This is a genomic window from Pseudoalteromonas sp. J2K-J979, from assembly GCF_058169715.2.
The window spans coordinates 1-230,686 of sequence record NZ_CM200282.1; the positions used below are offsets into that span (position 1 = coordinate 1).

Genomic DNA, 230,686 nt, shown 5'->3' on the forward strand with positions numbered 1-230,686 from the left:
TTCTCTTTTACTACATTAAGATCAGATCTTTACCTAGGTAAGATCTGATCTCTACTAACGGATTGTGCTGTTATACACAGCCGTACTGGTAAATGTATGAATACAGATAGATTAGATCATAATAATACTAACTAAAACAGCCTAAATGAATAAAAAGGAGTCGAAAACGAGCTCGTAATGACATTTATGGTGTAAAAACAAGCTTTCACTTAGTATAAAGTTGATCTAAAAACATCTCCTTAGTTAAATACTGATCTCAACATCCATGCAAATGCTGGACACATGTTTATCTTAGTAAAAGAATGATCTCGGATCTTTTTTAACTTCAGATCACTTTCTTACTAACTTTAATAATTAACTTTTTGACGAGAATGTGTTGTTATAACTCGTCATAAAAAACTATACGGAAAAAACAATGTCGAGCAAGGTTAAGATTTCAGTTGAGAATCTTCCAGATACGCTAAGAGGGCAAATTCATGGTGTCGAAAGTGCCAATGATAATGAAAGCCTCGCGCTATTTACTGATAATAAAGATGTCAGAGTTCCAATTGAAAATTCTAGCCATGCATTACGAGCTTACTCGAATACGTTTAATCATTATGATTTATGGGGGCGGTTTGTTCGCTCTGGTCATAAAAAATTACCTGTAGAAGAAGCGCCAAAAAGAACCATTGTTACTCGAAGGATTTCAGAGAAAATCGATGGTATTCAGTATGATGGTGAAATAAAAATTACACCCGCAGTTGTAAGTTCTCGTGAAGATGGAGAAGAACGTGAGTTTTTAGTTTGGCCATCTGATCGTGAAGAAAAAGTCGAAAGAGCATTAATCCGTTTGGCATCAAAAGGTAAAATTGTCAAAATCAATTTTAAATCAGGTATTCAATACGCTGTTGTATTTTCGATGAATGAGTTAGCACAAGAATTAAAAGGTGTTGGTCAGTCAATGCCATTTCCTCAAATCAAAGAATCACTTGAAGCATTACAGGGATCAAAGTTATCTTTTAAATATTCGGCGACAGATACACAAAATACCAATGTCGATGACTCTTTTTATGAGTCCAATATGAACTTTTTATCTTCATTACATTTTAGTGGAAAAAAAGGGCAGGGTGGTAATGTAAAATGTGTTGCCTGCTTAAATGCATTTGTACATAACATGATCGATAATTTAGATTATAAAGGTTATTACTTTAATCGTGCGCAAGAATTAAAACGCGGTTTATCACGCTGGATGATGCTTCGACTTTATCATTTATGGCGCTATGCAGCACCTGGGAAAACACATCATTTTCGTTTACTTTCTATAATGGAAAAATACGGTTCTATTTATGCTAATGATGAAATTACCGAAAATAAATTAAAAGCACTGCGTAGAGATATGACCACCACAATGAAAGATTTGATAAATAAAGGTGTTATATCTGATTATACGATTGTTAATGTTAAAGATGATAAGACAGGCACTATCGTGGATTACACTTATGAAATGCATCCATCAGATCAATTCTGCGAAGAAATACTGACTTTAAATAAACAAAACAAGCGTTTAGAAATCCAAAGTGGGAAGCGTATTGTTGAGGAAGCGCTAACTATTGATGGCGATCAGTTAGACGAAATCGTCTCTAAGTAAATAACTTACCTGAATAGAAATAAAAAAGGAGTAATTTAACATAATTACTCCTTTTTTATTTAGTAACGTTGTAAAAACAAACGTTCTACTAAGCTCTCTCTATTTATTTTTCTTGGATCACTATCGCTTTTAAGATAATTATCAAGAACACCTAATTTAACATCTTTGCTAGGATTAATTAAAATAAATGGTAGCGCTGCACTGACATGATAACGATTCTTGGCATCAAACCTTACATTAACTTGTGGACTAACGGGTGTTGGCCTGCGAATTCTAAGTTTTTCTTTATCCGACAATGATGACACACGAAGTATTTCTTGGTTTACAAGTGAACGCCAAGCTTCAGCATTAATTTTATTAGTTACACCATAATTCTCGGAATTTTTTAAAAGCAAAATTGCTTCTTCTTTGGTAAAGGTCTTTACAGAATGTTTATGCATCCAGGTGAAGCGAACAGAATAGGGTGACTGATACTCAAAATGAATTTGACGATAAATGGCCAAAGTTAATACGTGAGGAATTGCGTTATGAACTGCTTCAAACCTTAAGTCGTTATTACTAATTTCTAAAATCGTTTTTTTAAACTGTAATTTAGCACGGTTAATTTGATTGATGCGTTCAATAACTTTCATAGGCTGTGGAGTATCGATAACAACGATACCAGGAAAACGATTCAACACTCGGCCACTATGATCTTGATCTCTATATACATTGACTAAAGATTGGCAACACTTTTCAAAAGCGACATCTCCAAAAAAAGGAGTCACAGTTATTTCATTACGAATTAGCTGCTCGTCTTTGGCGAGTACAGTTGGAATATGAAAAAAACTACAATATGATTTTTCTATAGATTTCAATTCGTCGATAAATTCATTTTTCATCAACATGATACTATCAAACTGACTGCGGATATTAAATTTAGAGCCCATAAAGAACACATCATACTATAAGTGATTTTTGTAAGACTACACCAAAGCTTTTTGTTTGTTAACTTTTTTATCGTATTTACTCAGTTTTCAGGTTATTTATTTTAATGGTGAAAGTATGATGTGTTCTCCGTGTTTGTATTATTAGAACCATATTTTGATACAATAAAATAAATCATCTTCAAGGTATAAGACATTGCATAAAAAGATTCTTTTCTTACTTACAGCATCGTTCTGTTGCGTTATGTACTTAGGCATCTTCCATGGGGGATTTCATATCCAATCGATTCCATTAATCAATATTAGTGATTTAGAAAAAACGATAGTTTTACAGCTCAGATTACCAAAAGTCGTTACAGCTATTTTAGTGGGCATATCACTTAGCTTAGCAGGGCATTTATATCAATTGTTACTAGGAAATCCTCTGGCGGAGCCTAGCCTTTTAGGCGTGAGTGGATTATGTTCTCTTTTTATAATACTCGGTGCTACGATTTTTTATTCATATAATCTAAAGTATGATGTGTTCTTTATGATGTCTTTTGCATGTCTAGGTGCCATTGTTGCGCTATCTTTAGTCTTCAAATTAGCGAAAAAACTGGGGAATTACTCAAGTACTTCATTAATATTAAGCGGTATCTGTATTACAACAATCACGTCGGCGATCATCAGCTGGTTAATTTATTACTCTAATAATGATCAGCTTAGACAATTCAGTATGTGGATGCTTGGCAGTTTCGAACACGTAACTTACCCAATGCTGTTAGTGGTCGGTTCCATGGTTTTATTGATTGTAACTTATGTGTTTATAAAGAGAGATAAACTCGATTTGGTATATTTAGGGGACAAAAATGCGCAATTGTATGGATTAAATACAGCCAAATTTAGACGAAATAATTTAATCTTAGCAAGTGTTTTGACCGCTTGTGCAGTCACTCTAGGTGGCATGATAACATTTATCGGTTTGTTAGTGCCCCATGCGACACGCCTGCTGTTTGGCCATAGCAATAAATTGATCATCCCCGTCCTCATTATTAATGGTGCAATGATCATGGTCATTATTGAATGGTTTTCTCGTACTTTGACAGTTTACCAATTACCCCTTTCACTTATCACCACCTGTATAGGTGGCCCGATATTTCTAATCATTTTGTTTTCGAGTTTCAAAAATAGAGTCCAGTATGCTTGAGATAAAGGATTTAAAGTACACGGTAAACAACGAGTTTAAAATCGAAATAAAGGCACTAAATCTGGTTAAGGAATTTTATCATTTATTAGGTCCTAATGGGGCAGGCAAAACGACTCTTCTAGATATCATTTCGGGATTAACACCGTTAACAAAAGGAATGGTCTCGATAAATGATGAAGCCGTGACCCCATTTAATATAAACAAAATTTGCCAATTAAGACGGTATTTAACACAACAGCAGAGTATTCATTTTTCCTTAACGGTGAAAGAGATGCTTAGCATCGCGCATCAAAATATCGATTATGCCAACTCGACTAACCATGACGTAATTACAGGGTTAGATCTCGTTAATTTAATGGCCAAAAAAATTTGTAATTTATCAGGGGGTGAGCAGCAAAGGGCGCACCTCGCTCGTGTACTTTTAAACATCAACCCAGAAGAACCACAGATACTTTTATTTGATGAGCCTTATACAGGATTAGACGTAAAACATAAATATTGGTTAAATCAATATTTAAAACAACAAGCTAACTTTCATTGCATCATAATATGTCACCATGAATTAAACTTGGCTTTAAATTGCAACCAAAGTGCAATAATAATGAATAACGGCGCTATAGATACTATAGTTCCTGATGCCTCTACGATAAAAAAAGAAACTTTAATGCGGGTATTTTCGCTTCCTGAACAATCCTTTAATGAAAGAAACAAAGCGAAGGTACAAATAATTGGTGTTTAGCTACTTTTATCCCTTGAATTTTACAACCAGACCTGTAAATTCAAGGTTGAGGTAATCGGAATGAGGAAATTAACGTGGAACCTTGGAACCCGAATAGTTGGAGACAAAAACCAATTGTTCAGCAGCCAGAATACCCTGACGCTGCTCAGTTAACAGAAGTTGAAAAACAACTTAATAGTGCCCCACCTCTAGTCTTTGCGGAAGAAACGCGAAGCCTATACAAAGAGCTCGCTGCCGTTTGTGAAGGCAAAGCCTTTTTATTGCAAGGTGGAGATTGCGCAGAATCATTTTCAGATTTTAACGCTGCTAATATTCGCGATACATTTAAAACAATAATGCAAATGGCCGTTGTTTTAACATATGGAGGTAAATGCCCAGTTGTTAAAATTGCACGTATGGCAGGCCAATACGCTAAGCCACGTTCAACAGATTATGAAACCATTGATGGCGTTAGTTTGCCTTCATATCGTGGCGACATAATAAATAATTTTGAGTTTACTCCTGAAGCGCGGATCCCAGATCCACAACGCTTGATGACTGCTTATCACCACAGTGCTGCGACTCTAAACTTGTTACGTGCATTCGCTCAAGGTGGTTTAGCTGACTTACATCAAGTGAATCGATGGAACATGAGCTTTGTTGCAGCTAACCCTCTAAAAGACAAATATCAGCGCCTTGCTGATCGCATCCAAGATTCATTAGAGTTTATGGAAGTGTGTGGAATAAACTCAACCAATGCACCGTCTTTGCGAGAGACCGATCTATATACGTCACACGAAGCACTCTTACTGGGTTATGAAGAAGCATTAACGCGACGAGATCATTTATCTGGTGATTGGTATGATTGTTCAGCCCATTTTGTCTGGATTGGAGAACGAACACGTCAACTAGATCATGCTCATATCGAATTTTTCCGTGGCATTAAAAACCCTATCGGAGTAAAGGTTGGTCCAGGCATGGATCCAGATGAGCTTATTCGTTTAATTGATGCTGTAAATCCAGATAACATTCCAGGAAGGCTCACACTGATCACCCGGATGGGTGCAGATATACTGCCTGAAAAACTACCTGCTTTAGTTAGAAGAGTTCAAGAAGAAGGAAGAAAAGTAGTCTGGAGCTCTGATCCAATGCACGGCAATACAGAAAAAGCAAACACGGGATACAAAACTCGTAGCTTTAACAATATATTACGTGAAATTAGTCAGTTCTTCGCTGTACATAAATCAGAAGGTTCATATCCAGGTGGAATTCACTTAGAAATGACCGGTCAACATGTCACTGAGTGTACAGGTGGCGCTTATGGCTTATCGGAACATGATTTAGCTCAACGCTATCGTACGCAATGTGATCCCCGTCTAAATGCGGACCAAGTTTTAGAGTTAGGTTTTCTGGTTGCTGATTTACTCAAAGATGCACGGAAAAAAGTCTAAAATATAAAAGCACCGAAAGGTGCTTTTTAATACTTACGTCTTTCTAAGCCCGTTTCAGCCAATATTTTTGCTGATATTTCTTCAACAGAATGATGCGTCGAGCTTAAATACGGGATTTTATTATTCTTATAAAGCATTTCAACTTCACGTATTTCAAGCCGGCATTGTCGCAGCGAAGCGTAACGCGAATTGGCCATACGTTCATTTCGAATTGCAGCCAAACGCTCAGGTTCAATAGTTAAACCAAATAATTTTTTACGATATGGTACCAAAGCTCGAGGTAACCTCAACTCATCCATATCATCTTCAGTAAAAGGATAATTTGCTGCTTTTATTCCATATTGAAGGGCTAAATAAAGGCTAGTCGGGGTTTTACCACAACGACTTACACCGACTAAAATAATGTCTGCTTCGTCATAATCTTTTAAATTTGAGCCATCATCATTAGCTAATGCATAATTTACGGCATCAATTCTAAAATCATAGTTTTTTTCATGGATACTATGAGTCCGGTGCGTCCGAGGTACAGGAGCGACTTTAAGCTCACTTTGTACTTTATCACTAATCGTTGTTAAGAAATCATAAGTAATAGCATCAGCTTCATTAAGAATGTCGCTCAATTCATGGTTAACAAACGTATAAAACACTAACGGTCGTTCGCCTGAAATTTTTGCACAAGCATTGATCTGTGCTTTAATTTCTAACGCTTTTTCGACGGTTTCAACAAAAGGGATGGTGATATGTTTAAACTCAACAGGGAATAAGGATAATGTGGCATGACCGAAAACCTCTGCTGTGATCGCGGTTCCGTCTGAGATATAAAATGCAGATCGCATTTTGGCTCCTAAAAATTCAACAAATATGCATGTTTATTGTTGCTCAACAACATTAAGCAACATCGTGTGTTTACGTCAGTATGTCGCACAGTGTAGAATTAACGTGGCATTTACGAAAGTCATTTTTAAAACTGTGTCACTCAACAGTAATAAAGTGGTAAGTGCCGGTTCATGACTTATAATTTCTGTATTAACCCCGTTCAAAAACAAGGGCATGTTTAAAATGGTTACACAAGCACGTAAATTATTTTGAGCCCCCTAACTATATAGTGAAATATATTAAATGATTTCAAATAGTAACAAACTCTCACAAGAATATATCCTCTGGTATCAAGACCTAGGCATGCACGATGTCCCTCGTGTAGGCGGAAAAAATGCATCGCTAGGTGAAATGATTTCTAACTTAGCCAATGCGGGTGTCCAAGTACCAGGTGGCTTTGCAACCACTTCTGATGCATTTAACGACTTCCTTGAGCAATCAGGCTTAAATGCAAAAATCTATGCCGTTCTTGATCATCTTGATGTCGATGATGTAAATAAACTGGCGAAAGTGGGTGCAGATATCCGTCAATGGATTATTGATACACCATTTCAAGCAGAGCTAGATAGCGCCATCAAACAGGCTTATAGTACGTTGCATGGAGATGACAATGCAGATGTTTCATTTGCAGTGCGATCTTCCGCTACAGCCGAGGACATGCCTGACGCATCATTTGCAGGTCAACAAGAAACATTTTTAAATGTACGCGGTATCGAGTCAGTAATGACAGCAATAAAGCATGTATTTGCATCATTATTTAACGATCGCGCAATTTCATATCGTGTACACCAAGGTTATGATCATCGTGGCGTTGCGCTATCAGCCGGTATTCAACGTATGGTACGATCAGACAAAGCGTCTTCGGGTGTAATGTTTAGTATTGATACTGAATCCGGATTTGAAGATGTCGTTTTTGTTACTTCAAGCTATGGCCTGGGTGAAATGGTCGTTCAAGGCGCAGTTAACCCAGATGAGTTTTATGTTCATAAACCAACACTTGCTAAAAATTGCCCCTCTGTAGTACGACGTAACCTTGGTTCTAAAGCAATTGAAATGGTGTACTCATCAGATTTAAGCCATGGCAAACAAGTTGAGATCATCGATATAGAACCCGCTCGTTCTAATCAATTCTCAATTACTGACGATGAAGTCATGGAGTTAGCAAAACAAGCCGTGATTATTGAAAAGCATTATGGTCGCCCCATGGATATTGAATGGGCAAAAGACGGTAATGATGGCAAGTTATACATAGTTCAAGCTCGGCCGGAAACCGTACGTTCAAACGAAGATGCGAATGTTATGGAGCGTTATCAGTTAAATGAAACCTCAACGGTGATTGCCGAAGGACGTGCAATCGGCCATAAAATTGGCTCAGGAATTGTTCGTGTCTTAAATGATATTTCAGAAATGGATCAGGTACAAGTAGGTGATGTTCTTGTTACTGATATGACTGATCCTGATTGGGAACCTATCATGAAACGCGCAGCAGCAATCGTAACAAATCGTGGTGGCCGTACGTGTCATGCAGCGATTATTGCGCGTGAGTTAGGTATTCCTGCAGTGGTCGGTTGTGGTAACGCAACAGATTTAATCAAAGCCAATCAAAATGTAACCGTATCTTGTGCCGAAGGTGATACCGGTTACATCTATGAAGGCGAGCTAAAGCATGAAGTAATCACCTCGCGTGTTGATGAAATGCCTTCGCTTCCGATGAAAATCATGATGAATGTCGGCAACCCTGATCGTGCCTTTGATTTTGCACGCTTGCCTCATGCAGGTGTGGGTCTTGCTCGCCTAGAGTTTATTATCAATCGAATGATTGGTGTTCACCCAAAAGCATTAATCAATTACGACACCCAGTCAGATACAATCAAGTCTGAAATCAATGACATGATTGCGGGCTATGAATCACCAGTCGAATTTTACATTGCCAAACTGGTCGAAGGAATAGCTACTTTAGGTTGTGCTTTTGCACCAGAGCGTGTCATCGTTCGTATGTCTGATTTTAAATCAAATGAATACGCAAACTTAGTCGGCGGTCGTCAGTACGAGCCAGAAGAAGAAAATCCAATGATCGGTTTTCGAGGCGCTGCTCGATATATTTCTGAAGATTTCCGTGATTGTTTTGCGCTCGAGTGTGAAGCCATTAAACGCGTTAGAAATCAAATGGATTTGACTAATGTTGAAATAATGATCCCATTTGTTCGTACGCTCGAAGAGGGCAAACGTGTCATTGAATTACTTGAAGAGCATGGCTTAAAACGTGGTGAAAACGGTCTTAAAGTTATCATGATGTGTGAGTTGCCTTCAAATGCGCTACTGGCGGATGAGTTTTTAGAATATTTTGACGGTTTTTCAATTGGCTCAAATGATTTAACCCAATTAACGCTGGGTCTAGATCGTGATTCAGGATTAATCGCGCATTTATTTGACGAACGAAATCCAGCCATTAAAAAGTTGTTATCGATGGCTATTCAAAGTGCGAAAGCAAAAGGCAAGTATGTGGGGATTTGTGGTCAAGGCCCTTCGGATCACGAAGATTTTGCTGCTTGGCTTGTAGAGCAGGGTATTGATTCTGTTTCGTTAAATCCAGATACAGTTTTAGAAACTTGGCTTTATTTAGCAAAACAATTGGCTAAATAAAGCAATCAATAAAAAGGAGCTTCGGCTCCTTTTTTAACGCTTAATCAATTTATCTAATTGCTGGCAAGATACTTTGAGCAATCGTTGGCAATGACTTAAATACCTTCGCGCTTTTGGGTAATAAAAAGAAAGCAAGAATAATCCTGCAATAAAGAAAATCAAAGATGGACCCGGTACAATAATAAACATCAGACCAAAGACAAAACACAATAAGGCCACACCAATAAAAAAGTATTTTTTCATAATTATTCACTCCTTGTATAGAGTATAACCAATTAGTCATGTCTGTTTGTTAAATGTTGTTACAAAACATCAACAGCTCAATTTTCATTAAATATGAACGTGATATAATAAAAAAAAATCTCAGCAACTAAACCGTCATGATTGCAAAAATAAGCCAACAGCACATTTTACCTCCGCTAATTTATGAGTTCATTACTCAACTTAGTCACTCACAATTTTCTGGTGAAATTGATCATAGTTATGCGACGCGTATCGTCAATGCAACGGATAACAGTATTTACCAACAATTACCCCAAGCTGTATTATTTCCAAAATCATCGACAGACATCAATACAATACTCGCTCTTGCAAATGAAAAAGACTTTGAATCCATAAAGTTTGGCCCGCGAGGCGGGGGAACGGGCACGAATGGCCAATCTTTGACTCCTGGGATCGTGATAGATTTATCACGTCATATGCGTGAGATTTTAGAAATTAATGTAGAAGAAAAGTGGGTCCGAGTACAAACAGGCGTAATAAAAGATCAGCTTAATGATTTTCTTAAGCCCTACGGTTTCTTTTTCTCTCCAGACTTATCTACCAGTAATCGAGCCACAATTGGTGGCATGATCAATACAGATGCATCGGGTCAAGGCTCGTTAGTGTATGGTAAAACCAGTGATCATGTTATTGCGTTGAAAACGTCATTAATGAATGGAAGTGAAATAGATACTTTTGCAATGACGACACAGCAAGCACATGCAATAGCTGACAAAAATGATCTTGAAGGTGAAATTTACCGTACGGTACTAAATATCGGCCTAACAAAGCGAAATGATATTTTATCAAAATTCCCAAGATTGAATCGCTTTTTAACAGGTTATGATCTTGAGCATATTTTAAGCGATGATTTAGAAACATTCGATTTATCACGTATTATCACTGGCTCAGAAGGGTCGTTAGGCATTGTTACCGAAGCAAAGTTAAATTTAACACCTATCGCACCATTTAAAACACTCATCAATATAAAATACGATAGTTTTGACTCTGCATTACGTAATTCTCCATTTTTAGTCTCCGCAAATGCAACCTCAGTAGAAACTGTTGATAGTAAAGTTCTTAATTTAGCAAAAGAAGATCTCATATGGCACTCAGTATCGGACTTAATAACTGATGTCCCAAATAAAGAGATGCTCGGTTTAAACATGGTTGAGTTTAACGCCGAAGAACAAATCGAAATTGATGAAAAAGTCGGGCACTTATGCCAAAAACTCGATGAGTTGATGCAAAATAGAGAAGCTGGAATTATTGGTTACCAAGTATTAACTAACAAAGCTGATATATTAAAAATTTATGCTATGCGCAAAAAATCAGTTGGCTTACTCGGTAATACAAAAGGTAAACAAAAGCCTCTCGCATTTGCTGAAGATACTGCAGTACCGCCAGAAAACCTTGCTGATTTTATTGTTGAATTTCGCGCATTGCTCGATAGTTACCAATTAAGTTATGGAATGTTTGGCCATGTTGATGCTGGGGTATTGCATGTTCGTCCAGCATTAGATATGTGCGACCCAATACAAGAAAAATTGCTTCGTAATCTATCTGATGAAGTCGTAAAATTAACGGCAAAATATGGCGGTTTGATGTGGGGCGAACATGGAAAAGGTTATAGAAGTGAATACGGCCCAGAATTTTTTGGAGAAGATCTCTTTCTTCAACTAAGAAAAATAAAAACAGCCTTTGATCCTCTTAACCGCTTAAACCCAGGAAAAATCTGTACGCCACTGTCATCAAATGATCAATTAGTCAGTGTCGACGATCAAAAACGGGCCTGGCTTGATAAACAAATTCCAACCACTGTTAAAGCAAACTTTGAAAATGCAATGAACTGTAATGGTAATGGATTATGTTTTAATTATGATGAAAACTCACCAATGTGTCCTTCATATAAAGTTACCGGGGATAGGCGCTACTCCCCTAAAGGACGGGCAAGTTTAATGCGTGAATGGTTACGATTACAAAGTGATCAAGGCATCAATTTACTGGACCATGAGCATGAGTTGTTAGCGGGGCGCTCTTTAACATGGTTTAAAAAATTCCAAAACACCTTAGATAAGCGCTCTAAAGTCTATGACTTTAATCACGAAGTAAAAAAATCTATGGATGAATGTTTAGCATGTAAAGCATGTACAACTGCTTGTCCCATAAAAGTGGATGTGCCAACATTTCGTTCGCGATTTTTAAATTTCTATCATGGCACGTACAACAGACCACTTAAAGATTATGTTGTAGCAAACATTGAAAAAACAGCTCCATTAATGTCACAGCTAAACTGGCTGATTAATCCTTTTCTGAAAAATACTCTTATTCAAAGCGCAATTAAGAAGACAATAGGGTATGTAGATACCCCGATTTTAAGTCAGCCAAACTTAAAAAGTCGAATGGATAAAAAACATATTTTTGATATTGATTATTTAGCAAATCAAAGTCACGAAGAAAAATCAAAAACCGTTTTGATTGTCCAAGATCCTTTTACCAGTTTTTATGAAGCTGAGTTAGTAACAGCTTTTATTACTCTACTTGAAAAGTTAGGAAAAAATGTATTCGTTTTACCATTCAAACCAAATGGTAAGGCACAACATGTAAAAGGATTTTTGAAAGAATTTAGCAGTACAGCCTCGACATCAGCTGATTTTTTAAATCAAGTCAGTCAGTTAAATATTCCGCTAGTTGGACTCGATGCCTCATTAGTCATGTGTTATAGAGATGAGTACGTAAGTATTTTAAAACAACAACGAGGTGAGTTTAAGGTATTACTTGCGCATGAATATTTATCTAGTTGCCAATTTCCAAAAATTAAAAGGGCAACACATGATCAAATTACGTTATTGAGTCATTGTACTGAAACAACCGCGCTGCCAGGTGCAGCAACCGTTTGGAAAAATATTTTTTCCGATGTTGGTATTCACTTAGTCACGCCAGCAATTGGCTGTTGTGGTATGGCCGGGACTTATGGCCATGAAAAACAAAATCAAATAAATTCAAAGTCACTATATGATATGAGTTGGAAGCAACACATTGAAAATAATCCTATTGAAAACATTGTCGCTACAGGTTTTTCATGTCGAAGCCAAGTGAAACGGTTCGAAAAGAAAAAGCCTAAACACCCGATAGAATTTTTAGCTAATTGTTTCTAACTATTTAAGCTGAGTGTTACTCAGCTTTTTTCCTTCTAATTTCAATGGCTGGCCTAGTTGATAAGCCATAGTTAACAATACTTACTAAGATTAGTAAAAAGCACATAGCCACGAGAAATTCGATCAGGGCAGTGAAGAAAATAAAATTCAAATTAATGCCCGATGAATTAATGTCAGCTGTAATGAAAGCCCGTAAAAATAATAATTAAAGAGAATTCTTTCTGGGTCGGATGCATTACACAGCTTCTGGTGCAGCTACAAAAAGAACAAGTACCAAAATTAACTTTATAAATAATTGCAGGAAACACTATGTAAATCAAAGCACATGTAAAATGAAAATACTCGATTAAATTTTTCTCTTAATTCCTGATTTAGCACGCTCTTTTACATTAGTTTGTATATATATCTGGTCAGTCGTCGCCAACTTTGCATGACCTAAATCTTCAGATAAGTGTTTTAATGGACGTGATTGTGCATCGTGAGTTGCGCCAGTATGACGCAGCCAATGCGCAGTTGCTGAACGGAGTTGATCTGCATCATCAATAAACCCATCTTTTCTTAAAGATTTTTCAGCTAAATCAAAGCTTTGTTGAACTAATCGTCTTATTTGTCTAACTTCCATACCGCCTTGGCCCCTTAATTTATGTATTATGGCGAAGGGTTCATCCACTGTCGGTAAACTTGGTAACCCGCGGTACAGTCGGTACCTTTTCAAGTACAATAAAAAATCTGCAGATAAAGTTACATCTCTAAGCTTATTACCTTTGCCCATAACTCGTAAAAACCAAAAGCCATCATGATCTTGCCAAAAATGTGACATAACAGGCGACCATTGTGGCCGTTCTGATAATTCCGAAATCCGCAGATATAATCCTTTTAAACAAGCAAGTGTAAATAAGTTACGTTCAAGATTTGGTTCTTCAATCGCTAAATCTTTTGTTACACCAAATACATACTCCCACTGAATATCACTGAGTGTATCTGGTTGATTTATTTGAGATTGCGTAATCAAATAAGGACAATTTTTTTTAACAACAGGTACAAAATTTGTGAACGTTTTTTCCTCAAGAATAGCGAATTTATAAAATACATTTAACGCAGTAAACAACGAGGAGATAGTTTGTTGGCTGATTCGGTTTTCTTTATGCAGAAAAGGCCGCCACTTATCATTAGCCAAGCGTTGGCCATTCATATCTTTATATCGCCATTGCACAGAATCGCTGATCCAATTAGTTTGCGGCTCAAGTACAAACTCAACATATGCTTCAATATCTTCACGTTTTAAATCAAAGACTGATTTTTTTGCTAGCAGCCAGGACCAAAGATGCAACCTTTCAATTTCATTTCTAAATCGATTAAAAGTGGATTCAGACTTTCTTCCATAAACATATAAAAACAAATATAAAAACTTTAGTTCATGGCTAACACTAGGAATTGAAACGTTTAATGATGAAACAAATTGATGAAGTTGTGGATATTCGGACTGTAAAGTCCCATCTTCTAAATGTGCAATTTGATATCTAAGCTGCTTAAGAGTATCGACTAACGAAATTAACATGAAATTATTCTGTTTTTTTATTATTATGCTCTTTAAGTCCGATACTGTCTAGTATTGGACATTGAATTATAAAATATAATGCTAAAACCTGAATGTATTAAAGAAATTTATGAGCCTCAGATTTAAATAAATAAGGTCTGATATCTAATTAGTGACAAAACAAAATAATTTAACATAATCTTAATTATGGGATATTGCTTGTCATTTGAATTGACCGACAAGCTCGCCTTTTAGTGTCCCATTTGACTGATATGATTTGAGTGTTAATTCAAAGAGAGAATCTTGCCAAATTACTTCATCCGAAAAGTGCCAAACCCGTTTATCTGATAGAACTATTTGCTTGTTAAATCTTTCGATATTGCCTGATTTATCGGTTTGAATTGAGAAATTTATTGATGAATTAACCTTTTCAATGTTTAAAGATAAATTGAAATCAGTTAACTTAACTTCACCATTCACCCAGTATATAACAACAAATTCATCACTATACTGACTCATACCTTCAGTACTTTTATTAAATTTTATACGAGGTAACGACCAGGATTTATAATCATTATTGAGCTTGTTAATCCCATAGTTTATTTCTGCTACCTGATACTGTCTCTCAAACTTGGATATTGGAAAATAAAAAAGATAAACACCTCTATCTAACTTTTTGTTTAAATTAGATTTTTCTATATCAAGGTCGGCAATAGTATCATTCATCTCATCATCTATAACTCTAAGTTGTTGGGACGGCTGATAAGTAAAGGAAATTTTTGGTACTACATACTCATTATATAAGCTATGAGTAAATAAAGAACAAATCAATATAATAAAAATTAGTATATAAGAATAACTAACCTTATAAACAGCCCCATTTTTAGGCTTTAAAGGTGAACTCCTGCTGGGTAAATACACTTCAAAGATATTAACTTTTTCTTGGATTCCTTTTAATTTATAAAAGCCATGGTCTTGCCAAGCAATATTTGGTTGTGACTTTAACCACCCGCAAGCACTATCAAAAACTGAATGACTCATCAAAATTTGTCCACCGACTGCAAGGTGCTCAATTCGTGAGGCACGATTTACATGGCGACCAAAGATATCTATTTGCATATCGTTTTCGACTGACACCTGACCAATATGCAGGCCAATTCGAATGCTCAATTGGTCTTCATCAACTTTAATTTTCTTGATATTTGTTTGAATGGTGAGGGCCGTTTCAACAGCGACAGAAGGTTCAGAAAATATTGCCATTACAGAATCACCAATATATTTAATCACTAAACCGCTATGTTGATTTTCTATAATGTCACAGAGCATTTGATCATGCTCGAGGTGCAACTTACTGGCTAAAAGATCTCCTTTCCTTTCGGTGAGCTCTGTAAACCCGACAATATCGGTAAACATAATTGTTAACACAGCAGCGTTATGACTTTTTATATAATCTAATATATGGTCATTTTCCTGCGATGATATGGGGACGAGTTCGCTAGGAATGGCTTTCATATACACTCAAAAACTAAATTAAGATACTTCTGAGTTTAGGAGATATTTCTAGCCAAACAATGAAGAATCCAATAAACCAGTAAATGAACTTAATTAACCTTGCTTATCTAAGGTCAAAAACCTATGATCGCGTCGTATTTTATTTTAGGTTTTGAACATGTCAAAGTTTGTGCTATCACCCCGCGTTTGTCACACAGCCATCACTATTTTAGAAGATGTCGCAGTAAATCACCTTCCTTTAGATAAAGCGTATTCACAACATTTTCAAAAACTAGACCTAAACAGTCAAGAACACGCAGATATCACCCAAGTAGTGGGTGGAATTATTCGTAAGTTAAATTTATATTTGGCAATTCTAAATATCCCTGTCGATGATTTGCCTGACAATCAAGCCGCACTATTTGTCATTTGGTCATTATTGAATAATTTGCCCATTCCTGCACATATTCAACATACGGCCCCACAAGTTTGTGAGTTTAAGACACGAATAGATGAGCTAAAAAACCAACACGCCTTACTCGACGGCTGCCCTGCATGGTTAGAAACACTTGGCCATAGCCAATTAGCTGAACAGTGGCCTATTGAGCGAGCCGCGTTATCCGCTGCACCTCGTCGTTTTATACGCGTTAATACCCTCAAAATCGATCAATCAAATTTAAAAACGCAATTGGAAAATGAAGGTATCAGCGTAATAGATGTACCAAACTTCAATAATGTTTTAGAAGTCACGTCTAATTCGAGCCTGTTTAAAAGTAACGCATTTCAAAAAGGCCTCTTTGAACAACAAGACCCAGGTTCTGTATTAATTTTCAATGCACTTAATGTATCTTCTGGACAAAAAGTGATTGATGCATGTGCCGGCGCGGGTGGTAAATCATTAGGACTTGCAGCTCATATGAACCGCAAAGGCCGTCTACTGGCTATGGATATTGAGCAACATAAACTTGACACACTCAAAGTACGTGCCAAAAGAGCTGGCGCAGATAATATAGAGACGCGCTTAATTACTTCAAGTAAAACAATCAAGCGCTTAAAGCTTAGTGCTGACAAATTATTATTAGACGTCCCCTGCACAGGCTTAGGTGTATTAAAAAGAAACCCAGACGCTAAGTGGCACCGAGATATGTCGGTCACCCTACCTGATTTACTTGCATTACAGGCAGACATTCTCAGCAGGTATACAAAAATGTTGAAAGTAGGTGGTGAAGTTGTTTATGCCACTTGCTCAATTTTGCCCTGTGAAAATCAAAAGCAAATCAAAACATTTTTGGCTAGAAATGCCAATTTTGAATTGCTTGATCAAGCAACTATTTCACCAGCAGAAACTGGTTTTGATGGGTTTTATTGGGCCAAATTAAGACGTATTTCTGAATAAATACGCATAAAAAAACCGACAGTTATGTCGGTTTTTTTATTTGAGACTAACTTAAATCGCCACTTTGTCAGCGTAGCGCTTTACAAATTGAGTGAGTGCTTCGCCATTACATTTGATTTGTTTGGCGTCTGTTTTAGATTTTACAACTTCCAACCCTTTTTCTGCTGCTGCAACACAAATATTTGATTCATGTTTTTCATCCGCGGCAAATAAACTAACCTGCTTGACTGGCGATTTACTCTGTTCAACTTCGTTGTTATAGTTGGCGGCAAAGACATTAATACGCTCTGCATTACAATAAAAATTTGGATTGTAACGGCTTATGTATTGACCATTTTTACCTGCGAACTCACGTGCAGCATTGAAGCCCTGTTTGGCAGCAACAATACAAATTTGTGTATCGATAGATTCATTCACAGCAATAAAATCATGCTGGCTAGAGGCAACAACTTGAGATGATAGTACAACGGCTGACAACGCAATTATAGACTTTAACATTTAGAACCCTTTGAACAGATGAACAATTTTCGACCGCATTATAGAGGCTAAATATTGACCGTCAATTAGATTATTTATTTAATCCATTAAAAAATATAACATTAAATAATCAATAACATCTAAACTACACTATTAACATTGTTAAAACACCATTCCCGATTTTATAACCTCAATTTTACTCAGCATTAATGAGTGTGATTTACTAAATTCAGATATTATTCTTTTCCGCAAAGAAAACACACAACGTAAACGAAACAAGCTTGCTTTTATAAATTAACCCTGTATAGTGCGCACCTACTCCGACAGGTGCTTGTTTATTTTTTAAGCAGTTATTTAAGCCAAGGTCGGTATCATTTAGATAAATGATAAAATAGCCGAGGTTTAAAGAGCCTGATGCACACATTAATTTTTAATGTGTTGCCATATCAAGACTGAGATTACGCATTTATAGAATGAGCGATTCGCTTTATTCATGGTGAGAAGTGCGACTGTTGATAGGTCAAGGGGATGTCTTTTAAGGGCTTTTGCCTCGTTCAATAATGAGAACGCATTGTTCTCAATACTATAAGAGACATACATGACAGATACGACACAAGTTCGCTTCGACCAACTAAACCTTCTTTCTCCAGTTTTACAAGCTATTACAGACATGGGCTACACAAGTCCAACGCCAATTCAAGCAAAAGCAATTCCATCTTTATTAGCTGGAAAAGACGTATTGGGTGAAGCACAGACAGGTACTGGTAAAACAGCGGCTTTTGGTCTGCCTTTATTATCACGTTTAGATGCTGATTTAAAACAACCACAAATGTTGGTAGTTTGCCCTACACGTGAACTTGCAATCCAAGTAGCTGAAGCATTAACTGATTTTTCAAAGCATATTCGTGGCTTATTTGTAGCGACTGTTTATGGTGGTCAATCGTATACCCCTCAACTTCGTGATTTAGCGCGTGGCCCACAAATTGTTGTTGGTACACCAGGGCGTATGATGGATCACATTAAAAAAGGGCGTTTAAAATTAGATAACCTTAAAGCATGTGTTCTTGATGAAGCTGATGAAATGCTAAACATGGGCTTCCTTGAAGATATCGAGTGGATCCTAAAGCAAATCCCAGAGCAAACTCAAATGGCATTTTTCTCTGCAACTATGCCTGCGCCAATTAAAAAAATCACAAACCAATTTTTAACGGATCCTGTGCACGTTAAAATTGAAGTTGTAAAATCAGATAAACCTAAGATTACTCAAAAATCTTGGTTAGTTAGCCGCATTGGTAAAACTGCTGGTTTAGAGCGAATTGCTGAAGTTGTTGATTATGACGCGATGATTGTCTTTGTTCGTACACGTAATGATACATTGGTTTTAGCCGAGCACTTAGTTAGCAAAGGTTTTAAAGCATCAGCTCTTAATGGCGATATGCAGCAACAAGATCGTGAGCGCATTGTTGACCAATTAAAAACTGGACGGATCAACATCCTAATTGCGACTGATGTTGTTGCCCGTGGTCTTGATGTTCCGCGTATCACACATGTAATCAATTACGATTTACCGCATGACTCAGAGTCTTATGTACACCGAATTGGCCGTACCGGCCGTGCAGGTCGTGAAGGTGAAGCTATTTTATTTGCCTCACATCGCGAAGTACGTAGTTTACACCGCCTAGAGCGCATCACTGATGGTAAGATTGAAACATTCAACATGCCAACAGCAGAAGAATTAGGTCAATCACGTATTGAACGCACACAAGTAGCATTGACAAAATCTGTTGCTGAAAACGATTTGGAAAACTTCCAAGCTATCGTGAGCAAAATGGCTGAAGAAACAAGTCTTACACCACTTGAATTAGCCAGCGCTTTATTGTTCGAAAGCCAAATTGCGTTACCGTTCCACCCTAAAGCTGACCCAGTTGAGCGTGAATTTAACCGCAATGACCGTTCGCGTGACCGTAATGAGCGCGGAGATCGTCGTGAGCGTGCACCACGTCCACGTCGTGATAACGCAGATTTTGACACTTACCGTTTTGACGTTGGTCGTACACATGGTGTGCGTCCAGGTGATATCGTAGGCGCTGTTGCAAACGAGATAAAAATTGATTCCAACGATATTGGTCAAATCCGTTTATTCGATGGTCATACACACGTTGATTTACCAAAGAATATGCCAAAACCAGCCTTTGATAAATTACAACAAGTGTTGATACGCAAGCGTAAAATATCACCGAGCTTAGTAACGGCCGAACAAGCTGCAGCAGCTGACGCAGAATTTCGTCAACGCGCTCCACGCCAAGACCGGTCAGACCGTCCTCGTCGCGAATTTCAACCTCGTCGTAGAAATGACCGCGGTGATAAAAAACCAGTTCGCAGCTTCAAAGCAGGTGGCGAAAACAGAAGCCGCCCAAGCTTCGAATCTTAATTTAAAAACAAAAAAGCAGCCTTAGGCTGCTTTTTTAATATCCTTAAAACAATACATTACTCGCTCTGCTTTAATTTTTTCTTATTTGACAACGAAATTTTATTCGGATTAAGTGAGATAATTTGGGTTTTACTAATTCGATGACGATAGATTTCTCTTAAATAATGAATCGCATTTTTAACACAATCCACAGATAAACGAATATCATTAATTGATGTAAACTGATTAGGTTGATTGATTAATTCTCTGTATTTTTTCTCATACATAGGTTTTATTGCAAACCAGTTCGTATCAAGGATTTTAGCTGGGTTTTCGAAGTCTTCTAACATAGCTTCGAGCTTTGACACATCAAATTCAGGATCTTGTATAAAATCAATAATCGCATTATCGAGGGTATCGTCAAAACGGTAATCATTTTTTGCAAAACACCGCTTAATATAAGAAACAATTAACGTTAAAAAATCATCACTTAAACAGGGACTTTTTGCGATTAATGTGGTCATCGATAAATTAGCTGAAGCACCAATGACTAATGCATAGCGCTTAAGTGTTGTATTAGGAAATAAATTATTTAAATGCATTTTGAGTTTATTTAGATCAAGGTAAGACAACTTATAGTCTTTAGGTAACGAAACGATTGAGACTACTGAAGAGCAATTTTTGAAAAAATGGAGCTCTTTAAGGTTTTCAGCCTTGTATCCAGATTCTAGATACTGCTTTAACTCCTCTTTATAATTTTCTGCTTCGACAGGAAGTAAACTAATACCTTCAATGGCCTGAGTTTGCTTATTAAAATGAGGCAAATCTATCGAACGGAAAAACAAATCATCAATATCTAAAGTACCTTTGCCACCTTCAGCTTTATTTTTACTTTCATCATGAACATTATCTTCGACGACCGATTCACCGTAAGCAATAGCAACAGGCCCAGCTAAGCTCATAAATAAATCATTGGCATCAAGACGAATGGTCTCACCAATATCAATCCCCGCACGTCTGAAATAATCTTGATCATAATCAGTTGTGACAGATTGCGCGGTTAAAATATTAAATATCTGCTGACTTATATATTGATTGGCATGTTTTTCCATCGAGTTTACATCAATGTATTGCATTTCACTTGTTGCATCACTTTGTTCTGCATAGCGCATGATATCGTTTGAAATTAACATCATCGCATTCCAAGGGCGCAAACGATTCTTTACTGCCGCTTGGCTATCATCTGCATTCATATCGTATGAAAAACACCACTCTTCTGCTAAATATTTACACAATAAACGTCCAGCATTTATATGAAGTGCTTCTGACATTTCTTTATGATCAGAAATATTCGGTAAAATACAAATTCCACTTGTAAAAATAGGTTCAAATACAAAAGCCTGACTTTGAGAGATCGTTTCTTTATATATTTTAGTATCAAAGGTTTTATTGATATAAGAGTACTGCTGCGCCAAACCAAATTCAGACGCCATACCCGAGCCTGTTCCCCCACCCGCGCTAAAGATATAAAAATAAAGTCGAGATTGATTTGCTTTGATCCCACATGAATCAATTAAATAAGAATGAATTGATTTCCACTCTGCATTATTGAAATCTTCAGTTTGTTTGTTAAGAATTATTTTCGCTAAGTACTGACCAAGGATCGGCGCATTACCCGCTCCACCAGCATGCACTTCAGACAAGTCCATAATCCGTAGCTTGTTATAGCTATTCAAAAAGCCATTTTGACTTCCTTTAGAAGAAAACCTGATCCGCCCTTCTATATCTTTATCTAAGTCACCAAGCATTACTAATGGCTCAATTAAAAAAACCGGTCTGAAAACTTTTGCAGCTTGTAATCGGATACTGCGTTGAATCCATTTAAGTGGTTTATTTTCGGCTTCTTTAAGTTTGGATAGGTCATCATGATATTGATCTAAATAATAATCTCGTGCATCGTGAACCAAAGAGGCAACATCTAATGCGATATTTGAGCCACAACGACCAAGGCCAATCAAACAAACAGACGGAAAATTAGGCGGGAGCTGTGTGCTGTCTTCTGATACCTGATGATCTGGGTAGATAGCATTACGAAGTTGATCAAGATTTCGCAGGATTTTATTAATGTCTTTTTCAGTAAAATACCGTTGGACCTCATCTTCCGAATTGCCTGTTTTTGCTGGCTCTTTGACAATAATATCAAAATCATCACTCGCGGTAGATTGAGATGGAGAACTGATAGGCTTTGCTGTACGTGAGGATTTGTTTAACAGAGGATTAATCGGTTTATTCGTTGCCATAAAGTGCCGCCTATTTGATTCAATTCCGTATAAGAGTATTGAATATAGTTCACTTTAAGCAATTTTGAGAATGTGGCCAATTAATTGAGAAAAATACAATTATACCAAGTTGCTAAGGAAAGCTATTAGCTTTCCTTAGCCAGGCTATTACTGTTTAGGACGGTATTTTAAGCATAAGCCGGTTAAAAAGTTACGCATAAATTGGTCTCCACACGGTTTAAAGTTGCGGCTGCCGCGCTTGCGAAATAACCCACCTAACTCAGCTTTAGTAACTCTAAAGTCTGCTAATTCCATCACTTCAAGCATGTCTTCTTCACGTAACTCAAGGGCTACACGAATTTTCTTCAGAATGATATTGTTATTAAGGCGTACACGTTCAGTGCTAGGTACGCTTGTAGTCTCTGGTTGATCTTCTCTCACACCGCGTTTGTCGATAATCAAACCATCTAAAAACTTTTCTAATACAACATCAGTACATTCAATATAACCTTCCTCATCTTCTTTTTTCAGTAAGCAGCTAATAGAAAATGGCTTAATTTTATGGCCAGCAAGTAAAAATAAGGCTTGCATGCTGTCTTCACGAAGGTTTAAAGCGTAACGTAAACGACGCAGTACTAAATTATTGATCATATAAAGCTCCAGATTTAAGGGCGCTAACTTTAGCATAAAATAATCAATATTACTTAACACTAAACCGATCTATCATAATTTATATCTGAACCGAGAAAGCTCTAAATTGACTACTCTTTTTTACAAATTACCTACATTTATAAACCTACTATTCAGGTTTATCAGTTAGAATTAATCAATCACTAATAGCACTTGAGTTGTATGCCTGTTTTAAAACTACTTCACATTGGATGCCTGACACTTTGTTTAGCCCTAAGTGGTTGCACATCGATGCAGTTTGGTGACTTTTTCACAACTTATAGCCAACAATTAACCACGCCTCGGCAGCTTATCAATGCCAATCAGCCTCAACAAGCATTGGCTTCATTAAAGGTTCACAATAAAGGTGCAAATAATTATTTGGTCTCGTTGCTCGAGCAAGCTAAAACAGCCCATTTTTCACGTGATTACTTAACCAGTTCGATGCTTTTTTCTAAGGTTATTGAAGCGCTTAAAGAAGAAGATTTAAAAGCTTCAATTCAAATAAGCAACACATCACAGCATTTAGGGGCGTTAGTGAGTAACGATACTGCACTCGCTTATTCAATTCCGTTTTATGAGCAAGTCATGGTGCATCATTATCAGGCTCTAAATTACCTTTACCTGAAAAAAATAGAGTCTGCCGTTATTGAAATTAGAAAAGCCTACCAAGTTCAGCAACGGGCACTAAAACAACACAATCTTGATTTAGTTGACCAACAAATGGCGCAACACATTGCCTGGGATGCGCTTTCAAGTACCTACTCACAATTAGAGCATGTAATTGGTGATAAGCTCAAAGGAATCGAGAACCCTTATACGGCAGTACTGTCTGCCGTATTACTCGAAAGCAGTGATGAAGTGAATAATGCGTTTATTTCTTATAAATCAGCACTCGCTCTTAACCCTGCTAATAGCTACCTCCAACAACAAGTGACTCGGTTAGGGGTTGAGTTAGGCATGCACGATTTTCGCGATAAAACAGTCAATAAACAATCCAACAAGCAGTTAATTGTGCTGATTGAACAATCATTAATTGAAAAAAAGACAGAACAAATAATCAATTTACCCGTTTATACAAGTCAGGGTGATTTGCGCTTTTACAGTGTTGCAATTCCAACATATTCAAACTCTAACGCCAGTATTCCATTAAGTATTTCAATTAACGGCCAACAATTAAGTAGTCAACCTTTGTTGGATTTCCAAGCCTTGGCTGCGGCCAATTTAAAAGAAACAATGCCAACGTTAATTGTCAGGCAAACAGCGCGATTAATAGCAAAAGAGCAAGTCAGGAAAAAACTAGCAAAAGAAGGCGGTGATGTTGGCAATGTACTCGCAACTCTCTATAACATCGCATCAGAGCGGGCCGATACACGCAGCTGGTTAACTTTGCCCGCTAATGCACAATTGATAACTAGCCCACTCGATGAAACGACCACTCAATTTATGGTTCATTATCGAGGTAACAGCCATCCAGTTGTGTTAAACCCAAATCATTCAGGGATTACCTTAGTGACGATTTCCACTGCTGAGCAATTATTTAATATTGAAACTAATTATTTATAAGGATTTAAAATGAAAATTTACCAATACTTGTTTATCGCTTCTTTTTGTTCGTTAAGTTTAGGCTGCATCCATAACCCAATCACCACAGGAATTAGCACTACGATCATACCTGCATCTCAACAATCATTAGATCAGACACAACTTGAGAAATATCTATCAATCGATAATGCGTCATTAGCCAAACGGTTACATCTTACTCAGGCCTTGGCACGCTATAACCGCGACTATCTGCAAGTCAGTGTCTCTATAAAAAGCGATTACCATAAATCTCAAAAGCTGCAATATCAATTTACATGGTTTGATAAACAAGGCTTTGAACTCGATGCAGGCGAACAAAACTGGCAAGCCCTTGACCTCCACGGTGGTCAGCAGAGCCAATTAACCGGACTCGCTAAGAATTCGCAAGCGTCACATTATAAACTTTACATCCGTGAAGTGGCGACGCAACTTCAACGTTTTTAGAAAGGAAAATTCAATGAAAAAAACATACCTAATCAGTACTATTGCACTGAGCTTACTGACACTCTCAGGTTGTGCAAACCGCGCAGTCGTGAGTTATGGCGATGCTAATGCGGTTGAAACTACAGACATCAGCTTTGGGTCAACGGATCTGCAAAAAATGGCCAATGAAATGACTGATTCAATGCTACTCTCACCGGTTGTCGGCACCTTAACGCAAAATAATCGCCCCGTCGTCTTTGTAGAGCGCATCAAAAATAAAACTAGCGAACACATTGATACCGAATCCGTGACCGATTCTATCTCCACAAAATTACTCCGTTCAGGAAAGTTTCGTTTTGTCGATATGACACGAGTTGAGGCTGTGCGAAAACAACTCGATTTTCAAAATGACTCTGGAATGGTTGATCCAAGTAAAGCGGCTTCATTTGGTAAACAAACCGGCGCGCAATATATGCTTTATGGCAACCTTTCGAGCATAGTGAAAACCAACAAAGATGTGGCTGATGTGTACTACAAGTTCACCTTGCGCTTACTCGATTTAGAAAGCGGACTGATAGAATGGGCTGATGAAACAGAAATCAGAAAAACACGTCAAAAAGCGAAAATTGGCTGGTAAAAAGAGGTGCGTATGTCCCACTCAATGAACAAACTAGCCTGTTTACTCTTACTATTATTGTCAACTCTGGTTATTGCACACCCTTATGAGCGTAATAAAGCAGTCCCCGTTGATAAAGTTCTATTTGGGTCTATTAATAGTGTCAGAAATATTACAGAAAAAGACATTCGGTACGATCATGCTAACGGCTGGCATCGCTTTGGCGGCGCATTAATAGGCGGGGCCATTGGTAACCAATTTGGGGATGGCAGTGGACAGGTCGCGGCAACAATACTGGGTGCCATGATTGGTAGCAACGTCACACGACCACAATCACGCGCGCAAAAAATTGTTTATGAGCAATTGGTCGAATTGCTGATCACCACAGAGCAAGAAGGTCAATTTATGGTAATTCAAGATTATGATAAACAGATGATCTTTAAAGCCGGTGATACCGTTCGATTAGTTTATTTGGCAACTGGACACGTTAGAGTTGATATTGCTTACTAAAACATGAAAACAATTAGGGGCTACGTCGCAGAGCTGTTATTCTAGCCAGCTGTGCGAAAGCGCCCCTTTTTACTTTATAAAGTTAATGACATGAAAATTTTAGTTCGAAACCTTGCAAAAACAGTCACCGAAGCCGAGTTAACCGCACTTTTTAGCCAGTATGGGGCTGTTCAGTCATGTTCAATCGTACTGGATGCACAAACTGGTCAGTCAAAAGGTTTTGGATTTGTTACCTTACCGAAAGTGGGTGATGCGAAAGTTGCCATAAAATCACTCAATGGTATTAATTTATCAGGCGCGACAATAAGGGTAAAAAAAGCAGAAGAGAAACCAGCTGAATAACTTAAGTTTTGCGTAATTTTTTAGCTAAATCCTGTGTGATCATGGCCTCTACCGCATTTTTCATTGCAGGATTACGCTTTAAAAGATCTTGTAACACATCTTGTGGCCAATACAAAATCCGTGTGGGCACCGCTACCACAACATCGGCATTAGCGGCTTGATCGAGCGTGAAGCTCATTTCACCAACAAAATAACCATCTCTCAATTGCACAATAGTTTTACCATCAACGACCACATTTACTTCACCATTATAAATAAAGTATAAAGCAGGAACCTTTTTACCTTGTTTGGTCAAAACATCGTTCGGTTCAAACGTTTGCCACTTCCCGGCAGTAATTAGCTTGTAAAATTCAAATGGGCTAAACCGAGAAAAAATTGATGCATACAGCTCTTTTTCTTCTTCTGTAAACCGAATCGACTTTTCTCGATACCAAAGCAATGCAATCATCGCTGCATTGATAATGACTAATGCCCCTTCAGAAAAAATATCAAGCCAGAGCGGATCAGCCGGAATAATATAGTAATAAACAACAAAACAGGCCGAAGAAAAAATAGTTAAAACCCGTAACCAAAAAATTGAACTACAGCCAAATGCACCTAACGCTGAAATGTAAGCAACAAAATAGATAGTGTAACCAAACCAATCTTGTAAAAATGCATCAAATGACATTATGAATCCGTTTTGCAGTGATAAATGAAAATATACGCAAGCAAAGTTTGGTACTCAAACGCAACTAAATCCAATTTTAAATAATAAAATCAGCAATAGATACTCGAATAAATATTGTTATGATCATCTTTATAGACAAAAACACTCACAAAAGGCATGGTGGGATCTTGACACTTTCAGGATGCTAGACATGACTCCATCAGAGAAAAATTTTGCGTCGTTTTATCAGTTTTATTTATCTCAACACCAAAATCGAACCTGCCGTTGGTTACACTTTGTTGGGACGCTGACCCTCATATTAGTAACGATAGTTAGCCTAGTCAGTCACACCTACTCGCTTTTATGGCTTTTGCCAATGATAGGATATGGCTTTGCTTGGGTTGGACATTTCGTGTTCGAGAAAAATAAACCGGCGACATTCAACGAGCCGGTCAAAAGTTTATTAGCCGATTTCAGGCTGTTTTTTGATATGTTGCGGGGTAAATATCACTAAAATTAAGTTTGTTTTATAACAATGCCTGCGTGCTGCTCAATTGTATATTGCAAATTTTTAAAGCAACCTAAAAGAAACAACATTTCGACGACGACAAATAATGGTCCGATCACAAGCCCCATTAAGTCATCGACAAAAGCGGGCTTTTTGCCTTCAAAGTAATGTCCTACAAACTGGAACAACCAGCCAATTACAAACATTATTACTCCAACAGCAAATGGTTGATCACTCAGTTGCACCCAATTGGCCACAAAACACAATACCGCCATAAAAAACGACATAACCATACCCAGCTTAATATCGAGTTTTAAGTAATACACGCACAAAACTAACGCGACCAGCGAGCCTAAATTGACACTAAAAGAAGGTAAGTTAATCGTGAGTATGCTCAATAACAGTATCAGACTCAAAACAATAAGCGGGATCCCGATAAAATGAGTGATAATATTGCGTGGATCACGGTGATAACGTGCATAATTAATCAAGTGTTGTTGTAGTGGTTTCATCTGCGAAGCCCTAAATAAACAATAAGTTTACTTTAGCATGCTCAAGATCAAGACTCTGTCACTTATCTGACAATCGTGTTGGTCACCTTTTTTAATTACAACTCATCGATGAGGCGCAATAGCGCAGCACAATCATGAACCTCAATATGCTGATAATGGAGACTAATCAAATTTAAACTGGCTAACTTATTCAGGCTTTGATTACAGGTTTGTCGTGATGTTGCAGCCAATTGAGATAATACTTGCTGATTGATGGGTAAGCGAATACTCGTGACTTTTTGATCAGAGTAATTTTGCGCTAATAGTACTAATTGGCGAAGTACTCGTTCATGGGCCGGCAAAGTTTGCAACACCTCGTAGGCCGAAAAAACCCGTCTAAGTTTATTGCTAACCAATTGCGCGAGATATTGCCAATCTGAGGGACAAGAGACTAAGTGTGTCAATATTAGCTCAGCGGGAACATGCAATAATTGACTGTCAATCATACAACGAGCATCATGGGTGCGCGGTGAACCATCAATTAATGAAATCTCCCCAAACCAAATTCCGGCATTTAGTACAGCTAAAATGGCCTCATCACCCTGATCATTGATGTTAGATATACTGATTAAGCCATCAACAACGACAAATAAGCCATTGTCTTGCTCATTTTTACGAAAAATATAATGATCTGCACGATAATTTAGCACTTTGGCTGAATTCACTAAAAAAAGTGAGAATTCATCAGACAAACAAGCAAACCAGGGATCCATTTTTAAGAAAGAAACTATGTTTTCGTTGTTCAACATTTCCACCTACCTCATACAAAAGATGGCCGTAGCTTAAAGTGTAAATTAAATCAGTAACATAACCAACTTAGAAGTTTACCTGTTTTAATTTGTTCCTTTTTCAAGATAATTCACATTGTTTGCACTTTTGGGACGTAGAGTTTTTTGTGGTAACTAAAAACAGGCGAACAATTGCCCGTTAATTACCGAATAACTTAACTTACAAGCAAAGGAATATTCAAATGAATACACTTCATAGAATCGCTAAAATATCTCATCTAGTCGTTTCTGGAATATTAGCGCTCAGTGTGTCTTGCTCTATTAATGCTGCAATTGATACCAATGATGAAAAAGTAAAACGATTAGACTTACAAGGGCAAATAGATAACTTTGCACCTTTTTCTAAAACGCTCTGGGCTGGTGCGCATAACGCTTATGCTTCCCATTCTTGGAACAAAGGCACCTATACTGACGTCAATCAGTATTATTCACCAAAAGGCTTATTACAACGCGGGATCCGCGTAATGGAATTTGATATTTACCCCGAAGGGACGTTCGACTCGACCCCTATGCTTTGCCATAATTCACTTGACAAAAAAGCCCTTTGCTCAAGTTTTCATGCAAAACTTTCTGAAGGTTTAGATGACATTAAAGATTTTTTAAGAGATAACCCCGACGAAGTTATTTTGCTCAAAATCGAAGCTTACAAACATAATGATCACAATAATTGGCATAACAAAATAGGTGAACGGTTACAAAAAGACATCAGTGATTATTTGCTATTGCCTTCTGATTGGGGTTACAAAGATAAAAGCTGTGCTTCTTTGCCTGTATCTCATCTATCCAAACAAGATATTTTAGCAGCTGGAAAACAGCTAGTCGCAGTGGTCCAAACTCCGCGAGACAGCAGCGATTTATGCAATCATCACGATGCAGGTAATTACTCTAAGTTTTGGAACACAGTGTTTATTGGCGTTGATTCTTTCGATAAATCAGGCAATTTGAATAGTAATCAACCATTTTGCCAAAACGGTAACGATAAATGTGTCAATAAAGACCAAACGGACCATTATCTTGCAGGGAATATGACGGTCGTCATTGACGATGCGACCCAGCTCAATACTGATGGTCCTAATTCAAAAAAAACCGGCGAAAATGTAATTAAAAAGTGGGCTAACAAAGGGGCACAAATTTTAGAGCTAGCCTTAGTTGAAACCAATAATACCAGTGCCGCCAGTGGTTATGGTGCCAATGAAGTACAGATAGAAGATTTTATTTGGTCATGGAAATCCAATCGTCCTAATGGATCTGGCGAATGTGCAAGCTTAAGTTCAGATCAAAGTATCATCGATGAAGCCTGCTCAACCTACCAATACCATGCGTGTGTTGATGCCAATAGAAGTTGGGTATTATCTGCCACAAAAGGAGATTGGCAATCAGGCTTTGAAGCTTGTACAAGCTTGAGCGGTTCATACACATTCGGCATGCCTTATAATGCTTACGAACATACCCAACTTATCGCGGCTATTAATATGAGAAACGAGGATGTCTGGGTCAACTATTACAAAGCATTCGATGATTTCTGGCTTGCTAATACAAGCGAATATAAAGATTGGAAATTTGTAGAAAAGCAACAAATTGGTTCAACCAATAAAGGCAATGCATTTAACGATATTGCATTGTTAAAACGTAAAGCCCTCCTTGGTGGTGGGTTCAATCTTAGCTACGTGAAGATCCGCTCTGGTAACCGTATCAATGCCATCAAGGCGTGTTATGAAACAAAACAATCTATCAGTCATGCGAGTGTTGGCACGAAAGAGCTGTGTGTCAGTTATGGTGGTAGCAGTGGCAATTGGGGCAATGCCTTGACATTCGATGCCAGTCAAGGCGAGTACTTGGATGACATTAAAATTTGTAAAGATGATCATAAATATGGTTATGATACGGTTTATTACCTAGAGCTAACATCCAATACAGGTAAGAAAATTTCCGGTGGTTCAAATAGCGGTAGTTGTACCACCTATTCTTCAACGTCAGAGCAGCAAATATTTGCTTTTCATGGTCAAGAAGGAAAAGAAATCAATTCATTAGGCGTCTATAAAATTGCTAATACCTTAATTGATCAAGGTGTATATGCAACCGATTGGCTTAATATAGATGGACCCAATAACGGTGATAACGAACTATTTAATGCCCATAAGAATGCGGGAAACATTTCATCTAGTTGTGACGCTGCTGACATTGCAGGCATCGTCGCGAGGGTAGCAGACACCAAACTCGATTCGTTGTTAACCAAACAAAACCTAGTCAACAACCAAACAGGTTTTGCCTGTTGGAATTCAAGCAACGGTGGCAGCAGTAGTAATACAACTTGTAAAGATTACGAAGTAAGATACTTCTTTACTAACGCAAGCTGCTTACCTTAGCACATAGCTAACTGCGCCAATGAACCCATTTCGTTGGCGCAGTGTTTATGATGCCTCTTCCGGTAAAGCAGGAAACACTTAATTAATCGGCGTAAAAGACCACTCTAAAATGGGCGACGGAAAAACGAAGGCCTGCACATACAGTAACTCTGTAAATTAACTCGTTGTTAATTATCGTTCGACTCTTTAATTGGTTTTGCTAAACCAAAGAAACCGTTCACTTCGGTTAACTTTGCTTCTTTATCTGCTTTACCAAAATCAGTGCCCGCTATTAAAGTTGTACCATTGCTGCTAATGCGCCAATTAAAGCGAAAAACAGAGCCCCATTCAGATGTGCGACTATCAATCTCACTGATTAACTGAGCTGAAATAGGCCAGATATTTTCAGATTTCATCTGTGCATGAAAATCGTCAATCCATTTATTGAGCCGCTTGGCAGAATTAATTGTCACTTGTTGAGTGGTGGGATCATCGTAGTAAAACGGTTCAGCGACAAGTGATTCAAGTATAGTTAAGCGCTGCGCACTATCGATCATTTGCCACGTTTCAACATAACGTTTTAGGTTGTCATTCAACTCTTGAGCCGTAACAGGCGAAGAAACACACATTAAATAAAATACAGACAGAATCCGATACATAATCATCCTAAAAAAGCCATTAATCAGTGCGATTAAACCAGTCCGAATGCAGCTTACTGTCTGTTTCGAACTAAAATGACAATAAAAAACCCAGCTAAACTGGGCTTATTCAAAACACAAAGTCGATTAATGACTTTCTATAATTCGCAGCATCCGACGAAGCGGCTCTGCAGCGCCCCATAAAAGTTGGTCGCCTACCGTAAAGGCACTGATGTATTCTGGCCCCATGGCGAGTTTTCGGATCCTTCCTACCGGAATTGATAACGTGCCCGTTACTTTGACCGGTGATAACTCTTGTGCGCTTAGCTCACGATCATTAGGGATCACTTTGACCCAGTCATTATGCTCGGCAAGAATTTGTTCGATTTTCTCAACTGAGATATCTTTACGTAACTTGATGGTCATTGCTTGAGAGTGACAACGCATCGCACCAATGCGCACACATAAGCCATCGACAGGAATTGGCTGTTTTGAAGTTCCTAAAATCTTGTTCGCTTCAACTTGCGCTTTCCATTCTTCTTTTGATTGACCCGACGGCATCGGCACATCAATCCAAGGGATCAGACTGCCAGCTAATGGCGCTCCGAATTGAGATGTCGGTAACTCATCACCGGCGATGGTTTCACTGACAATTTTATCAATTTCTAAAATTGCTGAATTCGGATCGTCCACCAGCTCAGCAACGGATTGATGAATCGCGCCCATTTGAGCAATTAACTCTTTCATGTTTCGAGCACCCGCACCAGAGGCTGCTTGATAGGTCATCGGGCTGACCCACTCAATCAAATCTTGCTCGAACAAACCACCTAGCGCTAATAACATCAACGATACTGTGCAGTTGCCACCTACAAAGGTTTTCACCCCTTGCGCTAGCCCTTGCGTGATCACATCTTGATTAACAGGATCTAATACAATGATGCTGTCATCGTTCATTCGTAGCGCTGATGCCGCGTCAATCCAGTAACCATTCCAACCGCTGCCGCGTAAGTCTGGATACACACTTTTGGTGTAATCACCACCTTGGCAGGTGATAATAATATCCATCTGAGCCAAAGACGCAAGGTCAGTAGCACTGAGTAAAGGTTTAGCATCACCCGCTATGTCTGGGCCAAGTTGGCCTGCTTGTGATGTGGTAAAAAATGTCACGTCGAATTGTGCAAAATCATTTTCTTGTTGCATGCGCTCCATTAATACCGAACCGACCATGCCGCGCCAACCGACTAATCCTAATTTTTTCATAATATGTCATACCCTAAAAACAAAATAATAAAACCAATTCCCGAATTGCGTGAGTTTTTAGGTAAATTGGTAAAACCAAGCTTAAGAATCTAGCATTGCAAACACCATAAAACTAGGGCTTTTAAGTTAACTTTAAATTATTTCATAGAGGTTTTATGTATAACTGGCCGTTATCAGCCAAATAGCCGCATAAAAAAGCCCTACCGATTGGCAGGGCTATATTGTTCCTGATGTTTTTATCACTTCTTTGTCAGGACTCGTTAGAATTCATAGCTATAACTTAAACTGAACTCTGTCCCTTCTTCTTGTTGCCAAAGCACTAAGCCTTCTTGTTCGATCTCTTTATCTTGACCTAAGATATTTTTAATCTTGAATTTAACGGCGGAGTTAAAGTCAGGAAAATACGAATAGACTAAATCAAGAGAATGAAATGGTTTTTCTTCAGCATCTTCATTCCCACGTGTACCAGGCACGATAATTCGCGGTCCAGAGACGTTGTACACGAGCGAAGTTGAGTGTAAACCATTCGCCGAGTCATAACCCATTTGTAAGTTTGCTACCCATTCTGAGTGACCGACTAAACGGCGCTCGTTGTTGGTAACAATATTTGACACTGTATCCGCTTCAAGGGCGGCTTTTAATTGCTGCTCGAAAAGTGAATCTTGGCCATCAGTATCATCAATTCCTAAATTTACTGACGAATCAGACAAGGTTAAGTTACCCGATAAAAAGACCGCGGCGAGTTCATCATTGATAAAACTAAAATCGGTTAGGAAATCAAACTCAATCCCTGCGAGTTCACCAGATTCTGCATTAGCAGTTAATAACTGCGGCGCTGCTCCACCGACACCCGCCAGTTCGACCATTTCAATTGGGTTCGTGATGTCTTTATAAAATAACGCAACAGACACGTTATTTCCGGTTGGCATATACCATTCAAACCTAAAATCGACATTCTTTAGTTTCGAGCTTTCAAGCGTCGGCGAACCACGCACTAAAAACTCTGTTAATGGATCGATAAAAAAGGTTGAGCTGACATCACGCATATCTGGACGTATCGTCGTTTCGCTGAGATTTAAACGAAACTGCATTTCTTCATCCATGATGTAGGTAACCGCTAAAGACGGATAAAAGTCATCTTCTTTAATCGCGACTTCTTGGATTTCTTCGCTTGTAGCATCAAACAGGTTACTGTGTGCTTTGAAAGGCACTGACACTTGAGCAAAGTCTTCATAGCGCACACCACCGGTCAAGCGCCATGTATTATCTAAGAAGTAGTCAGCCATCAGGTAATAAGCATTAAGCTTATGAGCTGCTGAGTACTTATCACCATCAGTTGTACGGTCATCAAAGATGCCAGCACCTGTGGCACTCGTATAAAAAGCAGCATTACTGAGGTTTTCATTGGCAAAGATGCTATCTATACGTGAACCATAGCTAAACTCATCACTGATCGCACGATGCGCAATACCAAACTTAGTGTTACTTGCATCCCGTGTTTTCTCAGAAAAGTCACCGCCGACTTTTAGTTCAAGTTCATAACCTTCGCCGTAAATCGGTAGGCCGGCATTCCAGCCCCAGGTATCTACATCATCATGAAGTTCTTGATATTCACGGGTGACATTGGTTGCTGAGACATCTTGTAACTGTTCTGAGACAAATACACCGTCTTCATAGTTACGCTGGAAGATCACATCTAAAGCGCCAGGTGCATTACGGTTTGCACGGCTCGTACCTGCATACCAATCAACAAACAAACTGTTGATGTCAACAAAGTTATGTGTGCCTTTAATTTGGCTAGAGAACATTTCACGTTCTTCATATGACACATCAACACGGCGTAAATCACGTACACCTTCTTCTGTTTCATTGGCATCATAAAAGTCACGGTTACGAACGCGGTCGCGCATATCATGCAAGGCAATGTTTTTTAATTCAATTTTATGGTTTGAATTAAATTCATAACCTAAATTGAGTGACCCACTCCAACGAACATTTTGTTCCGTTGATACACCGTCGTAGTATTGAGCAAAGCATTTCTCTTCGCACCCTAAACTACCGAGGTTAGTGCCGCTTTTTTCTTTGTTCACTTCCCATTCGTTTTCATAAGATACGGCAGCTAAGACACCAAATGTACCAATCTCGCTGTCGAATCGATCACCTAATGACACTGCAAAATCAAAGCCTGGATCGACCTCTTTTTCATCTGGGCCAACTTGCCAATCTAATGCGTTCATTAACGTTTGACGCTCTAAAAGTGTCGTAGTGCTATCACCTTCAATACCGCCGTTTGCAAAAGCTGTGACAAATGCTTGCGGCAATGCGCGGGTGCCATCATCACGACCCATCCAATCATCATCACCACCTTGGTAAAAATACCCGGTCGTTGAGTTATTGGTGTTGTATTTCGCGCCAACCGATACTTTAAACAATGAATCACTCGGGATTGATTTAGTGCGAATATTAACATTACCGCCACCAAAATGAGCAGGCATGTCTGGCGAAAACGACTTTTGTACACTTAAACTTTCGATAATATCTGATGGAAATAAATCCAAAGGCACCACTGAGCGAGTAGGATCCGGACTGGGTACATACATACCATTTAGCTGGGTACTTGAATACCGCTCACCTAAACCACGCACATAAATAAACTTACCGTCGACCAACGTTAAGCCAGTGATACGACGAAGCGCGGAGGCCGCATCACCATCACCCGTTCGGGAGATTTGGTCTGCACCCATAATATCGGCAACAAAGGCTTGGTTTTGACGCTCTTGAAGAACCGCCCCAGCACTGCCTTTTAAACGTTGACCGACTGCAACAACTTCTTCAATTTCTTGTTCTGTTGCTTCCTCAGCAATAACAGCACTTGTTGACAAACCCAGCAAAGCATAAGCGATAGCATGGTTTAATTTTGTGCGTGCTAGGCGAGGGGTTTTATAAGAATTCATTAATTTACTCCGAAACATGAACTGAGAATAAAAGCCAAGGTTTGACCTTGGCCTCATCTAAAGCGGGGTTACTTAAGACCTACTTTCACCCAACCTGCAGTCCAATCTGTGCGTGAGTCCATCGCACCGATGTAATCGACTTTATCAAAGAAGCTACCCAATGTAGACGCATCATAACCTGCGCCTAATAGCACTGAATCAGAGCTTGGCATATACCCATTTGATGATAAGCCAAGTTCAGATGCCATTTTCACACTGTTACCTTGCTGACCTTCGAACCAAGACTGTACATTACCCGCACCAATTGCTTGGCTACCGAAGTTGTTTGCTGTTTCACAGGCAACCACTGAGTGACTGATTGTTAAGCTGCCATCTTCTGCGCGAGGTGCAGAGTCAGAACCAACTCGTAAACAGTTTTTATAACCCTCACCACCTGTAACCAGTACATTCTTAAGCATACCGGCTGTACCTGCACGTAAACGGATCCCGTTAGTACCGGCTGCGCCTAAGATAGTGACATTGGCAATCGTTGGCGTTGTAAGTGGCGATGCATTTGAATCAAACTCAGAATTATCCGCTTCGATACCATTATCACCCTCCGATGAATCTTGTTTAATCAAAACGTACTGTGCATTACCCGTCCAGCCAAATGACCAATCAAGAGAATCATCGCCTATGCTGGTTAGCACTAAGTGGCTGATGCTTGCTGTACCACCAAAGAACTCCACACCGTCATCTAGGTTTTCGTGAACATGAATGTAATCAAGCTCTGTTTGACTACCAACACCCGCGAGTGAAATACCATTTAGCTCATCACCATTACCCAGTGCTTTACCCGCTTGTTTAACCACAACATATTTAAGCGTACCTGAGTTATCATCTGGTTGATTGCCACCAAATTGACCGGCGTCACCTTCTGCAGACACACCACAGTTTGCAAGTTCATCTGCAGTTGCTTCGCCTGTTTGGTCACCACATGAGTTTGCTGGTGCATTGCCTAGAATAACCACACCACCCCATTGACCAATTGTTGTTTCGCCACCCATCACATCTTGAATAGAGGTCATCACGATAGGTTGCGTTGCAGTACCCACGGCTTCGATTTTTGAACCGCGACGAACCACTAAGAAGTCATCACCGTTTTCACCAATTAACGTCGTACCAAATTGGACATGTAATGTTGCACTATCTGTACGGTCACCACCCACTGCAGTGCGGCCTTTTAAAATCCAATGTGCATCATTTGTCAGAGTCACATCTTGTTTAAATACCGTATCTGCTGCTAACTGGTACACAGGCTTATCAGTAATCATTGGGAAACTTGCGGACACATCAGATGCTAAACCTTGCTCTTTTGCATTAGTGATGTCTGTTGGGAAACTCGGTTTAATCGCGACCGTCCAACCTTGCATCCAGTTATTATCACCGTCAAATGCACCTACATAGTTAGTTTTAGCAAAGAACGGGTCTAGAGCTGATGCATCCATACCGTTACCGAGTAATGGAGAGCTTGATTTTGGTGTATAACCATCTGTTGCTAAGTTAAGTGCTGATGCCGTAAGTGTATGGTTACCCGCTTGGCCTTCAAACCAAGATTGAACATCACCGCCAGCAATGGCTTCTGAACCAAAGTTATTATCTGCGTTACAGGCAACCACTGAGTGTTCGATAGATAATTCACCCGACTCTGCATTAGCAACTGAATCAGAGCCTACGCGTAAACAGTTTTTGTAACTATCAGGACCTGTTACAACAACATTACGAAGCACGCCTGCAGTGCCTGCACGTAAACGAATCCCGTTAGCACCATCAGCGCCAACAATCGTAACGTTTGAGATAAGCGGCTTGGTAAGTGGCGTAGCATTTGAGTCAAATTCAGAGTTATCTGCTTCAATACCGTTATCGCCTTCTACTGAGCTTTGTTGGATATAGACATTTTGTGCACGGCCAGTCCAACCAAATGACCAATCAAGCGAATCATCACCAATGTCTGTTAAGACGATATTACGGATATTGACTGTACCACCGAAAAACTCAACACCGTCGTCTAAATTTTGGTGAACTTGAATGTATTCAACTTTCGTTTTCGAACCAACACCTGCAAATGAAATACCGTTCAACTCATCGCCATTACCGAGTGCTTTACCCGCATGTTTAACAAGCACATAACGAAGTACGCCTGAGTTATCTTCTGGCTGATCACCACCAAATTGACCCGCATCCCCTTCTGCAGCGACACCACAATTTGCTAATTCTTCGCCTGTTGCTTCACCAGTTTGGTCACCACATGAGTTAGCCGGAGCATTACCCAGTAAGACCACACCACCCCATTGGCCGATTGTTGTTTCAGAACCTAACACATCTTGAATCGATGTCATTGTAATTGGCGCATTCGCATTACCATTGGCAATAATTTGCGAACCGCGACGTACGACTAAGAAGTCATCGCCAGTTTCACCAATCAGAGTTGTGCCAGCTTGTACATATAGCTTGGTATTGTTTTGACGGTCACCACCAACAGCAGTACGGCCATTTAAAATCCAGTGTGCATCGTTTGTTAATGTCACATCAGTAATGAATGTCGTATTTTCAGTTAAGCGATAAACTGGTTTATCTGTAATGGTTGGAAATTCATTTGAAACATCAACTGCAAACCCTTGCGCTGCCGCGTTATCAATATCAGTTGGGAAACCACCATTGATGGCCACTGTCCAACCTTCCATCCAGTTATTCGTTGCACTGAATGCACCAATTTGTTTGCCATCAGCCACAAGCGGCGAGCCTGAAAGTGGTAAATAACCGTTATCATCAAGCATTAAATCGCCTGGAAGTAATGTTTGGTTACCTGCTTGGCCTTCAAACCAAGTTTGAACGTTGCCACCATTAATCGCTTCTGAACCAAAGTTATTACTCGGTGTTTCACAAGCAACAACTGAATTAGTAATGCTTAACAAGCCAGATTCAGCGTTTGCAACAGAATCAGAACCAACACGTAAACAATTTTTGTAAGTAGCAGGGCCAGTTACAAGTACGTTTTTAAGCATGCCAGCCGTGCCCGCACGAAGACGGATACCATTGGTGCCATTTGCGCCCACAATGGTGACATTTTCAATCGTTGGGTTAGTCAGTGGTGTAGCATTTGAATCAAATTCAGAATTGTCTGCTTCAATTGCGTTATCGCCTTCACCTTCAGCTTGTTGGATATAAACGTTTTTTGCAGTTCCTGTCCAACCGAAAGACCAGTCTAGAGAGTCATCACCAATGCTAGTTAACACTAAGTTTGAGATGCTTGCAGTGCCGCCAAAAAACTCGACACCATCATCAAGGTTTTCATGGATTTGAATGTAATCTAAAGTCGTGTTAGAACCAACACCTGCAAACGAAATACCATTTAGCTCATCGCCATTTCCGAGTGCTTTTCCTGCATGTTTTACTACTAAGTACTTCAACGTACCTGAGTTATCTTCTGGTTGATCGCCACCAAACTGGCCTGCATCACCTTCAGCAGCCACACCACAATTAGCAAGTTCATCAGCTGTTGCTTCACCTGTTTGGTCGCCACAAGAGTTAGCTGGTGCATTACCAAGCAGCACTACACCGCCCCATTGACCGACACTAGTTTCTTGAGCAGTAACATCTTGAATAGAAGTCATTGTAATTGGTTGAGAAACAGTACCGACTGACTCAACACGTGAACCACGGCGCACAACTAAGAAGTCATCACCCGTTTCGCCGATGATTGTTGTACCTTGTTGGATATAAAGCACAGCGTTGTCTGCACGGTCGTTACCTACCGCAGTGCGGCCATTTAAAATCCAGTGTGCATCATTGGTTAACGATGCATTAGCAGTAAACGTTGTATTTTCTTTTAAGCGATAAACAGGTTTATCTGTAATTGAAGGAAATTCGCTCGATACATCATCTGCTAACTCTTGAACCAATGCGTTATCAACATTTACAGGAAAGCCTGTCGTTGAATTTTGAGAATCATCACGATTTGAAGTTTCACCTGTGCCTGTACCAGGGTTGGTAATGATATTGGTGATGTTATCGCCTTCGTTAATGGTTGTTTCACCTTCTTTAACGACTAAATCACCACCACAACCTGCTAAAGAAACGGCTGTAGCAACAAGGCTTACTCTGAATAAGTCAGATAATCTCATTTTTAACTCCATAATATAATTTTAATTTGTAGCGCAATTTAACTGGGATACAAGGTAAGGGTTTAATGTGACGTTTGGGTTACATTTAATTAAAACTAAGATGACAATTTCAAGGCTAAACTGTGACGGGAAAACAATAAAAAACCACCCGAAGGTGGTTTTTGGTTACGATTGTTGTTAGAACTTTTATAATGCTGTTAATTTAATTATATAACGACTAAATGACAGATTTAATACAAGACTATAAATAAGCAGTCTTAAGTAGTTCAGCATTGGTTTTTTCACGCTTAACGTACTTAATCCATTGCTTGGCTAAATTTTCTGCCTTTTTATATTTTTCTGCCCGCTCAAACGCTAAAATCGAGGCATCAAAGTTTGTCAGATTATATTGCGCCATGCCTAGGGCAATATAGGCGTTCGACTCAAGATCCAAGCCGCCTTTTTCTAATGCAGCACGCGCCGCATCGGCTGCTTCATCAAATAACTCAAGGTTAAGGTAAACTTCAGCTAAGCGTTGTTCAAATTTACCATGACGCTCTGTTTCAGCGGCCGCTATAAAATGGGGGATAGCTTGGCGTTCTTCTTTTGCTTGCACTAACGCCTCTGCAATAAATGCATTGTTTTTACTATCGTTTTCAATTTTACCTTCTGAGATACCTTGCTTCATTAGACTCGCAGCTTTAAAGGCCAATCCATTTAACAGGTACACCTGAGATAAGCTACGAATATCACTTTTTGAAGTGATAAAACCACGTTGGTACGCCGTTTCAAGTGTCGATAATTGCTTTTTATCTTCTCCAACTTCACCGTACATACCGCCTAGCTGTACCCAGTAAGCAGGTTTATCATATAAGGCAATCATCTTTTCAAGCACAGTAACTACTTGCTTAGGTTGATTCATCGAGTAATATAATGCACGTTGTAAAACGAGCCAATTTTCTTTTGGAACTAAACCATCATTTTCAGCTAGGTTTATGGCCAAGTTTATATTTTCTAAAGCTTGTTTATACTCTTTAGATTGATATAACGCCTGCGATTTTAAAACATAGTAACTATCTTTTTTGGGTTGAGTATTCACACCATCCCACCGATTCAAATAATCAACAACTTTAGTATATTGACCGTTTGCTAATGCAAGTTGCGCCAAGCTGAACAAAGTGTTTAACTTTAATGACTCGGGAATGGCATTTTGATTAACCACAGCTTCAAATGAAGCTATTGCTTTATCTAAATCATTTTGGTTGTAATAAATAAACCCATAAAAGTTGTGCATCATTGCCACTTCATACTCATTCATGCTGCTAGCACGTTCTTTAATTGAATCTAAGGCGGCTAAGCCAGCTGGCACGTCGCCATCATCCGCTAATTTTTGCGCGCGGGCTAATTGACTATAAACTTTCTCTCGTAGTGCAGGGACACGTACTGTTTTTTGTTGCTCTGCAGCGTGTACACTACCCAAAGTAATACCAGGTAAGACAGAAGTCAGGCTCGGCAACACCACACTAGTAAGCATGACTGAACAATACAGTGCACTTAATTTGAATGTTTTCATCATTTTTCCTCTAACAATCGTATTTATAAATGATATTGTGTAAAAATAATCAGTGGTTAAGATTAACCACTGATTTCAAACGTAATTCGATTTTGAACACCAGCCACTTCGACTGCCTCTCCATTGACGACCCGTGGTTTGTACTTAAATTTCATCACTGCATCTTTTGCAGCTTGGTTAAAAATACTTTCTGGCTCAGCTTTCACTACTTGCGGCTCACGGACGGTGCCACTTTTCGTTACCACAAACTCAACGATTACATAGCCTTCGATGCCACGAGACAAGGCACGTCGCGGGTAAACAGGTTGTACTTTTACAATGGGTAAATATTCACCGTCACCGGAATCCAGGGCCAAACCACTGCCTAAGTTCACATCCGCATCGACGTTTGCAGAAAAGTCGACCCCAGCTGAATCACTTGCCGTTTGGCTATTATCCATTTGTGGTGACTCCATCGGTGGCGGTGGCTCTTTAGGTGCCGGTGGCTTTTGTGGTTTACGTTCTTTCTTCTGTACGGTTTCTTCTTTTTTCAGCCGAACAAAATCCAGTACATTGCCTTTGGCGGGCTCAGTCATGGCCCCTTCGCCAGTTTGGATCAACGCTTGCATCCCAAAAAACAGGGCAAAAGTAATTGCAGCGGCTATAACTAACGCAAGTAAATAACGCATCGGATCCTCCAATCTCTATTAACTAAGCTTCTTGCGCTGCAATGGACACATCAAAAACACCCGCTGCACGAGAGGCATCCATGACTTTAATTAACGTGTCTGTTGTGGCTTTTTTATCAGCTTGTATCACTACACTGCCCTGCGGATTCTCAGCTTTTAAACGTTCGATATTGGCTTGTACAGCACGGATATCAATTTGGCGTTTGTTAATCCAAATTTCACCTTTATCTGAGATTGCCACTAGTATGTTGGCGCGCTCTTTTTTAACCGCTGTGGCCGCTTCTGGACGATTGACATCAATACCGGCTTCTTTGACAAACGAAGCGGTTACGATGAAGAAAATGAGCATAATGAAGACGACGTCCAACATCGGTGTCATATTGATTTCTTCTGCTTCTTCTTCTTGAAATATTTGTGCAAGGGGTGCTCTCATTATCTTTTCCTTTAATGACCAGTGCTATCACTGACCACTCAATATATTGTTTATCAGTTAGCTTAGTGATCTAAGATCATGGTATCTTCGAGTAATTCTGCTTCACGTTTTGTCTTACGCTGTAAGTAAGTCGATGCAAACACGCCAGATAAAGCCCCAACCATCCCAGCCATCGTCGGAATGGTTGCCTTACTGACACCAGAAGCCATCGATCGTGCACTGCCTGTTCCAGTAATAGCCATCACATCAAACACTTCTATCATGCCTGTCACTGTGCCGAGTAATCCAAGTAACGGACAAACAGCAACCATGACATTAATAAAGGCTAAATTTTGATTGAGCTTTTGCTTGGTACGCGAGATCAACGCTTGGCGAATTTGCTCTGCATTCCAGCTATTCCGTTCAGTACGATTAAACCAAGTTGCTTTGATGTGTTTTTTGTATTGACGATAACCGCCAAACACAAACAACAACCGCTCTAAAATCAATAACCACATCGCGAAGATTAAGACACCGATGACCAGTAACACTTGGCCACCTGTGTCGAGGAACTCACGGATCGCATTGATTGCATCAATCAATATGACCATGATTACGCTCCTTTTTCGCTGCGCTCAGCAATGATCCCTGCACTTTGCTCTTGCAAAATTAGCAGTAAGTTTTTCGAACGAGTATTCAATATGGTGTATAAGAAAACAGTTGGAATAGCGACAACTAGGCCAAGTACTGTTGTGACTAATGCTTGTGAGATACCACCCGCCATTAGTTTTGGATCGCCAGTACCAAACAAGGTGATTGCTTGGAAGGTATTGATCATCCCCGTCACGGTTCCTAACAAACCTAACAAAGGTGCAACCACAGAAATAATCTTGATAAACGTTAAATTACGGGTAATTTTTGGCATTTCACGTAAAATCGCTTCAGACAGTTTCAGCTCCAACGTGTCATAAGCAACATGCGGGAATTGATCTTTGACTTTCATCACCCGACCAAGCGGATTGTCATCGCGAACCACGTCAGATTTAAGCTGACGACGCATTTTGCCACCAATAATAAATAAGGCGATAAAACGCTCGATTGAGATTAATAAACCAATTAAACCCACAGCTAAAATCACGTAGCCGACAGTGCCACCTTGATGAACTTGCTCACTGGTATCGGGCGCTTGAACCAATAAACCTAAAATAGAACCGCCAGTTGGGTCTAATGCGAAATCGACAAAACCTGAGTTGGCATTTTGCAGTTCGGCTGCACTGGCTAAATAACGCGCGACAGGTTGGCGAGATAACTCAGATAACGTATCTGTATAGGCATTGTACTCGAGGTATTTACCATTTGAGATTAAGTTAAAGGCACCAACACGTACCACTTCTTGCTGGACTTTATCGCCACCGCTGACGATGACATCGGTAGTAAAGTGCTTAACTTTACCTTGCTCGGTCATTTCTCTTTGTAGCTCATACCAGACAATTTCAATATCTTCAATAGAAGCTAGTTTTGAGCTCGAGCCCATTTTTTGCGCTAACTGATCCATAAACTCACCGCGCCCAGGTAATTCAGCAGAAACAACTGAGGTTGCGAATTTATTTTTTGTATCTCCCGACACTTGCTGCAATACGCCAAAGAGTTCTTTTAGTGATCCCATTCGTTTTGACAGCAACTCAGTGGCATTGGCCAGTTCAATTTCGTTTTGCTCAAACTGACCTTCTAATTGTTGCGAGTTTTTAATCATCTCATCGCGACGGTTACGAGTTTGACTCAATAACGCTGCTTGCTCTGATTGGCGGGCAATAAAATCTGCTTCGCGCTGTGTATTATGTGCCGTTTGTTGGCTCTGACCAGCTTGCAAAGTTTTTAATAACGAATCTAAATCAAGTGCATCGTCAGCCATAACAAGCGATGAAGCACCAAGCGTGACCGTGGCAATAGCAGTGGTGAGTATTTTTTTAATAAACATGATGGATTTCCTTACTCTGCAGCTTGTACTGGCAGGGTTAACATATCTGGGGCAAGTTGTTTGCGGGCAATGCGCAGTGCTTTATTGATTTGGCTAATGTTTGAATCAGGTAAGCTTTGGAATTGCTTGGTTTCTTTATTCCAGATACCCGCTTGTTTGCCGTCACGCGTTAAGTAAATTAAATCCAAGCGACCAACGCGTAAAAAATCCACCTCACGCTCTTTACCTTCAACGTTTAATAAACTCGTGTAAGCTTCGATAGTGCGTCCATAATCGACTTCAACTTGATAAGCCTCGAGAACACGACGAAACTTTTCACTCGATGCGATATCCGCCCGATCCATCATAGTTTTTAAGGTTGCGACGCGTTGTGTGCGTTCATTTGCTAAAAACGGCACATCGAGTTGCACAAACTGCTCTAAACCTGCAATCATTCGCAGCATAAGTGGGGTTATTTGTCGTTCAATTACAGCCACTTCGTCCATTGATTGAGCCAGTGTTTGCAGTTCGGTTAATTGATTGTTTACTTGCTTTGACAGCTGATTATTATAAATAGCTAAACCATCAATTTCTTTATTCAGGGTTTTGTATTGTTGTAAACGGGTTTGCATTGTATCGGCAATACCATCAATTTTTTGCTGTGAGGCACTGGCCGATTGATTGATTTTGTCGCTTGATTGCAACACTTTATCTAGTTCATTGGCCTGCGCCAACAAACTCGATGCGATGACGCTGGCTAAAAAGAGTGGCTTAACGCACTTCATAATATCTACCCTATAAATTGCAAAATGGTTTGCGAATGTAATTTCTGAAGCGGATATTAAAGGTGTTTAATTACACTGATGTTGCGCAAAGACTACAATTTAATTACAACTGTCATGTTTTAGACACAAGGACGACGCCTTAACGGTCGAAATTCTGTTATATCTAACGTAAATCCTCACCTTAAACATTGATAAACCAGTACTTTTATCAACTGCACGTGTTTCATTTTTTTTCTATAAAATCGTCACTTATTAGACTTATTTTTGCCACTTCTATCTATTTATAACTGTTTATCTTATTCATGAAATGCGGATTGAGAAATCACTAATTAATATTTTAGGAACAAATACAGATTGTTAAATATTGACTACACTAGTAGGCATCAAACATAGAAAGGGACAACCCAATGAAATTTAAAATGTTATCACTCGTTGTTATGCTAACCTCACTCGCTGCGTGTTCTAAAGCACCGCCAGTGCCCAGCAGTGAATGCGATAAAGTCGTTGCCCACGCTAAAAAAGTACTCGGTGCACAAGCTCCGAGTAACAGCGAAATGAGCAAACAATGCAAAGCCGCAACAGATGAAGCCCGCGGCTGTGTGATGGAGGCAGACAAACCCATGAAAATACTAAAATGTGATCTGTAGTTTCTCTTGAGTCACACATTAAAAAGCCCGTGCTTCAGCAATGAAGCACGGGCTTTTTAATGAAAATCCCCACGCTAAACTTTAAATTTAAGCACCATGTCTTCGAGCAGATCAAATTGCTGTTTCAACTGCGTACATTCAGCTAAAGTCTGATTAAGGTTACTTTGCCCCTGCGCATTTAAATCACTGATGTGATGAATGTCGGTATCTAACGATTGAATCGTTTTGTTTTGCTCAATTGTTGCATTAGCAACAATATGATTTGCTTGGTCTATTTTCTTGATTGACAGCCCGACAGCCTCCACTTGAACACCCGCTTGTTGCGCCGAAATAACACTTGTTTGTGAATCTTTTTGGCTCTCAGTCATGATGGCCACGACTTGTTGCGAGCCTTGCTGCAGCTGGACAATGGTATTTTCAATTTCTTGTGCAGACTGCTGAGTACGTTGTGCTAATTGGCGTACTTCGTCAGCAACCACGGCAAAGCCTCGTCCAGCATCACCAGCTCGCGCCGCTTCGATTGCGGCATTGAGTGCAAGCAGATTCGTTTGCTCACTTACCCCTTTGATCACTTCTAAAATTTGTCCAATATTTACCGTGTGTTTATTTAACGCATCAATTGACTGCTGGGCATGTTGCATTTTGCTCGAAAGGTGCTCAATAGCCGAAATATTGTCGCCCAATGTATCGTGGCTTTCAATTGCTTGTTGATTCGCATCAGAGGCCAGTTTTGAGGCATTTTCTGCGCTGCCAGCTATTTCAATTGCGCTAGAAGATAACTCTTCAATCGCAGTGGCTACATTGTCGGTCGATTTTGTTTGCTCGCTATACATATTTAAGGTGGACTGAGTGGTCTTGATCAGCGTTTCAACCGAATGCTCTAACGAAATGGTGGTATCACGCACTTGCGTTATCGATGAGTGAATTTTTTCGATGAACCCATTAAAATAGCGCGACAGCTCACCAAACTCATCATTGTTTTCAACGGTGATCCGCTGGGTTAAATCCCCCTCGCCTTGCGCGATATCTTTAATTGCCGCGGTCACATTGACCATCGGCCGCATTAAATAACGCAGCACAAATTGCATCATTAAAACAATCGCGACAATTCCCAGCAACATATACAAGCTCGCCATCAAGCGAAATGAGTCAACAGACGAATAAGCAATGTCTTTGTCGATGACCACCCCTAAATACCAATCAACGTTATTGATCCCGTTTATTTTGACAAACGAAAGTAACTTATCGTCACCTTGAACCTGATACTCTACAAATTTAGTTTTCAGTTCTAATGGTTTGCCAACTAAATCACTGAGTGATTTATCGTTATATTTTGTTTGAGGATGAATGAGTATTTTGTTCTCATCATTGACTAAAAATGCATAGCCATAGCCTAAAAAATCGACGCTATTGACAATTTCGGTTATTTTATCAAGCTGAATATCTCCCCCTGCGACCCCAGCAAAGCGATTTGATTTATACACAGGCACCACAGCTGAAATAATGAGTGCATGAGTTGTTGCATCAACATAAGGCGCAGTAAACGCCGTATTTGTTTGATTGGCAACCAGTTGGTACCAAGGCCGTTGCCTTGCATCAAAGTCAGCAGGTAACTTTAAAGTCGGATCATCGAGTATAAATTGCCCCTCGCTGGTCCCCACGTAACTATTTTTAAATCCACCGGCGCGATTAGCCTGCACTAATTGATTAATCGTTTGTTCTGTTTGCGAGCCTGGCTGATAAGCAAGTGCAATTGATTCGACAATTTCTAACTTTGAATTGAGCCAATTAGCAATGTTATTAGATACTGATTGAGAGATTTGTTGCAAAACTTTCTCGAGTTGCTGCTCTGTTTGATTACGCATCGACACAAAGTTGTTGATGGTAAATAACCCTAAAACCAACACCAGTACCAGTGATGCAGCCAGAGTTACCTTTGTGGTAAATTTTAATTGTTGAAACATACGCACCCTGAATAGACTCATTATTATTTGAATTTTACAAGTTTAATCCTACCTCACTCTTGATTTAATTCAATCAAAGTAATAAAGATGGAATTTGTAATGAATTTATGTCGGTAGCTGCACCAAAATCTTTAATATTTTAATCAGTTAGCTTCTAATAAAAGCTTCAGTATTTTAGCCTAGTTACAAATCACTTTATTTATCTTTACGATAAAAATTCCTTGTTGGACTCATCTGTGCTATTTAATTCTAATGCGCAAAAACACACAGCTAAAATAGCTCTAAATAACGCGTTTTACGCCGATAGAATTAAGGATTGAAATGAATAAAACCACTGCGATTGAACAAGTTCGCGCAAGCTACAATGTCCGTCATTGGAGTCAAGGTTATTATGGTATTAATGATCAAGGTGAAGTGTATGTGGCACCTAATGCTGAACAGCCAGATCAAACAGTATCGTTAGCCTCTATTGCTGAACAAATTCAACAGCAAGGGTTATCACTGCCTGCGTTGGTAAGATTTCCACAAATACTCCATAACCGCGTACACAACTTGTGTGCCGCATTCAACGAAGCGATAGCTGCGTATAATTACCCAGAAAAATACTTATTGGTTTATCCAATCAAAGTAAATCAACAGCGTGAAGTGGTTGAAGAAATTTTAGCCAGCCAAGCTAACAATGAAGTTAAACAGTTAGGCTTAGAAGCTGGCAGTAAAGGTGAATTATTAGCAGTACTCGCAATGGCTCAAAAAGCCAGCTCGGTCATTGTTTGTAACGGTTACAAAGACAGTGAATACATTCGTTTAGCATTAATCGGCGAAAAACTAGGTCACAAAGTCAACATTGTTTTAGAAAAGCTATCTGAGCTAGACATGGTGTTAGCTGAAGCAAAGAAACTCAATGTTTCTCCACGTCTTGGTTTACGCGTGCGTTTAGCATCGCAAGGTAAAGGTAAGTGGCAGGCCAGTGGTGGTGAAAAATCTAAATTTGGTTTATCTGCATCTCAAGTATTAAGTGTGTTAAATAAGCTTAAAGCATTAAACATGACGGATACCTTGCAACTGGTTCATTTTCACTTAGGCTCACAAATGGCCAACATTCGTGATGTCCGTACCGGCGTGAGTGAAGCGGCACGCTTTTACTGTGAATTACGTCGTTTAGGCGCGCAACTTGTGTGTATGGATGTGGGTGGTGGTTTAGCAATCGACTATGACGGAACGCGCAGCCAGTCAAGTAATTCAATGAATTATTCATTAGCTGAATACGCTAATAATATTGTTTACACCATTGGTGACATTTGTAAGCAATACGACCAACCGATGCCGATGATTATTTCTGAATCAGGTCGTGCCTTAACGGCTCACCATGCAGTGCTGATCTCAAACGTTATTGGTACTGAGTCTTATAAAGCAGAAGACATCACTGAGCCTGGTGCAAATGCCCCGATTTTACTTAAAAATATGTGGCATTCATGGGTTCAACTTAACAATCGCGTTGATGATCGTGCCTTAATCGAGATTTTCCATGACTGTTTAAGTGATCTTGCTGAAGTCCATAGCCAATTCGGTATGGGTGTGCTGGGTCTTGAGCAACGTGCTTGGGCTGAACAAGTGAGCCTACGTGTCAGCTATGAGTTAAGCCAATTAATGGACAGTAAAAACCGTTTTCACCGTCCGATCATTGATGAATTAAATGAAAAATTAGCCGATAAATTCTTTGTCAATTTCTCATTATTTCAATCGTTACCCGATGCGTGGGGTATCGATCAGGTTTTCCCTGTTTTACCTTTATCAGGTTTAACTGAGGTACCTAAACGTCGTGCGGTGTTATTGGACATCACGTGCGACTCTGATGGTACAGTTGATCAATACGTTGATGGACAAGGCATCGAAACAACCTTGCCTGTGCCTGAATGGAATGCAGAATCACCGTATTTACTTGGCTTTTTCTTAGTCGGTGCGTACCAAGAAATTTTAGGCGACATGCACAACCTATTTGGCGATACCCATAGTACGGTTATCAACATGGATGATCAGGGAAATGCACATATTAGCGAAATCAATGAAGGTGACACAGTTGAAGATATGCTGCGTTATGTTCACCTTGACCCTGATTCATTCCGTGCAGCGTATGCTGAATTGGCACAAAGCAAGCTACCTGAAGACGAGCGTGAGTCAATCTTAGCTGAATTAGATTTAGGCCTAAAAGGCTACACTTACTTAGAAGATATTTAACGCTTAGGAGCGTACGATTAAATGAGCCAACTGTTTCAACGTGAAGAAACGTCGTTATTCAGTAACCCAATGACTTTTTTACGTCAGCCGCTAGTGCAAAATCCACTAAGCACTGATGCAGACATTGTGGTGTTGGGATTACCGTTTGATATGGCCACATCGGGTCGTTCTGGAGCCCGTATGGGCCCAGATGCAATCCGCCGTGCTTCAGTGAATCTTGCTTGGGAAGGCAAACGCTTCCCGTGGCAGTTTTCACTGACTGAGCATTGTAAAATCATCGATGCGGGTGATTTAGTGTATGCCCCTGGTGACTGTGAAGGCTTTACAGATTTAGTCGAGCAAGCGGCGACCGCTTTACTTGACCAAGGAAAAACCCTGTTAAGCTTAGGCGGCGATCATTTTGTGACTTTGCCATTGTTACGAGCCCATGCGAAGAAATTTGGTAAAATGGCGCTGATCCATTTCGATGCCCACACCGATACTTACAGCAATGGCAGCCGCTACGATCACGGTACTATGTTTTATCATGCCCCTAACGAAGGCATAATTGATAAACATCAGTCAGTGCAAATAGGCATTCGCACCGATTATACGCAGCAAGAACATGGTTTTAATGTCATCAATGCAATGCAAGCGAATGATTTAACACCTGAGCAAATAGTTTCTCAAATCAAGCAAACCATCGGTGACTTACCTGTGTATTTAACCTTTGATATTGATTGTTTAGATCCGGCATTTGCGCCTGGTACTGGCACCCCAGTTTGCGGTGGGTTAACCACTGATAAAGTTTTAAAGGTTTTACGTTTATTAACTGAGGTGAATATTGTTGGTATGGACGTAGTCGAAGTTGCACCAGCGTATGATCATGCAGAGCTAACAGCCTTGGCGGGTGCATCTATCGCGTTAGAGCTAATGCATTTATGGGCATTGCAACATAAAGATATTAAGTAACTAATAGCCAGTTTAGTGTGCCTAAAAAAACCGCCTTTCGGCGGTTTTTTATTTTAAGCTCAATTGATATTGTTGCCAACTTTCATTGAGATTAAGCTGGTTGATCTCTGCAAAGGTTTGCCACGACCATTTAATGGTATCATTCGGATCCAATTGCTGATTAATGACAGACAGTGAAATCTCATCATGGTGTTTGATTAACCAGTCTAAATAAAACGCCGTTTTTTTATAGCCAGAATCATAGTTCCCACCGACTTTTCGATGGCTAAGCTCAACATAGCCTGCTTGAATTCTAACTACATCTGCAATGCCTTCGATCACTGGGCCTATTTCTGCGTAATTATGATCATCGAGTTGATAAGCATGGGCAATTTCATGATATAAAATACCAATCAGTTCCTCTGTCAGCACGTCTGGATCATGGCTTAGTGAAAATTTTTCTAAATAGTCTCGACTGACCTTAATTATTGCGCCATTAAAATCGCCATTTTTATACGCCACCCCATCGAAACTGCTTAGAACAATTTTGAGGCTAGGAAGCTTTGGCGCCAAATGCGCTTCATCATAGAGTAATCGGGCAACATTGAAACTAATCTGTTTGATTAATGGCACCGTTAATAACGGCCAAACCGGATGACTTGCCTGAGCTTCTGTTTTAATTTGCACATCCGGTAATTGATAATCTAACCAAGCAATATCTGAATTAAAAGACAGTGTATTCAATGTCAAAGCTTCGCCCTGACTGGTGAATGACAGGCTAAGAGCCGCAACAACTAAAGCCACTTTTAAACAAGGTAAGGAAGTTCTATTCACTCTCATAAACCAGTACTCATTGAAGGTGGACGATGATTCTGCGCTTTACCCCAATTTTTATTCGGTTGGTCACTCATCACAACAACGAGTGTGCCACCTGCCATTATCTGTTGATGCGTAATAAAACTTCGAGACAGCGGCTTATCATTGAGCGTCACGCTCTTAATATATTGATGAGTCTCGCTAAAATTTTTTGCAACAACAGTGAAAATCTGATTATTCGGTAGTGTTAACGAAATACGGGGCAATTGAGGTGCACCAATGGCATAGCTTAAATCACCCGGTGCAACAGGATAAAAACCCATAGCCGAGAAGATATACCAAGCAGACATTTGGCCTACATCATCGTTTCCCGCTAAACCATCGGGTTTATCCGACGATAACGTATCCATAATTTGACGAATGCGCGCTTGAGTACGCCAAGGTTTACCTGCATAGTTATACAGATACGCAATATGGTGACTTGGTTCATTTCCATGGGCATAGTTACCAATTAAACCCGCTATATCTTCATGCTCTTTGATCATTTCATCAGATAAATGAGTGTCAAATAGAGCATCAAGGCGCTGTTCAAACTGATCGTCCCCCCCCATTAAATTAATTAAACCTTGAACATCGTGAGGAACATAAAAGGTATATTGATTGGCATTACCTTCTGTAAATGGCCCCATGTACTTGGCTTCTTCAGGATTAAATTCAGGATCCCACTGCCCTTTGCTATCACGTCCACGCATATACCCCGTTTGTTTATCAAATACGTTTTTATACGACAGCGCTCGTTGATAATATGCCTTGGCGTCAGTCGGTTTACCCATCGCTTCGAGTAGTCGCGCAATTGTGAAATCATCATAAGCATATTCAAGAGTAATCGAAACAGACTCAGGCAACACATCCATTGGGACATAACCAAATTGTTTATATTCAGACGTTGCATCATAAATTGGACTATTCGCTGTTGCTAACACAGCCTCTAATGCCAATTTCGTATCAAAGTTTCGGATCCCTTTTAAATACGCATCCGCAATCACAGAGACAGCATGATAACCAATCATCGTCCAAGTCTCATGGCCATGGAACGACCAAATCGGCAGCATATCGTCATAACTCTGTTGGTAATGATCGAGCATTGATTGCACCATTTCACCCACACGTTCTGGATCAATATAAGTTAACAATGGGTGAAGGGCACGATAGGTATCCCAAAGAGAGAACAAGGTATAATGTGTGTGATCTTTGCCTTGATGGATCTCTCCATCGACACCTCGATATTCCCCATTGACATCCTGATAAATCGAAGGAGCTTGCAGTGCATGATAAAGCGATGTGTAAAACTGGCGTTTTTGCGCCTCGCTGCCCTGTGCTTCAAATTTGCTTAAGTAGTGATGCCATTTTTTGGCTGCGCTAGCCCGTAAGGCTGTAAAATCCCAATCTGGAATTTCTGTATTTAAGTTTTCTAGTGCATTTGATTTACTGACCGCAGATAAGCCAACTTTGATTTTAATAGGTTGCTTGGTAGGGTTATTAAAACTGGCGACAAACTTTATCGCTTTACCCGCAGCTTCCTTTACTTGTTTGTTTTCGATTGTTGAGTGTTTTTCTTTTCCAAGACAGTCCATACAACGGTAGCGGTTATCATCAAGGTTGATAAACTGATAACTATCTATAGGTTGTGAAAACTCGATTGCAAAATACATTTGACGATTATTCGCCCAGCCATTCGTTGCCCGATAAGCCACTAGCGTGTGATCGTTTATTTTTCTAATATCACTCCAAATCACTTTATGCTTAAAATTGTAAATGGCTGTAGTTAAATCCAGCATAATATGTGCTTGCTGGCCTTTTCTGAATGTATATTGGTGCATCCCCGCTCGCTCTGTCGTTGTCAGCTCAGCCTTTATTTCGCTGTCGAGTAATTCAACAGCATAATAACCTGGGCTGGCCCATTCTTGATCATGAGAAAATCGTGAGCGGTAACCCGAATCAGGATCGGTCGACTTACCTGGGTTTAGTTGTACAGTATCTATCATTGGCATAATTAATAAGTCACCCAAATCAGCGTGCCCAGTGCCGCTAAAATGCGTATGTGAAAAGCCGACAATGGTAGCGTCATCATAATGATAACCCGCACAGCGTTTATAGATTTCAGGCTGTGGGTCTACCCCTCGCATCACGGTATCGGTGTCTGGGCTCAATTGCATCATGCCAAATGGCACGACAGCACCAGGAAAGGTGTGTCCATCCCCTCCTGTCCCAATAAAAGGATCAACCCATTTATTATTTGATTGCCCATAAACCGAAGTTGTAAATACGATTGCACTACAAACGACGGGCATTAAAACTTGTATTATTTTCATTATAAGCCCAATTAGACCGTTCCAATAAATTTAATAGTACCGTGATTATGAATACGTATTCAATACATAGATTTAAAAAAGATGAAATTATTGAGAAGCAATCGATTTAATTGATATTTATTACAGATACTTAAATAAAAAAAGAGCGCGAAATCGCACTCTTTTTAAACATAGTGGATACTATTTCTCTGGCAGCCAAGTGTGTTGTAATTTTGTCACATTGAATGCGAACCATAGAATAAACACATAACACACAGCAGGGATCAAAAAGCTAATCTGAATATCTGCGATATCAGCGATAAACCCTTGAACCAGTGGGATAATGGCACCACCAACAATGGCTAAACACAACCAACCTGATCCCTTGCTTGTCTGTGAGCCAAGCCCTTCAATGGACAAAGTAAAAATAGTTGGAAACATGATTGAATTGAATAAACCGATGGCAAGGACCGAGTACATTGCAATATGACCGCTGGTATTAACCGTAACAAGCAATAGCGTAATCACCATCGCACTGTTAAATAACAAGACTTTCCAAGGTTTCACTGTTTGCATTAAGTAGGCACCAATAAAACGCCCGACCATCGCCCCACCCCAATAATAACTAATCAGTTTAGCGGCAGCGTGTTCTTCCAACCCAGCAATGTGAGGATCAGCAAAATAATTGACTAAGAAACTGCCAATAGATACTTCAGCCCCTACGTAACAAAATATTGCTATCACGCCCATTAATAAGTGTTTCGCTTCAAGCAAAGACCGCTCTGGCTCATGGCTGCTGTTATCTGAATGATGTTCATGTAATTCAGGTAATTTTAAAAATGCAAACACGATTGCAATACTGAGTAGCGCACCTGCAATCATTAAATAAGGTAATTTAACCGAATCTGCTTGAGCAGCTTCATTAATCAACGCACCTGTGCCACCAAAAAATAACGCGGCACCAACTATCGGTCCTATCGTTGTTCCGAGTGAATTCAAAGCTTGAGCTAAATTTAAGCGACTAGAAGCGGTTTCAACTGGGCCAAGCGCAGCTACATAAGGGTTAGCAGATACTTGTAAAATAGTGATACCACCAGCCAAGATAAATAAGGCCGCTAAAAATAGGCTATATTCATGCACAGCTGCAGCCGGATAAAACAAACAGCAACCTAAGGCTGCGACTGTCAAACCAATAATCACCCCTTTTCGATAGCCTACTTTACGTACCAACATACCCGCAGGTAACGACACAATAAAATAAGCTCCAAAAAAGCAAAATTGAATTAGCATCGCTTCGGTATAACTTAAATCGAAGACCGCTTTTAAACGGGGAATTAACACATCATTTAAGACGGTAATAAATCCCCATAAAAAAAACAAAGTCGTCATTGCTGTTAGCGGTAACAGGTAATTTTTATTATCTTGAGCCTCACCAGTTGAGAAAGACTGGTTTAAATTCACTTCACTCACATTTAACTCTCCATTAACGTTGTGCTTCGATTGTACACAGCAAGGATATAAAATCACAATTAATTTAATGGATCGTTCCAAAAGAAAATTAAAACAGGTATAGTTTATTTAATCAGATATAAATTGAGCCAATCATGCCAGACTTTAAATCCATTGAATTTTTGCGCCAACATATACAATCCATTATGGCGTTTTACGATCCACGTAGCCTTGATCAACAAGGTGGTTTTTATCATTTTTTTAAAGATGATGGCACTGTTTACAATTCAAGTACCAGGCACTTGGTATCCAGTACACGGTTTGTGTTTAATAACGCCATGGCCTATTGCGAGTTTAATATTCATGATTATCAATTGCGAGCCGAGCACGGCCTGAAATATCTTAACCAACAGCATCGTCAAGAAAATGGCGGTTTTGCTTGGTTGCTTGAGAATAACCAGGTAGCTGATGGCACAAATCACTGCTATGGCTTGGCGTTTGTTTTACTTGCTAATGCTGTAGCGATTAAAGCTGGCGTTTTAGCTGCAAGCGACGCACTCGTGACGACGTGGCAGTTTTTAGAAAAGCACTACTGGCAACCCAATCATGGTTTATATTTAGATGAAATCAGTGATGATTTTTACCAGACAAGTCCATATCGTGGTCAAAATGCCAATATGCATTTATGTGAAGCACTGATCACTTGTTATGAGGCCACAGATAACACTCTGTATCTTGATCGTGCTTTACTCATCGCTCACAACATAACAGTTCGTCAAGCAGACTTGGCCAATGGATTAGTGTGGGAACATTACGATCAACATTGGCAAGTAGATTGGATTTACAACATCGATAATCCGAAACATTTATTTCGTCCTTGGGGTTTTCAGCCCGGACATTTAACGGAATGGGCGAAACTGTTGATCATGCTAAATCGACATCGTCCGAACGTTTGGCTTGTTGAACGTGCTGAAGCCTTATTTTTGACCGCACTTGATACAGCTTGGGATCAAGAGCATGGCGGCATCTATTATGGTTTTGCCCCCGATAAAACAATTTGTGATGATGATAAGTATTTTTGGGTGCAAGCTGAGTCAATCGCGGCAGCAGCACTATTGGCAATAGAAACAGGTAAAGCAGTGTATTGGCAATGGTATGATAAAATTTGGCAATATGCGTGGCAACATATGATTGACCATAAGCATGGTGGTTGGTACCGCATTTTAACGCGTGATAATCGGCCCTATAGTGACGAAAAAAGTCCCGCAGGAAAAACAGATTATCATACAATGGGCGCCTGTTATGAAGTGATCCGAGCACTAAGATTAAAGGAGAAATGTTAATGAGTGTAATTTGTTTTGGTGAAGTACTCATTGATTTTTTGTCAAATGGCCAAAGCCCAGAGTCATTTACTAAATTTGCGGGTGGTGCACCAGCGAATGTCGCCGTTGGGATAAGTAAACTAGGGGGCAAAAGTTCGTTTTGTGGCATGTTAGGTGATGACATGTTTGGCCAGTTTTTACATCAAGAGCTTACTCATTTTGGCGTCAACGTTGAGTATTGTGTCGCGACTTCAGCGGCCAAAACTGCACTGGCTTTTGTCTCACTCAATGAACAGGGCGAGCGCTCGTTTAGTTTTTACCGACCACCTGCCGCTGATTTATTATTTAAAACAGAACATTTTGACCAACAAATGTTTGCTTCTCATGGTTACTTCCATTTTTGTAGTAATAGCCTGACAGAAAAAAGTATTCATCAAACCACCATAGCAGGAATTGAATTAGCCAAGCGCCATGGTTTATTAATTAGTTTTGATATGAATTTAAGGCTTAATTTATGGCCTCACCAGCGATATACCGCAGAGCGGATCTGGCAATGTATATCTCATTCTCATATCCTTAAGTTGGCCAAAGAAGAATTAACTTTTTTGTCGAATAACAGCCATAAACCCAGTACCGATGAACACACCATTGCACGCTGTTTAGGCCTTGGCGTTAAACAAATCATCATCACTAATGGGGCTGATCCAATCACCATTTATAGCCAGCAACACACTCGCCAAATTAATGTCTCTGCTATCGAAGCCTGCGATACGACCGCTGCAGGTGATTCGTTTATGGCGGGGGTATTATTTTATCTTGATAAACGCGCTGTTTCTGTTTCAGATCTGACAGACGATCACCTAACTCGCGCAGCTGAGTTTGCTGCAACATGTGCTGCTGTGACCGTCAGTCGATATGGTTCGTTTGTTGCGCTTCCAACACACAATGATCTTTAAATTATGGGCAGTAAAATCAAACTTAATGATTGATTTTTTTAAACCACAGGCTGGTGTTTGGCACCAGTTTGAGGTCTACTAGTCTTGTATTGGTTTAAATGGATTTAAATTAGCCAATCGCTAAGTCTTCAAGGAACCAAGTCCGCGTTAAAAGCCGCGCTTTGCTGCTGACCACTTATAGTTTAGTAGGTAACCCATGGAACAATATGAACATGCCAAACAGGCATTGCAACTCATCGATCTCACTAGTTTAAATGATACAGATACCGACCAGAGCATTATTCAACTGTGCCAACAAGCCAAAGTTGGCCCGTTTAACGTGGCGGCATTATGTGTTTACCCTCAGTTTATAACATTAGTAAAAACCACCCTCGAACAGCTTGCACTTTCATCGGTGTTGGTTGCTACAGTAGTGAATTTTCCTGAAGGTAATGATCCTCTTGAGTCTGTACTTAAACAAACACAGCAAGCACTTGACAACGGCGCTGATGAAATTGATTGTGTGATCCCCTATCAATCGCTTTTACAGGGAGATGAACAAGCTGTGACAACCCTAGTCAAAGCCGTTAAAAAAGTATGTGGCCAGCACACTCTCAAAATCATTATTGAATCTGGCGCCTTGCAAAACGAAATAATGATAAAACGAGCCAGTGAATTGGCTATCTTTGCTGGTGCAGATTTCATTAAAACCAGTACAGGAAAAGTACCAATAAATGCGACTCTACCTGCCGCATCGATTATGCTCAATGTGATTAAGACAAGTCAGAAACCAGTTGGTTTTAAAGCGGCGGGTGGCGTTAAAACTCTCACACAAGCAAAAGAATATTTGCATATAGCGGCTCAAATAATGGGGGAACAGTGGATTAATTGCCAACATTTTAGATTTGGTGCTTCGGGCTTGCTACATAACTTACAAGCCGTATTATCAAATCGAGTCGCTACACAGCAAGAGCAAGTTAAATCTGATTATTAATCGCAGCCAGAGAGAGAAAAACCACCATTTGGTGGTCTTTTTCTATCTGTTTAACTTTTTAATGTCGCTCAGCACTATTTTATTATTCGCATCGCGACTTTGCCTTATCAACTCATCACCATCAACGATGTGCTCGGATTTAGCCAGTCGATCGTACAAAAGTACATTCACGGTGGCCGCTAAATTCATACAGCCAATGGTGGGAATATATACGACCTCGTCACACCAAGCTAACACGTCTTTACTGACTGAGCCGTCTTCAGGGCCGAAAACATAAAAAGCATCATGGGGATGGGTAAATTTTGGTAAGGAGGTCGCCCCTTCAATTAATTCAACTGCCACGACTTTACAGGTTGATGAGCGTACCTGTTGTAAATCTTCAACACCGACTAATGGTATTTTATCCGTAATATTTTTAGTATCAGTGTGAAATTTTCTGGCTTTATCAAAACGTGTGCCTGTGTAATAGACATTATTGACACCGTAACAGCCTGCGGCACGCATGACAGCCCCAACATTGGTTGGACTTTTTGGGTTAATCAGCCCTATTGCCACTTTTTTACATTGATCCATATCGATTAATCCATATCAAAGGTAGGCCAAGTAGCAATGTAATCTTGGAAGTTATCTAAATTGACTTCGTTGTCTTTTACAACTTTATCTTTCACACTGATCCCAGCGTCATGCATCACTGTTTTGTCGCCACCATGATGAAGTGGATGCCAACTAGCCAAACCTCGGCCTTCGTGCAGACGTCGGTAGCTGCAACTTTGCGGCATAAAGAAAATATCTTTTAAGTTTTCTTTCGTGAGTTTGACGCAGCTGGGCACGAGGCGTTGTCGATTTATATAATCAGTACACGTACAGGCTGATGCATCTAAGTATTGACAAGCAATGTTTGTAAAGATGACTTCTTCACCATCGCGTAAAGTATCTGTCGGCGTAAATTCATCCTCATCTTCATCACTGTCGATAAATGAATTCAAACAACACTTGCCACAACCATCACAAATGGCTTCCCATTCTTGTTGTGTCATTTCTGACAAACTTTTCTGTTGCCAGAAACTCTCTTGTAACATACTACTTCAACCTAATCGCCCCGATAAGGCGGGCATTTTAGCCCAAAGCCTTAAGCGGCGCAAAAATGATTGAATGAATAGAGACTAAATCTTCGGATAACCAATTTGATCTGATAAGAAACCGACTGACGTGGCAAAATAGTAAGAACGATTCCAATGCATTAACGCTTTATAATTGTCATACGCTAAATACATACGTCCATTGATATCATCAGGCATCACCAGCGCAGCTGTTAGCGTCACATCTGGTAAATTAGTCCCATCTGCACGTCTTACACCTAAAGCCTGCCATTTGCTTAAGTCACGTTCAGATACTTTCCATTCGTTGAGCCACTCTTTGCGAGAGCGTGTACCACGCTTAAGTACATACTGCGCATCAAATGATTCAGGAAGTTGCACTTGTCTTCCCCAAGTTAACGAGTCATTCCAACCGGCTTGTTTCAAATAATTAGCAATTGAAGCAAAGGCATCGAGTTGGTTTTGCCAAATATCTTTTTTTCCGTCTTTATCATAATCAACTGCATACGCCATAAAGGAAGTGGGCATAAACTGAGTTTGACCCATCGCCCCCGCCCATGAGCCTTTGAAATTATCAATATCAATATGTCCTTGCTTTAAAATATCTAACGCAGCCCACAATTGATTTTTATACATGGTTTCACGTCGCCCATCGAAGGCCAAGGTCACTAACGAGGAAATGACTGGGAACGAACCTTGAATTTTACCAAAATTACTTTCCAACCCCCACAACGCAACAATAAACCGTGCTTGAACACCAAATTCCTCGGCAATTTTTTCAAGTTCTACTTTATTTTCTGCATACAGTTTGCGAGCCCGGTCGACTTTCCATTTTGGTACCCGTTTTGGCAGGTAGGTTTCGAGTGTCTCTTTCACTTCGGGTTGATTTTTATCCGCTTTAAGCACTTTCTTTTTAAATGTGACTGTCGCGAATGCTTGTTCAATTAATGCCGATTCATACCCTTTTTCTAAAGCTTCAGACTTTAATTTGACGACATATTGATTAAATTTTTCTTGTTGTTCATCTGCGTTAACTGCACTTGTCAAACATAAACCTGCAGCACTAAAGACTAAAAACGCAATTTTTTTTATCACAGCTGATTTGCTCCATTTTCTTTTCTGAGTTGGTCTAGCAGATTGTCAGTTGGTGGTGGGATTTGCAAGTAAAAACCTTTATCGGATAGTTGTTCACGCACTTTATCAACGTCAGCAACGCCGAGGGCTTTTCTATCACGAATATTGATTACCATCACGAGTATTGGTTTACCAAAAGTCGACATTAACGCTTCTGGCACCTTGGAAAAATCATCTTTTCGTTCTACATAAAGATAAGTATCAATTTTTTTACTACTTTTATAGACAGCGGTTAACATTCTATGCCTTTTACGTCTTGCTTATAGATGGTCGACACTATAACATGGAAGAATTAAAAAGTGAGAGAATTTGCGGCCGGCGCTAGCGTTAAACAACGATTAAATAATAAAGGTACGCGGATCATTAGAGCCCCTATGTCAGAACAAATATTCGAATTAAAAGGCAATTTATTTACCCTATCGGTTTTACATTTGTATCAAAGCGATAGTGCCCTTCTTGCCAAACAATTAGACGAAAAAATAGCACAAGCCCCTAAATTTTTTTATGGCGCCCCCATCGTTATAAACCTGCAATCAGTACAAGAACAAGCACTCGATTTTACAGCACTCAAACAAATATTATTAGATTTAAAGCTTAACCCTGTTGGTATATGCAATGGCAGTGAGGGACAAAATGCTCAGGCAAAAGAGGCCATGTTATCCGTGCTCAATTATGCACAAGATAATAAACCAGCTGCACCTGTCTCTTCTAGCAACTCAATAGTTGAAAAAGAAGTGTATTTACCCCCTCAAGTCATCCAAGGTACGGTGCGCTCTGGCCAACAAGTTTATGCCAAAAACCGCGATTTAATCGTTCAAGGCTCCGTGAGTCACGGAGCAGAAGTCATTGCTGATGGCAATGTTCATATTTACGGTACGCTAAGAGGGCGTGCTATAGCTGGCGCACAAGGATACAGTGACGCACAAATATTCTGTCAGAAATTAGAGGCAGAGCTTGTTTCAGTCAATGGAAATTACTGGTTAAGTGAATCACTCCAAGGTGCTCACTGGGGTTTACCAGCCTGTGTGCAATTAAAACAAGAAACTTTAGAAATTACCGCATTGGTTAAAGGATAACACTCATGGCAAAAGTTATTGTCGTTACTTCAGGTAAAGGTGGTGTAGGCAAAACTACATCAAGTGCAGCAATCGGCACTGGCCTAGCTTTAAAAGGGTACAAAACCGTTATAATTGATTTCGATATTGGTTTGAGAAATCTAGACTTAATAATGGGCTGTGAGCGTCGAGTAGTCTATGACTTCGTCAATGTTATTAACGGTGAAGCAAACCTTAACCAAGCTTTGATTAAAGATAAACGAGTCGAAAAACTATTTTTACTGCCAGCTTCACAAACTCGAGATAAAGATGCGCTCACCAAAGATGGCGTTGAAAAAGTACTGAATGAATTAAAAGAAACGTTCGATTTTATCGTGTGTGACTCACCAGCAGGTATCGAAGCAGGTGCGATGATGGCACTGTATTTTGCTGATGAAGCCATTGTGACCACGAACCCTGAAGTGTCTTCTGTGCGTGACTCAGATCGCATATTGGGCATTTTACAAAGCAAATCAAAACGTGCCGAAGAAGGCCGAGATCCAATCAAAGAGCATTTATTGTTAACCCGCTATAACCCTGAGCGTGTTGAGCGTGGTGAAATGCTCTCAGTCGAAGATGTTCAAGATATTCTTGCTATCGATTTGTTAGGTGTTATTCCTGAATCTCAAGCAGTACTTAATGCATCTAACTCTGGTCAACCTGTGATCTTAGATGGTCAATCAGACGCTGGCCAAGCATATCAAGATGCCATAGAGCGTCTGCTTGGAGAAGTGATAGATTTTCGCTTTTTAAGCGTCGAGAAAAAAGGTATTTTCAAACGGATATTTGGAGGATAGTGTGTCATTATTAGATTATTTTCGCTCACCCAAGAAAGCAACGGCATCCGTTGCAAAAGAGCGCTTACAAATCATCGTAGCGCATGAACGTTCGCAGCGAGGCACACCTGATTATTTGCCGCAACTAAAACAAGATATTCTTGATGTGATCCGCAAATATGTCGCCATTAGTTCAGATCAGGTTCAAGTCCAATTTGAACAAAATGAAGACGATTTATCCGTGCTAGAGCTTAATGTGACTCTACCTGACGAACGTAAATAACATCCAATAACAAAGGGTTGCTTTCGCAACCCTTTGTTATTTATCCCAATCATCTAAGCTGTTACCAATTATTTTTTTTCGCCAACCCGTCATTAGATCTGGTACTAAAGACGCTTGTTTATCAGCTGCTGATAATTTCCAATGCCAAGATAAAAATTGATTAATTTGTTTTTTACTCGCGATTACATCCAGCGGGATCCCTGTTGCATCTGCAACTTTTGCCAGCCGCTGCTTAATGATTTTAGCAAAACGTTTGTATTGTGGAAAATCTATCAGTCTTTTGACTTTTTCAGGTAAGAGTTCTGGTGAACCATTTTGGCCTTTGCTGACACAGGCTAAGATTTCCTTCCCTGATTTATTTACTTCCATCACTTCAACGCCAGGCACATTGCGTAACTGAGTTAAAGATTGAGGTTTCCGTCTCGCTATTTCGAACATGTTATGTTCTTTCAAAATAAAGCCAAGTGCCAAATTCTTATTGCGCGCTTTGTCACGGCGCCAGACCGCTAACTCTCTTAAAATTGCCAATTCAGATGGTGCCAATTGCCACGCATTTTTAATCTCGAGGTACAAGGTTTCGTTGGGCGTCTGGTACGCACGTTTACAAACAAGTAATTCGCTTTCCCCTAATACAACCTCGAGCAAATCACGTTCAGCTATTTGTTGATAAATAATCTCAAAACAAGGCATTAAATGAAGCACATCACCTGCTGCATATTCAAGTTGCTTGGTGGTAAGAGGACGTTGCAACCAATTAGTGCGCGATTCACTCTTATCTATTTCTAAGTGGAGGAGTTTTTCAACCATTGAAGCAAAACCGACACAATTTGGCTCTCCCAATAATGACAGAGCAAATTGTGTATCAAACATCGGGCTAGGCACACATTGGCCATGTTTGATACATACTTCAACATCTTCAGAGGGTGAATGAAACACTTTTAAAATCGACTGTTCAGTCATCAACTGCCAAAAAGCCGTTAAATCTAAATCACTACACGGATCTATCAATGCTAAATGTTCGCCATCATATACTTGAATAAGCGCGATTTCAGGATACAGAGTACGACGACGCATAAATTCGGTATCGATGGCAAGAATGGTTTTTTTTGCAATACGTTCGAGGTACTGATTGAGTTCTGACTGGTCTGTTATGGTTTGATAATTCAAATCTTCGCCCTTTTATTAGAAAAGCCGGCATTAGCCGGCTTTTCTTAACTTGCTTCTTTTAAGGCACGCCTTAAAATTTTCCCAACATTCGTTTTAGGGAGCTCTTCCCTAAACTCAACAAATTTAGGGACTTTGTAGTTAGTTAGATTTTTTCGACAATGGTCTATTATATCTTTTTCTGTTAAAGATTGGTCTTTTTTAACAACAAAAATCTTCACTTGTTCGCCACTAATTTCATGGGGCACACCCACTGCAGCAACTTCAAGGATCCCCTGATTCATCATGCAGACTTCTTCGATTTCATTTGGAAACACGTTAAAGCCAGAGACGATGATCATGTCTTTTTTACGATCAACAATAAAGAAAAATCCTTCATCATCATATGTCGCAATGTCACCAGTCGCAAACCACCCATCTTTCATGCATTCAGCTGTTGCTTCTGGTCGTTTATAGTAGCCTTGCATAACTTGTGGGCCTTTCACCCACAATTCGCCAGCTTCACCTTTAGCAACCTCTTGGCCATCTTCGCCCATGATTTTTATATCGGTGCTCGGAGCTGGTAAACCGATTGAACCGTTGTAACCATCTAAGTCATAAGGGCTTATCGTTACCAAAGGTGCACATTCAGTTAAACCATAGCCTTCAACGAGTCGACTTTTAGTCACTTGTTGCCAGCGCTCAGCAACCGGCCTTTGCACTGCCATTCCACCGCCTAATGAGAGTTTTAGATTTGAAAAATCTAATTCATCAAACCCTGGCGTATTCAATAAACCATTAAATAACGTGTTCACACCGGTAATTGCAGTGAATTTATTATTTTTTAGCTCTTTAACAAAACCTGGCATATCACGAGGGTTTGTGATCAGGAGATTTAAGCCTCCGTATTTCATGAAAGTGAGGCAGTTCGCTGTCAAAGCAAAAATATGATATAGTGGAAGTGCCGTGACCACGACTTCTTTTCCACGATCAAGTACTTTATCTAAGCAACCAGATACTTGCTCGAGGTTTGCAACCATGTTGCCATGGCTTAACATTGCCCCTTTCGAAACGCCAGTTGTTCCACCTGTATATTGCAAGAAAGCAAGATCTTCATGATGAAGTTCAGGACGTTGATATTTTCCTTCATCTGCATCAGACATTAATTGGTTGAACGCAATCGGGTTTGGTAATTTAAAGGCTGGCACCATTTTTTTAATGTGCTTAACCACAAAATTAACCAAATGTTTTTTTAGCCCACCACACATGTCGCCAATTTCACTCAGGACAATATGTTTAACTTGTGTCTCTTGTAACACCTCTTCAAGAGTATGAGCAAAGTTTGCCAAAATGATGATAGCTTGGCTGTCCGAGTCATTAAGCTGGTGCGCTAATTCTCGCGCTGTGTAAAGTGGATTAACATTCACCACAGTACAACCAGCTCTTAAGGTACCAAGAATCGCGATAGGGGTTTGCAATAAATTGGGCATCATAACTGCCACTTTATCGCCTTTTTTTAGCCCTAAATCATTTTGTAAATAGGAAGCAAATTTCTTTGTCGCCAGATCTAATTCTTGGTAAGACAGAGTTTTGCCCATATTGGCAAATGCAGGTAACTGCGCATAGTCTGCGAAACTTATTTCAAATAGGTCTAGCAGGGAGTTGTAGTGTCTTGGATCTATTTGTTCAGGCATGCCCTCGGGATACCTTTTAAGCCAGATTTTATCCACCGTTAGCCCCTCTTATTTTTATTCATTATAGTAACCTTAAATCAACTAAGGCGATTAAACAATTGAGTATTTACTCTAAATGGTCGCACATCATCACACATTTGCTTAAAAGTTACAATTAGCTCACGATAAAGGCGTGATGATTCCTTGTAAGACTTGCGCTACAGCTATGGGATTATCCATATGACAGTGGTGACCACCTTCAACATTAAATACTGTTATTTTTTTATATTCAGGTCCAAACAGCTCATAGGCTGATTTCATTTGCTCCAAGCCAGAAGCCGCAAGAATTAAATTCACTGGTATGCGGATCTCTTGACAAACTGCTTTAGCCTGAGCTAAGTCAAACCTAAAACCTGAATGATGTTTTAATTTTGGGTCAATGGTGAGTTTTACGCCAGTCCCATCAACAATTGTATTTCGTTCCATTAATAATCGACATGATTCTAATGAAAGATCGCTAACTTTCAATCGTTTATCAATCAACTCATCAATATTTTTGTAGCCACTACGTTGAGTTTTTTTTAGTCTTGTTCGTTCCCTCATTATAATTGCTTGTCGCAGTTGTGTTACTGTGTCTTTTTCGGATGTCGTAACAAACCCAGCGCCGTCAATCAAGGTTAACGATTTAACCATCGACGCAAAGCAAGCAGCAAAAAGACTGACCACCATCGCGCCCATCGAGTGCCCGACTAAATGAATGGGACCTTCATAATTTTGTGATATGACTTGATATAAATCATCGACATAATCGATGAAATAATAATGCGCCTGCGAGTGTCGCCAATCAGATAACCCATGTCCAGGTAAATCCAGTGCGACAGCATTAATTTCTTTAAGTTCAGAGAATAACGGTAAAAAACTCGCGCTATTATCTTGCCAACCATGCACTGCGAGTAGAGTATCAGCGGTTTTATCACCACATTGCTGAGCGCTGATCTTTAAGTCTGGGGTATTAAAGGTTAGTTGATTTATTCTCATGTTACTTTCCTTAACTTTTCGGCAGGTATTTTGAGTGTTTTACCGATTTTTAGTTTTTATTCTCGAGTTTTCACCCTAAAATGGCCTGTCGTTAATAAAAAGAACATACTATGAAATACATGATTTCCCTAGGCGCAATTAGTTTATTTTCAAGCGCACTTTACGCAAACTCTCCAAAAAACATCATCTATATGATTGGTGATGGTATGGGCCCTGCTTATACTACTGCCTACCGTTATTATTCTGATAATCCGGCAACTAAAGATGTCGAAACAACGATATTTGACCAGCTTTTAACCGGTATGGCGCGCACTTTCCCCGATGATCATACTTATGTTACCGACAGCGCGGCCGGCGCTACTGCACTCAGTACCGGACAAAAAACGTATAATGGTGCTATTGCTGTTGATACGCATAAAAAGCCGTTATTAACAATGCTTGAAATTGCCAAACAAAAAAATATGACAACGGCTTTGGTTGCAACATCACAGATAAATCATGCCACACCAGCCAGTTTTGCGGCTCATAATATTCATCGTAAAAATTATAACGAGATTGCTGATGACTATATCGATAATAAAATAAACGGCCAGTACCCTGTTGACCTTTTACTCGGAGGCGGAACTAAGTATTTCATTCGAGAAGATCGTAACCTAATCGCCGAATTCAAAAAAGCAGGCTATTTATACACAGATAAACTGTCTGATCTTCAAAACATTGGTCAACTACCTGCTATCGGCTTATTTGCCGATATTGCCATGAGTTACGCAGCTGATTCAGGTGAAAACCACCTGTCATTAATGACCAAGAAAACTCTGGATTTGCTTACTAATCAAAACGAAAAAGGTTTTTTTGCCATGATTGAAGGCAGTCAAATCGATTGGTGTGGACATGCAAACGATATTCGGTGCGCAATGGCTGAAATGCACGATTTCGCTCAAGCCGTTACATTAGCAAAAGAGTTTGTAGATCAACATCCAGATACTTTGCTTGTCATCACAGCGGATCATTCAACAGGAGGATTAACTCTGGGTGCGCATGGCGAATACAAGTGGGATACATCCGTAATTAAAGAAGTCAGTGTCAGCGCGAGTAAATTAGCGTCAGAAATAACACAAACGTCAGATGTTAAACAAACATGGGACCACTATGTAAAATGGCCGTTAACCACTGACCAAGTTGACATAATACGTAACGCTAAAAAGATTGATAATGAATCTATCTTTAATGCAGTGCGAACAATTATAAATGAAAAGAGTTATACCGGTTGGACGACGGGCGGTCATACAGCAATTGATGTGCCTGTTTTTGCCTACGGCGCTGGCAGTGAGCAATTAAGAGGCCACCTAAACAATACTGATATCGCCAATACGCTCATCGACTTTATCAAGCTATAAAAATCAGGAGGCAATGTCTCCTGATAATTTATGCATAAATATCGACACCAACAAGTTGCTGAATTTCTTCCCTTCTATCTAAGTTTGCTAGCGTTTTATAAACTTGGATAGCTGCACTCATCTTCTGTGTAGGTTGATCATAAATGGTTGAGTGCGATTCATTAAAGGGATTTTGCTTGGTTAAGTTTAGTAGCGTGTTTGCGTCAGCTCTAATGTATGGCTGATGCTGAGATTCTGAGGAAGCTGTTGATTGCAGATCAGCCTGCACCTTTTTTGCGGCAGGCCGATATAATCGAACTGAATCAATGTTTGAATTTACAATCAAACTCACAACGTTTCCCTATAAGTTGCAGACGCTAGTAAGTATAAATGACAATTTAAAATTTTACATAGGTTATAAAACAATCATTCTCGACCCGGTAATTTCTTCCATGTTACGGTATCGCGTACATAAACAGGCTGAGCCTCTTCAGCCGATGTAGCCAAGCCCTGTTCAAACTGTGTTTGGGCTATAACCAGCATATATTCACTGTTTGGCAATAAAATCTGTCCATCAATACGAATCATCTCACTCAAAATAATTTCTGGATAGGCCTGCCACCCTGTTCCCACTGCAACTCCTTTAACATCATCTAACACCAATTCACCCGGCTTCAGAACTGCTTCATCACCAACCAGCTTTGCCATGCCATTCTTGTCACGCTGGTAATGAGCGAAATAAACCTCGGACATACGCGCATCAATCGCAACAAAAATATTATCCACCGCATGTTTTTCTAACGCTTCTTGAGCCATCACTTGCATAGTTGAAATACCAACAACCGGTATGTTAGCTGCGTAAGCGAGCCCTTGTGCGATAGAAACACCAATACGTACGCCAGTAAAACTTCCGGGTCCACGACCAAATGCAATAACATCGATATCGTTTAAATTAACAGCGGCTTGAGACAACATAGCTTTGATTGTCGGTAAAATTTTTTGACTATGCTGCTGCGGGCACTCTTCAAAATGACAACTAGTACGCTGCGCTTGAACAGCTACAGATAATGCTTCAGTGGATGCGTCAAACGCTAAAATATTTTGGCTCATATTACTCTATTAATGTTAAAAATTCGGCGGCTTTATCTAAATCTCGGGTCCGGCTCATTGGTGGTAAGCTCGCTAAAAATAAACCACCATATTGTTTTGTGACCAAACGGTTATCACAAATCACCAACACCCCCTTGTCCTGTTGATCACGAATTAAGCGACCGACCCCTTGTTTGAGCGTAATAACCGCTTGTGGGAGTTGAATTTGTGAAAATGGTTCTCCCCCTTGTGCTTTACAATCACGCATTCTAGCTTGTAACAAAGGATCATCTGGCGCAACAAAAGGAAGTTTATCAATAATAACACAACTTAGGCTACTTCCACGCACATCAACCCCTTCCCAAAACGAAGCTGTGCCGAGTAACACTGCATTACCATGACGTTGATATTTTTCTAACAAGATCCGCTTTGATGTTTGACCTTGGACGAAAATAGGGTAGTCGACCAACGAGCTCAGCCCTTGGGCAACCAGATTCATAACCCGATAACTTGTAAATAATACAAAACAGCGTCCTTTTGCCGCATTGATCATTGCCAAAGAAACCTTTACCAGAGCATGAGCCATTTCAGGAGAGTTGGCTTCGGGTAAATATCTTGGTAAACACAATAGTGCTTGATTGGGGTAATCAAAGGGGCTATCAACAATGATACTTTGTTTCGGAGTTAAACCAAGAGCTTGATTAAAATGCTTTAATTCACCGTTTACTGAGAGCGTAGCAGACGTGAAGATCCATCCAGCTTGAGATTGCTCGATTAATTGGGCAAATTTTTCTGATATATTGAGCGGCGTTACATGAAAACTGACATTACGTCGAGTTGTTTCATACCAATAACTAAAGCCGACTTCTTTAGTGTCGAACATCGTTTCTAGCAGTTTACGTAAACTGACACAGCGATCGAATAAATGAGTAATAGAGTCCGTGCGTTCCAACGCTAATTTGGTCACTTGATATAAAAAAGTGATGTCATTGACGATTCGTTCGACTGCTCGTGTAATGCTCGGATTTTTGAGCGCTTCACGCCAATCTGCACGAATACTATCAATCGGAAATTGCAGACGAAAGTCCGCGACACTGGACTCGAGTTTATCGAGTGCTTTACCGAGTTGGATCATGTCGAACAGCTCAGTTCGATACACTAACCTTAGATCTTTAATCAGATCAAACAAGGATTTTGTGCTGACCGTCTGACCAAAATACTGACTCGCAATTTCTGATAACTGATGTGCTTCATCAAAAATATACGCATCTGCAGTTGGAATAAGCTCACCGAAACCGCCCTCTTTTACTGCCATATCAGCAAAAAATAAATGGTGATTAACGACAACTAATTCGGCTTCAATCGCATTCAAACGAGCATTTTTTATATAACACTGATCGAACTCTGGGCATTCTTTCCCTAAACAATTTTCGGCGGTCGAAGTGACATAGGGTAACACTTTGGCATCTTCTTCAATACCGATACAATCAGCCATATCACCTGACTGAGTTTCGGTAGCAAACTTAGCAACCATAGCAAGTTCATGCATGATGTCATTGTCATCAGTCGGCACATGACTAACATGCTGGTTTAATCGATGTGGGCAAAGATAATTAGCGCGGCCTTTTAGTAACGCCGTTTTCTTACCTTTGGTAAGCACTTTTAATAATTTGGGTAAATCTCGATGATAAAGTTGTTCTTGTAAAGCTTTAGAGCCCGTAGAAATGATGACTTTTTTGTCACTGAGTAACGCAGGAGCAAGATACGCAAACGTTTTACCTGTACCAGTGCCCGCCTCAACAACTAATTGCTGCTGATGTTTGATCGCGTGCTCAACAGCCAGTGCCATATCAATTTGCGCTTGGCGAGGTTGGTACCCTTTAATCTGCAGTGCCATCGGACCCGAAGCACTAAATACATCTGCTAAATTCGCCATTAAAAAGCTAAGTAAGGACCTAAGAAAACAGGATAGTACGTGACTCTCACTAAGATAACCAGCTCAAATTCCTTTACGCCCACGTATCTAAGTGACTCCCTTTTTCGTCTTCTTGTTCATCAGGCTCACTTTTATCATCTGAGAGCATTCTTTTTTTTAAATCTAACTGCTTTAAATCTTTTGTTAATTTCTTAATTTTCGCATCTTGCACACCCGCAACAATAATTGAACGCCTTTCAAGTGGTGTTACATAAGCAATTCGAGGCAAGAAAGGCAAAATCGCATCCATTAACAACTCCTTAAATTATACCGTGTACCTAATCTATATTATCGACAGTTATACCATATTCTTTAAATGACGAAATTTTTTATTGCACCCGTAGCCAAAGCATGATTATCTATATAGCAAGTAAACAATACTTAAACATTTATTAACAAGAGTACATACAATGACGTTTAACCTGAACACTATTCATCATCACCATCATTCATCGGAATAGCCTTTCAGGTCTTTCGCTGAGGGGTTATTCCTAAAAAGGAACCTCCAGCGTCTTGTTAAACCAAATCATTTCGCCCCGAGGTTCCCCTCGGGGTTTTTAGTTTTACTAATTAGGAAATGATAAAATGACAGATTCAACTCGCTTACGCATCGCAATTCAAAAATCAGGCCGTCTATCGAAAGACTGCCAAGATCTCCTCAAACAGTTAGGTGTCAAACTCGAATTACGCGAGCAACGCCTAATCGCACACGCAACCAACATGCCGATTGATGTTCTCCGTGTTCGCGATGACGATATTCCAGGCTTAGTCATGGATGGTGTCTGCGATTTAGGCATCGTCGGTGAAAATGTGTTAGTCGAAGCTCAGGCTGAGCGAGCTCGTCAAACTTTGCCAAGTGAAGTAAACAAACTTGCTAAGTTAGATTTTGGTTATTGTCGCTTAGCTTTAGCCTGGCCACAAGAGCTGGGCGCGCAGTCAAAACAGTGGTTTGAAGGCAAGCGAATTGCGACCACATACCCTGAAATTCTCTCGCAATATTTAATCCGTGAGAACATTAAAGCCAGCGTGGTCATGCTGACCGGCTCAGTTGAAGTTGCCCCTAGAGCAGGGTTGGCTGATGCAATTTGTGATCTTGTCTCTACTGGCGCTACGCTTGAAGCCAATGGCTTAATGCAAGGTGAAACAATCTTAGAATCAAATGCATGTCTAATTCAAAACCCAGCTTTACAAGACGACGCAAAATTATCACTAATCAACAAACTTTTGCCGCGCTTACGCGGTGTAAAGCAAGCTAAAGAAAGCAAATACATTATGTTGCACGCACCTAAAGCGCGTTTAGATGAAATCTGCGCATTATTACCGGGTACTGGTCAACCCACGGTTTTAGCGCTTGCTGGTTCAGAAGAGCTGGTTGCGTTGCACATGGTTAGTTCCGAAACGCTCTTTTGGGAAACTATGGAGTCACTCAAAGCCTTAGGCGCAAGCTCAATTTTAGTTATGCCTATTGAAAAAATGATGGAGTAAGACCCATGATACTGTGGAATGAGGTGTCTTTAACTGAGCAAACTGCCGCGCTAACCCGCCCAGCAGTAAGTCAAAATGATGTCATTTTAGAGGCAACACAACAGATTATTGCACGTGTTAAAGCAGAAGGTGATCAGGCATTAATCGAGCTTGCTGCACAATTTGATCAACGTGATAGTGCTCGTTTACGGGTGCCATTTGATGAAATCGCCCAGTCAGGCGCATTATTAGCACCTGAACTAAAGTTAGCGATTGAGCAAGCTTATACCAACATTTTAAAGTTCCACACCGCACAGCAACCGAGTGATATTAGACTAGAGACAACCCCAGGTGTCGTGTGTGAATTAAAATATCAAGCCATTGAAGCGGTCGGTATTTATGTTCCGGGAGGAAGCGCACCGCTCCCCTCCTCTGTGTTAATGCAAGGTGTCCTTGCACAATTAAGTGGCGCAAAAACGGTTGTTTTAGCTACGCCTGTCAAAGGCAATTCCCCCATTAACCCAGCTATTTTATACGCTGCGTATTTATGTGGTATTAAGACAATAATAGAAGCTGGGGGCGCAGGAGCAATTGCGGCTCTAGCCTATGGTACCGAATCAGTCCCTAAAGTCTTTAAAATTTTTGGCCCGGGAAACAGCTTTGTAACCATGGCCAAGCAATTAGTCTCACAACAAGTGCCGGGGCTCGCAATTGATATGCCTGCAGGCCCATCTGAAGTATTAGTGATTGCGGATGAACGTGCAGATCCGAAGTTTATTGCTGCCGATTTGTTATCACAAGCGGAGCACGGAGCTGACTCGCAAGTCATCTTATTATGTAATTGCCCGCTTATCATTGAGCAAACTCAGTGTGCAATAGACGATCAGCTCAAAAGCCTATCCCGCGCCGATATCGCTCGAGCAGCATTGGCAAATTCAGCGTTTATTTTGATTGATTCAATTGAGCAAGCATTTGATGTTTCAGCGCAATATGGGCCTGAGCACTTGATCTTACAACTCGAGGATGCGCCACGCTATGTGCCGTTGGTCAAGAACGCGGGTTCTGTTTTTGTCGGGGACTATACCCCTGAATCAGCAGGTGATTATGCGTCCGGTACCAACCATGTTTTACCCACTTATGGCTATAGCCAAGTGTATTCAAGTCTCAATTTATTAGACTTTTATCGTACTTACACCGTACAAACAATTAGTCAAACTGGTCTCAAAGCGTTATCAAGCGCTATCTTACCTCTGGCCAATGCCGAGGGATTAGATGCACATGCTCGAGCAGTGAGTATTCGGTTGGAGAAATAAAGAATGAACAATATGATTGAACAACTACTACCCGATAATATTGCAAATTTAAAGGCCTATAGCTCTGCAAAAAGTGAGAAATTAACCGGCAACACTTGGCTCAACGCCAATGAAAGTCCTTTTGTAAAAACGATAAACCTCACCCTCGAGTCGCTTAATCGCTACCCTGAACCTCAGCCTGAAAGTGTGATTAAAGCGTATGCAGATTATGCACAAGTCGACTGTAACAATGTCTTAATGACGCGTGGAGCGGATGAAGGCATCGAGTTATTAATTCGCACCTTCTGTCAGCCAAAAAAAGACAGTATTGCGATATTTTTACCCACCTACGGGATGTATAAAGTCACTGCGGATAGCCATGATGTCGCAATCAATGCTTTGACTCAATTAGAACTTCAGACAGGCTCCGTGGCCGCGCTCGTCAAAGAAATAGGATCAAGTAAGTTAGTCTTTATTTGTAACCCTAACAACCCAACAGGTGAAATGATCTCTGTTGAGCGCATAAAAGAAATCAGCGCGCAATTGAGTTCAAAAACCTTATTAGTCGTTGATGAAGCCTATATTGAATTTTGCCATGAGCAAAGTGCAGTCTGCCTTATAAATGAACTGTCGAATGTCATTGTATTAAGAACCCTGTCTAAAGCATTTGCATTAGCAGGACTTCGTTGTGGTTTTACTCTCAGCCGTCCAGAAATACTTGCTCCGATTCGTAAAGTAATTGCACCTTACCCAGTATCAACCGTGGTCGCTGCCATTGCAGAGCAAGCCTTAGACAAAGAATCAATTAACACGATGCGGACCCAAGTAGAAGAGCTTAATCAGTTAAAGCAAACACTCATCGCACAGTGCAAAAAGTCAACCGCCATTGAACGAGTGTTGTCGGGCGAAGGAAACTTTGTCACAGTCAAATTAGTTAAAAGCAGTGTCATGTCGGTCGCTCAAGAAATGGGGTTGATCATGCGCCCCTTTACATTATTTGGTCAAGAAAATTGGTTACGGATCAGTATTGGGAATCAAACCGAGTTAGACCAAGTTACTATTTGGCTCGATGCCATCAATCAACAATAAGAGATAGTCGTAATGCGTTTTCCATATTTATTTATTGACCGTGATGGCACACTAATTTTTGAGCCAATCGAAGATAAACAGGTCGATAGTGTCGCCAAAGTTAAATTAGAGCCAGGGGTGATCCCTGCTCTGTTGCAATTACAATCTGCCGGATACCGATTGGTGATCGTGTCAAATCAAGATGGATTAGGGACCGACTCTTTTCCACAGGCTGATTATCAAGTGGCGCACGAGCACATGATGGATATTTTTAGTAGCCAAGGGATCAAATTTGAAGAGGTGTTAATTTGCCCGCACTTTACCGAAGATGAGTGCCAATGTCGTAAACCCAAAACCGGGCTTATGACAGGCTACCTGCGCTCAGGTAAAGTTGACTTAGCACGTTCCTTTGTCATTGGTGATCGCCAAACAGACATTGGCCTTGCACAAAATATCGGCTGTGAAGGCATACTTTATCAAGGTGATTGGCAGGCGATTACCACCCGCTTACTCACCCCAAATCGGTGTGCATCAATTTCAAGAAATACCAAAGAAACCCAAATATCGCTGCAACTCAACTTAGATAGCCCAGCGAAAGGGACAATCGAAACAGGCCTTGGCTTTTTTGATCACATGCTCGACCAAATTCGCACCCATGCCAATATTGAGCTTGACATCAAAGCCGCTGGTGATCTGTATATTGATGAACATCACTTGGTTGAAGATATCGGTATTGCACTCGGCCAAGCAATAAAAACAGCGCTGGGGACCAAATCACAAATTGCGCGTTATGGTTTTGCCCTGCCCATGGATGAATGCAAAGCTGAAGCTCAAATTGATTTATCCGGCCGAGCTTCTTTTGTTCTCAATGCTGAATTTACTCGAGAAAAAGTCGGCGATATGGATGTGCAAATGGTCGAACACTTTTTCAAAAGTTTAACCGACAACGCCGCACTGAGTTTAATTTTGTCAATCAGCGATGGAAATTGCCATCACCAAGTAGAAGGGTTATTTAAAGCGTTTTCTCGGGCATTAAGAATGGCGATTGCCAAAGATGAAAGCCAAGTGCTAGCGAGTTCAAAGGGAATGTTATGATAGCTATTATTAATACCGGTTGCGCTAATATTAACTCTGTGCGCTTTGCGTTTGAACGACTTAACTGTCCTACTGAAGTAATCAATCGACCTGAACAACTCGCCCAATATGATCGCGTTATTTTGCCTGGAGTCGGTCACGCCAGCGTGGCGATGAAACGTCTGATTGACGGTGGCTGGCAAGCAGCAATTTCAGAGTATGAAAAGCCATTAATGGGAATATGCCTTGGTATGCAGCTTTTATGTGACTCGACTGAAGAAGGACATATCGCTACCTTAGGCTTGATCCCTGGCCAAGTACAATTGCTCAATACTGGCGATTTAACATCACCACACATGGGTTGGAATACCCTGAATGTCGAGCGCCCCCATGCACTCACAGAAGGATTAACCAATCAAGATCAAGTGTACTTCGTTCACAGCTTCGCTCATCGGTGTAATGAGGCCACTTTAGTCAGTGGAGAGTACGGCAATCGTTTTTCAGCCATCGTGGCCAAAGATAATTATGCCGGTATGCAATTTCACCCTGAACGTTCTGCGAAAGTGGGCGCGAAATTATTAACCAATTTTATTGAATGGCGCATTTAAGCAGCCGCAACCAAAAGAGATGTAAACTGTGATCATTCCAGCACTAGATGTTTTACAAAACCGAATTGTTCGTCTATATCAAGGCAAGTACGATACTGCGCAATTTTATCCATTTGAATTAAGTGCTCGTTTAGCCGAGTACGCAGGAAGCGGCGCGTCTAAATTACATTTAGTAGACTTAGAGGGCGCTCGTGATCCGAGCAAAAAACAATGGCAACACATTCAAAAAGCATTAGAAGGGCTCAAAGTTCCCTTTCAAATCGGCGGCGGCATTCGAAGCGAATCAGACATCAGCATTTGGCTAGCAGCCGGCGCGAAGCAAGTAGTGATTGGCTCAATGGCGATAGAGAAACGCGAAATAGTCCAAAGTTGGATCAGCCAATTTGGCCCAGAAAAATTTGTAATCGCGCTCGATGTGAACAAGACGAGTAAAGGTTGGCTTCCAGCTACACATGGCTGGATTAATGATGCCGAATATGGATTATTTGAACTGGTTACTTTTTACAAAGATCTCGGCCTAAATGAGTTTTTATGTACGGACATAAGTAAAGACGGCACAATGTCTGGTCCTTCGTTTCCTTTGTATCAAGATTTACTCACTGAATTTCCAGATATTAAAGTTCAAGCTTCCGGTGGTGTCAGTTCATTAGACGATATTTCCAAGTTAACTGCACTGGGTGTCAGCGGTATCATTTTAGGCAAATCGCTATTAGATAACGCATTTAGTGTTGAGGAGGCAATTACATGCTCTCAAAACGCATAATTCCATGCTTAGATGTGAAAAATGGCCAAGTCGTCAAAGGCGTTAAGTTTAAAGAACATGAAATTATTGGCGATATTCTCCCTTTAGCACAAGCATACAGTGATGCTGGTGCAGATGAACTGGTGTTTTATGAGATCAGTGCGAGTGTCGAAAAGCGCTTATTAGATTTAACGTGGGTTGAAACCATCGCTCGGCACATCGATATTCCATTTTGTGTTGCTGGCGGAATTAAATCAGTCAAAGATGCAGGGCGAGTGTTAGAACAAGGCGCCGATAAAGTGAGTATTAACAGCCCAGCGATTGCAAATCCAAATTTAATCAAGGAGTTACATGATGAATTTGGTAAGCAATGCGTTGTAGTGGGAATTGATAGCTTTTACGATAAAGACACTAATCAATATTTGGTCTACCAATTAACCGGTGATCCGAATGCATCTTCTCGCACCCGCTACACCACCCATGATTGGGTCAAGCGAGTGCAAGATTTAGGTGCCGGTGAAATCGTACTAAATTGTATGAACCAAGACGGTGTGCGAAATGGTTATGATCTCGAACAATTAGCTAGCATTCGTGACCTGTGTCATGTGCCTCTCATTGCATCAGGCGGTGCTGGCACCATGCAAGATTTTGTCGACGTGTTTCAACAAGCCAATGTCGATGGTGCACTGGCCGCCAGTGTTTTCCATAAAAAGATTATCGACATTCCCGAATTAAAGCAGTATTTAGCGAATAATCAGGTAGCAACAAGACTATGAAAATCGACATAAGTAATTATCAATCTCTCGACTTTAAAAAAACTGAGCTTATTCCTGCGATTGTGCAAGACTCTGCGACGGGTGTTATTTTAATGCAGGGCTTTATGGATCAAGCTGCCGTAGAAAAAACCTTAAATGACGACAAAGTCACCTTTTACAGTCGCTCGAAACAGCGCCTTTGGACTAAAGGCGAAAGCTCACAAAACTATCTGCACGTGAATGAGGTGCACACAGACTGTGATCGCGATTCGTTATTAGTTTTGGCCACTCCTGATGGGCCAACTTGCCACTTAGGCACGCAAAGTTGCTTTGCAGACGCCGCCCCTGACTTTGCATTTTTAGGTCAACTCGACCGAGTCATCGCCTCTCGTAAAACAGCCTCGGCGGAAACAAGTTATACAGCATCACTCTTTGCTAAAGATATCAGCCGTAGTGCACAAAAAGTCGGAGAAGAAGGGGTAGAAGTGGCGCTCGCGGCCGTTAAGCAAGATAGAGAAGAGTTAATAAATGAATCGGCTGATTTACTTTTTCACCTCTTTGTTCTATTACAAAAGGCAGATGTTCCTGTCACACACGTGATCGATAACCTGCAGCGACGTCATAAATAGGACTAAACAAAAAAGAACGAACGAGTTCAGATAACACGATGACAATTCGTTCTTTTTTTATCAGAGAATAGCTTTTCTGGAATGAGTTCGATATCCTTTATAAAATTCCTATGGATGGTTGATCTATGACACGTTTTATCCCATTGATGAGTTCATTTTTAATATTAAGCGCCTGTAGCGCGACTTTAACGCCCGATCAACAAGCGCAAGTCGATAATCTTTCAGCCTGTGAAAAGTTAAACGCGTTAGTTAAGGGCTATGAAAATCAGTTTACTGGTTTAAAAGCACAAAAAGTAACAAATAAATATGCTGATATCTGGCATGCCAAGTACCAGCTCGTTGGTGACCAATGTCAAATTTCGCAATTTTCTACTAACCAACTCAGCTACCAATGTCAAAAAGGTTTTAACAGCCAAATAGAGGCATTAGAAAGCTACAAAAAAGCTGTCGAATTCACACAATCATGCTTAAGTGAAGATAATTGGGAAATAGAACAACTGGCGACTACCCAATCAGTAAGAACTAATTTTAGGCGAGAAAATTCGCCTGTCGTCTCTATCCATTCGGGTAAAACCTTAGCGAAAATAAACAATACTTGGTCTACGAGTTTCCAAGTTGGGCAACAACCAATAACGGCACATTAAGTCTTCACTTACTAATAAAAAAGGGCGAAGTGCCCTTTTTTATTGTTCCATTACATAGTCGGGTTTTTTTCCTTCAATCCAATAAGTAAATAACTTATCAAATGTACTATTACGTTGCTTCATCAAAATCCAATTTCGCATAAACAACTCGAAGTTCGGATCATGACTAGCTATCGGAAACGCTATTGATACCGGCGGTAAAACGGGTTTGGGAGTGATAACCGTATATTCAGGATATAGCAATGTCCAAGCTGAAGCACTGGCTGCACCAAAGATCATCGCATCGATATGTTGGTAATCTTCTCTAAAAAAGAGTCGAGGGCTGCTTATTTCCCATACTTTTCCCGCTTTAAAGTTCTTCCTGATGATGCTTTGATAAAAGAAAGATTCAGGCACACCGATTATAAAATCTTTTCGCTCTCGGACACTTCGCCAATCGATAAAATCCCCACGACGCATATCTCGAGTTAAAATCGCCAAAGATTGTTCTGTATAAGGGGCTGTTAACGTGTACTTTTGCATGTTGTCGGGAATGAGCGGGATCCCAGTAACAATGTCGAGGTAACCTTGCTCAAGCAGAGCCACGGTTTCTTTGCGATAAATCTTCACAAATTCAGCTTTCACACCTAAATCCGCAGCTAATATCGACAAAATTTCGATATCAAAGCCAACTAGCTTACCTTGCTTATTATGAAATGCATAAGGTAAGTCATCACGATAATAGCCAACCCGAAGAATGCCTCTGTCTTGGATCCGTTTTAAGGTCTCTGTTTGTTTTATAATTGGAATAGTTTTCGGTGGCGATTTCACTTCTAAATGGGCTGCTTGGCTGTATAAAAAATCACGATCAATAAACGCATCATAGCCTTCATAACGATGTGATAAAGCATCAAGTACGAAACTTAGTGCATACAAAAACAAACTGGTAATGATAGGAATAATCACCATCGCTTTAAAAAATGCGCGCCATTTAAACGTGATCTTTTTCACTAAAGTCGCTGTAATTAACAACGTCATAGAAACCGTGAACATCACCGATAACAAGGCTGCTAATCGTCCGACGATTAAATTGTCACTAATAATAAATAATTCGAACATACTGCTCGAAATATTAAATAGTTCAAGTAAATGAGGCATCGCCAAGGTTGTCGAACCAAACAGCTGAACCAAACCTGAAATTATCAGATTGTTATAATCAGTAACTAAGATCTGCTCACCTGAAAACCACGCTGCAAACAGTATAAATACAATCGTCAGTAATTTCCCTCCCGTGGGTAAACTGAAGCTCATCGGTACAATTATTTCAGGGATCAGTGCGATATTTGGCTGAGTTTTTGAGTAATCTTCGATGTACTCTTTGATTTGTGTCGTGATCACTGGCAATACAGCAAAAAAGCTACCCGTAGCAAATGCTGTTATCATCGCTTCTTGCGATATTCTTAATACATCCTTATATCTAGCCGGTGTGAGCGTAGCAACCGCAGCGGGTAACACCACAAAGGTTGTAATAAATACAACCACACATACTACTGAGATATACACAACTAAGCCTGAGATTGCCTCTGCATCGAGGGTTGCCGCGGCTTTTTGGGCGATACAAAAGACCCCTATCGGCGCGGTTTTCATCACTAAAGAACTAATCTTGCCGACAGCCGATTGGAGATCATTGAGCACATCTATAGTTCTCGATTTATTGGGAAGACTTATTAACCCTATTCCCATAAAAACACTGAACAACACAACACTAGGAATAACCGTATTAGCAAAGGCAGCAAAAGGGTTGCTGGGGATAAACAATTTTACATAGTCTACCGTTTCAGAGGTTTTGATAATGCTCGCGCTATAAAAAGAGGAGTTAATCCAATCAGGAAACGCCAACGGCGCCAATAACACAAAGCTCAAGGTTAGCAGTAACAAACCAACGAGGATCCAGCTGCCGTGCTTTAAAATAGCAAGCCCTTGTTCTTTCGATAACGAGCCAACACCACTGATCAAAGATAAAGCAACAAAAGGCAATGCAGTCATTTGTAATAATAAAACAAATGCATTAGATAAAGTATCGGTAGCCGGTAAGGGGGAATCAGTGAATACCCCAATCAACAAACCAAGCCCCATACAGATTAGAATTCGATTGGCTAATGTTAACGAACTTATCCAAGTGAACTTTTCAAAAAAATGACTTACGTTTAAAAACATTGATTAAATTAGCTTAATTCGTTTATTGGGTTTCTCTGCTGACATTTCTATCACAGCACCTTTACGGAGTAACTTAAACGGGATCCGCTCCCCGCCTTTCACTGAGTTTAAATATTGGACTATTCGTTCGTAATTTGACTCTTCACCTGTAATCGTAATTGGGCCAATCGCTAGAATCACGTCTCCACCAATCACAATTGTTTGATTTTGGATTGTCGCTTCAACGACACCAGCTTTAATACCGACTTGATCTGCAAAGCTTTGTTTCGCAACTTTTTCCACCAGCAATCCCGATGATTGTGGCACATTAAATGCCGCAGCCATGCCCGGAGATAACACAGAAAACTCCATCCCAAACCAAATTAATGGCTGGTCGATTAAAATTCGTTTTACCATATTACTACTTGCTGCAAAGCCCAGCCCTTCGTTGCCTCCTGATTTCGTTTCGATATAACTCACGACACCAATTAGTTCGCCTTGGGCATTAAACAGAGGTCCGCCCGAATTACCTTGATTAATCGCTGCATCGGTTTGCAAAAATTCCATTTCTCGATTTCCAAGGCCTGTGTGTGTGCGCTTACCACTGAGGTGACCAACTGTTAGTGTGTGACCCAGCCCATACGGTGTGCCAATCACAAACACTTCTTCACCGATGTCTGTCCGATCTGAGTCCGCCACTTTTACAGCTTTAAAATCATTTTCTTGGGTTAATAGCTTAATTAAAGCAATATCGGCACTTTGGTAAGTCGATAATACTTTTGCTTTAAATTTTCCTTTATTTTTCACATCAACCGTCAGTTCATCAGCACTATTGACAACATGCGCAGCGGTCAGTATCAATCCTTCATTATTAATGATCGTACCTGTACCTAAACTACTCGACGTCATAGTGACTAAATCTGTTCGACCAGGTGTGGCCCGCATTGCTTCAGAATCTGAATAAATAATAACCACTGAGGGGTCAAGTTGTTTATATAGACCGCTAAAATCTTTCGCTATTACGGCTGAGCTCATCATTGAGATAAATAAAATTAAAAAACGCATGCTCTTTCCTTTTTTAAACGAGACGAAAATGGTATCAGTTAGCTTTTGCTTTTAATAGTCAGTTCTTTAGTATGTAAAGTATTACGCACGATTAAGAATCAAAATGAGTAAAAATAAACCAGTTCCACTAAAAACAGCGTGTATTGGCCAGTGTCATCGACTCAAAGGTTATTGTACGGGCTGTGGACGAACAGAAGATGAGATTTATGATTGGATCTTATTGACACAAAAGCAACGTGATGAAATTTTGAAAATGCCTCGCGCAGATTCAGATTACGAAGATAACACTGGGCGATAAGTCTCCAGTGTTATCTTAATTTTCCAAATTAGAGAATCAACGAATGACCTATCCAAGCCTGATAAAGTGCTTTTTGTTGTTCAGTAGGGTTTGCAACAACCTGAATAATCTTTTCTTTGTCTGACTTTCCAGCAAAAGTTAACGTCGTCGTCATCAAGGTATCTCGCCTAAAGAAATCGACTTTAACTGTTTCACCGGGTCGATATTGAGTGAAATAGCCTTTTAAATCTGCAGGTGCTTTTTTTCCATTAATTGCGACGATGATATCTTCAGTCGTTAAGCCTGCTTGCCAAGCGACACCATTTCGTTGTACACCTGTTAGCGTACTTAGTTCACGACCTGAGTGAAAACTCATTTGTGGATCGGCAATCATTTTGTATCCGTTAGGGTACACTAATTCTAAGCCAATCTCATTTAGTAAGGCTTCAAAATCAATTTGAGCGGGTTCAGTGATGTGACTTTGCCACCAGTTGGCGTAATCAACATTTGTTAACGAGTTTAAAATGCCAATCACATCTTGCTCATTGAACCCTTTAGGCAAAGCAAAGTTTTTATAAAGTAGTTGATGTACATCACGATAACTTTTTTCGCCATTTGTGCGTTTTAAAATATCAATATCAAGAGCAAACGAAACCAATGCACCTTCCGAATAAATATTGGTACTGTAGTTACGGCCATGGTCGCCGCCTTGATTAATCCATTTATCAAAACTAGTTTCAGAGGCTGATTGAATAAATCGCCCAGGTGTTGCTAAATGACGATTAATTGATTTGGCCATTTGTTTAAACATTTCTTTTTGCGTCATAATGCCAGCGCGCAACAACACATGCTCTTCTAAATAACTGGTGGATCCTTCTGCTAACCAAAGAAGTTTGGAATAATTTGGATTGATGTAATCATACGGCACCATCCCTTCGGGTCGATATGCTTTAACGTTCCAGGTATGGATAAACTCATGAGCCGCAGTTGAGATAAACCCTAAATAATCATCTCGTTTTTGAAAGCTCTCTCTATGGCGTTGTATAATAGTCGAGTTTAAATGCTCAGTCGCGCCTCGTGCTCCAGAGGTTGCATGAACCATAAATACATAACGTTGATATGGATAATCATGCCAAATTTCAGACCCTGTTTTAACCAATTTTTTAAGATCTGCCAGCATTAATTGCACATCATAATTACCATGCCCCCAAATCACTAACTCATATTGGCGGCTATCGACCGAAAATTCATGCCATTGGTTGATACCTGTTTCGATCGGTGAATCAACTAATACGTCATAATTATCAGCTACAAATTGATGGGCTGTTTGACCCGAGTTCATTCCCGACACACTGCGCCACGTATTAGGCACATTAAGTTTGACTGTTACTGGCTCTTGACGAAAACTCTCGCTATACATAAAAAATCCTGAAGCATCAATAAACGCATGGCTGTCATCGATATGCCTAGAACGAGAGCCTAGCTCATTGGCATACACTTGATAATCCAACGAGACTTCTGTTGGCCGGGTTAAATGAATTCGCCACGTGCTCTTTTCAATTTTTTCCCACTTTAATGGCTGCCCATCTTTATCCGTCGCACTAAATAAACGCACACCATTTGCCATATTAAGGATTTCATACCTGCCTGTGCGCCAAGCCGGTAATTTTACATCTAAAAAAGATTGCGCCGTAGCAGGAAAATTAACGCGGATATCAGATAAATGATGCTCTGGCTGAGTAATTGTCATTTGATAATTAACATCGGCCAGCAGATAAGACGAAAAAACTAACAAGGACACATTGAAAATTGAATGTAATTTAGCCACTTTAGATTCCTATATTCTTAGTATTAAACTAGGGTAACAACTCCATTTTTAATTTGCTAGCTCGATAAAAGCATAGTCAGCGAAACATCCGAGTAAATAGCAGCTATTTATTGACCCAAGGCATGGAGTTCTATCTCTTTTGGCATATAATGTATTAGTATAGAATTATCAGCTGTAATAAAGGATTAATTGGATCAGTGGCAAATCAAACCGAATTAGAGTCTCTACAAAAAAAATTACGATCTGCCGTTAAAAATCGTGATGTCGTCGAACAAGCTCGTCAAAGTCAAGTGAGTTCTCTGGTTCAATTTGTCGCAAAATTATCGCTGACATGTAAAGGATTAGATCTCGAACTCGACAACCGCCTCGCTAAATTTAGGGCAGCCATAAATAAAGGCGTTGATTTTGAGATTTTAAAACCACTTTTAGATGAGATTACCTTACTACTTGCACAACAAGAATTACGCCAATCGGCCAATATTAGAGAATTACATCAAACCGTTAATGATGCAGGTAAGCGGCTGCAACAATCTAAAGGAGTCCCGGATGCATTAAGACGTAGCCTGCGAAATCTACTCACCACTGAATTAGATGACATCAAAGCTACTCAAGATTTTGTTCCTGTACTGTCGCGTTTAGTTGATATTTATCACCAAGTTTTGAATAACAAACATGGTGATATTCAGGCTGAGCCTCAGAGTTTAGCACCTGAATTAGCACAAGAATTACTCAACCTAACCAGCCAACTCGCTTTTGAAGGCAACAATGCCAAAGAAATTGATCGGATTAAGCACCAGATTGCGAGTAATAACCAACTCTCTGTCTTACTCGAATGCTGCATGAATATTATCAGGCTCATCGTTGCAACCATCTCACAAGAAAGACAGTCTGCTCAAACGTTTCTCTTAGCGATCAACGAAACATTGGCGCTACTGCATCAGTCTCTCTTAGATTCGGTAAATCGTTCTCGAGATGTCGGGCATCGAATGGCTGAATTGAACCAACAGATTGATGATAAAATCACGCAACTGAATAATGAAACACAAACGGCAAATTCAGTGACAGAACTAAAGAAGTTAGTCGGTCAAAAACTCGAAGCGCTCACACTTGATATTAAACTCAAAGAAGAGCTCGAAATTCAAGAAAGAGAATCTATCAGTCAATCTCTCAATGTGATGCAAAAGCGCATTGACATCCTCGAAAAAGAAACAAAAACATACCGAGACAGACTCGCCGAACAAAAGTTTAAAAGTCTCCAAGATTCTTTAACTAAATTGCCAAATCGAGCTGCATTTGATGAGCGCTTAGAATTTGAATACCAAAGCTTTAAACGAACTAAAAAAAATCTCTGTTTAGTGGTCATTGATGTAGACCATTTTAAAAGCATTAATGATAACTATGGTCACAGCGCAGGAGATAAAACTTTGCAAGTAATCGCCAGCGCGTTGAAAAAAACAATTAGAACAACGGATTTTATTGCCCGTTTCGGGGGCGAAGAATTTACCTTAATCATGCCGGACTCTGATCTTAATCAAATAATTCAACCACTTGAAAAAATTAGAAAAGGCATTAAGTCAATTCCGTTTCGTTTTAAAGATAAAAGTGTTCAAATAACCATTTCTATTGGTGCTACGCAATTCTTATCAACAGATAGCCCGCAAGAAGTGTTTGACCGCGCAGATGAAGCGCTCTACTCAGCTAAAAATTCGGGTCGAGACCGGTTAGTCATCAAAAAATAAACTTTACCTTCTATTGTATAAAAACTATAGTTAAATTAATTAGTTATTAAGTGATAGAAGGAAATATCCATGTTAGTACAGCTTAATCCCATTGGTAGTTTAGATTTACTTTCTCAAGTCGAAGTTGACTCGTTAACTCGCTCTTCAACATCAGAGTTATATCGATTATTCCGAAATTGTTCGTTAGCCGTACTTAATGTTGGTAGCCACACCGACTCAAGCGAAGAAATTTATAATAAGTTCCATGATTTTGATATCAACTTACTAAGCCGCGAGCGGGGCATCAAAATAGAGCTGATCAATCCACCGAAATCAGCTTTTGTAGATGGGCAAATTATTCGAGGTATCCATGAGCACTTATTTTCTGTGATCCGCGATATATTATTCATTAATAGTAAGTATGATTCTCCAAAAGCACATATCAAAGATTCCGCACATACCACTCATATCGTGTTTGATATGTTGCGTAATGCCAATGCGCTACCTGTTAATACCGATCCAAACATGATTGTTTGTTGGGGCGGTCACTCTATTAATGAAATTGAATACCGCTACACCAAAGAAGTTGGCTATCAATTAGGCTTAAGAGGCTTAAATATTTGTACTGGTTGCGGACCGGGCGCGATGAAAGGGCCAATGAAAGGAGCCACGATCGGTCATGCTAAACAGCGGATCACCGATAACCGTTATTTAGGCTTAACAGAGCCAAGTATCATTGCTGCAGAGCCACCTAACCCAATCGTGAATGAACTGGTTATTTTTCCGGACATTGAAAAGCGCCTTGAAGCTTTTATCCGTGTTGCTCATGGTATTATCATCTTTCCTGGCGGAGCTGGGACAGCTGAAGAATTGTTATATTTATTAGGAATACTGTTACACCCAGATAACGACAAACAGCATTTACCCGTTATTTTAACTGGGCCAAAAGAAAGCCGAGCTTATTTTGATGAAATATGCCGCTTCGTTGAAAAGATTTTAGGAAAAGTCGCGTTAGAAAAATTTGAAGTCATTGTCGGTGATCCTGAAGCTGTCGCGAGATCCCTCAAACAAGGGATGCAAAAAGTCCGAGATTACCGCAAAGAGCAAGGCGATGCCTATCATTTTAATTGGACGCTTAAAATTGAAAATGATTTTCAACAGCCATTTGCGCCAACACACGCTAATATGGCCTCGCTTGATCTTCACCTAGGACAAGCCCCTCAAGCACTCGCTGCAAATCTTCGGCGCGCATTTTCTGGCATTGTCGCTGGAAATGTAAAAGATGAAGGTATCAGAGAAATTAAACAACATGGTCCATTTTTACTATCGGGTGATCAAAGCCTAATGAAAGACATGGATCTGCTACTGCAAGCATTCGTTGAACAAGGTAGAATGAAGTTACCAGGTAGCAAATACATTCCTTGTTATAAAATTAAAACATAATGCCACAAAAATTATTGATAATTGATGCGTTGAATTTGATTCGGCGCATTTTTGCAGTTGATAGCTCGCAGAATCCTGATCCTAATCAAGCAATAAAAAATGCCTGCCGCCGTGTCGAACGTGCCAGTGATAAACTGGTCAAGCTCACGGCTGCCACTCATGCGATTGCCGTATTTGACGGAGAAACAAGCTGGCGACATCATTACTACCCACAATATAAGTCGTCTCGTAATCCTATGCCGACAGAATTAAAGTCGTCACTCGCCCTTTTTCGTCAAAGCTTTAATGATGCAGGCATTCTTAGTTTCACACCCGATAATGATGAAGCTGATGATGTCATTGCCACTTTAGCTAATAAAGCCGCCCAACAACAGATTGACAGCATAATTGTATCAACCGATAAAGGGTTTATTCCTCATTTAGCCACCCACATTCATATTTATGATTATTTTGCGGGGCATTATCTGGATAAAAACATCAGTCACTCAAAATTTGGTGTTCAACAACAGCAGCTGACAGAACTGTGGGGACTTGCGGGCGATAAGACAAATGATATTCCTGGCGTAAAAGGGATCGGGAAGAAAACAGCCCAACAGATAATTAATCAATTTGGAGGCGTGGCGCAAACATTAAAAGACAAAACACTCGACAATCGATATCTTTCTAAACTCGAAAAAAACTTAGAAGACTTTGTGATATCCAAACAATTAGCCACGCTTCGATGTGATATCCATCTTGGCTTCAACCTTAAGTCTATTCGTATTCAAAGGCACTAAACTTAACGGTTGATTTAATATATCATAGTTACATTATTTAAATGTTTGAGATAATCAAGCCATTTATTACAGGTTTTTTGAATGACGAAAAAAATCATTCGTTATATTTTATTAGGCATTGGTCTTTACATTATTTTAGCCACTTTAGTCATCGTGTTTTATCAGGATGATCCTGCTTCTATGAATTGGCGAGACAGAGAATCTTTTAATAATAGATTTATCAGTAAGTTAAATTTAAAAACGCCCACAACTATCGATAATGTTTTTGACCATTTAGGTTCACCCGATCTGACATTTGCTAAAAATGGACACACTGATACCTACCAAATTGTTTTTTATCGTACTCAACATGTAAAATCTGATGGGATTACGACCCAAGACGAATGCACAGGTATTTTATTTAAAAACGGAATGCTTATTGCTTGGGGCCTAGGAGCCTTAGCAACCTATCAGAATGGAGCCATATGACCTCTTTTAATGCGACTGAATTACAACAACTCGTCAATTCAACGCATAATGTGTTACGTTTGTATTATCAAAAAGATAAATGGCCAAAATTGTTCCCATTACTTAGTAAGCTAGCAGAACAATATGATCAAGCTTATCAAGAAAATCCCAGGGCAATGCAAGCTCAGCTCTTGTTTTATATTGCCAAACAAGGTTACACAACCAACCTAATTATTAATCAAACGATAATATGTACTGCCTTAGTCAATGCTCTAGAATTTCATCCAGAAACGAGATATAGCTTAATTGGATGTAATTTAGTTCAGCTAATTTGTGCTCAAAAAGAATCAAACTTATTAGCAAATCAAGAACCTTTATCGTTGCAGAGCCAAAAACTCTGGCTTCAGCGTTATAATTTAGCGAGTAAATTGCTACAAGCCGGGCAAGTCAAAGATCCTATTATTTATGAAGTATTGGATACTTTGAAACAAAGCCAAGAGCGTCTTGCACGAAATCAACTATCTCATCTCGATAATCAATATACGAAAATCATCGCGTTGTGTAATTTTATAGCTAAGAAAGTTACACCTTCAAAATCGTTTCGAGGCCTGCCTTTACATCGTGTTTTGCAATACGGCTACCTCAACTTTCAATGTCACTATCTTCGCTCATTACTTTTAGAGTTAAACGCACATTTACCAGAAATGCTGCCAGGCACTTGCTTTAAAGTCCAAACTGAACGTTTCATGTATGTGTGCCAGCTGCCAAAAGCTCGACACCTCACCTTTAAATTTAATAAGAATGTAGTGAGTGCCGATGGAAAATGGCACCCACTTTCATCAATTCCTGATCAATGCTTATCTCAACAGAGTTGTTATGATCCCAGATTGCTATTTTCTTTGTGGTTTAAACCGCTAGCTCAAGTTGTCGAGCGTTTCATAGAACCGACAGCTATTGGCCTATTGGACTCCAACCAACCGATTAATATAATCGAGCAATTAAATGCTCGGCAACACTGGCAGATTGAACCTCTATTATCCGTATTAGGGAGTGATCCAGACGTTTCGCGAATTTTATGTGACTTTGCAACGCAACAAACCACGCAAACAATCAGCGAATTAAAGCATGCAGTGTTACTACTTGGCCCAACTCGTGTCCCATTAATTGTCCATAAACTAACCCTGCTTAAACAAATTAGTGATTTTAGATCCCCTAACAATAAAAACTTACATGCTAAAATCAACTGTACCGTGTCTTTGATTGAGGCCTTTGCACGACAAGGTTATGATGACTTCGTAGAATACGCGAGCATCTGTTTTCTCGAGGCCGTATTAGCACTGCTAAATAAACATAATGGAAGAATTAGGCATGTCAGTCAGGTTGCTCCATGCAGAGGGCTACAGAGGCTTGAAATCAGCACATTATTAATGCTTGCCCCCCATTCTTCGCTGCCTGATACTATTAAGCTATCTCCTCGTATCCCTCGCAGCTGGCATCAGGCTTTGGCTCGTTTAGCTGATATTAAGACCGTTAAACCTGCAACCGTTTCGCAGGAACTTGCTTGCTTAATCCTTACTATCTCACAGATTAATCAATTATTTAGCGCACAGATAGAACCATGTGCATTGAGTAATGCATTAATTGAACGCTCGAATGCATTACTCAAAACTCAACTTACCCCCAAACAATTGTTATCAGAGCAAGAAAATGATTATGTCCTAGGCATCTCTGCTTGTTGTGCTTTTTAAACTGCTTTATTTCTAGGCAATTAGTGCTATTTATGACGTTAAATCTGGAAAGTTAGCGCCAAAATTGCTATAAAGTGCGATTGAATAGTAATTCGATCAGGATGTATATCAATTCTGATTGTCCCTTATTTCTAAAGGAAATTTAAATGGCTAAGCAAACTATTACCGTTATTAAAGGTGACGGCATCGGCCCAAGTATTATTGATTCTGCAATTGAAATTTTAACTGCAGCTGGCTGTGATTTTGACTACGAATTTGTTGATGCTGGTCTCGCCGCATTAGAAAAAACTGGCGAATTATTGCCTAAAGACACTTTAGACATTATCGAAAAAAATAAAATCACACTCAAAGGCCCACTTACTACACCTGTCGGTGAAGGCTTTACCTCTATCAACGTAACGCTAAGAAAGCAGTTTGGTTTATATGCAAACGTGCGCCCTGTGAAGTCATTTGAAGGCACAAAAGCACGTTATGATAATATTGATATCATCACAGTGCGTGAAAACACACAAGGAATGTATTCTGGTTTAGGTCAAGTAGTCTCTGAAGATGGCAATGAAGCTGAAGCGATGAGTAAAATCACACGTGAAGGCGCTGAAAAAATTGTGAAGTTTGCATACGAATTAGCACGTCGTGAAGGCCGTAAAAAAGTAACCGCAGTCCATAAAGCAAATATATTAAAGTCAACTTCGGGCTTATTCTTAAAAGTTGCACGTGAAATAGCTGAGCAATACCCTGATATTGAATCAGCAGAAATGATTGTTGATGCAACGTGTATGAAATTAGTTATGACCCCAGAAGAATTCGATGTCATTGTAACAACAAACTTATTCGGTGATATCTTATCTGATTTATGTGCTGGGCTTGTAGGTGGTTTAGGTATGGCACCAGGCGCTAATATTGGTGAAAATGCTGCAATTTTCGAAGCTGTACACGGTAGTGCTCCTGATATTGCAGGTAAGAATTTAGCAAACCCTACTTCGGTTATTTTAGCGTCAATTCAAATGTTAGAATACCTAGATATGGGTGATACAGCCGAGCGAATTCGCTCAGCGGTGGCTGATGTAATCAAATCTGGTGACAGAACAACTCGTGATTTAGGTGGCAGCCATGGCACCACTGACTTCACTCAAGCTGTTATTGACCGCTTATAATCAGCTAGCGTGTTAAAAACCCACTTCATGTGGGTTTTTTTATACCTTAAATTCGGCTAAGTTAATTAGGTATATACTCCAACAAATACCAATGATTTAATTAATAAAACCCATAAAAACAAATATTGAGAATAAAAAATGCTTAAAACAAGTAAAAATAAAATTTCTTGGAATAATTATTCGAAAACCAAATGCATTCCCCCCCTTGACATTGAGCCTGAAAATCAATAAAACTACATGTGTTAATAATTAATTAAAAAATAATTACATGAATTTAAATATTGTTGTTCTAGTTGTACTCGTGGTACTGGTCACTGTGGTGATGCCAGCGGGTTAACTTGAGCAGTCAATTATATCTCAAAAAACCCCGCTCAATCAGACGGGGTTTTTTTTTGCATTAACTGAGGAATGAGGATGGAAGAAAATAGCATGTCAGGAGCCGCACTTGTTGTGCGATCCTTAAAAGAACTTGATGTTAAGTATGTGTTTGGCTATCCAGGCGGATCGGTACTTGATATCTATGATGCACTCTTTGTGCAAGACGATGTACAACATATCTTAGTTCGTCATGAACAAGCTGCAACCCACATGGCTGATGGTTATTCTCGAGCAACTGGCGAGGTAGGTGTGGTTCTGGCTACATCTGGACCCGGCGCGACAAACTGTGTTACCGGTATTGCAACAGCTTATATGGATTCAATTCCTATGGTCGTATTGGCAGGCCAAGTTCCGAGTAATTTAATTGGTGATGACGCATTTCAAGAAACAGATATTGTCGGGTGCTCACGCCCTATCGTTAAGCATAGTTTTAACTGCCGCAATGCAGAAGAGATCCCGGCGGTACTAGCAAAAGCGTTTTATATTGCTAAAACAGGTCGCCCTGGCCCTGTCGTTGTTGAGTTACCTAAAGATATTCTCAACCCAGCCTTAAAATTTGACTTTATCATGCCTGATGATATTGCAATACGCTCATATAACCCCAGTAAAAAAGGCCACTCTAAACAAATAAAAAAAGCGGTTGAAGCAATTTTATCAGCTAAAAAGTTAGTTGTTTATTCAGGTGGCGGAATCATTTTATCAGATACGTCTGCGCAACTAACCCAATTGGTCGAATCATTAAATGCCCCAATTACCAATACATTAATGGGGCTTGGTGGGATCTCTGGAATACACCCAAACTTTATTGGCATGCTCGGCATGCACGGCAATCTTGAAGCCAATAAAGCAATGGCAAATGCTGATGTTATTTTGGCATTGGGCGCACGTTTTGACGACCGTGTTACAAATAATGTGAAGAAATTTTGCCCAAGCGCAACCATTGTACATGTTGATGTCGATCCAACATCAATCTCTAAGACAATACCTGCACAGATTCCTGTTGTTGGGGATTTAAAAACTGTTTTATCACAATTACAGCAGGCTCTCGATAACAGTGCCCTCTCTATCGATCGAGCTGCGCAAGAAGATTGGTGGCGAACCATTAATAACTGGCGTGAACAAAAATGCCTCAATTACACTCAAGTTGATGGAAAAATTAAGCCACAAACAGTGATAGAAACGCTGTATAAAGTCACCAATGGTGAAGCTTATATTAGCTCAGATGTTGGGCAGCATCAGATGTTTGCAGCGCAGTATTATCCCTTTGATAAACCAAGGCAATGGATCAATAGTGGCGGCCTAGGAACAATGGGTTTTGGCTTACCTGCCGCTATGGGAGTCAAATTAGCCTTTCCTGATAAAGAATCCATTTGTGTTACAGGTGATGGTTCTATTCAAATGAATATCCAAGAATTATCGACCTGTATGCAATATGGGTTAGCCGTTAAAGTTATTTCTCTCAATAATCGGTCTTTAGGTATGGTCAGACAATGGCAAGACATGATTTATTCTGGCCGTCATTCATCATCTTATATGGAGTCCTTACCAGATTTTGTTAAGTTAGCCGAAAGCTATGGTCATGTTGGGATCCGCGTTGATCATCCTGACCAGCTCGAGGATGCGCTTGCTACTGCAATGGCAATAACTGACCGGTTAGTTTTTGTTGATATCTGTGTCGATGAAACAGAGCACGTCTATCCAATGCAGATCCGTCTAGGCGCCATTGATGACATGTGGTTGAAAAAAGGAGTAAAAGCATAATGAGACGTGTGTTATCGATTTTATTAGAAAATGAACCTGGAGCATTGTCTCGAATTGTCGGGCTATTTTCACAACGCGCTTACAACATTGATAGTTTAACAGTAGGGACGACAGATGATAACTCATTGTCTCGTATCACAATCACAACGGTTGGGGATGATCGTATAATCGAACAAATCACTAAACAGGTGAATAAATTAGTCGATGTATTAAAAATCATAGATCTCACTCAAAGTAATCATATCGAAAAAGAACTATTGCTTATTAAAGTCCGAGCCGCAGATGAAATGAGCCGCGCAGGTGTGACTCGGATCGTCGATATTTTTGGTGGTGCTATATTGGATATGGGTAAAACCTGTTATTCATTACAATTAGTAGGAAGTTCAGAAAAACTAGCCTCATTTATTGACACGCTTCGAAATGAAACAGAAATCGTCGAAGTCGTTCGATCAGGCGCCGTCGGAATTATGCGAGGTGATAAGGCCTTAAGGGCTTAAGGGCTTAAGGGCTTAATTAAAATAAAAAAGGGACTTTCGAGTCCCTTTTTTATTTAACTGCAAAACGTAGATTATACGTTAACGCTGTCTTTTAAGCCTTTACCAGCTTTAAAAGAAGGAATATTTGCAGCAGAAATTTGAATTTCAGCGCCAGTTTGTGGGTTACGGCCAGTACGTGCTGCACGGGCTTTCACTGAAAAAGTACCAAAACCAACTAAAGCAACAGAGTTGCCTTCTTTTAGAGAGTTTGAAACAGCACCTGTAAATGCATCAAGCGCACGGCTAGCAGCGGCTTTTGAGATCTCAGCATCTGTGGCGATTTTTTCAACTAATTGAGCTTTGTTCATTTCTTGATTCCTATTCTTTATTATTGTGCCTTCGCAGCCCTTATAGTTATGCATTTTTTTTGGCTTGGCAACCGCTATTTTCAATTTTTTAGTTTTTTGCGTATCTTTTTTTTACAAAAATGTAAAAAATAGCCTTTATGTCATCTACTGTTACTGTAAAAGGTGCAAACTGTATGCAAACAAGCTGAAATCATTGCAATATTAATGTATTCTTAATTTTTTCTTTGCGTGGCCTAATTGCTTTTTCAGGTTCATTTTTTATTAACACAATTAAAAATTTTACAATTATGTAACATACCCAAATACTGAACACAGGTGAAACAAGCATAAAAAATATAACAATATCTGAAGTCATTATTCTGAATTTCTGAATCGGTTTTGTTATTAGTCGTCAGAAATAATCAAAAGGTTGTAATAATTAAACCTTCCATTGAAATAGTTTTAAGTTTACTCGTCCATTTATCACTTTGACTCCCTCATGCAACAAAAATTGCTGTTGCTTGAAATATTGTTCACTTCCTTTCACAAAGCTGATTTTACCTTGACTGTTAATTACTCTATGCCACGGGAGTATTGAGTCATTCGGAAGTTCTTTTAAGCATCGCCCGACATAACGAGCATACCCTGGTAAGCCAGCTAAACGCGCAACCTGACCATAACTCGCGACATTCCCTCGTGGAATCGCGCCGACAATAGTCCAAATTTGTGCCTGTTTTAACTCAATTGGGTCAAGTTCTTCTTTTTGTCGAGCCATAATAATAGTTTTGATTATCGTATTTTATCCGGTTTAGAATAACACCCGAAACTGTCGTATCAGATTGAGTCAACAGTTCAATATCATGATTAAATTTCGCTAACGATGTTTTTTGCACATCAACAACCAAAGTTAACCCACCAACATGTTTGCTGACCATTAATGCGTCACTGACAGAGAGTATAGGTGGACATTCGAGTATGATACGATCATATTTTTTTTGGAGTGCGACTAATAAGTTTTCAAACCGTTGCATTGATAAGAATAATAGCGGGTTCATTGGCCTCAGTCCCGATGGTAAAACATCCGCATTAATTTGTTCATCGTGAAAAGTGCATTGTTCAAAATTATGGGTTTTAGCTAATAAATTAGTCAATCCAGGACGATGGCGGGATTCACCTAGCGCTACCGCAATAGAGGGATCCCGTAAATCAGCATCAATAATAATTACTTTTTCTAATTCAGAAAATGATTTTGCTAATTGTAAACATGTCGATGACTTGCCTTCATTCGGCGTCAAAGAAGTCACAGCAATAATTTTTTGCTCACCCAGCTCTTTATCCAATGAAATTTTGGTTCTAATTGAACGAATAGATTCTTGGTAAATTTCAAACTGCTTCCCTGCCCCCATTAAAATAGGCTGAGTTTTATCTTTATTTTTATTCCGGATTTTTGGCAGCTCTCCTAACACTTTATATCCATAATGGTGTGCGATTTGTCGATAACGACGTTGGGCATCGGCAAAAAAATGAATCACAATCACGAGTATAATGGCTAATACCATCCCCATCACCAGTGAAATAGCAGCAATTAAAGCTTTTTTGGGTTTGATTGGTGATGCAGGTACGCTCGCGGGATCAATAACTATGATATCGGTTGTATCATTAATATCTTTTAATAGCTCTGTTTCTTTTTGTTTTGAACTCAGTGACTCTAACATTTTTAAGTTTGCATCAACTGAGCGTTGTAATTTTTTAAACTCCTGTTCTTGAACAATCGCTGCTTCTAGTTGAGTGTTAGCTTCGTCTTGCTTGCTGGCTAATTTTGCTAGCTGTTGTTCAATATCAAGTTTATTTTTTAACATTGTTTCAATAAAAGCGTGAACTTCAATCGCTAACTGTTTGTGTGTTTCACTAATTTTAAGTGCCATTGATTTATAGACGGGATGCTTTTCTAAGTAACGTAACTTGATCTGTGATAGCTGAGCACGCTGTAAAGCTTGCTGCTGAATCAGTTCTTTGATCAGCGGGTAACTGGCCACTTCATTGATAAGTACCAATTGCTCTATGTCACCCTCCAGAGCATCCACTTTTTTTTCAAATCGAGTCAATACATCCAACTGAGTGTTAAACTCGCGATTTTCACGATAGAGCAATCCGATTTCTTGTTTTGCTAAAGCGACGCTACTAGTAATATCGATTACATTATGAGTTTGCCTAAATTGATTGAGTTTTGTTTCTTCAGCTAATAATGCATCTTTTACATCTTGAATTTTACTATTGATCCAATCATCATTTTTAGCCGTGTGGGGCTGCATTAATTGAGTCTGATACTGCATAAAAGTCTGCGCAACTTGATTGGCCACCCTCGCTGTGAACTCGGCATCTTGACTTTCAAAACTGATCTCTAGCAAGTTTGTTTTTGATACAACCTGAATAGATAAATGGTTTAGCAAATCGTCACTATCCCACTGTAGAAAAGAAGCAAAAGCATGCAGATGCACAGGTATTTTAAGAGATTCAACAATAGAATCTGCAAATTGTGACGATTTAAGTAACTTGATGGTGGTATCGAGATCCTCATTATTTGTCGACATGCCAGGAACCAGTGACTGTAAAGGGTTGCTCCCCTTTGTGCCTTTAACCATCACGGTTGTGGTCGCTTTATATATATTGGGCATCCGATCGACAACACTGAGCCCGATGGCAAACACCATCGAAGTAACAAGCAGAATGAACCATTTTTTTATCCAAAACAAAGAAATAAGATCGGCAAAATCAATCTCGTCCTCACTGGATTTAAAACTGCCCGTAACCTGACTCATCGATTAAAAAAAGCTCTTTTCTATTTTAATTACATCACCTGGCAAAATTATCGTATCTGCCTGTGCAACAAACGTTGCTTTTTGCTGCCCGCGCTGGATCTGCCATTGAGTCCGTGAAGCTCGATCTTTAAGGCCCCCAGATAACGCAATGACTTGCTCTAAAGTGATATCAGGTTGATATGTGTAACTCCCTGGATTGCGGACTTCACCATAAATAAAAAATGGTCGATAACTTGATACCCTAATAGATACACTCGGTGACACCAAGTAACCATCTTTTAAAAGTTGCTCGAGGTGTGCTTTAGCTTGTTGCTGGGTAAAGCCAGACAGTTGAATACTACCAAGTAATGGAAAATCGACCTTACCTTGTTGGCTTATCTGACCAGAAAAGTTCAAATCTGCTTCTTGGTAAACCGATATATTAACCGAATCACCAGCGCCAAGTTGATACGCTTGATTAAACTGTGATGCGTTGACTTGAGTAAAGTGCAGCACACACAATACTAGGATAACATTTATGTATCTCACCATACATACTCCAAATTGAGATCCCATCTATTTTGTACTTTGTCGGCAATCAATTGATTATCTTTAGTTTTTAGTTGATTAAAAGATAAATTAGCTGAAATATCTTGAAGAATATTCCACTGCCAACGTAGGCTCCATCGCCAAGATTTATTGGTTCTTGCTGAGTTATCTAACTCGATAGTCTTAAAATTGACGGTTGCATGAAGCCTGTGTTGTTGACTCAACTCCAACTGATAATATATTTCTGCCAGTGTTCGCAGCTGTGTCAAGGCGGTCACATTCGTGGCCACCTCAGAACGCTGCGACGTTATCAATCGTATTTGGTGAAACTCATTGATCAGCCAATTATCTTCTATTTTCCAATAAAAACCTCGATTCTGTGAATCCCCTCGTCGCTCGAACCAACCTGAAATCAGTTTCAATTGATGGTGGCTGCCTAAATCCGTTTGAAAGCCCCCGCCAATCTCATACAAAATGCTCTCCAATGCTGATCGTTCTTCTCGTTGATAACTGGCGTCAATTAACCAATCTGTGTCTTCCGTTAAACGGTGTCCATAAAGTGCATTGATATAATCGGTTCGAATATCCGTGTATTGGCCGCTCGATTGAGTTTGCTGGCGGTACACATGACCGAGATCAAAGTTTAAGAACTGATCATGTTGGGCACGTCCCAGCATGAGTGATAGCTCTGCACTGCTCAATGTTTCATCGAGATATCGACTTGTTAAGAATTCTGCTTGAGTATCGCCATTAATTTTCAGTACATCAAAGTAACGAATTTGAACGTCAACTTCAGTATTGTCACTTAAAAAGACATGAAGTTGTGGCTCTATTATAAAATCATGATTGTTTAAATCGCTATCGTAACTAACATGCCGACTTGAAATTGTCGCAGGAAGATACACCCCATAGCCATCAAATAATCTTAGGGTATTTAAATTCGCTTGCACACTTGAAACTGATGATTTGCGAGCCAGCAATGATGTGTTGTACAAATTATCGTTGAGCTCTACTGCTACAGATGTCCTAAACTGATTGATTTCCTTATCCCAAACCACATTGGCTTGACAAAAATGTGTAGACATTAAAAACAAACAACCCAGAGCAAATAAAAACTTCAAAAAAATACTCGCAAATGCTTAGTTGATTAGGTTCAATTACTTGTAATAAAAATGTAATATAACTGACCGATTAATTGGCGCCATTATGCGACTAAATAGTCCAATAAAACAAGCCATCAATACTTTTTTATTCAATAAATTAAGGTGTTGATAATATACAATCGCCTAGTTAGACAATCGTTCCAATATATTAATCTAATAAACAGTAAGTTAACAAGTTGTCGAGAACTTTAGCCCCTGAACATGGTCAATTGACTATTACACATGAGCTTTTTGTAGTTTTTGTAAGTTTTGCCATAGTGATGTCGCAACAGTGCCATGTTCTCTGTGTTTGTTTCTAAAAACACGGATCTCGACGCAGATCGATTCCAAATAATCATCTAGTTTGATTTCAATTAACGCACCAGAATCAAGTAATGGTTGGCATACATTACGTGTCAGCATTGCCCAACCAGCACCAGCAACCACTAAGCGTTTTAGCATCGCTAAATCATCTGTTTTTATCACTTGCGCACCCTGGACGATATTAAGGTGCTCACTATCAAACTCAAAATTGCTCTCTTTTAAACTAATGCAGCTAAATGGCTCTAAATCTCGTGAATGTGTGACAGTTGTTGACTGAAACAAATGAGGAGCTGCAACGACGATAAGCTCTAATTGCCCAATAGGAAAACTTTCATATTGGCCAGTAGACAAAAAGAGATGGAACCAAGGGCCAATTCCCAGCTCAACAGATTGCTCTTTAACCTGATTAATTGCATTAAAACGACTGCCAGAGTTAATCAGAAATTCAGTTGCAGGATATTGATTAAATAACTGGGTCAAACAGAGGTCTATATTGGCGTCAACACACCCTTCATCATAACAAATGCGGTATTTCGCCTCATAGCCGATAGCTAAACGTTTACCTAGAATACGTAATTGATTTGCATCATGGAGTAATGCTCGAGCCTGACGAAAAAACAACGCCCCATGCTCTGTTAAACACAGCCGATATTGAGCGCGATCTAGCAGTAAAAAGCCCAATTCATTTTCGAGCTTTTGAATCGACATACTAAGTGCCGGTTGGGTTTTGTGTAACACTTCAGCCGCTTTTTTTACACTGCCTTGTTCAACAACCGCCGCTAATATTTTAATTTGCTCTAACGTCATAAATTTTATTTATAGAGAAGATAACTTTATATAAATTTAATTTTAACCTTTTTCACTCTACTATGCTGCAAAATTAACTATAAGTTAAATAAAAACCTATAGTTGTGATTACATTATCCGACTTGTTCGTTCTAAGGCCGAAAATGCTTACTAAAAAACTGTTATCCATTCCGCTAATGCTCTGTTTTCTCAGTGCTTGTCAAGATGAACCTGTAACGTCACCTGCGCCTTTAATCCGCCCAGTTAAATTATTTGAAGTAAAAAATCAAAATCATGAGACTATGCGAAGTTTCCCTGCAGAAGTCGAAGCCAATCAAGGCTCCTATTTAGCATTTAGAGTTAATGGAGAGCTTACCACTTTGCCAATTCGCGCAGGTGAAGAAGTCGAAAAGGGCCAATTGCTTGCAAAATTAGAACCTACGGATTTTTTATTACAAGTCGATGATAGACAGGCTCGATATGAATTAGCAGTATCACAATTAGACCGCACTTCTTCATTATTGGCCAAAGGAATTGCGAGTCAATCCGAATACGATCAAGCAAAAGCAAATAAGCAAGTTGCTGAGTCAGCTTTGCGCAAGGCACAAACAGATTATGAATACTCACAATTAAAAGCCCCTTTTACTGGCACAATAGCCAAAGTATTTGTCAAAAATTTTGAAAACATCCAAGCCAAGCAAAATATCTTACGCTTAGAAACACGTGATTTAATGGATGTCACGATACAAGTTCCAGAAAAAGTAGTGGCACGTGTCGATAAAACACAAGATTATCAACCAAAAGTAATTTTTGATGGCTTTCCTAATCAAGCTTATGACTTAACGATTAAAGAATGGGATACGCAAGCCGATCCTAATACGTTAACCTATCGAGTTGTATTTTCATTGCCTGTTCCTGAAGATTTTAATTTACTGGCCGGTATGACAGGAAATGTCTTTATCGATTTAGCGAAGATCACCAAAGGTCAACAAGCATATTTTTTAGTTCCTGTTGAAGCTGTTTTTTCAGAGATTAATCCGCAAACTAAAAAAGTAGAAAATGCGATTTGGCGCTACAACTCTGACACCAACACAGTCCATAAAGTCATCGTTCAAACGGCTGAGCTTCATCGTAATGGCATTGAAGTGACAGGCGGGTTAAATCTGGGTGATTTTGTTGTCAGTGCAGGCGTTCATTCTCTTAGCGATAATCAGGTCGTTCGTCCTTGGCAACGTGAAAAAGGCCTTTGATCATGAGCATTGCAAAATTCTCTATCGAAAAAACCGTCATTTCATGGATGCTTACCTTATTATTAGTGATTGGCGGCATTTTTTCATATTTAGGGTTGGGTCAACTCGAAGACCCTGAGTTTACTTTAAAAAAAGCCATGGTTATTACGGCCTACCCTGGTGCATCACCTCAACAAGTTGAAGAAGAAGTCACCTACCCGATCGAAAATGTCATTCAGCAGCTTCCTTATGTTGACTACGTCACCTCAATCTCATCTCCTGGCATGTCACAAATTTCTGTAGAAATGAAAAGCACCTACAGAAAAGAGCAACTCAGACAAATTTGGGATGAGCTTAGAAGAAAGATCAATGATTTAGCGCCGTCTTTACCCCAAGGAGTGATGCCTTCTAACATTATGGATGACTTTGGCGATGTCTATGGTGTGATGTTTGCAATAACTGGGGACGGCTACTCGTACGATGAATTGCGTGATTATGTTGATTATTTACGCCGAGAGCTAGTGCTAGTCGATGGGGTAGGTAAAGTTGTCATGGCCGGTGAACAGCAACCACAAGTCCTTGTTGAAATCTCCACTCATAAGCTGGCGAACCTCGGTATTTCTGCAAGTCAAATATTTAGTTTACTTCAAAGCCAGAACACCGTGTCTAATGCGGGTAAAATAAAAGTCAGCAGCGAGTCAATTAGGCTTCACCCGACCGGTGAGTTCAAAGATGTAAAAGAATTAGAAAACTTGCTGATTTCAAGCCCCGGCGCATCGGAACTTATTTATTTAGGTGATGTAGCGACCGTCAGTAGAGGCTATGCTGAAGTGCCAACGAATGTCATGCATTATGGTGGACAACAATCTCTGATATTAGGTGTATCATTTAGCAGTGGCGTGAATGTTGTAGAAGTTGGACAACGATTAGCTTTGCACTTAGAAGAGTTAGAATATCAACGTCCTCATGGTATCGAAGTACATACAATCTATAATCAACCAGTTGAGGTTGAAAAATCAGTCAATGACTTTATTGTTTCTTTGCTCGAAGCCGTCGCAATTGTCATCATTGTATTACTGATTTTTATGGGATTGAAAAGTGGTCTATTAATCGGCTTAATATTACTGATAACCGTGTTGGGCACTTTTATTTTTATGAAGCTGTTTGCGATTGATTTACAACGGATCTCTCTGGGTGCTTTAATCATTGCCCTCGGTATGTTGGTCGATAACGCCATTGTCATCACTGAAGGCATATTGATTGGGTTGCAAAAAGGGCGGACAAGACTTCAAGCTGCTGTCGATATTGTTGAGCAAACAAAATGGCCCCTGCTGGGTGCGACGGTAATTGCTATCACTGCCTTTGCGCCCATTGGCTTAAGTGCCGATGCGACCGGTGAGTTTGCTGGCAGCTTATTTAGCGTGTTACTTATTTCGTTATTACTCAGCTGGTTTACGGCCATCACCTTAACTCCTTTTTTCGCCCATTTATTATTTAGCGATAAAGCCGACACACAGCACACATCTGATCCCTATCAAGGGCTTATTTATACACTTTATAAACAGCTTTTGACCGCCAGCCTAACCTATCGCAAAACAACAATGTTGGTCATGTTGTCTGCACTCATTATTTCTGTTATTGGCTTTGGTCAAATAAAGCAGTCATTTTTCCCTGCATCCAACACTCCGATGTTTTATTTAGACTATTGGCGCTTTCAAGGTTCAGATATTAGACAAACTGAGCAAGATATCACCCAGATTGAACATTATTTACTTGAAAAGCCTGACGTTGTCGATGTGACCAGTACCATCGGCCAAGGCGCCCCGCGCTTTATGCTCACCTATTCTCCAGAAAAATCCTATCCCGCCTATGCACAATTAATTATTCGGGTTAAAAATGCAGACTCTCTTGAGCCGCTGATTGCAGACTTAAGAGCATACAGCGAAGCAAATTTACTCGATGCCCACGTTAAGTTAAAGCGAATGGAAATCGGACCTTCAACAGATGCTAAAATAGAAGCGCGTTTTTCTGGCCCCGATCCTGTTGTCCTTCGAGAGCTTGCTGCGCAAGCTAAAGCCATCATGGCCAATGACGCAGGAGCATTTAACATCAAAGATGATTGGCGGGCACGCACCAAAGTGATCCGACCACAATTTAATGAACAAAAAGCCCGCCGATTGGGGATCAGTAAATCTGATTTAGACCAATTATTACTAACCAGCTTATCGGGAAAACAAGTGGGCATTTATCGCGAAGGCACGCAAACCCTTCCCATTATTGCTCGCTCGCCTGCAAATGAGCGCTTACATGTAGATAGTTTAAATGACTTACAAATATATAGTCCTGCTCTGCGAGTATATATACCGATTAGCCAAATTGTTGATGGATTTGAGACTCACTCTGAAGACAGCTTAATAATGCGCCGTGACCGTAAGCGAACCATCACTGTTATGGCTGATCATGATATTTTAGGTAACGAAACAGCGGCGAAGTTATTTGCTCGAATCAAGCAACCTATCGAAGCTATCAAGTTACCACATGGATATCAACTGGAATGGGGCGGCGAATATGAGTCTTCATCGCAAGCTAAAACAGCTATTTTTGGTTCATTGCCTCTTGGGTATATCGCAATGTTTGCCATTACGGTGTTACTCTTTAATAGCATTAAAAAACCGTTAGTCATTTGGGCCACGGTTCCACTTGCAATGATTGGTGTCAGTGCTGGGCTATTTGTCACTTCAAGCCCATTCAGCTTTATGGCTTTATTAGGTTTATTGAGTTTATCTGGCATGTTAATTAAAAATGGGATTGTCTTAGTGGATCAAATAAATTTAGAACTCAGCCAAGGTAAGGAGTCTTACAATGCCATATTTGACTCCGCAGTATCTCGAGTTAGACCTGTCGCCATGGCAGCAATCACCACAATTTTAGGTATGATCCCTTTGTTATTTGATGTATTTTTCAAATCTATGGCGGTGACGATCATGTTTGGCTTAGGCTTTGCCACCATTCTAACTTTAATTGTTGTCCCTGTGTTGTATGCCATGTTTTTTAATATCTCAACGAGTGCAAAAACTAACGAGGCGCATTAAGTACAGCTCCTTTTCCTATCGTCCAAGAAAAATGAACCGTTTTGGTTCATTTTTTTTAAGTATTTTATCTCTCGTATTTAAAAATTTATTCGCATTGTTAAAACAGTATAAAGACCTCTAAAAGATTAAACACATCTGAAATTTATATAACCTGATTAATTTATACATCTAAATACCCAGAAATAGATATTTTCATTTATTAATAGCCAGATTATTTTTATTGATGCATTAAAAAATCAACCATAAATCCCAAAAAATAGTTGCATTTAACGTTTGAGTAACATAGCATTCTCAACTTGAAATATATTGTATACAATATATTTCATAAACTCTGGGAATAAGGACTCATTATGACAACCAACAATAAAAACAATTTTAGATTAAAAGCAACGGCTGCTGCCATCGCCTGTATGCTAGGTACAATTACACTACCCGCTATCGCTAACGATTCATTCAATGGTGAAGTAAAAGGAACAATTAGTACCACAAATAACATCAATGCTGCTGGTGCCACCATCACGCTCAAACACAAAGAAAAAGGCATTACGCGTACCGTAACAGCTGATGAGAGTGGCAATTACACCCTAAGAAAACTCCCTATCGGCTTGTATTCAATGACGATTTCAAAACCAGGCTTTGAAACTGTTGAAGAATTAGACTTAGAGGTAAGACTTGGTTCAGCCATTGTTTATAATGGCGTGTTAATCAATGAAGGCAGTGATATTGAACGTATTTCTGTTAATGCTAACGCGATTGCACGTATAGATACCGCCTCATCGACCGCCGGTGTCGTGATCACAGATTCAGAACTCGCTCTTTTGCCTGTAGAGTCTGGTTTTAATAGTGCCGTGTTACTCGCTCCTGGGACTAACGCAACTAATGGTGGTAACTTTAATGGTTCGCCATCAATTGGTGGAAGCTCTTCTGCTGAAAATGGTTATTACCTCAATGGTTTAAATGTAACAACTCTGAAAACAGGTTTAGGCTCAATCTCATTACCTTGGGAAGCCATTTCTCAAACAGAAGTTCAAACAGGTGGTGTCTCGGCGCAATTTGGCAGTGCTATTGGTGGTATTGTCAATGCCGTATCTAAGTCTGGTTCTAATGAGTTCAACTTTGGGGTCGAAGCCCGTATTGATCCAGAATCATTAAGCAGCCATCATGATGATTTATTTTATCGAAATGGTGACATTTATTCGAACACCTCAGATGACGAAGCGACGTTCAAGCGTTTATCTGTTTGGGCTAGCGGCGCGTTAGTTGAAGATAAATTATTCGTTTACGCCCTTTTTGCACCGCAACGTAATGATTATATTGCTGCTGGAAGTAACTCGCTTTCTGATGGTCGCTCAGAATCTGATCGTTGGTTTGCTAAATTAGACTGGTTTATTAATGACAACCACTCTATCGAATTTACTAGCATCAATTTCGAAAATAAAAATACTTACAAAACGTACGATTACGACTGGGAAACAAACGAACGTGATGGCGAAGGTACGTTAGGGACAACTAAAACCGGCGGAGATGTTTTAGGTCTAAAATACAGCGGGTTGCTCAGCGACGATGTATCGTTAGAAGTCATTGCAGGTCGTGTAACTGACCAAACATTTAATACCGCTGCCGATGCCCTACCTTGGGTTGGCTCATATCTATATGATGGTTACCGTCAGTTATCAAACCATACTTCATCTAGAATCACTGAAAGTGAGTTCACTCGCGACCAATTCCGAGCGGATTTAATGTGGAGTTTAGATGATCATTCATTTAAATTTGGTGTCGATTATTACGATACACATGTTGATCATCAATCAACACAAAACGGTGAAGGGAGCGCGCAAGGCTGGTGGTACGTAGAAACCGCTACAGGCTCTGATAAATCAGGTTTACCAGCCGGAACCCCTTATATCGACCAACGTATTCGTCGAGATTTCTCTGACTCACATGTTAAATCCTTATCATTTTATGCTCAGGATTCTTGGCAGGCGACCGATCAGTTAGTGTTAAACCTAGGGGTGCGTTATAGCCAGTTTACCAATGAAATGTCTGACGGCCAAAGCTATGTAGATGTTGATAATCAAATCGCGCCTCGTTTACAAGCAATTTATGATTTAAATGGCGATGGCGAAAGCAAAGTATTTGCAACATTCGGTCGTTATTTTCAACCTGTTTCAGCCAATATGAACATCGTTCAAGGGGGCTCTCGTCGTGATGAACATTGGTACTACAATGTTGATGAACTAGACATTGATGGCCACCCAGTAATCAATGCCGATGGCTCACCGAGTCGTGGCGATCAAGTTAATTACTTCCTAGCACAATCAGGTGAAGGTGCGCCGGGTTCAAAAGCCTCGGCAAACTTAAAGTCAATGTTCTCAGATGAGTTTACCGCTGGCTATCAGACTGAAGTGTTCGAAGGAGATATGACGTTTGGTGTACGTGGTATTTATCGCGAACTAAAACGCTCTATTGAAGATGCTGATTTACAAACTGTGTTACAAAATTGGTACAAAAAGCAAGGCATTGAATCGAATGGTTGGATTGATGGTTGGATTTTATTTAATCCAGGCAGTGGGTTGGATGTGAATTATGATTTCAACGGTGATGGCAATGTTGATCACATTGTTTTATCAGCCGACGAAGTTGCTCAACCTCAGTCAGAGCGTAAATATGCCGCACTTGAGTTCACGCTTGATGGCGCAGTGAATGACCAAATTAATATTAATGCTTCGTATACTTGGTCTCACCTGTGGGGTAATACCGCTGGTTTAGTGAACGATGATGATGATCAGGCCGATCCAGGTTGGACTGTCTCGTACGACTATGCGGGTTTACAAGATCACGCATCGGGTAATCTACCCAGCGATCGCCGTCATGCATTCAAGTTATTTGGTAGCTACCAAGTAACCGATGATTTAGTGATTGGCTTAAACAGTACTTTGATTGATGGTAAACCCATTAACAAAATGGGGATCCACCCATTTGGTGTAGATTCGTGTGCTGAAGGTATGCCTTGGGAATCATGTCCAAGTAATACAGAACGTGGTCACGGTGCTTCATTCTATGATGAAAATGGCAATCCTTCACCTCGTGGTACTGCAGGCAAGACAGATTGGGTTGCTCAGTTTGATTTATCAGCAAGCTACACACTTGATTTGTTTGAAAACAACCTAGTGTTAAAGGGCACTGTATATAACTTATTCAATACAGACACACAAACAACTGTGTACCAAAACGGGACCACTACGAATGAAAGTGGTGATGTAGTCGCGAATCCTAATTGGGGCATGACTACAGGGCGCCAAGCTGCGCGCTATGTTTCATTAACCGCTCGTTATGAGTTCTAAGGAATAATTAACTAAACTTGCTGCCTTATTTTGTCTAGTATCGTTATGAACCATAAGCACGTTAAAACGATAAAAATTAGGCAGTAAGTTTGTTTTTAGAGTGTTAGTAGTAAAGAAGGGATACAGGATGTAATGTGTTTATTTCGTGTCAAGACACACCCCTTCTTTACCGCTTTCATTTGAAAGTTCCCTGAATATTCCAAAGCCACTTAATTCTGAGTGGCTTTTTTAATACCCCAATATCGTGAAATTCCAATAGTGATAGGCACAAAAAAACGCAGTCACTGACTGCGTTTATAATCTAATAAACAAACATTTATTGGCTAATTGTTGCCCATAAATCGTATTCATCAGAATGTTCAATCACGCCTTTGACGACATCACCCGGCTTCAACGCTGTTTCTCCGTTGAGATATACCACGCCATCGATTTCAGGTGCATCAGCAAATGTGCGCCCTATCGCCCCTTCAGCATCCACTTCATCAATTAAAATTTCCATCGTCTGACCGATGCGTTGAGCTAAGCGATTCTTACTAATTTCTTGTTGTTTAATCATGAAGCGTTCAAACCGATCTTGCATCACTTCTTCAGGAACAGGCTCGGCTAATTCATTCGCTTTGGCCCCTTCAATCGGTGAGTATTTGAAGCAGCCAACACGGTCTAACTGTGCTTCTTCAAGCCAATCAAGCAAAATTTGAAAGTCTTCTTCTGTTTCACCAGGGAAACCGACGATAAATGTTGAACGGATAACCAATTCTGGGCACAGCTCACGCCACTTTTTAATCCGATCCAGTGTACGCTCAGCTTGACCTGGGCGCTTCATCATTTTCAGAACTCGTGGGCTGGCATGCTGGAAAGGAATATCTAAATAAGGCAAAAGTTTCCCTTCTGCCATCAGTGGAATAATGTTATCGACATGCGGATACGGGTAGACATAATGCAAACGCACCCAAATACCCAGTTTATTCAGCGCTTGGCATAAGTTGAGCATGTCAGTTTTAACGGGCATCCCATTCCAAAAACCGGTTTTGCCTTTAACATCGACGCCATAGGCACTGGTATCTTGGCTAATCACTAACAGCTCTTTTACACCCGCTTGCTTTAAACGCTCGGCTTCTTGCAAAACATCACCAATGGGTCGAGAGACCAAGTCACCGCGCATCGACGGGATAATACAAAAAGTACAGCGGTGGTTACAGCCTTCCGATATTTTTAAATAAGCATAATGTTTGGGCGTGAGCTTGACGCCTTGATCGGGGACCAAACTCATAAATGGATTCATCGGTGGCTTAGGTGCAAATTCATGCACATGCTCCATCACATTTTCGTATGCGTGAGGACCGGTAATACCGAGTACATTCGGATGAACTTCGCGTATTTCATCTTCCCGCGCACCAAGGCAACCGGTAACAATCACTTTGCCATTTTCTTTGAGCGCTTCACCGATGGTATCGAGTGACTCTTGCACCGCGCTATCGATAAAACCACAAGTATTAACAATGACAACATCCGAATCATGGTAACTACTGACCACTTCATACCCTTCGGTTCTTAATTGTGTGAGGATCCGCTCCGAATCAACCAAATTTTTAGGGCAACCTAAACTCACAAAACCCACTTTAGAGCCTGCTTTTGTGTTTTGAGTCGAGGTTGACGCATCCTGAGCTGCAAGTGTTTTAGCGGGTGTTTCTAGGGTCGTGGTTTGTTTTGGATTAAAGGTTTCTACTGTCATGGTTTACCTGTTAAGTGTGACGCGCAAATGCTGGAGGCGGATTATAGCCTAAACATTTGGATCAAGTAAGCTACACCCAATAAATTGTCGATAAGACCCTTGACGATTTATCCATGCTGATAGACTGAACTATTTTAATCATTGCCGCGTATTTGCTTATATGTTTTCACTATGTTGAACTTGACTATGCAATTGGGTGTTTTTCCTTTACCTATTTTTTTACTTCCTGGTGGCATCACCCGCCTTCGAATTTTTGAACCGCGATACATACGTTTGGTAAAAGAAGCACTTACCGAACAAGGCTTTGCTTTATCGACTTACAACAAAGACCAGCCTTACAACAGCTCTACTCATGCGGCCTGGGTAGACATTATTGACTTCTCAACGTTGGAAGATGGCTTGTTATCTATTGATGTTAGAGCAAAGAACCTCGTTACCTTAAGTGACTTTACAATCGAGAAAGATCAACTTAAAAAAGCAACCGCTGTGCAAATAGAGCACTGGCCCGAAAAAGAGCTCTGTGAAAAATCAAAAGCGTTAGCACAAGAGCTTAAATCTATTTTTAGTGCTAACCCAGAATTTTCAGCGCTTTATAAGCAGTTTGAATATGCCAATCCGAATTGGGTGTGCGCCAGATTCATCGAAGTATTACCCTTATCAATACAAAAAAAATACGAATTTATTCAACCAAATAGCTATGAACTCTGCCTAAACTTCTTGCATACTTTAATTATCGGTGAAAATAGGTGATCTGATCGAAAAGTTTCACCGTATAGGTAATTATCTCAACTAAAATGTGATTATTATGCAACAGTCTGTCGCAAACGAGGGTCAAACAACCACTCGTAAAAAAAGAAATCAAACTATGAGCCCTGAAGAATCACAGCAACTTAAAGATTGGCTGAGTGATATCGCTGTAAATAGAGATAAAGCGGCATTCGCGCATATTTTTAAGTGGTTTGCACCTAAAATAATTCGCTTTGGCATCAAACAACTCAATACAGAAGCTGCAGCCAATGAGTTATTGCAAGATACCATGAGCAATGTTTGGCGTAAGTCCCACTTATTTGACTCTGACAAGGGCGCGGCCACAACCTGGGTTTACACCATAATGCGAAATGTTTCGTTTGATATGCTTCGCAAAATCCGCTCGCAGCGAGAAGACTTCTTAAGTGACGATATCTGGCCCATTGTCGAAGCCGAAAATGTCGAAGAAACAGTGTTCAGTGACCACTTAATGGAAAGTCAAATAGCGCAATATCTTGAATTATTACCTGATGCGCAAAAGCAGGTCATTCAAGGTGTCTATTTTCAAGAGCTATCTCAAGAGCAGCTTGCCGAGCAATTAAATATTCCCCTAGGCACAGTTAAATCACGATTACGTCTGGCGTTAAACAAACTTAAACAACAATTAGGAGACATTCAATGATTACGTTTCATCCCGAGCATGACCTCCTTTGTCAGTTTGTAAACGGTGAATTGCCGGCTTCGCTGAGCGCGGCGATTTCTATGCATGCCCAGCTTTGCCCAAAATGTGCGACAGAGATTGAAAAACTCACTCAGCTTGCTTCAGAGCAGTTTACTCAATCAAGTACTTGTTCGTCTGAATTTGATGTTTCAACGCTTGATTTAGACCAGATGATAAGTGCTATTTGCAATGATGCAACCATTGAGACCCCAATGATGGTTGAGCCTCCTCAGATTGAAATCAAGGGGCAGGTTTACTCCTTACCAAGAGCGCTTAGTTCTATGTCGATGTCTGGTTGGTACAAAATGGGTAAATTAAGTCGCGCAAGAATAGACCTGAACGAAGGCGCGCTTCATGCAAGTTTACTTCACATTGATAAATCAGGCTCAGTGCCACAGCACACCCACAAAGGCTTTGAGTTAACTCTGCTCTTAGAGGGAAGTTTTCGCGATGAAATGGGCACATACGTAAAAGGAGATTTTATTCTGCTAAATGGTGAACATACCCATAACCCGATAACTGACGAAGGCTGTTTGTGTTTTACTGTCGCAGACGATGCCCTACACTTTACACAAGGGTTTTCTAAACTCCTTAACCCCCTTGGTAGCTTTATTTATTAGGATTAGCCATGAAAGAACTGCAATCAGAAATAACGCTTGGGATCAGTGCCTGTGTCGAAGGTCAGCAGGTTCGATTTGATAGAGGGCATAAAAAATCAGACTTCTGCGTCGAAGAGCTAGGTAAACACGTAAAATATCGTGCTTTTTGTCCTGAAGTAGCAATTGGCTTGCCTATTCCGCGCCCGACAATCAGACAAATTAAGAAAGGTGACGTCATTGCGGTGAGTCGCCCTGATGGGTCAGGTGATGTTTCCGATGCGTTAACACACTACGGCCAAACCACAGCTCAGAACATCAATGACTTGAGTGGCTTTATATTTTGTCAAAAAAGTCCCAGTTGCGGTATGGAGCGAGTTAAGGTTTATTATGAGCATGGTAAAAGCTCCGAGTCGACAGGAGTTGGGCTTTTCGCACAAGAGATTATGGCTGCGAACCCTTTATTACCTTGTGAAGAAAATGGTCGCCTCAATGACTTAGGTTTGCGTGAAAACTTTGTCATGCGTGTTTTCACCTATAGGCACTGGCAAGATTTAGTAGCTTCAGGGTTAACTAAACATAAAATGATGGCGTTCCACAGTGAACATAAGTATCTGCTTATGAGTCACCATTTACCCACTTACAAATCACTTGGACAGCTACTCGCTCGTGCTGATTTACCCGTTGAAGACATGGCGGATGCCTATATTCATGGTTTGATGGCGGGCTTAAAACACATTGCAACCCGTAAAACTCACAGTAATACGTTGCAACACCTACAAGGGTACTTTAAAAAACAGCTAGATAAAATGCAAAAACAAGAGCTTGTGCAGCAAATTGATGACTACAGAGCGGGTCTTGTGCCATTACTGGTGCCTCTGACACTGATTAATCATTATCTGAAGCAATACCCAAAACAATATTTAGCTGCCCAAGTATATTTATCACCTTATCCGCAGGATTTAAAACTAAGGTATGGTTATTGATGAATTTAATTTGGTTTCGTCGTGATTTACGCATTGATGATAATCCGGCATTAGCAGCAGCAATCCAATCAGGGCCAACTCGGGCCCTTTTTATCGCCACTCCCGAGCAATGGGCGCTTCACAATGTAGCGCCAATTCAAATCGATTTTATCGAGCGTCACCTTAATTTACTCTGTAAACAACTTAGCGAATACAATATTTGCTTAGATGTATTCGTTTCAACGGATTTCAATCAACAAGTCGAAGTATTGAACCAGTATTGCACCGCGCAGAAAATTCAACAGGTCTTTGCCAATGCTGAGCTCGAACACAATGAACAGCTACGCGACTCAGCCGTCGTTGAGTCAGGGATCTCATTGCACTTGTTTGAAGCAGATGTAATCGTGCCAAAAGGACTCGTCGTCAATGGCAAAAACGAAATGTACAAAGTGTTCACCCCTTTTAGAAATGCGTGGTTGAGTAAACTAAGAGACAGTGGGATCGGGCTGGCGCCACACCCAGCTGAGTTGGCCACAAACACTGAGGCCCCGACTAATGTTTCTCAGATTGAGATACCGACAGCAAAAAAATGCTCAGCCAAGTGGCCATTAGCAGACAAAGTCTTAGCCCAGGTTCTGCCTGAGTTTATTGACGCAAAACATGCTGATTATAAACTTTACAGAGACTTTCCGGCCCAAAAAGGCACCTCAGGTTTATCGCCTTATCTCGCTATCGGGGCTATCAGTCCCAAACGGTTAGTTTTTGAAGTTTCGCAGCACATCCCGCACCTGCTAGAAGACCCAAAAGCTGAAAAGTTTTGTTGGCTTAACGAGCTTGCTTGGCGGGATTTTTATAAACATTTATTGTTTCATCACCCAAATTTAATTAAACACACGAATTTTCAATACAAATATGATGCTTTAAATTGGCCAAATAACCCCGATTATTTTGCAGCTTGGTGCCAAGGTAGAACAGGCTACCCCCTTGTTGATGCCGCAATGCGACAACTCACTAAAACAGGATGGATGCACAATCGGTTACGTATGGTCGTGGCCAGTTTTTTAACTAAACATTTGTTAGTTGATTGGCGTTTGGGTGAACAGTTTTTTATGCAACATCTGATTGATGGTGATTTTTCAGCCAATAATGGGGGGTGGCAATGGGCTGCTGGCACGGGTTGCGATGCACAACCTTACTTTCGGATTTTTAATCCCATTACACAAAGTGAAAAGTTTGATCCTGATGGCTCTTTCATCCGTAAATATTTACCAGAACTCAAAGATGTACCAGTAAAACACATTCATCTCCCACAAGCGTACTTGACCGCGACGGGTCAATTAGAATGCTACTGGGACACCATTGTTGAGCACAAACAAGCAAGAGCAATAGCACTTGATTTTTATAAGCATCAACTGGGAAATACTTAATGGTCAATACAGCAACAAATACAATCGATACCGTGGAACACGCTCGCTGGTTAGATAATTTTGTCGATGTTTACCAACGCTTGAATAAACATAATCTCTCACTTCTGGCGAGCATTTACCATTTTAATGTCGTGTTTGAAGATCCTTTGCATCGGGTTGATGGACGAAGTGCATTAACTGATTATTTCGAGCACATGTACGCCAATGTAACGAGTATCAATTTCGAAATAACCGACCGTTTTATATCGGGTAATAAAGCCGCTTTGTACTGGACCATGACATACCAGCATCCGCGACTAAACGCAGGACGACCGATCCGTGTAGTCGGTCATTCCCGGCTCGAAACTGCTGATGATAAGGTTATTGCTCACCGTGATTTTTTTGATTTAGGTCAGCTTCTCTATGAGCATATACCTGTGTTTGGCGCATCTGTTCGTTGGTTAAAAAATAAGGCTTCACAATGAAAAGCGTCCTAATCACCGGGGCATCTTCAGGGATTGGACGAGCCCTGTGTATCGAATATGCCAACCTTGGCTACCAAGTGATTGCAGGTGGCAGAAATCAAGCCCGACTTGACGCTTTAGCCGAAGATCATAAAAACGTCATCCCATTAATCTGTGATTTAACAGACCTAGACAGACTGAAAATTGTTTCTCGAAACTTACCCGATCTTGACCTGCTAATTTTAAATGCTGGTAACTGTGAATATATCGACGATCCACTTCATTTCGATGCTGCGTTATTCAATCGGGTTATTCAAGCGAATCTCATCTCGGTAGCTAATAGCCTAAGTGCTTGGTTAAAATTACTTAAACCGGCCGGTACAGTTGCATTTAATAGTTCGAGTGCCGCCTTCTTACCCCTGCCTCGCGCAGAGGCCTATGGCGCCTCAAAAGCTGCTGTTAGCTATTTGGCAAACACATTACGTATCGACTTAAAAAACAGAGGCATCAATGTTTCACTTATCCACCCGGGATTTGTTGATACGCCTCTGACAGAAAAAAACACCTTCCCCATGCCGAGCATTGTTACGGCCGAGCAAGCTGCAAAGATAATTCGTAAAGGGTTGGATAAAAACAAAAACGAAATTAATTTTCCACGCGCATTTATTTTTGCCATGAAGTTGATGGCATTATTACCTAATGCATGGTGGCAAAAAATCGCATTAAGGATGAGTTAATAATGAAAAAAATCGCCATTATTGGTAGTGGAATATCAGGTTTAACAAGTGCTTACTTGCTCAGCCGTGAACATAACGTCACCTTATTTGAAAAAAATGATTACATTGGTGGCCATACTGCCACAAAAGACATTGAACTAGACGGAAAAAACTATGCGATAGATACCGGGTTTATCGTTTGCAACGACCGAACTTACCCGTATTTTTTAAAGCTTTTAAGTCAGCTAGATGTACCATTGCAGCCAACTGAAATGAGCTTCAGCGTAATGAACTCGGTCAACGGCCTTGAGTACAATGGAAATAACCTCAATAGTTTGTTCGCACAACGTCGAAATCTATTTCGACCTAAGTTTTGGTCATTGATCAATGAAATTCTTCGCTTTAACAAACAATGTAAATCTTTATACGCGAGTAATGACATTGCACCTCAGCTCACACTGGGTGACTTTCTAACGCAACATCAATTTAGTGACTATTTTTGCCAAAATTATATCTTGCCTATGGGTGCGGCTATTTGGTCAACCAGCTTAGTGGAAATGAAAGCATTTCAACTACGGTTTTTTGTACAGTTCTTTTATAACCACGGCTTATTGAACGTTAATGATCGCCCACAATGGTATGTTATTCCAGGCGGTTCGCGCGAGTATATTGCGCCTTTAATCGCGCGTTTTAAAGATAACATCGAATTAAAGAGCCAAATCTGCTCCGTGACCCGCCAGTCAAACACGGTGACCGTTCACTTTGCTGACGGTTCGCAGCGCTTATTTGATGAAATCGTGTTTGCTTGTCATTCTGACGAAGCTCTGGCGCTCCTTGGTGATCCGACAGATGCAGAAAATAGCATCTTGGGTGATATACCTTACAGTAAAAATACCGTGACGCTTCACACGGATACACGTTTATTACCTGTTCGAAAACTCGCGTGGGCAAGCTGGAATTATCAAATTAATGAACACCTTAACCGCCCTGCTTGCGTGACCTATAACATGAATATTCTCCAAGGTATCCATGGCGAGCATACATTTTGTGTCACCCTCAACCAATCAGAGGAAATCGACTCAAACAAGATTTTAGGTGAATTTCTATATCATCACCCTGTATTTAACCATCAAAGCCTTAACGCTCAACAACGCCGCCCTGAAATATGCGGCATAAATAACACCCATTTTACTGGTGCATATTGGCATAACGGTTTTCATGAAGATGGCGTTCGTAGCGCAGTCGAGATGGCTGAACGATTTGGGATCACGCTATGACAATCCAAAGTGGTGTTTACAAAGGGAAAATCCGTCACAGACGCTTTAGTCCCACATCACACCAGTTTAGTTATCAACTCTCGATGTTCAGCCTAGACCTCGATGAATTATCAGTGTTAAGCAACACCTACTCGCTATTTGGCACCCGTTGGTACCACCCTATTCGTTTTCGAGAAAAAGACTATCTAAAAAGTGAACCGGGTGAATTAAAGCAACGTATTGCAAATAAAGTGTCTTCTTTAGGTGGGCAATGGGATGGCCACAAGGTTGTGATGGTTGCCCAATGCCGCAGTTTAGGACTTTATTTTAGCCCGATTAATTTGTTTTATTGCTACAACGTTGATGGAACATGCACTTGGATGTTAGCTGAAGTAAGTAATACACCTTGGAATCAACGTCATTATTATTTGGTTAATATTAATAGTGACGACTTGACCGAAAAGACATTCCATGTATCACCATTTATGGCGATGCAAATGAAATATAAGTGGGTGGTCAGTTTACCAACGCAAAAGTTAAACGTTCACATTGAAAACCACCCTAACGACGAAACACACGTAAAAGTCTTCGACGCAACGATGGCTTTAACTAAGCAGCCATTCGATAGTCTTGCGTCTTTGCGGACATGGCTAAGCTTACCTTTTATGACACTCAAGGTCGTTGGTGGCATTTATTGGCAAGCACTCAAGTTATTTTTAAAACGTGTGCCTTTTGTCCCTTATCAACATCGTTGAGGTAATAATGGAACAAACACAACAACTTGCACTTAACAGCAACATCAGTTGGTTTAATAACAAATGCCGTAAGATTGTATTTGAACTGCTCAACCAACTAGAAAATGCGGCCATCGAAATCCATGAAGGGGCTAGCTGTCACGTGTTTGGCAATACTAATGCCAATCTTAAAGCGCAAATGCACATACACGATGTCACATGTTATATCGACTTCATCAAAGGCGGCAGTATAGCCGCTTCGGAGGGATATTTAGCTCAAAAATGGACTACGCCCGACCTCACTTGTTTGGTTCGCGTATTTGCCCGCAGTCAGAAACAGCTTGATGAACTTGAGCAAAAATCAGGCGTAGTCGCCAAGATAAAAAATGCCTTATTAAATTTCAAAAATGCCAATACCCAAAGCGGTTCGAAAAAGAACATTCTGGCTCACTACGATCTTGGTAATGATTTGTACACGCGTTTCCTTGATAGCTCTATGATGTATTCGTGTGCGTTTTATACCACCCCGAGTGACTCATTAGCCCAAGCGCAAAGAAATAAGCTTGCTACAATCTGTGACAAGTTAGATCTGCAACCAAATGATCATTTAATTGAAATAGGTACTGGTTGGGGTGGCTTGGCTATTTATGCTGCCACGCATTATGGCTGCAAAGTGACGACGACAACTATTTCAGACGCCCAATATGAGTTTGCACAACAAAAAGTGAACGATCTTGGTTTAAACAACAAAATCACGTTGCTCAAGCAAGATTACCGTCTACTAGAAGGGCAATATGATAAATTAGTCTCAATTGAAATGATTGAAGCCGTGGGTCATGCTTTTTTGCCTAGTTTTTTTAGTAAGTGTAATAGCCTGCTTAAAGAGAACGGGAAAATGCTTATCCAAGCCATCACGATCGCAGATCAACGTTACGATCAATACCGGAAAAGCGTCGACTTTATTCAAAAGTATATTTTTCCAGGCGGATGCTTACCTTCAATCGCGGTGATGGGTAACCACATTGCGAACCAAACCAATATGATGGTTGATCATATTGAAGATATTGGTCTTCATTATGCGCGAACCCTATTCGATTGGCGCCAACAGTTCAATAAAAACTGGGAGGAAATTCAATCATTTGGTTATGACGAGCAGTTTAAACGTTTGTGGCATTATTACCTTTGTTATTGTGAAGGTGCATTTATCGAGCGAGTCATCAGTACACATCACATTGTTGCACGTAAGCCAAGTTATAAAGACGCACACGATGAAACCGTTCTTAGTTATTAACTTCATTTTTTTTCAGGTTAGTTGGTTGCTCAGCGCCAACTTCACTGATGAAGCCACTGCATTTTTGCTGTTGCTTCTTTTATCTCATTTTGCGATTAGTCCAAGTAAAGTTGCTGATTTAAAAGTGTTAGCAGTTGCTGTTATTGGTTGCCTTGCCGATCAGGGATTAATATCCATTCAGGTTATAAACGTTGACAGCACATTCATGCCATTTTGGCTTATTTTATTATGGTGCTGCTTTGCGGTTTCTCTTAATCACTCCTTTTCATGGATGAAAAAGCTGCAGATACCTCATCTAGTTTGTATTGGCGCGATAAGTGGCCCTGCAAGTTATTATGCGGCGCTATCTCTTAGTGCATTCGGTACTTCAGTGTCTACAACCTACTTTTTAATTTCATTTGCCATCGTATGGGCTGTACTTCTGCCATTGGCCGTCAGTGTTAGTCGTGTAAGCACCGTGGAAGTGATTAAAGAAAATAAGGAAGCATCATGCGTGTAATTTTCTGCTTGGTCGCTATTTTACTCACCCATCCTGTCTCTGCTTCTCCCACTGACTCATTGGTTAAAATTGGAGAAGGAGAAATGTCGGTGTTGTTCTGGTCTTTATATAAAGCTCAGTTGTATGGAGCATCTTCTTCTTTTAACAAAGAGCAACGTCCCATAGCACTTAAGATTACATATTTAAGAGACATCAAAAGAGATGATCTAATAGAAGCAACTGAGCAGCAATGGAAAAAAATTGATCTCAGTCATTCAAATATCGAAATATGGTTGAAACAACTCAAAACCATTTGGCCGGATATTAAAAAAAATGACGTGCTCACGATTAGAGTAGAAGATAACTTAAGCCACTTTTATCAACAAGATAAGTTAATTGGTACCGTCAATGATGCTGATTTTGGACCCGCATTTTTAGCAATTTGGCTCTCAGATAAAACAACACGACCCGATTTGCGTAAACAACTACTTGGAATATCAATATGACTCGCTTAATTAGCTTTTTAGTTTTCCTTTTTATTATTAACGGATGCAGCAGTCAAAACCTCACAGATTACCGTACAACGACTCCTAACTTACGTTTAGAAACATTTTTCGAGGGTGATTTAATTGCATATGGTATTGTGTTAGATCGTAGCGGCACCCTGACACGTCGATTCGAAGTCGACCTAAAAGCAAGTTGGGACGGCAATAAAGGCGAAATAAAAGAATGGTTTACCTTTGATGATGGGGAAAAAAACACCCGAATTTGGCAGCTCGAAGCGCTGGGTAACGGCCAATACAAAGGGACTGCAAACGATGTTGTTGGCACAGCCTCAGGTCAAACCTCAGGCTCAGCTTTATATTGGCGATATGATTTGTTGATTCCTGTTGATGGCACTGAGTATCAAATCACGCTCGATGATTGGATGTATCTAATTGATGAAAATCGTTTATTTAACAGAACTGAACTCACTAAACTTGGCTTCAAGGTCGGTGAGGTCATTTTGTACATCGAAAAGAAATAACCTCACTTATAGGAATTGAGCAAAAAATATTAGCCTTCTACCTGCTCAATCTCATAAATTGACTCACCAATTAGTTCAATCTTTTGTTCTATGATGTTGCGAGCATCATGCAGGCCTTGGTTGTAGTAAACAGCACCAAACTCCTTACTAATGAAGTCGAGTAAAAAATCTGCATCAAATTGACCTAAATCATAGTCAAGCTCTAGTTCAAAATAGCGCTGCAACTTATCAATTAACTGCACTTTTTTTTCGTCACTGAATGATATGGTTGCCATGTAAAATCCTTTTGATTGATAAATAAATTGTGATTAATTGTTCAGACCAATCATCATTTTCGCTTTAAAGATAACGTGCCTTTTTTCGGCTCTCTTATCACTTGTTGTTTGTCGAGTCTCATAGCACGTTTTTTAGGCTCTGATGCTTGTTCTTGCACTGGTTTAGTCGTTTTTTTGAAATCTGTTCGTTTGTTTGGATCCACTGAGAGCTCTTCGGTTTTGCCTGAACCTGCTATTGCACGATTAATCAGGGCCATTTCTTTTTCGGTTAAATCTCGCCATTGTCCTGGTCTGAGCCCTTTTAAGGTAATATTCATGATACGAGTACGTTGTAACGTGACCACTTCATATCCTAAAAACTCGCACATCCGTCTTATTTGACGATTTAAGCCTTGTGTTAATGTTATTGTAAATTGACGGTCACCCGTTTGTTTTACCTTACAACGCTTGGTCACAGTGCCTAAGATTGGAATTCCACCGGCCATTTTTTTTATAAATTGGCTATTAATCGATTTATCGACTTGAACAACGTATTCTTTTTCGTGGTTATTGCCCGCTCGTAAAATTTTATTCACCATATCGCCTTCATTGGTTAAAAAAATCAACCCCTCTGATGGGCGATCTAAGCGGCCGATTGGAAAGATACGTTCTGGGTGGTTAATCGCGCGAACAATATTACTTTGAATTTTTTTCTCTGTTGTGCATGTAATACCAACTGGTTTGTTGTATGCGATAAAGACAAACTTAGGTTTATTTTTTAACGGCCGTCCATCAATCATCACTGAATCATTATCGGTGACTTTTGCCCCCATCTCCGGCTTTTCACCATTCACAGTCACTCGCCCTTCTTCAATATATTTATCTGCTTCACGGCGAGAACAAAAACCAGTATCACTGATAAATTTATTTAGGCGGGTAGTTTGGCTCATGCAGGACTCTCAATACTAGAATAAAAAACCCCGCTATTGTAAACGAGCCTAACTGAAAAGGCTTTAGCTTAAGCCAATTAATTACGATAAATCGATGTCCGACTGACTTAACTTAGATCAAATGAATTGACCTATTTTTGTGCTAAAAAGTAAATTAATCACTAAACTATGGCATAGCTCATATTTACACACAGCAAATCGACAAGGGAAACTATGTTTGATATTGATGACAATGTACTGTCGGATCTCAGTAAAGGGTTTAACCTACCACCTAAGCCGGAATTATTAACGCGACTACAACAAGCTATTTCACAACCAGAACCAGAACTTAATGACATTGCAGATATAGTCAATGAAGATGTCGCGATTGCAGCAGCGGTTATTAAAGTGATCAATTCTCCCTATTATGGGTTGGCAAGAACTGTTACTGACATTAAACAAGCTGTCATGTTCTTAGGGTTAGACAGCATTAACCATTTAGTGACAGGGTTTTTAATTAAACAGGCGTTCAACCAACAACAATGTTGTATCTCGTTAGAGCGCTTTTGGGATAGTGCAAGTGAAATTGCAAATATCGCGACTGTCATCGGTAAAAAAATAAAATCACGGGTCCCAATTGAAAACTTACATCTCGTAGGGTTATTTCATGATGCTGGAATTCCTGCTATGGCCTTAAAATATCCAGACTATGTTCATGTTTTAGCAGCTGCAAATCGAGACTATCACACCTCTTTGATTGAAAGGGAGGAACTGGCTTACCAAACCAATCATGCCGTCATTGGCTATTATTTAGCAACCTCTTGGCATTTACCTAAAGACATTTGCCAGATCATATTGCGTCATCATGACCATTCATTCTTGACGGGAAATTGGAATAATATTGATGAACTGACGTTTGCTACATTAAAAATGGCTGAAAATTTAGTCCATGTACAAAAACGTTTTGTTGCTTCGCCTGATTGGCCATTTGTGAAAGAAGCCGTTCTAAAGACACTTGAACTGGACGAAAGTGATTATCTTGATATAAAAGAAGATACAGAAGAAATTTTGGGCTAACAGTTACGAACTGACAATAGTCATTATACCAGATTGATATCCTGGCATCTCGCATAGGATATCAATACGTTCAGACTCAGGTTTTGCGTATAAAATTTCGAGTTTCGCAAACGTCTTTGGTACGAAGCTCACGCATTTTAAACGTAAATTCTTCCGCGTTTTGCGATCCAAAAACGCAAAAGCACTGCTTTGCATCACTTGCTCACACCCATCTAAAATATGCTTACTGATCATTTTATTGGTTAAATAGCGGTCTACTTTTTGAGCGGTTAATTCATTTTTTAACCCGCCGAATAAGCAAGTAGCTCGTATATCTAACATGGCAACAGCCCGGACTTTTTGCGTTTCGAGATCTTCAAATAACGCTAATAAAGCAGGTATTTTTTCACCGCTAAACGCTTGTACTGGCAGCTCTGATAAACTGATGTCTTGGTGTAAAAAGCGATGTAACACTTTTTCTAATTGTGACAGTTTCGGCAAAACTAATGCGCTACTTGTACTGGTTTGGGTATTGAGTATTTCTTCAGTTTCAAACGCACCTTGCATTAATGGCAGCAACGCTTTGTGTAATGCGTCATCTTCAAAAGGTTTGCTTAAAACAAAACTCGCCCCTTGTTCTAATGCCAAATCAATTCGTTCTTCATCACACACAGTTGTCACAATGCCAATTTTAATGGGTAATTCGCGCTTTTTAACTTCGATTAATAATTCTAAACCCGACATATTTGGCATGTGCCAATCACTTAACACAATATCAGGCTGCCATTGACCGATTTTTTCAAGTGCTTCAATCCCGTCATTTGCTTGTTTTATTTTTAGTTGTTTGTAACCAAACTGCTCAAGTCCTCGGCGAACGATTGCTTGCATGGCAACACTGTCATCAACGATCAGAATTTTCACTTAACACCAACTCCTAACAGGATCAGCCATAAATTGTACTGAATATTGATTATAGGCACTATTTTGTAATCAAGCTAAACTAAAGTTCAGTACAAACAGTTAATTATGGCTGTTTCATAACGACACCGCGGAGAGCCTATGCTGCCAGACAAAGTACTCGAGATTTTAGCATTCGATTTAGGCCTGCTTATAATCAGTGGTTGGTTTTTGATCTTGTTATTTATGTTCAGAGAGTTCCGTATAGTCAGCAGCGCTGTGAATCGCTTAACCGGTCAGCTGCCAGAAAATAACCAACAGATAGCCCTCTGCCAACAATCAGTGAATGAAGCACTTGAATCGGTTAACAGCCATACGGAAACCCTCAATCAATTAACCAATGTCCACGAAATTCTTGAAGCTCAATTGCGAGACTTACACCAAAGCCAATCAGCGAATAACAATAAAGAAGATGAAGAAAAAATAATTAAACTCGAAAAAGAGCTCGATCGTTCCAATGCACTGATCAAAAAACTCAAAGGAGAGTTGATCAGCAGTAAAAAACGTTTAGAGCATACAAAAACAAAACTTTATCAACAGTATGATGCTGTGGAGTCCTTACAAAGAGAAAATAAACAATTTATCAGTGAAAACGACCAACTTGTTGCACAAATGGAAAATGATGAAGAAAAAATGCAGCTCGAAAAACAAATCAATCGGTATTCAGCTCAACAAACTCAATTGGTCGAGCTTGCCAGTGACTATAAAGCCAAACTTGCCAAACAAGGCAAAGAACTCAATTACTTACGTCAAAAAAATCAAGAGTTATCTAACATCAATAATGTCGAAAGTAACGCTAAACTTGATGAAAAAATTAATCAATTAGAGCAACAAGTTAAAGCAGCCCAAGATAAAGCGACGCAAATTGAAACCGAAAAACAGTTTCTAGAAAGTAAGTTTATTGAAGCCGTGACCGAACTTGATAAATTAAAAAATTAGCAGCGTGATAGCCTGAGGTGAAATGTAGTAGCTCATATCTGATCTGACAGTATACGCAACTAGGTTTAGACTTTATCTGACAGGCAGCGAGGAGCGAAAAGCAGTTAGTGATTAATCACAATGTATGAAGTCAAGATTTGATCCCATTGGTTTTGCCATTGGTTCAACTTAAAATAATGGTCGAATTGGGAATAGAAACCGCCGTTTGGCTCGAAGCTGTGCAAAATTAAGGCGGCAATACAGCAACTACGCAGACCAACCCAGTGCCCTTAGTCAATGTGCCCATCAACATCAACAAAATTGGTATCGCGGGTTCGGTTAACTCGCACCTTTTAACCATCATTAAAGCAAGCTAGGCATGCGCCTAGTTTTGTGATGCCTGAAAAGCTTAAGCCAATTTATACGCATCATCAGTTTTGATAGTGAAAAGTCCGTACATCAATTGTTTTAACGCTGAATCCATAGCATACATCATTCCCTTTTATATCGAATTTTGTCTTGCTTTTGAATACAAACTATTTAAAATCAATTAGATATTTATTGCTGTCATGTATTTTATATTTGTATGTCTGATCCTATTTTAAAAAGTGCCACGTTCGATCTTAAAGTAAAACAATATTGGTTAACGTTTGGCATAGTGGTATGTGTGGTGAGCATGGTTGGCATACCGTTCATGCCAGTGGTTGGTCTCGTTATTTGGTTACTAGCAGGGCGAATTTTAGCTGCAATGTCAGCAGACTTACTTGAGCGTAAGTTAGTCGTAAAACGCGGTATTTTGTTTAAAGAAGAAAAATCCATACCGCTTGAAAAAATCACTGATGTCGGCTTAAGCCAAGGCCCGCTGATGCGGTTATTTGGCCTGTACCGGTTAAGCTTTGAAACCGCAGGGCAATCAGGCCAAGGCGCATTAGTGTCATTGCTGGGCGTGATAGATGCCAGTGAATTTCGTGAAGCGATTTTAACCCAAAAAGATAATTTAACCGCGAATGCACCAGCAAAATCAACAAATGAAGAAAGCCCGCAAAGCCAAGTAGAGCTGATACGCGCACTCACCTACAGTGTAAAAAATATTGAGCAACTGTTAGTTACACTGCTCGATGAAAAAAATAGAAATACATGACATATATGGACACGACCCGCTTTGCAAGCACGATTGGTTTTTATCTTGTAAAAAATGCAAAATAAATCGTTTATTCTTTTTGGTCGTTAACATTTGCTCATGTGGTTTTCTAATTAATAGATATTAAAAAATATCAGCACTGACATATATACAGGCTCTGCTCTTCCTCAGATTATCAAGAAAAGAGTGGCGGGAGTTGACCCCCGCCGGCCTCTGATGAACTCCGTACTTGAAACACTTAAACACCCACAGAAACCGCAAGAAAACCCATCTAAAACCCCGATTTAAAATCTCACCTCAAAATAGCCTAAATGATTGAATCAAAATAGGAACTCAGTTATGGTTTGCTGATTAATAAAAACAAATTTAAAACGAGTAAATCTACAGGCTCGTTATGTATTTTTCAGGTTTTGGAGTTTAGGTTATGGGTAACAGAATAGATAAAGAACTGATTGACCCAATAATAGAGCCATCATCAGAGAAATCTCATAGAATAGTTAGAGCAACCTTATCAATGGTGCCTTTAATAGGAGGTGCTTCAGTTGAAGCATTTAATGCCATAATTGAACCTCCAATGCTAAAGAGAAAAACAGCTTGGATGGTACAAGTCACTGAAGTTATAAATAAATTGTTAGATGACGGAGTGATAACAGAAAACACTCTTCAAAATAATGAACGGTTTATGACTACGCTAATAAATGCTAGTGCTATAGCAATAAAAAATCATGATCAAGAAAAGCTAAAAGCTTTAAAAAATGTCATTTGTAGCTCTGCTATGGGTGAATCACCAGATGATGTTGTGCAAAATGTTTATCTACAAGCTATTGATTCCTTTTCATCTTGGCATATCAAAATTTTACATTTAATTGATAATCCAATGAAATGGGCAGAACATAATAAGCATGAATTCCCGAAATGGAATGCAGGTTTAAATACTGGTGCTATCAGAGATTTATTAGAAAATGCTATTCCTGAAATGGTTGGTAATTACGAAATTTATAATACTGTATGGAAAGAACTATTTGCTAAGGGCTTTATTACTCAAGAAGATTACGGCGTTGACAGAAGTAAGCCTGTTCTTGAAAGTAGAACTACTAAGCTGGGATCAAATTTTATCAAGTTTATAGGCGAACCAAATACATAACAAACAGTTTAAAACCGGACAAAATTCACTGATATTTTTTATTGGAAACTTAAAGTTTTAGAAGTGAACGGTAGAAGTGAACGGGGTCAAATCTTGACTTCAAGAAGTGAACGGGGTCAAATCTTGACTTCATACATTAAAAAATCTTCAATGTCTGCTTATGGCTGTGACTGTCAGATTTGGTTGAGTTTTATTATTCGCATCTGACAGATCATGTTAAGGCTTATTCAGGAAATGCGGGCAACGATGCATCTATGCCCGCTATTTAATTTAATGACTAAACCAATGTGCTCAACATGTCTTCACTGTATGGCGTTAAAGCTTGCTGATGCTTTACACGTTCAACATAATCTGGATTTGCAATCAATGGTCGGCCTATTGCGATTAAATCAAATTCATTATTTTCAATTGCGGTGGCTGCTGATTCGGGTGAATATCCTCCCACCCCCACTAACGTGCCGCGGTAGTGCTCGCGCAAATAACGGGAGATTCGCCCACCGAGATAATCAAACTCCATCGCATCGTCAAAAATGCCGCCATGTAAATACGCCAAGTTTCTTGTTGATAGCTGGGTTAACAAATAATCGAAGACTTCGCGATCTTTTGGATCTGGTTGCATATTAAAATAGGCACCCGGTGACACTCTTAATGCTGTACGCTCACAGCCTATGGCCGCAATAACAGCATCAACAACTTCGAGGGCAAAGCGCGACATATTACTTGGCGTTTGGCCATAATCATCATTTCGTTGGTTGCTCGCATAATGCAAAAATTGGTCAATCAAATAGCCATTTGCACCATGTATTTCAACACCATCAAAGCCAGCTTCTAACGCATTTTCTGCTGCTTTAGCATAATCTTTAATTAACTGCTCAATATCACTCAAGCTTGCTGCTTTCGGAGTTTGATATGTCAGTTCTCTCATTCGGGGAACCGAACCTTCAATCCCAATTGCCGAAGGAGCGAGCACCTCGCCTTCACCAAAAAAGTATGGGTGGGCAACTCGCCCTACATGCCATAACTGTGCAAATATTTTCCCACCTTGACTGTGAACCGCATCAGTTACTTTTCGCCAACCTTGTATTTGTTCGCTGGTATAGAGACCAGGAGTGTTCGGGTAACCCTGTCCATCAGGGCGGATAATGGTTGCTTCTGAAATAATCAATCCTGTCCCTGCTCGCTTTTGATAATAATCAGCCATTGCTTGGGTAGGGACTAAATTTTCATCAGCCATACACCGTGTTAACGGCGCCATAAGGATGCGGTTTTTTAGCGTGACCACTGAGTTAAGTGAGTATTGAGTAAATAATTTATCAGACATGGGAACAACTCTTTATTGAATGTTCATTCAAGATACTTGTAATTGAATAAACGTTCAAGTACTTTTTTGAACGTTTATTCAATATGAGGTATAGTCTCACTGCTAACATAAGAGACTCACCAATGCGAAATGCCGAATTTGATAAACAAACTGTATTAAGACATGCCATGAAAACTTTCATGGAATTTGGTTATGCTAAAACTAGCATGCAGAAACTGACCCTCGCAACGGGTTTGCATCCCGGTTCAATTTATTGTGCATTTGGAAATAAACAAGGGTTGCTCTTGCAAGCGATTGCTCAGTACCAGCAAGATAAAAATGATGAGTTCCTCAGTTTTTTTACTGACAATACCCAGGTAATAGGTAATCTCACCACTTACTTAAATCACATTGTTGATCAATGCACTCGCTGTGATAGTTCCAAAGTGTGTTTATTAACCAAGACACTGAGCGAAGTATCTGGGCATGATCCCAAAATAATGTCTGTTCTCACTGATAATTTAGACAGCTACCAACAAGCGCTCACTGCGCAGTTTTCTCTTGCGATAGAAAATAAAGAAATCACTTCTGATAAATCGGCTAGTGAATTAGCACAATTTTTTGCCATGGGAATTTATGGGTTACGGACTTACTCACAAAGCCATCCTGATCCAGATGTGCTCAAAGCACTCGCTCAACATTTATTATCCTGTGTCTGTATGAGTCAACGATAGCAGAAAATTAACATAGAGAGACAGCCTAGCTTAGTCTATGCTTTACGGTGATAAAAATAAGGTAATAACCCAATGGCATCAAACGCTTTCAATGAATCAACGTATATTAAGACTCTCAAACAGATTTTAACATCTATTCACAATACCAGTTCGCTCGAAGACTCAATCTATCACCATGCCATTGCTTATTTCAGCGCTCAGGAGCACACTGCAGAGCAACTCCACCAGCGCCAGCAAGTATTGAATGAAGCACTCAGTAAAAAAGAACAAGCCGCAAAGCCTGTTGCAAGCATCGAAGCCAAGGTTAAACAAGCTAAGCATGCTCTCAAAACACAACAAAAAGAACTGAATGAGCAACGATTGCAACGCCTATCCCAAATCAAAGAAGTGGCACTGAATATTATCGATTTATGTTATGGAGATTCATTGACTGACACTAATACGCGCTTTGCCAAATGCTTAGGCGCACAATTGCTTTTGGTCCCAACCTTACCCAAACAAGCGGTCAGATATAACCATCTCAGTAAACACCTCTATCGCGCAGTCTTAAGCTTAAAATTGTTTGATCAATTACTTGCTGAGGGCTTTATTAAAAATAAGTTTGTCCTTGAGTGTCACAATCATTCGCTGAATCATGGCAGTGATCAATTTAAACAATGCATTCAAGTCCCTCTTGTGATGGTCTCTATATTACTTGATGTTGGGAATTTTCATCCTGAGTCTTTGGCCATTTTAAAAGGGCCTGAAGGCAAACTAGATGAATTACGCGCACTGAATAATGACGACAGAATTGCGTTACTAAAAATAAATTATCAACAAACAATTAATTTTTTAATTGAGGGTCTCGGTGCCGATCAGTACATAGGTAATTCAAAAGCAGAAAAAGCAGAGTTCGATGAATTAGAGCAACAAAAAATTATTTTTATTAAAGATTTACTACTCAAAGCTGTAAATCCGCAGCAAGGCATTGGAAATGTGATTAAAATTCCACAGGTTTACACCTCAATTGTGATGTCGAGTAAACTCAATTTCGCCTACACCACAGTACCCAAAGCCTTTTTGATTCTCGACAAAGGTGTCGAGCACGGCAGTCACAGTCAAATTGCTGTCAATACCCTGCTAAAAATCACAGGTATTTATCCGCAAGGGTTTGGAGTGACTTATATCCCCAAGGATGACACCGGCTATGACTTACCTCGCTACGAGTATGCGATAGTCAATCGTTTATTTCCCGAAGATCCACACGTGCCAATTTGCCGAATTGTGACCCGTAACCTGACCTTTATTTCGTCTGGGGATGATGCAACGGTCCCTGCCAGCCAGAATCTATATTATCCCGCCAATAGAAAAAAGCTTGAAAAAGTATCACCTGAGCGACTAAAAGAAATTTTAAGTCAGCTCTGGTCTAATTTTGAACAGCGTCAGGACGAAATGGAACTTGTCCCGCAGTGCTGGCAACCTCACGAGTATTTCAGCTATGCAAAACACCAAAACTTATGGAACAAAACCGTATTGTAAAACCAGCATACTGCCAAATATTGAGCGCCAAGAACTATCATTGACTCGCTCTTTGATTTTACTTACGCGAGAGGATTAGTCGAATGTACAATTTTCCCTTGCTGGCACCATACTTTTGCCACCGGCGAACAGCTCAGTCGCAATAATGCTTCGATAAGATACCGATCCAAGCATGACTTGATTTAACCAAGAGTGGTAATGCGCGATACGGGTAAATTCGGGATCTTGCTCCGTTGCAAAGCGTGAATTTGTTAAACCCAGAAGTCGCGCTCCTTTAGGATCATCTGTAAATAACAAGCGCAATGCTTGTGAGTCGGCTAAAGCTTTGGCTGACGCTGATTGATCGTTGTTCACTTTCAATAAACCGCCATCAATGAGTAAAGGCTGGTTAACTTGATAATAACGATTTTGAACGGATGAGCCCATTTGTTTTTCACCGGTATAGAGATAAGCAACCAGAGATTGTTCTTTTTTACGTTGCTGTAGAACAATCGGCGTATGTTGATTATTTTTCTCAGATAATTCAATTAGCGCAATATCATGACCGCGTTTATGTTGAAAGTCGGGCTCTAAATATATTTGTTTAATTGCCATCGTCTGCTGTTCAAGCGCTAAAGTTGATTGAGGTGTGAAGCACTGCGCCATACTCGCCGTTGTTACGACCCACAGTTCATTTACTAACACCCCAACAACAGCCTCCTGTTGATAGCGAACCAAAGCTTGTTCAATATAATTGCGACTAAACTGTTCATTTGAAGCCACTAATGCCGATGTTGCGTTCGATGCATGTCCAATGAAGAATAATAAAAGAAGACCTAATTTTTTCATAACAAACCAAAATTTGTGACTCATGACTACAGAGCATAACAAGGAAAACACGATATAAAAGAGATATACGATGAAAAGAGGGCTCAAAGTTACGTTTGAGCCCATAGTTTAGCAGTAAAGACGGTTTATATATCCCTTAACACTGTCAAACCAACTAAACCGCGTTGCTTTTGCTTGTTCAACTAATTTTTTCCAATCCTCAGGCTGTTCAACAAACATCGTTAAAGCATCACTAAAAACAGTCTTGAGTTGCTTTGTTTGTGTATCCAGTGAGTCGCCGTGAAATACAAAGCCGTTTTGTAAGTGCCTGATGGTATCTTTAAGGCCGCCAACACAATTGACTAAACAAGGTTGACCCGCGCGAAGCGCGAGCATTTGACTGATCCCACAGGGTTCAAATGAGCTAGGCATTAAGAATAAATCACCAATAGGGTATAAGCTATCACTTAAAGATTGCCCATAACCATTGAGAAATACAATATTTTCATGCCGGCCCATCAGCTTCATGAACTCTTGCTCAATTTGTGTGTCACCACTGCCTAAAATGATCATTCTTCCATTGACCAGCGCTAACGCATTTAGCATGTCATCCAGCACAGATTGACCATGATAGCTTTGGCGTAATAGCAGGACCTTTTGATCAGTTAAACGCCCAATAGATGTAATTAAAGGGCCTGTCTGACTCCCCAAATCGCGCCACTGGTTGATCCGCTCGTTAGCAAGATAATGGACTGTTTTTAAATGAATATCATTACTGAGCCAACGTAAAGCATGCCGTTGTGCATCTGACAAAAACGTCTCAAAGTCTGAAGCGTCTTGAACAGGCTGCTCATAGTCACACCCGTTGATGATGCCAATTAAACGCCCTTGCTGGGCAGCGTGGATGAGATCCTCTTCTAAACCTTCCCCACCAAAATACCCTTGTTGGTGATTACTTGGTTGCAAAATTTCTTTTGCATAGGTATCGGACACTACGTGTATTTTGTCAGCTAAGTTAATTGCCGCGCGCATCGGATTAAAACAATGTCGATAACGCGGATCGCAAATAACTTGTCCATCATAGCTAAGTGATGGAAACCAAGTTTCAAGCGAGGATTCATCATGAGAAAAAGGGCGTATCCCTTGTAACGCAATATTATGAATTGTAAACACTTGTTTGATCTGCTTAAGTGCTCGATACCGTTCGCTGAAATGAATCAATACGCTAGTCACCGCACTATGCCAATCATGCAAGTGTAATACATCCGGGATAGCTAAAATTCGTAAGGCTAACGCTTCAGCCACCGCGGCATTAAATAACGCATATTTACTGGCATCACGTGCAAAAGGACGATTGTCATTATCGTTAAGATAGATCCCGCCACCTTGATTAAACAGCGGATGACAAAGCACATACTGTTTCACTGCACTCTCGTCGACTTCAAGCTCATTGAGCACCAATTTTTCTTGGCATCCTTGAAAAGGAACAGTAAACGACTGGCTAGCAATAAGCCGATAATGATCACTAAAGTTATTATAATCAGGGATCACAACACTAACTAGCTGGCCTTGTTTAACTAATGCCCGTGGTGCATCACGCACAACATCTGCCACACCACCTACTTTAGCTCCCTTAATAGCGTCATTTTCGGACGCTATCATTAATATATGCATTAGGTTACTGCTTCCTATTTGTTAAATGACTTCAGGTTGTTTGCGTTCTGTTACGTGACACTGCTCAGCTTGTTTCACTTTAGCTGCATATGCGGTCAACATATCACGAGTCACCAGTACAATCCCTTTTTTAGAAACTCTGAAACCATTTGCAATATCTTGCTCTGCATCATAACCAATGCACATATCAGCCGGTATTTCACAGTTTCGGTCAATAATCGCGCGGCGGATCCGACTATTACGACCAACAATGACCCCTGGTAACAATACAGCTTCTTCAATTGTACAGTAAGAGTGAACATGAACCTTTGAAAATAACAAAGACTTACGAACCGTAGAGCCAGAAATAATACAGCCGCCTGATACTGTAGAGTCCACTGCCATCCCGCGACGCTCATCGTTATCAAATACAAACTTAGCCGGAGCGAGTTGCTCTTGATAGGTCCAGATTGGCCACGATGCATCGTATAAGTCAAGCTGTGGTTCAGGTGTCACTAATTCCATATTGGCTTCCCAAAAAGAGTCCAACGTTCCTACATCACGCCAATAAGGTTGACCATGTTGACTCGGATCGCTAAATGGGAATGCAAATACATTGTGCTCTTCGATGATGGCAGGAATGATATCATGACCAAAATCACGCCCCGAACCTTCACGCTCAGCATCATTTTTTAGCTGCTCAAACAAAAATTCGGTATTAAATACATAATTCCCCATCGAAGCTAAACACTGATCGGGCTTACCCGGTATTGATGACGGCTCTTTAGGTTTTTCATCAAAGCGTTTTACTCGGTTATCACCGTCAACGGTCATAACACCAAATGTGCCAGCCGCTTCTTCACGAGGTACTTCAATACAGCATACAGTCATATCCGCACCGGTTTCAACGTGCTTGGCCAGAAGCGCGCCATAGTCCATTCGATAGACATGATCACCCGATAATATCATCACGTATTTGGGTAACTCATGCCGAATGATATCCATATTTTGAAAAACCGCATCTGCAGTCCCACAATACCATTCATCACCATACCGCTGTGAAGCTGGTAAAATCTCAACTGATTCCCCTAATTCTTTTTTAAAGTGTCCCCACGCTCGATTAACATGACGAATTAATGAGTGGGATTTATATTGTGTGGCAATACCAACTCGGCGGATCCCAGAGTTAATACAGTTAGAAAGTGGAAAATCAATAATTCTGAATTTACCACCAAAATACACAGCGGGCTTAGCGCGCCAGTCGGTTAATTCATGTAAACGAGAACCACGACCACCGGCTAAAATCAGCGCATAGGTTTCACGCGTTAAATTACTAATATAACGATTTGCATAACTAGGCATAAAAACTTCTCCATAAGTACTATTACTGTTGCGCTAATTGCCAGATTTCTTGGCTGTATTGTAAAATGGTGCGATCACTCGAAAATTCACCGCTTGCGGCAGTATTCAAAATACTCAATCGTGTCCAATATTCTTTATCTTGGTAAGCCAATTCGACCTTGTGTTGCGCCTCAATATAGCTTTCAAAGTCATAGGCGACTAACCATTGATCATGCGGATCTCGGATCGAATCAATAATAGGTTGAAATAATCCAGGTTCAAACAAGTTGAAATGACCACTTTCTAGTAATGCCATGACTTCTTTTAGCGCTGAATTCGATTCAATGATATCAGCTGGATTATAATCACGACGGATTGCTTCTAGTTCATCACTTTTGGCGCCAAATAAGAAGAAATTCTCTTCGCCAACAGCTTCTCTAATTTCAATATTAGCTCCATCAAGAGTACCGATTGTGATAGCGCCGTTCATCATAAATTTCATATTGCCCGTACCTGACGCTTCTTTGCCTGTTGTCGATATTTGCTCCGATAAATCGGTCGCAGGGCAAATCACTTCCATCGCACTGACATTATAATTAGGTAAAAAGGCGACTCTTAAGTAAGGCTTGGCTAATGGGTCATTATTGATTGCTTCAGCTACATTATTAAATAATTTAATGATCAACTTGGCCATAAAGTAACCCGGAGCCGCTTTTCCTCCTAGTAACACACATCGAGGGGTGAGATTATCAGTGTCCCCCTTACGAACACGTTCATATAAATAAATGACATGAAGAATGTTCAACAATTGACGCTTATATTCGTGGATCCGTTTCACTTGTACATCGAACATCATCGAAATATCAAACTCAACGCCACAGGTTTCTTTGACTAAGTCGACTAATTTTTGTTTATTGCTTTGTTTAACACTGAGCCACTGTTTTTGAAAACTTTTATCATCGTAATAACGTCTGATTTTTTCAATATCAGCAAAATTAGCGACCCATTGATCACCAATTTTTGAGCCGATCAATTTGGCCAGCTCTGGATTACAGTGCGATAACCATCGACGTGGGGTCACGCCATTGGTTTTATTGTTAAACTTCTCAGGCCATAATTGATAAAATTCATTAAAAAGCCCGCCAGTTAATAGCTCTGTATGTAACGCCGCCACGCCATTTACCGAGAAACTACCAACGATAGCAAGATACGCCATGCGAACTTGAGGGTGCTCACCTTCTTCAATAAGGGACATAGAGCGCTGCTTTTGCATGTCTCCTGGCCACTTGCACGCGACTTCGGTTAAGAAACGTGCATTGATCTCAAAGATAATTTCGAGCAATCGCGGCAGCAGACGCGAAAACAAACTCACCGACCACTTTTCAAGCGCTTCAGGTAACAAAGTATGGTTTGTGTAAGCCATGGTTTTCGTGGTGAGCGTCCAAGCTGTATTCCAATCTAAATCATACTCATCAACAAATAAGCGCATCAGCTCTGCCACTGCAATACTCGGATGCGTATCGTTTAATTGGAATACGTTATATTGAGCAAATTCACTAAAATCTTCGCCATGTGTCGCGACCCAATTTGCCAACAAATCCTGTAAACTGGCCGATGATAAAAAGTATTGCTGGCGTAGCCTGAGTTCTTTGCCGTTTTCACTAGAATCATTTGGGTATAACACCATAGTGATTTGTTCAGCGAGATTTTTACGAGCCACCGCCTCGGTATAACTTCCTGCATTAAACTCTGATAAATTAAATTCATCAGTGGCTTCAGACTTCCATAACCTAAGTGTATTGACGACGTCATTTTTATACCCAGGTACTGGTACATCGTAAGGTACGGCTAGCACATCTTGCGTATTCACCCATTGGTGATGTTTACGGCCTTGTTTGTCTAAATAGACTTCAACGTGACCGAAAAACTTCACTCTACGGGTATTTTCAGGTGCCGTTATTTCCCACGGATGCCCTTCTCGCAACCAGTTATCAGGATGCTCTACCTGATGTCCATGTTCAATACTTTGATTAAACATACCGTATTCGTAACGGATCCCATAGCCGATAACCGGTAAACCCAATGTGGCGCAGCTATCTAAAAAACAAGCAGCTAAACGGCCTAGGCCACCATTCCCAAGTCCAGCATCATGTTCAACCTCAGCGACTTCTTCTAAAGTGGTGCAATATTCTTGTACTGCATGTCGGACATTTTCTTCCAAGTCCAAGTTTAAAACTGCATTGCCTAATGCACGGCCCATTAAAAACTCAAGAGACAAATAAGCCACTTGTCGGGTTGGACTTGATTGGCGTTGTTGACGAGTTGAGCGACAACGCTCGACTAATCGATCTCTAATCGTTAGTGCTAGGGCATGGTAAAGATATAACCGAGACTCACCGACCATATCCCTGCCTAGGGTGTAATAAAAGTGACGAGTTAGATCTTCTTGCAGTGTGCTTTCATCAATAAGTGGCCCTTCTTGCCAACTCTTAACTGTGCAGACTTTATTTTCAGATTGTGCCATTGACATGTTCCTGTATAACAGCAGACAAAACCCAACAGCTTTTGGCTGAGACCGCGATTGTGTCAGATGAGGTATAATCAGCACGTATTTCATTCGCAGCTGTTGTGGTACACAAGAGCTGCCAAGATTGAATAGATTCTCGTGCTGGTAAGTTAAAAAATTGTGTATCATTAGATGCATTAAACAAAATCAGTAATGCATCTTGTTGTTTAAGATGAGGACGTGGTTCAATTAAATAACCAAGTTGCTGATTCAATTCATTGGTCCAGTCTTGCGCTTTCATCGCTTCACCATGCAAACTTAACCACGTTAGTGCAAAGTCCACATCGTTATGATGCAAAAAGTCTTGTTTTTTATAGACACTAAACCGTTCGCGAATGTTGATTAATTGCTTGATAAATACACTGAGTGAATGAGTACGTGTGTCTGGCTCAAACGTCAGCCAATTTATATCGTTATCTTGGCAATAGGCATTGTTGTTACCTCGTTGGCTATGGCCCATTTCAGAACCCGCTGCTAACATAGGGACACCTTGAGATAGAAAAAGCGATAACAATAAGTTCTTTTGTTGCTGTAATCGCATCGCTAGAATATCAATATCGTCTGTCGGCCCCTCTTCCCCATAGTTGGCAGAATAGTTTTCACTGTGCCCATCTTTATTGGCTTCGCCATTATCAAGGTTATGTTTATTCTCATAAGTGACCAAATCGGCCAAAGTAAAGCCATCATGAGCAGTTATAAAATTGATACTCGCACTGGGGCCACGTCCATTATGTTCAAACAAGTCATTAGAACCATGTAAACGCTGAGCAAATTCAGGTAATAAACCCACATCTCCACGCCAAAAACGACGCATTGTATCGCGGTATTTATCGTTCCACTCTCGCCATGCAATTGGAAAGCCGCCCAACTGGTATCCTCCAGGGCCAATATCCCAAGGCTCAGCAATCAATTTGACCTGACTTAAAGTAGGATCTTGGTTTATGGCTTGAAAGAATGCATGACGCGTTTTAAAACCTGAATATTGACGGCCTAAAATTGGAGCCAAATCGAACCGAAAGCCATCAACCCCCATCACTTGTACCCAGTAACGCAAACTATCGAGTATCAGTTGTAACACCCGTGGGTGATTAATATTAATGGTATTGCCACACCCTGTATCGTTAATATAATTGCGTGGGTTTTGTGTATCAAGGCGGTAATAGTTGCTGTTATCTAACCCACGATAACTCAAGGTCGGGCCAAAACTATTTCCTTCAGCTGTATGGTTATAAACGACATCGATAATCACTTCGATATTATGTTGATGTAGCGTTTTGACCATTGATTGAAATTCGCTTACATCATTATCAACAAGGTATTCACGGTGTGGTGTAAAAAAGTTAAGGGTGTTGTAACCCCAATAATTACTTAATTGTTTATCGACTAGAAATCGTTCACTAATAAATGAATGGCAAGGTAGTAACTCAATCGTGGTCACTCCTAAAGATTTAAGGTGCTCAATAAATACCGGCTCGGCAAGCCCTAAAAATTTGCCACGATTAATCGAACTAATGAGCGGGTGCTGGATCGTCGCTCCTCGTACATGGCACTCATAAATTACCGTATCTTGCCAACTGATCGCGGGCCTGATGCCATCGTAAGGTTTAATTTCAATCACTTGAGATTTTGGCGTATCAGAAGCACTATCGAGCTCACTGACAAGCGAGTTTTCAACTAACGGTTCGGGTAACTCAACACAGTGCAAGTTTGACCAATTGAACTCCCCGTGCAAACAACGGGCGTAAGGATCAATCAATAATTTTTGCGGATTAAAACGATGTCCCAACTCCGGCATGTAAGGGCCATGGACACGATAACCGTATAACAAGCCTGCTTTAGCACCGCAAACTAGGCCATGCCAAATATGCTGCTCGCCTTTGACTAAAGGTAAACGAGCTATTTCACTGTGGCCACTTGCGTCAAATAAACACAATTCAACTCGCGTTGCATGAGCAGAAAAAACCGCAAAATTAACTCCTTGCGAACAAAGTGTTGAGCCTAAGGGGTAAGGCTTACCCGCACTAAATTCAAACACATTACTCATTAAGCTTCCTTAATTAGGTAAACAGTCGCCAAAGGAGAGATATCCATTTCTATACTGTTTTGATGCCCTTGCCAAGCCACGTTATCGGCTCTATAAAGAGAGCTTGGGGCAAACCCTGAACCGCCAAAATCCACATCATCGGTATCGAGCAAAACGCGATAGTTACCAGGTTCGGGTACACCAAGGCGATAAGTTTGATAGCTCGCAGGAGTCATATTACTGATCACAATCACTGGTGATTGACTGAGTTTGCCATACCGAATAAAACTAAAGATACTTTGTTCGCTATTTTGACCATCTAACCAGGCAAACCCACTGGGGTGATTATCTTTTTCATATAAAGCGGGTGTTGCACGATAAATACGATTTAAACGCGCGATTAACTGTTGCATGCCTTTATGCGGGGCAAACTCAAGTAAGTGCCAATCTAAAGATGAATCATGATCCCATTCATTATATTGCGCAAACTCCCCTCCCATAAATAACAACTTCTTGCCTGGGTGACTCCACATATAGGCATAAAAGGCACGTAAATTCGCAAATTTTTGCCATTCATCACCTGGCATTTTATTAATTAATGACCCTTTTCCATGCACCACTTCATCATGGCTCAGCGGTAACACATAATTTTCGCTGAACGCATACACTAACGAAAAGGTCATTTCATTATGATGATGTTTTCTATAAAGCGGATCACGTTGCATATAATGAAGTGAATCATTCATCCATCCCATATTCCACTTATAACCAAAGCCCAAACCACCATGTTCAGTGAATTGAGTGACACCAGGCCAAGCGGTCGACTCTTCTGCAACCATCATAATCCCCGGGTGGCGCTGATAACTGCGTTGGTTCACTTGTTTTAATACTTCAATAGCCCCTAAATTCTCACGTCCTCCATGATGATTTGGGATCCACTCACCATCTTGACGGCTGTAATCGAGGTATAACATCGACGCAACCGCATCAACCCGCAGTCCATCAATTGCAAAATTATCGTACCAATACATGGCATTCGACAGTAAAAAGCTTTGTACTTCGGCACGGTCATAATTATAAATATGAGTATGCCAATCAGGATGATAACCTTGACGTTTATCAGCATGTTCAAATAAATGTGACCCGTCAAATTTAGCTAAACCATGTGGATCACTCGGAAAATGTCCGGGTACCCAGTCAATTAATAAACCGATGTTTTCTTTATGACATGCATCAACAAAATGCGAAAAATCCTTCAATGTGCCAAAGCGACTGGTTGGAGCAAACAAGCCCACAGGTTGATAGCCCCAAGAGCCATCAAATGGAAATTCGCTAATGGGCATTAATTGTATGTGGGTAAATCCCAATGATTTCACATAAGGCACAAGTTGCAGTGCTAACTCTTGATAACTCAAATAACGGTTATTTTCTTCTGGAACACGCATCCAAGAACCCGCATGCACTTCATAAATACTAATTGGCGCATCAATCGCATTTCGCTGCTGTTTCCGCGCTTGTTCTTGCACATGTTGTTTAGCTGTTTTTTTAGCACTGAACATCCCTTTGTCTGGGATGACCGACGCTGTTTGTGGCGGTAATTCCATAGCAAAAGCAAAAGGGTCTGCTTTTTCTAACCGATCCCCTTGAGCCGTAACCAGACTAAATTTATACGCTTGTCCGGCTTGTAACTGAGGGACAAAAATCTCCCAAACACCCGATGCGGGGTGCTTACGCATAAAGTGCCGGCTCACCTGCCAATCATTAAACTCACCAATTACACTGACACTTTGTGCATTTGGTGCCCAGACCGTAAAGCGCACACCTTCAACATGGTTGCTGCCTGTGTGCCAATGTGCCCCTAGATGCAAATATGCTTGCTCAAGCGAGCCCTCATTAAATAAATACATCGCTTGTAAATCTAATGTACTGCTAAAGCTGTATTCATCAGGTTGCACATACGTGGCAAGCGGATACTCAATACTCAATTGATAATCTGTCGAAAAATCTGTCGCCGCTAAGGTGAGTATAAATAAGGCACTGCCTCCAACTCGGGTATATTCAAACCGTTGCTGTTTAGCCACATAACAAACGGTGATTGCTCCGGGAAGATAAGCACGTAATTGATACGTACCATCGGATAATTGATGTGGTCCTAAAAATGAAAACGGATCATGAAAAAGCCCCTGCGATAATGCTTCTATTTGCTGTGCAAATAGCGGTGGTTTGACCGATGAAGTGACTAACGTTGCTTCTTTCATTTAAAATCCCTTAACTTTGGCAATGATGCTAAAAGTTGGTTGTTACTTAAAAGTTGGTCGATGTCGAGTTGTAACCGTCTGCGCCAGTTTGGGTACTCTTTATCAGTACCCGGAATATTCACAGGTAAATCACAATTATCTAAGTCATCCAACTGAATTGTAAATAGTTTTACAGGCGACTGCGCCAATAAGGTAACCAGTGCAGTGTAGATTGCTAGATGATCATCATCTAAAGACAATTCACTATTTGTCTGCTCTGAATGTAACCACTCGATTAGCCGTTGTCGTTCTTGCTGACGTGTTTTTTCGGCGAGTTCCTGGGAGCTAGCTGAATCAAATAAACCGAGTTGGGCACGTAAAGTTAAGTCATCACTGTGCCACCAAGCACGAAATGTCGGCACATCATGATTAGCTATCATCAACAATGCATGCGCCTTTAAATCGTCCCGACGCGTAAATTGCCCCTGATGATTTTTTTCGAAGTAAAATAATATGTTCGAATAAACTTCGCCATCGCTGAGTGCTTGTGAAATTTCAGGTGGCACAATCCCTAAATCTTCCCCAATGACTGCACATTGGTTTAGTTGGCTTTCTAACTTCAAAATCGCCAACAACTGCTCAAATGGGTAATAGACATAACAACCCTTTCCTTGGTGTTCCCCCGCTAATAAACACCACCATAATCTCAGTAAGCTCATTACATGATCGATTCTTAATGCACCACAATGACGCATATTGGCACGCATTAAAGAAATGAAATGCTGATATTGACTGGCTTTCAATTGTTGAGGATCCATTGGCGGCAATCCCCAGTTTTGCCCGTGTTCTGCCCAAGGATCGGGTGGCGCACCAATACTCACCCCTTGATTGAATAAAGCAGGTTGGCTTATTGCTTCATTACCATCAGCTGCGCAGCCGACAGCCAAATCTCGGATCAAACCAATTTTCATCCCAAGTGCTTGGCATAATTGCTGAGCATCTTCAAGCTGGGTAGAGGCGAGCCATTGTAAGTAAAATGTGAAATGATGATTTTGATACGCGTGATCTGGCAAATTATCACTTTGCCAACAAGCATAGCGATTTAATGCCGTTTTATGAGTGTGACAAAACGCGTCAAAAGCACGCTGACGCTCATCACTCCCGCTGAGCTCAAACTGTTTGTACATTAACTTAAATAACGTTGTTTTAGCGGCAAAAACTTGTTTATAGTCGATGTAATTGGCTTGTTTCTCTTGCCGTAAACTGTGCTGAAACTGTGGATCTGTATAAAATGCTTGTGCTTGGTCATTATCAATAAAGTCCTCACAGCTTTGCACATCGATGTAGAGTGGATTTAAACACAGTCTGTCATTAGGGCTGTACGGACTTGCTCGCTCAACATCATTATCAAAAAGCGCATGCAATGGATTGAGTAAAATATACTGAGCGCCCATGCACGCCACTTGTCTGATAATTTGCTTCAGATCATGAAAATCTCCAATACCCAAATTTCTGCGCGTTCGAATGCTATAAAGCTGTAACGACAACCCCCATAATTTATTTACTTGTTGGCAAAAAGCAGTCGATGGATAAACGATTAATTGAGCAGTCGCATGCTGAGTTTGGCATTGCACGCGACATTCAAAATAGCCTAAAGGCAAATTACCTAAATAAACTTCATGGGCCGTATAACGCTGATCTTGATAAACATAATCACCACAAATTGTCTCTTCAGTGCTACATGTTTCACCAGAGGCGATGAGATGCTGCTCGTGATCGAGCACTTGCCATAAAATTGTCTGACCCAAAAATTGTGGGGGTAACTTAACTGTCACTAGGCCTTTATTTTGTAAACAAAAGACCGTTTTTTCCACCAATTCAAACCAAGGCGCAACATCCAGCTGATGGTTTATTTCCCCCAAAGGGACTGATCCCTCGGGCAACATAGTTTTTAAGACCGCTTCTCTGAGTGGTTGCTCAAAGGTTATTTCTTCACCGCTGTAGCCATGATACTTCAGGCCGACACCATGTAAATATAATGATTGTTCAATTACGTCCATAGATTATCTCAACCTGCAACTTAACATTGCACAGTCGAGACAACACTATTTTCGCTACCAAATGAATTGGGCAAATACGCGTCAGCCTGTTGGTCATTTTCCCATGTTTCTTCATTAATCAGGTAGCGGAAATGAAATTGCTGTTCAAGGGGTAAGCGCACTTTAGTGCGATAGACTTTTTCTTTTTTAACAAACTTCATTGGCACAGGCTGCCAATCGTTAAACTCAGCCACCAAGGCGACTTTATTTGCATCTGAGGCACTTATTTCAAAAGTGACTTCAGCTTCTGCTTTTGTTTTGAAAAAACGCTTAGTTAACATTGTCAGGCTCCTAATAGACAAACAGCTTTATTCCTTGCTACAAAAACCATTTGATACCACAACACACTAGGCTGATGTAAGCACAATAACCGCAAAATGATTGGTGTCATTTAACCACAGGATTATTTACGCAACATGACAGTGCATAAATTTATTCTTTCGCACCAAGGTAGTGCGTACTGGGTTAAAAAAACCATAAAATCAATCGCTCAATAAGCAGTGAGCAATTTTTGCACCAAAAATGTAGCCTTATATAGGGACAATGTAAATCTGATTTACTATGCTAAATTAATATAATAAATATTATTAATAGAAACATTTATATATTTAATGTAATGACCGCAATAATGATTTTACATCTGTTACGTAAATGTTTTTCTATGGTTTTAAAACATAAAAATAAACCAGTTAACTAGCATTAAAACAAAAACTTAAAAATAAAAATGGCCATAACGCCACTCTCAGCTTTTTCGCAACAAAGATAAAATTAAAACAATTAAATTTTATAAATCTAGCGTTTAAATTTTGTTTCTAGAATAACCGATGAGTTCGTACGCTCAACGCCATCTAAGTTACCGATATCATCAAGAATTTTACTTAATTGTTCGAGTGATTGAGCTTGCACAATCGCAATTAAATCGTGCTCACCGCTAATAGCATAAAGTGCACTTATCTGGCTAAGCTGCTTGAGTTCTAGATTGGTCTTTGTGGTTAGTTTTTGCTTTACCTTGATAGACACATGCGCAGCCACTTGTTCGCTGAGATATTGATTTCCATACTCTAAAACATAGCCCTTTATTACCCCTGTTTGTTCTAAGCGACTGATGCGATTTTGTACAGTTGAACGAGAAACGCCCAAGGCGCGGGCTAAATCAGAAATACTCATTCGCGCATTTGTTCGTAGTAAAGAAAGTAAGGTTTGATCGTTCTCACTTATCATAATGAAAGCCAAATTGGTTATTTTGATAAATAATACTATCAAAACTTACAATTTGGCACTGCACTTTGACATAAACAGGCCTGATAATGAATAAATAACAATAATGCTGTGTTTGAGGTGCCCGTCATGCATTTTAGTATGAACAAAAACCGTCCAACCTCAACCTTCTCTTAGACAACAAAAAGGTAATATATATGCAAGTCACACGCGCTCTATTTGATGATGTTATGGTTCCAAATTATGCTCCTTCAGCAGTTATCCCTGTCAAGGGGAGCGGCTCTCGTGTTTGGGATCAAAACGGCAAAGAGTTTATCGATTTTGCCGGTGGTATTGCCGTTAATTGCTTAGGTCATTGTCACCCAGCGTTAGTTCACGCATTAAAAGAGCAAGGCGAGAAGATTTGGCATTTATCGAATGTCATGACCAATGAGCCGGCACTGCGTCTTGCAAAAAAAATCACTGATGCAACATTTGCAGATAAGGTTTACTTTGCAAACTCAGGCGCTGAAGCCAATGAAGCAGCTTTAAAATTAGCCCGCCGTTATGCACTTGACGTTTATGGTGCAGAAAAAACACATATTATCGCTTTCAATAAAGGCTTCCACGGCCGCACATTTTTTACTGTCACCGTTGGTGGCCAAGCGGCCTACTCTGATGGTTTTGGTCCAAAGCCAGCTGATATTTCACATTGTGATTATAACGACTTAGCCGCATTTGAAGCCTTGATCAGTGATAAAACATGCGCCGTGATGATGGAGCCTTTACAAGGTGAAGGTGGCATCATTTCTCCGAGCTCTGAGTTTATTCAAGCAGTCAGAGCATTATGTACAAAACATAATGCTTTATTGATTTTTGATGAGGTTCAAACAGGCGTTGGTCGTACGGGTGACCTATATGCCTATCAAGGGCTGAATGTCACCCCTGATATTTTAACGACTGCTAAAGCCTTGGGTGGTGGTTTTCCTATTGGTGCAATGATCACCACCACTGCAATTGCGGCTCATTTAAAAGTGGGCACTCATGGTTCGACATACGGTGGTAACCCGCTAGCATGTGCTGTTGCAGAAGCCGCTTTTGATACAGTGAATACACAAGAAGTATTAGAAGGCGTGAAAGAGCGTGAACAAATGTTCCGTGATGGATTCGCACGAATCAATGAAAAATATAATGTATTCAGTGAAATACGTGGTAAAGGTCTGTTACTAGGCGCAGTTTTGAATACTGATTATGCAGGACGAGCGCGTGATTTCCTTGTTGCATCAACTGAGCAAGGCTTAATGAGCTTAGTGGCTGGAACAGACGTCGTACGCTTTACTCCTTCACTTGTGATCCCTAAAGAAGACATTATTGAAGGCCTAGCACGCTTTGAAAAAGCAGTCGCACACGTAGTAAATGGCTAATCGTGTGGGTGGCGTATCGCCACCCATTTTAATAAGAGTCAAATAATGCAAGTAATTCGCCCCATAAAACAGACTGATTTTGCAGCACTAAAGCAAATAGCCATCGACTCAGGTCATGGGTTTACCTCACTCCCTGTGAATGATGACATCCTATTGAATAAAATTACCCGCTCTGAAGAAAGCTTTAAACAAGCTGTAACCAGCCCGGGAGATCAAGGTTACTTGTTTGTACTCGAAGATTGCAAAACAAATAAAATCATTGGCACCACAGCAATTGAAGCATCCGTTGGTTTATCTGTACCTCTTTACCATTATCACCGTGGTAAAACAGTCCATCATTCGCCCACTCTGAATGTGTACAATACTGTCGAAACATTGACTATGTGTAACGATTACACCGGTGCAAGCGAAATTTGTACATTGTTTCTTCACGAAGACTACCGAAAAGGGCATGCAGGACGCCTGCTGTCTCGCATTCGATTCTTGTTCATGGCTGATCACCCCGAACGCTTTTCTGATACAGTCATCGCCGAAATGCGAGGTGTGTCTGATAAAGACGGTCATTCGCCTTTTTGGCAGTGGTTACAAGAACATTTTTTCAGTATTGATTTCCCAACAGCCGATCACCTAATAGGCGTCGGAAATAAAGTATTTATTTCCGAATTGATGCCCAAATTTCCTATCTATGCCAATTTACTCAGCCACGAAGCACAGGCAGTAATAGGCCAAGTGCATGCTAAGACAAAACCAGCATTACGATTACTCGAAAAAGAAGGGTTTGAGCATCGCGGTTATGTTGATCTTTTTGATGCAGGGCCCACTGTCGAAGCCAAACTTAATAATATTAAAACGGTCAGAGATTCTATCGTCGCCCCCATTCAAATCGCAGACGTTGAAACAGCATGTGCCTATGCTGTGTGTAATCATGGCATTGAAGATTTTCGAGCGACCGTCAGCAATCACGTCCAATATGATGCACATGCCCACACACTATTTGTATCTGCAGCAATTGCCGATGCATTGAATCTTTCCTCTGGCGATCTTGTTCGCTTTTGCAAATTTAACTAGGAGCCAGTATGAATTTTCCGATCCAATTTATAAACAATCAATGGGTTGAAGGCCTCGGTCCTCATTTTCAATCACTCAACCCAGCCAATGGCGAAGTATTATGGCAAGGTGCAGGTGCTAACGCAGAGCAAGTTAATCAAGCTATTTCTGCTGCTCGTCATGCTTTTTATCAGTGGTCAGACACCTCATTTGAGCATCGAGTGACTATCTTTGAAGCATTTGCAGAACAGCTAAAGGCGAACACCGAAACGCTGGCTATCATCATAGCCAAAGAGACCGGAAAACCACTTTGGGAAACCCGTACTGAAGTTGGGGCAATGATTGGTAAAGTGGCTATTTCTATCCGCGCAAATCAAGAGCGTACAGGCATCGTCGAAAATCCAATGCCAGGTGCAAAAGCTTTTATTCGTCACAAGCCACATGGTGTAGTCGCGGTATTTGGCCCGTATAACTTCCCGGGTCATTTACCGAATGGCCATATTGTACCGGCCCTATTAGCTGGTAATACGGTGGTATTTAAGCCCTCTGAAATGACGCCGATGGTTGCTGAGTTTACCGTTCAACTTTGGCAAAAAGCGGGATTACCAGCTGGCGTATTAAATCTGGTACAAGGTGAGCTTGAAACAGGTAAAGCACTGGCGGGTAATTCCGAAATTGATGGTTTGTTCTTTACGGGCAGTTCAAATACAGGTCACTTACTTCATCGACAGTTTGCAGGTCACCCTGGTAAAATTTTAGCCTTAGAAATGGGTGGTAATAACCCGCTCATTATCAAGGATGTGGCTGATATAAATGCTGCGGTACACGATATTATCCAATCTGCATTTGTGACTTCAGGTCAGCGGTGTACCTGTTCACGTCGCATTTTCATAGCGAACGATGCAAATGGTGACCAAATTTTAGCGAAATTAATTTCAGCTACCCATGACATACTAATTGGTGATTCGTTTGCCGAGCCCCAACCTTTTATGGGATCCATGATTTCTGAGAAAGCAGCGCTAGGCATGCTCGCGGCACAAAAAGAAATTCAAGTATTGGGTGGACAATCACTGATCGAAATGCGCCATCTTCAGGCGGGTACCGGCTTTGTTACACCAGGGATCATTGATGTGACATCTGTTACTAATTTACCTGATGAAGAGCATTTTGGTCCTTTATTGAAAGTCTACCGTTACACTGACTTCGACCATGCTATTAACGAAGCGAACAACACGTCATTTGGTTTATCGGCGGGATTATTAGCTGATGCTCAATCTGATTATGATCATTTTTTCAAACGTATTCGTGCAGGTATTGTTAATTGGAATCGTCCCATCACAGGCGCCTCTAGTGCGGCCCCTTTTGGTGGGATTGGAGCCAGTGGCAATCACCGAGCAAGTGCGTTTTATGCTGCTGATTACTGTGCTTACCCCGTTTCGTCGGTTGAAGCACCGTCAGTGACTTTACCCACTAACCTTGCGCCGGGTTTAACACTAGAATAATAGCCACGCTATTAAATAATTAACAATCAGGTAGGTGCTCCCTACCTTATTTAAAAGGTTTTATATTATGCATAACGATGTAAACGCTTTATTTGACAATCTATGGCAAAATTATTTAGCGGTCACCCCTTCTGCAGTCAAAGTACATCAACTACTCGGCTCAACTCAGCAAGACGACATAATTAATGATCACATTGCACTGCGTACTTTCAACATTGAAAAAGTCGGCTTAGAAAAACTCGCAGCTCATTTTTTAGCCGTAGGTTATAAAGAGTGTGGTGAATACCATTTTGAAGCGAAAAAACTGTATGCGAAACATTTTGAACACAGTGATCCAAAGCAACCTAAAGTGTTCATCTCTGAGTTATTAATAGACCAATGCTCTGCTGAACTGCAAGCAATCGTTCATGGCATGGTTGATCAAATCGACGAGCAAGCGGTCGCTGCTGATAACTTTTTATATTCAGGAACCCATTGGCAGGTTGATTCAAAAACTTATCAATCACTGCTAGCTGAAAGCGAATACGCGGCGTGGATGTCAGCATGGGGCTATCGTGCTAACCATTTTACAGTGAATATCAATGAGCTTACTAATTTTTCGACAATTGAAAGTGTAAATGATGCTCTTAAACAAGCTGGATTTTCACTCAATACTTCTGGCGGCGAGATAAAAGGTTCACCCGAGGTATTACTAGAGCAATCTTCTACCCTTGCTGATGATTATGATGTGCAATTTAGTGACCAATCAATGTCTGTACCGAGTTGTTTTTATGAGTTTGCATTACGTTATCCGATGGCCAATGGTGAACTTTATACGGGCTTTGTTGCTGCCTCTGCGGATAAAATTTTTGAGAGCACCAACGCTCGCTAACCCACTTCAAATACACTTCCCTTGAAGCAAACAAAATAGCGCCTAACTCTGTTAGGCGCTATTTTTATGTCGATTATTATAAAATGGGTTTGTAGGCCGCTTCACCCCAACCGACTAACTCTCCATCTTTAAAAACTAATGGTGTACATTCATCTTTAGTCATTTTTCCATCAGAATGAATACTGTGTGTGGCATAAAAAAGGACTTGGTAATTCACTTGTTCTTTTGTGACGAATTCTGAAAAATTTGGGGTGCCCATGGTATTTAAAACGGTCTGGTAAGATTGGCTCAGCTGTAAATTGGCGATTTTATCTCTATTCTGTTTATGTGCTTTTTGCCAAGCACTGGTATCTGAAGAAGCCCAGTGACCATCCACTTCGCCATCAGAAACAGCAACCACACAACCGCTTAATAAGGTCGATGCAACCAAGGCACTAAGAAGTAATCGTACTTTCATTTATAATTTTTCCATAAAGTAGTAGTTAAATGTGGCTAGATTATAGCAAGGGAAATGCCATTAATTATATCCTTTATAAACAGTTAGTTACAATTTAACTTATTCACCGCTTTTAATGTTTTTAGTTAAAATGACGATTAAATAGCAAATTTCACAAAATAGCGTATCCAAACAGAATCACGTTAAATTAGGCCAATGCTGTACACACTGGCCTCAATAGAGCTGTCTCACTTAAAAGTTAGCAGAAAACGTCAGAGTGGCCGTTCGCGGGCCGCCAATAAAGTAAGTCTCCCCGGTGCCAGTGCCTGTTGCTAAATAACGCTTATCAAACAGATTGTTGACGACAAAAGCGATATCAACTGAGTTGAATATTCCGTCATCGATCGCTTTGCTGTAACCTAAATTAAAATCAACTAACGTATAGCTCGTTGCTTGTCCCCTCTCTCCGGTATATTTAGCCGATAAACCGACGTGCATATCCCCCTTTGAATAATCAGTCGATAGCACCAACATCTCATCAATTGAGTCGATGACTTTTTCACCAGCTTTAAATCCGGGTACGTTACCTACATACGTTGAGTCATTATGTGTAAACGAACTATAAAAGCTTAGGTGCTGATTAGCTTGATATTTAGCGCTCAGTTCTAAACCTTTAGACTCAATTCCACCAACATTAATATATTGGCCGTTAGTGCCAACTGTATAGTCAATACCACCTGTATCACTGCCAGGTGCTATAAATGTAATGCGATTATCAAACTCAATGGCGTAAGCTGTCGCACTGACTTGCCAGTCTAAATTATTAAACCGGATCCCTAAATCAATGTTGTCGGCTGTTTCAGGTTTAATATCAGATAACGAAGAAGCCTCTCTTTCAAGTACTTCATTTTTTATCGCTGCAAAATTCTCACTAAATCCTGCAAACATCTCTAGTTGATCCGATACCTGATAAATCGCACCAACACTGACTAATACCTCTGAATCACTATTCACTGTCGTTTTAGGAGAGAAACCAAATTTATCTTGCTTTTCGATATCCACCCAATATTTCTGAGCACCTAAATTAACTGTCAAATCTGATAGAGTGATACTATCTTGCAGGTAGACTTTGAGCGTGTCGGTGTTAAAGGCATTTTTGTACTGTATCCAGTAAGGAGTGCTATCAAAATGATGATAAACACGTGCATCTATCACTTTATGCCAATCTCTAGACTCTGTTCGCTCATCGTCTTCATACCAAAGACCCAGTCTGATATCGTGATTTTCGAGCACGAATTGGTAATCAGCCAACATTCCCGCGCGATCTTTTTTGTAATGAGTATGGCGATAAGACATAACGGGGACTGCGTCAGCTGCGTAGCAATCACGGTGCAGTAACGGCCCAGATTCCCACGGCCAAGCATAGCTCGACTCACATTCGGAGTCAGGAGTTAACGGATTGCCTTGGGGATCAGTAAAGCCATATTTGCTTTGTATTTCACCGCCGATGCTAGTTGGAAGGCCATTTTCATCAATAGCGTTCACTAAATAAGGCGGGATCCAATCTCCTCGACCGCTATTTTTATGTAAGTAAGGAGTCAGTGTCAGTGATGCTGTGCGAGAAAGCGCTAAATCAAACTTTACATAAGCCAGTGTATTCTCTCGCAGGGTTGACCAACCTTCAGCAAACATTTGATCAAAATGCGGCACACCTGTCCAATTCCACGTCAGTTGATCCCAATCTGGGCTTTGTTTAAATTGTGAGATCGATACACTGTTATAATTATCTTCTTCAACATCATCATAAGAGAAACGACCTGTAATGCTTAACCGTTCAAAGTCAGAAATAAATTTGAATTCCGCATGTTGTTTCTGTGCTCCGCCATTACTTCCTTCTCCAATCCAGCGACTTGTTTGTGTTTGCGAATAACTTAAATAGGCCTGAGTGTGACCGAATAATTGCCCTGTTTCATGACGTATAAAGTATCGACTGGCATCATGATCGCCCTGGGTAAAAGCCAGAGTTGTGGATTGCTGATGAGATGGGTCACGGCTTACGAAATTAAATGTACCACCCAATGCTTCTAAGGATGCCGATGCCAAATCAGTCGTCCCTTGTCCAACTTCGACAGTGGCTAGATTTTCAGTGTCTAGATAGCGATTGGCTTTCGCTCCACCTCCGTAATTTGAGCCCCCGTTTGGGATCCCATCAATGGTCATTCCAAGTTGTTGCTGATTACCATCAATTGAAAACCCTCGCATCGTAATTGAAGTTGACCAATCATCGCCACCAAATGCATCTCCTTCATTAATACTGATCCCTGGTAAATTATCAATCAAACCTAAAACACTACTAACTGTATTGTGTTGTTGAGCCATGGACGTATCAATTTGATGATTTGAATACGATATTCTTTTCGCCACAACTGAGACCTCTTCGATTTCATCAGCTGAGCTAGACTGTGCTTGCGATGATAAAACCGCAGCGATTGAGAGCGATAATGTGCGGATTATAGGCATACGAGCCATGAAAATTTCCTTTTTAGATAAAGTGCTAGCAATTTTATTGTCGATGATGCTAGTTGCTCTGTGTGACTTTTGAGTGACAATCTATTGATAATTAGATTACTCGCTCTAATTTTTATGCGTTAAACAAGCGCAAAGCTATGTGTGGAACCGTGTGATCAAGTTCAACAACGGATCGATGGTGCTAAACGTGTCTCTTCGCTTTCTGTCTTGAAGCTTTTATTGGTATAATGAGGGTGAATTTATCTGGAAAATATGCATGATTTCTAAAAATCAACTTAAGCTACTGCGCGCTTTGTCGCAAAAAAAATACCGAAAACAGCATCAGTTGTTTCTCGTTCAAGGCGAAAAAAATGTTCTGGAGCTGTTTGATACACCCTTAGTGATCCACTCTCTTTTTCTCACTGAAGCGTTTGCGCACACACATCAGGAAAAGTTAGCGAACATTCCTTTTATCCAAACTGATGAGACGGCTCTGGCAAAGGCCAGTACCTTAGTGAGTAATAATGCAGCGATCGCGATTGTGAACATACCGACTCAGAAGTTGCCGAGTGATACTCAGTGGCTTATCGCCCTTGATGGAGTGTCTGATCCGGGTAATTTAGGTACGATTATTCGCGTTGCAGATTGGTATGGAATCAATCACATTATTGCCAGCGAAGCCTGTGCAGATCCATATAATCCGAAAACAATCAGTGCAACCATGGGTTCCTTTTCAAGAGTCTCTGTCACGCAAGTTGATCTGCCAAAATTTTTGGCTGATAGTCCACAACCGATATATGGTGCATATTTAGGTGGAGAGAATGTCCATCAGACTCAGTTTAACCAACCTGGTATTTTGCTAATGGGGAGTGAATCTCATGGAATTGGCGCAGATGCTGGACAACATGTGAGCCATAAAATAACCATTCCCGCATTCGGTCATGCTGAATCTCTTAATGTGGCTATGGCAACAGGGATTATTTTAGATAATATTTTTAGAACATAAATAAAGCTATTAGCGCTTTATTTATGTTTCTATCAAATGAAGTTTATTTTTAACACCATTCCATTTGTCTGCATCTTTTGGTGCAGCTTTTACTTCTGTGATATTCGGCCAAACTTCAGCTAACTCGGCATTTAATTCAATAAATTCTTGTTGATCTTCAGGCAACGCGTCTTCTTGAAAGATTGCCTGCGCAGGGCACTCGGGTTCACATAAACCACAATCGATACAAATAATTGGACTAATAGCTAAAAAATTTGGCCCTTCAAAAAATGCATCTACAGGGCAGACTGCAACACAATCTGTGTATTTACATTTAATACAATTATCTCCAACGATAAATGCCATTGTACCTTTTGCCTTACATACTTTTAAACAGCGGGTGATCATACGCATCCTTAACTAAAATACAATAGCTGATATTCTCGCTTAATGGCGATTTTTTATTTTAAACCATGCTTGCACCATGACAGTGGTACTGAGTTGACGTAAAATACATCGCTATTGTGAGCGCTCGACATTTTTGCGCTAAGACACCTTTATTGATTGAGACTTTATGATCCGTTTAACTGAAATAAAACTGCCGTTAGATCATGACGAAGCTGCGCTTCCTAACGCTATTATTAGCAAACTTGGTATTGAAGAAAGTGCTTTACGTCATTTCAATGTATTTAAACGTGGTTATGATGCACGTAAGAAATCAAATATCTTATTAATTTACACCCTTGATATCGATGTAGAAAATGAAGAACAATTATTAAAGTCATTTCATAAAGATCCTCATGTAAAGATAGCACCAGATACTACATATAAATTTGTCGGGGTTGCACCAGATAATCTGACTGAGCGTCCAGTGGTCATCGGGTTTGGCCCATGCGGATTATTTGCAGGACTTGTACTTGCACAAATGGGCTTTAAACCCATTATTCTCGAGCGCGGAAAAGCAGTCAGAGATCGTACCAAAGATACTTTCGGTTTTTGGCGAAAGCGTACTCTCGACATCGAATCAAACGTCCAATTTGGTGAAGGTGGCGCAGGAACTTTTTCGGATGGAAAGTTATACAGTCAAGTCAAAGATCCCAAACATTACGGCCGTAAAGTAATCAATGAATTCGTTGCTGCAGGTGCGCCTGAAGAGATTTTGTATGTCAGCAAACCTCATATAGGTACATTTAAATTAGTTAATATGATTGAAAAAATGCGTGCTGAAATCATCGAATTGGGTGGCGAAATCCGCTTTAGCACCCGTGTGGATGACATCGAAGTCAGTCATAACCAGATTACCGCGTTAAAACTCTCAAACGGAGACACACTTCACAGTAAACACGTGGTGCTTGCTGTCGGACACAGTGCCCGTGATACCTTTGAAATGCTCCATAATCGTGATGTTTATATGGAAGCGAAGCCTTTTTCGGTCGGGTTTAGAATCGAGCATAAACAATCTATGATTGATGAATGTCGCTTTGGCGAGAATGCAGGTAACCCGATTTTAGGCGCCGCGGATTACAAACTTGTTCATCACTGTGATAATGGGCGAACTGTGTATAGCTTTTGTATGTGTCCCGGCGGAACCGTTGTTGCAGCAACATCAGAACTCGGACAAGTAGTGACTAATGGTATGAGTCAATACTCTCGCAACGAGCGAAATGCAAACAGTGCGATAGTCGTAGGCATTGCACCTGATGAAGATTATCCCGGCCACCCACTCGCAGGGATTGAACTACAGCGCCAACTCGAGAAACAAGCCTTTGTGTTAGGTGGCAGTGATTATAACGCCCCAGCACAAAAAATTGGTGACTTCTTAAAGGGACGGACTTCTGCTGAGTTAGGTGATGTCCAACCTTCATACACACCGGGTATTACACTGACCGATCTGTCGACTGTTTTACCCGATTACGCCATTGCAGCCATACGTGAAGCTATTCCGGCTTTTAACAAGCAAATTAAAGGCTTCGCGAGCTCAGATGGATTACTAACCGGTGTTGAAACCCGCACATCGTCACCTGTGTGTATTAAACGAAATAAAGAATTCCAAAGTATCAATGTTAAAGGGCTCTTCCCTGCAGGTGAAGGGGCAGGATATGCGGGCGGAATTTTGTCTGCGGGCATCGATGGAATTAAAGTGGCCGAAGCCGTTGCACTCTCAATTTTAAGCCAAGATACAAAGAAGCAGTAACAGATATAAGGCTCTGAATAATAAGATATAGAAATGAAAATCTCTCATTTGTATGAATTTTCATCTATCATGATTAAATAATCAATTGTTGAGCCTAATTTTGAAACAAATTGCCCTACTTGTATTATGTATATTTTCAAGCGCCATTAATGCGCTTGAGAAACAACTGATCACTTTGTACGCTTACCATTTAAAACCGCCCTTTATCGTAGATATCGCGAACGAGAAAGGGCTGTATTATGATCTCGCAACATATCTTAATTTAAAACAAAATAAGTATGAATTCCATACCGTTTTTCTCCCTCGCAAACGACTAGACCGCTATTTGTCAAATAATAAACTAGATGGCTTAGTTATTGGGGTAAATCCAATTTGGTTTAATGATAAAAATGAAACATTGTTTTTATGGTCAGCCTCCTTTTATCAAGACCGAGATTTAGTCATTTCATCCGCAACTAAACCCATTGAGTATGAGTATCCAAACTCACTTTTAAATAAACGGCTCGCCGGGGTGAGGGGCTTTAAGTATTTTGGGATAGACCCATTAGTAGAATCAGGTAAAATTACTCGCGAAGATACGATTGGTGAATACGAAGTCGTTGAAATGGTATTAAAAAAACGTGCTGATGCAGGAATTGTCAGCGAATCAACTTTATTATATTTAATTACCCGCAACAGTTGGCAAGGTCAGCTTTTTTTTGCCAATACACCCCATGATGAATATAGCCGGAGAATTTTAGCCCCTAAATCATTCCAAGATGTGATAAACACAATTCAACCTGTTATAAATGACATTCAGACCAGTCCCTTATGGCTCGATTATCTCGAAAAATACTATACACATTCAAAACTTAATTAATTATGCAAAATAGTTATTTTTTAACCATACTTTACACTGGTTTTTCAACCTAATGGAAAAAGCGGTTTAGTAACGGATTGTTTTAATACATTTTATACGTGAGCCCCTTATGAACCTAAAAGTATCACAATCACTCTATCTGGGATTCGGGTCAATAGTCGCTATAACCTTAATTCTCGCCCTCATTGTTTGGTCAATTGTCACTGAATCTGCAAAAATTGCACAAGAGATTGCAAAAGATGATGTGCCAGGTGTTTTGGCCTACTTAAACGTGTCTGACAAAATAAGCGCGATTCAAACCAATGCACTGGAATATTTAAATGGTGAAGAAGACGAAAAAGTCTCATTTGCTAAAAATAAGCAAGCCTTTGCTAAGGCCTTTTCTGAATTGGTACCTTTAGAATCTGCGAAACAATCTGATCGCGATAAAATGGTCAAAATAGAATCTCTTGCTGATAGTTATATTAAACAGCTAAATTCCGAAGTGTTTGCTAAATATTCACCACTTAGGGAGCAAACAGCAATTCAACGAGTAAAGGATCTCACAAAAAATGTTGGCCATCCCCTAGAAACGCTTCTCGATAACTTAAAAGAAGAAGAATTTAACGATGCTTATAAAACCACTGATTTACAAGAATCTCTAAACGATGACTTACCGGGAGTCAGGTACTATCTTGAGTTGGTTGATGAAGCTGGCGATATGCTCTCATCATTAAATGCCTATATTGCAGGAGATCCTGATGCAAAAGCTGCTTTTAAAAAAGATTCAGACTCCTTTCAATCATATCTAACACTCATCAAACCCCTAGAGCAGAAACCGAATGAGTTAGTGAACATACAAAAAATTGAAGACTATTACGAAGAAATAAAAACGACGGCTCAAGAGGTATTTGGAAAATACAACCCAAAAAATAAGGCAGCTGCGATTACCCTTATAGACACCCTAGAGCACGAATTAGTCACTCCTTTGCAAAAAATACTGCAAGATTCAGCCAAAGAAGAAGAAGTTGATGCAACGTCAGCTCTCGCGTCGTTAAATCAAAATGTCGACAATGTTATTTTATGGTTACTTATTAATGCAGTGGTCGTGTTAGCCGTTGGTTGCACCGTTGCTTGGAAAATATCAAGCATGATAAAAACACGGCTTGATGTTATATCTGCTAAAGCGAAATCTATTGCGCATGGCGATTTAACCTCACAACTGATTAATGATAGTCGCACGGATGAATTAGGCGATTTATCGCGCTCTGTGGACGAAATGCAACGTTCCTTAAAAGATCTTATCAAGCAGATTTCAAACGTCGCCAATCAAGTAGCGGCCAGTACAGCACAGGTCGAAGAATCGAGTTCTCAAGTTGTGCAAGGTAGTCAATCGCAGGCTGACAAAGCGCACCTTATTGCTGCAGCCGTTGAAGAAATGAGTATTACAGTTAAAGAAGTGGCCGCACAAAGTGCTGATGCAGCATCAACGTCACAAAAGGCTGGCGAAGAGGCCCAAGAAGGGGGTCGTCTTATGCAAGAAACAGTTAATGGGATCAATCGTATCGCTGAAGTGGTCAATGAGACAGCGACCACAGTAGACAGCCTTGGTCGAAGAGGTGAAGAAATTGGCGATGTTATTAAAGTTATTAACGATATTGCAGAACAGACAAACTTATTGGCTCTAAATGCGGCAATTGAAGCAGCGCGAGCCGGAGAATTAGGCCGAGGGTTCGCCGTCGTTGCTGATGAAGTCAGAGGGTTAGCAGAGCGTACATCTAAAGCAACAAAAGAAGTCGGCACGCTAATTAGCTCAATACAAAATGAAACTCGTCAAGCTGTGTCTCGGATGGGGGATGGGACTGAATTAGTCGCTGTGGGTGTCAAGCTTGCAAATGAGGCTGGTGAAGCACTGTCTAAAATTGTCCAGAGAACCATTGATGCCAATACCATGATCCACGCTATTGCCACTGCAAGTGATGAACAATCTTTCGCAACTCAGGAAATCTCTCGGGATATCACAGCCATTAGTGATATCGCCAATGATTCCGTTGCTCAAACGAAAGTCGGCTCAAGTTCCGCCAAAGAGTTAGATGAAAAAGTCGCAGAGTTGGAGCAATTGGTTGCGCGTTTTAAAGTAAACTAATCTCTCTTACTCTTCATAAAAATTTAAAGTGCCTTTAATCAGGCACTTTTTTACCATCACCCAATTTAAACCGATATTAAATCAATGAGTGATACTAAAATTTTGAGTTGTGATTATTCAAAATAAGTATAATTTTAGATTAACAGCACAGTACAAGACATTTGTAATTTTTACTATATATTGAAGTGCTTGTTTTTTAACTATAAAATAAATATAAAAAGCTCAAGTAAACTCTAATTGAATGCCACCATCAATTTTAAGTATATTTTGTATAAGTTTCCGCTGCTGGTAATTCTCGTCACGCGATCGAACAACCAATCGTTTATCTTTATTCTTTTTAAACAACTTAAGAAGTTGATAAATAAATAATTCGGCACTTAAATCCAGTACCTCAATCAAGCTCAGATCAATTGTAAATACGCTTATATCTTCTCTAGTTAAGTAATGAAGGATGGTTTTAACTTCATTTTGCTGCGCGATACTTGATAAACGACATTCTGAACTAAACAAAATCCGGTTGTTATTTTTGTCAAATTCAAAATTCACATCACTCGTATCCATTAGCCTACCCTGCGAATATTTAAGAAGCTAATATCACTTTGAAAATCACTAAACCAAGGTTGATTACCTAATTTTTCAAGAACTTGTTGTGCTGTTTCTTTTCGTAATCCTGATGCAACAATCAGCTCTAGTCCATTTTGATAATCAGCTTGCCTTTTAGATAATTTTAGTAGCGCTTGTCGAAACCCCGATGAATAAATCAGTAGATTTTCATCAGCTCGTAACTCAATTGTTTGTCCCTTTAGTTCTAGCTTATTGTTTATTCCTAAGACAAAATTATCCGTATAGAGTGTGACTTCTTTTGCGCAACTTTGATTAAATATGATGGGATCTTCGCACTGGCCCCATATTTTTAAGCTTTCTTTATCAAATTGGATGGCTTGCATTTTCACTAAAAACTGTGAGTTTAACAATTTACTTTGCTCAACAACCATTTGGTTGACTCCTCGAAGTCGATGTTCAATGTTGCCGTTTTGGTACTGCAATAAGCTTTGTATTTGTAATGTAAGCGAGGCGGTCTCTAATCCTCCTCCTGAAACTTGACCAAAAAATAGTATTTTTTGTTGTTCTTTATCAGAAACAATTTGCCAAAAGTCACCAGCTACACTGCGCGAAGCGAGGTGATTCAAACTTAATTCATAATCACCTATTCTCAATTGGCTGTTAATATGTGGCATAAATTTTTGTCGTAAGACTAGCAAATTATCCACTTCAGCACCTAAGTGCTTATTTTCAGCACTTAGCATACTATTTAATTGCTGGACTTTTTCATTAGCTTTAGTGAGCTGAGCGGTTCGTTCAGCAACGATAGCTTCTAAATCACTGGTAAATTCCCCCAGCGTTTGGCTGACCTGATTCAATGTATTGGCTAAGACACCGAATTCATCGTTACTTCTAATAATCACGCGATGATTAAAGTCTTGCATTGAGAGCTGTTCAGCTCCTGACTTTAATTTTGTTAATGGAATTGATACCCAAGCGGTTATTATTCCGGTAATGATAAACGCCAAACCTAACGACACAGCAAATGCTGTCCAACTAATACGTTTTTGTTTTTCGATGCGGTCTTGAAATGCTCCTACATCATAATCGATACCCAAAATAGCAATAACGTCCCCACTATCAGATTTTATTGGCACGACAGCCGTTAATACAGTACCAAACTCATCGGTATACCAGTTATCTGCGACCCCTATTTCGCCTTTAAATGGTTGAATAAAAAATTCAGGGGCTCGATAGAGGTTACCAATTGGATTGCCTGCTTCTGAAAAATTATCTTTTTCATAATTTGAATCTGCAAGAAAAATTAACGCCTTATCGGGTGAAACATTTGGTACCTTGACCATCAAATAAGCCCAAGCAGCCCGAGATGGATTATCATCTAACACGTTAGTTTGCGGTAACAACTGAAGAGCACGAATTCTATTACGACTCCCTTCTTGCACTCGTCTCAATAGTTGAACGATATATTGGAAATCAAGTGTGTTTTGGAGTTTATTCGATTGTGACTCCGTCAATAATAATGCTGTTGAACCCTCTTCTAATTGGCTAAATTGATTGACAACGTCTAGATAATTGTCGGAAAGTTCAGCATTAAGTTGCTGTTTTAGCGTATCAATAATATCACGCTCTTCTTCTTTAAATATAAATGCTGATGTACGGGTCACATCTCCTATAGATTGCTTTAAATCATTATGGAGTGTTTGTAAGGAGTACTGATAAAAATAAACTAAAATACTGCCAACTAAGGCTGTCATTAAAACAATCATCAGCATACCCAGTTTTACTGCAAATGAGATTTTCATACTCTTTCCTAATAGACGCTAAGCCATAATTAATACTTTAATTTGACTTGGTGCTAGACTCATCCCAAATGCACCAGGACTCACACCATTTTGCCCTGATGGGCTGAGCATTTTAGTTGCAGGTAAGCCACCAATTAATGTTTTTACACTTCCAAACAAATTCCTTTGTGGCCCCATTACCATGCCTGATAGGGGATTCATCATCAACCCAGCATTATCACCATTACTCATTGGCGTGATCGTCATCAAGTTATGATTTGGCATGCACATAGTTAACACTTTGAATTGACTTGGTATTGCTGTCATTGGCACTGCAATATTGGGATATGGGATCGGTGTCGGTATCGGACCGACAGGGCTTGGAATAGGTGTTAAACATACGTCAGGGAACGCAAAATCCATTCCTCCCATTTGAGTTTTTGCAAACATACCTACCCCATATGTATCCGCTGTGCATCCACTTTGACATCTTCTTTAGCGGTGATAATTGTTTGACGACTACGGGCATTCCAAGTGTGTTTAATCGATTGAACAAAGTTACCAATATGCGCGGTCTCAATTGTTTCAACCCAGCGCATCACTTGATCTGCTTTTTGGTACATCCTATCTATAAAACAATGGCACTGCTGGGCATGCATTTGCGCCTCTTTAGTTGAAAAGACGGTACTAATTGTTGATACATTGAGCTGCTCAGCAGTCATAGAGTGTTGCTCTGAAGTTTGTACAAGATTTTTAGCCGATTGTTTTAGGTCGCTTTCACTGTTTAAATGAAGGTCAGAACAAGAACTAATCGAGAGTTGACCTTTAACTGCAATCTCTAAATCACCAGTAATGGTAATTTGTGCATGTTCGGTCGCTTGTTCTAATATCGAAAGAATAAATGTGCTATCTAGACTTTTACAAATTAAGACTAAATCACCAGCCGCAGGCGACAATAAACAGCTCGCAGCAACCTGAGCATGATGAATACCTTCTTGACTTTGTAGTACACAGTGCTTACTTTGCACAAACTTAACCCGTGCAGTGTCAATATGTGTGCCATTCGATTGAATTGACACGACATTATGTTGCTGATTCATGTTTACCTACCTTAGGCTTTAAAAGATTCTGCCTGTGCTTTTTTAGTATCAGTTTCAAGCGCTGCTGCTCTATTTGCGTGCTGCCAATTGGTCTGATCTTCAACAATTTGATGCAAATTACATCGGAACAGCTCTGCATATTTAAAATTTGAACAAGATACATCAGCATGTGAGAAATCGGCATAACTCAAATTTGCACCTTCAAAATTACTGCCTCTAACCTGTGCTTTAACCAACTGTGCTTGCTTTAAATGTGCATGATTAAAATTTGTTTTATTGAGTTTAGCTTCATTGAATAAAGCCTGCTCTAAAAGTGCAGCTTTAAAATCACACTGTGTTAAGTTAGCTTTGATAAACAGCGTGTTATTAAGCTTTGCTTCAGTAAACATAGCAGATGTCAGCTCAGCTTCCATAAATCCACTCTGCGTTAAGTCACATTGAGAGAAATTACATTTTTCTAATCTCGACTCTCTAAATTGACAAATCTTAAACCGAACCTTAGTAAAATCGAATTCAGTAAACTGTGCATTTTGAAAAAGGACTAACTCAAGCACTGCTTCATCTAAATTGACCCCAGAGAAAAGAATATTGATGAAGTTAGTTCGAAAGTGAATCGATGCATTTAAGTTGGCTGAAGCGAAATCGCAGTCAACAAAGTTTGATTCTTTAAAGTTAGCAGCCAAACAGTTTGTTGAATTAAAACAACTCTGAATAGCGTTTACATGTTGAAAAATAGCCTCAGTCAAATTTGCATGACTCAGATTACATTCAATAAAATTTGTCTGTTTGAACGCTAATTGCCGCAACTGAGTATCATTAAAAATACAACGCATAAAATTGGTTTCATCAAGTCGTGAATGCGTCATAACAGCCTGGCTAAAGTCACAATCTACAAAACTTGCCTGAGACAAATTACTCCCTGATAAATCCGTGCCTATAAATACTGATTTTGAAAATACTCCACCTGATAAGTCGATATTCGATAGGTCTTGCTGTTTAAAAGTTTGACTCTCTACCATAGGCGGTACATCCGCCTTACCTTTTATCTGCTTTTCGAGAAGTTGTTTATTCAAAAATCGGTCTCCAATCTTCTAACAATGTTTTATCTAAATTTGCCCCAGTGAAATCCGTATTTGCAATCGTCGCGTTTAAAAAGTTTACATTGTACATATTAGAATTATTGAACTGACTCTGTCTTAAATCAGCATTCATTAGATTGGCTTCAAATAAATCTGCGAACTTAAAATTACAATGACGTAATTTTGCTTCACAAAATTGGCTTTGCTTTGCAATACAGTGATTAAAATCTGCACCATTCAATAAGGAACCACCAAAATCAGTCATAGATAGATCGCTATTAACAAATGTTGCTGCTGATAAATCACATTCTCTTAAATTTGTTTCGTGAACAATTGCTTTATTAAAATTGCACCCTTGCATTTGGCACCCACCTACAAATCGAGTATTTATTAATATTGAATCGGCGAAACCAACATGATCTAACCTCGCCATTACAAAGTTAGTACCATTAAATGTGCATGATTTAAACACACTACGACTCAACACAGGTTTGATAAAATTGCTCTCACTAAAATCACAGCGTATGTATTCACATTTAGGTAAATTCAACTCAATAAACTGTTGTTTTATCAATCTACAATCCGAAAATTGGCAATCAATCATCTGAGTTTCTAGCCAAGCATCTTGGCGCTCGCCGAAAGTACACTCTGTAAATGTACAATTTTTAAACACAGATTTTGCAAACGTTACGTCATCAAATTGGATCTGGTTAAAATGGCATGAAACAAATTCACACGCACCTAAATTGACTGAATTCATCTGACAACGTTTAAACAAGGACTTCGAAATATGACTATGTGCAAAATTTGTAAAGCGTAAATCGCTCAACTCAAAAGTGATAGATGACAAACAAGAGAATTCAAAGTAAGCCGCGACTAAACTCATGCTATAAAAATTCAGCCCATTGATATTGCAAAAAGCATAATCATAATCGCTAATGGGGGCTTTCTTGCTGAGTGCATTTACTAACGACTGAACTTTTTGCGTTTCTTGATTTGGATGCGGTGAGCGTGCATGCTCAATAAAATGCGCACCTCTTAAATAGCTATCTTTTATAAAATCAAATGCATCATTGAGCTTTTTTTCAATCTCCGGAGAGTTTATTTTGATTTTTAATTCAGCCAATTTGTCTTTTTGTTCAGTATTTAGCTCTATCACTGCGTCTGTCTTGACGAGGAAATCTGTCATTGGCTGTTCGGCTTGTTGGATCGCCATTCTTATTTTTGCAATATCTTGTTGGTTTGCTCTTGGTAACATTGGCGGTAAGGTTAACTCTAAAAGGATGTTTTCAAGTTGAATAATCGACGCCTCTACTCCAGGAACAAATGCCGCTTCTTTTTTTAAACGCACAATTTGTTGTTTTAGCTCATTAATAGCAGCTTGTTTTTTTTGTTGCGCCATATCTGCCATCACATCTTTCATTTCTTCCATTGCATCCATATTCAAGGAAGTCAAATCGATATTTTGTGCTGTAATATTGCCTTCTTTCGCACCCGGTATTATCTTATCTGCGATTGCTGCAAGTTTACTTGCCTCTTCAGGTAACGGGAGGGGGCTTTGACCTGTCAGGGTGACTTTTTTTAATTGTTCTGATTCTTTATTTTTCCCAAGCAACCTTAGTTCTTGTGCCTGCTGATCGATTGCTTGTGACACTTTAAGCTCTGCGTCACTTTTTTCCCCTGCAGCAAATGCAGTCATATTTTCCGCAAATTGATTATCATTTGAAATATTTTCTTGAAATGCTTTAAAACCGCACTGAATGTTCACAGGTAATAATGAGCGTGAATCCAGTAAGTATTTATAACTCAAAGCAGGATTTGTCCGGTTACAGTAATCATGGAAATAAAATTGTTCGGTTCTATCTGCCTCACTTAAATTTTGATGGGCCAAAAGTAAACCTGCAATATCTTGTCCTTGTGGATGCGTTACTTGTGTTGTTGCTCGGTGAATCACAATGCCTAAATTATCATTTGGGAAGAACAACACTGTATCTAATTTAAACTCTAACTCTTCAAATTGATCAATTTTTGGTGGGGAATAGTGATCGATTAAATGAATTTCTTCAATTGTAGTCGCTTGTTTTCGAGTGATGAATCCTCTGGGTTTAATACTTGGTAACACGCCTTGAATGATCGTTTTTTGATGGTGCATTCCTGTAATACAAAAAGGTTCATTACCCTGAAGATACTCAGTAAACCTTTGATCTTTTGGGGCAACATTAAAATAGAGCCAATCTATATCCGGCGCTAAACCGGGCATATGATTTTGTAAATACTCATCATCATAGGTGCCACACAAGCCTTGTCGCATTGGCCAAGACTGATCGAGGGGTAAAAATGATGCCGGCGCATAATCATTGGATTTTGTGGTCACTGGATGCTTAGCGTATTCAATATTGGCTATCCAATGAAGCTGTTCATTATTTCTTTCAACCTCGCCACAACCGTATCCTTCGGTATTAAAATGAGTCGGGCCTCCTCCAAATGTATGCTCGTAATCAATTGGCATGGCCGTAAAGGCTGTTGGCATTGATGGATAACTTAGCGCCCCACCACCTTTCCAATACCGATCACCATAAACAACTAAGTGTTTTTTTAGCCCTGCAAATTCAATGGCCACATCAAGCTGTGTAATGGGTTGTGATTGTGGGGACTGAGCCGAGCCAAACACCAAATACTCCGCGTTATCTTTAGGCATTGCTTCATCTAATAAAGTGTTTTTTCCTAAAGACTCGCCTATTGCTTGCCATAGTTCTTGTTCGAGCACGGCTTCGCCTGTGTCGAGTCTAAACCCCCACAAGGAAGATAAAACAAAAAAATGCCTATGATTGTATTGAAATGTTTTAGTCAGTAATGACGCTTGGAGCGACTTTATTATTTTCATTCATTAGTTCAATATTGTCAGTAAAGAAGACGCTAATCGTAATTGGCTATTAGTGAGATCTGCATTGTGACTGGCGAGCATTAACTGGCGATTAAGCAAGTACATGACTTCTTTTTCCATTTTAATCCCTTCTTCAGCTTTAAGTTTAAGTGCTCGCGCTTCCATCTCTGTTTTTAACGGCCCTATCCACGCTTTTATTTCTAAACCATCATCCCCTGTTTTTATCTCTGTCTCTAATGGGCAACCCGATAATTCAATCGTGTTTGTCATGATAGCGCCTGAAATACTGACTTCGTTTTTCATGCCTAGTGCTTCTATTTCAACCGAGTTACTCATCCCCCCAATGTGAGTCGAAATTTCTGTTGCTCCCACATCAATTTCCATTTTCATCTCAATGGTTGGTAAACCATCTCCTTTAAAACTAAACGTCGTACCTGGGGCTGGCTCTCTCACTATTTCATAAGAAACCGGTGATCCATAAGCATATACATTGGTCGTGGTGACTTTACCTACACCTGAAACATCTGAAATCGTTTCTTCTTTAAAATCGCCATCAGGTGTTTGTTCTATTTCCGTACAGACTCCATTTTTTTTGTGTTCTGAACCGACTAGTTTTCCATCTTTTGTATAAGTAGCCTCATATTTTTCTCCGCCATAACTATGTTCTTCTTCATCACAGCGATAACTAACAGATACACTTTTTCCATGGCTGTACTCATATGAATTACCGATACTTTTCTCAACCCCAGTGCTGCCCCCATCTAACTTCACATACACACCATTAATAGCGCCAACTTCAACCAAATGCGGGTTATCTTCAGAGGTTTTAGGTATGGCTAAATCATAAGGCCAGTCGGTTTTATTAATGGCATTTACAGGCATCCCATCATCATCAGTTTCTACATGACTTTCAGCGTAACCATTGCCAAATTCATAATCACAGGTATCACCCCAAGCATAGTTATTACCATTTTGATAAGAAAATGTGTCGGACCATACTTTTTCTATTTGATGATCGCCCGGAGCGAATCGCCGCGAGCCAGGAATTGTTTTATTGTACGAACGTGACCATGAACCATCATCTTGTTGCGTGAATGATTCACCGCTATCACCTAAAATATTGAAGACTTCATCAGGGTGAACTCCCCCGTTTTCGCCTTCTCGCCAATGGGCTTCTTCATAGCCATTTCCAAAGCCATACACATCACCGCCTCCGTACACATGTTCATTACCATCCGTGAATATGTACTTAGGCCCACAGCGGCGTTCGATCAAATAATCCCCAGATATTTCCATCTCAGTAGTTAGAGTTTCAACCAATGTACCTGCATGGTTGAGAAGTTGGAATCGATGAATGTCTGAGTAGTCCGTCGCTTCTCCTTGTGCGGTGAGGGTATATGAGCTGGTTGCGCTTTCACCTAACACTTGCGTGGTTAACCGTTGCCCACCTTGGATATCTTTTCTTTCGATCCCCTGTGTTAAGAGTACAAAACCTGAACCATCATGATTAGGCGCTCCAAGGTGCATATAAGTTTGGTTAGTGGGGCATTCTAACTTTATCCTGTTCTTTCCTTGCTTATCTTCAATTTCTATTTTATTGCCAGCCGCGGTTTTGATCATCGAACTTGTTGAATTTTCTGCATTGACTAACGAGCTTTGTTCGCCTAAATCTGAGATAGAGCCTGCTATGACAGGTTTATCCGGATCTCCCCCAATAAAACTGAGTAAAACCCGAGTTCCTTTTCTAAGTGGAAAGTGCATCCCTTCTTGAGTACCCCCATAAGGTTGAATCATTCTGATCCAATGTGAGGCTTTCCCACCGTCACGATCTTTACGATCGAACGGTAATTTTATTTTGTACCTTCCAAACTCGTCGAGTTCTGCGTACTCTCCATCAGTTTCTGAATCGATAATGCCATTTAGTGTGCCATTAATTTCAGGTTTAGATGCCTGTTTTAAAGGGACATAATCAAATTGATTCGAGCAAGCCGTAGCCGTATTTTGATAACCTACAGGGAGAGGCTGCGACTCTTCCGCTTGAAATGCATTTAAGTTTGCCCCTTCATGGCTAATTGTTTCAATCAAGTATAAAGGCTCATTAAATGCACTTCGTGGATGAGATTGTAAAGAAAAGAGCAAGCCGCTTGCCATCATCGCAAACTCACTTTGTAAGATAAATTGCTCTTTATGACATCGATACGCATTTGCATGAATTTCACATAACTGATTGCCTTCTTCAGGGGTGAGAATATTCAAACCATAAATATTTATTTCGCCAACCCCTTGGCTATCTACTTCAATTTCCCCTCTAACATCCAGTGAAGGTAAAGCCTCATTAAAATCTCTTAAGATAATCTTTTTAGGAATACTTTGTCGCCGACTAATAAAAGAAGAAATAAAGTCAATATGATCCGTGAGTCTGATATTCGCAGGCTGAAACGTGAGTGGATTTGCTTGAACTTTTTCGAGGCTTTGTAAATTGTCACAAAAGACTAATACCGTATTGTCTTCTTTAGAATCGAAATAATAAAAAATTCCTTCTCGCTCAATAATTCGCTGTAAAAAATTGAGATGTGATTCACTATATTGCAACCTAAAAGGCCAAGTGCGGTAAGTTCGTTTTAAATCAAACCTAAACTCTTGCGACGTTAGACCGACTTCTTCGAGAACTGTGGTAATGGTTTGTTCGACCGTTTGATCTAAATAGACCTCATTCGATTCAAAAGAACTTAAACACCACGCTTTAGGCACTAATTTTGCCTTAAACAAGATCCCGTCTGCTAAATATTGGCTCTCTTCAAACTGCGTTATAATGCCTTGGATAACACGTAATGGCTGATTATTAAAATAAATAGTGAATATAGCAGTCTGATTGACTACGCCACCGGCATCGAAATTTATATCAGAACACTTGAGATCAACATCGAAATAAAATAATTGCGACACTCCTTCTTGACCTTGGAAGGATTGAACTTCAAATAGTTCCGCTACCTGCCCAGTCACTTCAAATGTAAAATAGTAATGATTCATTTGCCGCCTCCCGCAATTGACGCAATTGAGCTGCGCAACAAAGTATAGTTCTAAGTGATTATTTTATTTGTTTTTTTATAGAGTATTTGTCTTTAGCCGTTCAAGAGTCAATATCGCACTTGGCGGCCAATCCCCGATAGCTTTAGCGATATTGCTTTTGGGCCATGATGTCTTGTGTTCATATCCTCTTTTTTAATTCCTTGTCTCGATTATTCAAGTCGTAGTTTCGACGCGACATCAGCGATTATTGCAACCTTAACTGTGCTTCAATCAGTGAATGTTCTTTTTTTGCACTTAGCCAAGTGTTTTTACCTAACTGAGTGTATTGAGAGCCAGATAAATTCAACTCATAGCCTTTTGAATTTTCGGTTTTAACTCTGAGTTCAACAACCAAAGGTTGAACCAAAAAGTAACGAATCAAAGACTGCAAACTTTGCCAATGTTTTTCGTCATTCACCCAATAATTAAATAATTTCTCTGAAAGTGGGGAAATGTGTATAACCAGTTTTGATTGCTGTTCTTTCAATTTATGGCCCAGTAATGCACAGCCACCTAAATTTGAAGCATCGACACCTAATTGGCTACGCTGGATAACAGGTAATATTAATGTGCGTTGCTGACATTGAAAAATATCAATTGTTGCATTCTCGAAAAGCCGATTTAGCAGACTTTTTAGGCCCCTGACTGTACCTTTTTGGTGGCGAAAAAGATTAATGTTATTAATAATAAATGCAGGTTCAGGAAAGTAATTTAACCATTGCTCACCTTTAAAACCTATCATCGAAAACATAAATTCATATAGTTGGTTTTGCACTGAACTTTGCAAGTGGCCTGCATATTTAGTTTTAGCTTCAAAATATAACTGATAAAGTCTTTGATGAATCACATCAACAAAGATACGACTTCCATGTAATTCTTTCTTTTGTGCTTGGATTATTTCTTCTGTAAAAAACTTTGGTAGCGGCGAGTTTTGTCCGTATAACCCCATTAAATTTACTTCAAGAAAATAAACGAAATCTGTCTCAGATTGCATTTCTTTAACAATTGCAACCACTTCTGAGCGGGCGTAAGACATGGCTAGATTGGGGCGTATTCTGACCTTTCGAGTAACATCGAGCTTTTGCATCACCGCTAAATCACATAATTGTTTATAAGCCTGGATAAATGAATATCGGCTCGCTTGCTCAATGAGTTGTGATTCACGTTCTGTTAAAGAGAGCCCATTTGCATTGGCCATTGCATTTTCTCCCCTGTTCTCAAGTCGATCGTCACTAATTGGCAGAAACTATTTAATGGTGTATCTAACGCAAATAATTGGTTTAACACTGCAGAAAAAAGAAACTGATCGCCAATATTACTAAAATGCTCGCCATTTAGGCCGACTTGAATTTCTTTCCCTCTAGTAATCACACCTTGATGAAAATGATCTCGTGCAGATACCTCGACACTTTCGATTGCGTCAATTCGAAATAAATTTGTTTTTTGCTTAGCTGATAATTTTTCTTGATTCGGAATATGGTGAGTTAAAATTTTCTTTAACTGCTTTGCATCTTTTATTGCATGGAGGCTCAGCGCTTGATCGGAGATTACTTGCCATGCGGTTTTGGTTGCAACTTGCGCATGTTGGAATTCGCTACATACCGTAATGTTTTCAAAGTGGACTAATTCGGGACTACTGCTGGTTGGTTTTCTTACTTGTCCTAACGTGATTTGTTCAGCTAAATGGCCTTGGGAGCATTTTACTTTAGCGCGAAGTACCTCTTGTCGCTCCAATGGATTTTTGTTAGAAAAGTGTAGACCCAGCCACGTGGTTATAATGCCATCTTGTGCACCAAATTTACGATAAAAATGATAGTTGGGTTTTTCTGAATTGAGTTTTTTTGGTCGCAAGACGTTTTCAAATTTTCGGTTAGATTGCCTATTTTGTTGGATCCCTTCCACTGATAAGACATCAACAATTTCTAGATTAATTTCACCTGATAAAGCATCAAACTTTGAGAAGATTGGAAATTCATGCTCAAATTCTGATATCGTGATGGGCTCTGCAAAATGCTCAAACTCATTGATTACTGGTGATGTGTAGAGGTGGAAATGATTAACATCAATATCGGGAAGTGCCCAGTTGGGTTGTTCAAACTCAACAGTAATCGAAAAAGACACACCTGCACGTTGTTTCCAGCTACTTAAATTTAACTCTACACATAAAAACTTTTCTGGAAATATAAAATATTCTTGCAGTAATTGATGTAACGGAGCTGCATCGTTGTATTTAAACAACCTAGACTGTGATTCAAAACCGATTAACTTGACTGCGTCTGGCCCAAGAATATGCTCACTCACATTATCCTTGATGATGATTGAGTTCACATTCCGTGCGAACAGAAATAACCATAAACTTGCATCGGGTAATGCTTGATTTAAATGCAACCTGAGTGTACTAAATTCATAATTGGCAATATCATTTCGGCTTGCATCAAATTCGAAATCTAAATGCACTACTCGCTGGTTGTGTGAGTCATCCGTTTTATCCGCTAATTTTGTTGTGACACCGCTAAGTTCAATAGGCAACACCTCAATGGGCCAACTGTTTGTAAAACGGCAATTTTGCTTAGAATTGTTGTAACCGATAGGCTCCGAATCAAAACATTTTTCAGCCTCTATCACCATCGGTTTCAGTAAATTAGTTTTTGGTCTAAATGAGAGTATCGCAGCACTAGAAACAGGTTGCATCAAGGTTGGCGTTAGCGCTTGGGATAAAGATTGAATCGCCTGAGGAAACGCATTGTCTATCTCTTGTTTAAACTGAGCACTTAAATACGCCACTCCTTGTAAGATCATCTCAACGTCAGGATCGTTGCTTTGCCTTGCTAAGTGTTCAGTTAGAGCGGGATGTTGTTCGCTAAATACTTGTGCCGAACTTTTTAGTAGCTTTAACTCTTGTTGATAGAGCTTATCTAATGAACTCATAGTAAAGTAACCTCAACTGTATTATCGAGCTTAATTTTAATGTGGCATTTAAAAGTGGTTAAATCGTAACAATGTATTACGACTTTAAAGGCTAACAAAACATTACTAACGTTATTCGCAATACTTATAGTTTCAAATTGCGCAACCCTCTGATCCGTATTTAAAACCTGAGATTTAATATAATCAATTAACTCATCATTATGCCTACCTGCTGTGCTTAAATTTATTGTCGGCATTCCGGTCTGGGGGGTAATAGCGACACTCCCAATTCGAGTATTCAGCACATTTGCAAAATAATTACATATTGATTGTTCTGATATTAAAGGTTGCTCATCAGGCATATTCTGCTGTGCATCTAATAGATTGAGTTTTTCTGTTAACCGCAACATTATATGTCATTCCGCCAATCGGTTTCGAAGGTGATATCGCCATGGGGACCCCAATCCCATTTTATTTTTTGATAAGCGATAATGATCGTTTCCATAAACCTCGCGCTATCATTATCTTTATGACTTGGATTTGGCATAAAGGGCGATATAGTTGTTAGATGGGCATGAGTAACAAGTACTTTGTAATAAAGTTCTTCAATACCACGCTCATTGAAGCGGTACCATTGAAATTCAATATCCAGTTCTTCTTTTTCGACTAAAGCTTGATACAGTTTAGGCGTGCTTTTATCTATTTCCTTTATAATTTCGATAGGTTTATGTACAACAGAGCCATTACAGATATTTTTCTGTGTTTGAAATGGGGCGCTAACACAGTGCGAAAACGAATAGAGATTAACAATATTTTCACGATCTCTTCTTAATGATGAGCCATCAATTGGACCTTGGTTTTTACCATTAATAATCATGTAACCAGAGCATTCCATTACAGCTCCTTATCTGAAATATTAAGTTGTGCATCAAGGGTTATTGTTTCGCCGAGAAATTTAAAATGTGGCGTAAGTTGAATATCAATATCGTACCAATTCATTTCACCAGTCTCTTTCACGGTGACGGTTGCATCTTTTAAAGGTCTTTGCGCTTGAACTGCTTGAGTAGGCACAGCAACATCGGAAACAAACTGACGCAGCCAATTATTAATAAAACTACTCAGTTCTAATTGATTATTATATGAACCGATATTTTCGCGAGTTAATATTTTTAAACAATGAATGACCCGTAACACAATAAATAAATATTGTAGTTGAGTTTCTGCCATTCTAGTTGCTGTTTGGTGGCCAAATGAATGGCTAATATGGTACCAAGCCACTGAATTAGCACTTTGAAAAAGTAATTGCCCTGTATAAAAGCGACTACAAATAGGGTTAAATCCTAAGCTAACAAGCTCAGCTTCTTTGGATTCAGAAAAAACCATTTCAATCGGCAATGCTGTACTGGCACTCGTCATCGACGGTAATGCGATTTCCCCACCATCTTGCCCGAAAATCGCACTACAAAAACCATGCTTTATAAAACTTTTAATTAGATTGTGAGTAAATGCATAAGCCGAATTGACCCACAAACAACTTTCTAAGCTTTCGCCGATCTGCTCTTTATACCAACTAAGTTGTTTGACTTCCCCTAAATAAGGGCTTCTTAACATGATACGAGGTAATGTTAAACACACATAGCGAGCACTCATTGACTCAGTGTAACTCCGCCATTTTATATAAACGGGGGATGAGAACAGTTCTGCTAAATTGGCATGCCCTGTAATGTCTTGATATTGTTTCACACCAAAGAGATTCGCTGAGGCGCTGCTAATCAACGGGACATGTGCTAATGCACATATCTCAGATATTTTTTTTAAAAATTCTAGATCCGCCCCATCACGAGAAAATGAATAATCGAGTAAAACGCAACCATAGGGGATCCCACCAAACTGACCTAAACTGTCCCGATACAACAACTGATACAAATCGGAGTCGTAGGCGGTAGCACTATAACAAACATCCTCACGAAGCTGATTAATGTTCAATGAGATACAATCAATCTGGCAATTAGCAGCTAAAGCTGTCGTTTGAGTTAACCACGCAATCCCTCTCCAGGCAGATTCTATTTTTTGCCATTTTGGATGATGTAAAATATGATCTAGGACCTCTGATAAAACTGACTCTAACTCACAGACTAAGCATTCTAACTCAGCCCTTTTGAGTTCATTCTGATTAAATAATGGCAATTTAAGTTGTTCAAAATGAAATTGTTTTGAATAAAAATGAAAATGAGATAGTTGTAACGCACTGCGGATCTGAGAAATTAGATCATTAATTTCAGCCAAATTTGGCTCATTAATAATAATAAAATAAGGCGAGAAGTCGCTTAGCTGATTAATGTCGAACTCGATAGTAAAATACTGATTTTCAACGCCGTATAACTGACATAATCGCGGGATCTCTAAATCCAATGAAATTGTTATATTTAAGCTTGCCATTACTTTTGAAAAGTTTTCATCTGAAATATCAAAAGGGCTAAGCGGAGCCTCATTCTCTTGTTCGGCCAACAAAGGAGCAATAGCCAGTACCTTAAAAGGTAGATTGCCCTGTGTATTATGAATAAATGTAATATTCTGATTATTATCCATTTATTCCTTCCAGCATTGCGCAATTTTCTTTGGTGGTTTAGGAGGTTGTTGGCTTAACGATGATAAGAGCTTACCTGCGCCTTCTAAGTTAAAACTAACATCGAGGTAGCGGATCTTAAACTGATCAAGCACATAAAATGATTCAGGAAATTCTTCTAATTCGAAACGCTTTTTGCCGGTTTTAAAATCCGCCATAAAATGTGTCAGTCCATCTTGGCCTGGGTATTCTTTAATTATTTTTTTGTTCCCTATAGTGAACGCTAAAGACACCGGCCCACAACTTTGATCCCACTCAAAATGCTGCGTGACAATAAAATTATTATTCACAAGTGTTTGAGGCCCCGCTGCACAATTTAAAATCAAGTCCGTCTGACTAACATACAATAGCGCGCTTGGGTTTAGGCTTGTGGGGTTAGCCGTTATATCTAAACTAAAAGATTCAAATCTTTGTCTCATCCCGAAATCTTTAACGCGAGTGAGGTAATTGAGAAATGCAGGTGTTAAAGCAATATAATTATCATTTAAACGTTTGTAACTATACCCTCCACCTTGTTTTGCCCGTAAAAATGGTGCGAGATGGTTATCGACCACTCCCCATAAAACACCAGTTTCTCCATAAGCAAAGCTATCTAACTTGTATTGAGGGACTCCTTCGATTTCAAATAAGAACTTTTCTTGCCAGAAATCGTTAAGCTTACAGGCTGTTTCTTTCATCATAAAAGATTCAATTAATCGAACTGGGCCCTTATACACTTTCCAAAATGCCGCAGTGTCAAGACCTTCCTTTCCAATCAGACCTTGTAGCGTTGCTAAACTCATCTGTACCGCAGACAATGATGTCCCAGCCGCAACGGGATTCTCACTATTTGAATACAGCCCAGAAATATTTGTATAAGAAGCTTGCTTTAACTCAACACTAAAGACAATTTCAGCAAGTTTCGCCTTGTAGTTATCAAGCTCAGTTGCAGCTTTTTGTAAATTTAATTCTCTTTCTGAGGGACCTGGGCCTGAACCATTTGCTTTATCGAGTTTTTTCTGCGTTTTTAAACCACTCTTTGCAGACTTTGATATGGCCTTACCAACGGCACCTGTTTTGCCGATGACTTTAAGGGCGAGCTTAGTTAAAACTGCATTTTTCTTTTTGTTATTATTAACTTGATCATCACTTAGTGCCAACATGTCTTGATAATAAAGCGAGAACTCCAACCATTTAGGAATATCCGCTTCATCTTTAAACGCAGCTAATTGAAAGTCTGCATCATTCAATAATTTGAAATAAATATTTCGGCTCGTCGTTAAATTATTAATAACATTTAGCCACTGACTTCGATCTGCTAAAGTCAATTGCCCTTTATCAAACTCAGATAAGAAGAGACTCCAATTGGCAAAATAATTTAAACGATAATCTTGAAGAAATAATGGCGTATACTTAAGTAGGTAATCATTATCATCACCGAGTGCTTGTGTAATATCGTCAAAAAAATTATCAATAGCCTCTTTACCTGCAACGGTATATGCTCTTTTTACTTCAACCTCGGACATATTTGGCAAAGTTCCTTGCCAATAACTGTGTAAAGTAATGTTTTTAATAGATTGATTCTCATTAACCCAATCGACTAACCACTGCAAATTGTCATTTGATTGACTTAATAGATTAACAACCTGCTTTTGGTAATCTCGTTTTTCATTTTCAAGACCTGTGGTATAGATTGATTTACTTGAGTTAGAGATAAGCGAAAAACGTAAAAGATATACATCATTAATTTGATTCAATATTTCCATTGGAATATCACTAATGTAACCAGCATCATACGGCTGAGGCATTAAAGCTAATTCATCAATATTGGCACCACTTTGAGCTGCTTTAATTAAATTAATTCTTCTGGATAAAATATTGATATAATCAACTCGCTTATCCAGCGATAATTCTCTTCTTTGTAGGTTGGCAGTAAACTTCTCATCGAGAGGCTTAATAATTCCATTCTCTATTTTGTTTATCAGATGAGCGCGCATCAAATTCAGCTTAAGCGGATCACTACCTGTTGGTGCCCAATGGCTAATATTGAGGGATTCTAACTGCTGAATAATTGTGTATCTAAGTGTGATATCAGACAGAACACCGGTTTGCGAGTCAAGATTGAGCTGTTGGCTTCTAAATTCTCCAAACACTTCGTCGACTGTGGCCATATTTCGCTCAAAAGTCATAAAAATCAACCCAACTAAAAAAGCACTGGCTCCCGCATAGGTCAAATATCTTTTCCGTTTTACCACATCTGATTGTGTAATAACCTTATTCTTAACTGCTTCACACCAAGTTAAAGCATTCCCTTCAAGCAAACCATCGACAAAACAGTCAACATTGTGTTCTTTCATCACGATGAATAGACCGCTGCACTGTGGCTGTGATTGAAAAGAATTATTCGCAAATAATCGTTGTAGACATCGAGATAATGATTGTTCAATCTCATTAGCTTTTGCAGGAAGTTGTGCCGCTTCAACAGAAAAGCCATGATTTACTAAATGTGATAATGCTCCTTGATTAAATATGACCTTTAATTCTGAAAAATGCTCTTTAACTAATTGCTCAGTGGGGATGTGATGTTCATTGATAAAACCAAACATTTTTTGCTTTAAAAATGGATCTAAGTTAGTTAACCAAGAGTCAATCCCACTTAATTGCTCTAAGCCAATTAACGTAATATTTATTTTAACTTCGACACCACAATATGTCTTAATATCTTCGTATTGAGATCTAATTAAGTCAGCAAATTTTTGTTGCTCAATAATGGTTTCAATAGCATTAACGTTAATTGTTATTAACAAAGAGTCTAATGGAAAAGCCCTTTTAGTCCCGGCTATTCCATTCAATAACTGCAACCATTCACTTTTCGCCGCTGGGTTGTCTTGAGATATTAAATATGCATCGACATCAAGCATCATAAAATCATTGAATATGATCCAATCGATGTAAGGGTACTCAGTTAATACACTATCTTGAATCTTTGGTTTATTTATAGACTGCGCCCTGACCCATTGACCGTCTTGATTATCGACTTTCAAGTGCATTACCCATTTGACAGTAGTAACTGAGTTTATGTCACTGCGCTTTATAAATGCCTGAATTTTTGACAGGTGTTTGTCTATATCTTTTTTAAATAAAAATTGAAACGACGATATTGTTTTTTTTGATGATGAGCTAGCGCCAATATTAATGAGTTTTTCGACTCGATTTTTAGCTGCTAATCGTTTGAAAAGATAAACTATTAATTTGAGCCCATACCAAATTGAAAGTAATACAATAAATGTCCAAATCCCCAACATAATATCAAGTTCAAATAATACCGTTGTGGCAATACAAATACCCAAAACAATTAGCCAAATAAACAATACCAATATAAATTTTAAGAAACTTTTCATTGTCAAAACCTTGGCTTATAGCTGATTGATTAAATGAGATAACGAAGTCAAATACTCATTTCTAAACAACAAATAACTAATTAAAACAAATGCAATAGGCCCCCATACCCATATGTCATCTTTGAATTGCGTCAATAGCAGGTGATCATCCAATGTATTTCTTTTTTGAGGGATTTTATGACTAAATAATGCCAACTCTGAATGGGTGTTTAACAACTTAAAATTAGCATGGATAATTTCATCTAACTGACTGCGTTGACCTACATCAAAATAACAACCAGTGAAACCAAATGCTAAGCAGTACAGGTAAACTTCACGAATATTTTGCTCAACTTCATTAAACTCATTTAACTTATCTAAATTTTCAAAAAATACGGTCCCCGCGGTTTGAGTTTTAAAGTATTGTTTTTGCAAGGTGCTTTTAGCCCAATGTTCGCGAAAAGCCCATTGTGAGTTCATTATTTTTTCATCTATGAGTGCGCATAACGCAAATAAAGCATTTTCAACATCACTGACTTGGAAACCATCAGCTAACAATTGCTCTTTACAATGAGAGATTAGTTGATTTAACTGCTCAGATAAGAGTTCAAAATCTAAAGAGGATTCTTCTTCAAGTTTTTGATCTAGAGTTGAAAGCTCAGAAAAAATTGGGATAAATGCATCTATTAATTTCATGAATTACCCCTTTACAGCAATAATTTCGATTTGCAGATCATTTGGTCCATCAGGCCAAATCAAACCGACACGTGTGGTTTCTAATACTTTTTGCCACTCAAAAGTATGGGTATCAAATGAAAAGTAGTAGCTATTTGGGGCACTGGCTACGCCAAGTGGCTTGCGGGATAAATAATGCAGCTTCACACCAGGTAATGCCCTTTTAATATAAATATCAACTTGCCCATCAGCCCCCAGTTTTGAATACTCCAAAATTTCAGCCACGCGAGTTTCGAGATTATCTTTACTTCTTAACCTGAGATAAAAGCGATTTGTATGCGATAGAAACTCAGGTGATAAAGAGGCAACAAATTTTGACTCTCCTTGTTGCGACAATTCTATTAATAACTCAGGATCGATAGTTAACTCATCGAGTAACTTACTAGCCATTTTGAATGCTCGAGAGAAGCAGACCGTAAGGTTGTTCTGGTTATATGGCACAATCGAGTGCCCTTCATCAGCACTTTCCCCAAGGACTGATATATTTCGTGAAAATAAACTAAGTTGAGCAATTAACTGGCGAAGCAACATATAAAATTGTTGAGGCGATTGCTCTTTACACTCTTCAAAATGGGTTACTTGCGGGATGAAACCCGCCACGATATTTAAAGCCATTAAGGTTGAAAGACTCGCACTTGATAGCTCAGTTTGTTGGCCACCTTTCAAAGAACTAAAGCTTTCAAGCTGTTCAAAACGAGCTAATAGACTTTGTTTCAGCCCTTTGATGTTATTTTGTAAAACCTCAGAAGCAGCGATCGACACAACTGGAGGGATATAATCCGCGTCTAAAATAAACGTGCCCGATTGGTTCAAAATTGATGCAATTTTAATACAGGCGCAATGCTTAAACTTAGGGAGCTCATTGTCGCTGATAAGTGCCGTATCAATATTTAACGTAGTCAATTGAGTTGATTCTTCAGTATCGAATAAATCAAATACTTCAATCGCATCGTTCTCTATATATCTTGCTATCCCTCTATTAGGATGACTTAAATTATTGCTGTCTATAGAGATTGGACAAACGGCAATATAGATAGAAATACTATTATTTTTATCTGCTAACTCAGCCGAAATTGATAAGGAGTTTAGGGTGCAGTTTCCAGGGAAAACTAATAAAGTGCCATCGGGTAACACAGCTTCAAGTTTATCAATTAATACAACACCGTTTTGCAAAGAGCCGAGGTCAATATTAAGACTAGATATACCTGATACCACACCTGTTTTAATTGAGCTATATGCCTGTGCTTGAGCCAAAGTTTGCAATGATAAGTGTTGGAAATGTTGAGGCTTGAGAAATAAACCTTGATTCCAGAACAAGGATTTTAATGGATCCATCTGAGATCACTCCTATATTTAAAATGCTTTAGCTTCAAACTTCTCGAACTCGCTTTCACCCAATTTACTTTCTATTTTTAAGTTTGCAGGTCGTATAACGTCAGGTTCTCGTTCAGACTCCTCTGAAAAAAAGCCAAAAGTAAGCGTATCAAACCATGATTTTTCAACTTCAGGCGCTTGTATCGTGATAACTGGAATTGTAACTAACCTTACCGATTGCTGAGGCTGTGATTGCGCAAAACCAGCGACAATCGCAACAAATTTAGCATCTTGCTGACGAGCCAGTTCAATTGTCGAAGTTTGGCTTGGGGCTAGTTTGATAATATCAACCGAGATCGCATTTGGGAGCATTTCTAATGGTTCAACCATTACAGTTCGAACACCATTTTGCGTTTTTAATAAAGTTGTTAAACCTGTGATGTCACTTAATTGAATCACTTTGATTTGTGTCATGTGAGGCAAATCATTAAAACTATTGAGTTCACTGCTAGCAGAAAAAGTAATAATGAAGCCGGCTTCATTATGTACCCATTCAACTAATTGATTATTAGGATGGTTAATATCCCAGTTACGCCAGGCTTTAGCATTATCTAACCAATGATCTTTCTGAGCTGGGTCTGTATAGCTAAGCCCCTGACTAACATTATCCGTCGCTGTATCATCACCAAAAAAAGGGATGATATTACAACCTGTTAAAGAACAAGCTATGATCAATACCAACACAAATCGATGTAAACACAATAGTTTCATAATCATGCTATTTTATTCACCTTCACCTGACCAATCATCTATTGCTGTTGTACCACACACAACATGATCGGCTTGAATCTGACCATAAGTAAAAATGACATTTTCAAATGGCATCAGGCCATCATTTTCAGGAATTAAAATATTGGGTGAAATAGTATTAATACTGACAATTTTTGCCCGTTGAAGAGTAATATTATAATACTCAACAGGTTCGCCTGCGCTCGTTTCGTCAGGGGTTCTAAAAAACCTTAATATCACCTCAAGTTCAGACGGGGAAGTCACTGAGTTTAATAGCAGCGGCGAACTTTTATCTATGAACTTTGTCACTTCAAGGTATTCGTGTTTTCGCGTTCCGGTTACCTGACCCGTCAGTGAGTTTGTAGGGACTGACACTTTATGGTTATAGGCCAGAACTAACGCTTCTTCTTCATGATCAGATTTAAAAAATGATCCTATACTTTCTTTAGAGCACGATTCTTCAGTTAAACACCCTTCAGGATCATTGATTGTCATATAAATTTCTGTTGGCATTACTCATTCCTCTAAAATAGTTATCATGTATTTCTTACATTTCGCTAATTACCCACGCTCAAGCATGCTGGTTAGAGACAAAGTAAAGTTTGCCCCCATAAATTTAAAATGCGGCGTCACTTCCATCGACACTTCATACCAACCCGCTTCAGTATCTACCTCAGTTACGGTCAATAGGGCTTTTCTTAACGGGCGTTGGCTTCTTGTAGCTGGAGATGGGTTATCTTGATCTGCAACATATTGTCGAATCCATTTATTTAGTTCCATTTCTAGATCACTACGACTTTTCCAACTACCTAGATTTTCTCTTTGCAAAACTTTAATGTAATGAGCAAGACGATTAACTATGAATAAATAAGGCAATTGTGTACCAAGCTTGTAATTGAGTTCAGCTTGTCTACCTTCGTCATCATTACTGAATTTTTTCGGCATTTGAACTGAGTTAGATGAGAAAAAAACAGCACTATCCGAGTCTTTTCGAAGTGTAAATGGAATAAAGCCAAGTTCTGATAATTCAAATTCTTTTCGGTCAGATAATTGAACTTCAACAGGCCCTACGACTTTTGCTGAGCCACTATCATCAACCAAATTAATCGATAAATCTTTTACTTCACCGCCAGATTGAGGACCGATAATGTTTGGACACCAGCGATAACGAGCAAAACTGTCAGTCAATTTAGTTGCATACGCAAATGCAGCATTACCCCAAAGATATTGATTCTGGCTTGTGATCCCTTCGTGATAGTTAAAACTTCGAACAGGAATATTCTCCCCATAGGTTGGTCTTAACATAAACCTAGGCATCGCTAAGCCGACATTTCTTGCATCATCAGAATCTCTAAATTGACGCCATTTTATATATTGAGGTCCTTCAAACATCGCTTCGATCTGTTTTAAATCCGGGATTTCTGAATAGTCTTTGATACAAAAAAAACTCGGATCAGCTGCTGCAATAAAAGGGGCGTGATTCATTGCAGCAATACTTGCCATATGACTCATGAGTGTTACATCATTGTTATCATGCGTTAAACTATAGTCACCAATGATGACCCCATATGGATTGCCACCAAATTGACCAAACGCATCCGTATAAACTTTTCGATATAAACCACTTTCAGTAATATCTGCAGCATCCTCAAAATCAGTCAACAGTTCTTCTTTATCGACCGACAATATTTCTACTTTTATGTTCTCACCAAATTCGGTTCTATCAATCAAGAACTTTAAGCTTCTCCAGGGAGCCTCGAGAGCCTGAAATGTTTGATGATGAAGAATCTCATCCATCTGAAGACTTAACTTTCGATCGAGCTCGTCGATCAGCTGCTCAACATATCGTTTATCGACTCTGAGCTCACTCGTATCAGTTTCTTGCTCAAAAATGCGTGTTAATAATGAGTGCATTCCAGTAGAAGCGATTGAATAACTGATTTCATCATCAGGAATTTTACTGAAGGCGAGTATGCCATCGATAAGTGATGAGTTTGTTGCTGTTGCTGATGTTGCCATAACATGTTTCCTGCCAATCTGAATTTATTGAAGTAAGCCAATTTCTTTTTTTAGCTCATTTCGCGACGATTCATCGGCCAGCAGACGCTGAATTTGACGACGCATTTGCGGTGAATTACCTAGGGGACCTTTGAGGGATTTAAGCGCCTCTCTTAATTCAAGGATTTTTTTTAGCTCTTCAACTTGCTCAATGATTTGATCGGGTTCAAAGTCTTTCAATTTATTAATGTCTAATGAAATATCAATCATTTCATCCGAGTCAGATATCATTTTATTCGGGACACTAAAATTGACTTTCAAATTCAGCTCTTCCATAACGTCGTCAAAATTGTGGCTATTTACATTGACCAACTTTCTTGATTCTGTCGTTTCTGACTCTTTTGTTTGAGTAAAATCACCAAGGACAAGTACTTTAAAGGGAAGTTCGATGCCTTCCTTTGCAGCACCTGTCGCTGGACGATAAGATATGTTGATTCGCTCTTTTGGAGCAACAGAACCAACACCTTTAGAACGAGATGCCATAAATGCCTCCGTGGTGAAAAATATAATAAACACCACTACAAAAATGAAGTTCAGCCAACACAGTTGACCTATTGTTCATTCTAAACTAGTAATGTTTAACACTATTTAGAATAGTTAAAGTTGAATTAAGCTTAGATAGTGGTTTTCTATTTTCCTTCCCTAATTGTAGGGGGGCAAGAATCCGAAGGTTGAGGAATGAAAAAGATTTTAATTATTGAAGATAATCTAACTGAATTATCGAGAGTTAATGATGCCCTCAAATTTTCATATTCAGACACTAGTATTATTCACTTCTCGAGTTTTATCGGAGTAAACAAACTTTTAAAAAGCAATGTTTTTGACATTATATTATTTAGCTTATCCCAAATATCATCTACGAAATTGAATAAAATTAACCTAGTAAAATCATACCAATCCAGTGCCACTTTAATTGTTTTGAGCATTTTTGATAACGCAGAGACAATCACTGAAATATTAGCTCTTGGAGCTGATGGGTATATTTTACAAAATGAAAGTTACAATCATTTGGTCAGAATATTTAGAGACCTCGAACTTGGTGTACCAGCTTTATCGCCACAAGTTTTAAAGAATTTGATTAATGCGCTGAAAACAAAGCCTAACAACTCACTCTCTGACAATCTCACAAAAAGAGAAAATGATGTTTTAATTCAGGTAACTAAAGGCCTATCCAATAAAGAGATTGCACGAATACTTAATATTTCCTCTTTCACTGTCGCTGATCACATCAAGTCGCTCTTTTGTAAATTACAACTATCATCTAGAGGAGCTGTGATTGCCTATGGTTTAAATAAACAACAAAAAATTCATTAAAGATGCATATGACCACCTATGATTATGAAACAGTAACAACGACTCAACAAGTCTTACCTAGTTTACTCGAGCAGGCTGAATTAACACAGTCACCACCTCGTCCAAATGGTGTGGGATGGAAACTTATACAAGTAGTTAAAATAGAGACTACCGAAATATATCTGCAGTTTTTTTGGCAAAGAAAAATCAACTCAGATATCAAAAGAAACTCAAATACTAAATTCGTATCTTCAAAAATAAATATCACTCATAGCAACAAATAAAAAGGCAAACTTTTCCTAACAGAACTATAGTATTGATCACTGATAACAATTAACTTTATATAATATAGATTTATTAATATTTTAAGGTAATTAAACTATATGGAAACAACACAATTAAAAGGTAAAGAGTATAGAATATTCCCATTATTTGAAGCCCTTTTTATTGGATTTTCAGTCTTTTCAGCTATCTTTTTTACAACTTATTTTATCTATCATCATGCGTTAAATGCTCAAAAAGGAGAAATTAAAGAGGGCTTACTAAGAACTGCGCAAGTGGTTGCAACGTTTATCGATGGCGATCAACATAAGCTTTTTATTGACCCGAACCAAGAGCAAACAGAAGCTTATAAAATTTCGATCCGCCCTTTTGAAGCCGCATTAAAAGCCGACCGTTCTATTAAATATCTCTACACTGCAATTATAAAAGAGGGCAAAGTTTTTTTTATTCTCGATCCCACCCCTGAAGGTGACGCAGATGGCGATGGGATTGATGACAAAGCGCATATCATGGATGAATATACAGAAGCGAGCGCTGAAATAATCAAAGCGCTTAAACATCAACAAGTTGTTGTATCCGAGCAACCGTATTCTGATAGATGGGGATCATTTGTGAGTGGCTATATTCCTTTTTATGATTCTAAAGGTGAATTCTCTGGTGTGCTTGGAATTGATATAGAAGCAAAAAATTATTTTGAAAGACTCGCTCCGATCAAACGCGCAACGACTCGAACTATGGTTGCCGGCTTTTTTATTGCTTTTTTAATCGGCTCCGTTGTGTGGTTTACCCGAAACTTTGGCTTAGTCGTAAATGAAAAACGTCTGGCCGCTTATGAAAAATTCATGGCAAAGCACAATGAAAAGTCAGAATAAATCTCGCTTTAGCCTTTATCAAATCAATTTGGTAGGAAAACGCAATGTATTTATCTGATAAACTTCTTCATTTTGCTTCTCAAGAGATTGCGACTCCTGCGCTCATAGTTGATTTAGACATTGTTGAACGTCAATATCGCAAACTTAATTCTGTGCTGCCTTTTGTTCATTGTTATTATTCTGTCAAATCCAATCCAGCCATGGATCTACTCAAACGTCTTGTTAAGCTGGGCAGTAAATTTGAAGCGGCCAGTCTTAATGAAATTCGTTACTGCCTTGAGGCAGGAGCCAGCCCAAACGATATTCATTTCGGAAACACCATAAAAAAAGAGTTTGATATTGCTCAAGCCCACCAGCTAGGTATCACTAGTTTTGCTTTTGATTGCGAACAAGAGTTACTTAAAATTGCTCAACACGCCCCTAATTCTAATGTTGTTTGTAGGTTAATCAATGATGGCAAAGGCGCACATTGGGGCTTGTGTAATAAATTTGGTTGTTCACAATCACACGCGTTTGAGTTACTTGTTTTAGCTCAATCTCTTAATGTAAATCCGTATGGTTTATCGTTTCACGTCGGTTCACAACAAAAACACCCTCAAGCCTGGTCACGTGCACTTGAAGATGTACAGTCGTTGATGTCTGATTTGAGCCAAATTGGTATCGAGTTAACTCTTGTAAATCTTGGTGGCGGATACCCCGCATCAGGCTATTTAACTGATGAAGATCAACCTATTAATTATGATATCGATTCATTTGCTAAAGAAATCACTAAGTCAATTGATGCGCTTTTTTCAAAAAACCAGACACAGGTTAAATTTATGTGTGAGCCAGGCCGATTTTTAGTGGCTGAGGCTGGGGTCGTTAAAACGACAATCGTTTTGCGCTCCAAACGCCTCCTTAATGAGCAAGAACTCACTTGGTTATATTTGGATGTCGGTAAATTTAATGGTCTATTTGAAGCAACTGACATTAAATACCCGCTTGTTGAGTTAAATAATAATAGCACTGATCGCATCCCAACTATTTTAACCGGCCCTACCTGTGATAGCAGTGATATGTTGACCTATAAAAATCATATTCACCATTTGAGTAGTCAACTAGATATTGGTCAAAGTCTCTTATTTTGTTGCGCTGGTGCCTACAGTAATAGCTATGTCAGCAGAGGGTTTAACGGTTTTGACCCTCTGTCAGAATTTTATATATAAGGATTTGCAATGACAGATCACGCAGAAGCTATCACACAAACCAGTAACCAATCCTTCGGGTTGAGTCTCTTTTCGAATGTAGCCAGCTCATTTATTGCCAGTACATCTATGGGGATGTTAGCCATACTTGTACCTGTACATTTAGCGAATTTGAGCTTTTCAGATTCAACTATCGGGAATGCTCTCGCATTTGAAACCATCGCCTCATTAATGATTTGTTTACTGTTGCCCAACATATTAAGGCGCCTTGGTCTCACGATTGGCTTATTGCTTTCAGCTTTAATCAGAGTGCCAACGATTGTAATTTTTCCTTACTTTTCATCACTTGAGATATTGATCCCAACTATTTTTTTACATGGGATTGGCTGCTATGCCTTACTGATTTTATTGCAAACCTGGGTAAACTCGATCCCATTTAAAAAAAATAAGGGCTTAATGATTGCAATCTATAGTACTTCAATTTCAGTCGGACTCGCTTTAGGGCCTGTCATTGTAAATTTTCTAAAAGAACATCCTGAGATATTTTCCGACTTTACTAAAAATGTTCTGAACTTCACTACGCCGATCATCGGTCATGAACCTGTTGTAGAAAATGCATCAGAGTTTGTCGTTGCCGGTTTGCTTAGTGCGTTGGCATTACTGCCAACCATTTCGCTTCTTCATGTCATTCCTAAAGTCGGATTTTCTGGAAATGCGACAATCTGGCAAACAATCGTTAATTGTAAAGGTGCGATGTACTCAATTGCGATGGCAGGTGTCTCACAATTTGGTGTTGCTGCATTTATTACCATTTACGGTATGAAGAATGGGCTCAGCTTACATGATGCAAGCTTGCTACTCACATCCTTTATGATCGGTTCTTTAATTTTAGAAGTACCTATAGCTTGGCTCTCTGATTATTTTGACCGTCGCTATTTTATTGTCTGGTGCTCTTTTGCCAGTATGGTGTGTGCTGTTTACTTGCCAATTGCAATATATACGCCGCTGCAAGCTTGGGTCTTAGTCTTCATTTGGGGGGGCGTAATCGCTGGAATTTATTCTGTATCCCTTGCTCTAGTCGGAGAGAAATACCCCGATGATGACGAAGCTGTCGCAGCCAATGCAGGCTATTCATTAATGGAAAGTATCGGCGGTACGCTCGGTATCGTGGCGATAGGCTTTTCCATGGAAAAATTAGGAACTGATGGCATGCCTTATGTCATCATGTTCGCAAGTATCTTGTATTTTTCTTTTGCGTTAACCCGTTACCGAATTGAGTAACATTGTAAAGTATTTTTAGGGGCTGAGGCCCTTTTTTGTCTTTTTACGTCAGACTGGTTCGACCTTTTTATATTTATGTCATATTGCTTGTTCAAAATATCGGGATAAATAAAAATAGGTAACCACTATGACAACAATAAACCGTCGCGATTTTATAAAAGCTTCACTAATGGGTTTTGGGGTTGTTTCAACTACGTCACTTTTGACTGGTTGTAACGATAATGATGTGAACGAACAGCTGGCGATCAATGATTTTAAGACTGAGTTTAACCACGGCGTTGCTAGCGGTGATCCTTTAGCAGATAGAGTGATTGTGTGGACAAGAGTCACGCCCGAAGGGAGCCCTTCTTCTGTGATGGTCAGTCTTGAAGTTGCAACCGATGCTGATTTTAGCTCAATTGTAATTCACAAAGTGCTTACCGCATTAGCCACAGCTGATTATACCGTTAAATTGGACGCTATCGGTTTAGATGCCAGCACCCAATACTTTTATCGTTTTAAAACGAATACAGCCATGTCAATAACAGGTCAATTTTCGACACTGCCTATTGGCTCGATCAGCCAAGTTAAGTTCGCCGTGGTATCTTGCGCTAATTACCCGGCAGGCCATTTTAATGTCTACACAGAGATAGCAAAGCAGACAGATCTCGATGCTGTCATCCACCTTGGTGATTATATCTATGAATATGGTATGGGAGGCTATGGCACAGAAAATGCCCAAGCAATAGGCCGCACGTTACCCGAAGATAATGATGGCGAGCTTTTCTCTTTACTTGAATACCGTAAACGATATGCTCATTATCGCACAGATCCTTCTTTACAATCTCTCCATCAACAGCATCCTATAATCGCAATTTGGGACGATCATGAAGTCGCCAATGATGCTCACCATCAGGGGGCTGAAAATCATAATGAAGGAGAAGGTGATTTTCATGCTCGTAAGTTGGCTGCCTTACAAGCTTATTTTGAATGGATGCCGATCAGACCCTTTGTACAAAATGAAACCGAGTCATTATACAGACAGTTCAAATTTGGTGATCTAGTCTCGCTCTATATGCTTGATACTCGTCTAGAAGCTCGCAGCCCACAACTTGACTATAACAATTATATCGATCCTGTCACTGGACAAATCGATCAGGCTGGATTTATTGCTGATTTATCCAACCCTAACCGCGCATTACTGGGCAGTTCACAATTAAACTGGTTACAAAGTCAAATGGTTGAGTCTGATTCAGTTTGGCAAGTTTTAGGGCAACAAGTCTTGATGACTCGGATGACAATCCCAGCTGAATTATTGGCAAGTCTGGCAAATCCCAGTCCCGCAATTGCAGAGCAGTTTCAACAGTTGGGTCAATTACGAGTCCGACAATTAGGTCAAGATCCTAGCTTGAGCGAATTTGATTTAGCCAGAATTAACACTCGTGCTCCCTATAACTTGGATGCATGGGATGGCTACCCAATTGAAAGAGAGATGATTTTTGCAACGGCAAAAGCCTATAATAAAAATCTTGTCGTGTTAGCTGGAGATACTCATAACGCATGGGCTGGTGATCTAACAGATAGTCAAGGTGACAAAATAGGCTTTGAATTTGCCGCACCTTCTGTATCGTCTCCGGGACTTGAAACTTATCTCGGCCTAGATGAGCCCAATGCGCTTGCATTTGAAAAAGGCTTAAATTTCCTTGTTGATGACTTACGTTTTTGTAATATTCGTCAACGTGGTTACATGGCTCTTACTTTCACGACTGAGCAAGTCAACACTGATTGGGTCTTTATCGATAACCTCATGAGTACTGAGTATGAGGTAAGTTCTAATCAGGCGGGTTACCGCGCTAAACACTTATAGCTCCTCAATTTCAAGGCAAATTTAAATTCACTGCAAATCAATTTTTATCGTTATAAGCCGTAAGTCCATCGTATTTTTCTCGAACTTATGGCTTATAAGTGATAGATTTCGCTAATTTTTTGAATTTAGGCGCTGATTTATGGCTGTTAGTACTCCTCAACCGGCACAAAAAAACGGCGGTTTGTTTAACCGCTTTTTAGCAACGGTTGAATATTTGGGCAATATGTTGCCCCACCCCATTACCTTATTTGCAATGTTTTGTGTTGCAATTATCGTCTTTAGTGGCATCGCTGATTGGTTTGGCTTAAGTGCGATTGATCCTCGCCCTGAAGGTGCTAAGGGTCGAGATCCAGACGGTATTATTGAAGTTGTTAGTTTATTAAGTGCCGCAGGCTTACAAAAAATAGTGACCGGCTTAGTGACCAATTTTACAGGCTTTGCGCCTCTTGGTACCGTGCTTGTTGCTTTACTCGGCGTCAGTGTAGCTGAGCATTCTGGATTATTATCTGCTGCAATGCGCGGTATGGTAATGGGCGCTTCGAAACGATTAGTCACTTTCATGGTGGTATTTGCAGCAATTTTATCAAATACAGCTTCAGAGCTAGGTTATGTGGTACTGATCCCATTAGCCGCGATGATATTTCACAGCTTAGGTCGCCATCCACTCGCAGGTCTTGCCGCAGCTTTTGCTGGCGTATCAGGTGGTTATAGTGCAAACTTATTACTTGGCACAATTGACCCTTTACTCGCGGGTATCACCACACCAGCCGCACAAATGATTGATCCGACTTACCAAGTTAGTCCTGAAGCTAACTGGTATTTTATGATGATCTCAACTTTCTTAATCGCAATTCTTGGTACATTAGTCACCGAAAAAATTGTTGAACCTCGCCTTGGTAAGTACAACGAAAATGAAGCAAGTGAGCCACTTCAAACTAATATTCAGCACCTCACACCTCTTGAAAAGAAAGGCCTGATCTGCGCTGGTATCTCTTTATTATTTATGGTCATCTTACTGGCATGGACGGTTGTCCCTGATGATGGCATTTTACTGAATCCTGAAACAGGGCTAATGAAAGGCTCACCGTTTTTAAAAGGGATTGTCGTATTTATCTTCATTACCTTCGGTATACCAGGTTTTGTATACGGTAAAGTCGTCGGTACCATGAAAAATGATGTTGATGTGATTAATGCCATGAGTAAAAGTATGAGCTCTATGGGCATGTATATCGTCCTTGTTTTTTTTGCTGCACAGTTTGTCGCCTTTTTTAAGTGGACAAATTTAGGAACAATTTTAGCGATAAATGGTGCTGCACTTCTTCAAGCACTTAATTTAACAGGACCAGAAGTCTTTGTATTATTCATTTTTATGTGTGCTCTGGTTAACTTAACGCTCGGTTCATCTTCTGCGCAGTGGGCTGTAACCGCCCCTATCTTCGTCCCAATGTTGATGCTGATTGGCTATGCCCCCGAAACGATTCAAGCAGCGTACAGGATTGGTGATTCTGTAACAAACTTAATCACTCCGATGATGAGTTATTTTGGGTTGATCCTCGCTGTAGCTACGAAATATAAAAAAGATATGGGAATAGGGACATTAGTCGCAACCATGCTGCCATATAGTATCGTCTTCTTCTTTGGTTGGGTGCTATTGTTTTATATTTGGGTCTTTGCTGCAGGCCTACCTGTTGGTCCAAATTCCCCCATTTACTACCAACCTTAGTTAATAAAAATGCCAGTTTTCACTGGCATTTTTTTTTCCTTTTCATTTAAACTCAGGTCATTCCATATGACTGGGCTACATTGTGTACATCCGATATCCCTACTTTGTATTTACCTGTTTTTTTACGTTTCCAGCTTATTCTGCTCAATTTGTTAAGCAACAACTTGAGACGCTGTTTGCAACAAGCCATTTACTAACACAAAGTGACGCTGTCACAGTTGGTTATGGCCATTTTGATCCTCAAGCGCTTATAAATCCTACTTTTAAGCACTTGAATGAAAATAACGATAATGACTTTAAACAGCAATTAAATGTCTTTTCAATGCCATTGAGTATTGAAATTGAACCGTTATCACCCGAGGTCAATCTTTCGATACTCGGTCAAATGAGTTATTTAGAGAAAAAACAATCTATCGATTTATTCAATAGGATTGCTGATAGTAATAAAGACTATCTATATAACCTGTCTATGGGTTTACAGGTATCTCAATTTTTCTCTGTGAATTGGCGTATCCAATCCGATATCCACTTACAATATATGCATTATGAAAACGAATTTATATTTAACTCATTAATATCAAAAAATATCTTGGCTCCAGCTGTCAATAATATCAGTGCCAATATCAGTAGTAATGCCCTATTAATCAATCCGAAAGTAGTCAGCGTTTATTCATGGCCTACCAGATGGGGAAAATATGAATTTAAATCTGAGCTGAGCTATTTTTATGGCCGCAGCTATACGCAATCAGAGCAGTTACCCACTGCACGACCAGAAGGCTGGCAATTTATTAATGGTGTGAAAGCTAAATTTGCTGTAGGTTTTATTACAGATGTTCAACCTGCTTTTTATATTAAAGCTCATCGGGTCGATTTAGCTGCAGACAGTAAAGCCGCTTTTGAAGTGGATCACTTTTATGAATATGGCTTAGGTGTGTTATTTGATGTGAGATCTTATACATCCTGGTTTAATAATTTAGGGGTTGGTATAAATATTCACACCGGTAGCGTACTCGATGGTGGGAGTTTAGTGTTTTATTTTAATGAATTTTAAACCAAACGACCTAACAAATACCTTGTTAGGTCGTTTGTTGGTGGTTGATATTACATTTGCCAAGCGTAGCTGAATTTTGTAAAAAATGTTCGTTGATCTTTTTCTAGATGACGTAATGAATCATCCTGATAACCCGCATCTGAATATCCCAAATAAAACAAAGTTTGAGCGTTAATTTTATATGAATAGACTAATTGTGAACCATACTCACGATTGCGCTTATCAACGGGGTAATAATAAGCAGCTTGTTGCCGATCAATATCTTCAAACTGTAAAACCAGCTTTAACATGCTTCGCATATTAAACTTATAATAAGCACGTAAATCGGTCACATTGGCCGTAAATACACGCTGACTATCAGTTTCGAGCTGACTATATTGATGTGACACCACAAATTGTAAATGATCACTTACATCCCAAGTCATCGCTGGCTCAAACTCGAAAGAATCACCTAAAACTGCATTACTGTAATCGATTTTGCTGCCAAGACTCGAATACAAGGTAAACTTGAGGTCTTTAGTCGGTGAGAAACCTGCCTGTAAATATGCAATATTTTGTAAAAAGAAATCATTAAAATAAAATTCGTCTCGATGAATTAAGCCAAGTCTCAAATAAGATTGTAGCTGTGATTCCAGTAACACTGATATTTCAATTTCTTCTTCTAAATCATCACCATTTTGCGCATAGGTTTTTTCCCAATCAGTTTCATACTCCCAAGAAGTTAGAAAACTGCTCTCATCGCCATACCATGTTTGCCCGCCACCAATTTGGAATTTTTTATAATCACTTTTAGTGACAAAACCTAAATCAGCACGGAAGTCTTCACCGACCTCTTCAACACTTGCAAAGAGCTCATAATCTCGATTATCACGATAAAACTCTACTTTGTATGCAGTATCATTTTGATGTTCATCTAGATAAAAAGCGTTCTGTAAAAACAATGAGTTCATAGTATCACTATGAGTAAATTGATATTGAACACTGTCCGTTTGGTTAAACCAATACGCACCACCTACTGACAGCACTGAATTTTCATAATCATCCGTTTCTCTATGAGTAGCCATCACCCCTAACGTATGTTGATTTCCAATATCAAGCTGATAACTACCAATGGCGACTTTAGATTCTTCTTGTAAGTTAACCAACCTTGATCCTTGGTTTGAAGGAATAATAAGACTGGTATTTTGATCGTCACTGAGCATTAATCCATAGCTGTGTACATTTGTTTTACCGGTTAATTTGACTCCAACATCTGGCTCTGCAATATTTCGCGTGTAGACTAAGTCAAAATGATTGTTATCGAAAAAAGATGCACCATCAAGAAAAAACGCACGTCGCTCAGCATAAAACAATGAATAGTTAGTGTTGATATCTAGTTGTGCTGAATCAGCCTCAACAGTTGAAAAGTCAGGGTTAAGCGTAGCATTTAATACCGCATCTTGTGTCACGCCCCAGCGTAAATCAAGGCCTAACTCACTATCAAAATCGCCTTCTTGCCAATCGCCTGGCACATGCTGCTTTTCATCATGGCGCAATGCAGTGTATGTTGGAGTAAGTTGTAGATTCCGGCTCGGCGTTACACTTGATAAACCGGTTATTTTGTCAAATTGGCACAAACTACACACGATATTCCAGTCAAAACCGACATTAGAAGTCTGATATAAAACATCTCGCGGGTAATTTCGCCATACAGCTATACTCCAAGTTTGGCTTTGAGCCTTTTTAGGAAAACGTAACGCAGTAAATGGGATCCGCATTTCAACAAAATATCCTTCAGAAGTGATTTCTGCCGCGCTATCCCAAATCGCATTCCATGAGCTATCTTCGACCCAACCATTAATGTCCGTCATACGCATGTCCCCTTGCGCGCCAAGTGGATTGACGTAAAATTCATAGCCAGTACGCTCATCATTAAATGTATCGATCATCAGAGCAACATTATCATCAGCCCACAAATCATCGCGATCACGTAAAGCTGCTCTAATTTTAGATGGGTCTGGATCAAAGGCTTTAAAAGCGACATACAAATACTCCCCATCTTCAAACAAATACGCATCCGTTTTAACTGGCGGGACTCCACGCTCATTGGGTTCGTTTTGATAAATCAGTGGAATATGAGTGGCTGTAGACCACTCAGTCTCAGTGAGTTGGCCATCAAGGGTTATTTCTGCTTGTTGGTGCACTAATTCAAAGTGCTGTTTCTGGACTGCGGCCCTGGCACTAAAAATAACATTGAATAATAAGATTGAAAAAATAACCACTGCTTTGCTGTTATTAAACATAAATTTCCATATAAATAATAAGTTACGAAAATAAAACTGCCGCATTCTAATTGTAATTAGCGCATTTTGGAACGATTGATTAGCTAAACTTAAACAAAATGTTAACTTTCAATACTTAAGGATGAAAAAAAAGCCCCATCGGGGCTTTTTATTTCTTGTTAAATACATTTATTTTTTTAAGGTCAGTTTATTTTTTTTGACCGCAGCGCGAACGCTAGAAATTTTCTTTCGATTTTTTATTCGTGCTTCACCTTGCTCTTGACCGCCAGGACTGTTCACTCGCGCTTTTCTGCGCCGATGAGCTGGTGTACTGTTAATGTTTTTTATTAACGATTCACGGTTACTGACTTCGAAACCTGGGTAATAAATTCGACGGATCTGATTACCTATCAGCGCTTCGATATTTGCTAAAGTATGCTCTTCTTCACGGCTCACAAATGACACTGCTTGACCTGATTTCCCCGCGCGCCCGGTGCGACCAATTCGATGCACATAATCTTCTGCTAAAAATGGTAAATCTACATTTATAACGCGTTCTAACCCTTCAATATCGAGGCCTCGAGCAGCAACCTCTGTGGCCACTAATACGCGTACTTTACCTTCTTTGAACTCACGTAGTGCACGTCGTCTTGCACCTTGCGTTTTATCTCCGTGGCACATCGCAGCAGTGATGCCATACTGGTTTAATTCTGCAACGACACTCGCAGCTGTGTCACGCATGTTTACAAATACAAGCACTTGGTGCCAATTTTTTCTGCCAATTAACTCACTAAGTAATTCATTTTTTCGACGCTCTTCAACAGGGTAAACGACGTGTTGAACAGTTTCTGCTGTCGTATTATCTTTGGTCGCTTGTACTATTTTTGGTTGTTTCAAAACTGAAGCAGAAAACTTCTTCATCGCACTAGGGTACGTTGCTGAAAATAGTAATGTTTGGCGCTCATCATTAACAGCAGACATTAGCTGTTTGATATCATTAATAAAGCCCATGTCGAGCATGCGATCGGCTTCGTCGATAACGAGAAAGTTAACCAGAGATAAAGAGACATTGCACATTTGAATATGCTCAAGAAGGCGACCTGGCGTAGCCACGATGATATCCGCCCCCTCTTTGAGTTTAATGGCCTGCCCTTTGTGACTAACACCGCCATAAATGGCCGCAACTTTAATATCTAAGTATTGCCCATAACGCTCAAAACTATTCGCTATTTGCTCTGCCAGTTCTCGAGTCGGCGCGAGGACTAACACTTTTGCATTTGAGGCGATACGGTCGCTAGGATTATCAATTAGCTTTTGTAAAATTGGGAGGGCAAATGCAGCTGTTTTACCTGTTCCTGTTTGTGCATTAGCTAAAACATCATGACCACGACGAATATGCGGAATAGCCAGCCGTTGAATGGGACTAAGCTCTGTGTAACCACATTCATCTATCGCTCGTAATATTTCAGGAGCAAAACTAAAAGACTTAAAATTCATTGTGTATTCCTAACGCAGTATTTCACCGCAAAGATGAAAATTTGGCCGCAAATTATACTTGAATAATCAGTCTGTGTCCCAAGTTATCTTTTACAAAGCGTGGTTATTTTTGAAAAAATATGTGTTTGCAAATGGGGCGATGCCCCATTGTTTAAGCCGATAAGATAAAATTAGTCTGATTAAGCATAATTGCTTTTGAACCGACAAGTTGCTCGGAGTTAAACGCATTGATAAGTGGTAAGCCTCGTTCAATTTGTTCATCACTTAGCGGAACATATGGAAGACGAAAAACAGGTTTAACCGCTGATGTCATCATCAAAGCGGTATTAATCGCAATTGGGTTAGGCTCACAAAATAACCACGACATTAATGTTTGGCATTGCTGATTAAGCTCATCATCACGCTCATCCATTAAACGTCTCATGACCGAAGGAATAATATTTGAGGTAACCGAAATAACACCATGTGAGCCATGTAGATGCCGACTATCATGGGCTTCATCATCATTTCCTGACCAACAAGCAATACCTTGTTGCTCATATTCTGCAATTCGTTCATTGCCTGCGCATTCTTTTATGCCGATAAAATGACGATGTTGACTCAGAGGAATAAGTAATTGAGGAGTGAGATCTTGCCCTGTACGGCCCGGTACGTTGTAAATGAATGCAGGTCCAATCTCAAGCAAACGCGCTAAATGTTCAGTGACTCCAGTCAAAGATGTACGCCCGTAATACGGATTAATCTGTAAAGCAGCATCCATCCCTGTTGCAAAACCATATTCAGTTGCTTTGATTGCTTCACGGGTGTTATTACTGCCTGTATTGCCAACAATAATGAGGCGCGATGAGAACTTTGCCACACTATGGGCTATTAGCATTAAATGCTCTTCCCAATTCATCAACTGGCCCTCACCAGTTGTTCCACCGACAATAATGCCATCAACGCCACTGGAGATTTGAGCTTCAACCAATGCATCGTAAGTCTTAAGATCGATTTCGCCATTTTCAAGGTAAGGTGTTTTAATCGCGGTGATGAGAGATGCATTTTTAAGTTGTTCGATTGAGCGCATGATGATTATTCTATCCAATAAAAAACTGCACACGTTTTACCATAGTTCACTTTTATTTCCGAGCCCTTAGTCAAAAAAGTCTTTCGAACGAGCAAATAAATAATCATTTGACCAAATAGTAGTTGTAAAAAATGATCCTCTTTGCCAAAATAAATACTGTATATAAAAACAGTGTGCTTATAGGTCTATTATGAGTTTAATCGAATACCTTTCTAATTATTATTTTGATCAATCGGCATTGCTTCAGAGCTGTCAAATTGATGAGGAAGTACTCAGTGATTGGCAAGAAAAAGGGTTATTTCCTAAGCCTGCTTACCGTCTAAAAAGTCAGATAGAATGCAGCTCTTATCATGGCTTACACCAGTGTACAGAATATTGGGATTATTATCCTAGGGGCTATGTGAAATGGGCAAAAGTAATCAATAGCAAACCCGAGATCACTTCTTCAAAAGCATTTGAACTATTTTTAAACCAATATGGCCAGCACCTCAATAACTTGGCTCAGCAAGGTTTAATCAGCTCGGATGAATCATTTAACGAAGAATTTTCAGAGCACGCTCAAAATCAATGGCAGCATTTTCTAAATGGAAAATTTGGATTGCTTACACAAAATGGATTTGTAGAGGAAATTGTTGAAATAGAGGTCGCTATAAGCCTTATATCAGGCATTACAGAACTACACAGTAAACCAGAATTAGACGCAGATGAAAAATTACTGGTGCGAACAGCCATCAAAAAGCTGAATAAGTCTTTGAGCCATTTTGCTCCCCATGAACGCGAAACCAGTTATCGCAAACGCTTTATAGACGATACTATAAAATTATATAGCCTGAAGGCTTAATGGCTGTGTTCAAAACGACCACGGCTGATTTCAAATGCTTGGAGTATTTTTTTGTCTAAGTCGCTTAAATTATCCAACCAAGCATCAACCATTTCATCATCATCATTTTCACTCATTGATTGATAATGAGCTAAGAGGTTAATTAAATTTTCGGCTGAAATGTTAGCTTCATTTATTTGACCAAATACATCTAATTTTTCATCTTGGGCCTTAATTGCGGCTAAACAAGTCGAGTTCAGTTCAGTACTTTGTTTGTCCATCTCACATGCTCCTTAACAAGCGTTACTTATCTTGTTATACCAGTGTTACATGAATTAGCCAGTCTAATTTTGTCTTCCACACACTGTTTGCTGTTAAAGTAAACACTTTTTTGATTTTTTAGCAAAAACAGTCAAGTTAGCTGTGAAGTGAATAAAGCAATAAACCTGAAATCTTTCCAAATACCTATTCTCATCGCTTTTTTATAAACAATTGTCGTATGTTTTCATTTCATTTTTATGAAAATGATATTGATTCTCATTAATAAGTTATTTATAGTTATGTTATCTTATAACACTCAAGAGCAAACCAATGAAACCAAATATTCACCCTGCCTACCAGCAAGTTGCTTTTCATGATACTGCTATCGATAAATATTTTATCGTAGGTTCAACTATCGCGACAGATCGAACAATTGATATTGATGGCGTAACTTACCCATATTACCCAATAGATGTGTCGAGCGAATCCCATCCTTTCTATACTGGAAAACAAAAGCTGACCAAGTCTGATGGCCGAGTTGCTCAGTTTAATCGTCGTTTCAAGAATTTAGCGAGTTAAGAACCATGAAAGTATTGAGTTCATTAAAAAGTGCTAAGACACGCCATAGAGATTGCCAAGTAGTTAAACGAAAAGGTCGTGTTTACGTGATCTGTAAAACAGAACCACGCTTTAAAGCGGTGCAAGGAAAAAAGAAAAAGCGCTAAGCCTATCTATAAATAATAGGCACAAATTGCTGCCTATTATTTACCAAACAATAAATCCCAAAAGCTCGGTTCATGTAATTTATGATATTGCTTTCGTAATTTATCAATAGGTTTTAGGTGTGTGATGGCGTGTTCAAACTTTCCTGCATGATTGAAAGCTTGGGCTTGCTCTACAATTTGAGCTACTTTTTTGAGTCCTTCTAAAGATTCTGTTTTTTTATCATTAAAGTTAAATTTTTCACTTTGCTTAAGATAAACCAACATTTCCTTAAGATGAATCTCTAACGATTCTGAATCCTTCGATTGAATAGCATTTTTATAACTCAGCCCCATGTTTTTCATTGTTAAAGACAAATCATTGGTCTGAGCGACTAAAAATTGACTAAAAATTGCCAGTACTAAAATTAGATATTTCATACACCTCCTCATAATCGAGCGTCAATTATAAGCTAAGGCTACCGGACAACCAAGTGTAAAGCCCCTTTACGCGATCAAAAAAGCCTCGCCGAATAGGCAAGGCTATTGAGAAATAACGCTATGCAATTTCACTCGACAACCATAGCGTTCAATCATTGTTGAAATGTATTATTGATTAGCTACTTTTAGCTCTGATTGTTCAGCTAAAATATTCAAATCAAAATCATATTCATCGACACGAATTGCGCGTTCGCGTTTTAAGTTGTAATCAACAAGCTTTTTGTGTTCATCCTCATTGATCACATTGGCAGCTAAAGCATTTTCTAAAGTTTGTGAAAAACGAACCCCTGACTGAATTTTTTTGCTACGAAGCGCCATTTTCACCGTTTTTAGTAAATCTAAACAATCAAGTTTCGCTTTATAAGCTTGTTCATTAATATAATGACCATCACCAGGGACAGACTTAACTAAATGGGTTAGCTTTTTCTTAAAACTTGTATCAAGTTGAGCTTGTTCGGCCAGTTCACGAATCAGATCGTCAGAGATTTTTGGCATTTTAGCGCTATAAGTCATGGTAATGAAGCGCATGAATTTGCGTGTTGCGCCTGATGGGAAGTTATCTAAGAATGCCAATAAAGCATTTTCGGCATTCATTAATGACCAACGAGTCGCATAGTGGAAATAAGGCGCGGCTTGCGCTCTTTCTTCAGCCGTGACTTTTTGCTCATAAAAACGAATACACGCCATCGCTGCATACAAGTAACTCATCACATCACCCAAGCGTGCAGATAATAACTCTGCCTGTTTGAGCTTGCCACCTAACACTAATAATGAGAAATCAGCATAGACTGCGAGTTTAGACGCAAGCTTTTGTACTGATTTTTCATACGGTTTTACTTCTGCCAACGTAGACGTGGCACTTGCAGTAAAAGGCATTAAACCTAAACGGAATGAACGTAAGCTGTTTGCGACACTGTACCCGACGGTCTTTCTGAAAATTTTATTAAAATCTTTATCAGCTTGTTTCTCATCACTATGAATTGCCTCAACCATAGATTGAAGATATGGGTGACAACGCATCACACCTTGACCGAAGATCATCAAGTTTCGTGTTAATATATTAGCCCCTTCCACAGTGATGGCTATTGGCTGTGCCACATATCCTTTAGCAAGTGTATTTTGAGGCCCGCATTGAATCGCTTTACCTGCTTGAATATCCATTGCTGAATCAAGTGTATCGCGGCCTATTTCAGTCATATGATATTTTGCAATAGCCGTAACAACTGAGGGTTTCAAACCAAGACCTAGTCCTTCAGTTGTAAGAACTCGCATAGACTCTTGTAAAAATGTTTTACCAGCAATATCAGCTAGTTTTTCTTGGATACCTTCAAATTGACCTATCGATAAACCAAATTGTTCACGTACTGCAGCATATTCACTTGCAGATTTTAACGCCACGTGACTCGTTGAGCAGCCCAAGGCCGGTAATGAAATACCTCGACCAGCCCCTAAACAGCTCACCAGCATTTGCCAGCCACGACCGATATTTTTTTGGCCGCCAATGATGAATTCCATTGGAATAAACACGTTATTACCACGAGTGGTTCCGTTATAAAAGCGGATCCCCATCGGATCATGTCGGTTACCCAATTCTACGCCTGGATGTTGCTTCGGAATGAGGGCGCAAGTAATGCCTAAATCTTGTTTGTCACCAAGTAACCCATCAGGATCGCGAACTTTGAATGCAAGACCTAATACAGTCGCAATCGGAGCAAGGGTAATATATCGCTTATCCCAAGTAACATTAAGACCGAGTACTTCTTTTCCTTCATACATGCCTTTAGTGACCACACCGATGTCAGGAATGCCGCCAGCATCAGAGCCCGCTTCTGGGCTAGTCAATGCAAAACAAGGGATATCAGTGCCGTTAGATAGGCGTGGTAACCAGAAAGCTCGTTGCTCATCAGTACCGTAGTGCATTAATAATTCACCAGGGCCCAATGAGTTAGGCACCATGACAGTAACAGCAACACCTGAACTTTTTGTTGCGATAGTGGCAACTATGGTCGAATTTGCGTATGGGCTAAATTCGCGACCTCCAAATTCTTTGGGAATAATTAATGAGAAGAAGCGCTCTTTTTTCAAAAAGTCTAAAATATAATCTGGTAAATGTTTACCATTTTGTATTTCTGTATCATCTATCAATTCTAAGAGCTCAGTGACAGGCCCGTCGAGGAATGCTTGCTCTTCTGCAGACAACTCCGCTTTAGGCACAGCACGTAGTGCAGAAAAATCAGGCTTCCCCTGATAGATAGATCCTTCTAACCAAACATCTCCTGCATCAAGTGCTTCTTGCTCTGTAATAGAGATACTTGGTAATACTTTTTTTAATGTAGTTCTTAAGCTCATAATCAACTCATCCGACCAGATTCAATAAGTACTATTACGTCACAAAATTCGAATTAGATCAATTACTCTAAATAATATTTTTTACATTTTATTTAATAAAATGTAATCTAATATTCTATTTTTTATTTATATCAATATGTTAGTAGATTTTTATCGGCAGATTTATTTCAGAAATAATACAAAGCTGATAATACAATCTCGTGATTTTTCTTAAATTGAGAATGCCAATGACTTTTTTCAAACGTACATTGCTAGTTTTACCTCTTTTGCTCATGTCTTTGTTCGCGTACGCAAACCCAGACAAGGTTAACATTTTAGCGATCATGAAAGCTCAAGAAAATGCATGGAATCAAGGGCTATTAGAACAATACATGGCCGGTTACTGGCAATCTGAAGAGCTTCAGTTTGTTGGTAAAAATGGCATTAAATATGGCTGGCAAGCCACCTTAGATAATTACCAACGCAGCTATCCATCAAAGGCAGCGATGGGACAATTGAAGTTTGAAATTTTGTCCATAGAAACAACAGATCAAACCGCATTTGTACTAGGAAAATGGACTTTAAAAAAAGCAAACGAAGCTGTTTCTGGTTTTTATACTTTACTATGGAAAAAAATTGAGGGGGACTGGAAAATCGTCATCGATCATAGTAGTTAATCAGAGGCTGAGTTAATAAGATCACTCTATATTAACTCAGCCAACTAAATTAACCCGGTGAGCCTGCGCTCATTTGAGACTGAATATAATTGGCAATACCAATTTTGTCGATTAATCCGAGATGTTGTTCTAGCCAATAAATATGGTCAGTCTCGGTATCATTTAACAATGTTTGTAGCATATCACGCGTGACATAATCTTGTTGCTGCTCACAAACCGTCATAATATTTCTTAAACTCTCAGCTACAACTTTCTCTGCAGCCAAGTCATTTTTTAACATTTGCTCAACATTGTCACCAACGTTAATGGGCTCACGCGACGCTGTATCTGCTTTGCCTTCTAAAAAAAGAATACGCTCAATAATTTGTTTCGCGTGGTCTAGCTCTTCCTCGTATTCGTGACTAAGTTGTTTATGTAGTTTCTCGATCCCCCAATCTTCATAAAGCTTACTGTGAGCTAAATATTGATCCATTGAAGTGAGCTCTAATGTAAGCTGCTTATTGAGCAAGTCGATAATATTTTGATGGCCTTTCATATTAATCCTCCATCATACTTTGTAGATAATTAGCTAAACCAATATTGCTGATTAATGATTGTTGAGTTTCAATCCAATCAACATGCTCTTCTTCATATTCGAGAATATCATTCAATAATTCACGACTCACATAATCTTGTTCCTGCTCGGCTAAAGCGACGGCTGAGCGCAACAGAGCAATTTGGTCAGTTTGAAAATCCAAATCACATTGCAACATCTCGGGAGTTTCTTCGCCGATGAGCAATTTTCCTAATTGTTGCAGGTTAGGCAGTCCCTCAAGAAACAAAATTCGCTCGATAAGATCATCAGCTTGTTTCATATCTTTAATTGACTTTTTATATGATTTTTCATTTAACTCACTCAATCCCCAGTTTTTATACATGCGTGCATGTAAAAAATACTGGTTGATAGAGGTGAGTTCAGATGTAAGCACCTGATTTAACATTGATAGTATGGTAGGTGACCCTTTCATGATAACTCCGCACATTGCATGACACGCTATTAATTAGTACTAACAGCTTAGCAGTTATCTGTCTGTTTTAAATGAATTTGTTAGAACGTTTAGCAGCTAAAAACTGAATAAGCACAGTTTATAAAATAAGCAAGTAAAGATAAAAATAGGAGTGATTATTATTAATAGAAAGAGCCCTAAAGGGCTCTAAAAATAAGATTTATTTATGTTTGTTTTTCCAACTATTAAACTTACTATGAACGCCTCGGGTCAAAGAGGCAAAATACTCTTCCATCACATCGACACCATACAGAATTGCTACCACCAAAACAGATATTTTTATTGCTGTCAGCTCTCCAGCGACATAAATTGCGACACCAATGGCAGCCAATACCCAAATAGTTGCAGCTGAGGTGACCCCCACGACAATCCCATCTTTTGCAAGCATCACACCCGCCCCTAAAAAACCCACACCGGTCACTACTTGGCCAATAATTCGTGATGTATCCGTCATGTCATTGTTCAGCGCATTCGAAGCGGCTATAAATAAATATGTGCCTAACACAATCAGCGCAGAAGTACGTATCCCAACTGGTTTACCCCTAAGCTGCCTTTCTAAGCCAACAATAAAACCACATAAAATCGCACTGCCAATTTTACTCCATTGAAATGGGGCGATAGATAGTAACTCGAAAATTTGCACAATGACTCCAGCTTTAGTTTAAAACGCAGAACTTAGGCCAATATTCATTTAGGTTCAAGTTAAATCATTGAGCTACATTCATTTTATATAATCACAAGCAAGAATAGCTGCCGAACTAGCCATATCAACTTACCTTGAAGTTATTATTTGTTATCTTTGAAATGATAAAATTAGCGTATTAAAATTCGCTCAATTTGCTGCTCGATAACACTTAATTGCTGCTTTAGTACATTTAATTTAGCTTTATTTGGGTTTTGCTTAGCCTGAATAAGGTTATAAAGACTGCGTTTGGCAATACCAAATTCAACCGCAACTTCAGAGATCAATCGCTTGTTAGTTAATACTTCATCAATTGCGGCCAGCTTTTTCTCTATCGAAACAGTCATTGCGTCTTTCCTCGAGCACCTTCTTGACTTGCATCTTTGCCTACAGGCCATTGGCTAATATCAATTGCATACAAGGTATAAAAATAGTCGTATATTAAAAATGGAATTTCTAACCACTGTTTCATATCAATTCTCCAAAGTAAAACAAGAGTAAATCAACTTCTGTGCCAATACTCTATTAGCCTTTAACTCATTAATTTAAAAAATAAAATTTAAATTAATATTCTGCTCTAACAATGAAAGTGCTCGAAAACGTGCTTTCTTGAACCAAAATGAAGCACACATATAAACATTAGTTATGGTGTTAGCGCTTTAAGTTATCAGCACTTTCGATTTCCATACTAGACTTTAGTCTTATGTGTACTTCATTTATGAATCTTGTTGGAGTAATTATTATGAAACCATCACACAGAGTATTAAAGCCGATTGCAATTTCTCTTATGACACTATGTTCTTTGCATTTGCTAAGCTCCGAATACACAGACTGGACTCAAAAGTTAGCCTGCCAAGCTAAATGTGACTCCTTAGGCTTTGGCAAATGTGTTTACCTCAGCGATTCACAAACTCAACATCAAGAAGAGCAATGCCGTTGCCAGGCTGAAGAAGCGGTTTATTTAGTATTAAATTAGCTTTGGTGGGAATGGTTAGCGAAGCTTTCTCGTAAAAAATACGATTTTATCCACGAACTAGTATAGAACAACGAGTTTTAGCTTCCTAACGAAGTCGTTTCTTTGTTCAACCTTACTTGCAATAATTCATCATCTAAGTATTCAAAAATATCATTTAAGTTTGTGTAGCGCGTAATTGTTGTGGAGACAATATTTATTTTTAACCAACTATACGTCTCGTATCGACTTGATAAGTTTATTGCACTGAGCCTCGCAACTAAGTCCCCTACTGATTTTTTATCAAGATTAGGGCAATAGACAAAATATTGTTGGCCATTGCGATAAGCTAAAACTTGATTGCAATCGAGTACTTGTGACAATTTATACAAGACTTCGATGCTAATTTGCTCGGTTGCTGCTAAGCCTAGTTCATTTTTTGAAGTTTCTAAGCCGTCAATATCAATCAACAAAAAAGAACACGGATAATCAGCTTGTCTTTTCATTTGCACCACCAAGCGCTCTAGCGCTCGCTGGTTAGGTAATTGTGTGATTGGATCAAGCATAGCTAACTCTTCGCAATATAAAGACACTAATTTAGTATCTTGCCAACGACGGTAGGCAAAAATAGCGAAAAAAAACACCATCAAAAAAATGGCAGAAAACACTTCATCTAATTCAAGAAACTCAAATTGTCTCGAATATGAATAGACAAATTCAAGGAAATCAAATTGTGCGGATACGATAAAACACAGCGTGAATAATATCCCTAACACGACTAAATCTAGTTTTGTCCGTTTAATAAGCTTTGTTTTTACAATATCTAGCAAGAAAACCCCAAATGACAGCGCTGACACCCCATATTACTACGTAATCTAGATGCTGCAAATTTATTTAATAAAACTCAATAGACTTATTACTCAATAATTTGCAAAAAAAAAGCGCTGAACTATCAGCGCCTTTTATTGTAGGTGAAGTCTATTTAGTTAAATCATCAAAAAATTTCTTCACACCATCAAAGAAACCTTGTTCTTTAGGGCGGTTTTTTGCACTGTCGCCACCCATGCTTTCCTCTAATTCACGCAATAAATCTTTTTGGCGTTCATTAAGATTAACCGGTGTTTCAATAACCACTTTACAAATCAAATCACCAACTGATCCACTTCGCACTGACTTCACGCCTTTGGCACGTAAACGGAACATTTTATCGGTTTGACACTCGGATGGTATTTTTAGTTTGGCACGACCATCAAGTGTTGGTACCTCAACATCTCCGCCAAGTGCAGCAGTTGTGAAACTAATGGGCACTTCACAGTATAAATTGTTGCCATCACGAACAAAAATAGCATGTTCACGAACAGAAACTTGGACATATAAGTCTCCCGCTGGAGCCCCATTAAGACCAGCTTCACCTTCACCCGATAAACGAATGCGATCACCGGTATCAACACCCGCTGGGATTTTTACTGAGAGCGTTTTGGTTTTTTCTACCCGGCCTTGACCATGACATTTATTACATGGATCTGAAATAATTTGGCCCCGACCATTACAGGTAGGACAGGTTTGCTGAACAGCAAAGAAGCCCTGACGCATTTGCACTTGACCTGAGCCATGACAAGTACCACATGTTGTCGGCTTAGAGCCCGCTTTAGCACCGCTACCATCACAAGGATCACATGATACCCAAGTTGGGACTTTTATTTCGACACTTTTACCACGAACGGCTTCTTCTAAGCTCAGCTCCATGTTGTAACGTAAATCAGCGCCACGCTGCTGGCGAGACTGTCGTCGACCGCCGCCACCGCCGAAGATATCACCGAACACATCACCGAAAATATCACCAAAGTCACCTTGACCACCGCCAAAGCCACCATGACCGCCTTGTTCAAAGGCTGCATGCCCATATTGATCATAAGTTTGACGCTTTTGACTATCGGTTAAGATCTCATACGCTTCTTTGACTTCTTTGAATTTTGTTTCTAAGTCTTTATCGCCTGCTGTACGGTCAGGATGGTATTTCATCGCTAACCGTTTATAAGCTTTTTTGATGTCGCGTTCGCTGGCGTCTTTTGCTACACCGAGTACTTCGTAATAATCGCGTTTTGACATAATTTACAACTCTACCCTATCTCAGCCCGAGGGCATTTGGCTCTCTTGATGCCTCATTACCCAAGCTTGATGCGGGTAAAAACAGCCCTTTATAATCTCAAATTTCACATAGACTAAGGGCGCGTTAGATCCTAAGACCTGCGCGCCCTTCGAAAAACGATTTATTTCTTGTCGTCTTTCACTTCTTCAAACTCAGCATCAACTACATCATCATCTTGTTTTGCAGATGACTGTGCTTGCTCACCTTCTTGAGGCTGACCCGCTTGTGCTTTTGCTTGAGCAATTTCCATTAATTTTTGTGACTTCTCCATCAACGCTTGTGTTTTAGCTTCGATTTCTTCTTTATTGTCACTCTTAACGGCTGTTTCTAGCTCAACAACAGCAGCCTCAATGGCTTCTTTATCTTCAGCTGGTAATTCATCACCGGCTTCTTCAACCTGCTTACGTGTTCCATGAACCATCGCATCTGCTTGGTTACGAATAGATACAAGCTCTTCGAATTTCTTATCTGCTTCAGCATTCGCTTCTGCATCACGGATCATCGCTTCAACTTCATCATCCGATAAACCTGAGTTTGCTTGAATCGTGATCTTTTGTTCTTTACCTGTATCTTTGTCTTTCGCTGATACATGTAAGATACCATCGGCATCAACATCAAACGTTACTTCAATTTGCGGTGCACCACGTTGTGCTGGACGAATACCTTCTAGGTTGAATTGACCAAGAGATTTATTATCACTTGAACGTTTACGCTCACCTTGGAGAACATGAATCGTAACTGCAGACTGATTATCTTCAGCTGTAGAGAACGTTTGTGATTTCTTCGTCGGGATAGTGGTATTTTTCTCGATTAATGCTGTCATCACTTGGCCCATAGTCTCGATACCTAGAGATAAAGGACAAACATCAAGTAATAGTACATCTTTCACGTCACCCGCTAAAACACCACCTTGTACTGCTGCACCCATTGCTACAGCTTCATCTGGGTTAACATCTTTACGAGGCTCTTTGCCAAAGAAGTCTGCAACGGCTTTTTGGACCATTGGCATACGTGTTTGACCACCAACAAGGATGATGTCATTCACATCGCTTACTGATAAATCAGAGTCAGCTAATGCTTTTTTAAGTGGTTCTAGCGATTTTAAGACTAAATCTTCTACAAGTGACTCAAGCTTAGCGCGTGATAATTTCACGTTCATGTGCTTAGGGCCTGTTGCATCAGCTGTCACATACGGTAAATTCACTTCAGTAGATTGTGCTGAAGACAATTCGATCTTCGCTTTTTCAGCCGCTTCTTTTACACGTTGCATTGCTAAAGGATCAGTTTTTAAGTCGATACCTTGGTCTTTTTTGAATTCGCTTACTAAGTAGTTGATAACACGGTTATCGAAATCTTCACCACCTAAGTGTGTATCACCATTGGTAGCCAATACTTCAAATGTTTGTTCGCCTTCAACATCATCAATTTCAATAATTGAGATATCAAATGTACCACCACCTAAGTCATAAACAGCTACAACATTATCACCTTGCTTACGCTCAATACCGTATGCAAGTGCAGCGGCTGTTGGTTCATTAATAATACGTTTAACTTCTAAACCAGCAATACGGCCCGCATCTTTCGTTGCTTGACGCTGCGAATCATTAAAATAAGCAGGAACGGTAATAACCGCTTCAGTAACTGGCTCACCTAAGTAATCTTCTGCTGTTTTCTTCATTTTTTTCAGCACTTCGGCTGAAATTTGTGGCGCAGCGCGTTTTTCACCGCGAGCTTCTACCCATGCATCACCATTGTCTGCTTTAACAATTTTGAATGGCATGATGCCGATATCGCGTTGAACTTCTTCATCTTCAAAACGACGACCAATTAAACGTTTAATGGCAAATAGTGTGTTTTGAGGATTTGTCACTGCTTGGCGCTTTGCCGGTTGACCAACTAATGTTTCACCGTCGGCTGTATAAGCAATGATTGACGGAGTGGTACGATCGCCTTCCGCATTTTCGATTACGCGTGGCTTACCACCTTCTAACACTGCTACACACGAGTTTGTCGTACCTAAATCGATTCCAATAATTTTACCCATGAATCTTCTCCTACATCAAAAAACTTTGTTAATTCGGTTGTTGACTAGTTAATAGGGGTGGGTAGAGATGAATTCAATAGAAGAAACTAAATTTTTTTTAAAAAGTTTGAGTTTTTTGTCAAATCTTCCCTTTTAGCCCACTTTTAAATCAATCGAAGCCAATTGATGATGACTAATCATCCCAACAAACTGGTCTGACCTTAATTTTTTGTGTTATAAAAGGGCTTCATACTTTATTCAAGACTTAACTTTATGCATTTTGAGCAACTATTAGCGCAAATAGCGCCAGATCTGTCAGCACCCTTGCGCTTTCCTACAAGCTGGTGCCAAGGTCGAACCGCCTTTGGTGGGATCTCTGCGGCAATGTTACTTTTCGCAGCACAACAAAAAGTAAACAGTGATTTTCGTTTGTTATCTATGAGTACTAACTTTATCGGCCCTCTTTTAGCTGACACTGACTTTCATATCGAGTTAGAAGTTCTCAGACAAGGAAAAAATAGCTGCCAAATTCTGGCTCGTGCCATTCAACTTGAACAAACTTGTGTCATGGCGCAAATTTGCTATGCAAAACACCGCGCATCTGATTTATCAGTTAACACTAATCAAGTATGTCAACTTAAGCCAGTTAACCCTGATTTTGTTATTCCTTATCAAACAGGAATGAGCCCTGAATTTTTTCAGCATATTGATTTAAGCCCTCAGCAAGGTGCGATGCCTTTTACTGGTGCAGAGACTTCACATCTTGGCGGCTGGATGAAATTCAAACAAACACCAAAACAATTCTCTGTCGCTCATATCTTAGCGTTAACCGACGCTTGGCCACCGACTATGTTGCAAATGTTTAAACAACCAGCTCCTGCCAGTTCAATGTCTTGGTATATTGAGTTTCTTGTAGAGCCAGAATTAGCGCCAACCCAATGGATCGGATTTGAAGCCATCACCCACCATAGCTCAGACGGCTACGCAATTGAGGATGCTAAAATTTGGGGCGAAAACGGGCAACTGATTGCGTTATCGCGTCAAACGGTGGCTATTTTCGCGTAAGTGATCACCTACATTTGAAATACAGACTATTAAATAGTTAATGCCGTTCACTTACAATGAACGGCATTAACATAACTATGGCATTATTTTACCCGCCCAATTAATTAAACGAACGACGGATCAATTCAAATTCTTTTGCTTGGCTTTCAATTTTAATGTTTTCTAATTGAAGGAGTTCAGCTTGAGATAAATTATTCTGAGATAAATCACTGATGTTTATTATATTTTGGCTTATTTCATTGGCAACCATGCTCTGTTCTTCAGAGGCAGTAGATATTTGTGTCGCTAAATCAGAAATATCCGCAATTGACTCATAGACAGTATCAATCACTTGCTGAGTTTGGCGCGTTTCTTCAACACATAATTCAGCTGATTGCTTGCCTTCGGCCATGACTTTTGACCAAGATAACAACGTACTTTGAATCTCTTTAATTGAGGTGTGAATTTGCTCTGTTGCACTACGAGTTCGGCTCGATAAAGCCCTTACCTCATCAGCTACAACCGAAAACCCTCGGCCATGCTCACCCGCTCTGGCAGCTTCAATGGCCGCATTGAGCGCCAATAAATTAGTCTGATCCGCGATACCTTGGATCTCTTGCATGATCCCACCAATTTTTTCTGCTTCATCAGATAGTTGGTGTGCCGAATTCGCTGAATTAGCAACTTCTACAGCTAACTCAGACACTTGCTCCATGGTTCGCGTCATAGCCGTTTTTGCTTCGTTACACGCCTCTTGAGCCGAGCGAGAGCGTTCTGCTGTGGTAACTGTATTCCCGGCAACCTCAGTAATTGTCGCAACCATTTCTTCGACTGCTGTTGATACTTGATGTAATTGATCAGACTCTTCTTGAACACCTGTAATCGTCGAATTTGCAGCCTTTTCAAGAGTGATGGTGGCAGTACGTAATTTAGCGGCATTATCTTCAAGACGGCCTAAAATGGTATTAATTTTAGCTTCATTAATTTTAATATGAAAATCAGCAGAGCTATAGGGTGCTTCACCACTAAATACAAGCCGGGAAACACTGTCATACTGGTTCGATAATTGGTTAAAGTACTGAGGTGTTTTAAACAGCTCCTGCTGGTAAATAATTGCAAAGATACACGGTAATAGCAGAGCAAAATAAGGGTTTTGCAATACACCATAAAACGCAGTTACGCAGAGTATTAGCGCCAAAATATGCTTATGCATACTTGTCAAATGAGGGATTAACGAGGACTTATTTTGATTAACATTAGCATATAATTGCTCAGCATTACGCCTGAATTCTGGCTTTAAAACAGTCCGAACTGACTGAAAACCTGTGAGCTGATTATTTTCATATAGTGGGGTGACAAACGCATCAACCCAATAGTATCGGCCATCTTTACAGCGGTTTTTAACCGCACCTCGCCATGGTTTTTCGGCTTTTAAACAATCCCATAAATCTTTGAATGCCGCTTTGGGCATATCAGGGTGGCGAACAATATTATGGTTTTTGCCCACCAGCTCATCTTCTGTATACCCTGCAACCCGACAAAAGCCCTCGTTTGCATAAGTTATGATACCGCGGGGATCAGTGATAGAAATCAATTGTTCTGAGGTATTAAAAACAACTTCTTCATTGATTGTTGTTTGATTACGACGCATGAAAAAACCTTGAAATAATAAATAAGAATGCGCGAGCCAAAGTGTAACCGAGTCCATTCAATGCAAAAACTGGCTTTAACAATACTCAATGGCGTCACATTTGGCACATTTGCCATTAAATTCAGACAAATTGAGTATGGGAGAAAAATTAGAAAAAAACAATAAGACAAAGGCATGGACAAAAATTATAACAAGCTGATTTTTAATATTAAAGTAACTGTATGGCCTAGATTAGCTTTTGACATCAAACAAGAGTTTGATTTTTTTACTTAAAGTCAAAATATCATTGGTACACTTAGGTAAGATCATTACGCTATCATCGCCCGCAATGGCTGCGAGAATATGAAATTTTTTACTTTGTTTTTCAAGCACACGCGAAACAATATCGGCGCCACCAGGCAGCGTTTCAACCACCACTAAGGCTTCATTAGCGTGAACACCAACCACCAGCTCATCTACTTCTGTTTCTAAAGTTGGCATAATTAGCTCACGCTTAAGCACATAGACAGCTTGGCCTTGAGCATTCTTTATACTGACCGCACCAATCTGATTTAATATCCGGGATATTTGCGGCTGACTGACATTTTCAAAGCCGCGCTCATCCAAAAAATATGCAAGTTCGTAATGACTACGGATCTGTTCCGTTTTCAATAACTCTTTAATAACTTGAACAAGCGGGCTTTGTTTTTTCATCTTATCGATTCATCGCATCTATCAGAAATGCAGAAAGGGCCGCGCCTTCTTTTAGGGTCGTTTCTGAGCTTACTTTGCCTTGCAAAGAGCTGTCAGTAAAGGGGGCAATTTCCATCATATCAGCCCCTGTGATCGGGAAGTGGGCATTCAGAGCATTTAAAATTAACATGGCTTCGTCTGGTGTCATGCCATCATATTCTGGTGTGCCCGTTGCTGAAGCATACTTTGCATCAAGTGCATCAATGTCAAAACTCACATAGAGTTCATCGACATTATCAGCTTTGAGCTGCGCAATCACTTCATCAACAATAGACTGTGCCCCTTTCTCTCGGATTTCTTGCGCCCAATGTTGCTTAACGCCAAACGTTGATTCCCAATGTGATTTTGATTTACCACTTGAGCGGATTCCAAATTGAATCAAATGATGCGGTGCCGGTAAGAATTCAAGTATATGCGTGCACCAAGAACCGAAACACAAATCAATACCTAAGCGTTCAACCAATAAATCAGTATGCGCATCAAAATGAATAATCGCGGTGCGGATCCCGCGGTCACGTTTTGCTTTAAGGTACGATTTGGTTAGTGGGTAGCTGATTGAATGATCGCCACCAATCCCAAAAATACCTTTATCTGGAAATTGTGCGTAAAAATCATCACAAACATCTTCTGTGATTGACAATGGGCTCACAAAGAAGGCTGAGTCTTCATCTTGATACAAAGCTTTTTGACAATTTGCGATTGTGCCTTCATTTAAATATTTATCATGTAATAAATGTGGGATGACACGTACATCACCTAAATCAAAGCAACTTGTTTGTGGTTGCTGCTCAATCAGCGTGCTTCTTAAAAACAATGGCCCCCAATTTGCGCCACGTAAAATACCGCCACCGCAATCGGAGCTAATTCCGAGTATCGCAGCTTTATGTTTACTCGTTGGTAATTGCTCTAACGATTTTTGCCATAACACATCAATGTTATCAGTTTGACCATATAGTTTTTGATGTAATGCCGCTTTTCGTTCTTGTGCAGTATTGACTGTAAATACTCCATTTCCAGGCGGACATAAACACTGTGAGAATTTACTCTTAGTTTCTAACCAATCACGACTCATAACTTGCTCCAATTTTAGACATACTCTCAGATTCAAAAGTACGATTTAATTCGACTATTTATGCAAAACAAAAAGAATTAAAAAAATATGCATCTTGCACTGATTGTATAAAGACAGCTCAATCTATAAATGTGGCCCGAATCAATAGCAAGCTTTAAACACATATAAAATCAGTCACTTATGATTATTCCATTTATAAAATTTCTAACACACGAGACTAAAATACTTTGCATAAATAAGGCTTAGTTTAGCAATATACTGGAATGGCTTTGCTGTCAAACCGACGTTTTTTTTCGATCCACAATAAATGACTGACTATGCGATTGCGCTGCATAAACTTGTGTTAACTGATAATTACTACTGTGAAATATTTGCAGAGCTTAAAATTTACACTAGAGTTTATATGACAATTTTATGACACCCAAACCAAGGAGCGGTTATGTCTATCAAACGTGTATTTTTATTACTCTCATTGTTAATTTTAACTGCAATGGCGTGTATGGGTGGATTGCTTTGGTATGAAACAGGTAGCATTGCCGAATTAGGCAATGATCTCACCTTAAGCAAAAAGCTAACCAACGACATGCTGATACTAAGAAGGCACGAGAAAGATTTTTATTAAGAAAAGATGTGAAACATGTCGAAAAATTCGAACACCGCTCTACGCTCTTAGCGACTCGTCTGAATAAACTAGAGAAACGCCTCTCCTATTCACCTCATTTAAAACATCAACTGAGCATCGCTAAATCTAACCTACTGAAATAAAATCAATTATTTAATTCTCTCGTGAATATTGATAAAGATATCGGACTAACAACCGGATCAGGTCTTAGACTCGCGTTCTATCAAGCCGAGACTGAACTCAAAAATCAAGTGATCGATAGTGGTGATACTCAAGCAATTGCAAACATGGTGAGGTTAGTCTTACTCGAAAATGATTTTCTGACTAGTTTAGATTTATCTGTCAAAAACCAAGTCGACGAACAATACCGAACTGTCAAGGTTGCTTTTTCTGACAATCAAATACAGTCTGACCGTGCATTAATAAAACTTGAAACAGCAGCCAGTCATTTAGCTCAAGCTTTAAAAAATCGAGGCTTGAATGAAAACTCTGGCCTAAGAGGTGAATTAAGAGCCAGTATCCATCAGTTTGAAGGCCAACTAGGTCAGCTTTCGAATCAATTACACCAAACGATTAATGAACATTTGGTCAAAACCCGTACAAAAGGTCTCAGCCTCGCTGGAATATTAACCTTTGCTATTGCCAGCCTGCTCCTATGGCAAACATATCGTATTACACGACGCCTAAAACAGGCTAACAATAAAATGTATGATATTAGCCATGGTGGTGGAGACTTAACCAAACACATCGATTTAAAGGGCAAAGATGAAATCACTGAGTTAGCACATTGTGTCAATGAGTTTATTGACACAACAGCCGATATAGTCAGAGAAATCAAACACAAAGGCGAAACTGTCGAGCTCGGCGCTCATCACTCTGTCGAACTAACTAAACGCTCACAACAGGCCATTGAAGAGCAAAAGAATAACACATTAGCTGTTAAACAAGCCGTCAGTGAACTAGTTCAAGCAGTGCAGTTAATTGCAGAAAACTCTGCCAGTGTACAAAGCAGTGTTACGTTAGCTGATATGAACATGGATAAGGGTACCCAGTTAATGACTGAAGCCTCGGACAATATGGCAATATTAATAGGGCATACTCACCATAATGGTCAGCTTATGACAAACTTAAGTCTAGCAAGTAGTGAAATCGAAAGTGTCACCAGTGCCATTCGAGAAATTACCGAACAAACAAATTTTCTTGCCCTCAAAGCAGCCATTGAAGCGGCTCGTGCTGGTGATACCGGCCGTGGTTTTGCTGTTGTTGCCGATGAAGTCCGCACATTAGCTAAACGGACACAAGCTTCAATAGTCGAAATAGAAAAAATGATTGCGACATTACAGCAATTAGTAAAAGAATCAGCAGCAGCGATGCAAACCAGTTTAAATTTAAGTGACCAAATGAATGTGTCGATTGCCAGTTCACAATCAAGCATGGTCGATAATAAGCACTCAATGGATCAAATTCGTCAGATGGTGATGCAAATCGCCAGCGCGACTGAAGAACAAATGTACACAGTGAAAGGGGTCGAAGCTGCAACAGTGAATATTTCGGTCTGCGCAGAACAGCTTTTTATTGATTCATGTGATCACTGATCTAATTGCGAAAATTTGGAACGTGATGCCCATAAAATGCGAGAAGATGTCGCAAAACTTATCGTTTAATTAATAAAACACATACTTCTTCTAAGGATCACACCATGTTCTAAAATTGGCAAGCCGTTGTGATCCTTCCTTTTTATTAACTGGCCTAAATAAAGGTCATTTTCATATCAAATGAGTACGCACCCGCCTATTTAAAGCAAGATAAAGCCCCTTCAAAGTTTCTAAGTGACGATAGATCAGGACATTAGTCCTGTACGAAAGTCATCATAAATTTTAACAATGACTACTTATATTTTTACTTATTCACTAATATTGGATTGAATGTATCATCAATTGATTTAATCAAGTTCAATACAATTAACATTCAAGGGTCGTTTATGAACACGGTTTTTCACTTAGGTCTAGATAAAACGGATTTACAAGGCGCTACTTTGGCAATTGTCCCTGGTTGCCCTGATCGTGCCTATCGAATCGCCCAACAAACTAAAAATTCAACGTGTTTAGTTAAAACCCGTGAGTTTCATGCTTACCTAGGTCAATTATCAGGTAAAAATATCGTGATCTGCTCTACCGGTATCGGAGGCCCATCCACGTCAATAGCAGTCGAAGAGTTAGCCCAACTAGGGGTCAACACATTTTTACGTATCGGTACAACTGGGGCGATTCAACCGCACATCGATGAAGGTGATATTTTAATTTCAAATGCTTCAGTAAGACTCGATGGCGCGAGTCAGCATTTTGCGCCTCTTTGCTTCCCTGCCGCCTCTGATTTTTTTACCACTCAAGCACTCGTTCATGCCTGCAATACTCACAACATTGCTTTCCACATTGGAATTACGGCTTCTTCCGACACCTTTTATCCTGGTCAAGAACGTTATGATACTTTCTCAGGTTATGTGCCAAAATCATTACAAGGAAGCTTTGATGAGTGGCAAAAATTGGGCGTAATGAATTATGAGATGGAATCTGCGACCTTATTTACCATGTGCGCATCACTGGGTTTAAAAGCCGCATGTGTTGCTGGTGTATTGGTCAATCGTACTCGTCAAGAAATCCCGACTATCGATCACGTTGCGATAGAAAATAAAACCATCAAAATTGTCCTTGAAGCTGCAAAACACATAATTTCACAGTAAGCCTATAATTTAAGTCTATACTCATTAACAAGTACATTCCGCTCGGAATTGTTAATGAGTCGATGCTTTTTACATGGCCTTGTATGGATAGCCATACTTATTACCTTTATTACTTTAATTAATCTCGGTGCATCTTGGGCCGACTGCGAAGAAGTAATTTGGTTTGGCCTCTACATTTCATTTTTTATTGAAATTTGTAGCTGTATCAAAAAGCCGCTGTTTGTTTTATCTTTTTCTATCTATAGTTTTGGGTTGTTTCTTGACATTGTTGATGCATTTTTTATCGACTCCTTCCCTATAATCAATGTAATTGACACTCCCATTAAACATGTCGGCTTGATCCTAATTTGTTACTGTTTACTTCAGATAGCAAAAAGCCGTTTTAGTAAGATTGAACAATTACGCATTGAAATAGACCGCCGTATAAAACTTGAAAAAGACTTACGATTTTTTGCCTATCACGATGAATTAACAGGTTTATTTAATCGACGGGCTTTTTTCGAACATTTCGAGCAACAGCACTTTGAGCAAGCCTACCTTTATTATTTTGATTTAAACAATTTCAAAAATGCCAATGATAAATTTGGTCACCATATTGGTGATGAATTATTGGCTACATTCTCGCACACTCTCACCCATCTGTATCCAAATGACAAAGCCTATCGCTTAGGAGGCGATGAGTTTGTGTTGATTAGTCGTGAAATCATCGAAGATTTAGAGGCATTTAAACATCAGCTTGATCAGCCGTTAATCAAATATATGGTCTCCGTCAGTGTTGGTATGCAATGCCTAGAATCAGGAGATGATCCTGACCATGCATTGCATTTAGCCGATCAGCAAATGTATATAGACAAAGAAGCGAATCGAAGCCGCTATATTGTTAATATGTTTGATTTTCAACCTTAGACTTGATGATATAAAGCAACAAGATAGAGCGGAATAGTAAACCCAAAACTATCTAACACGGCTTTTGCAACACCCGTTTGATTTTCTTGACCTTTTATTTGAGCTAGGTAAACAGCCTTAACGGTTGTTTGGTCAAATTCATGCCCTGCTAAAACCAGCTGGCTAATTGCGCTTTGCAATGGCGATAAGCTTGGACTATATGCGGCATTTTCTGCATAACGGCCATAAAACTTACTGCCATCGTGGCAAACAATCATACAACTGGCATAATTACCGGTGTACGGGACATAACTGTACTCGGCATGTTTAACCAATTGAGAAACTTTAAAGCTAGTGTCTACTAACTTTAAGCTTGCTGGTTGGTGTGACATCAGAGCACTGTGATTCTCTAATTCTTTAGGGCCAAAAGGCATAGGTAAAAATGCACTAAATGGGTGATGCTCGCCATTCAGACTAATAATCAATGACTCTGCATCGGCCAATTCATTGATAAATTGTCGGCAATAGCCACACGGCGCATCGGTGATGGCCAATTTTGAAATACGGTTTGCACCACTTAACCAAGCATTATTTATCGCTGCCTGTTCCGCATGAACGACAAGACTAAGCGCCTGGGAAGGAAATTCAAGATTTGCACCAAAGTAAAAATCTGCATACCCATCTTGATTCGGTTCACCCGCGGCGATTGCGCCAACATTGAACTGAGAAATAGCGGCGCGAGAAAAACTCGCTGCAATAGGAAGAAGTGCTGCCATTAATTCATCGGAATTAGTATTGAGCTGAACGACCCATTGCGCGATTTCGGCGGCTTTAAGCACACCATTATTGGCCTTCACTTGTGAGAATAGCTCTGTCAATTGCTGTTCAGAAAGAAGCGACTCTGCCAGTATTTGTTCTTTACACATATTATTGTTGTCATTTTTAAAATGGCCAGACAGTTTATGTGATTTTAACTGGTATTTAAACCAATTATGCCGCTTTTTCTAACCAATTTTTCGCTTGTTTAAAACATTCGAAATTTTCAGCATTTAATGAAAATCGTTTCGCATTTTGTAGTAATAAATCATGTAAATAGCCATCAAAGCCGACCACACGAGCAACATAAAACCCGGCCAGTTTATCTTTGATAGCTAACACTACATCAATCACTTCTACTGCAGCATAGCGATGGCGCAGTTCGGTCACATCAATCAATAATTTACTGCATTGGCGCTCTTGTGCATAACGAGTGATGACAGTGTAATTTCGAATGACATCGGTTGACGTAGCTGTGCCGGTTAATTTAACCAAAACAAGATTTAAGGATTCATCGTAACTAATACTGGTGATGATATCTGACATAATTTGCTTAAAACCTCTAAAACGAAAACAAAGGTGGATGGCAAATTCAAAGAAGAGAAAGTAACAATGTTGCTCGGTAGCCCAGCTATCTTAGGTTTCCCCTTAGATCTGAAGCTTTGCGTGAGTATTTTTTCAAATACCTTGCCTTTGACTTGCAAGGTCATAATACAGGCAAACATTTTAGAGTCAATACTCAAATTCACTGCCTATTATTCAGTATCGACTCTTTAAGACTGCGGCTGATGCACAACAATCTATCGTTTTCCAAAAAAATCAATATCTAAACGACTACTTCGCCTCTATCACCTCATTCATGTTGAGCTGAAATAAAGTTCATCGATATCGAATTAACACAATGGCGAATATTTTTATTCGTTAATGCTTCACCTTCAAAAACATGGCCTAAATGGCCCTCACAGTTAGCACAGACAATCTCGATTCGCCGACCATCCGCATCAGGTACACGTTTCACCGCTCCAATAATTTCATCATCAAAACTTGGCCAGCCACAATGTGAAATGAATTTATGCTCTGATTTGTATAACGGCGCATCGCAACGTTTGCAAATATAAAGTCCTGGCGCCATTAAATCAGTGTATTGACCAGTAAACGGACGCTCCGTCCCTTTTTGTTCAATCACATACTGCTCTTGCGGTGTTAGTTGTTTAAATTGACTCATGGTTGCCCTTCTGTTTCGAAGCTGCCTGCATATTAGGCAGCTCTGACTATTTAACGTGATTCACTTTTAACCCGTATTACGCATACCTGCAGCAATGCCAGCCATCGTAATCATTAACGCCTGATTGAGAGCACTATCATCTGTATGTGGTTCGGCTCTCGATCGGCGAAGGAGTTCCACTTGCAGCACATTCAGTGGATCTGTGTAAGGGTTTCTGAGCTCTATCGATTGTTGCACCCACGGCTGTGCAGCCAATAAAGTGCGGTTATCACAATATCCTTTTACCCAGTCAATTGCTTGAGTTAATTCAGTACGTAGCCTCTGGCCTAACTCACTCAACTGTGGACTGACAAGATGTTGATCATAATGTTCACTTAACCAAGGATCGGCTTTACAAAACACCATTTCAAGCATTTCGATTCGCGTACGAAAAAAAGGCCAGTCTCGGTTCATTTTTTCTAACGTCTCTTTACCAAAGCGACTCTCTGCGGCTTCTAATCCGCTCAGAGCGCCAAGCCAAGCAGGCAACATGAGTCGATTTTGACTCCACGCAAATATCCAAGGGATTGCACGCAAGCTTTCGACTCCACCATCAACTTTACGTTTTGCGGGCCTTGAGCCAAGTGGCAATTGCGCTAATTCTTGCTCCGGGGTCGCACTTCGAAAATAAGGTACAAACGACGGTTCTTCATTCACAATGCTGCGATAATGCGCGCAAGAGCGCTCACTGATCAGTGCCATCACCTCTTGCCAAATCGGTTCAGGTTTTGGAGGAGGCAGTAAGTTATTTTCAAGCACCGCACCGGCATATAATAGTAAGCTTTGCTCTGCAACTTGTGGTAACCCAAACTTAAAACGGATCATTTCACCTTGTTCAGTCACCCGCAGACCTGACTTTAACGAACCTGGAGGTTGCGAACGCAAAGCTTGTGCCGCCGGTGCGCCACCGCGACCGACAGTACCACCGCGACCATGAAATAAAATTAACTCGATATCATGCTTTTCTGTAAATTTAACCATTTTATCCATGGCTTCATATTGTGCCCAGCCTGCAGCCATCATGCCCGCATCTTTAGCTGAATCAGAATAACCTATCATCACATATTGCTGATTATTCACTTGTTGCAGATACCAAGGGTGATTAAATAGCTGCTCGATGACGTTTGGTCCAGCATTCAAATCATCAAGGGTTTCAAATAATGGGGCGACTGGTAACACATAAGGACACCCTGATTCCTTGAGCAATAAATGAACTGCTAATACATCTGATACAGTTCTTGCCATCGAAATAATGTAAATACCAAAGCGTTGACGATCCGTATTAGCGATAACCTTACACGTATCCAATACTTCTTGCACTGGGGCGCTGGGCTGCCAATTTTTAGGAATTAATGGCCGCTTTGATTGTAATTCACTCAATAAAAACTGTTGCTTTTGAACTTCGGTCCAAGCGTTATAATCGCCCAAATCTAAAAAGGTCGTGAGTTCGGCTAGAACATCACTGTGGCGTTCTGAATCTTGTCGAATGTCTAATTTACTCAGGTATAATCCAAAACAATGAATCCGGCGCAGCACATCAAGCAACAGACCATCTGCAATTTGGCCCATTTTGCAGCCATGCAAGGAGCGATAGCATAACTCAATCGGCGTTTGCAGTTGCTCGATATCGGTAATTAAATCTCGCGCATCGCTCTGATGTCCCTTTACTTTAGCGGTTAAATGATGCTCAGTTTCACGTAATTGATCTCTGAGCTTGCCTAATATATGTCGATAGGGTTCGTGTGCGCCTTGGCTCAATGTATGAAGAGCTTCATCACACTGGTTCATAGACAATTCACCGCTGAGTGTATCAATGTCGCGTAGATATAAGTTAATTGCCATCCAGCGACCTAAATCAAGCACTTCTTCAGTGACTCTAGCAGTAACAAATGGATTACCGTCACGATCGCCTCCCATCCATGAAGTAAACTGAACCGGACTGTAGTTTAATGGCAAAGAAAAGGAGAACGTTTGATCCACTTGAGCCGTAAAATCACGAATAAAATCTGGGACTGCTTGCCATAAGCTGTTTTCAATCACGGCAAATCCCCACTTAGCTTCATCAACAGGTGTGGGTCGTTGCTGGCGAATTTCATTGGTATGCCAAGCTTGGCAAATTAACTGCTCTATGCGGTTAACTAAATAGGTTTGCTCTGAAGGTAATAAGCTATCAAGTTCAAGTGCACCGAGGCATTCATTCATCTGGCGATGTTTATTGACTAACGTTCTGCGTGTAATTTCGGTTGGATGGGCGGTTAAAACTAAATCTATGTGTAAATTCAGTATGGCATCTTGTACATCTTTAGCAGGTAAATTGGCGGACTTAATCTGCTGTAAAGACTCAATTAATGGATGATTATTTTTATCGTTTTGGCGTGAAATCGTATGAAATTGCTCGGCGACATTGGCTAAATTCAAAAATTGATTAAAGGCACGTGCCACAGGTAACAGCTCATCGTCGGTTAATTGATGTAATAAATCAATCAATTCTTCGCGGCTGTTTCCTTCTTGATTTCTAGACGCTTTGGATAATGCTCGGATTTGCTCAACCTTGGCTAAAACCGCTTCTCCTTGTGCTTCCTTAATCGTCTTACCTAATAACTGGCCTAATAAATTGACGTTTGACTTTAATGCACTGTAATCACTCATTCCGTATTCCTAAACAATAAAGATACAACCGAAAATACAGAGCTTTATCTTTTGAGACAAGCTATTTTATTGAATAAGAAAGATCGATTTTATAGTTCACTCGTAATGGTTAAAGTGATTAATACAGCAGCGAGGTTTAATGAAACAGTTTACTATTTTTTATGATGGGACATGTCCTTTATGCGTGACCGAAATGACTAAACTCGCTCACTACAACCATCAACAATCACTTATTTTTGCAGACATCTATCAAGAAGATTTCCAGCAGCGTTACCCACATATTGATCCTGAGCAAGCAAACACCATCTTGCATGGGCAATGGAGTGATAAGCAAGTAATACTTGGATTGGATGTCACCATCACTGCGTGGAAATTAGTCAACAAACATAACTGGTTGGCTGTTTTACGTTGGCCATTAGTGCGACACATTGCAGATTGGTGTTATTTGTTTTTTGCCAAGCACCGCTACCGTATCTCATTTTTGCTTCTTGGTCAGCGCCGTTGTCAAAGTGGGCAATGTCAGCTACCCGCTTCAAAATCATCAGAGAAAAATACATGATAAGTCAAAACAATACAGATAAACACGTGTTGGTGATTGGCGCATCAAGTGCCATTGCTAAAGCGTTAATCGATACCTTGATAGATGATGAAACAGTCAGTCATATTTATGGGGTCTCTGGGCAGGCACAAGCCATCACACATTATCGTTATACAGCTATTCAAACAGATTATAACGAACAAAACACTCAGAAAATCATCCATGATTTGAAAGAGGTACCCGGCTATTTTTCCGACGTATTTATTTGCAATGGCATATTACATACTGAGCAATTTATGCCAGAAAAAAAGTTAGAAGATATCAATCAAAATCAGTTAACCCAGCTTTTAACGTCAAACACTGTTATTCCTATGTTATGGGTTCAACATTTAATTAACTTATGCAAATCTGAATTCCCCTGTAACATCGTGGTGCTTTCTGCTCGCGTGGGCAGTATTAGCGATAATCGTCTTGGGGGCTGGTACAGCTACAGAATGTCGAAAGCGGCCTTGAACATGGGATTAAAAACGGCCGCAATTGAATACGCGCGCAGAGCAAAAAATATTAAGCTCGTCGCCTTTCACCCTGGTACTACCGATACCCCATTATCAAAACCATTTCAAAGTAACTTGCCTGAGGGGCAATTGTTTACGCCTCAGTTTGTTGCTCGCTCATTATTAACTATTCTCAGTAATACCACTCCTGATGGCACCTTATCGTATATCGATTGGGCGGGAAAACCCATCCATTGGTAACATCTACCCTAGTGTGACTATTTTTATAAAAGACGACTCTTATGATGATAAACAAAACTCAACGTTCACAACTCGACTCTCGGTATCGTGCGATGCTGGTCAATTCTTTATCTGGATTTAAAAGCGCCAACTTGCTCGGCACTTGCAACCCAAATGGACAAACCAATGTAGCAATCATTAGTTCCGTGTTTCATTTAGGTGCAGATCCAGCGTTAGTCGGCTTTATTATGCGCCCACACACAGTACAACGTGATAGCTTAGACAACATCCTTGCAACAGGGGTCTACACCTTAAACCAAGTTAATTCTGACATTTGGCAGCAAAGCCATCAAACATCAGCTCGCTATGATGCATCACAATCTGAGTTTGTTGAAGTTGGCTTAACATCCGAATACCTCAATGAATTTAAAGCTCCCTTTGTGCAACAAAGCCGAATTAAATATTCCGTTGAACTGCAAAGCAGCCAAGAGTTACTGAATGGTACGCAGCTGGTCATTGGTGAGATTATCGATATTCATGTCGATGAGCAGCTTATCAAACCTGATGGTTATATTGATATTGAAGCGGCACAAACTGTTGCTATTTCAGGGCTAGATGGTTATCACACGACCACCCAACTTGGACGACTCTGTTACGCAAAACCCAATATAAACACGCAATTACTAAATAACACTCATAATGATGAGGATAAGCAAGAGCTTGATCTGTCTAAAAATTATCGTAACGTTGTCACTATCAATCCTTAACCGTTCCATCTGATGACACCCGCAATTAAACAACTCGACAGTGCGAAGTGCTCCTATACGATCCTTCAATATGAGCACGCTAGCGACCATGAATCTTATGGTTTAGAAGCTTCAGAAAAACTAAAATTATCACCAAACCAAGTATTTAAGACCTTAGTTGTTGAGCTCGACTCAGGCCAATTGGCGGTCGCCATTTTGCCTGTATGCCAGCAATTGAATTTAAAACGCTTTGCTAAAGCGTGTGGGGTAAAAAAAGCAGTAATGGCAGCGCCTGAAAAAGTGCAACGCACAACAGGTTATGTTTTAGGGGGAGTCAGCCCTCTTGGGCAAAAGAAACGACTTAAAACGCTGATTGATGACAGTGCTCAAAATTTTACGTGTATTTATGTCAGTGGCGGTCGCCGAGGCTTAGAAATAAGGCTATCCCCCTCGGATTTATCCCAATTGACTTTCGCCAGCTTCATTCACATAGCTGAATAAGTGCTCGTTTAAAGGGATACTTTAAACCCAAGTTAGCTCGAGCACCTTTACCAATAAATAGGTTGCCTCTCTCTTCGCCCAGTCCTCAATCGCAATGCGAACTGCGATTGACATTATTCTGTTGTGTTTAAACCTTCGTAAATGACAATTCATTGGCTCTTTTGTAAAAAATGAGTAAGAAAAGTAAAAAAATCAATACCATTATCAACTTTGAATAATAGGTTATAACCTTTAAACTACGCCCTCCTTGAATCAAGTTAAGACCGTTTATGAACATTGAATACTCGCTTGCTGGAATGAAAGTAATAAAACATCATTTCACCTTACCGCTAGATTATCGAAAACCAAAAGATGCCGCAATCACGGTTTTTGCTCGCGAGCTTCGTGCCAATGATCCCGGCGCTGAAACACGGCCATTCTTAGTGTATTTTCAAGGTGGCCCGGGCTTTGCTGCCCAGCGACCGATTGATAATAGCGGTTGGATTAAGCGAGCACTCAAAGAATTTAGAGTATTGCTGCTCGATCAACGCGGTACAGGGCTGTCATCTGCCATAAATTACGTGGCTCTCGCGCATTTATCTCCCCGTCAACAAGCTGATTATTTGGCCAATTTTAGGGCCGATAATATTATAAATGATGCCAGTGCGATCAAAGCGATACTGAGCCCCAAAGCAAAGTGGAGCATTCTGGGTCAGTCATTTGGTGGCTTTTGTGTTTTTCATTATCTCAGTCGCGCTCCTGAAGAACTGACTCAAGCGTTTATTACCGGTGGGATCCCACCCATATTAGCCAACCCAAAAGAGGTCTATCAACATACTTTCGCCCGCCTAAAAATTAAAAATGAGCAATTTTTTAATCGTTTTCCCGATGCCTTACAACTTATTTCAGCTCTTGCAGAGCACATTGTTCATCACCCTGTTATGCTCGCCAGCGGCGAGAAACTCACAATAGAGATGTTACAAAGTCTTGGCATTCATTTAGGGATGCAAGAAGGGCCCGAAAACCTGTATTATTTGCTTGAACAAGCGTTGATTCAGACCCCTTCAGGCACACAAATCAATCCTTGGTTTTTATCTCAATTCACTCACTATCTAGATTACAACGCGCAACCTTTATTTGCTTTGTTACATGAATCAATTTATTGCCAGCAGCAGGCTTCAAATTGGGCTGCACAGCAAGTTCGTCAAAATCTGCCAGAATTTACTTACCACAAAGAGCAGCCCTTTTTATTTACAGGAGAAATGATATTTCCTTGGTTCTTTGAGCAATTTAATAACTTAATGCCTTTGAAAGGCTGTGCAGATTTATTAGCCGCCAAAACAGATTGGCATCCTCTATATGATTTAGAGATCCTGGGGAACAATCAGGTACCGATCAGCGCGGCGATATACAGCGAAGACATGTACGTGGATATGACATTAAGCTTAACCAGTGCCAGTAAAGTAGCCAATTTAACCTACTGGCTAACCTCTGAATACGAGCATAATGGAATAAAAATGGCCGGTGACGTCATCCTCGATAAACTCATTGCTCTTAATAAAGGTAATCAACTGCGTTAATCTAATTTAGCCATTCGTTTTATGGGCTAAGGTGTGGGCATTTTGCTCCCAGTTTTGCCCATCAAATGCGACTAGGCTAACAGCATCCAATGAAATATTATCAATACATCGTACATTCACATCAATACCATCAGGATTAGAACGTGGAATATAAAACGGTTTAACCCCACAGATTTTACAAAAATAATGCTGTGCTACTTGGGTATTAAAACGATAAACAGCCAAATTGTCCCATGGGGTTAACAGTGTAAATTTCTCTTTTTTAACAATTAAGTGTAAAAAACCCGTTTTACTGCAAATTGAACAATTACAATTTTCAACCTCCGGTTTTGCCGAAGCCATCACTTTGAATTGGACGGCTTTACAATGGCAGCCACCAATGAACTCTTTTTCTTTCATTATTCTTCACCATATTTAAAGTCGTCACATACTAAGATACGGACTAGGCTGGTAAATTGCCATCAACTTTCCTGCATCAGTGACCATTTCAAAGCCAAATTGTTGATATAAACCTTGGGCGTCACTCGTGCATAGCATAAAACGACGTAACCCCTGTAATCTGGGGTGAGATTTCACGTGGGTTAATAACTGCTTGCTGTAACCTTGCCCACGATACCCCTCTAACACAAACACATCAGCTAAATAAGCAAAAGTCGTAAAATCACTGATTATCCGAGCAAAAGCAATTTGCTGTGCGCCTATAAAGCCGCCAATACATAATGATCCATCGAGCGATTGTTTAACAGTATCGATAGGGATCCCTTTAGCCCAATATGATTGACTTAAAAATTCATGAATCACCTTTAACTGCATATCATCGCGTTGATCGCTAATCTTAAAAATAGGATTACTTTGTTTCTTCATTTTTATACTCCGACAATGTTTATCAATGCTAAAAAATCATCATCACAGTCAACATAGTTAATCCTGCTAATATCAAGTTAAAACGATATTTTGCTGACTCTGTCGCCAATCTTCTGTTTATCCAGACGCCAACCAGCGTCCATACCATATTTGCAATCAGTCCAACTAAACTGAAAATGACGCACGCTTGAATGACTGACACCCAATACAACGGCGAAGGTAAGCTAAACGCACTGACGCATGTCATCACCATTAGTAATGATTTTGGGTTAACAAACTGTGCAAACAATCCCCGCTTAAAACTAAGGCCTACGGGCACTGTATTGGCCTTTATTTGTTTATTTTGCAAAAGAGAATAAGCTAACCAACACATGTAAGCAGCCCCGATAAATTTCATAATGCGTAAACTGTCTGGCTGTAAAACTAATAAAGCCGCCATGCCACTGGCCATCATGACAAACAAAATAATTATGCCCACGCGAATCCCGATAATAAACGGCACTGCACTTTTAAACCCCATACTGGCGCCCTGCATTGTCAGCAATAAATTATTCGGGCCAGGAGTCATGGTCGCTAATAGCCCAAATAATAGAATAGGCCCCCATAAATTGATCAATTCAGACATACGAACTCCATTTGCACCCATACAAAGTTAATATTTTTATTATTAGCCAATAAATTGATGGTATATTTAAGATACAATTACGACAATTATTTTATTGTACTCATGACAATTTTAGATGATCTGCTCTTTACAGGACAACAAGCAAAATACCTACAAATCGCTACAGCAATTGAGCGCGCTATCAATACAGGAAGTCTCTCTGCAGGAGATAAACTGCCCCCCCAGCGGATCTTATCGTATAAATTGGGCGTCACAGTCGGCACTATCACTCGCGCCTATCATGAACTAGAACGAAGAGGATGCGTGATTGCCAAAATTGGCAGTGGTACGTTTGTTAAATCTGACCAACCCCACCCAGCATTATTAACAAGCCCGAACGATGCACACTTTGACCTGCGCAGTGCCAATGCCCCCATTCTTAATCAGATTGACTTAGTTCAGGCTGGACTCAATGAGTTATCACAACAACCCACGATCCTCGCACAATGTTTAAGCTATCAATCCGAAATTGCGTTTTTATCACAACGTGAACGCTTAGCTGCGTGGCTAACAAACACCCTATTTAACTGTGATGAATCTCAGGTGCTGTTTACGTATGGTGGGCAACACGGTATTCAGATAACATTGCAAACACTGTGTTTAGCTGGTGATACAGTCTTATGTGAAGGGCTAACATTTGCAGGGTTCAGCGCGTGCTGCCAATTGTTACAGCTTAAAGCCATTGGATTAGAAATGGACCATGAGGGGATCACCTTAAGCGCATTAAAAGCGGCCATTAAGCAAAGTCACCCCCGGGTATTGTATTTAACTGCGCAAGTGCAAAATCCAACCTGTGTACAATTATCTCTCAGTCGGCGTAAAGCGATTATTGAATTGTGCCGAGCCCATGACATTATAATTATCGAGGATGACGTACAATACCTGCCTCCGAAGCTTAAGCTGCCGTCTTTGTATCAATTAGCCCCTGACATTACCGTGTATGTTAGTAGCTTTTCTAAAACGTTTTCAGGTGGTTTACGCATTGGTTATCTTATTACTCATCCAACTTTACGTGAAAAAATGCGCTTAACACTCAAAGCCAATTGTTGGACAGTCCCGACATTGCAAATAGAGTTAATTTGTCGGTGGTTAGAGCAAGGAAAAATCACTGCGCTCTGTGAATCAATTGCTGTTGAAATGAAAAAACGCCATGACATTTTAAAAGAAACACTCAGCGGATTTACACTTATCTTGCAGCAGAGTGGTTATAACGCTTGGCTCGTTTTGCCATCGCATTGGCGCGCAGTTGATTTCGAACGTTTCGCGCTCAAAAATAAGGTGTTAATTCGTGCTGCAGAATCCTTCGCTATCGGACGTTTTCCAGCTCCTCAAGCTATCCGCATCAGTTTATGTGCATCAAAAAATTGCCACGAGCTTCGTCTTGCGCTGACCGCATTAAAAGCATGTTTGAACAGCCAAATTACCCATCAAGATATCGTTATCTGATGATGTAAGCGTTGTGCATTGGAGAAACAGCCGTATAAGCGGTATGCGCTTTAAAAACTAGCGCACATTACTTCAATCAGTCTTAACAAGGTGATGCTCTGAGCGAAATTGTTTAGGTGCGCAGCCATACCAACGTTTGAATGCGCGATTAAATGAACTTTGCTCATTAA

General features: G+C 39.8%; 202 protein-coding genes, 1 pseudogene and 1 riboswitch (1 of these 204 cut by a window edge). Of the genes and pseudogenes, 97 read left to right on the top strand and 106 right to left on the bottom strand.

Annotation, left to right across the window (positions count from 1 at the left end; translation table 11 throughout):
- Window positions 1–415: 415 nt before the first annotated feature.
- Window positions 416–1,630 carry a replication protein A gene (locus tag AC3KVK_RS16525; protein ID WP_490310568.1) on the top strand — a complete coding sequence of 405 codons (1,215 nt, stop codon included), beginning with the start codon at window positions 416–418 and terminating at the stop codon, window positions 1,628–1,630.
- A gap of 59 nt (window positions 1,631–1,689) precedes the next feature.
- Here AC3KVK_RS16525 and AC3KVK_RS16530 read toward each other — a convergent pair whose 3' ends face one another.
- Complete coding sequence (locus tag AC3KVK_RS16530; protein WP_490310567.1) at window positions 1,690–2,559, bottom strand: DNA replication terminus site-binding protein; 870 nt, start codon at window positions 2,557–2,559, stop codon at window positions 1,690–1,692.
- 193 nt (window positions 2,560–2,752) lie between these two features.
- Here AC3KVK_RS16530 and AC3KVK_RS16535 point away from each other — a divergent pair, with 193 nt between their 5' ends.
- The 3 genes from AC3KVK_RS16535 (at window position 2,753) to AC3KVK_RS16545 (ending at window position 5,911) form a co-directional block, all read left to right on the top strand.
- Window positions 2,753–3,742: a FecCD family ABC transporter permease gene (locus AC3KVK_RS16535; RefSeq protein WP_490310566.1), complete on the top strand. Its 990-nt coding sequence runs from the start codon at window positions 2,753–2,755 to the stop codon at window positions 3,740–3,742.
- A complete protein-coding gene (locus tag AC3KVK_RS16540) occupies window positions 3,735–4,481 on the top strand; it encodes an ATP-binding cassette domain-containing protein (RefSeq protein WP_490310565.1) in 747 nt (248 codons plus the stop codon). The genes AC3KVK_RS16535 and AC3KVK_RS16540 overlap by 8 nt, the downstream gene beginning before the upstream one ends.
- 74 nt (window positions 4,482–4,555) lie before the next feature.
- Complete coding sequence (locus AC3KVK_RS16545) at window positions 4,556–5,911, top strand: class II 3-deoxy-7-phosphoheptulonate synthase (protein WP_490310564.1); 1,356 nt, start codon at window positions 4,556–4,558, stop codon at window positions 5,909–5,911.
- A 26-nt stretch (window positions 5,912–5,937) separates the two neighbouring features.
- Here AC3KVK_RS16545 and ppsR read toward each other — a convergent pair whose 3' ends face one another.
- Entirely contained in the window at window positions 5,938–6,747 is an 810-nt protein-coding gene (ppsR, locus tag AC3KVK_RS16550; RefSeq protein ID WP_490310563.1) for a posphoenolpyruvate synthetase regulatory kinase/phosphorylase PpsR, read from the bottom strand.
- Between the two features lie 283 nt (window positions 6,748–7,030).
- Here ppsR and ppsA point away from each other — a divergent pair, with 283 nt between their 5' ends.
- On the top strand, window positions 7,031–9,430 hold the full coding sequence (gene ppsA, locus AC3KVK_RS16555) for a phosphoenolpyruvate synthase (protein ID WP_490310562.1): 2,400 nt from the start codon (window positions 7,031–7,033) through the stop codon (window positions 9,428–9,430).
- 33 nt (window positions 9,431–9,463) lie between these two features.
- Here ppsA and AC3KVK_RS16560 read toward each other — a convergent pair whose 3' ends face one another.
- Window positions 9,464–9,673: a PGPGW domain-containing protein gene (locus tag AC3KVK_RS16560; RefSeq protein ID WP_490310561.1), complete on the bottom strand. Its 210-nt coding sequence runs from the start codon at window positions 9,671–9,673 to the stop codon at window positions 9,464–9,466.
- 137 nt (window positions 9,674–9,810) lie between these two features.
- On the opposite strand from AC3KVK_RS16560, the gene ydiJ reads away from it, so the two are divergent.
- The gene (ydiJ, locus tag AC3KVK_RS16565; RefSeq protein WP_490310560.1) at window positions 9,811–12,849 is read left to right on the top strand and encodes a D-2-hydroxyglutarate dehydrogenase YdiJ; all 3,039 of its coding nucleotides are present in this window, start codon (window positions 9,811–9,813) and stop codon (window positions 12,847–12,849) included.
- A gap of 346 nt (window positions 12,850–13,195) precedes the next feature.
- On the opposite strand, the gene AC3KVK_RS16570 is transcribed toward ydiJ, so the two are convergent.
- Both AC3KVK_RS16570 and AC3KVK_RS16575 read right to left on the bottom strand, forming a co-directional pair.
- The gene (locus AC3KVK_RS16570; protein ID WP_490310559.1) at window positions 13,196–14,407 is read right to left on the bottom strand and encodes a tyrosine-type recombinase/integrase; all 1,212 of its coding nucleotides are present in this window, start codon (window positions 14,405–14,407) and stop codon (window positions 13,196–13,198) included.
- Window positions 14,408–14,608: 201 nt separating this feature from the next.
- Window positions 14,609–15,898, bottom strand: a complete 1,290-nt coding sequence (locus AC3KVK_RS16575; protein WP_490310558.1) for an adenylate/guanylate cyclase domain-containing protein — start codon at window positions 15,896–15,898, stop codon at window positions 14,609–14,611.
- 157 nt (window positions 15,899–16,055) lie between these two features.
- On the opposite strand from AC3KVK_RS16575, the gene AC3KVK_RS16580 reads away from it, so the two are divergent.
- Window positions 16,056–17,273 carry an RsmB/NOP family class I SAM-dependent RNA methyltransferase gene (locus AC3KVK_RS16580; protein ID WP_490310557.1) on the top strand — a complete coding sequence of 406 codons (1,218 nt, stop codon included), beginning with the start codon at window positions 16,056–16,058 and terminating at the stop codon, window positions 17,271–17,273.
- Between the two features lie 51 nt (window positions 17,274–17,324).
- Here the strand turns inward: AC3KVK_RS16580 and AC3KVK_RS16585 are convergent, their stop codons facing one another.
- The gene (locus AC3KVK_RS16585; protein WP_490310556.1) at window positions 17,325–17,771 is read right to left on the bottom strand and encodes a hypothetical protein; all 447 of its coding nucleotides are present in this window, start codon (window positions 17,769–17,771) and stop codon (window positions 17,325–17,327) included.
- Window positions 17,772–18,348: 577 nt separating this feature from the next.
- Between AC3KVK_RS16585 and AC3KVK_RS16590 the strand changes: the two genes are divergently transcribed.
- Window positions 18,349–20,181: a DEAD/DEAH box helicase gene (locus AC3KVK_RS16590; RefSeq protein WP_490310555.1), complete on the top strand. Its 1,833-nt coding sequence runs from the start codon at window positions 18,349–18,351 to the stop codon at window positions 20,179–20,181.
- A gap of 56 nt (window positions 20,182–20,237) precedes the next feature.
- Here AC3KVK_RS16590 and AC3KVK_RS16595 read toward each other — a convergent pair whose 3' ends face one another.
- Window positions 20,238–22,460, bottom strand: a complete 2,223-nt coding sequence (locus AC3KVK_RS16595) for a hypothetical protein (RefSeq protein ID WP_490310554.1) — start codon at window positions 22,458–22,460, stop codon at window positions 20,238–20,240.
- A gap of 147 nt (window positions 22,461–22,607) precedes the next feature.
- The gene (locus AC3KVK_RS16600; protein WP_490310553.1) at window positions 22,608–23,090 is read right to left on the bottom strand and encodes a YehS family protein; all 483 of its coding nucleotides are present in this window, start codon (window positions 23,088–23,090) and stop codon (window positions 22,608–22,610) included.
- 201 nt (window positions 23,091–23,291) lie between these two features.
- Between AC3KVK_RS16600 and AC3KVK_RS16605 the strand changes: the two genes are divergently transcribed.
- The 5 genes from AC3KVK_RS16605 (at window position 23,292) to AC3KVK_RS16625 (ending at window position 26,583) form a co-directional block, all read left to right on the top strand.
- On the top strand, window positions 23,292–24,674 hold the full coding sequence (locus tag AC3KVK_RS16605; RefSeq protein WP_490310552.1) for a COG3014 family protein: 1,383 nt from the start codon (window positions 23,292–23,294) through the stop codon (window positions 24,672–24,674).
- Between the two features lie 9 nt (window positions 24,675–24,683).
- A complete protein-coding gene (locus AC3KVK_RS16610) occupies window positions 24,684–25,136 on the top strand; it encodes a YcfL family putative periplasmic lipoprotein (protein ID WP_490310551.1) in 453 nt (150 codons plus the stop codon).
- Between the two features lie 13 nt (window positions 25,137–25,149).
- Window positions 25,150–25,752, top strand: coding sequence for a penicillin-binding protein activator LpoB (gene lpoB / locus AC3KVK_RS16615; RefSeq protein WP_490310550.1), 603 nt, complete (start codon window positions 25,150–25,152; stop codon window positions 25,750–25,752).
- Between the two features lie 12 nt (window positions 25,753–25,764).
- Window positions 25,765–26,241, top strand: a complete 477-nt coding sequence (locus AC3KVK_RS16620) for a glycine zipper 2TM domain-containing protein (protein WP_490310549.1) — start codon at window positions 25,765–25,767, stop codon at window positions 26,239–26,241.
- A gap of 90 nt (window positions 26,242–26,331) precedes the next feature.
- Window positions 26,332–26,583 (top strand): RNA recognition motif domain-containing protein, encoded by a 252-nt coding sequence (locus tag AC3KVK_RS16625; protein ID WP_490310548.1) that lies wholly within the window; start codon window positions 26,332–26,334, stop codon window positions 26,581–26,583.
- A gap of 1 nt (window position 26,584) precedes the next feature.
- On the opposite strand, the gene AC3KVK_RS16630 is transcribed toward AC3KVK_RS16625, so the two are convergent.
- Window positions 26,585–27,253, bottom strand: a complete 669-nt coding sequence (locus tag AC3KVK_RS16630; protein WP_490310547.1) for a cyclic nucleotide-binding domain-containing protein — start codon at window positions 27,251–27,253, stop codon at window positions 26,585–26,587.
- Between the two features lie 190 nt (window positions 27,254–27,443).
- Here AC3KVK_RS16630 and AC3KVK_RS16635 point away from each other — a divergent pair, with 190 nt between their 5' ends.
- Window positions 27,444–27,746: an Mpo1-like protein gene (locus AC3KVK_RS16635; RefSeq protein WP_490310546.1), complete on the top strand. Its 303-nt coding sequence runs from the start codon at window positions 27,444–27,446 to the stop codon at window positions 27,744–27,746.
- A gap of 2 nt (window positions 27,747–27,748) precedes the next feature.
- Here AC3KVK_RS16635 and AC3KVK_RS16640 read toward each other — a convergent pair whose 3' ends face one another.
- Window positions 27,749–28,252: an Mpo1 family 2-hydroxy fatty acid dioxygenase gene (locus tag AC3KVK_RS16640; protein WP_490310545.1), complete on the bottom strand. Its 504-nt coding sequence runs from the start codon at window positions 28,250–28,252 to the stop codon at window positions 27,749–27,751.
- 95 nt (window positions 28,253–28,347) lie between these two features.
- Window positions 28,348–29,040 (bottom strand): Crp/Fnr family transcriptional regulator, encoded by a 693-nt coding sequence (locus tag AC3KVK_RS16645; RefSeq protein WP_490310544.1) that lies wholly within the window; start codon window positions 29,038–29,040, stop codon window positions 28,348–28,350.
- A gap of 221 nt (window positions 29,041–29,261) precedes the next feature.
- Between AC3KVK_RS16645 and AC3KVK_RS16650 the strand changes: the two genes are divergently transcribed.
- On the top strand, window positions 29,262–31,445 hold the full coding sequence (locus AC3KVK_RS16650; protein ID WP_490310543.1) for a phosphatidylinositol-specific phospholipase C domain-containing protein: 2,184 nt from the start codon (window positions 29,262–29,264) through the stop codon (window positions 31,443–31,445).
- A 167-nt stretch (window positions 31,446–31,612) separates the two neighbouring features.
- On the opposite strand, the gene AC3KVK_RS16655 is transcribed toward AC3KVK_RS16650, so the two are convergent.
- From AC3KVK_RS16655 to AC3KVK_RS16700, 10 genes are all read right to left on the bottom strand, one after another.
- Complete coding sequence (locus AC3KVK_RS16655; protein WP_490310542.1) at window positions 31,613–32,083, bottom strand: hypothetical protein; 471 nt, start codon at window positions 32,081–32,083, stop codon at window positions 31,613–31,615.
- 126 nt (window positions 32,084–32,209) lie between these two features.
- Window positions 32,210–33,322, bottom strand: coding sequence for an aspartate-semialdehyde dehydrogenase (asd, locus tag AC3KVK_RS16660; protein WP_490310541.1), 1,113 nt, complete (start codon window positions 33,320–33,322; stop codon window positions 32,210–32,212).
- 260 nt (window positions 33,323–33,582) lie between these two features.
- The gene (locus tag AC3KVK_RS16665; RefSeq protein ID WP_490310540.1) at window positions 33,583–36,276 is read right to left on the bottom strand and encodes a TonB-dependent receptor domain-containing protein; all 2,694 of its coding nucleotides are present in this window, start codon (window positions 36,274–36,276) and stop codon (window positions 33,583–33,585) included.
- 68 nt (window positions 36,277–36,344) lie between these two features.
- On the bottom strand, window positions 36,345–40,439 hold the full coding sequence (locus AC3KVK_RS16670) for a beta-helix domain-containing protein (protein WP_490310539.1): 4,095 nt from the start codon (window positions 40,437–40,439) through the stop codon (window positions 36,345–36,347).
- A 241-nt stretch (window positions 40,440–40,680) separates the two neighbouring features.
- On the bottom strand, window positions 40,681–41,991 hold the full coding sequence (locus AC3KVK_RS16675; RefSeq protein WP_490310676.1) for a tetratricopeptide repeat protein: 1,311 nt from the start codon (window positions 41,989–41,991) through the stop codon (window positions 40,681–40,683).
- Between the two features lie 62 nt (window positions 41,992–42,053).
- Entirely contained in the window at window positions 42,054–42,659 is a 606-nt protein-coding gene (locus AC3KVK_RS16680) for an energy transducer TonB (protein WP_490310538.1), read from the bottom strand.
- A 22-nt stretch (window positions 42,660–42,681) separates the two neighbouring features.
- On the bottom strand, window positions 42,682–43,092 hold the full coding sequence (locus AC3KVK_RS16685; protein ID WP_086743395.1) for an ExbD/TolR family protein: 411 nt from the start codon (window positions 43,090–43,092) through the stop codon (window positions 42,682–42,684).
- A 62-nt stretch (window positions 43,093–43,154) separates the two neighbouring features.
- Window positions 43,155–43,682, bottom strand: coding sequence for a MotA/TolQ/ExbB proton channel family protein (locus AC3KVK_RS16690; protein ID WP_490310537.1), 528 nt, complete (start codon window positions 43,680–43,682; stop codon window positions 43,155–43,157).
- 2 nt (window positions 43,683–43,684) lie between these two features.
- Entirely contained in the window at window positions 43,685–45,049 is a 1,365-nt protein-coding gene (locus tag AC3KVK_RS16695) for a MotA/TolQ/ExbB proton channel family protein (RefSeq protein WP_490310536.1), read from the bottom strand.
- A gap of 11 nt (window positions 45,050–45,060) precedes the next feature.
- Window positions 45,061–45,813 carry a DUF3450 domain-containing protein gene (locus AC3KVK_RS16700; RefSeq protein WP_490310535.1) on the bottom strand — a complete coding sequence of 251 codons (753 nt, stop codon included), beginning with the start codon at window positions 45,811–45,813 and terminating at the stop codon, window positions 45,061–45,063.
- Between the two features lie 407 nt (window positions 45,814–46,220).
- Between AC3KVK_RS16700 and AC3KVK_RS16705 the strand changes: the two genes are divergently transcribed.
- The gene (locus AC3KVK_RS16705; RefSeq protein WP_490310534.1) at window positions 46,221–46,460 is read left to right on the top strand and encodes a hypothetical protein; all 240 of its coding nucleotides are present in this window, start codon (window positions 46,221–46,223) and stop codon (window positions 46,458–46,460) included.
- 74 nt (window positions 46,461–46,534) lie between these two features.
- On the opposite strand, the gene AC3KVK_RS16710 is transcribed toward AC3KVK_RS16705, so the two are convergent.
- Window positions 46,535–48,424, bottom strand: a complete 1,890-nt coding sequence (locus AC3KVK_RS16710) for a methyl-accepting chemotaxis protein (protein WP_490310533.1) — start codon at window positions 48,422–48,424, stop codon at window positions 46,535–46,537.
- A gap of 321 nt (window positions 48,425–48,745) precedes the next feature.
- On the opposite strand from AC3KVK_RS16710, the gene speA reads away from it, so the two are divergent.
- The gene (gene speA / locus AC3KVK_RS16715) at window positions 48,746–50,659 is read left to right on the top strand and encodes a biosynthetic arginine decarboxylase (protein ID WP_490310532.1); all 1,914 of its coding nucleotides are present in this window, start codon (window positions 48,746–48,748) and stop codon (window positions 50,657–50,659) included.
- Between the two features lie 21 nt (window positions 50,660–50,680).
- Window positions 50,681–51,610: an agmatinase gene (gene speB, locus AC3KVK_RS16720; protein WP_490310531.1), complete on the top strand. Its 930-nt coding sequence runs from the start codon at window positions 50,681–50,683 to the stop codon at window positions 51,608–51,610.
- 48 nt (window positions 51,611–51,658) lie between these two features.
- Here speB and AC3KVK_RS16725 read toward each other — a convergent pair whose 3' ends face one another.
- From AC3KVK_RS16725 to fucP, 3 genes are all read right to left on the bottom strand, one after another.
- A complete protein-coding gene (locus AC3KVK_RS16725) occupies window positions 51,659–52,423 on the bottom strand; it encodes a basic secretory protein-like protein (RefSeq protein WP_490310530.1) in 765 nt (254 codons plus the stop codon).
- A gap of 2 nt (window positions 52,424–52,425) precedes the next feature.
- A complete protein-coding gene (locus tag AC3KVK_RS16730; protein ID WP_490310675.1) occupies window positions 52,426–54,756 on the bottom strand; it encodes a GH92 family glycosyl hydrolase in 2,331 nt (776 codons plus the stop codon).
- A gap of 201 nt (window positions 54,757–54,957) precedes the next feature.
- Window positions 54,958–56,226, bottom strand: coding sequence for an L-fucose:H+ symporter permease (gene fucP / locus AC3KVK_RS16735; RefSeq protein ID WP_490310529.1), 1,269 nt, complete (start codon window positions 56,224–56,226; stop codon window positions 54,958–54,960).
- A 134-nt stretch (window positions 56,227–56,360) separates the two neighbouring features.
- On the opposite strand from fucP, the gene AC3KVK_RS16740 reads away from it, so the two are divergent.
- The 3 genes from AC3KVK_RS16740 (at window position 56,361) to deoC (ending at window position 59,456) form a co-directional block, all read left to right on the top strand.
- A complete protein-coding gene (locus tag AC3KVK_RS16740; RefSeq protein WP_490310528.1) occupies window positions 56,361–57,548 on the top strand; it encodes an AGE family epimerase/isomerase in 1,188 nt (395 codons plus the stop codon).
- On the top strand, window positions 57,548–58,483 hold the full coding sequence (locus AC3KVK_RS16745) for a carbohydrate kinase family protein (protein WP_490310527.1): 936 nt from the start codon (window positions 57,548–57,550) through the stop codon (window positions 58,481–58,483). The genes AC3KVK_RS16740 and AC3KVK_RS16745 overlap by 1 nt, the downstream gene beginning before the upstream one ends.
- Window positions 58,484–58,679: 196 nt before the next feature.
- Window positions 58,680–59,456, top strand: a complete 777-nt coding sequence (deoC, locus tag AC3KVK_RS16750; protein ID WP_490310526.1) for a deoxyribose-phosphate aldolase — start codon at window positions 58,680–58,682, stop codon at window positions 59,454–59,456.
- Between the two features lie 42 nt (window positions 59,457–59,498).
- Here deoC and AC3KVK_RS16755 read toward each other — a convergent pair whose 3' ends face one another.
- From AC3KVK_RS16755 to AC3KVK_RS16770, 4 genes are all read right to left on the bottom strand, one after another.
- A complete protein-coding gene (locus AC3KVK_RS16755; RefSeq protein WP_490310525.1) occupies window positions 59,499–60,029 on the bottom strand; it encodes an RNA methyltransferase in 531 nt (176 codons plus the stop codon).
- A 5-nt stretch (window positions 60,030–60,034) separates the two neighbouring features.
- A complete protein-coding gene (locus AC3KVK_RS16760; protein WP_490310524.1) occupies window positions 60,035–60,535 on the bottom strand; it encodes a YcgN family cysteine cluster protein in 501 nt (166 codons plus the stop codon).
- Window positions 60,536–60,619: 84 nt separating this feature from the next.
- Entirely contained in the window at window positions 60,620–61,648 is a 1,029-nt protein-coding gene (locus tag AC3KVK_RS16765; protein WP_490310523.1) for a lytic murein transglycosylase, read from the bottom strand.
- On the bottom strand, window positions 61,645–61,926 hold the full coding sequence (locus tag AC3KVK_RS16770; protein WP_490310522.1) for a YcgL domain-containing protein: 282 nt from the start codon (window positions 61,924–61,926) through the stop codon (window positions 61,645–61,647). The genes AC3KVK_RS16765 and AC3KVK_RS16770 overlap by 4 nt, the downstream gene beginning before the upstream one ends.
- A gap of 135 nt (window positions 61,927–62,061) precedes the next feature.
- On the opposite strand from AC3KVK_RS16770, the gene minC reads away from it, so the two are divergent.
- From minC to minE, 3 genes are read left to right on the top strand one after another with little or no spacing between them, the layout of a single operon-like run.
- Window positions 62,062–62,763 (top strand): septum site-determining protein MinC, encoded by a 702-nt coding sequence (gene minC, locus AC3KVK_RS16775; protein WP_490310521.1) that lies wholly within the window; start codon window positions 62,062–62,064, stop codon window positions 62,761–62,763.
- Between the two features lie 5 nt (window positions 62,764–62,768).
- Window positions 62,769–63,578, top strand: coding sequence for a septum site-determining protein MinD (gene minD / locus AC3KVK_RS16780; RefSeq protein ID WP_490310520.1), 810 nt, complete (start codon window positions 62,769–62,771; stop codon window positions 63,576–63,578).
- A gap of 1 nt (window position 63,579) precedes the next feature.
- Window positions 63,580–63,840, top strand: coding sequence for a cell division topological specificity factor MinE (gene minE / locus AC3KVK_RS16785; protein WP_490310519.1), 261 nt, complete (start codon window positions 63,580–63,582; stop codon window positions 63,838–63,840).
- Window positions 63,841–63,876: 36 nt separating this feature from the next.
- Here the strand turns inward: minE and rnd are convergent, their stop codons facing one another.
- The 3 genes from rnd to AC3KVK_RS16800 all read right to left on the bottom strand — a co-directional run bounded on the left by rnd (window position 63,877) and on the right by AC3KVK_RS16800 (window position 67,694).
- Window positions 63,877–65,007: a ribonuclease D gene (gene rnd, locus AC3KVK_RS16790; protein ID WP_490310518.1), complete on the bottom strand. Its 1,131-nt coding sequence runs from the start codon at window positions 65,005–65,007 to the stop codon at window positions 63,877–63,879.
- A 44-nt stretch (window positions 65,008–65,051) separates the two neighbouring features.
- Entirely contained in the window at window positions 65,052–66,713 is a 1,662-nt protein-coding gene (gene fadD, locus AC3KVK_RS16795; protein ID WP_490310517.1) for a long-chain-fatty-acid--CoA ligase FadD, read from the bottom strand.
- A gap of 123 nt (window positions 66,714–66,836) precedes the next feature.
- On the bottom strand, window positions 66,837–67,694 hold the full coding sequence (locus AC3KVK_RS16800) for an alpha/beta fold hydrolase (protein WP_490310516.1): 858 nt from the start codon (window positions 67,692–67,694) through the stop codon (window positions 66,837–66,839).
- Between the two features lie 110 nt (window positions 67,695–67,804).
- Between AC3KVK_RS16800 and AC3KVK_RS16805 the strand changes: the two genes are divergently transcribed.
- The gene (locus AC3KVK_RS16805) at window positions 67,805–69,091 is read left to right on the top strand and encodes an alkaline phosphatase (RefSeq protein WP_490310515.1); all 1,287 of its coding nucleotides are present in this window, start codon (window positions 67,805–67,807) and stop codon (window positions 69,089–69,091) included.
- A 28-nt stretch (window positions 69,092–69,119) separates the two neighbouring features.
- Here AC3KVK_RS16805 and AC3KVK_RS16810 read toward each other — a convergent pair whose 3' ends face one another.
- The 4 genes from AC3KVK_RS16810 to AC3KVK_RS16825 all read right to left on the bottom strand — a co-directional run bounded on the left by AC3KVK_RS16810 (window position 69,120) and on the right by AC3KVK_RS16825 (window position 72,384).
- Entirely contained in the window at window positions 69,120–69,422 is a 303-nt protein-coding gene (locus AC3KVK_RS16810) for a hypothetical protein (RefSeq protein ID WP_490310514.1), read from the bottom strand.
- A 74-nt stretch (window positions 69,423–69,496) separates the two neighbouring features.
- Window positions 69,497–70,180, bottom strand: coding sequence for a tRNA (adenosine(37)-N6)-threonylcarbamoyltransferase complex dimerization subunit type 1 TsaB (tsaB, locus tag AC3KVK_RS16815; RefSeq protein WP_490310513.1), 684 nt, complete (start codon window positions 70,178–70,180; stop codon window positions 69,497–69,499).
- A 1-nt stretch (window position 70,181) separates the two neighbouring features.
- On the bottom strand, window positions 70,182–72,095 hold the full coding sequence (yoaA, locus tag AC3KVK_RS16820) for a DNA repair helicase YoaA (protein ID WP_490310512.1): 1,914 nt from the start codon (window positions 72,093–72,095) through the stop codon (window positions 70,182–70,184).
- A 73-nt stretch (window positions 72,096–72,168) separates the two neighbouring features.
- Entirely contained in the window at window positions 72,169–72,384 is a 216-nt protein-coding gene (locus AC3KVK_RS16825; protein ID WP_490310511.1) for a hypothetical protein, read from the bottom strand.
- A 335-nt stretch (window positions 72,385–72,719) separates the two neighbouring features.
- On the opposite strand from AC3KVK_RS16825, the gene hisG reads away from it, so the two are divergent.
- From hisG to AC3KVK_RS16870, 9 genes are all read left to right on the top strand, one after another.
- Complete coding sequence (gene hisG / locus AC3KVK_RS16830) at window positions 72,720–73,619, top strand: ATP phosphoribosyltransferase (protein WP_490310510.1); 900 nt, start codon at window positions 72,720–72,722, stop codon at window positions 73,617–73,619.
- A 5-nt stretch (window positions 73,620–73,624) separates the two neighbouring features.
- Window positions 73,625–74,911, top strand: a complete 1,287-nt coding sequence (gene hisD, locus AC3KVK_RS16835; RefSeq protein WP_490310509.1) for a histidinol dehydrogenase — start codon at window positions 73,625–73,627, stop codon at window positions 74,909–74,911.
- A gap of 3 nt (window positions 74,912–74,914) precedes the next feature.
- Window positions 74,915–75,979, top strand: a complete 1,065-nt coding sequence (hisC, locus tag AC3KVK_RS16840; protein WP_490310508.1) for a histidinol-phosphate transaminase — start codon at window positions 74,915–74,917, stop codon at window positions 75,977–75,979.
- Window positions 75,980–75,991: 12 nt separating this feature from the next.
- Window positions 75,992–77,053, top strand: a complete 1,062-nt coding sequence (gene hisB / locus AC3KVK_RS16845; protein WP_490310507.1) for a bifunctional histidinol-phosphatase/imidazoleglycerol-phosphate dehydratase HisB — start codon at window positions 75,992–75,994, stop codon at window positions 77,051–77,053.
- A complete protein-coding gene (gene hisH, locus AC3KVK_RS16850) occupies window positions 77,050–77,640 on the top strand; it encodes an imidazole glycerol phosphate synthase subunit HisH (protein WP_490310506.1) in 591 nt (196 codons plus the stop codon). Before hisB ends, hisH begins: the two co-directional genes overlap by 4 nt.
- Window positions 77,641–77,668: 28 nt before the next feature.
- A complete protein-coding gene (locus AC3KVK_RS16855; RefSeq protein WP_490310505.1) occupies window positions 77,669–78,403 on the top strand; it encodes a 1-(5-phosphoribosyl)-5-[(5-phosphoribosylamino)methylideneamino] imidazole-4-carboxamide isomerase in 735 nt (244 codons plus the stop codon).
- Window positions 78,385–79,158, top strand: a complete 774-nt coding sequence (gene hisF, locus AC3KVK_RS16860; protein ID WP_490310504.1) for an imidazole glycerol phosphate synthase subunit HisF — start codon at window positions 78,385–78,387, stop codon at window positions 79,156–79,158. The genes AC3KVK_RS16855 and hisF overlap by 19 nt, the downstream gene beginning before the upstream one ends.
- Window positions 79,155–79,766, top strand: coding sequence for a bifunctional phosphoribosyl-AMP cyclohydrolase/phosphoribosyl-ATP diphosphatase HisIE (gene hisIE / locus AC3KVK_RS16865; RefSeq protein ID WP_490310503.1), 612 nt, complete (start codon window positions 79,155–79,157; stop codon window positions 79,764–79,766). The genes hisF and hisIE overlap by 4 nt, the downstream gene beginning before the upstream one ends.
- 125 nt (window positions 79,767–79,891) lie before the next feature.
- A complete protein-coding gene (locus AC3KVK_RS16870; RefSeq protein WP_490310502.1) occupies window positions 79,892–80,410 on the top strand; it encodes a hypothetical protein in 519 nt (172 codons plus the stop codon).
- 39 nt (window positions 80,411–80,449) lie between these two features.
- Here AC3KVK_RS16870 and AC3KVK_RS16875 read toward each other — a convergent pair whose 3' ends face one another.
- Window positions 80,450–82,606: a cation:dicarboxylate symporter family transporter gene (locus tag AC3KVK_RS16875; RefSeq protein ID WP_490310501.1), complete on the bottom strand. Its 2,157-nt coding sequence runs from the start codon at window positions 82,604–82,606 to the stop codon at window positions 80,450–80,452.
- 3 nt (window positions 82,607–82,609) lie between these two features.
- Complete coding sequence (locus tag AC3KVK_RS16880; RefSeq protein WP_490310500.1) at window positions 82,610–83,650, bottom strand: S1C family serine protease; 1,041 nt, start codon at window positions 83,648–83,650, stop codon at window positions 82,610–82,612.
- 103 nt (window positions 83,651–83,753) lie between these two features.
- Here AC3KVK_RS16880 and AC3KVK_RS16885 point away from each other — a divergent pair, with 103 nt between their 5' ends.
- Window positions 83,754–83,948, top strand: coding sequence for a DUF1289 domain-containing protein (locus tag AC3KVK_RS16885; protein WP_490310499.1), 195 nt, complete (start codon window positions 83,754–83,756; stop codon window positions 83,946–83,948).
- Window positions 83,949–83,976: 28 nt separating this feature from the next.
- On the opposite strand, the gene AC3KVK_RS16890 is transcribed toward AC3KVK_RS16885, so the two are convergent.
- Window positions 83,977–85,755 (bottom strand): M61 family metallopeptidase, encoded by a 1,779-nt coding sequence (locus AC3KVK_RS16890; RefSeq protein WP_490310498.1) that lies wholly within the window; start codon window positions 85,753–85,755, stop codon window positions 83,977–83,979.
- Between the two features lie 197 nt (window positions 85,756–85,952).
- On the opposite strand from AC3KVK_RS16890, the gene AC3KVK_RS16895 reads away from it, so the two are divergent.
- The 8 genes from AC3KVK_RS16895 (at window position 85,953) to ilvN (ending at window position 95,677) form a co-directional block, all read left to right on the top strand.
- A complete protein-coding gene (locus AC3KVK_RS16895; protein WP_490310497.1) occupies window positions 85,953–87,494 on the top strand; it encodes a GGDEF domain-containing protein in 1,542 nt (513 codons plus the stop codon).
- A gap of 69 nt (window positions 87,495–87,563) precedes the next feature.
- Complete coding sequence (gene ppnN / locus AC3KVK_RS16900; RefSeq protein ID WP_490310496.1) at window positions 87,564–88,916, top strand: nucleotide 5'-monophosphate nucleosidase PpnN; 1,353 nt, start codon at window positions 87,564–87,566, stop codon at window positions 88,914–88,916.
- Complete coding sequence (xni, locus tag AC3KVK_RS16905; RefSeq protein WP_490310495.1) at window positions 88,916–89,692, top strand: flap endonuclease Xni; 777 nt, start codon at window positions 88,916–88,918, stop codon at window positions 89,690–89,692. The genes ppnN and xni overlap by 1 nt, the downstream gene beginning before the upstream one ends.
- A gap of 81 nt (window positions 89,693–89,773) precedes the next feature.
- On the top strand, window positions 89,774–90,160 hold the full coding sequence (locus AC3KVK_RS16910; protein ID WP_490310494.1) for a DUF3192 domain-containing protein: 387 nt from the start codon (window positions 89,774–89,776) through the stop codon (window positions 90,158–90,160).
- A complete protein-coding gene (locus tag AC3KVK_RS16915) occupies window positions 90,157–91,887 on the top strand; it encodes a hypothetical protein (protein ID WP_490310493.1) in 1,731 nt (576 codons plus the stop codon). The genes AC3KVK_RS16910 and AC3KVK_RS16915 overlap by 4 nt, the downstream gene beginning before the upstream one ends.
- Before the next feature lie 146 nt (window positions 91,888–92,033).
- Entirely contained in the window at window positions 92,034–93,041 is a 1,008-nt protein-coding gene (locus tag AC3KVK_RS16920) for an isocitrate dehydrogenase (protein ID WP_490310492.1), read from the top strand.
- A gap of 414 nt (window positions 93,042–93,455) precedes the next feature.
- On the top strand, window positions 93,456–95,180 hold the full coding sequence (locus tag AC3KVK_RS16925; RefSeq protein WP_490310491.1) for an acetolactate synthase 3 large subunit: 1,725 nt from the start codon (window positions 93,456–93,458) through the stop codon (window positions 95,178–95,180).
- Complete coding sequence (gene ilvN / locus AC3KVK_RS16930) at window positions 95,180–95,677, top strand: acetolactate synthase small subunit (RefSeq protein WP_490310490.1); 498 nt, start codon at window positions 95,180–95,182, stop codon at window positions 95,675–95,677. Before AC3KVK_RS16925 ends, ilvN begins: the two co-directional genes overlap by 1 nt.
- Window positions 95,678–95,748: 71 nt before the next feature.
- On the opposite strand, the gene AC3KVK_RS16935 is transcribed toward ilvN, so the two are convergent.
- The 6 genes from AC3KVK_RS16935 to AC3KVK_RS16960 form a co-directional block, all read right to left on the bottom strand.
- Entirely contained in the window at window positions 95,749–96,024 is a 276-nt protein-coding gene (locus tag AC3KVK_RS16935; protein ID WP_086743443.1) for an HU family DNA-binding protein, read from the bottom strand.
- A gap of 418 nt (window positions 96,025–96,442) precedes the next feature.
- A complete protein-coding gene (locus AC3KVK_RS16940; protein ID WP_490310489.1) occupies window positions 96,443–96,778 on the bottom strand; it encodes an MGMT family protein in 336 nt (111 codons plus the stop codon).
- Window positions 96,753–98,822 (bottom strand): GumC family protein, encoded by a 2,070-nt coding sequence (locus tag AC3KVK_RS16945; protein WP_490310487.1) that lies wholly within the window; start codon window positions 98,820–98,822, stop codon window positions 96,753–96,755. The genes AC3KVK_RS16940 and AC3KVK_RS16945 overlap by 26 nt, the downstream gene beginning before the upstream one ends.
- A 3-nt stretch (window positions 98,823–98,825) precedes the next feature.
- Complete coding sequence (locus AC3KVK_RS16950; RefSeq protein WP_490310486.1) at window positions 98,826–99,353, bottom strand: polysaccharide biosynthesis/export family protein; 528 nt, start codon at window positions 99,351–99,353, stop codon at window positions 98,826–98,828.
- Window positions 99,347–100,435 carry a hypothetical protein gene (locus tag AC3KVK_RS16955; protein ID WP_490310485.1) on the bottom strand — a complete coding sequence of 363 codons (1,089 nt, stop codon included), beginning with the start codon at window positions 100,433–100,435 and terminating at the stop codon, window positions 99,347–99,349. The genes AC3KVK_RS16950 and AC3KVK_RS16955 overlap by 7 nt, the downstream gene beginning before the upstream one ends.
- A 294-nt stretch (window positions 100,436–100,729) precedes the next feature.
- Entirely contained in the window at window positions 100,730–101,623 is an 894-nt protein-coding gene (locus AC3KVK_RS16960; RefSeq protein ID WP_490310484.1) for a LysR family transcriptional regulator, read from the bottom strand.
- Between the two features lie 143 nt (window positions 101,624–101,766).
- Here AC3KVK_RS16960 and AC3KVK_RS16965 point away from each other — a divergent pair, with 143 nt between their 5' ends.
- The 3 genes from AC3KVK_RS16965 (at window position 101,767) to AC3KVK_RS16975 (ending at window position 109,267) form a co-directional block, all read left to right on the top strand.
- A complete protein-coding gene (locus AC3KVK_RS16965; RefSeq protein ID WP_490310482.1) occupies window positions 101,767–102,852 on the top strand; it encodes an efflux RND transporter periplasmic adaptor subunit in 1,086 nt (361 codons plus the stop codon).
- 2 nt (window positions 102,853–102,854) lie between these two features.
- On the top strand, window positions 102,855–105,923 hold the full coding sequence (locus AC3KVK_RS16970) for an efflux RND transporter permease subunit (protein WP_490310481.1): 3,069 nt from the start codon (window positions 102,855–102,857) through the stop codon (window positions 105,921–105,923).
- Window positions 105,924–106,273: 350 nt separating this feature from the next.
- Window positions 106,274–109,267 carry a TonB-dependent receptor gene (locus AC3KVK_RS16975; RefSeq protein WP_490310479.1) on the top strand — a complete coding sequence of 998 codons (2,994 nt, stop codon included), beginning with the start codon at window positions 106,274–106,276 and terminating at the stop codon, window positions 109,265–109,267.
- Window positions 109,268–109,583: 316 nt separating this feature from the next.
- On the opposite strand, the gene rimO is transcribed toward AC3KVK_RS16975, so the two are convergent.
- Window positions 109,584–110,999, bottom strand: a complete 1,416-nt coding sequence (gene rimO / locus AC3KVK_RS16980) for a 30S ribosomal protein S12 methylthiotransferase RimO (RefSeq protein ID WP_490310478.1) — start codon at window positions 110,997–110,999, stop codon at window positions 109,584–109,586.
- A 171-nt stretch (window positions 111,000–111,170) separates the two neighbouring features.
- Between rimO and AC3KVK_RS16985 the strand changes: the two genes are divergently transcribed.
- From AC3KVK_RS16985 to AC3KVK_RS17045, 13 genes are read left to right on the top strand one after another with little or no spacing between them, the layout of a single operon-like run.
- Window positions 111,171–111,749 carry an LON peptidase substrate-binding domain-containing protein gene (locus AC3KVK_RS16985; protein ID WP_490310477.1) on the top strand — a complete coding sequence of 193 codons (579 nt, stop codon included), beginning with the start codon at window positions 111,171–111,173 and terminating at the stop codon, window positions 111,747–111,749.
- Window positions 111,750–111,795: 46 nt separating this feature from the next.
- A complete protein-coding gene (locus AC3KVK_RS16990) occupies window positions 111,796–112,428 on the top strand; it encodes a sigma-70 family RNA polymerase sigma factor (RefSeq protein WP_490310476.1) in 633 nt (210 codons plus the stop codon).
- Window positions 112,425–113,087 (top strand): ChrR family anti-sigma-E factor, encoded by a 663-nt coding sequence (locus AC3KVK_RS16995; protein ID WP_490310474.1) that lies wholly within the window; start codon window positions 112,425–112,427, stop codon window positions 113,085–113,087. Before AC3KVK_RS16990 ends, AC3KVK_RS16995 begins: the two co-directional genes overlap by 4 nt.
- A gap of 8 nt (window positions 113,088–113,095) precedes the next feature.
- A complete protein-coding gene (locus AC3KVK_RS17000) occupies window positions 113,096–114,049 on the top strand; it encodes a YbgA family protein (RefSeq protein ID WP_490310473.1) in 954 nt (317 codons plus the stop codon).
- Window positions 114,049–115,455: a deoxyribodipyrimidine photo-lyase gene (gene phrB / locus AC3KVK_RS17005; RefSeq protein ID WP_490310471.1), complete on the top strand. Its 1,407-nt coding sequence runs from the start codon at window positions 114,049–114,051 to the stop codon at window positions 115,453–115,455. The genes AC3KVK_RS17000 and phrB overlap by 1 nt, the downstream gene beginning before the upstream one ends.
- Window positions 115,455–115,919, top strand: a complete 465-nt coding sequence (locus AC3KVK_RS17010; RefSeq protein ID WP_490310470.1) for a nuclear transport factor 2 family protein — start codon at window positions 115,455–115,457, stop codon at window positions 115,917–115,919. The genes phrB and AC3KVK_RS17010 overlap by 1 nt, the downstream gene beginning before the upstream one ends.
- Complete coding sequence (locus tag AC3KVK_RS17015; RefSeq protein ID WP_490310469.1) at window positions 115,916–116,635, top strand: SDR family NAD(P)-dependent oxidoreductase; 720 nt, start codon at window positions 115,916–115,918, stop codon at window positions 116,633–116,635. Before AC3KVK_RS17010 ends, AC3KVK_RS17015 begins: the two co-directional genes overlap by 4 nt.
- Window positions 116,636–116,637: 2 nt before the next feature.
- Window positions 116,638–117,891, top strand: a complete 1,254-nt coding sequence (locus AC3KVK_RS17020; protein ID WP_490310468.1) for an NAD(P)/FAD-dependent oxidoreductase — start codon at window positions 116,638–116,640, stop codon at window positions 117,889–117,891.
- On the top strand, window positions 117,888–118,625 hold the full coding sequence (locus AC3KVK_RS17025) for a DUF1365 domain-containing protein (protein ID WP_490310467.1): 738 nt from the start codon (window positions 117,888–117,890) through the stop codon (window positions 118,623–118,625). Before AC3KVK_RS17020 ends, AC3KVK_RS17025 begins: the two co-directional genes overlap by 4 nt.
- A gap of 7 nt (window positions 118,626–118,632) precedes the next feature.
- Window positions 118,633–119,895, top strand: coding sequence for a class I SAM-dependent methyltransferase (locus AC3KVK_RS17030; RefSeq protein ID WP_490310466.1), 1,263 nt, complete (start codon window positions 118,633–118,635; stop codon window positions 119,893–119,895).
- Window positions 119,873–120,394: a DUF2878 domain-containing protein gene (locus tag AC3KVK_RS17035; protein ID WP_490310465.1), complete on the top strand. Its 522-nt coding sequence runs from the start codon at window positions 119,873–119,875 to the stop codon at window positions 120,392–120,394. The genes AC3KVK_RS17030 and AC3KVK_RS17035 overlap by 23 nt, the downstream gene beginning before the upstream one ends.
- Window positions 120,385–120,879, top strand: a complete 495-nt coding sequence (locus AC3KVK_RS17040; RefSeq protein WP_490310464.1) for a chalcone isomerase family protein — start codon at window positions 120,385–120,387, stop codon at window positions 120,877–120,879. Before AC3KVK_RS17035 ends, AC3KVK_RS17040 begins: the two co-directional genes overlap by 10 nt.
- A complete protein-coding gene (locus AC3KVK_RS17045) occupies window positions 120,876–121,400 on the top strand; it encodes a DUF3833 domain-containing protein (protein ID WP_490310463.1) in 525 nt (174 codons plus the stop codon). Before AC3KVK_RS17040 ends, AC3KVK_RS17045 begins: the two co-directional genes overlap by 4 nt.
- A 29-nt stretch (window positions 121,401–121,429) precedes the next feature.
- On the opposite strand, the gene AC3KVK_RS17050 is transcribed toward AC3KVK_RS17045, so the two are convergent.
- Both AC3KVK_RS17050 and rluF read right to left on the bottom strand, forming a co-directional pair.
- Window positions 121,430–121,675 (bottom strand): DUF2164 domain-containing protein, encoded by a 246-nt coding sequence (locus AC3KVK_RS17050; protein WP_490310462.1) that lies wholly within the window; start codon window positions 121,673–121,675, stop codon window positions 121,430–121,432.
- 53 nt (window positions 121,676–121,728) lie between these two features.
- Window positions 121,729–122,604: a 23S rRNA pseudouridine(2604) synthase RluF gene (gene rluF, locus AC3KVK_RS17055; protein ID WP_490310461.1), complete on the bottom strand. Its 876-nt coding sequence runs from the start codon at window positions 122,602–122,604 to the stop codon at window positions 121,729–121,731.
- A gap of 213 nt (window positions 122,605–122,817) precedes the next feature.
- Between rluF and AC3KVK_RS17060 the strand changes: the two genes are divergently transcribed.
- Window positions 122,818–123,660 (top strand): HDOD domain-containing protein, encoded by an 843-nt coding sequence (locus AC3KVK_RS17060; protein ID WP_490310460.1) that lies wholly within the window; start codon window positions 122,818–122,820, stop codon window positions 123,658–123,660.
- Between the two features lie 3 nt (window positions 123,661–123,663).
- Here AC3KVK_RS17060 and AC3KVK_RS17065 read toward each other — a convergent pair whose 3' ends face one another.
- Window positions 123,664–124,560: a response regulator gene (locus tag AC3KVK_RS17065; protein ID WP_490310459.1), complete on the bottom strand. Its 897-nt coding sequence runs from the start codon at window positions 124,558–124,560 to the stop codon at window positions 123,664–123,666.
- Between the two features lie 138 nt (window positions 124,561–124,698).
- Here AC3KVK_RS17065 and AC3KVK_RS17070 point away from each other — a divergent pair, with 138 nt between their 5' ends.
- The 3 genes from AC3KVK_RS17070 (at window position 124,699) to AC3KVK_RS17080 (ending at window position 127,799) form a co-directional block, all read left to right on the top strand.
- Complete coding sequence (locus tag AC3KVK_RS17070; RefSeq protein WP_490310458.1) at window positions 124,699–125,535, top strand: hypothetical protein; 837 nt, start codon at window positions 124,699–124,701, stop codon at window positions 125,533–125,535.
- Window positions 125,536–126,100: 565 nt separating this feature from the next.
- Window positions 126,101–126,655: a PH domain-containing protein gene (locus tag AC3KVK_RS17075; RefSeq protein ID WP_490310457.1), complete on the top strand. Its 555-nt coding sequence runs from the start codon at window positions 126,101–126,103 to the stop codon at window positions 126,653–126,655.
- Window positions 126,656–127,079: 424 nt separating this feature from the next.
- Window positions 127,080–127,799: a hypothetical protein gene (locus AC3KVK_RS17080; protein WP_490310455.1), complete on the top strand. Its 720-nt coding sequence runs from the start codon at window positions 127,080–127,082 to the stop codon at window positions 127,797–127,799.
- A 277-nt stretch (window positions 127,800–128,076) separates the two neighbouring features.
- Here the strand turns inward: AC3KVK_RS17080 and AC3KVK_RS17085 are convergent, their stop codons facing one another.
- The gene (locus tag AC3KVK_RS17085) at window positions 128,077–129,120 is read right to left on the bottom strand and encodes an alkene reductase (protein WP_490310454.1); all 1,044 of its coding nucleotides are present in this window, start codon (window positions 129,118–129,120) and stop codon (window positions 128,077–128,079) included.
- Between the two features lie 122 nt (window positions 129,121–129,242).
- Between AC3KVK_RS17085 and AC3KVK_RS17090 the strand changes: the two genes are divergently transcribed.
- Both AC3KVK_RS17090 and AC3KVK_RS17095 read left to right on the top strand, forming a co-directional pair.
- Window positions 129,243–129,833, top strand: a complete 591-nt coding sequence (locus AC3KVK_RS17090; protein WP_490310453.1) for a TetR/AcrR family transcriptional regulator — start codon at window positions 129,243–129,245, stop codon at window positions 129,831–129,833.
- Window positions 129,834–129,905: 72 nt separating this feature from the next.
- Window positions 129,906–131,351 carry a hypothetical protein gene (locus AC3KVK_RS17095; protein ID WP_490310452.1) on the top strand — a complete coding sequence of 482 codons (1,446 nt, stop codon included), beginning with the start codon at window positions 129,906–129,908 and terminating at the stop codon, window positions 131,349–131,351.
- 75 nt (window positions 131,352–131,426) lie between these two features.
- On the opposite strand, the gene AC3KVK_RS17100 is transcribed toward AC3KVK_RS17095, so the two are convergent.
- The 9 genes from AC3KVK_RS17100 to AC3KVK_RS17140 form a co-directional block, all read right to left on the bottom strand.
- Window positions 131,427–132,179 (bottom strand): trypsin-like serine protease, encoded by a 753-nt coding sequence (locus AC3KVK_RS17100; RefSeq protein WP_490310451.1) that lies wholly within the window; start codon window positions 132,177–132,179, stop codon window positions 131,427–131,429.
- Window positions 132,180–132,287: 108 nt separating this feature from the next.
- Complete coding sequence (locus tag AC3KVK_RS17105) at window positions 132,288–133,832, bottom strand: glycogen synthase (protein WP_490310450.1); 1,545 nt, start codon at window positions 133,830–133,832, stop codon at window positions 132,288–132,290.
- 21 nt (window positions 133,833–133,853) lie between these two features.
- Complete coding sequence (gene glgC / locus AC3KVK_RS17110) at window positions 133,854–135,173, bottom strand: glucose-1-phosphate adenylyltransferase (RefSeq protein ID WP_490310449.1); 1,320 nt, start codon at window positions 135,171–135,173, stop codon at window positions 133,854–133,856.
- 22 nt (window positions 135,174–135,195) lie between these two features.
- Window positions 135,196–137,676 carry a glycogen/starch/alpha-glucan phosphorylase gene (locus AC3KVK_RS17115; RefSeq protein WP_490310448.1) on the bottom strand — a complete coding sequence of 827 codons (2,481 nt, stop codon included), beginning with the start codon at window positions 137,674–137,676 and terminating at the stop codon, window positions 135,196–135,198.
- Window positions 137,663–139,762, bottom strand: a complete 2,100-nt coding sequence (gene glgX / locus AC3KVK_RS17120; protein WP_490310447.1) for a glycogen debranching protein GlgX — start codon at window positions 139,760–139,762, stop codon at window positions 137,663–137,665. Before glgX ends, AC3KVK_RS17115 begins: the two co-directional genes overlap by 14 nt.
- Window positions 139,762–141,999, bottom strand: a complete 2,238-nt coding sequence (gene glgB, locus AC3KVK_RS17125; RefSeq protein WP_490310446.1) for a 1,4-alpha-glucan branching protein GlgB — start codon at window positions 141,997–141,999, stop codon at window positions 139,762–139,764. The genes glgX and glgB overlap by 1 nt, the downstream gene beginning before the upstream one ends.
- On the bottom strand, window positions 141,996–144,038 hold the full coding sequence (malQ, locus tag AC3KVK_RS17130; protein WP_490310445.1) for a 4-alpha-glucanotransferase: 2,043 nt from the start codon (window positions 144,036–144,038) through the stop codon (window positions 141,996–141,998). The genes glgB and malQ overlap by 4 nt, the downstream gene beginning before the upstream one ends.
- A 20-nt stretch (window positions 144,039–144,058) precedes the next feature.
- On the bottom strand, window positions 144,059–144,358 hold the full coding sequence (locus tag AC3KVK_RS17135; protein WP_490310444.1) for an isoamylase early set domain-containing protein: 300 nt from the start codon (window positions 144,356–144,358) through the stop codon (window positions 144,059–144,061).
- Between the two features lie 511 nt (window positions 144,359–144,869).
- On the bottom strand, window positions 144,870–145,298 hold the full coding sequence (locus AC3KVK_RS17140; protein ID WP_490310443.1) for an Lrp/AsnC family transcriptional regulator: 429 nt from the start codon (window positions 145,296–145,298) through the stop codon (window positions 144,870–144,872).
- Window positions 145,299–145,492: 194 nt separating this feature from the next.
- Between AC3KVK_RS17140 and AC3KVK_RS17145 the strand changes: the two genes are divergently transcribed.
- From AC3KVK_RS17145 to AC3KVK_RS17160, 4 genes are all read left to right on the top strand, one after another.
- The gene (locus AC3KVK_RS17145) at window positions 145,493–146,698 is read left to right on the top strand and encodes an aspartate aminotransferase family protein (RefSeq protein WP_490310442.1); all 1,206 of its coding nucleotides are present in this window, start codon (window positions 145,493–145,495) and stop codon (window positions 146,696–146,698) included.
- Between the two features lie 45 nt (window positions 146,699–146,743).
- Window positions 146,744–147,766, top strand: a complete 1,023-nt coding sequence (gene astA, locus AC3KVK_RS17150; protein WP_490310441.1) for an arginine N-succinyltransferase — start codon at window positions 146,744–146,746, stop codon at window positions 147,764–147,766.
- An 8-nt stretch (window positions 147,767–147,774) separates the two neighbouring features.
- Window positions 147,775–149,247 carry a succinylglutamate-semialdehyde dehydrogenase gene (gene astD, locus AC3KVK_RS17155; RefSeq protein ID WP_490310440.1) on the top strand — a complete coding sequence of 491 codons (1,473 nt, stop codon included), beginning with the start codon at window positions 147,775–147,777 and terminating at the stop codon, window positions 149,245–149,247.
- 67 nt (window positions 149,248–149,314) lie between these two features.
- Window positions 149,315–150,118: a DUF1338 domain-containing protein gene (locus tag AC3KVK_RS17160; protein WP_490310439.1), complete on the top strand. Its 804-nt coding sequence runs from the start codon at window positions 149,315–149,317 to the stop codon at window positions 150,116–150,118.
- 76 nt (window positions 150,119–150,194) lie between these two features.
- Here AC3KVK_RS17160 and AC3KVK_RS17165 read toward each other — a convergent pair whose 3' ends face one another.
- Together AC3KVK_RS17165 and AC3KVK_RS17170 are read right to left on the bottom strand one after the other, a co-directional pair.
- The gene (locus AC3KVK_RS17165) at window positions 150,195–150,575 is read right to left on the bottom strand and encodes a DUF3192 domain-containing protein (protein WP_490310438.1); all 381 of its coding nucleotides are present in this window, start codon (window positions 150,573–150,575) and stop codon (window positions 150,195–150,197) included.
- Window positions 150,576–150,806: 231 nt separating this feature from the next.
- Complete coding sequence (locus AC3KVK_RS17170) at window positions 150,807–153,083, bottom strand: TonB-dependent receptor domain-containing protein (protein WP_490310437.1); 2,277 nt, start codon at window positions 153,081–153,083, stop codon at window positions 150,807–150,809.
- A gap of 256 nt (window positions 153,084–153,339) precedes the next feature.
- On the opposite strand from AC3KVK_RS17170, the gene AC3KVK_RS17175 reads away from it, so the two are divergent.
- The gene (locus tag AC3KVK_RS17175; RefSeq protein WP_490310436.1) at window positions 153,340–154,068 is read left to right on the top strand and encodes a TrmH family RNA methyltransferase; all 729 of its coding nucleotides are present in this window, start codon (window positions 153,340–153,342) and stop codon (window positions 154,066–154,068) included.
- 21 nt (window positions 154,069–154,089) lie between these two features.
- Here the strand turns inward: AC3KVK_RS17175 and fdxA are convergent, their stop codons facing one another.
- The gene (fdxA, locus tag AC3KVK_RS17180) at window positions 154,090–154,413 is read right to left on the bottom strand and encodes a ferredoxin FdxA (RefSeq protein WP_490310674.1); all 324 of its coding nucleotides are present in this window, start codon (window positions 154,411–154,413) and stop codon (window positions 154,090–154,092) included.
- A gap of 208 nt (window positions 154,414–154,621) precedes the next feature.
- Between fdxA and AC3KVK_RS17185 the strand changes: the two genes are divergently transcribed.
- The 3 genes from AC3KVK_RS17185 to AC3KVK_RS17195 all read left to right on the top strand — a co-directional run bounded on the left by AC3KVK_RS17185 (window position 154,622) and on the right by AC3KVK_RS17195 (window position 159,225).
- Entirely contained in the window at window positions 154,622–156,241 is a 1,620-nt protein-coding gene (locus AC3KVK_RS17185) for an NAD(P)/FAD-dependent oxidoreductase (protein ID WP_490310434.1), read from the top strand.
- Between the two features lie 100 nt (window positions 156,242–156,341).
- Entirely contained in the window at window positions 156,342–157,100 is a 759-nt protein-coding gene (locus AC3KVK_RS17190; protein ID WP_490310433.1) for a substrate-binding periplasmic protein, read from the top strand.
- 109 nt (window positions 157,101–157,209) lie between these two features.
- Window positions 157,210–159,225 carry a methyl-accepting chemotaxis protein gene (locus AC3KVK_RS17195; RefSeq protein ID WP_490310432.1) on the top strand — a complete coding sequence of 672 codons (2,016 nt, stop codon included), beginning with the start codon at window positions 157,210–157,212 and terminating at the stop codon, window positions 159,223–159,225.
- 222 nt (window positions 159,226–159,447) lie between these two features.
- Here the strand turns inward: AC3KVK_RS17195 and AC3KVK_RS17200 are convergent, their stop codons facing one another.
- The 19 genes from AC3KVK_RS17200 to tssB form a co-directional block, all read right to left on the bottom strand.
- On the bottom strand, window positions 159,448–159,786 hold the full coding sequence (locus AC3KVK_RS17200) for a hypothetical protein (protein WP_490310431.1): 339 nt from the start codon (window positions 159,784–159,786) through the stop codon (window positions 159,448–159,450).
- A complete protein-coding gene (locus AC3KVK_RS17205) occupies window positions 159,786–161,591 on the bottom strand; it encodes a HAMP domain-containing protein (RefSeq protein ID WP_490310430.1) in 1,806 nt (601 codons plus the stop codon). The genes AC3KVK_RS17200 and AC3KVK_RS17205 overlap by 1 nt, the downstream gene beginning before the upstream one ends.
- 18 nt (window positions 161,592–161,609) lie before the next feature.
- On the bottom strand, window positions 161,610–162,020 hold the full coding sequence (locus AC3KVK_RS17210) for a DUF4150 domain-containing protein (protein ID WP_490310429.1): 411 nt from the start codon (window positions 162,018–162,020) through the stop codon (window positions 161,610–161,612).
- Between the two features lie 2 nt (window positions 162,021–162,022).
- Window positions 162,023–162,670 carry a DUF3540 domain-containing protein gene (locus AC3KVK_RS17215; protein ID WP_490310428.1) on the bottom strand — a complete coding sequence of 216 codons (648 nt, stop codon included), beginning with the start codon at window positions 162,668–162,670 and terminating at the stop codon, window positions 162,023–162,025.
- Between the two features lie 11 nt (window positions 162,671–162,681).
- Window positions 162,682–163,743 carry a pentapeptide repeat-containing protein gene (locus tag AC3KVK_RS17220; protein ID WP_490310427.1) on the bottom strand — a complete coding sequence of 354 codons (1,062 nt, stop codon included), beginning with the start codon at window positions 163,741–163,743 and terminating at the stop codon, window positions 162,682–162,684.
- Complete coding sequence (locus AC3KVK_RS17225; protein ID WP_490310426.1) at window positions 163,736–166,633, bottom strand: DUF2169 family type VI secretion system accessory protein; 2,898 nt, start codon at window positions 166,631–166,633, stop codon at window positions 163,736–163,738. Before AC3KVK_RS17225 ends, AC3KVK_RS17220 begins: the two co-directional genes overlap by 8 nt.
- A gap of 3 nt (window positions 166,634–166,636) precedes the next feature.
- A complete protein-coding gene (gene tssI, locus AC3KVK_RS17230) occupies window positions 166,637–169,663 on the bottom strand; it encodes a type VI secretion system tip protein TssI/VgrG (RefSeq protein WP_490310425.1) in 3,027 nt (1,008 codons plus the stop codon).
- A gap of 244 nt (window positions 169,664–169,907) precedes the next feature.
- Window positions 169,908–170,900: a type VI secretion system baseplate subunit TssG gene (gene tssG, locus AC3KVK_RS17235; RefSeq protein ID WP_490310424.1), complete on the bottom strand. Its 993-nt coding sequence runs from the start codon at window positions 170,898–170,900 to the stop codon at window positions 169,908–169,910.
- A complete protein-coding gene (tssF, locus tag AC3KVK_RS17240; RefSeq protein ID WP_490310422.1) occupies window positions 170,873–172,630 on the bottom strand; it encodes a type VI secretion system baseplate subunit TssF in 1,758 nt (585 codons plus the stop codon). The genes tssG and tssF overlap by 28 nt, the downstream gene beginning before the upstream one ends.
- Complete coding sequence (locus tag AC3KVK_RS17245) at window positions 172,627–173,019, bottom strand: GPW/gp25 family protein (protein WP_490310421.1); 393 nt, start codon at window positions 173,017–173,019, stop codon at window positions 172,627–172,629. The genes tssF and AC3KVK_RS17245 overlap by 4 nt, the downstream gene beginning before the upstream one ends.
- On the bottom strand, window positions 173,019–173,504 hold the full coding sequence (tssD, locus tag AC3KVK_RS17250; protein WP_490310420.1) for a type VI secretion system tube protein TssD: 486 nt from the start codon (window positions 173,502–173,504) through the stop codon (window positions 173,019–173,021). Before tssD (AC3KVK_RS17250) ends, AC3KVK_RS17245 begins: the two co-directional genes overlap by 1 nt.
- Entirely contained in the window at window positions 173,504–175,198 is a 1,695-nt protein-coding gene (gene tssC / locus AC3KVK_RS17255) for a type VI secretion system contractile sheath large subunit (protein ID WP_490310419.1), read from the bottom strand. Before tssC (AC3KVK_RS17255) ends, tssD (AC3KVK_RS17250) begins: the two co-directional genes overlap by 1 nt.
- Window positions 175,199–178,615 (bottom strand): type VI secretion protein IcmF/TssM N-terminal domain-containing protein, encoded by a 3,417-nt coding sequence (locus AC3KVK_RS17260; RefSeq protein ID WP_490310418.1) that lies wholly within the window; start codon window positions 178,613–178,615, stop codon window positions 175,199–175,201.
- Window positions 178,616–178,630: 15 nt separating this feature from the next.
- On the bottom strand, window positions 178,631–179,290 hold the full coding sequence (locus AC3KVK_RS17265; protein WP_490310417.1) for a DotU family type IV/VI secretion system protein: 660 nt from the start codon (window positions 179,288–179,290) through the stop codon (window positions 178,631–178,633).
- Window positions 179,291–179,293: 3 nt separating this feature from the next.
- On the bottom strand, window positions 179,294–180,664 hold the full coding sequence (gene tssK, locus AC3KVK_RS17270) for a type VI secretion system baseplate subunit TssK (RefSeq protein ID WP_490310416.1): 1,371 nt from the start codon (window positions 180,662–180,664) through the stop codon (window positions 179,294–179,296).
- A gap of 18 nt (window positions 180,665–180,682) precedes the next feature.
- Window positions 180,683–181,420, bottom strand: coding sequence for a type VI secretion lipoprotein TssJ (locus AC3KVK_RS17275; RefSeq protein WP_490310415.1), 738 nt, complete (start codon window positions 181,418–181,420; stop codon window positions 180,683–180,685).
- 6 nt (window positions 181,421–181,426) lie between these two features.
- Window positions 181,427–181,945, bottom strand: coding sequence for a type VI secretion system tube protein TssD (gene tssD, locus AC3KVK_RS17280; RefSeq protein WP_086743510.1), 519 nt, complete (start codon window positions 181,943–181,945; stop codon window positions 181,427–181,429).
- Window positions 181,946–181,993: 48 nt separating this feature from the next.
- Complete coding sequence (tssC, locus tag AC3KVK_RS17285; RefSeq protein ID WP_490310414.1) at window positions 181,994–183,451, bottom strand: type VI secretion system contractile sheath large subunit; 1,458 nt, start codon at window positions 183,449–183,451, stop codon at window positions 181,994–181,996.
- Between the two features lie 24 nt (window positions 183,452–183,475).
- Window positions 183,476–183,973 carry a type VI secretion system contractile sheath small subunit gene (tssB, locus tag AC3KVK_RS17290; RefSeq protein ID WP_490310413.1) on the bottom strand — a complete coding sequence of 166 codons (498 nt, stop codon included), beginning with the start codon at window positions 183,971–183,973 and terminating at the stop codon, window positions 183,476–183,478.
- Between the two features lie 195 nt (window positions 183,974–184,168).
- Here tssB and AC3KVK_RS17295 point away from each other — a divergent pair, with 195 nt between their 5' ends.
- From AC3KVK_RS17295 to AC3KVK_RS17330, 8 genes are all read left to right on the top strand, one after another.
- Window positions 184,169–184,804 (top strand): LuxR C-terminal-related transcriptional regulator, encoded by a 636-nt coding sequence (locus AC3KVK_RS17295; RefSeq protein ID WP_490310412.1) that lies wholly within the window; start codon window positions 184,169–184,171, stop codon window positions 184,802–184,804.
- A gap of 8 nt (window positions 184,805–184,812) precedes the next feature.
- On the top strand, window positions 184,813–185,067 hold the full coding sequence (locus AC3KVK_RS17300) for a hypothetical protein (protein ID WP_490310411.1): 255 nt from the start codon (window positions 184,813–184,815) through the stop codon (window positions 185,065–185,067).
- Window positions 185,068–185,166: 99 nt separating this feature from the next.
- The gene (locus AC3KVK_RS17305) at window positions 185,167–185,937 is read left to right on the top strand and encodes a PDC sensor domain-containing protein (protein WP_490310409.1); all 771 of its coding nucleotides are present in this window, start codon (window positions 185,167–185,169) and stop codon (window positions 185,935–185,937) included.
- Between the two features lie 44 nt (window positions 185,938–185,981).
- A complete protein-coding gene (locus AC3KVK_RS17310) occupies window positions 185,982–187,142 on the top strand; it encodes a type III PLP-dependent enzyme (protein WP_490310407.1) in 1,161 nt (386 codons plus the stop codon).
- A 9-nt stretch (window positions 187,143–187,151) separates the two neighbouring features.
- The gene (locus AC3KVK_RS17315; protein ID WP_490310406.1) at window positions 187,152–188,402 is read left to right on the top strand and encodes an MFS transporter; all 1,251 of its coding nucleotides are present in this window, start codon (window positions 187,152–187,154) and stop codon (window positions 188,400–188,402) included.
- Window positions 188,403–188,529: 127 nt separating this feature from the next.
- The gene (locus AC3KVK_RS17320; protein ID WP_490310405.1) at window positions 188,530–190,248 is read left to right on the top strand and encodes an alkaline phosphatase D family protein; all 1,719 of its coding nucleotides are present in this window, start codon (window positions 188,530–188,532) and stop codon (window positions 190,246–190,248) included.
- Window positions 190,249–190,387: 139 nt separating this feature from the next.
- Entirely contained in the window at window positions 190,388–191,971 is a 1,584-nt protein-coding gene (locus tag AC3KVK_RS17325; RefSeq protein WP_490310404.1) for an AbgT family transporter, read from the top strand.
- Window positions 191,972–192,053: 82 nt separating this feature from the next.
- Window positions 192,054–193,022 carry a Solitary outer membrane autotransporter beta-barrel domain gene (locus tag AC3KVK_RS17330; RefSeq protein WP_490310403.1) on the top strand — a complete coding sequence of 323 codons (969 nt, stop codon included), beginning with the start codon at window positions 192,054–192,056 and terminating at the stop codon, window positions 193,020–193,022.
- Window positions 193,023–193,072: 50 nt separating this feature from the next.
- Here AC3KVK_RS17330 and AC3KVK_RS17335 read toward each other — a convergent pair whose 3' ends face one another.
- From AC3KVK_RS17335 to dapA, 3 genes are all read right to left on the bottom strand, one after another.
- Window positions 193,073–195,304 carry a carbohydrate binding family 9 domain-containing protein gene (locus tag AC3KVK_RS17335; RefSeq protein ID WP_490310402.1) on the bottom strand — a complete coding sequence of 744 codons (2,232 nt, stop codon included), beginning with the start codon at window positions 195,302–195,304 and terminating at the stop codon, window positions 193,073–193,075.
- 168 nt (window positions 195,305–195,472) lie between these two features.
- Entirely contained in the window at window positions 195,473–196,780 is a 1,308-nt protein-coding gene (locus AC3KVK_RS17340; protein ID WP_490310401.1) for a DEAD/DEAH box helicase, read from the bottom strand.
- A gap of 151 nt (window positions 196,781–196,931) precedes the next feature.
- Window positions 196,932–197,849: a 4-hydroxy-tetrahydrodipicolinate synthase gene (gene dapA, locus AC3KVK_RS17345; RefSeq protein ID WP_490310400.1), complete on the bottom strand. Its 918-nt coding sequence runs from the start codon at window positions 197,847–197,849 to the stop codon at window positions 196,932–196,934.
- Between the two features lie 190 nt (window positions 197,850–198,039).
- Between dapA and AC3KVK_RS17350 the strand changes: the two genes are divergently transcribed.
- A complete protein-coding gene (locus AC3KVK_RS17350; protein ID WP_490310399.1) occupies window positions 198,040–198,690 on the top strand; it encodes a DUF6058 family natural product biosynthesis protein in 651 nt (216 codons plus the stop codon).
- On the opposite strand, the gene AC3KVK_RS17355 is transcribed toward AC3KVK_RS17350, so the two are convergent.
- Entirely contained in the window at window positions 198,687–198,950 is a 264-nt protein-coding gene (locus AC3KVK_RS17355; RefSeq protein WP_490310398.1) for a hypothetical protein, read from the bottom strand. The two genes, AC3KVK_RS17350 and AC3KVK_RS17355, sit on opposite strands and share 4 nt — an antisense overlap.
- A gap of 310 nt (window positions 198,951–199,260) precedes the next feature.
- Between AC3KVK_RS17355 and AC3KVK_RS17360 the strand changes: the two genes are divergently transcribed.
- The gene (locus tag AC3KVK_RS17360; protein WP_490310396.1) at window positions 199,261–199,509 is read left to right on the top strand and encodes a type B 50S ribosomal protein L31; all 249 of its coding nucleotides are present in this window, start codon (window positions 199,261–199,263) and stop codon (window positions 199,507–199,509) included.
- Between the two features lie 5 nt (window positions 199,510–199,514).
- A complete protein-coding gene (gene ykgO, locus AC3KVK_RS17365; protein WP_490310395.1) occupies window positions 199,515–199,655 on the top strand; it encodes a type B 50S ribosomal protein L36 in 141 nt (46 codons plus the stop codon).
- Window positions 199,656–199,691: 36 nt separating this feature from the next.
- On the opposite strand, the gene AC3KVK_RS17370 is transcribed toward ykgO, so the two are convergent.
- Window positions 199,692–200,072 (bottom strand): cytochrome b562, encoded by a 381-nt coding sequence (locus AC3KVK_RS17370; protein ID WP_490310394.1) that lies wholly within the window; start codon window positions 200,070–200,072, stop codon window positions 199,692–199,694.
- Window positions 200,073–200,240: 168 nt separating this feature from the next.
- Window positions 200,241–202,481 (bottom strand): acyl-CoA dehydrogenase, encoded by a 2,241-nt coding sequence (locus AC3KVK_RS17375; protein ID WP_490310392.1) that lies wholly within the window; start codon window positions 202,479–202,481, stop codon window positions 200,241–200,243.
- A gap of 227 nt (window positions 202,482–202,708) precedes the next feature.
- Here AC3KVK_RS17375 and AC3KVK_RS17380 point away from each other — a divergent pair, with 227 nt between their 5' ends.
- The gene (locus tag AC3KVK_RS17380) at window positions 202,709–203,137 is read left to right on the top strand and encodes a YybH family protein (protein ID WP_490310391.1); all 429 of its coding nucleotides are present in this window, start codon (window positions 202,709–202,711) and stop codon (window positions 203,135–203,137) included.
- A gap of 49 nt (window positions 203,138–203,186) precedes the next feature.
- Here the strand turns inward: AC3KVK_RS17380 and bfr (AC3KVK_RS17385) are convergent, their stop codons facing one another.
- The 5 genes from bfr (AC3KVK_RS17385) to AC3KVK_RS17405 all read right to left on the bottom strand — a co-directional run bounded on the left by bfr (AC3KVK_RS17385) (window position 203,187) and on the right by AC3KVK_RS17405 (window position 205,337).
- Window positions 203,187–203,672, bottom strand: a complete 486-nt coding sequence (bfr, locus tag AC3KVK_RS17385; RefSeq protein ID WP_490310390.1) for a bacterioferritin — start codon at window positions 203,670–203,672, stop codon at window positions 203,187–203,189.
- 1 nt (window position 203,673) lies between these two features.
- A complete protein-coding gene (gene bfr / locus AC3KVK_RS17390; RefSeq protein ID WP_490310389.1) occupies window positions 203,674–204,144 on the bottom strand; it encodes a bacterioferritin in 471 nt (156 codons plus the stop codon).
- A gap of 199 nt (window positions 204,145–204,343) precedes the next feature.
- Window positions 204,344–204,826: an MgtC/SapB family protein gene (locus AC3KVK_RS17395; protein ID WP_490310388.1), complete on the bottom strand. Its 483-nt coding sequence runs from the start codon at window positions 204,824–204,826 to the stop codon at window positions 204,344–204,346.
- A 170-nt stretch (window positions 204,827–204,996) separates the two neighbouring features.
- Entirely contained in the window at window positions 204,997–205,212 is a 216-nt protein-coding gene (locus tag AC3KVK_RS17400) for a hypothetical protein (protein WP_490310387.1), read from the bottom strand.
- A complete protein-coding gene (locus tag AC3KVK_RS17405) occupies window positions 205,209–205,337 on the bottom strand; it encodes a hypothetical protein (RefSeq protein WP_490310386.1) in 129 nt (42 codons plus the stop codon). Before AC3KVK_RS17405 ends, AC3KVK_RS17400 begins: the two co-directional genes overlap by 4 nt.
- A 270-nt stretch (window positions 205,338–205,607) precedes the next feature.
- On the opposite strand from AC3KVK_RS17405, the gene AC3KVK_RS17410 reads away from it, so the two are divergent.
- Window positions 205,608–205,841 carry a hypothetical protein gene (locus AC3KVK_RS17410; protein WP_490310385.1) on the top strand — a complete coding sequence of 78 codons (234 nt, stop codon included), beginning with the start codon at window positions 205,608–205,610 and terminating at the stop codon, window positions 205,839–205,841.
- Between the two features lie 77 nt (window positions 205,842–205,918).
- On the opposite strand, the gene AC3KVK_RS17415 is transcribed toward AC3KVK_RS17410, so the two are convergent.
- From AC3KVK_RS17415 to dnaK, 3 genes are all read right to left on the bottom strand, one after another.
- The gene (locus tag AC3KVK_RS17415; protein ID WP_490310384.1) at window positions 205,919–206,647 is read right to left on the bottom strand and encodes a diguanylate cyclase domain-containing protein; all 729 of its coding nucleotides are present in this window, start codon (window positions 206,645–206,647) and stop codon (window positions 205,919–205,921) included.
- Between the two features lie 148 nt (window positions 206,648–206,795).
- Entirely contained in the window at window positions 206,796–207,926 is a 1,131-nt protein-coding gene (gene dnaJ / locus AC3KVK_RS17420; RefSeq protein ID WP_490310383.1) for a molecular chaperone DnaJ, read from the bottom strand.
- Window positions 207,927–208,087: 161 nt separating this feature from the next.
- Window positions 208,088–210,010 carry a molecular chaperone DnaK gene (gene dnaK, locus AC3KVK_RS17425; RefSeq protein WP_490310382.1) on the bottom strand — a complete coding sequence of 641 codons (1,923 nt, stop codon included), beginning with the start codon at window positions 210,008–210,010 and terminating at the stop codon, window positions 208,088–208,090.
- Window positions 210,011–210,262: 252 nt separating this feature from the next.
- Here dnaK and AC3KVK_RS17430 point away from each other — a divergent pair, with 252 nt between their 5' ends.
- On the top strand, window positions 210,263–211,054 hold the full coding sequence (locus AC3KVK_RS17430; RefSeq protein ID WP_490310381.1) for a thioesterase family protein: 792 nt from the start codon (window positions 210,263–210,265) through the stop codon (window positions 211,052–211,054).
- A gap of 100 nt (window positions 211,055–211,154) precedes the next feature.
- Here the strand turns inward: AC3KVK_RS17430 and AC3KVK_RS17435 are convergent, their stop codons facing one another.
- The 3 genes from AC3KVK_RS17435 to AC3KVK_RS17445 all read right to left on the bottom strand — a co-directional run bounded on the left by AC3KVK_RS17435 (window position 211,155) and on the right by AC3KVK_RS17445 (window position 214,488).
- Complete coding sequence (locus AC3KVK_RS17435) at window positions 211,155–212,684, bottom strand: methyl-accepting chemotaxis protein (protein WP_490310380.1); 1,530 nt, start codon at window positions 212,682–212,684, stop codon at window positions 211,155–211,157.
- A 231-nt stretch (window positions 212,685–212,915) separates the two neighbouring features.
- On the bottom strand, window positions 212,916–213,377 hold the full coding sequence (locus AC3KVK_RS17440) for an arginine repressor (protein ID WP_490310379.1): 462 nt from the start codon (window positions 213,375–213,377) through the stop codon (window positions 212,916–212,918).
- 1 nt (window position 213,378) lies between these two features.
- Window positions 213,379–214,488 carry an arginase family protein gene (locus tag AC3KVK_RS17445; RefSeq protein WP_490310378.1) on the bottom strand — a complete coding sequence of 370 codons (1,110 nt, stop codon included), beginning with the start codon at window positions 214,486–214,488 and terminating at the stop codon, window positions 213,379–213,381.
- Between the two features lie 439 nt (window positions 214,489–214,927).
- Here AC3KVK_RS17445 and AC3KVK_RS17450 point away from each other — a divergent pair, with 439 nt between their 5' ends.
- The 4 genes from AC3KVK_RS17450 to AC3KVK_RS17465 all read left to right on the top strand — a co-directional run bounded on the left by AC3KVK_RS17450 (window position 214,928) and on the right by AC3KVK_RS17465 (window position 218,756).
- Complete coding sequence (locus AC3KVK_RS17450) at window positions 214,928–215,110, top strand: hypothetical protein (RefSeq protein ID WP_490310377.1); 183 nt, start codon at window positions 214,928–214,930, stop codon at window positions 215,108–215,110.
- Between the two features lie 164 nt (window positions 215,111–215,274).
- Window positions 215,275–216,705, top strand: a complete 1,431-nt coding sequence (locus AC3KVK_RS17455) for a methyl-accepting chemotaxis protein (RefSeq protein ID WP_490310376.1) — start codon at window positions 215,275–215,277, stop codon at window positions 216,703–216,705.
- A 386-nt stretch (window positions 216,706–217,091) separates the two neighbouring features.
- The gene (gene udp / locus AC3KVK_RS17460; RefSeq protein WP_490310375.1) at window positions 217,092–217,850 is read left to right on the top strand and encodes a uridine phosphorylase; all 759 of its coding nucleotides are present in this window, start codon (window positions 217,092–217,094) and stop codon (window positions 217,848–217,850) included.
- Between the two features lie 54 nt (window positions 217,851–217,904).
- Window positions 217,905–218,756 carry a GGDEF domain-containing protein gene (locus AC3KVK_RS17465; protein ID WP_490310374.1) on the top strand — a complete coding sequence of 284 codons (852 nt, stop codon included), beginning with the start codon at window positions 217,905–217,907 and terminating at the stop codon, window positions 218,754–218,756.
- Here AC3KVK_RS17465 and cdd read toward each other — a convergent pair.
- From cdd to ppc, 4 genes and pseudogenes are all read right to left on the bottom strand, one after another.
- On the bottom strand, window positions 218,753–219,661 hold the full coding sequence (gene cdd, locus AC3KVK_RS17470; protein WP_490310373.1) for a cytidine deaminase: 909 nt from the start codon (window positions 219,659–219,661) through the stop codon (window positions 218,753–218,755). The two genes, AC3KVK_RS17465 and cdd, sit on opposite strands and share 4 nt — an antisense overlap.
- 64 nt (window positions 219,662–219,725) lie before the next feature.
- Complete coding sequence (locus AC3KVK_RS17475) at window positions 219,726–220,097, bottom strand: hypothetical protein (RefSeq protein WP_490310372.1); 372 nt, start codon at window positions 220,095–220,097, stop codon at window positions 219,726–219,728.
- A 72-nt stretch (window positions 220,098–220,169) separates the two neighbouring features.
- Window positions 220,170–220,253: riboswitch (cyclic di-GMP riboswitch) on the bottom strand.
- Window positions 220,254–220,419: 166 nt separating this feature from the next.
- A pseudogene (locus AC3KVK_RS17480) lies at window positions 220,420–220,776 on the bottom strand (methionine-R-sulfoxide reductase); the annotation flags it as partial.
- A gap of 66 nt (window positions 220,777–220,842) precedes the next feature.
- On the bottom strand, window positions 220,843–223,464 hold the full coding sequence (gene ppc, locus AC3KVK_RS17485) for a phosphoenolpyruvate carboxylase (RefSeq protein WP_490310371.1): 2,622 nt from the start codon (window positions 223,462–223,464) through the stop codon (window positions 220,843–220,845).
- A 139-nt stretch (window positions 223,465–223,603) separates the two neighbouring features.
- Between ppc and AC3KVK_RS17490 the strand changes: the two genes are divergently transcribed.
- The 5 genes from AC3KVK_RS17490 to AC3KVK_RS17510 all read left to right on the top strand — a co-directional run bounded on the left by AC3KVK_RS17490 (window position 223,604) and on the right by AC3KVK_RS17510 (window position 227,542).
- Window positions 223,604–224,023 carry a thiol-disulfide oxidoreductase DCC family protein gene (locus tag AC3KVK_RS17490; RefSeq protein ID WP_490310370.1) on the top strand — a complete coding sequence of 140 codons (420 nt, stop codon included), beginning with the start codon at window positions 223,604–223,606 and terminating at the stop codon, window positions 224,021–224,023.
- Window positions 224,020–224,757, top strand: coding sequence for an SDR family NAD(P)-dependent oxidoreductase (locus AC3KVK_RS17495; protein WP_490310369.1), 738 nt, complete (start codon window positions 224,020–224,022; stop codon window positions 224,755–224,757). The genes AC3KVK_RS17490 and AC3KVK_RS17495 overlap by 4 nt, the downstream gene beginning before the upstream one ends.
- A 41-nt stretch (window positions 224,758–224,798) precedes the next feature.
- Window positions 224,799–225,503, top strand: coding sequence for a flavin reductase family protein (locus AC3KVK_RS17500; protein ID WP_490310368.1), 705 nt, complete (start codon window positions 224,799–224,801; stop codon window positions 225,501–225,503).
- A gap of 12 nt (window positions 225,504–225,515) precedes the next feature.
- Window positions 225,516–225,983 carry a Cys-tRNA(Pro) deacylase gene (gene ybaK / locus AC3KVK_RS17505; RefSeq protein WP_490310367.1) on the top strand — a complete coding sequence of 156 codons (468 nt, stop codon included), beginning with the start codon at window positions 225,516–225,518 and terminating at the stop codon, window positions 225,981–225,983.
- Between the two features lie 269 nt (window positions 225,984–226,252).
- Window positions 226,253–227,542 carry an alpha/beta fold hydrolase gene (locus tag AC3KVK_RS17510; RefSeq protein WP_490310366.1) on the top strand — a complete coding sequence of 430 codons (1,290 nt, stop codon included), beginning with the start codon at window positions 226,253–226,255 and terminating at the stop codon, window positions 227,540–227,542.
- 6 nt (window positions 227,543–227,548) lie between these two features.
- On the opposite strand, the gene AC3KVK_RS17515 is transcribed toward AC3KVK_RS17510, so the two are convergent.
- The 3 genes from AC3KVK_RS17515 to AC3KVK_RS17525 are packed head-to-tail and all read right to left on the bottom strand — an operon-like array spanning window position 227,549 to window position 229,031.
- Complete coding sequence (locus AC3KVK_RS17515; protein WP_490310365.1) at window positions 227,549–227,941, bottom strand: GFA family protein; 393 nt, start codon at window positions 227,939–227,941, stop codon at window positions 227,549–227,551.
- Window positions 227,942–227,965: 24 nt separating this feature from the next.
- Entirely contained in the window at window positions 227,966–228,406 is a 441-nt protein-coding gene (locus tag AC3KVK_RS17520) for a GNAT family N-acetyltransferase (RefSeq protein WP_490310364.1), read from the bottom strand.
- Window positions 228,407–228,434: 28 nt separating this feature from the next.
- Complete coding sequence (locus tag AC3KVK_RS17525) at window positions 228,435–229,031, bottom strand: LysE family translocator (protein WP_490310363.1); 597 nt, start codon at window positions 229,029–229,031, stop codon at window positions 228,435–228,437.
- A gap of 102 nt (window positions 229,032–229,133) precedes the next feature.
- Here AC3KVK_RS17525 and AC3KVK_RS17530 point away from each other — a divergent pair, with 102 nt between their 5' ends.
- Window positions 229,134–230,516 (top strand): aminotransferase-like domain-containing protein, encoded by a 1,383-nt coding sequence (locus AC3KVK_RS17530; protein WP_490310362.1) that lies wholly within the window; start codon window positions 229,134–229,136, stop codon window positions 230,514–230,516.
- A gap of 72 nt (window positions 230,517–230,588) precedes the next feature.
- Here AC3KVK_RS17530 and AC3KVK_RS17535 read toward each other — a convergent pair whose 3' ends face one another.
- Window positions 230,589–230,686, bottom strand: the end of a protein-coding gene (locus AC3KVK_RS17535; RefSeq protein ID WP_490310361.1) for an AraC family transcriptional regulator. Its footprint extends 907 nt past the window's final position; only the last 98 of its 1,005 coding nucleotides appear in the window; its start codon lies beyond the right edge, outside the window; its stop codon occupies window positions 230,589–230,591.

Bases quoted from the DNA above. Each gene is read 5' to 3' on its own strand.
- AC3KVK_RS16540 (WP_490310565.1), top strand. From the start codon at position 3,735: ATGCTTGAGATAAAGGATTTAAAGTACACGGTAAACAACGAGTTTAAA.
- AC3KVK_RS17370 (WP_490310394.1), bottom strand. From the start codon at position 200,072: ATGAAATATCTAATTTTAGTACTGGCAATTTTTAGTCAATTTTTAGTC.
- AC3KVK_RS16935 (WP_086743443.1), bottom strand. From the start codon at position 96,024: ATGAACAAAGCTCAATTAGTTGAAAAAATCGCCACAGATGCTGAGATC.
- AC3KVK_RS16585 (WP_490310556.1), bottom strand. From the start codon at position 17,771: ATGTTAAAGTCTATAATTGCGTTGTCAGCCGTTGTACTATCATCTCAA.
- AC3KVK_RS17500 (WP_490310368.1), top strand. From the start codon at position 224,799: ATGATGATAAACAAAACTCAACGTTCACAACTCGACTCTCGGTATCGT.
- AC3KVK_RS16970 (WP_490310481.1), top strand. From the start codon at position 102,855: ATGAGCATTGCAAAATTCTCTATCGAAAAAACCGTCATTTCATGGATG.
- AC3KVK_RS16655 (WP_490310542.1), bottom strand. From the start codon at position 32,083: ATGTATCGGATTCTGTCTGTATTTTATTTAATGTGTGTTTCTTCGCCT.
- AC3KVK_RS16630 (WP_490310547.1), bottom strand. From the start codon at position 27,253: ATGTCATTTGATGCATTTTTACAAGATTGGTTTGGTTACACTATCTAT.
- AC3KVK_RS16755 (WP_490310525.1), bottom strand. From the start codon at position 60,029: ATGGATCAATGTAAAAAAGTGGCAATAGGGCTGATTAACCCAAAAAGT.
- AC3KVK_RS17530 (WP_490310362.1), top strand. From the start codon at position 229,134: ATGACAATTTTAGATGATCTGCTCTTTACAGGACAACAAGCAAAATAC.
- AC3KVK_RS16940 (WP_490310489.1), bottom strand. From the start codon at position 96,778: ATGGCTCGACAAAAAGAAGAACTTGACCCAATTGAGTTAAAACAGGCA.
- fdxA (WP_490310674.1), bottom strand. From the start codon at position 154,413: ATGGCATTTATCGTTGGAGATAATTGTATTAAATGTAAATACACAGAT.
- AC3KVK_RS16670 (WP_490310539.1), bottom strand. From the start codon at position 40,439: ATGAGATTATCTGACTTATTCAGAGTAAGCCTTGTTGCTACAGCCGTT.
- AC3KVK_RS16825 (WP_490310511.1), bottom strand. From the start codon at position 72,384: ATGGATGCGATTTTGCCTTTCTTGCCTCGAATTGCTTATGTAACACCA.
- AC3KVK_RS16985 (WP_490310477.1), top strand. From the start codon at position 111,171: ATGTTGAACTTGACTATGCAATTGGGTGTTTTTCCTTTACCTATTTTT.
- minC (WP_490310521.1), top strand. From the start codon at position 62,062: ATGTCAGAACAAATATTCGAATTAAAAGGCAATTTATTTACCCTATCG.
- AC3KVK_RS17200 (WP_490310431.1), bottom strand. From the start codon at position 159,786: ATGGATACGAGTGATGTGAATTTTGAATTTGACAAAAATAACAACCGG.
- AC3KVK_RS17465 (WP_490310374.1), top strand. From the start codon at position 217,905: ATGAGTCGATGCTTTTTACATGGCCTTGTATGGATAGCCATACTTATT.
- astD (WP_490310440.1), top strand. From the start codon at position 147,775: ATGAATTTTCCGATCCAATTTATAAACAATCAATGGGTTGAAGGCCTC.
- AC3KVK_RS16595 (WP_490310554.1), bottom strand. From the start codon at position 22,460: ATGGCAACGAATAAACCGATTAATCCTCTGTTAAACAAATCCTCACGT.
- AC3KVK_RS16605 (WP_490310552.1), top strand. From the start codon at position 23,292: ATGCCTGTTTTAAAACTACTTCACATTGGATGCCTGACACTTTGTTTA.
- AC3KVK_RS17310 (WP_490310407.1), top strand. From the start codon at position 185,982: ATGTATTTATCTGATAAACTTCTTCATTTTGCTTCTCAAGAGATTGCG.
- AC3KVK_RS17300 (WP_490310411.1), top strand. From the start codon at position 184,813: ATGACCACCTATGATTATGAAACAGTAACAACGACTCAACAAGTCTTA.
- AC3KVK_RS17050 (WP_490310462.1), bottom strand. From the start codon at position 121,675: ATGGCAACCATATCATTCAGTGACGAAAAAAAAGTGCAGTTAATTGAT.
- AC3KVK_RS17335 (WP_490310402.1), bottom strand. From the start codon at position 195,304: ATGTTTAATAACAGCAAAGCAGTGGTTATTTTTTCAATCTTATTATTC.
- AC3KVK_RS16600 (WP_490310553.1), bottom strand. From the start codon at position 23,090: ATGATCAATAATTTAGTACTGCGTCGTTTACGTTACGCTTTAAACCTT.
- AC3KVK_RS17360 (WP_490310396.1), top strand. From the start codon at position 199,261: ATGAAACCAAATATTCACCCTGCCTACCAGCAAGTTGCTTTTCATGAT.
- AC3KVK_RS17400 (WP_490310387.1), bottom strand. From the start codon at position 205,212: ATGACTGTTTCGATAGAGAAAAAGCTGGCCGCAATTGATGAAGTATTA.
- AC3KVK_RS17305 (WP_490310409.1), top strand. From the start codon at position 185,167: ATGGAAACAACACAATTAAAAGGTAAAGAGTATAGAATATTCCCATTA.
- AC3KVK_RS16880 (WP_490310500.1), bottom strand. From the start codon at position 83,650: ATGCGTTTTTTAATTTTATTTATCTCAATGATGAGCTCAGCCGTAATA.
- AC3KVK_RS16925 (WP_490310491.1), top strand. From the start codon at position 93,456: ATGGAAGAAAATAGCATGTCAGGAGCCGCACTTGTTGTGCGATCCTTA.
- dnaJ (WP_490310383.1), bottom strand. From the start codon at position 207,926: ATGTCAAAACGCGATTATTACGAAGTACTCGGTGTAGCAAAAGACGCC.
- AC3KVK_RS17165 (WP_490310438.1), bottom strand. From the start codon at position 150,575: ATGAAAGTACGATTACTTCTTAGTGCCTTGGTTGCATCGACCTTATTA.
- AC3KVK_RS16530 (WP_490310567.1), bottom strand. From the start codon at position 2,559: ATGGGCTCTAAATTTAATATCCGCAGTCAGTTTGATAGTATCATGTTG.
- AC3KVK_RS16560 (WP_490310561.1), bottom strand. From the start codon at position 9,673: ATGAAAAAATACTTTTTTATTGGTGTGGCCTTATTGTGTTTTGTCTTT.
- AC3KVK_RS17145 (WP_490310442.1), top strand. From the start codon at position 145,493: ATGCAAGTCACACGCGCTCTATTTGATGATGTTATGGTTCCAAATTAT.
- AC3KVK_RS17095 (WP_490310452.1), top strand. From the start codon at position 129,906: ATGGCATCAAACGCTTTCAATGAATCAACGTATATTAAGACTCTCAAA.
- AC3KVK_RS16705 (WP_490310534.1), top strand. From the start codon at position 46,221: ATGAAATTTAAAATGTTATCACTCGTTGTTATGCTAACCTCACTCGCT.
- AC3KVK_RS17100 (WP_490310451.1), bottom strand. From the start codon at position 132,179: ATGAAAAAATTAGGTCTTCTTTTATTATTCTTCATTGGACATGCATCG.
- tssC (WP_490310419.1), bottom strand. From the start codon at position 175,198: ATGGATAATAATCAGAATATTACATTTATTCATAATACACAGGGCAAT.
- AC3KVK_RS17355 (WP_490310398.1), bottom strand. From the start codon at position 198,950: ATGGACAAACAAAGTACTGAACTGAACTCGACTTGTTTAGCCGCAATT.
- AC3KVK_RS16675 (WP_490310676.1), bottom strand. From the start codon at position 41,991: ATGAAAACATTCAAATTAAGTGCACTGTATTGTTCAGTCATGCTTACT.
- AC3KVK_RS16965 (WP_490310482.1), top strand. From the start codon at position 101,767: ATGCTTACTAAAAAACTGTTATCCATTCCGCTAATGCTCTGTTTTCTC.
- AC3KVK_RS17525 (WP_490310363.1), bottom strand. From the start codon at position 229,031: ATGTCTGAATTGATCAATTTATGGGGGCCTATTCTATTATTTGGGCTA.
- AC3KVK_RS17060 (WP_490310460.1), top strand. From the start codon at position 122,818: ATGTTTGATATTGATGACAATGTACTGTCGGATCTCAGTAAAGGGTTT.
- AC3KVK_RS17430 (WP_490310381.1), top strand. From the start codon at position 210,263: ATGCATTTTGAGCAACTATTAGCGCAAATAGCGCCAGATCTGTCAGCA.
- AC3KVK_RS16950 (WP_490310486.1), bottom strand. From the start codon at position 99,353: ATGGTGAGATACATAAATGTTATCCTAGTATTGTGTGTGCTGCACTTT.
- rluF (WP_490310461.1), bottom strand. From the start codon at position 122,604: ATGAGCCAAACTACCCGCCTAAATAAATTTATCAGTGATACTGGTTTT.
- AC3KVK_RS17195 (WP_490310432.1), top strand. From the start codon at position 157,210: ATGAACCTAAAAGTATCACAATCACTCTATCTGGGATTCGGGTCAATA.
- AC3KVK_RS16580 (WP_490310557.1), top strand. From the start codon at position 16,056: ATGTCAAAGTTTGTGCTATCACCCCGCGTTTGTCACACAGCCATCACT.
- AC3KVK_RS16960 (WP_490310484.1), bottom strand. From the start codon at position 101,623: ATGACGTTAGAGCAAATTAAAATATTAGCGGCGGTTGTTGAACAAGGC.
- phrB (WP_490310471.1), top strand. From the start codon at position 114,049: ATGAATTTAATTTGGTTTCGTCGTGATTTACGCATTGATGATAATCCG.
- AC3KVK_RS16975 (WP_490310479.1), top strand. From the start codon at position 106,274: ATGACAACCAACAATAAAAACAATTTTAGATTAAAAGCAACGGCTGCT.
- AC3KVK_RS17375 (WP_490310392.1), bottom strand. From the start codon at position 202,481: ATGAGCTTAAGAACTACATTAAAAAAAGTATTACCAAGTATCTCTATT.
- AC3KVK_RS16920 (WP_490310492.1), top strand. From the start codon at position 92,034: ATGGCTAAGCAAACTATTACCGTTATTAAAGGTGACGGCATCGGCCCA.
- hisG (WP_490310510.1), top strand. From the start codon at position 72,720: ATGACAGATTCAACTCGCTTACGCATCGCAATTCAAAAATCAGGCCGT.
- AC3KVK_RS16760 (WP_490310524.1), bottom strand. From the start codon at position 60,535: ATGTTACAAGAGAGTTTCTGGCAACAGAAAAGTTTGTCAGAAATGACA.
- AC3KVK_RS16870 (WP_490310502.1), top strand. From the start codon at position 79,892: ATGACACGTTTTATCCCATTGATGAGTTCATTTTTAATATTAAGCGCC.
- AC3KVK_RS17265 (WP_490310417.1), bottom strand. From the start codon at position 179,290: ATGAAATTAATAGATGCATTTATCCCAATTTTTTCTGAGCTTTCAACT.
- AC3KVK_RS17275 (WP_490310415.1), bottom strand. From the start codon at position 181,420: ATGATTATGAAACTATTGTGTTTACATCGATTTGTGTTGGTATTGATC.
- AC3KVK_RS17015 (WP_490310469.1), top strand. From the start codon at position 115,916: ATGAAAAGCGTCCTAATCACCGGGGCATCTTCAGGGATTGGACGAGCC.
- bfr (WP_490310390.1), bottom strand. From the start codon at position 203,672: ATGAAAGGCCATCAAAATATTATCGACTTGCTCAATAAGCAGCTTACA.
- AC3KVK_RS16640 (WP_490310545.1), bottom strand. From the start codon at position 28,252: ATGAAACCACTACAACAACACTTGATTAATTATGCACGTTATCACCGT.
- AC3KVK_RS17085 (WP_490310454.1), bottom strand. From the start codon at position 129,120: ATGTCTGATAAATTATTTACTCAATACTCACTTAACTCAGTGGTCACG.
- glgX (WP_490310447.1), bottom strand. From the start codon at position 139,762: ATGAGTAATGTGTTTGAATTTAGTGCGGGTAAGCCTTACCCCTTAGGC.
- AC3KVK_RS17510 (WP_490310366.1), top strand. From the start codon at position 226,253: ATGAACATTGAATACTCGCTTGCTGGAATGAAAGTAATAAAACATCAT.
- AC3KVK_RS17445 (WP_490310378.1), bottom strand. From the start codon at position 214,488: ATGAGTCGTGATTGGTTAGAAACTAAGAGTAAATTCTCACAGTGTTTA.
- AC3KVK_RS17440 (WP_490310379.1), bottom strand. From the start codon at position 213,377: ATGAAAAAACAAAGCCCGCTTGTTCAAGTTATTAAAGAGTTATTGAAA.
- AC3KVK_RS16740 (WP_490310528.1), top strand. From the start codon at position 56,361: ATGCCAGACTTTAAATCCATTGAATTTTTGCGCCAACATATACAATCC.
- AC3KVK_RS16805 (WP_490310515.1), top strand. From the start codon at position 67,805: ATGAAATACATGATTTCCCTAGGCGCAATTAGTTTATTTTCAAGCGCA.
- tssF (WP_490310422.1), bottom strand. From the start codon at position 172,630: ATGAGTTCATTAGATAAGCTCTATCAACAAGAGTTAAAGCTACTAAAA.
- AC3KVK_RS16745 (WP_490310527.1), top strand. From the start codon at position 57,548: ATGAGTGTAATTTGTTTTGGTGAAGTACTCATTGATTTTTTGTCAAAT.
- hisH (WP_490310506.1), top strand. From the start codon at position 77,050: ATGATAGCTATTATTAATACCGGTTGCGCTAATATTAACTCTGTGCGC.
- AC3KVK_RS17040 (WP_490310464.1), top strand. From the start codon at position 120,385: ATGCGTGTAATTTTCTGCTTGGTCGCTATTTTACTCACCCATCCTGTC.
- glgC (WP_490310449.1), bottom strand. From the start codon at position 135,173: ATGCCTAGTTATGCAAATCGTTATATTAGTAATTTAACGCGTGAAACC.
- AC3KVK_RS16695 (WP_490310536.1), bottom strand. From the start codon at position 45,049: ATGTTTATTAAAAAAATACTCACCACTGCTATTGCCACGGTCACGCTT.
- AC3KVK_RS17140 (WP_490310443.1), bottom strand. From the start codon at position 145,298: ATGATAAGTGAGAACGATCAAACCTTACTTTCTTTACTACGAACAAAT.
- AC3KVK_RS17475 (WP_490310372.1), bottom strand. From the start codon at position 220,097: ATGTCAGATATCATCACCAGTATTAGTTACGATGAATCCTTAAATCTT.
- udp (WP_490310375.1), top strand. From the start codon at position 217,092: ATGAACACGGTTTTTCACTTAGGTCTAGATAAAACGGATTTACAAGGC.
- AC3KVK_RS17185 (WP_490310434.1), top strand. From the start codon at position 154,622: ATGATCCGTTTAACTGAAATAAAACTGCCGTTAGATCATGACGAAGCT.
- AC3KVK_RS16910 (WP_490310494.1), top strand. From the start codon at position 89,774: ATGACGAAAAAAATCATTCGTTATATTTTATTAGGCATTGGTCTTTAC.
- AC3KVK_RS17115 (WP_490310448.1), bottom strand. From the start codon at position 137,676: ATGGCACAATCTGAAAATAAAGTCTGCACAGTTAAGAGTTGGCAAGAA.
- AC3KVK_RS17090 (WP_490310453.1), top strand. From the start codon at position 129,243: ATGCGAAATGCCGAATTTGATAAACAAACTGTATTAAGACATGCCATG.
- hisF (WP_490310504.1), top strand. From the start codon at position 78,385: ATGCTCTCAAAACGCATAATTCCATGCTTAGATGTGAAAAATGGCCAA.
- AC3KVK_RS17045 (WP_490310463.1), top strand. From the start codon at position 120,876: ATGACTCGCTTAATTAGCTTTTTAGTTTTCCTTTTTATTATTAACGGA.
- AC3KVK_RS16800 (WP_490310516.1), bottom strand. From the start codon at position 67,694: ATGAGAATAAATCAACTAACCTTTAATACCCCAGACTTAAAGATCAGC.
- AC3KVK_RS16915 (WP_490310493.1), top strand. From the start codon at position 90,157: ATGACCTCTTTTAATGCGACTGAATTACAACAACTCGTCAATTCAACG.
- AC3KVK_RS17025 (WP_490310467.1), top strand. From the start codon at position 117,888: ATGACAATCCAAAGTGGTGTTTACAAAGGGAAAATCCGTCACAGACGC.
- AC3KVK_RS17260 (WP_490310418.1), bottom strand. From the start codon at position 178,615: ATGAAAAGTTTCTTAAAATTTATATTGGTATTGTTTATTTGGCTAATT.
- ppsA (WP_490310562.1), top strand. From the start codon at position 7,031: ATGATTTCAAATAGTAACAAACTCTCACAAGAATATATCCTCTGGTAT.
- AC3KVK_RS17075 (WP_490310457.1), top strand. From the start codon at position 126,101: ATGTCTGATCCTATTTTAAAAAGTGCCACGTTCGATCTTAAAGTAAAA.
- AC3KVK_RS16685 (WP_086743395.1), bottom strand. From the start codon at position 43,092: ATGAGAGCACCCCTTGCACAAATATTTCAAGAAGAAGAAGCAGAAGAA.
- AC3KVK_RS16590 (WP_490310555.1), top strand. From the start codon at position 18,349: ATGACAGATACGACACAAGTTCGCTTCGACCAACTAAACCTTCTTTCT.
- minD (WP_490310520.1), top strand. From the start codon at position 62,769: ATGGCAAAAGTTATTGTCGTTACTTCAGGTAAAGGTGGTGTAGGCAAA.
- AC3KVK_RS16955 (WP_490310485.1), bottom strand. From the start codon at position 100,435: ATGTCTACACATTTTTGTCAAGCCAATGTGGTTTGGGATAAGGAAATC.
- AC3KVK_RS17340 (WP_490310401.1), bottom strand. From the start codon at position 196,780: ATGAATTTTAAGTCTTTTAGTTTTGCTCCTGAAATATTACGAGCGATA.
- tssK (WP_490310416.1), bottom strand. From the start codon at position 180,664: ATGGATCCATTAAAATCCTTGTTCTGGAATCAAGGTTTATTTCTCAAG.
- AC3KVK_RS17295 (WP_490310412.1), top strand. From the start codon at position 184,169: ATGAAAAAGATTTTAATTATTGAAGATAATCTAACTGAATTATCGAGA.
- tssC (WP_490310414.1), bottom strand. From the start codon at position 183,451: ATGGCAACATCAGCAACAGCAACAAACTCATCACTTATCGATGGCATA.
- AC3KVK_RS17225 (WP_490310426.1), bottom strand. From the start codon at position 166,633: ATGAAAATAATAAAGTCGCTCCAAGCGTCATTACTGACTAAAACATTT.
- AC3KVK_RS17210 (WP_490310429.1), bottom strand. From the start codon at position 162,020: ATGTTTGCAAAAACTCAAATGGGAGGAATGGATTTTGCGTTCCCTGAC.
- AC3KVK_RS17405 (WP_490310386.1), bottom strand. From the start codon at position 205,337: ATGAAACAGTGGTTAGAAATTCCATTTTTAATATACGACTATTTTTAT.
- AC3KVK_RS16650 (WP_490310543.1), top strand. From the start codon at position 29,262: ATGAATACACTTCATAGAATCGCTAAAATATCTCATCTAGTCGTTTCT.
- AC3KVK_RS17030 (WP_490310466.1), top strand. From the start codon at position 118,633: ATGGAACAAACACAACAACTTGCACTTAACAGCAACATCAGTTGGTTT.
- ykgO (WP_490310395.1), top strand. From the start codon at position 199,515: ATGAAAGTATTGAGTTCATTAAAAAGTGCTAAGACACGCCATAGAGAT.
- deoC (WP_490310526.1), top strand. From the start codon at position 58,680: ATGGAACAATATGAACATGCCAAACAGGCATTGCAACTCATCGATCTC.
- AC3KVK_RS17170 (WP_490310437.1), bottom strand. From the start codon at position 153,083: ATGGCTCGTATGCCTATAATCCGCACATTATCGCTCTCAATCGCTGCG.
- AC3KVK_RS17495 (WP_490310369.1), top strand. From the start codon at position 224,020: ATGATAAGTCAAAACAATACAGATAAACACGTGTTGGTGATTGGCGCA.
- tssB (WP_490310413.1), bottom strand. From the start codon at position 183,973: ATGGCATCTCGTTCTAAAGGTGTTGGTTCTGTTGCTCCAAAAGAGCGA.
- AC3KVK_RS17515 (WP_490310365.1), bottom strand. From the start codon at position 227,941: ATGAAAGAAAAAGAGTTCATTGGTGGCTGCCATTGTAAAGCCGTCCAA.
- dnaK (WP_490310382.1), bottom strand. From the start codon at position 210,010: ATGGGTAAAATTATTGGAATCGATTTAGGTACGACAAACTCGTGTGTA.
- speB (WP_490310531.1), top strand. From the start codon at position 50,681: ATGAGCCAACTGTTTCAACGTGAAGAAACGTCGTTATTCAGTAACCCA.
- AC3KVK_RS17035 (WP_490310465.1), top strand. From the start codon at position 119,873: ATGAAACCGTTCTTAGTTATTAACTTCATTTTTTTTCAGGTTAGTTGG.
- AC3KVK_RS17520 (WP_490310364.1), bottom strand. From the start codon at position 228,406: ATGAAGAAACAAAGTAATCCTATTTTTAAGATTAGCGATCAACGCGAT.
- cdd (WP_490310373.1), bottom strand. From the start codon at position 219,661: ATGTGTAAAGAACAAATACTGGCAGAGTCGCTTCTTTCTGAACAGCAA.
- AC3KVK_RS17000 (WP_490310473.1), top strand. From the start codon at position 113,096: ATGAAAGAACTGCAATCAGAAATAACGCTTGGGATCAGTGCCTGTGTC.
- ydiJ (WP_490310560.1), top strand. From the start codon at position 9,811: ATGATTGCAAAAATAAGCCAACAGCACATTTTACCTCCGCTAATTTAT.
- AC3KVK_RS17010 (WP_490310470.1), top strand. From the start codon at position 115,455: ATGGTCAATACAGCAACAAATACAATCGATACCGTGGAACACGCTCGC.
- AC3KVK_RS17135 (WP_490310444.1), bottom strand. From the start codon at position 144,358: ATGTTAACTAAGCGTTTTTTCAAAACAAAAGCAGAAGCTGAAGTCACT.
- bfr (WP_490310389.1), bottom strand. From the start codon at position 204,144: ATGAAAGGGTCACCTACCATACTATCAATGTTAAATCAGGTGCTTACA.
- ppnN (WP_490310496.1), top strand. From the start codon at position 87,564: ATGTTAGTACAGCTTAATCCCATTGGTAGTTTAGATTTACTTTCTCAA.
- tssI (WP_490310425.1), bottom strand. From the start codon at position 169,663: ATGAATCATTACTATTTTACATTTGAAGTGACTGGGCAGGTAGCGGAA.
- AC3KVK_RS16610 (WP_490310551.1), top strand. From the start codon at position 24,684: ATGAAAATTTACCAATACTTGTTTATCGCTTCTTTTTGTTCGTTAAGT.
- AC3KVK_RS16680 (WP_490310538.1), bottom strand. From the start codon at position 42,659: ATGCGTTATTTACTTGCGTTAGTTATAGCCGCTGCAATTACTTTTGCC.
- AC3KVK_RS17215 (WP_490310428.1), bottom strand. From the start codon at position 162,670: ATGAATCAGCAACATAATGTCGTGTCAATTCAATCGAATGGCACACAT.
- AC3KVK_RS17245 (WP_490310421.1), bottom strand. From the start codon at position 173,019: ATGTTGCGGTTAACAGAAAAACTCAATCTATTAGATGCACAGCAGAAT.
- hisC (WP_490310508.1), top strand. From the start codon at position 74,915: ATGAACAATATGATTGAACAACTACTACCCGATAATATTGCAAATTTA.
- yoaA (WP_490310512.1), bottom strand. From the start codon at position 72,095: ATGGCGAATTTAGCAGATGTATTTAGTGCTTCGGGTCCGATGGCACTG.
- malQ (WP_490310445.1), bottom strand. From the start codon at position 144,038: ATGGACGTAATTGAACAATCATTATATTTACATGGTGTCGGCCTGAAG.
- AC3KVK_RS16710 (WP_490310533.1), bottom strand. From the start codon at position 48,424: ATGTTTCAACAATTAAAATTTACCACAAAGGTAACTCTGGCTGCATCA.
- ppc (WP_490310371.1), bottom strand. From the start codon at position 223,464: ATGAGTGATTACAGTGCATTAAAGTCAAACGTCAATTTATTAGGCCAG.
- AC3KVK_RS16525 (WP_490310568.1), top strand. From the start codon at position 416: ATGTCGAGCAAGGTTAAGATTTCAGTTGAGAATCTTCCAGATACGCTA.
- AC3KVK_RS16575 (WP_490310558.1), bottom strand. From the start codon at position 15,898: ATGAAAGCCATTCCTAGCGAACTCGTCCCCATATCATCGCAGGAAAAT.
- tssG (WP_490310424.1), bottom strand. From the start codon at position 170,900: ATGGCCAATGCAAATGGGCTCTCTTTAACAGAACGTGAATCACAACTC.
- AC3KVK_RS16770 (WP_490310522.1), bottom strand. From the start codon at position 61,926: ATGTTAACCGCTGTCTATAAAAGTAGTAAAAAAATTGATACTTATCTT.
- speA (WP_490310532.1), top strand. From the start codon at position 48,746: ATGAATAAAACCACTGCGATTGAACAAGTTCGCGCAAGCTACAATGTC.
- AC3KVK_RS17105 (WP_490310450.1), bottom strand. From the start codon at position 133,832: ATGCATATATTAATGATAGCGTCCGAAAATGACGCTATTAAGGGAGCT.
- hisD (WP_490310509.1), top strand. From the start codon at position 73,625: ATGATACTGTGGAATGAGGTGTCTTTAACTGAGCAAACTGCCGCGCTA.
- astA (WP_490310441.1), top strand. From the start codon at position 146,744: ATGCAAGTAATTCGCCCCATAAAACAGACTGATTTTGCAGCACTAAAG.
- AC3KVK_RS17450 (WP_490310377.1), top strand. From the start codon at position 214,928: ATGTCTATCAAACGTGTATTTTTATTACTCTCATTGTTAATTTTAACT.
- AC3KVK_RS16875 (WP_490310501.1), bottom strand. From the start codon at position 82,606: ATGTTTTTAAACGTAAGTCATTTTTTTGAAAAGTTCACTTGGATAAGT.
- ppsR (WP_490310563.1), bottom strand. From the start codon at position 6,747: ATGCGATCTGCATTTTATATCTCAGACGGAACCGCGATCACAGCAGAG.
- rimO (WP_490310478.1), bottom strand. From the start codon at position 110,999: ATGACAGTAGAAACCTTTAATCCAAAACAAACCACGACCCTAGAAACA.
- AC3KVK_RS17320 (WP_490310405.1), top strand. From the start codon at position 188,530: ATGACAACAATAAACCGTCGCGATTTTATAAAAGCTTCACTAATGGGT.
- AC3KVK_RS16700 (WP_490310535.1), bottom strand. From the start codon at position 45,813: ATGAAGTGCGTTAAGCCACTCTTTTTAGCCAGCGTCATCGCATCGAGT.
- AC3KVK_RS16570 (WP_490310559.1), bottom strand. From the start codon at position 14,407: ATGTTAATTTCGTTAGTCGATACTCTTAAGCAGCTTAGATATCAAATT.
- tssD (WP_086743510.1), bottom strand. From the start codon at position 181,945: ATGCCAACAGAAATTTATATGACAATCAATGATCCTGAAGGGTGTTTA.
- tssD (WP_490310420.1), bottom strand. From the start codon at position 173,504: ATGGAATGCTCTGGTTACATGATTATTAATGGTAAAAACCAAGGTCCA.
- AC3KVK_RS17315 (WP_490310406.1), top strand. From the start codon at position 187,152: ATGACAGATCACGCAGAAGCTATCACACAAACCAGTAACCAATCCTTC.
- AC3KVK_RS16625 (WP_490310548.1), top strand. From the start codon at position 26,332: ATGAAAATTTTAGTTCGAAACCTTGCAAAAACAGTCACCGAAGCCGAG.
- AC3KVK_RS16620 (WP_490310549.1), top strand. From the start codon at position 25,765: ATGTCCCACTCAATGAACAAACTAGCCTGTTTACTCTTACTATTATTG.
- AC3KVK_RS17160 (WP_490310439.1), top strand. From the start codon at position 149,315: ATGCATAACGATGTAAACGCTTTATTTGACAATCTATGGCAAAATTAT.
- AC3KVK_RS17350 (WP_490310399.1), top strand. From the start codon at position 198,040: ATGAGTTTAATCGAATACCTTTCTAATTATTATTTTGATCAATCGGCA.
- lpoB (WP_490310550.1), top strand. From the start codon at position 25,150: ATGAAAAAAACATACCTAATCAGTACTATTGCACTGAGCTTACTGACA.
- hisB (WP_490310507.1), top strand. From the start codon at position 75,992: ATGCGTTTTCCATATTTATTTATTGACCGTGATGGCACACTAATTTTT.
- AC3KVK_RS16995 (WP_490310474.1), top strand. From the start codon at position 112,425: ATGATTACGTTTCATCCCGAGCATGACCTCCTTTGTCAGTTTGTAAAC.
- AC3KVK_RS17410 (WP_490310385.1), top strand. From the start codon at position 205,608: ATGAAACCATCACACAGAGTATTAAAGCCGATTGCAATTTCTCTTATG.
- AC3KVK_RS17490 (WP_490310370.1), top strand. From the start codon at position 223,604: ATGAAACAGTTTACTATTTTTTATGATGGGACATGTCCTTTATGCGTG.
- AC3KVK_RS16885 (WP_490310499.1), top strand. From the start codon at position 83,754: ATGAGTAAAAATAAACCAGTTCCACTAAAAACAGCGTGTATTGGCCAG.
- AC3KVK_RS16635 (WP_490310546.1), top strand. From the start codon at position 27,444: ATGACTCCATCAGAGAAAAATTTTGCGTCGTTTTATCAGTTTTATTTA.
- ybaK (WP_490310367.1), top strand. From the start codon at position 225,516: ATGACACCCGCAATTAAACAACTCGACAGTGCGAAGTGCTCCTATACG.
- tsaB (WP_490310513.1), bottom strand. From the start codon at position 70,180: ATGAGCCAAAATATTTTAGCGTTTGACGCATCCACTGAAGCATTATCT.
- ilvN (WP_490310490.1), top strand. From the start codon at position 95,180: ATGAGACGTGTGTTATCGATTTTATTAGAAAATGAACCTGGAGCATTG.
- xni (WP_490310495.1), top strand. From the start codon at position 88,916: ATGCCACAAAAATTATTGATAATTGATGCGTTGAATTTGATTCGGCGC.
- AC3KVK_RS16690 (WP_490310537.1), bottom strand. From the start codon at position 43,682: ATGGTCATATTGATTGATGCAATCAATGCGATCCGTGAGTTCCTCGAC.
- AC3KVK_RS16945 (WP_490310487.1), bottom strand. From the start codon at position 98,822: ATGAGTCAGGTTACGGGCAGTTTTAAATCCAGTGAGGACGAGATTGAT.
- AC3KVK_RS16730 (WP_490310675.1), bottom strand. From the start codon at position 54,756: ATGCCCGTCGTTTGTAGTGCAATCGTATTTACAACTTCGGTTTATGGG.
- AC3KVK_RS17175 (WP_490310436.1), top strand. From the start codon at position 153,340: ATGATTTCTAAAAATCAACTTAAGCTACTGCGCGCTTTGTCGCAAAAA.
- AC3KVK_RS16665 (WP_490310540.1), bottom strand. From the start codon at position 36,276: ATGAATTCTTATAAAACCCCTCGCCTAGCACGCACAAAATTAAACCAT.
- AC3KVK_RS17080 (WP_490310455.1), top strand. From the start codon at position 127,080: ATGGGTAACAGAATAGATAAAGAACTGATTGACCCAATAATAGAGCCA.
- hisIE (WP_490310503.1), top strand. From the start codon at position 79,155: ATGAAAATCGACATAAGTAATTATCAATCTCTCGACTTTAAAAAAACT.
- AC3KVK_RS17325 (WP_490310404.1), top strand. From the start codon at position 190,388: ATGGCTGTTAGTACTCCTCAACCGGCACAAAAAAACGGCGGTTTGTTT.
- AC3KVK_RS17205 (WP_490310430.1), bottom strand. From the start codon at position 161,591: ATGAAAATCTCATTTGCAGTAAAACTGGGTATGCTGATGATTGTTTTA.
- AC3KVK_RS17020 (WP_490310468.1), top strand. From the start codon at position 116,638: ATGAAAAAAATCGCCATTATTGGTAGTGGAATATCAGGTTTAACAAGT.
- AC3KVK_RS17070 (WP_490310458.1), top strand. From the start codon at position 124,699: ATGCTGCCAGACAAAGTACTCGAGATTTTAGCATTCGATTTAGGCCTG.
- dapA (WP_490310400.1), bottom strand. From the start codon at position 197,849: ATGCGCTCAATCGAACAACTTAAAAATGCATCTCTCATCACCGCGATT.
- AC3KVK_RS17380 (WP_490310391.1), top strand. From the start codon at position 202,709: ATGACTTTTTTCAAACGTACATTGCTAGTTTTACCTCTTTTGCTCATG.
- AC3KVK_RS17435 (WP_490310380.1), bottom strand. From the start codon at position 212,684: ATGCGTCGTAATCAAACAACAATCAATGAAGAAGTTGTTTTTAATACC.
- AC3KVK_RS16645 (WP_490310544.1), bottom strand. From the start codon at position 29,040: ATGTTGAACAACGAAAACATAGTTTCTTTCTTAAAAATGGATCCCTGG.
- asd (WP_490310541.1), bottom strand. From the start codon at position 33,322: ATGAAAAAATTAGGATTAGTCGGTTGGCGCGGCATGGTCGGTTCGGTA.
- glgB (WP_490310446.1), bottom strand. From the start codon at position 141,999: ATGAAAGAAGCAACGTTAGTCACTTCATCGGTCAAACCACCGCTATTT.